This is a genomic window from Ruegeria sp. H9 (genome assembly GCF_056532915.1).
Map to the genome: position 1 here is coordinate 57,004 of NZ_JBQFNX010000001.1, position 225,131 is coordinate 282,134.

Consider the following 225,131-nt stretch of genomic DNA (forward strand, 5'->3'; position numbering starts at 1 on the left):
AAGAGACTTTCGTGGCCTACGCCCAAGACCCCAAAGCATTCTTGAAAGACTATTTGGGGGAAACCTCGGCCAAGTCGAAAATGACCTTCAAGCTGAAGAAAGGCGCCGAAGACGTTTACGCCTATATCGTGAGCATTTCGGGAGAGTAACTCCGCCAACAGGTTTACAGACGAACTTCGAAATGCCGCAGCCCCTGCGGCCTTTCGTGCGATTGATTGACATTGTAATCAGCGCCACTTTGGGGAAAACCGGTAAGGCCATGTGCACCGGAGATCGCCAACAGGAGACGACAGATGGGAATCTTGATCCCGGCTTGGGTTGAGGGCGAACTGACACCCGTCGACAAGCTGGAGGCGCATGAAAAGGGGCTGCGACACAAGGCTGTGTCCGTGTTTGCCGTGCGCGGGACCGAGATATTGCTGCAACGCCGGGCGATGGGCAAATACCACACGCCGGGTCTATGGGCGAATACCTGTTGTACGCATCCGGATTGGGACGAAAGCGCTTCGCATTGTGCCGTCCGGCGCCTGCGCGAAGAATTGGGCATCACCGGGCTTTATCCCGAATATCGGCATCGATTGGAGTATCACGCCGATGTCGGCAATGGAATGGTCGAGAACGAGGTGGTCGATGTCTTTCTGGCCCATGTGCGTGGAGCCTTGAAAATCGAGCCTAACCCGGAAGAAGTGATGGATATCCGCTGGGTCGATTACCACGATCTGCTGGCCGAGGTGAAGCGGCACCCCGACCGTTTTACCCCGTGGCTCAAGATTTATCTGCACAATCACGCTGACACGATATTTGGACCTGACCTGATAATCTCGGCCAATTCATAACCCTGCCTTGCAAGGCGGACGCAAGCGGCATACATCAACGCGTCATGGCCAAGCAGAAGCAGAATACTGACCCGAATTACAAAGTGATCGCCGAAAACCGGCGTGCGCGCTTCGACTATGCGATCGAAGACGATCTCGAATGCGGTATTGTTCTGGAAGGGTCCGAGGTCAAATCCCTGCGTGCCGGTGGGTCGAACATTGCTGAAAGCTATGCGTCCGTCGATGATGGAGAGCTATGGCTAATCAACAGCTATATCGCGCCCTATGAGCAGGCCAAGGTCTTCAAACATGAAGAACGCCGCCGCCGTAAACTGCTGGTGTCACGCAAGGAACTGTCGAACCTGTGGAACGCGACCCAACGCAAAGGCATGACGCTGGTGCCGCTGGTGCTTTATTTTAATCACAAGGGTCGGGCGAAGCTGAAGATCGGCATCGCCAAAGGTAAGAAGCTGCACGACAAGCGCGAAACGCAGGCCAAGCGCGACTGGTCACGGCAGAAACAGCGCTTGATGAAGGACCACAGTTAGAACGCCATGGCCGCCTGAACCGCGCGTTGCCAGCGTGCATAGGCCGCGTCTCGGTCAGCTACGGGTTTTGCAGGCTCAAACCGCCGGTCCAGATCCCAGGTTTCGGCGAATCCGGCCTGATCCGGGTAGACACCCGCTTTCATGCCCGCCAGCCATGCGGCACCAAGCGCGGTGGTTTCCTGCATCACCGGGCGGTCGACCGGGGCGCCCAGAATGTCGGAAAGCCCCTGCATGGCCCAGTCCGAGGCGCTCATTCCGCCGTCGACGCGCAGGATCACGTCAGTCTCTGCGCCCCAATCGCCCTGCATGGCGTGCCACAGGTCGCGGGTCTGGAACGCGATGCTTTCCAGCGTGGCGCGCGTGATTTCGGCGCGGCCTGAATTGCGAGTCAGGCCAAAGATTGCGCCCCGGCAATCGGGTTTCCAATAAGGCGCGCCCAGCCCAGTAAAGGCAGGGACGAGAACAACGTGCTGGTTCGGATCAGCTTTGGCGGCCAGTTCACCGCTTTGCGGTGCGGTTTCGATGATTTGCAACGCATCGCGCAGCCATTGCACCGCCGCACCGGCAATGAAAATCGAGCCTTCAAGCGCATAGGTTTTCTGCCCGTCCAACTGATAGGCAATTGTCGTTAGCAGCCGGTTTTTCGATTCAACTGGCTGCGTACCGGTGTTGAGTAGTGCGAAACAGCCCGTGCCATAGGTGGATTTCATCATGCCCGGCTGGAAACAGGCCTGTCCGATGGTGGCAGCTTGCTGATCCCCCGCCACGCCGAGAATTGGAATATTACCGCTAAACAGGGAGGTCGATCCGAAGTCAGCGGCGCAATCGCGCACGTCGGGCAACAAAGCTTGGGGGATGTCCAGCAAGTCGCAGATCTCGGTACTCCATTCCCCTTTGTGAATATCGAATAGCAATGTGCGGGCCGCATTGGTGGCGTCGGTGGCGTGCACGCGCCCTTCTGTCAGTCGCCAGATCAGGAAGGTATCGATTGTGCCGAACAGCAGCTCTCCGGCGGCGACACGGTCGCGTGCGCCGGGGACGGTATCAAGCAACCATTTGACCTTGGTGCCTGAAAAATAAGGATCTAGCAGCAGACCGGTCTGGGCAGTTACGTCATCCTCGCATCCCGCTTTGCGAAGACGCTCGCAAATCTCAGCGGTGCGACGGTCCTGCCAGACGATTGCGTTGTGAATGGGGGCCCCAGTGGCGCGATCCCAGATGACAGTGGTTTCGCGTTGGTTGGTAATCCCGATACCAGCGATCTGTGCCGCGGATACACCTGCCGTTTGCATCACTTCACGGCAAACCGTCAGAACGCTGTCCCATATCTCCTCGGCATCATGCTCAACCCAGCCTTCCTGTGGGAAATGCTGGGTAAACTCGTGCTGCGCAGTGCCGACGCGCTGCATTTGCGCGTCGAACAGGATTGCACGAGACGATGTGGTGCCCTGATCGATTGCCAGAATATAGGTCATTCCTGCGCCCCTCCCGCTTTGGTTTTGCAGGACTTTAGCGCAAACACAACCAAACGTACCAGAGGGGAAATCAGACCGGAGACACCGGTAGATTGTCGATCAGCCGCACGCCGTCGACCAAGGCTGCCGCAAACAGTCGTGCGGGTCGTTTGGCATGGGTCATAGGCTCCAGCGTTTCAGCGCAGCGTAGTTGCAGATACTCCACTTCGTTGAAGCCGGCGGCCAAAAGATCGGCCTGTGCCTGAGAAGCCAAAGCTTCGAATTCTTCGCCGTTTTTCAGCGCCTGAACAACTGCACGCATGATACGATGTTTTTCGGCTGCGATGGCCAGACCATCCTCGGATAGCCTTTGATTGCGCGAAGACATTGCGAGGCCCGAAGGTTCACGCACCGTGGGGCAACCAATCACCTCGATAGGGATATCGAGGTCGCGGGCCATCCGGCGGACGATCATAAGCTGCTGATAGTCTTTTTCCCCGAAATAGGCTCGATCCGCTTGCGTTTGCAGGAACAGCTTGGCGACAACTGTTGCCACACCATCGAAATGACCCGGGCGAAATTCTCCCTCCATCGCGTCGGTCAGACCCGAGACCGAGACTGTGGTGGCGAAGCCATCTGGGTAAATCTCATCCGGGTCGGGCGTGTAGATCGCATCGACGTTGTAAGGCGTGAGTTTTTTTGCGTCTTCTTGTTCGGTGCGCGGATAGTTGGCGAGGTCTTCGGGGTTGTTGAACTGCTTGGGGTTTACAAAGATCGTCACGATCACCCGGTCGCAAGCCGTCTTCGCGGCTTCGGCCAGCGACAGATGCCCCTGGTGCAGCGCACCCATGGTGGGGACAACTCCGATCACCTCACCATTCAGATGCCAATCACGGGTCAGAGCGCGCAAGTCTGCCAGTCGACGCAGAATAGGCGCGGTCATGACTTGGGTCCTTTGACGGGTACGGCATCGGCAAAGACATGTTCGTCTGCCGGGAAGCTTCGCGCACGAACCTCGGCTGCGTATTCAGCAATGGCGGCTTCGGCCAACGGGCCAAGATCAGCATAGCGTTTGACGAATTTCGGTTTGAAGGCGGTGAAAAAGCCAAGCATATCGTCCACCACCAGAATTTGCCCGTCACACCCGGCCGAGGCACCAATGCCGATTGTGGGGATCGCAATCTCAGCGGTAATCCGGTTGGCCAAACCCTGCGGAACTTTCTCTAACACGACCGAGAACGCGCCTGCTTCGGCGACGGCCTGGGCGTCGGCCAATACGGCATCGGCCTGTTCGTCGCGCCCTTGTACCTTATAGCCACCCAAAGTGTTTATCGACTGCGGTGTCAGGCCAATATGTGCCATCACCGGGATCCCGCGTTTGACCAGAAACCGGATGGTTTCAGCCATCTCGACCCCACCTTCCAGCTTAACCGCCCCTGCTCCTGTTTCCGACATCAGCCGGGCTGCGTTGCGGAATGCCTGAGCCGGGTCATGCTCGTAGCTGGCGAAAGGCATGTCGACCACCATCATTGCCTTGTCCAGACCACGGGCAACGGCCTGGCCGTGCATGATCATCATCTCCATCGTCACACCAAGGGTCGACGTCAACCCGTGCAACACCATGCCGACGCTGTCACCGACCAGAACGAAGTCACAATGCGCATCCATCAACTGCGCCATCGGTGTTGTGTAGGCGGTCAACGAGACCAGAGGATCAGTACCTTTCCGGGCGCGGATATCCTCGGCGTTCGGGGCTTTCTTGCGGGCGGTGGCGCTCATGCTCGCTCCTCGCAGGGTTCATGTTGCAGCGCGGCATAGCAGATGCGGAAGGCGCAAAGAAACCCCGGTTGCGCCAACAATTCCTTGATTGACCTCGGGTTTGCGAGGACATTGGTCGCAGATCGGCCCGAAAAAAGCAGGGCTAGCCAATTTCAGTGGGGAGAGATTTTCATGACAAAGCAGCGCTTTCGCTCGTTCGCGTCGGCCCTGGTCCTTGGCGCGGGCCTGTTTGCCACGCAGGCCATGGCCAAATCTGACATCACCATCGCCATGCAGCTTGAGCCACCGCATCTGGACCCGACCAGCGCTGCGGCGCAGGCTATCGATTCGGTTGTCTACACCAATATCTTCGAAGGCCTGACCCGGTTCATGGGGGATGGCTCGGTGGTGCCGGGGCTGGCCGAAAGCTGGGAAATCTCGGATGACGGTACCGTTTACACATTCAAGCTGCGCGACGGTGTGACATTTCACGATGGCACAACGATGGATGCCGAGGACGTCAAGTTCACCCTTGATCGCGCCACGGCAGAAGACAGCGCCAATGCGCAGAAGGCTTTGTTTGCGGGCATTAAAAGTGTCGAGGTGGTGGACCCCCTGACCGTTCAGGTGACGTTGAATGAGCCAAACGGGAACTTCCTTTTCAATCTCGCCTGGGGTGACGCGGTGATCGTTGCGCCCGAAAGCATCGAGAATATCAAGACCAACCCGGTTGGCACGGGGGCCTTCACCTTCTCTGACTGGCTGCAGGGTGACAGCATCATCCTGAATCGCAACCCCGACTATTGGGGCGAACAGCCCGCGTTAGAGACCGCAACGTTTAAGTTTATCTCGGATCCGACCGCCGCCTTTGCCGCCATGATGGCCGAGGATGTAGACGTGTTCGACAACTTCCCCGCACCCGAGAATCTGCCGCAATTCGAGGCTGATCCGCGCTTTCAGGTTCTTGTCGGCTCGACCGAGGGGGAAACCATTCTGTCGACCAACAACAAACAAGCCCCGTTTGATGACATATTGGTCCGACAGGCATTGGCCCACGCGATTGACAGGCAGGCAATCATTGATGGGGCTATGTTCGGCTATGGCACACCCATCGGTACGCATTTTGCTCCGCATAATCCGGCTTACGTCGATCTGACCGGCAATTCGGCCTATGACACGGAAAAAGCCAAGGCGCTGCTGGCCGAGGCCGGGTATCCCGATGGGTTCGAGACCACGCTGCACTTGCCGCCGCCTTCCTACGCCCGACGCGGGGGTGAAATTATCGCTGCCCAACTGGCCGATATTGGCATCACCGCCGAGATCATCAATGTGGAATGGGCGCAATGGCTGGAAAGCGTGTTCAAGGGCAAGGAGTTTGGCCTGACCATCGTCAGCCATACCGAGCCGATGGATATCGGTATTTATGCCCGGCCCGACTATTACTTCCAATATGACAGCACCGACTTTCAGGCATTGATGGACACGCTGAATTCGACCACGGACCCTGATGAGCGCACACGTTTGCTGGGTGAGGCTCAGCGCTTGATTTCGACCGATTACGTCAACGGGTATCTGTTTCAACTTGCCAAGCTTGGCGTGGCCAAGGCCGGTGTTGAGGGGCTATGGGAAAACGCACCCACGGCAGCGATCGATCTGACCGGGATCAGTTGGTCCGAATAGAAGAACAGAGTTGGACCGGGGCGATGGCCAGCGCCCCGGCGCGAACTGTTGCACTATGAAACCCACAAGGATTCTGGTTTGGCGGGTTTCTTTTTGTCTATCTTCTCGTGCCTTAGGCGCTGGACCCACACGGGATGTGACCCTAACGTTTCCAAATGCTCCGCTACGCCCTCAAACGTCTGCTGTCGCTGATCCTGAGCCTGGCCGTCGCCTCGGTTGTCATCTTTGCAGTGATCGAGGTCGCGCCCGGTGATCCGGCGTCGTTCATGCTGGGCGTGAACGCGCAGGCCGATACATTGACCGCGCTGAGAGCTGAACTGGGCCTCGATGTCTCGAAGATCGAGCGGTACTTCAACTGGGTCGGCGGGATGCTGGTAGGGGATTTTGGTACGTCCTACACCTATCGCACACCCGTGTCGCAGATGATCGCAGATCGATTGTGGGTGTCATTGCCGCTGGCTTTATACGCGCTGACCCTGTCCACGCTGATTGCTTTCCCCGCCGGTATCTACGCAGCCTCACGGCGCGGCAAACCGGGTGATCTGACCGTGATGGGTGCGACTCAGCTTGGTATCGCGGTGCCGAATTTCTGGTTCGCGATGATGCTGGTGCTGGTCTTTGCCATCAACTTGCGCTGGTTCAATGCCGGCGGGTTTGCAGGGTGGGAGAACGGCATTTGGACCGGTCTACATTCGCTGACCCTTCCAGCCATTGCATTGGCCCTGCCGCAAGCGGCGATCCTTGCGCGGGTTATGCGCTCGGCTCTGTTGGATGTTCTGGACGAGGATTTTATGCGCACCGCACGCGCCAAGGGCCTTTCGCGTCGGCAGGCGCTTTGGCGACACGGAGTGCGGAATGCTCTGATCCCGGTACTGACGATCATTGGACTCCAATTTTCCTTCCTGCTGGCGGGTTCGATCATCATCGAACAGGTGTTTTATCTACCCGGCCTCGGGCGGCTGGTTTTTCAGGCCATATCGGCGCGCGATCTGATCGTCGTGGAATCGGTCGTTATGCTGCTGGTCTTTGCCGTCATCATGGTGAACTTTTTTGTCGATCTGGCCTATGCCGCAGTCGATCCAAGGCTGAGGAGCAGGACATGAGCCGCAACCTGATCCTTGGCGCGACGCTGTCCTCACTGGTGGTGCTGGCAGCGCTGGTGTCCTTTGTCTGGACCCCATACGACCACGCCGCGCTGAACATTCCCGCCAAGCTGCAGCCACCCAGCGCACAGCACTGGTTCGGTACCGATCATTTCGGACGCGACATGTTCTCGATGATCATGGTTGGTGCGCGCACCTCGATTGCGGTGGCGCTGGTCGCGGTCGGGATTGGCATGGCGCTGGGCGTTCCCTTGGGTCTGGCTGCCGCTGCGCGCAGTGGATCGTGGCTAGATGAATTCATCATGCGCGGCAATGATCTGGTCTTTGCATTCCCCTCTCTCGTCATCGCCATTCTGATCACCGCCGTCTTTGGTGCCGGGGCCATAAACGCGATCATCGCCATCGGTATCTTCAACATCCCCGTTTTTGCCCGCATCACCCGAGGCGCAGCTTTGTCTCTTTGGGAGCGCGAGTTTATCCTTGCCGCCCGCGTGTCAGGCAAAGGCGCGGCACGGATATCGGCTGAACATATCCTGCCCAATGTCGCCAATCTGCTGATCGTTCAGGGAACAATCCAGTTCTCACTTGGCATTCTGGCCGAGGCTGGGCTGTCCTATGTCGGTCTTGGTGCGCAACCGCCTACGCCAAGCTGGGGCAGAATGCTGGCCGATGCGCAGACGATGGTTAGTTTTGCCCCGCATTTGGCTCTGATTCCGGGTCTTGCCATCATCGTGACGGTTTTGGGCCTGAACCTTCTGGGTGATGGCTTGCGCGATTGGCTGGACCCTCGGATACGGATGGCCCGCGCATGAGTCTTTTGCAGATCAAGGACCTCTCGTTGGCCATCCATGGCACGCCGATTTTAAAGAAGATCAACCTGTCGATTGCCCCTGGGCAGATCGTGGCTGTGACCGGAGAAAGCGGTTCGGGCAAATCAATGACAGCCTTTGCCGTGATGCAGTTGCTGCCAAACGATGCCGAAGTAGATGGGGTGCTAGAGTTAGAGGGCCAGAACCTGCTGAACCGGTCTGAGGCCGAGATTTGTGCGTTGCGGGGCGCTGCGATCGGAATGGTTTTCCAAGAGCCGATGACTGCCCTGAACCCGGTGAAGACCATCGGCGATCAAGTTATGGAGACTATCCTGATCCACAAGGCCATGCCCCCGGCCAAAGCGCGCGCTCGGGCCGAAGAGGTTCTGGCCCGGGTTGGATTGCCAACCGACAGGTTTCCGTTGAAGCGTTATCCTCACGAACTGTCAGGCGGTCAGCGCCAGCGAGTGGTGATCGCCATGGCGATTGCACTGCGCCCCCGACTGTTGATCGCGGATGAGCCGACAACGGCGCTTGATGTGACCACGCAGGCGCAAATCCTTGATCTGCTTAAAGGGCTCGTGTCGGAGTACGGCATGGGTCTGCTGATGATCACGCATGATTTGGCGGTGGTTGCAGACATGGCGGATCAGATTGTGGTCATGCGGCATGGGGAGGTTGTTGAAACGGGCGCAACAGATCATCTCCTGCGCCATATGCAGCACCCTTACACCCGTATGCTGTTCGAAGCTTCGGGGCATCAAGTCAACCTGCCGACCTCTCCTGCACCGCGAGCGTTGCTTGAGGTCGAGAACGTGGTGCGGGACTACCGTCTGCCCCGAACGCGCCTGTTTGCCAGGCCCGGTCATCATCGGGCCGTCGATCAGGTCAGCTTTACCCTGAATCGGGGGGAGCGTTTAGGGCTAGTCGGAGAGTCCGGTTGTGGAAAATCGACCCTAACACGAGCCATTTTAGGCTTAGAGGAGGTGCAGCAAGGCCGCATTTCCCTTGATGGCCAGCCTGTTTTCACCGGCCACAAACCCAATCTGGCAGTGCGACGCAAGATGCAGGTGGTGTTTCAGGACCCTTATGGCAGCTTCAATCCCCGCCATCGGGTCGCGCGCCTGATCACCGAGCCATTTCATTTGCTGGACACCCCGCCAACCGGTTCTGAACGGCAGGATCGCGTCGCTGAGATGCTTACCGCCGTTGGCCTAAGCCCCGATGATGCGGGCCGCTACATTCACGAATTCTCGGGTGGGCAGCGGCAACGTATCGCTATTGCGCGCGCTCTGATTATTCGACCCGAGTTGATCTTGTTTGATGAGGCTGTCTCGGCGCTGGATGTCTCGGTCCGCGCCCAAGTTCTCGACCTGCTGGCCGAGCTTTGTGCGGCTTACGATCTGACTTACCTGTTCATCAGCCATGACCTGAGCGTGGTTCGAACCATCACCGACCGTGTGTTGGTGATGCAGGCCGGCAAGATTGTGGAACAGGGTGAAACCGAGCAAGTCTTCACAGAGCCTCAGCATCCTTACACAAGAACTCTGATCAATGCGGCACCGAAATTGCCGGAGACTGGACGAGGCGCTGCATGAAAAACCCTTGTATAGAGCCTGATATTGGAGCTTCCGATGACTAACCCCCTCTGGTTCGATCCCAACCTTTGCCTGATCGGCGGAGAATGGAAAATGCCCGCGTCAGGTCAAACCTTGCCGCTGGTGAATCCCTCGGACGGTTCCGAAATTTGCCAGATCGCTCGAGGTGGCGAAACCGATATCGACGCTGCAGTGCGGGCCGCCCGATCCGCGTGCGATGGCGATTGGGGTCGCATGACGGCCCTGGAGCGAGGGCGTATCCTCACCCGACTGGGGCAACTGGTTCTGGACCGAGTGGATGATCTGGCACAGCTAGAGGCGATGGATGTCGGCAAACCGTTGACCCAAGCGCGGGCAGATGCGGTAGCATTGGCGCGGTATTGCGAATTTTATGGTGGTGCTGCGGATAAAGTGATGGGCGAGACCATTCCCTATCTGGATGGCTATACCGTCTACACGTTGCGCGAGCCGCACGGTGTGACCGGCCACATCGTGCCGTGGAATTATCCGATGCAGATCATTGGCCGTTCTGTCGGGGCGGCGCTGGCAATGGGTAACGCCTGTGTTCTGAAACCGGCGGAAGAGGCCTGCCTGACCGCACTGGCCTTCGCGCATCTGGCGATACAGGCGGGCCTTCCGCTTGGTGCCCTGAATGTGGTGCCCGGCCTGGGGGCTGAGGCGGGCGCGGCCCTGTCGGCACACCCGGGTGTGGATCACATTTCATTCACCGGTTCGGTCGCGACAGGCGCGTTGGTTCAGCAGGCGGCGGGTCGAAACGTTGTTCCGGTGACACTGGAACTGGGCGGCAAGTCGCCGCAACTGGTTTTCGATGACGCCGATCTGGATGCCGCGCTGCCGTATCTGGTGAATGCGGGTATACAGAATGCGGGCCAGACCTGCTCGGCCTCGTCGCGCATTCTGGTGCAGCGCGGTGTTTATGATGCGGTGAAATCCCGTATGGCCTTGGCATACCAAGAGCTTACCGTCGGTCCGGCGATCCGGGATTTGCGCGTTGGTCCGCTGATCTCAACACGGCAAAAAGAAATCGTGACCGGTTTCCTTCACCAAGGCTCGGACTTGGCGATTGCCGCCGAGGGCCAGATTGCGGCTGGCGCACCCGAATCCGGCGCATATGTCAGGCCCACATTGTTCTCGGATGTGCCGCCCGATCATGCCTTGGCGCGGGATGAGATCTTTGGCCCCGTACAGGTTCTGATCCCGTTTGACACCGAAGAACAGGCTCTAACCATAGCAAATAGCACCGAATATGGCCTTGTTGCCAGCGTCTGGACTCGAGATGGTGGGCGGCAGATGCGGCTGGCCAAGGGTTTGCGTTCGGGGCAGGTGTTCATTAACAACTACGGCGCGGGCGGAGGTGTCGAGCTGCCTTTTGGCGGCGTTGGAAAATCCGGCCATGGCCGCGAAAAAGGGTTCGAGGCGCTTTATGGGTTCTCGCAGCTCAAGACGGTTGCGGCCTACCACGGCTAAACGATCACTTCGATCGGTTCCTGCGCTCCAACGCCAAAGACGCGCTTGTACCGCTCAATCTGCTCGGCGGGTCCCATCGCCTTTTCCGGGTTGTCCGATAGTTTGACCGTCGGGTAGCCATTGGCCGAGACCGCCTTGCAGACTAGCGAAAAGGGAGCCAATGCGTCATTCGGTACAAGTTCGCGGAAGTCATTGGTCAGCAACGTACCCCAGCCGAACGAGACATTGGTTTGATCCGCGAACTGAGCGTGCAATTCGCGTATCTTGTCCACATCCAACCCGTCCGAGAAAATAACCCGCTTCTGCGTCGGGTCTTCGCCGCGTGATTTCCACCAGTCTATTGCGATTTTTGCGCCGGTTGCGGGGTCGCCGCTGTCAACGCGAATGCCGGTCCAGCCTGCCAGCCAGTCAGGCGCGCGGTCCAGAAACCCTTTGGTGCCATACGTGTCGGGCAGAATAATCCGCAGATTCCCATCATGTTCCTCGTGCCAGTCGCTGAGGACGTCATAGGGCGCTTGCGCAAGCGCGGCGTCGTCTTCGGCGAGCGCAGAATACACCATAGGTAGTTCATGTGCGTTGGTGCCAATAGCCTCAACTTCGCGTCGCATTGCGATCAGACAGTTGGACGTTCCGGTAAAGGACGAGCCCAAACCTTCAATCATGGCCTGCACACACCAGTCCTGCCAAAGGAAGGAATGCCGCCGCCGCGTGCCGAAATCCGCGATCCCAAGCCCCTCAATAGTGCGAAGCTGGGCTATCTTTTCCCATACGCGTGTCATTGCACGGGCATAGAGCACCTGTAGTTCGAACCGGCGCATATCGTTCAGAACCGCGCGTGAGCGTAATTCCATCAGTACGGCCAGCGCCGGGATCTCCCATAGCATGACCTCGTGCCACTTACCCTCAAAGGTCAGCTCATACTGATCACCCTTACGCTCCAGATGGTAAGGGGGCAGGCGCAGGTTCTCGAACCATTCCATGAAATCCGGGCGGAACATCTGACGCTTGCCGTAGAATGTATTGCCCCGCAACCACGTGCTTTCCCCACGACTCAGACTTAGCGAGCGGATGTGATCCAACTGCTCGCGCAGCTCGCCTTCATCGATCAAACGGGCCAATGGCACGTGATTCGACCGGTTGATCAGCGAAAACACCACATCGGTTTGGGGCTTATTTCGAAACACTGACTGGCACATCAGCAGTTTGTAGAAATCTGTGTCGATCAATGACCGGATAATCGGGTCAATCTTCCATTTATGATTGTAGACCCGCGTCGCGATATCGACCATGGGGACCTCCTGCAATTTCCGTTGTTAGATCAATCGGAGCACGAAATGGCAAGAGTCGCGGAATTGGGAACAATGCCCACGACAGAACACATTACGGGCTTATTGTGGGTTTCCTTCACGCTTTAGTGAGGGGTGGGGATGGAACTGAAGGTTGAAGTTAGTGAATGAGTCTCGAGTACGATTTTGACATTGTTGCAATAGCTCCGGATGAGGTTGATCCTGAGCATGGGCAAACATCGATAACTGGGCGGCCCCCGGTGCGGGCGCGGTTCAGGGATATCAAGACGGCAGACGCTTTGCGCGCTGCATCGCCCAAGATTCGCAGAATATTTCTGGAATCAGGATTTAGCCTGGACGAGTCGGATGGGCATCTTGCCCGAGGTTATTTTCGGCCAGAAGAGGCTGAAGATCGCCTCCTGATCCTAAAGCGGCTTTTTGCGAATGTCCGGAATATGGGTGTCCAGGGAGAGTATAGTGGTGAGTTCGATTTCCATCACTTCTTGGGTCATATCAGGACCGCAAAGCCCGGGACCGTGAACCGGAAAATGCCCGAGCGACCATTGCAAGCGCCACGCCCAAGACCAGCGCGCCCAAAGCGTCGCACGGTTTATGGGCGTATCGGTTTCGCGTTAGGTCTTGCCGTGATCCTGTTTGTGTTTCTGAAACTGCTGGCCGAGCATGGTGCCGCGCTTTGACCCTCAGGCCAGTGTCACACCTGCTGCGCGCATGGCCTGTTCTGCGACAGCCAAAGATCCGTCCATATCAATGGCGCGGCACAAGTTGCTTAAGACAGTGACATCAAACCCCAGCTGTGCCGCATCTACCGCCGAATAATGCACGCAGAAATCTGTCGCCAAACCGACCATGGTCAGATGCGTGATCCCGCGCGTCTCAAGATAGCCTTTTAGACCAGTGGGCGTGGAATGGTCGTTTTCGAAAAACGCGCTATAGCTATCGATAGCGCTGCGAAATCCCTTACGGATGATCAGATCGCCATCTGTTCGCAAATCCGGATGGAAGTTCGCGCCTGCGCTGCTCTGAACACAGTGATCGGGCCACAAGACCTGAGGGCCATAAGGCATGTCGATCATCTCGAACGGCGCTTTGCCAGTATGAGAACTGGCGAATGAAGAATGCCCCGCCGGGTGCCAATCCTGTGTCAGGATCACCGTATCGAACGTATCCATGATCGCATTGATCGGTGCGACGATCTCGTCCCCTCCGGCAACGGCAAGCGCGCCGCCGGGGCAGAAGTCATTTTGAACATCGATAACGAGCAGGGCGTGGGACATGCTGGCCTCCTAAAGTCGTGTTATCGGTATGGTGCGCAGCGGGTATCGTCAATGCGGTCTCTTGTGTGTTTTTGCCAAGGGCATTAGATCGCCCACATGTACACAATCGCTGCCCTCTATCATTTCACGCGTTTTCCCGACCCAGATGCGCTGCGCCCGGCTTTGCACGAGCTTTGCCGCGCGCAGTCGGTAAAAGGCACCCTGCTGCTGGCGCAAGAAGGGATCAATGGCACCATCGCCGGACCCCGCGCAGGTATCGATGCGGTTCTGGCGCATATCCGTGCGTTGCCAGGATGCAGTGATCTTGAGTGGAAAGAGGCGACCTCGGACCACCCGCCCTTCGGCAAGATGAAGGTGCGGTTGAAGAAAGAGATCGTGACTATGGGCCAGCCCGATGTCGATCCCCGCGCAAATGTCGGGAATTACGTCGAGCCTGAGGACTGGAACGCGCTGATCCGTTCGGATGATGTGGTGGTGATCGACACCCGCAACGATTACGAGGTGGCGATTGGCACGTTTGAGGGTTCAATAGACCCTAACACAACCAGTTTCCGCGATTTCCCGGCGTGGTGGGAACAGAACAAGGACCGCTTTCACAACAAACGCGTTGCGATGTTCTGCACCGGTGGCATCCGGTGCGAAAAATCCACCAATTATCTGCTGGGGCAAGGGGTCGAGGATGTCTATCACCTGAAGGGTGGCATCCTGAGGTATCTGGAAGAAACGCCACCCGAAGACAGCACTTGGCAGGGTGAGTGTTTTGTCTTCGACAACCGCGTCTCAGTTGGTCATGGTCTGGTCGAGGGGCCGCACAAGCTATGCCATGGTTGCCGTCGCCCGATCCTGCCCGAAGATGTGAAACGCCCTGAATACGAGCATGGCGTATCCTGCCATCGGTGTATCAATGAGACTTCAGAACAGGACAAGTCGCGGTTTCGCGAGCGGCAAAAGCAGATACAGCTGGCCCGCGCGCGGGGCGAGGAACATCTGGGCTCTGACTGAAATCAGCTTGCAGGCCGCGTTTGAAATCGGATGATTGTGCGCAAGCCCAACCGACGGAGCGCTCATGACCCACGAACCCAGAACCCTGGAAGAATGGAAATCAACTTTGCTGGCGGCGCTTGGGCTGGTCTTGGCAAGCTTTCTTGCGTGGTACGGTCTGTCGCGCCTGAACGAAGCTACTGCAGGCGACACCATTGGCACGCTTTCCTCGGTAGGCCTTCTAATCTGGATCGCCTCGCAGTCTTGGTACTACATGACCCAGGTGAAATCCCCCCGGAGGTTGTTGTTCCTGATGGGGGTGTCCTTCATTCAGGTCGTGCCATTCCTGTTCGCAGCCGTCTACGGCGCGTTTGGATATAACGATCATTGTGTGATCGGCGCTGAAGGGCCAGCCGATATTCTGTATTTCTCATACGTCACCTTCACAACGGTCGGATATGGGGACATGTCCCCAACTGGCTTTTGCCGTGGGCTGGCTGTGGCCGAGGCTGTGACGGGTTACATCCTGTTGGGCATGTTTGTGGCCGCCGCCGTCGCGCTATACGCGCGCAACCACGGCAAATAGAGCGATCTATTTATTATGATCGATCCAGCGCGACATCATTTGTTTGTCGCGGAAACATTCGGACGGGATCGGGCGGCGCTTGCTACGCGAGATACGTTCGGCAAAAGCAACCTGCTTACCTGTTGGGTAGTTTGCAAAGGGCGACGGATCATGCGGCTTATGGGCTGAAATCCAGTCCGACAGGGATTTGCGGTCACGCTGCGCCTCGACCGGAATCTCAAGCGCTGATTGTTGCGCGATGGCGCGGGCAAAGCGCATCTGCCGATCTGTAACTGGCAGCAGGTGATAGTCGTTTGTCGGGCCGCTCAGGGCGGAATTTCGCATGTTCTGGGCCATCGGGTAATCCTCTGACTGTGCAGAACATAAATAGAACATTAACCTTTCGTTTCAAGGGAAGACCCTTTGTATTAGGCGAGATCCTGCCAATTTGCGACTTGATTGACTGATCAGTCAATAATCGATAGTTCGATCCTCAACGTACGCGATCTCTTTGCCTAAAGAGATTTCTGAACACAAAGGGAACCGGCATGAAGTTTCAACCCAAGGCCAGCCACTTCATCAATGGCGAGTATGTCGAGGACACCAATGGCGCGCCCATCGACGTTATCTACCCCGCCACCGGAGAGGTCATCGCACGGCTGCATTCCGCCACGCCTGAGATTGTTGAAAAGGCTCTAAACAGTGCAAAATCGGCCCAAGCGGCCTGGGCTGCCCTATCGGGCACCGAGCGAGGCCGTGTGCTGCGACGCGCGGCCGACATCATGCGGGATCGCAATCGTGACTTATCGATTATCGAAACCCATGATACCGGCAAACCTCTGCAGGAAACGCTGGTGGCCGACGCTACCAGCGGCGCGGATGCGCTGGAGTATTTTGGCGGTCTGGCGGCCTCGCTGACCGGCGAACATATCCCTCTGGCAGACGGGGATTTTGTCTATACCGTCCGCGAGGCGCTGGGTGTTTGTGTGGGCATTGGGGCATGGAACTACCCGACGCAGATCGCTTGCTGGAAGGGTGCCCCGGCGTTGGCGTGCGGAAACACAATGATCTTCAAGCCTTCCGAGACTACTCCGCTGTCGGCATTGCAAGTAGCCGAGATTTTGATCGAGGCAGGTGCACCCAAAGGCGTCTATAACGTTGTTCAGGGCTACGGTGATGTAGGCGCCAGCCTGGTGACCGACCCCCGAGTGGCCAAGGTCTCGCTAACAGGGTCGGTTCCAACGGGTCGCAAGGTGTACGCTGCTGCCGCCGATGGCATGAAACATGTCACCATGGAATTGGGTGGCAAGTCCCCGATGATCGTGTTCGACGACGCCGACATCGAAAATGCCGTGTCAGGCGCCATTCTGGGAAATTTCTATTCCTCGGGACAGGTCTGTTCCAACGGCACTCGAGTTTTTGTGCAAAAGGGAATCAAGGAAGCGTTCCTTAAGCGCCTGTCTGAACGCCTTGCTACGGCGAAAATCGGCGACCCGATGGATGAAGAGGTCAACTTTGGCCCGATGGTCAGCGAAAACCAAATGAATATCGCGCTTGGCTATGTCGAAAAGGGGAGGGCCGAAGGCGCGCGGCTGATCTATGGCGGCGAACGGGTCCAAGGCGATGGTTTCTACATGCAGCCCACGGTTTTTGCCGATGTTAAGGACGATATGACAATCGCGCGCGAAGAGATTTTCGGCCCGGTGATGTCGGTGCTGGACTTCGACACCGAAGAAGAGGTTCTGGCCCGTGCCAATGACACCGAATTCGGTCTGGCCGCCGGCGTCTTCACCAACGACCTGACCCGCGCCCACCGCATCGTGGCAGGTTTTGAGGCGGGAACTTGCTATATCAACACTTATAACCTGGCCCCGGTAGAGGCACCGTTCGGCGGATCTAAGATGTCGGGTGTCGGTCGCGAGAACTCGAAACTGGCAATCAACCACTTCAGCGAGATGAAGACAGTCTACGTCTCGATGAATGATGTGGAGGCCCCATACTGAATAAATCCGGTTAAATAGTCTCTGTTCTTGACAGTTCACGTCGGGGGCAGAGCACATGCCGGTTCGTACATATGGCTAAATTCCTCAAGACGACTCGTCCGCAAACCGGAGATCAGCCTGTGAAAATTCACACCCGAGCTTTTGTGATCGGAGCAGTTTGATCCTTCATCAACTGGCCAAGTTTGGTTGGATTGACGTAGCGATGCTGGAAAGGGCGAGCTATCTTGGGGCCAACTCCAGACCATGTCCCCGGCACAATACGCAATGCCAATTGTAGCGGCTGTTTTGGCGGTGCATGTTCACATCTGGGCTGAACAAATCTCTGGGGCGGGTCTGCAGGATCCCGATGTGGCAACCGTAATGCCCTGGAATACGGTTTCAGAAAGTCTGAGTCACTCGGCCTGGTTTACCAAGGGCAGATGTGGTGATCGTAATTTCAGATAGAGTTGTCCAAGAACTAGCACACTTGAACGCGTGCGGTGGTCCTGAATGATCATTGAGCCAGCTGTAGATCTTCGACACGTTCACGGAGTTTACCGCCACTGTCCTATGGGCATCATGGATTGATGCATAGGAAGTCCAAAATGAATTCAACACCTTTGTTAGAGGCTGATTTTGGCGTCTATCAGCCTACAGGCCAAAGCAGTTACACTTGTCTCTGCAAGAACAGACTTCCAAGGTTCAGTTCGGGTCGATTGCGCGCACTGTCTCAAGCATTTCAGTGATCTGCGCGCGTGCGATGGTGCTGTCCTGTATTAGCATTGCGGCGTCCGACAATGGCTTGTCCGGCTGTCGCGCAACCGGCTTGATCAGGGATGTTCGGATGCGGGACAAATCGGTGAAGGTGTTTGACCTCTCTTCATCCGCACCGCCGGAGCCCGCCAACCAGTTGTATCGATCGGCCATCTCGTGCTTCCCGCCTGCCTGCAATGCGCGCGCGACGGCATCGAAATCCTGTGTTTGCATCATGGCCTGGGCGCGCAACTCTTGCGCGGTGTCCGAGGAATCGTCCGCGATTTCCAGCAGCGCCTGACGGGGACGGTTGTCCATCAGAGCCGCCTTTGCCCGAAGCCGAGCACGATCACGGCTGCGTTCCCGATCTTGCGGTCGGTTTGCCAGCGCGTAAGCCTGCGCTGAAAACCCAAGGTCAGCCAATCGCTCTGCCATGGACACGGCAGTTTCGACCGCCAGCGCGTTGCGTCGCCTGTCCTTCAATTCCATCACATGGCGCAGGAAAGTAATGTCGTCCGCCCGCTCCGCCAGCAATTGGAACACCTGATCTCGTGTCCTCTGCCATTCGTCGGAATCTGAGACATCCTCAAAACCGGCAAGAGCTCCGGTAAAATCCTGGGACAAAGCCATCGCCAAAGCGTGAGCACGCGCCAACATCGGGCCAAGTTCGGACTTCCGAAGCTCGCGCGCATAACTTGCAGCTAAATCGAGGTCGCGGGGCGAGACCGTACCCCGGTCCGACCACCGCTTTTCGATCAACCGCGCAAGTGCCAACGGCGCATCGGTCGCGGCATCGGGCGCCGATATGACCTCGGTCAACAGCGTTTCCGCGGTATCGGTATCCCCTGCAGCATCCGCGATTTTGGCTTGGGCAAAGGTTACATCAGCGGGTTCGTCCTCTAAGATCCGTTCGACCGCACGCAAGATCCGGCGCGATGCTTCAAGCCGGCCTGCCGAGACAAACATCTCGGCGATATCCGGGCCGAGATGTTGCCTGAGATGCCACGGCAGCCGACCAAAACTGCGTTCGATCGCTTTCACATGCGCATCGGATTGAAGTTTACCCTCACTCAAAAGCGCCCAGAGTGCGGCGGCACCATCACATCTTTGCTGCCCTGCCAAAGGGTTCGGCGTCGGTGCAGGCAACCCGTCCATCACTGATGCGATGGCCGCTAATCTGCGCTGCTCAACCGAGGTCTCCGACAACAAAGACAGGGCTTGGTGCGCTTCTACACCGAACCCGAAATACGTATAGAGCTTCGCCAAATCCATTGCATACGCCTGGTCGACACGATCGAATTCCTGAAATAACCCGACCCGCAATTCGGCCACATCCTCGGAAAATGATCGAGCGCCCGACCATGTCCCAAAACCCAGTTCGCTGTCCGTGATACATTCCGGTTTGCTATCAATCTGAGGAACTGCCAGATTGCCCAGCCCCGAAACCTCATCGAGCACCGAAGACAGTCGCAGATTTGGCACCAACTTTTCCGAAGATCGCAGCGGCCCAAAACTGGACGATTCCCTGCTTCCGACACCTGCCAGTTCAAGATCAACAACCTCTCGATCAGCGCTTTGCAATATACGTGATGCCAACTGCTCCTCAAAATTTCGTTGATTTAATTGCAGCAAAGGCAAGGCCAGTTCGGTGGCTGGAATATCAGTAGGTAAGGGTTTTTGGGCCGGGATACTCGCAGTCCTGGGAAGCGCCTCTGGCTCTACCGGGTCACTTGCAGGTGTACCCTGGTCGGGTGCGATATCTATGACCACCATAGTTTGGCGATGCAGAAATGCCGTTGCCACGCAGTCGCACCCAAATGTCATCTCCAACGCTGCACCTGGCCCGGCCTGTTGAAGCGATTGCAGACGGTTCCCCGACAGGCGGTCGAAGACAGATGCAGTGTTGAATGTCGCATTATCGATGCCAATGCTCAGCCGCGCGCCGTTCTCGACCGGATCCAACATCCAGCCGGTGCCAGAGGGGACCTGTACCACCAGACGCGTGTATCCCTCATGCTCGCCCGATCGCACGGTCAAAGCCTGTGCTGATGCGCTTGTGCCCCATGCGAGCAAGACCAAAGACAATGCGCGGATCATGCTGCAGCCTGCTTGAGTTCCTTAAGCGCGTCTTCAAGTTCCGAGAAACCGGGCCGGTTGTGGGTCGGTGTGTTCTGGCGGCCGACCTCAATACACATGGCCGCGTTGTGGTTGTGAAGATTAGCCACCAGAACCTCTTTGATGAGTTGGTAAAAGTGGTTGTCTTCTTCAACAACAGATTTCAGCTTGCCCGCGAAAGGACCCACCAATCCATAAGCCAGAAAAACCCCCAGAAACGTCCCAACCAACGCGCCGCCGATCAGCTTACCCAAAACTTCCGGTGGTTGGTCGATTGATCCCATCGTCTTGATCACACCCAAAACGGCGGCCACGATCCCCAGGGCGGGCAACCCGTCAGCAACGGTTTGCAGCGCGTGGCTTGAATGCATGGCATGGTGGAAGTTCGCCTCCATCCGCTTTTCCAGCACTTCTTCAACCTGGTGCGGGTCGTCATAGTTCATCGCCGCCGAGCGCATGGTGTCACAGATCAGGTCCACCGCTTCTTTGTCGGTTTGAATCTTGGGATATGCGGAAAATAGCGATGAGCTTCCTGGCTCTTCAATGTGCTGCTCTACCTCGACCGGGTTAGCGCGTGCGATCCGGATCAGAGAGAACAACAAGCATAACAGATCGCGATAATCCTCGGGCTTCCATTTGGGTCCTTTAAAAACTTTCGCGATATCCTTGGCGGTGTGTTTTACGCCGCCGATATCATTGCTGATCAGAAATGCGCCGACTGCGGCCCCTCCGATCATCATCATCTCGAAGGGCAGTGATTTCATAATGATTGCCATCTTACCGCCTGCGGCAAGGTAGCCGCCGAATACCATGACAAAGATGACGGCAATTCCGATGAGCCCGATCATGAAAGGTCTCCAGCGTTGAGGGTGCAGATAGATATGGCCATGAGGGTCATTCCTGTGGGGCACGTGCATTGCGCCCGGCCATGATCACGCTGATGGTGTAAGCAGCCTCGGGGCTGAGACCGGCCATAACTTCAGCGGCAGCTTCCGGTGGCATGCGAGACAGGAAGCCAGCGGCGAATACCGCGTCCATCGTTTCGAACAACGCGGCGGCATCTTTGGGCTTCATGCTCTGATACACGTCAGTCAGTTGTGTCAGATCGTTTTCGGCGGCCTTTTCGGCAATCGCCACCGTTTCACGCAGAGTGTTCTCGGCGTCCTCCAGCATGGTGAGCCGGGTTTCGATGGCCTGATCGGCAATGTCGAGCGCCCGTTCCCGGTCCAAAATCGTGCTTTCACGCTGGTTTAGAGTCTTTTCACGGCGCAATAGTTCCGTAAGCAGCAATTGTAGATCTGCCGCATTCGCCTCTTTGCGTTCACCACCGACCGGCGAGGCCATGTTTGGTGCTGCGCCGCGGGCAAGTGCAGGCCCGGCCTCAAGCCCGATGCGAATAATCGCAGAGCCGACCATCAGCAAAGAAATGACGGTCAGAACACCGCCGCGCGCTCGGCGATCAGGCGCTTTTGCCCGGTTGCGACTCATTTCGCTGCTCCGCCAGATGGAGCGGCGTGCCGAAAAAACATCAGGCCTTCTGGTTTCTTTGCGGGCGGCTCTGGTGGCGTGTCCGATGGCTCAGTCGAGACCTCAGTTGGTTCACCAGACGGATCGGATGCAGTTTTTTGTGCTTCGCCGGGCTGCTCAGACCTGTCCTCAGCAGGTGCGTCATCTGGCTGATCCATGGGAACGTCCTGCTCAGAGGGCTCTTCCTGAACGACATCGTGCATCGAGGCCATCATAAGCTCCAACCGTTGTGCGACGGTTTCTGCCCGTTCGGTCAGCGTCTGCAACGCGGTGCCGGAATCATCCGAAGCCTGACGCGCGCTATCCAGCGATTTTCGCAACTCTTCTGCTTGCGAGGACAGCACAGAAACGGCGCCACCCACACCCTTCTCAAGATCGGTAAACCGCTTCAGGCGTCGCGACAGAACGAAACAATACAGACCAGCCCCAAGAGCGCCCGCAACCAGCAGAATATCGGCAATCAACTCCACCATCGCCTCCTAATTCAGTACAAATTCCATGACCAGAACGTCACGCACGCGGCCTTCGCCAACGACGATCCCAATGCGTCGTAGCAGGTGTCCGCGGATCCTCATCAAAGCCAGAGAATCTTCCAGATCGGTTAACTCAAGGGCGCGCAAATAGCTGTTCAGAACGTCCATGATTCGCGGCTGCATCTTTTCAACCTCGGCGGCGTAGCCCGCATTCACTTCAAGCTGCGCGTGAAATTTTAAATGTCGCGAATCATCTGACTTGACCGAGATGATCACCGGCGGAAGATCGACAAATTTCACATCGGGAAGTGCCTTTACGGAAGCGTCTTCGCCTTTCTTTTTGGCCTCTTTCACCATCTCGGACCCACCTATGGGAAGCAGGCCGGATGCAGTTATGAAATAGCCACCAACACCGCCCGCGACAGCCAGAATCAGCCCAAGCAGAAGGCCTTTTTTCCCTGATTTTTTAGGGGCTTCCGCCTCATCTGCAGTTGCGTCGGTCATGCGGTCCTCATGAATCTGTTCGGCAACCGTCATAACCCCTCAGGGACTAACCGATTGTTAAGGGCAATCGTCCAAACAAGGGCAGAGCCGCACAGAATGTCGGTGAGTCGGAGGTAAGCGTGCAGCAGATCGGAACTGTCTGGGCTAGTTTGGACAGGCGCAAACAAATTATCGTGGCCGGTGCCGTGGCACTGGTGTTTCTGGGTGTGCTTGCGATGTCACGGATTGTGACAGTGCCGTCGATGACGCTGCTTTATGCGGGGCTCGAAAGCGGTGCAGCCGGGGATATCGTGCGGGCGCTGGACCAGCGTGGTGTGAACTATGAAATAAGGGGTGGCTCGATCTACGTCCCCGGCGTTCAGCGGGATGAGTTGCGGATGACTTTGGCCAGCGAGGGCCTGCCTGCGAACGGCAATCGCGGTTACGAACTGCTGGATTCGCTCAGCGGCTTTGGCACTACGTCGCAGATGTTTGATGCCGCCTATTGGCGCGCAAAAGAAGGAGAGCTGGCGCGCACGATTGTGGGCAGCCCGCATGTCAGCAAGGCCCGGGTGCACATCGCCAACAGCTCCTCCAACCCGTTTCAGCGCAGCATAGCACCAACCGCTTCGGTTTATCTGGTCCCGTCGGGTGCACCGATTAACGGAGATCAGGCAAAGGCGATCCGGTTTTTAGTGGCGTCGGCGGTTAGCGGGCTGGCACCGGAAAACGTCACTGTGATTGATTCAAACGGGGCCGTGATTGGCGCGCAGGACACGGCGGTGGCAGCCGATACTGCAGATGATAAGGCGCGCCAATTGCGTGAGAAAGTCCTGCGTCTGGTCGAAGCCCGGGTCGGGGCCGGCAACGCGGTGGTTGAGGTCAGCGTAGATACGGTGACCGAAACCGAGTCTATCCGGGAACGTCGCTTTGACCCCAAAGGCCGTGTTGCGATCAGCACGGATGTTGAAGAACGGTCGGACAGTGCGCGTAATCAGTCGGCGGATGTGACAGTGGCGTCGAATCTGCCGGATGGCGACGGGGCAGGAGGCGATGAATCCAATTCGAATGCCACTCAGACCCGCGAACGGGTGAATTATGAGGTGTCAGAGACCGAGTTGGAAGTTCATCGCGCGCCAGGTGCGATCAAACGTCTGACTGTCGCGGTGCTGGTCAATGGTGTTCGAGCGGCAGGTACAGATGGCGTCGAGATTTTTGAACCCATGCCGCAGCCCGAGCTTGATGCACTGCAAGAGCTTGTGGCTTCTGCGGTCGGGTTTGATGCTAAACGCGGCGACGTCATCACACTGAAATCGCTCGACTTGCCCATGGTTGAACCCCAGAGCGAGTTGGTGTCCGGGTCGATTTGGCAGAACATGCATATCGACGCTATGTCGCTAATCCAGATGGTGGTTTTGGCGCTGGTTTCCCTTGTTTTGGGTCTGTTTGTCATACGGCCAATTCTGACGAAATCTGCGGCATCGGCGCTGCTGCCAGCAGGTGCACCGGTCGAGGTCGCCCCAGCGCCTTCCCTGACCGGAGAAATTGCGACCGCAGATGCGCCGGACTTTGCACCGCTCGCGGATGCGGCGCAGCCGAATGTTCCGGCGATTGCCGCTGCGCGTGGGGAAGATCCTGTCGACCGTTTGCGCGCCATGATCGGCGACAAGCAGGAAGAGACGGTAGAGATCCTGCGCAGCTGGCTTGAAGAAGGCGAGGAGAAGGTGTGATGTCGATCGCTCATCTTCTTGAAGACTTCAACGCCTCTGCGGCTGGGGTGGCCGTACATCTACTGGATGAAGACGCACTGGAAGAACAGCGGCTTGCTGCATTTGAACAAGGCTATGGGGCGGGCTGGGAAGATGCGGTTCAGGCACAGGAACAGACTGGCACACAGCTAAGCTCCGATCTGTCGGCGACGTTATCCGACCTGTCCTTTACCTATCAAGAAGCATTGACCCGCATGACCCTGTCGCTGGAACCGATGTTCCAGAGCCTGGTTCAGACTATTCTGCCTGAGACGATCGAGCATGGCTTTGCGAAGCGATTGACCGAGCAGCTTTGCGACATGGCGCGTGAGCAGGTCGGCCAGCCACTGCAGCTGACTGTCCCGGCGGGCACCTGGGATCAGGTCGAGGCGATGCTGCCGCAGGATATCTCGCCGCGTCCCCAGGTCATCGAGGATGTCTCGCTCCAGCCGGGACAGGCGCGATTGCAGGTGGGGATCGCCCAACGCGAGGTGGACTGCGCTGCCTTGCTCTCATCCATTGCTGCAACGTTCGACGCATATCTGTTTGAAGCAAAAGAGGCTTTGTCAAATGAGTGATCCTCAACCACCGAAACCCGAAAAACCCAACCCGTTCGAGACTGTTCCGATCGAAGTCACCGTCTCGGTCGGGCGTGCGCGGCCTTTGATCCGTGACCTGTTGAGCATGGGCGAAAATGCCGTACTGACACTGGACAAGCGGATCGAGGATCCGGTTGACCTCTATGTCGGGGACCAATTGGTAGCGCGCGGTCTGTTGGAAGAGATGGAGGGCGACCAGTCCGGGCAACTGGCTGTACGGCTGACCGAAATCTCGGATCTGCAGAACGGGATCGGATGATGCGCTACCTTTTTTGGCTGGCATTTTTGCTGGTCATACCCTCCGGTGGCGCGGCGCAAGAACTGTCGCTGTCCCTGGGCGAGGGCGGGTCGATCTCGGCCCGGACCATCCAGTTGATTTTGCTGATCACGGTGCTCAGCCTGGCACCGGGACTGGCGATCATGATCACCTGTTTCCCGTTTTTGATCACGGTTTTGGCGATCCTGCGGCAAGGAATCGGCTTGCAGCAGTCACCACCAAACATGTTGATCGTCAGTTTGGCGCTGTTTCTGACCTATTTCGTCATGGAGCCGGTTTTTACCGAGGCGTGGGAGACAGGGATTCAGCCGATGGTCGAGGAAACGCTTGACGTAGAGCCTGCGCTGGAACGCGCGCTGGTGCCGTTTCGCAGTTTTATGGCAGCGCGTATTGATGCCGACACGTTTCAGGCCATGGCAGACCTGCGCCCGGATGGTGCTGCGATTCAACTATCGCCCGAGGCCCCGTTAGCCGTGCTGATGCCGTCCTTCATGTTGTCGGAAATCGCGCGGGCCTTTCAGATCGGGTTCCTGATTTTCCTGCCTTTCCTGATAATCGATCTCGTTGTCGCAGCGGTTTTGATGTCGATGGGAATGATGATGGTGCCTCCGGCTACGGTCTCGCTGCCGTTCAAATTGGCGTTTTTCGTCATCGCTGATGGCTGGGCCTTGATCGCCAGCGCCTTGGTGCGCAGCTATGCGCCATGACTATTGCCGTGTGATCTGTAGTCGGGCGCGCAGACCCTGATCTCCGGCCTCGAAACTCAGCGTTCCGCCATGTTGTTCGGCAACGGTGCTGACAATTGTCAGGCCCAATCCGAACCCGTCCGAAGATCCGATGTTTGATCCGCGCTGGAACGGTGCCAGTAGCGCCTCGATATCCGCGACCGATAGGTCGGTGCCCTTGTCTTCGACGATGATCGTGGCGGTCTGAGCATCAGTTTCCAGTTCAACCTCGGCGTGACGACCGTATTTCAGGGCATTATCGATCAGATTGGACAAAGCTCGTTTCAATGCGATGGGCTGACCCGTCACCAGGATGCGCCGCGTTTCCGGCAGCGACGCATGCCCACGGCGTGACATGAAAACAGACGACGCGCTTTCGACGGCAACGGGATCAACGGCTTTCAACGACACAGGCCGGTCCATGTCCTGATAATCGGCCACAAGCGATTCAACCAGCGAGGTCAACGATATCTGGCGCGGTTCCTCGACGCTGAGTTCCGATCGCGTGTAAGTAAGCACGCTTTCTATCATGCCGGTCATCTGGTCCACGTCGGCCTCGAGCTTTTCGCGCAACTCGCCATCGGGAATCAGCGCCGCACGCAGCCGGACGCGGGTTGCAGGTGTCCCCAGATCGTGGCTGACACCCGACAGTACAATGGCGCGTTTCTCAAGCTGCGCACGTTCGGCATCGAGGTGATCATTCACCGCAGTCACGATATCGCGCAGCTCTTCGGGCCCGTCCGCGTCATAGCTTTGCGGCCCGCCGCGACGTCGGCGGTCACCAAGTGCCTGAGCAAAGCGTGCGAAACTGTCAGAAACATTCCCGACCGAGGTCAGAAGCACCGCCAAGGACACAATTCCCAGCAATATCGCGGGCAAACGCAGATCAACCGGCGCAGCCTTACAGCCCCAGATTTCGGTGCCGTCGACTTGCTGCCAGACTCCGCGCCCGAATTGCGCGATCAGGATAGGTTCGCTGCAATATGTGGCCAACAGACGGGTCAGGTTCCCCATCTTCTCGGGGCCGGTCTGATCGCTGCCAGATACGATGTCTGAAACCGGATAGACCAGTCGATCCGATAACACCGCAAGCGTCAATTCGCGGCCACTCAGGGGGGCTGAACTGTCGGTCAGGATCGACAGATTGGTGACAAAGCGGCGATCCGCAAAGCCGGGCATTTGCTGGAACGCTCCCCTATCAGCAAGCGCGGCTGCCTCGGTTGACAATGGGGTGATCAACAGGCCGGGTGGCGGCGCCATCCCTGTTCGCAAATCTTCGTATATGGTGAAACCAGCAACAAATGCTGCGGTCTGATACCGGTTCCAAGCCTGTGCCGAGGTGAACCACATCCCGGCAGCCACCAGCCCCGCGACAAAGGCGGACAGGGTCCAGAGCCACCCAAAACTGCGCAGGCGCAGGGTCATGCGTCCTCATCCACCATAACGTCCGCGGTAAACAGATAGCCAACACCGCGCTCGGTGCGCAGCATCTGGGGGTCTTTCGGGTTGGCCTCGATTTTCGACCGCAACCGCCCCACCAGCATATCTATGGCACGGCCTTGCGCCTCGGGCTTGTCGGCCTCACCGGTTACATCCAGTGCGGCGGCGATCTCATAACGGGTCAGCGGAATATGCGGGTTCGCCAGCAAAACCTTCAGCAGAGCGGTCTCCCGTTGGGACAGGGAAACCAGATAGCCTTCGGGCGAATGTACCTCGTCCCGTTTGCCGTCAAAGACCCAGCCGTCAAAGTGAAAGGTGCGCGTGCGGCGGCGGTATGCCAGCGAAGGCGTGCGTCGGGCGCGTTGCATCACCGCACGGACGCGGGCTAGCAACAGTTGCGGGTTGAATGGTTTGGCGATGTAATCGTCTGCTCCAACCTCATATCCTGCCATGCGCTGATGATCCGCCGACAGGGCCGATACCAGAATGATCGGTACATCCTGTTCGGCCCGCAACCGGGCACAGATCTCGACGCCGTTTTCATCGCCCAGCATCACGTCCAACAGGATCAGGTCGATCCGCCCCGAGGTTAGATGCGTGCGTATTTCACTTTCGGAACTGGCAGGCAGAGCAATATACCCGTTCTGCTGAAAGAACTGGGTCATCATCGACCGCATCTCCGAATCGTCGTCCACCACCAGGAGCCGGGGAATGCCCACTCTGTTTCTCCTCCTTAGGGTTCTCCGTCGCCGCCAATTGTAACGAATGGAAACGGATTCAAGGCCAACGTAACACGGGGTAACAAAAGCGGTGAAAATTTCCACCTTGTCAGGATATTGCACTGCATTCTGCGTTGCCATGCAGCAATTCGTTAGCGCTATATCGCGTATGGCCGCCCTTGGGGTGGCACCGAATTCTCAGGGAGGAGAACAAAAAATGAAGCGTTTTGCATTTGCCACCGTGTCGACCTTGGCCGTTGTGGCCGGGTCGGCTGTTGTGGCTGAACCAAAGGCCGAAGTTCTGCACTGGTGGACGTCCGGTGGTGAGGCGAAATCGGTCGCGGTTCTGCAGGAAGAGTTCGCCTCGAACGGCGGCACATGGACCGATATGCCGGTCGCAGGTGGCGGCGGCGATGCGGCCATGACTGCGCTGCGGGCCCGGGTTCTTGCCGGTAACGCGCCGACTGCTGTACAGCTGAAAGGACCTGCCATTCAGGAATGGTATGAAGAAGGCGTTTTGGCTGACATTTCATCCGTGGCAGAAGCCGAAGGCTGGGCCGATGTCCTGCCAGCATCGATTGCAGGCCACATGATGTGCGAAGGTACGTGGTGCGCAGCACCCGTGAACGTGCACCGCATCGACTGGATCTGGGCCAATGCTGACGTTCTGGCCGCCAACGACATTGAAATGCCCACAACATGGGAAGAGTTCAACGCCGCTGCCGAAAAACTGCAGGCTGCCGGAGTGATCCCGTTGGCCCATGGTGGCCAGTCGTGGCAGGACGCCACCGTGTTCGAAGCGGTAGCTCTGGGTCTGGGTGGCCCCGAATTCTATCAAAAAGCCTTTGTTGATCTGGACCCCGAGACGCTGACCTCGGACACCATGGTGCAGGTCTTTGATCAGATGCGCACCCTGCGCGGTTATGTGGACGAAAACTTCTCAGGCCGCGACTGGAACCTTGCCACCGCCATGGTGATGAATGGCGAAGCAGCCTTCCAAATCATGGGTGACTGGGCCAAGGGCGAATTCCTGGCGGCTGGCAAGAAGCCCGGCGAAGACTTCCTGTGTGCCTCGACCCCCGGCGACGGATATCTGTACAACGTCGACAGCTTCGCCATGTTCGAAGTGGAAGGTGACGACAACCGCGCTGGTCAGGAATTGCTGGCCAAGCTGATCGTCGCGCCGAAATTCCAGGAAGTGTTCAACCTGAACAAGGGCTCGATCCCTGCGCGGACTGATGTGGCGCTGGATGCGTTCGACATCTGCGCGCAAATCTCGGCCGAAGACATGGGTTCTACCTCGGCAGGCGGTTCGCTGCTGCCGTCTTATGCCCATGGCATGGCGCTGCGCGGGTCGCAGGCCGGTGCGATTACGGATGTTGTGACCGCACATTTCAACTCGGATATGTCCTCGGCTGACGCGGTTCAGCAACTGGCGGACGCGGTAGCAAACAGCTACTGATCCAATACGCTCTGCCCCCTATAGTGAGGGGCAGAGCATCTTTCCCCGGAGGCTAAAATGTCCGAATGGCTGGAAAACCACCTGCCCAAGGTGGTGCTGGCACCGTCGTTCATCGCCGTATTGATCTTTGTCTACGGATTTATCGGATGGACCGCATGGGTGTCGCTAACCCGATCGAAACTACTGCCGAAATACGAGATCAAAGGCTTCATTCAGTACGAACGCCTGTTCGACTCTCCCCGCTGGGATACGGCGATCAACAACCTTTATATCTTTGGTGCGCTGTTCATCGTGATCGCGATGGTACTGGGCCTGTTGCTGGCCATCCTGCTGGATCAGAAGATCCGCGTCGAAGGCGCGATCCGGACGATCTACTTGTACCCGATGGCGTTGTCGATGATCGTGACAGGTACGGCGTGGAAGTGGATTTTGAACCCGGGCCTGGGCATCGAATCCATGGTGCAGGGCTGGGGCTTTCCGAATTTCGAATTCGACTGGCTGGTGAACCCTGACTATGCGATCTACACTATCGTGATCGCCGCGATCTGGCAGAGTTCCGGCTTCGTCATGGCGTTGTTTTTGGCCGGTTTGCGTTCGGTCGATGGCGAGATCATCAAGGCCGCACAGGTCGATGGTATCCCCACGTGGCGCATCTATACGGCGATCATCATCCCTTCGATGGCCCCGATTTTCCTGTCTGCTTTCATCGTGCTGGCGCACCTCGCAATCAAAAGCTTCGACCTTGTCATCGCCCTGACTGGTGGCGGTCCGGGCTACGCAACCGATCTGCCCGCTACTTACATGTACGCCATGGCCTTTTCGCGCGGCGATATTGGTCAAGCGGCCTCGTCCGCGATGATCATGATGCTGGTCGTCTTTGCCATCGTGGTTCCCTATCTTTACTCAGAGCTGAGGGCGAAAAATGACTGATCTGTCGATGCCCCAAACCGAAACCCGCACCCAGAGCGCCACTGGCAAGATTGCCCTGCGTTGGCTGCTATACGTCCTGCTGGGCCTCTTCGCGCTGTATTACCTGATGCCGCTGTTCGTGATGTTGACCACATCGCTGAAGAGCCTTGAGGAAATACGCACAGGCTCGTTGATCTCACTGCCACGCGAAGTCAGCTTTGACGCCTGGAAAACTGCATGGTCCGGCGCTTGCACCGGTATCCAGTGCGAAGGTCTGCGGCCTTATTTCTGGAACTCGGTCCTGATCGCGGTGCCTGCGGTGGCCATCTCGACCCTTCTGGGAGCGCTGAATGGCTACGTCGTGGCGCAGTGGCGGTTCAAAGGCGCGAATATCATCTTCTCGCTGATGCTGTTTGGCTGCTTCATCCCGTTCCAGGTGGTGCTGCTGCCGATGGCGCGTCTGCTGGGCATGATGGGGATTGCCGGAACCATTCCGGGCCTGATCTTCGTCCACGTGATCTACGGGCTGGGCTTCACCACGCTGTTCTTCCGCAACTACTATGTCACCATTCCGGCTGAGCTGACCAAAGCAGCGCGCGTTGATGGGGCCGGGTTCATGCGGATCTTCTGGTCGATCTTCCTGCCGCTGTCGCTGCCCATCATCGTGGTGACTGTGATTTGGCAGTTCACGCAAATCTGGAACGACTTCCTGTTTGGCGTATCGTTCAGCCAGGCGGGAACACAGCCCGTGACCGTGGCGCTCAACAACATCGTAAACTCCACCACCGGCGTCAAAGAATACAACGTCGACATGGCTGCCGCGATCATCGCGGGGCTGCCGACGCTGCTCGTCTATGTCGTTGCCGGTAAGTATTTCATCCGCGGCCTGACCGCCGGCTCAGTGAAGGGATAAGACCCATGGCTCCCATCCTTGATATTAACAATCTGTACAAGAATTACGGCGCGACCGAGATTCTGAAAGACATCAACATCTCGATCGAACCGGGCGACTTCCTGGTGCTGGTTGGCCCCTCGGGCTGCGGTAAATCCACCTTGTTGAACTGTATTGCAGGGCTTGAGGAGATCACCGGTGGCACCTTGTCAATCGGCGGAAACGATATGACCCACGTCAGCCCCAAGGACCGCGACATCGCGATGGTGTTCCAGTCTTACGCATTGTACCCGACCATGTCGGTGGCCAAGAACATCACCTTTGGCATGAAGGTGCGTGGGGTCGATCAGGCAACGCAGGAGGCCAAGTTGAAAGAGGTCGCCTCGCTGCTTCAGATCGAACCTTTGCTGAACCGCCGCCCCAGCCAATTGTCGGGTGGTCAGCGCCAGCGGGTCGCGATGGGCCGGGCACTGGTGCGCGATCCCAAGCTGTTCCTGTTTGACGAGCCGCTATCGAACCTGGACGCCAAGCTGCGGGTCGAGATGCGGACCGAGATTAAGAAGCTGCACCAGACGCTGGATGCCTCGATCGTCTACGTGACCCACGACCAGATCGAGGCGATGACGCTGGCCACCAAGATCGTAGTCCTGAAAGGCGGAGTCGTTCAGCAGATCGGTACTCCGGCTGAGATCTACAACAACCCGGCCAACCTGTTTGTGGCGGATTTCATGGGCTCACCTGCGATGAACCTGATCCCGGCACAGGCATCGAACAATGGCTCGGGGACGCAAATCTCGATCGCGCGCGAATCCGGTGAAACGCTGGTTCTGAACGATGCACGCGACTTGTCTCTGCCGCAGGATGTCATCCTTGGTCTACGCCCTGAAGATATCGCCGAGGCGGGGTTCCGCGCTGGCGCAGGCGTGCAGGAAGCCGCCTGCATGGTCGATATGGTCGAACCCGCAGGGGCAGATACCTATGTGGTGTCGGAATTGGGTGGCAAGCAGGTCACGGCGCGGCTGCATGCTGAAACCAGCGCGCAGGCCGGTCAATTGCTGAACTTGGCGTTCGACATGAGCAAGGTGTCCTACTTTGCCAAGGAAACGGGTGAACGGCTGAATTAAGTTGCCGTTGGCCCGCACCAACCCGGGGTGGGCCATAGCAATCACGGTCGGTTTTGGCCGGTTAATTTGAAATATGCTATCTTGGGACGTAGCGAAGGGAGGCGCGCTATGTCCGATCCGTATTCCGATCTGGCCGGGCAGGATATCTCGGTCCAAGAGCGTATCGCCGAAGCTATGGAAGCGCGGTGTCTGGAGCCGGCGCAGAAAGAGATCAGGGATAGCTATCTAAGTGATCTGATTGTCCCTGAGGGCGGGTTCGCGGTTGAGCTGGGTTCAGGCACCGGGCACATCACGCAAGAGCTGCTGTCAGTTGGCGGGGTGGAGCGCGCGCTCGGCATTGAGCCCTCACCGGTTATGGTCAAACGTGCGAGAAACGGCTTCGCCAGCGAGAGCAATCTTGTTTTTGAAACCGGCGATGCAAAGGCAACCAGGCTTGAAGATAGCTCAGCAGACCTTGTTCTGGCGCATACACTGTTGTGCCATGTACCCGGCCCCGACGATGTGGTTTCCGAGGCCTTTCGGATACTGAAACCGGGCGGGATATTCGCGATTTGCGATGGGGACTACGATACCGCCACAGCGCAGATTGCCGATTTTGATCCTCTGGATCAACTCATTCGGTTCATGATCAATCAGAACGTCACAAACCTTTGGATCATGCGCCAGATTGGCGGTGTACTCTCTCAGGCAGGTTTTGAGCTGGGCCGTCGCCGGGGACACGGTTATGTAGCCGAAGGAGAGGCGACTTACTTTCTGACCGTTATCGACCGTGGTGCGGATCGAATGGCTGAGACCGGGTTGTTGGCGCCTGAAACGGCACAGGCGCTGAAATCCGAGGCCCGGGCGCGTGTGTCTGCAAACACGTTTTTTGGCTACATGTCTTATGTCAGCCAGATCGCGCGCAAGCCTGCAACCTGAACAAAAAAGCCACCGCGCGAACGGGTCGAGCGGTGGCCGGCGTAGGGTAATACCTCTGATCAGCCAGTCTTTTTCAGATCTTTGATCAGGCGATTCAGGTCGCCGCCGCGCGCATCCAGCATTGCGCCAATCTCTGTGCGCTCGGTCAGCAACAAATTTACACCTTCGATGAACATGTTGTAGAACTTGCCACGGCCCGATTTGTCGGACACCAGGAATGTCACTTCGAACGGGGATGAGCCGCGCAATTTGACCGAGGTTCTGACCTCGTATCCGGTCTTGATCTTGCGCGCGTTACGCACGGTGACCTCACCGCCGATGAACTCGCGGAACCGGCGACCATATTTGCGCGAAATGTAGCCTTCGAACGCTTTGGTGAACTGACGCAGCTGTGCGGATGAGGCTGTGCGTGCATCCGCCCCCAGCGCATAGCGGGCCATGATCGGCACATCACCGTATTGCACAAAGATCTTTTGAAAATCACGTAGCATGGCGTTTTCGGATTTACCCGAGTCAATGATACGCGTGATATCGGCCACAACGCTGTTGACCAGCTGTTTGGCCTGCGCTTCGGTCAGCGCGAACGCGGGCAGAGGCAATGCGGCAACTGTCATCCCGGTCAGGGCGGTGGCCACAAAACGGCGTCGGTTCAACAGGTTATTCGGCATAGGGGTCCTCGTACGGGTCAAGATAGGGGTCTCTGACAGGGTCGGTCCCGGTGGTGGCGTAGGGATCGTCATACAGACCCAGATAGGCGTCTTCATCATCCCTTGCCAGTTCAAAGCGGCGATTTTGCAGGTAGATCGTGCGCGCTTGCGCGTAACTGTCTGCACTTTCGTACAGAATCGAATCAACTGTATCCGAGAACCGACCGCGATCTCCCATCCGCCGCACGACCTCGGCATAAACACCGATATTGTCGACCGGGCGGGTCGGGCTAAAGTTGATCGGATTCGAGAACAGGTTGACCACAACGCCGACCGCATCGCGCGCAGTGGACGGGCCATAGAAGGGCAGTTCCACATAAGCACCTTCGCCCACGCCCCAGACATGCAGGGTTTCGCCGAAATCAGTATCAACAGGCGGCAGGTTCAGCTCATCCGCCGGGGCTGACAGGCCAAAGCCGCCCACGGTCGAGTTGATCAGAAAGCGCAGCAGCGCATTGCCGGACTGTTTCAGATTGCCTTGCAGCAGATAGTCCAGCGCCTGCCCGGGCATCGTCAGGTTTTCGGCAAAGTGATTGAAACTGGTAACCATCGGATCTGGTACGATCTTCACATAGCCTTTCGAGGCCGGTCGGAACAGGAATCGGTCCACACCCAGATTGAACTTGTGAATGCCCCGATTGGTCCCTTCATAGGGGTCAAAAATCTCACCCCGCGCCGCTGCGTCCTGAGGCTGCGTCGCGCATGCCGATAGGACCGTCAGGATGGCGAATATGATCAGGTGCTTCAGACGAATGTAACTTGGCACTGTCTTCGTTACTCCGAAAATTGCCCAGCGGTATCCGGGCCTTCAATCAATACAGCCTTTGCACCCTTGGTGGCGCAATTGGTCTCACATAGAGGTTTCGCGCAGGATTTGAAACAACAACTCGCGTTTACCTCAGCCGATGGGGCGACGTAAAGTGACACGAATTCAACACTTCCTGAATAAGAGAAGACCTGCCCAGTTTGCAGGCAATGGGAAAAATCCCGCTTTCACGCTTTCGGAAACAGGTTTTCCCGGTTAGCGTCCGCGCGGAATCACTATGAGATGAGGATAATCCACATGAGCATCGCAGCAAAACTGGACAGCCTGGGTGTCAGCCTGTCGGACGCACCTGCTCCGGCAGCGAACTACGTTCCTTTCGTGCGCATCGGCAACATTGTCTACGTGTCGGGCCAGATCTCCAAGGCGGATGATCTGATCACTGGCAAGCTCGGTGATGATATGGATGTTGAGGCAGGCGCCGCTGCAGCCAAAGTCTGCGCCATCAACCTGTTGGCTCAGGTCAAAGCGGCTTGTGGTGGCGATATCGACAAGCTGGTGCGCGTGATCAAGCTGACCGGTTTTGTAAACTCGACCGCTGATTTCACAGAACAGCCGAAGGTGATCAACGGGGCCTCCGACTTCCTGGTCGAAGCGCTGGGCGATGCCGGTCGTCATTCGCGCTCGGCCGTCAGCGCAGCCTCATTGCCTTTGGGTGTTGCCGTCGAAATCGAGGGTATTTTCGAGGTTCAATGAAACCGTCCCTTCCGTCTGAGTTCCTGCAGCGCCCGATAGCACATCGCGCGCTGCATGACATTTCTGATCAGCGGCCCGAGAATAGCCGGGCCGCCATTCGTGCCGCAATTGACGCCGGTTATGGGGTCGAGATTGATCTGCAACGCACCCGTGACAATCGGGCCATGGTGTTTCACGACTATGACATGACACGTCTGACCGGGCAGCCCGGACCGATCCAACAGATCACCGAGACACAAGCGCGGGCCCAGACGCTTCTGCATTCTGCCGGTGAAGGTATCCCCTCGCTGGAAGAGGTGCTGGCCATTGTTGCAGGACGGGTGCCCTTGCTCATCGAGTTGAAGGATCAAGATGGTGCAATGGGCCCCGATATCGGTGCTTTGGAAGCAGATGTTGTAAGCGCACTGAAAGACTATGAAGGCCCGGTCGCGCTGATGTCGTTCAACCCGCATTCAGTCGCAGAGATTGCACGCCTTACGCCACATTTGCCGCGCGGTCTCGTTACCAGTTCTTACGAGCCCAAGGTCGAGCTTCTGCCGCAAGCCGTCTGCGATCATCTGCGCAACATCCCGGATTTCGACCGCGTTGGAGCCAGCTTTATCAGCCATGAAGTCATCGATCTTGACCGCCCCCGGGTCGCTGAGTTGAAGGCACAGGGTGTGCCGATCCTGTGCTGGACCGTGCGCTCGCTTGAACAAGAAGCAGAGGCACGCAAGGTTGCCGATAATGTTACGTTCGAAGGCTATCTGGCCGAACATCCCGCTTGATCCCGGCGCGCGCGATCACAGATAAAGGTGCAGCGCGGAGGGGATATGGATCAGGCACAGATTGAGGTTCGGGTTCTGACATCGGTCTCGCAGATTTCCGCGAGCGACTGGGACAGTTGCGCCTGCCCCGAGGTTGCCGATGGCGGGCGACCGTTTGATCCGTTCACGACACATCGGTTTTTGCTTGCCCTGGAAGAAAGCGGCTCGGTCGGGCGCGGTACTGGCTGGCAGCCGCAATACCTGACAGCCTATCTGGACGGGATGCTGATTGCGGCAGCCCCGATGTTTGCCAAGTCGCACTCCCAAGGTGAATACATCTTCGACCATAGCTGGGCTCATGCCTATGAAAGCGCGGGCGGGCGATATTATCCCAAGCTGCAGATCGCGGTGCCCTTCACACCCGCGACTGGCAGGCGTTTTTTGGTGCGACCCGGCTACGATGCTGTCGGGATCTCGGCGCTGGTGCAAGGAGCGGTGCAACTGGCCGTCGAGAATCGAATTTCCTCGCTGCACGCTACTTTCTGCACCGAGGCCGAAGCGCTGGCAGGTGAGCAGATGGGCCTGATGGTCCGCCACTCGCAGCAGTTTCACTGGCTCAATGATGATTACGCCGATTTTGACGAGTTTCTGGCTGCGCTGTCCTCGCGCAAACGCAAGAATATCAAGAAGGAACGCACGCAGGCCTGTGATTTCGGTGGGCAGATTCGAACAATCACCGGCGATGATCTGCGACCCGAGCATTGGGACGCGTTCTGGCGGTTCTATCAGGATACCGGCGCGCGAAAATGGGGCTCGCCCTACCTGACGCGACAATTCTTTGATATCGCTCAGGAAACCATGACGGATGACATCGCTTTGGTGCTGGCCGAACGCAATGGATACCCCGTCGCCGGTGCGTTAAATTTTGTCGGGCGGGAAACGCTGTATGGCCGGTATTGGGGCTGTGTCGAACATCACCCCTGCCTGCATTTCGAACTGTGCTATTATAGGGCGATCGACTTTGCCATTGCGGAAGGTCTGGCGCGGGTTGAGGCCGGTGCGCAGGGCGAGCACAAGCTGGCGCGCGGCTATCTGCCAACCCGCACGCATAGCTTGCACTGGGTTGGCGATCCGGGTTTTGCTGATGCGGTTCAGAAATATCTGGACGCCGAGTCCCACGCAGTGGGAGAAGAGATCGAGATTCTGACGGATTTTGGTCCGTTCAGGAAATCGAACCCGGAGGAACAGCAATGACCGAACTTCTGTCAACCGAGACCCGCGGCCCGCTGCTGGACCCGCTGTTCAGAAATGGCTGGACCATGGTCGAAGACCGCGATGCGATCACCAAGACCTTCATCTTCGATAGTTTTGTCGCCGCCTTTGGCTGGATGACGCAGGTGGCGATCTGGGCCGAGAAATGGAACCACCACCCCGAATGGTCGAATGTCTACCGCACGGTCGAGGTGGTCCTGTCGACCCATGATGTTGGCGGTCTGTCTGCACAAGACGCCAAGCTGGCGCGTAAGATGGACAGCCTGCTAACGGTCTCCGCGTGAACCCGTCCCACCGGCCAGCAATGTTGCCGTTCCCAGCTGCTTGAATTCTGCCGGGGTGATCGTGCCGTCGCTGACATTGATATTGCCCGGAATTCTGATCGTACGGGTGCCGACGGACCGCACGCTGCGGGCCGACGGATTGATGTCGAGACACCGATTTTCATAACAGGTCAGACCGCTGGTATTGATCTGAATCTGCACCTGACCATCAGGGCCGCTGATCACCGGGGATTGCTGTACGTCACATGCGGCCAAAACCACCAGGCTACCGAGGCAGATCCATTTATTCATGACACGCTCCTGCCAACCAAGTTGGCGTTTAATCTAAGAGACCGTTGCCATCCTTATCCGCAGCGTCAAAATCGTTCTGCATCTGGCTGACATACTCTGCCTTTGAGATAAGACTGTCGCCATCCCGGTCAACGGCTTCGAACTGTTTGATATCCAAGAACGGTTTTGCTTCGCTCAGGCCCAGAGTGCCGTTCTTGTCTTCGTCCATTGCCTGAAATGCATAGTCCGAGAAGGCGTTGAATTCGTCCTTGGACAGGAAGCCGTCATTGTTGGTGTCGATGTTATTCAACTCGGCCTCGTGCAGTTCTGCGACAGTCTCGGCGTTTGCAGCAGCAGCCATCAGGAATGCGGTGGTGATAATCAATACTCGTTTCATCTCAAATCTCCTCAGCACGCGTAACGTTCGCCAGACACGCCACCCGCAGCGGCGCCCGCCGCCGTCAGGATGGTCTTGCCTGAACCACCGCCAAATTGATTGCCGATCACTCCACCGATCAGGGCGCCGCCTATGGTACCACTCAGGCAGGCGATCTCGTGCTGTCGCGCAGCCTGTTGTTGGGGTGTGGGTGCAGGTCCGCACGCCGCCAGGGCCCCGGCGGTGCCAAGAAACAATGTAAGAAATTTCAGTCGCATCAATGAACTCCCTAGTTGTATGGGCCAAGTATTGGCGCATCGGGGCGTTGCATCAAGTTAAATGCGTTTCACGTGGCCCCGGTCAAACCGGGGCCGACAGGGATCAGATACTATCAAGCAGGCCTTCACCAGCCGAGACCTCACAGACACCGGGGTTTTCTTCCAGATTCATCGCCACAACCTTGCCGTCTTCAACCAGCATTGCATAGCGTTTGGAGCGTGCAATCAGGCCTACGGGCGGGGCGTCGAAATCCATGCCGATGGCCTTGGTAAACTCGGACGCTGCATCGGCCAGCATGGTCAGCCCGGCCGCTGTTGCACCGGTGCTTTCTCCCCAGGCGCCCATCACGAAAGGGTCGTTGACCGAGATACAGATGATTTCTTCTACACCCTTGGCATCGAACTGGTCCTTGGTCCGCATGAAGCTTGGTACATGAGCGGTTGTGCAGGTTCCGGTGAACGCACCGGGTACAGCGAAGATCACAACCTTGCGCCCTTTGGTCTTGTCTGAAATCCGAACCTCCTCGGGGCCTTCGGCACCCATCTGGATCAGCGTGGCCTCGGGCAGCATGTCACCTGTTGCAATCATTTTTACGCTCCTGTCATTTGGATTTGCAGAGTCGGGCTTTGCCGCAATATAGGTGGTCGAAACAAAGTAACCACGTGAATTCTGCAGGGTGAGCGAAACATGAGCCATATTGTCGTGATCGGGGCAGGGCAGGCCGGTGCTTCTTTGGTAGCACGGCTGCGCAAGGACGGGTTCGAAGGTGACATCACCCTGATCGGAGCCGAGCCGCATTTGCCCTACCAACGCCCGCCCTTGTCCAAGGCCTATCTGCTGGGCGAGATGGAGCTGGAGCGCCTGTTCCTGCGGCCCGAGAGCTTCTATGCCGAAAACAACATCACCCTACGGTTGGGTCAACGTGTGACGGCGATTGATCCAAAGGCCAAGACGGTGATCCTCGGCGATGAGGTGATCACCTATGATGAACTGGCGCTGACCACTGGTTCCGACCCACGCCGCCTGCCCGCAGCGATCGGGGGCGATCTTGAGGGTGTCCATGTGGTGCGAGATCTCGCCCATATCGACGAGATGGAACCTCGGGTATCGGATGGCGCCCGCGCGCTGATCGTTGGTGGCGGCTATATCGGGCTTGAAGCCGCCGCCGTTTGTGCCAAGCGCGGGGTCAGGGTGACATTGGTCGAGATGGCCGACCGCATCCTTCAGCGTGTCGCGGCCAAAGAGACAAGCGACTACTTTCGCACGCTGCACACCGAATACGGGGCCGACATTCGTGAGGGCGTCGGGTTGGATCGTCTGGTTGGTGAAAGTGGCAAGGTGACGGGCGCCGTCCTGACCGATGGCACCCAACTTGAGGTGGATTTTGTTGTCGTCGGCGTCGGCATCGCGCCGTCGACTCAACTGGCTGAAATGGCCGGGTTAGAGCTGGATAACGGCATCAAGACCGACGCCCATGGCCGCACCTCAGATCCGTCGATATGGGCGGCGGGCGATTGCGCGTCGTTCCCGCATGGCGAAGGCCGTATCCGCCTGGAAAGCGTGCCAAACGCGATCGATCAGGCCGAAATCGTGGCCCAGAACATGCTGGGCGCAGCTAAGGATTACACCGCAACACCTTGGTTCTGGTCCGATCAGTATGACGTCAAGCTGCAGATCGCCGGGCTGAATACCGGCTATGACCGTGTGGTGACTCGCAAGGGTGAGGGCGCGACGGTGTCCTTCTGGTACTACAAGGGAGATCAGCTGATCGCGGTCGACGCGATGAATGACCCGCGCGCCTATATGGTTGGCAAACGCCTGATTGATGCGGGCAAGACCGCTGATCCGGCTGTTGTTGCCGACCCAGAAGCGGACCTGAAACCGCTGCTCAAAGCGTGAGGATCATCGCCGGAGACTTCCGGGGCCGGGCTCTGACTTCGGTTGGCAAAGGCGATGCCGGTGCGCATCTTCGCCCGACCACTGACCGGGTAAGGGAAAGCCTGTTCAACGTTTTAAATCATCAGATCGACTTCGACGGCTTGCAGGTTCTCGACCTGTTTGCGGGCACCGGTGCATTGGGACTTGAAGCGCTGTCTCGCGGCGCGTCCCACGTCACGTTTGTCGATGATGGGAGGGTCGCGCAGGGTCTGATCCGCAAGAATATCGCCCTGACCGGAAGCGCCAGCCAGACCACTTTGATCCGGCGGGATGCGACCCGTTTGGGCGAAAACCCGGGCACTGTTTGTGATCTGGTTTTTCTGGATCCGCCTTACGGAAAAGCTCTGGGTCAAAGGGCACTGGCCGCGGCTACCCAAGGTGGTTGGTTGTCTGATGACGCTCTGATCGTCTGGGAAGAAAGCACCCCCATGCTCGCGCCCGAGGGCTTCACGCTGCACGACGCGCGGAAATATGGCGACACGCATATCTCGCTGATGTGGCGCACAGGGGGCTGAGATGCACGATCTGGTTATCTTTGATTGCGACGGCGTTCTGGTCGATAGCGAGGTTTTGTCCAATCAGGTCATGGTCGACAATCTCGCTGGCCATGGTCTGCACTTGTCCTTAGCCGAATGCATGTCCCTGTTTGTCGGCGGCACCATGACCGGTGTGCGCGACAAGGCGCGCGAGCTGGGGGCTGATCTGCCGGATGACTGGACTGATCAAATCTATGCGGAAATCTACGAGACGCTGAAAGCAGGCACGCCTCTGGTCGCGGGTATCCGTGAATTGCTGACGCAACTGGATGCAAGCGACATTCCCTATTGTGTCGCCTCAAATGGGCGGCCTGAGAAAATGAAGATTACTTTGGGCCAGAATGGTCTTTGGGAGCGTTTTCAAGATGTGATGTTTTCGGCGCAGGTGCTTGGAACGGGCAAGCCCGACCCGACCCTGTTCCTGACCGCTGCCCAGCATTTCGGCGCAACGGTGCCGGTTGTGATCGAAGACAGCGAAAACGGTGTCACCGCAGCAATGCGCGCCAATATGCGCTGCCTGGGCTATGCGGCCCATGATGATGGTGCGCGATTGGAAGAACTAGGGGCCGAAGTGTTCTCCGACATGTTACATGCGCCCAAGCTTTTGGGACTTTGAGCCATAAACGTGTTATGCTTGGTCCATGGACCGCGCTATCACACCTCCGCTCTGGGCTTTTTCGAAAGACGCCGACACCACAACTGGGCCTCCGCCCAAACCGATGCGCGCGCCGGTGTTCATTCACGACGCGGTCATCCCGTGGCGGGATGAAACCTTGCTGCTGAAGCTATTACGCGATCAGGCGACCGATCAGGACGAATAGGTCGGGTGATATTTGCCGCCCGGTGACAAGGTGAAAATCTCAACCCCATCTGCGGTCACACCGACCGAATGCTCGAACTGCGCCGACAGCGATTTGTCGCGGGTCACGGCAGTCCAGTCATCGGACAGAGTCTTGGTTTCGGGACGCCCCAGATTGACCATCGGCTCGATGGTAAAGAACATGCCCTCTTCCAACACAGCTCCGGTACCCGGACGACCATAGTGCAGGACATTTGGTGGCGCGTGGAACACCCGGCCCAGACCGTGGCCGCAGAAATCGCGTACAACGCTCATCCGATGCGCCTCGACATAGGCCTGAATGGCGTGGCCGATATCGCCGAAGGTATTGCCCGGCTTGACCATCTCGATACCTTTGAACAGTGCGTCGTGGGTCACCTGAATCAGCCGTTCGGCCTTGCGCGGCAATTTACCCGCCACATACATGCGCGACGTATCACCGAACCAGCCATCAACGATGACGGTCACGTCGATATTCAGAATGTCGCCATCCTTCAGCTTTTTGTCACCTGGAATGCCGTGACACACCACGTGGTTCACGCTGATGCAGCTGGCGTGCTGATAACCCTTGTAGCCAATGGTTGCCGATTCCGCACCTGCATCCTCGACCATCTGAGTGATCAGCCCGTCAATCGCACCGGTGGTCTGGCCGACAAAAACATGTTCAGCAATGTCATCCAATATCCGCGCAGCCAGCGCCCCTGCCGCATGCATGCCGGCAAAGTCACTCTGTTCATAGATGCGGATACCGTCTTTGGTCAGACGGCCACGATGTTCTTTCATCGGTGCGGGACTCCAAATATTTCACGCAGCACTTCTTTTACGCTGCTTGTGCAGAAAGTACCAGAGGGCTCGGTTTTCAACTAGTAAATAGGGTCTATCAAAGAAGTTTCTAGCCCGCGCCCCATTGCCGAGCGGGCTCAACCCAGACGCCTTCGGGCGTGATCCGAGTTCCAACGACAAAGCGTTCAACCCCAATCGCTGCCTCAAACGCCGCCGCATAGGCTGGGTCAATATCATCGGCCAGTGCAAACCGATCGCAATCGGTCCTTTGCACCAGATAAAGCATGATCGCCCGATGGCCCTGTACGGCCATCTTTGCCAGTTCGCCCAAATGTTTGGTGCCGCGTGCGGTGACGCTGTCGGGAAACTCGGCGAGGCCCGCTTGGCGTGAGAGGGTGACGCTTTTGACCTCGACATAAGCATCGGGTAGGCCCGGCCCGGTCAGTAGGAAATCGATACGGCTGTTTTCACCGTATTTGACCTCGGGGCGCACGGTTTCATAGGCGGCCAGCTCGGGGATTTCACGCGCCTCGAGCGCCACCCGAAGCGCCTTGTTGGGGACTGATGTGTCGACCCCTGTGAAATGCCCGTTCTCATGATCGACCAGCCGCCAGCCGTATTTCAGCTTTTTCTTCGGATCGTCGTTGGGCTCCAGCCAGATTTTCTCACCCGGTTCTGCCAGCCCCATCATTGAGCCCGGATTGGCGCAATGGGCTGTCACCTCGCGCCCGTCTTCCAGCCTGCAGTCTGCCAGAAAGCGTTTGTAGCGGCGGATCAGTCGAGCGGGGACAAGGGGGGTTTCAAATCGCATGGCCAAGGGCCTATACCTGCCCTAACGGTCGATCAAGAGGGAGGGCGCGTCATGGCCAATCCAACCGCTGCAATGTTGGTGATCGGGGATGAGATCCTTTCGGGCCGCACCCGCGATGCCAATATGCATTATCTGGCTGGAGAGCTGACCAAACACGGCATTGACCTGAAAGAGGTGCGCATTGTCAGCGATGATGCACCCGCGATTGAGGCAGCCGTAAGGGCGCTATCAGAGGCCCATGACCATGTGTTTACCAGTGGTGGTATTGGTCCGACCCATGACGACATCACCGCTGACTGCATCGCCCGTGCCTTTGGCGTGCATATCGATGTTCGCGACGACGCGCGTGCATTGCTTGAGGCGCATTACGAGAAATCCGGGCTGGAGCTGAACGACGCTCGCCTGCGCATGGCGCGTATTCCGGAAGGGGCCGAATTGATCGACAACCCGGTCTCGACCGCGCCCGGCTTTACCATCAACAACGTCCATGTCATGGCCGGGGTGCCTTTGGTTTTTCAGGCCATGGTTGCGAGTGTTCTGCCTTCGCTCATCGGAGGTAGCCCGCTTTTGTCGCAGACGCTGCGTGTGGATCGGGGTGAAGGCGATATTGCAGCAACTTTGGCCGCACTGGCCAAAGACTTCGGCGATCTTTCGATCGGCTGTTATCCGTTTCAGACGAATGGCGTCTTCGGAGCCAACGTCGTCGTGCGCGGCACCGAGGGTGGACGGATCGATGCCGCCATGACCCGCCTTGCGAAAGAGATCGAGCTTTGAATCCCGATTGGGCCGCTGTTGTCGATGGCACATGGCCTGCCGCCGACTATCAAACGCAAGGCCCATTTCGACTGCGGCAAGGACAGGGCGGAGGTTCACGCGTTTCTGCCGCCAATCGCACCGGGGACGTCACCAGCGCCGATATCGATGCGGCCGAAAGCGCCATGCAGGTGATGGGTCAAAAACGCATCTTCTGCCTGCGGCCCGGAGATGAGGCGCTGGATGCAATGCTTGCGCAACGCGGCTACGACATCCTTGATCCGGTTAATATCTATTCCTGCCCGGCGCAGCAGTTGACCGATATCCCGATCCCGCGCGTGACTGTTTTCAACATCTGGGAACCGCTGGCCATCATGCGTGAGATCTGGGCGCAGGGCGGTATCGGCCCCGAACGGATTGCGATCATGTACCGGGCACCGGGCCCAAAGACCGGCCTTTTGTTGCGCCACAGCGATCAGCCCGCAGGAACCGGCTTCGTGGCGATCCATGAAGGTATCGCGATGGTTCACGCGCTGGAAATCCTACCGGATCACCGCCGCAAGGGGTTGGGCCAGTGGGCCATGCGCGCCGCGGCCTTTTGGGCGCTGGACAATGGCGCGCAGACGCTTAGCGTGATCTGTACCAAGGCGAACGCGGGGGCCAATGGCCTCTACCACTCGCTTGGGATGAAGATCGTCGGAGAATACCACTATCGCCAGCGCGTCTGAGGAGGACGAATTGACCAAACAGGACATGCCCACTGCCCTGGATCTGCCAATGGTGGACCCACTACCGTCAGAGACGCAGAAATACTTTGATATCTGTGTTGAGAAACTGGGAATGGTGCCGAATGTCCTGCGCGCCTATGCCTTCGATATCGACAAGCTGAATGCCTTCACTTCGATGTATAATGATCTGATGCTGGCCGATAGCGGGCTGACCAAGCTGGAACGCGAGATGATTGCGGTCGTGGTGTCCTCGATCAACAAATGCTTCTACTGCCTCGTGGCTCATGGCGCTGCGGTGCGGCAGCTTTCGGGCGATCCGCAGCTGGGTGAGATGCTGGTCATGAACTACCGCGTCGCCAAATTGGACGCGCGCCAACGTGCAATGCTGGATTTCGCAGCCAAGATGACCACCGCCAGCACCACAATCGAAGAGCCCGATCGCCAGCTTTTACGTGATGTCGGGTTTTCGGATCGCGATATCTGGGACATTGCCAATGTCACTGGTTTCTTCAATATGACCAACCGCGTGGCCAGTGCCACTGCCATGGTCCCGAACCCCGAGTATCACGCACAGTTCCGATGATCCGTTTCCTGTTCCTTAGCCTCCTTTTGGCCGTGCCTGTGCAGGCGCAGGAACTGACGTTGCCCGCCAGCGCCCGGCAGATTTCGGATCGCACCAGTGCATTGGACAGCTACGACCTGCCAACCGGCGTGTTTGCCGACGGCGCAGTTCCATCCCGCACTGTCGAAGGGCGTGTCGAGCGGCTAACATGGCGTCTGCAGGCCGGGTCTAGCACGACGCTGCAAATTCTTGCACCGCTTCGGGATCAGCTTCAGGCGCAAGGTTTCGAGATCACGTTTGAATGCGAGGCACGCAATTGTGGAGGGTTCGATTTCCGCTTTGGCACCGAAGTGGTGCCGACGCCTGACATGTATGTGGCGATCCACGATTACCGTTTTCTATCCGCCTCCCGCGGTGACGAAGTGCTGAGCCTGCTGGTCAGCCGCAACCCGCCGGATGGCTATGTGCAGATGATCCGGGTAACCCCGCAAGGTACGCAGCCTGCGCAGCCACTTGTGATCGAGGAAACCGTTGAGGGCCCTGCCGGGTTGCTAAACGATCTCAGCAGTACCGGACATGTCATCCTTGATGACCTGCACTTTCGCACCGGCGAAGTCGCGCTGGGCGAAGGGCCGTTTGCCTCGCTTGCGCTGCTTGCGGGATATCTGGCCGACAATCCTTCGACCCGTTTGGCGCTGGTAGGGCACACGGATGATACGGGCGCATTGCAGGCCAATATTGCGGTCAGCACCAAACGGGCGGAAGCCGTGCGTGCGCGCCTGATCGAAGCGCACGGTGTTGCCGCCGACCGGATCGAGGCGCAGGGCGTAGGCTATCTTGCGCCCATCACCTCTAACGCTACGCCCGAGGGCCGCGATCTCAATCGCCGGGTCGAGGCGGTGTTGCTGGTCAACTAACAGGCGCGAGCACCGCGGACGCCCTGTGTCCCCCTTGCCCTGATGGCGCGGCCTGATGCACACTTGCAGCTAATCGGTGCGTCTGTCTTGCCATCAGGCCTGTTGGCAGGCAGTCCCACCAGTCACCATGCTTTGGGAGGAATGCGTCATGGCATCCAAAACCGAAGATACCACTCCGCCGGATAACACGGTCCCACAGCAATCCATGCCCGAGGTTAACAGGCTGACGGCCGAGGATATTACCGCATCGCTGAAGGCCGGGTTTTCCGACTTCCTCGCACACCCGGTCATGAGCGGCTTTTTCGGCCTGTTCTACGCAGTTTTCGGCATCCTGTTCGTTTGGTGCCTGGTCGGGCTTGGCAATATCTGGATGATCATTCCTGCCGCCGTAGGCTTTCCGCTGGTTGCCCCATTTGCGGCCGCCGGGCTTTATGAAATGTCCCGCCGGTTGCAGAAAGGGGAAAGCTTCGGTTGGTCCGAAATCCTCAGCGTCATGGCACATCAGCGCAAACGCGAAATGGGTTGGATGGCCTTTGTCACCCTGTTCATTTTCTGGGTATGGACCTACCAAATCCGCCTTTGGCTGGCGATCATCCTGCAAAAGGCGTCCTTCTCGGATTTCGAAGGGTTCATGAACACCATCTTCTTCACATCGCAAGGCTGGATCTTTCTAGCGGTCGGCACCTGTATCGGCGCTTTTTTGTCGGCGGTCCTGTTCTCGGTGACTGTGGTGGCCATGCCCATGCTTCTGGATCGGGAAACCAACTTTGTTTCCGCCATGCTCACTTCCATTCGCGTGGTCGCTGAAAGCCCGGTGGTAATGCTCAGTTGGGCGGCGATCATCTCGGTTACCATGCTGTTGTCGCTGGTTCCGGCGTTTCTGGGGCTGATTTTCACGCTGCCGATCCTGGGCCACACCACGTGGCACCTGTATCAGCGGGCCGTATCACCAGAGACTAACTGATGCATCGCTAGACAAAAAAAGACCCGTGCCATTCAGCACGGGCCGTTTAGGTGCCACAGGGAGAATTCTACCAATCCATCGGACCCTTTTCAGCAAAGGACTCGACAAGAAAATCAATGAACGCCCGCACCTTGGGCTGGGTGAACCGGCCCGGCGGGTAGACCGCATAGACGCCCTGAACCTCATCCGGTAGCGATGGCATGGCGTCTACCACCTCGCCCGATTTCAGTGCTTCGGCATATAGATAGCTGGGCAGATGCGCGATCCCAAGCCCCGAGATCGCGGCGTTCAGAAGCGACTGCCCATCATTTACGCTCAGCCAGCCAGCAGTGCGGACCTGACGCTTCTCGCCCGAAGGCGCCGTCAGCTTCCACACGCTGCCCGAGGATTGGCTGGAGTAATGCAGCAGTTTGTGTTCGTTCAGATCGTCGATCTTCTGCGGGCGTCCGAACTGCTCGATATATCTCGGCGACGCGACCATGCGTTTCACTGTTTCGGTCAGCTTACGGGCGCGCAGCGTGCTGTCTTCCAGCTCGCCAATGCGCACGGCCACGTCAAAGCCTTCGGAAATCAGCTCAACATAGCGGTTGTTCAGAACCATGTTCACGGTGATGTCCGGATAGGCCGACAGGAAGTCCGACAGGACCGGCGACAGGTGATTGACGCCAAAATCTGTCGCCACAGAGATCCGCAGCAGACCAGAAGGCGCAGACTGCATCGAAGTCACCAGCGCATCCGCTTCGCCTGCGTCGTTCAGCACGCGACGGGCGCGATCATAATAGGCCAACCCGATCTCGGTTGGCGAAACCCGGCGCGTTGTCCGGTTCAAAAGCCTTGCCCCCAACCGCGCCTCGAGGCTCGAGACGTGTTTAGACACGGCTGATTTGGAGATGCCCATTTTCTTGGCCGCGTCGGTGAAACCACCCTGGTCCACCACGTTGGAAAAGGCCTCCATTTCAGTTAGTCGATCCATTCTCGTTCCCCAGGTCTTCCGTTCGTTGTCTCTTTATCGCGATCAATCTGGGCAAGAACTGGGCAGACATGGGATAATATCAGGGTTTTGAATCGGATCGTTTGCAACTAGGAAACGCCCGGGCCTATATGCCGCGGACCATGCCTTTCGATACAAAACCCCGTTTTCTGGACTTTTTTCCAATCGTGCTATGATGAGAATGGCATTTTTGTGACCACGGAGGAGACTATGAAAGCCCTATTTGCTGTCATTACCCTGTGTCTGACCGCCAGCCTTGCGTGGGCCGGAGGGGAAACACCATCGAATCCAGATGCGAAGGTCTATTTCGTCAACCTGTCTGACGGTGACACCGTGCAATCACCTGTGACCGTAGTCTTTGGCCTCAGCGGCATGGGCGTTGCCCCCGCTGGAACCGAGAAGGAAAATACAGGGCACCATCACCTCCTGATTGATCGCCCACCACTTGGGCAGGGAGAAGACGGTGCGGACGAACTGTCATACGGTCTGCCCGCAGACGACAATCACATTCATTTCGGTGGCGGTCAGACCGAGGTGACTTTGGAATTTGCTCCGGGTGAGCATACTTTGCAGCTGGTGCTTGGGGATGCAGGCCACGTCCCTCATGCGACGCCCATTGTGTCCGAGGTGATTACGATCACTGTAGAGTAACAATTCACCTTCGCCGCAAAACACGATTATGCGTCGGCAGGCAGCAGGAATATATCGCGCGCAAGCTGCATGTTGAGACGTTCCGCAGAATACCATTGGTTGAGTACTGACTTGGCCATCAGGTCGGAATTTTCCTGTGCGAAACTCTTAAAGTCAGTAGCTTGCGTGTTGGCCAGCCGCTCTGCGATCAGGCTCATGAATGCGTAGGTGATTGTCAGATTGAACTTGTCCGGTGCGCCTGCGTTCGCTGCTAACGTGCGAATTCCCTTGGCGTAGATCGCTGCGGCATCGATGAAATCATACTTGCGTAGCAGGTCATAAGCGACTTGCACATGTTCGGCGTGTCCGAACGTTGCGTTGTCGATTGCGTGTGCTTCAAATGCGATGGTGACGTCGGCGTATCGCGATGCGCTCATTCTTCATCCTCCTTGAAACGGTGGCTGTCTTCAGCTGTCCAATCGAAGTCGTAGACACTTTTGAGTTGTTTGATCTTCTTCAGCGTCTCTTCAGAGAAGGCTGGCTTGTTCTCAAAGCTGTGCAGCGCGATGCCCTCAATCAGGTCGCCAAGGGTCATGTCCAGCGATTCTGCCAGCCCTTTGAGAACTTTCAGAAGCCGCTTCTCGATTCGAATTCCTGTTTGGGTGCGTTCTATTTTCTGACTCATGTGGTACATATGTATATTGATAACAATTGAGTCAAGGAAAACGAAAAAAGCCGCCTCTTCCGGGGCGGCTTTCTCCAGCGCACTGGCATTACAACGTCAGAACGCTGCCGCCAGACGTGTGCCCTGATTGATCGCACGTTTGGCGTCCAGCTCAGCTGCCACATCTGCGCCACCAATCACATGCGGGGTCATTCCACGTTCGATCAGCTCATCCGCCAGCGACCGGTCCGAGACTTGCCCGGCACATAGGACGATCGACTCGGCTGCGATGACGGTTGGATCATCGCGGGTTTCGCCAAAGCTGACATGCAGGCCGTCCTCGTCGATGCGCTCATAATTCACACCACCAACGAAACTGACGTCCTTCATCTTTAATGTCGCGCGGTGGATCCAGCCCGTTGTCTTTCCCAGCCCCTTGCCGTGACGCTGTGCCTTGCGCTGCAGCAGCGTGACCTGCCGTGCTGGTGCTTCGGGCTGCGGGCCCTCGGGGGCCAGGCCCGAGCGGTGTTCTGCGGGGTCGGTCACGCCCCATTCCTTCATCCACAATGGAAGGTCCGTGGTTGGGCTGTGACCGTCTTCCAGCAGGAATTCGGAGACATCGAACCCGATGCCTCCAGCCCCGATCACGGCGACGGTGCTGCCGACCTCGGCCTTGTCGCGCAGCACGTCGATGTAGCTGAGCACATTGTCCCGATCCTGGCCGGGAATCTGTGGATCACGAGGAGTGACACCGGTGGCGATGACCACCTCATCATAACCGATCAGATCATCTGCGCTGACTTCGCGGTTCAGTTCGACCGTCACGCCTAGGTCGTCCATCATGGTGCGATACCAGTCGACCAGTCCCCAGAACTCTTCTTTCCCTGGCACCTGTTTGGCCATGTTCAACTGCCCGCCTATCTCGGCGGCGCGATCAAACAGGGTTACATCATGGCCGCGCTGGGCAGCTGTCATCGCGGTGGACAAACCTGCAGGGCCAGCGCCGACAACGGCCACTGTCTTGCGTGTCTCGGCCTTGCCGATCACCAATTCGGTCTCATGACAGGCGCGCGGATTGACCAGGCATGAGGTCAGCTTGCCGCTGAAAGTGTGGTCCAGACAGGCCTGATTGCATGCGATACACGGCGCGATCTTCGCGGCCTCATCCGCAATCGCCTTGTTCACGAAATCCGCGTCGGCCAGCATGGGCCGCGCCAGAGACACCATATCGGCGCAACCGGTCGATAGAACTTCTTCGGCAACCTCAGGCGTGTTGATCCGGTTCGAGGTGATCACCGGGATGCCGACCTTACCCATCAGCTTCTTGGTAACCCACGCAAACGCTGCACGGGGAACGCTGGTAGCAATCGTCGGAATCCGCGCCTCATGCCAACCGATACCGGTGTTGATGATCGTTGCCCCGGCCTGCTCAATCCGCTGCGCAAGTTCAACGACTTCGTCATGGGTCGACCCATTGGGCACAAGATCAATCATCGAAAGGCGATAGATGATGATGAAATCGCTCCCCACGGCTTCCCGCGTGCGGCGCACCACCTCGATAGGCAGACGCATCCTGTTCTCGTATGACCCACCCCAGCGATCCTCGCGCTTGTTGGTGTGGGTCACGAGGAACTGGTTCAGGAAATACCCCTCGGAGCCCATGATCTCGACCCCGTCATAGCCCGCCTTCTGGGCCAGAACAGCCGCGTTGACGATGTCGCTGATTTGCTTCTCGATACCCTCTTCGTCCAACTCATGCGGCGGAAACGGAGAAATTGGGGATTTCACCGGGCTGGGGGCCACGCATTTCGGACCATAGGCATAGCGCCCCGCATGCAGAATCTGCATCGCGATCTTGCCGCCTGCCTCATGCACACGTTTGGTCACAATGGAATGGTTCGCCACCTCTTCATCATTGGTCATCATCGAGGCCCCGGGCAGCACCGAGCCCTCAAGGTTCGGGCCAATCCCACCCGTCACCATCAAAGCAACACCACCGCGCGCGCGATCCGCGTAGAACTCGGCGACACGGATCCAGTCGCCGGTCTCTTCCAGACCGGTATGCATCGAGCCCATCAGCACGCGGTTCTTCAACGTGGTAAAACCCAGATCCAGCGGGGCCAACATGTTTGGGTACGCAGTCATGGCAAACTCTCCCTCCCGACTTTGACCGTCAGATTGACCTTCGCGTCACCTTTGTCACGCGAAACCTAACGTCATTCCCTTTGCCTTTACTGCGGCGCTTGCTAGAGACGCAGCAAAGCTTAATCACGAGGCCGCGCATGACCCCTGATGAAATCGCCAAACTGCCCTATCGCCCCTGCGTGGGACTGATGTTGATGAATGCCGAGGGTCTGATCTTTGTCGGTCAGCGCAATGATCGCCACAAGGACGCCTGGCAGATGCCTCAGGGCGGCGTGGACAAGGGCGAAGACCCTTGCGATGCGGCCCTGCGCGAGCTTTGGGAAGAAACTGGAGTGACCGCTGATCTTGTGGAAATCATCGCCGAGACCGACGGCTGGCTGCCCTATGACCTACCGCATGACATTGTGCCGAAAATCTGGAAGGGCCGGTATCGCGGGCAGGAGCAGAAATGGTACCTGATGCGGTTTCTGGGCCGGGATGATCAGATCGACATCGCCACCGAGCACCCCGAGTTCACCCATTGGAAATGGCAGACCACGACGCGGCTGGTCGATGAGATCGTGCCGTTCAAAAAGGACGTCTACCAGCAGGTGCTTTCTGCGTTTCAGCCGCATCTCGGGTAGTTCGGGTTAGGAACCAAGCGCCGTAATCACCGCTTTGGCCAGCGGCAGCGGGGAATAACCGGTATCGGACGGTGTAAGCCCCAATCGCACGATCACCAGATCACGCGAAGGGAATATCCCGACCGATTGCCCATCGTGTCCGGCCATCCAGACCGCATCTTCGAACGGGGGTTCTCCACCCGGCACGTCGCGCCACAAGTGACCTTTGGCATATGCCCCGCCCGAGACAGCAACCGGTTCGAACATCCAGTCAGTGAACCCTTCGGGCAGAATTTGCTGCCCGTCCCATGTGCCGCCCTGCAGCAGGAATTGCCCATATCGTGCCCAATCCCGCGCTGTGGCGTACATATAGCTTGAGCCGACAAAGGTGTCAGAAACATCAGTTTCAAGTATGGCCGAGGTCATGCCCAGTGGCAGCAGGAGTGCGCGCTGCGGATAGGACAAGCTGTCATCTTTGACCTGATCCTGCCAGACCCGCGCCAAGACGGTGGATGTGCCCGACGAATAGTTGAATTCAGTATTTGGCTCAGCCTCGGCCTCAAGCGAAGTGACAAACCCCGCCATGTCGTCGCTCAGATATAACATCCGAGTCACGTCCGAGACGTCACCATAGCCTTCGTTCCATCGCAGGCCGCTGGACATGGTCAACATATCCTCGACGGTAATGTGTTGCCGGTTGTCCTCTGCCCAATCGGGAAATGAGTCGACCAGTGTATCCGTCAAATTCATCTGACCGGATTTTATCAGCGTTCCAATCAATCCAGAGGTTATGGTTTTGGTCATTGACCAGCCCAGAAGAGGGGTATTTTCGTCGAATCCATCCGCATAAGCCTCACCAATGATCCGGCCATCATGCACCACAACTACGGCGCGGAAGCCCTCTCCCAGAATGGTCGGGTCCGACAGAACCATTGCCAATTTGGAGTTCTGCGCTGGGGCCACTGTGGTGCCTTCCGGCCAAAGTGCATCAGACAGCGCGGGCAGAGTGTTTAGCTGGGCGTTGACCGGTTGGGCCTCATGCGTATTCGCACATCCAAGCCCCTCGCGATATTGGCTGGTCGCAGGGGCGAAGATCCCGAGTAGCTTTGCAGATACTGATTGCGCCTCGGGGTCTACCGAGACCGAGACGTGTTTCAGCAACGGATGCCCGGGCGCCTGCACATCAACCGCCAGTACCTCCTGCGCATCCCGCCCGGCGATGAACACGTTAGAACAGACGATCTTGGCCGAATAGTTGGTCCCGACTCGCAACAGGTCGGGCGGAGAGATCAGCAGGTACCCAACGCCGGCCACAAGCCCCAACGCCAATGTTCCTGCGGTGATCCTGAGTGCTCTGCCCAACATGAATTGGCTCCCCCCTTACATCCAAAAAAAGGGTAGCCATCCCGAAATGTGACGCACCAGCGTTACGTTGCGTTTCGCGGGATCAGAGCAATCCCTCAGCCCGCAGCAATTCCTGCATATTCGCCTCGGGCCGGGGGCCGATATGGCTGATGACTTCGCGTGCGCAGACGTTGCCAATTTTTGCGCAGGTCTCGTAATCGCGGCCCGTCGCCATGCCGAACAGGAATCCGGCGGCGAATTGATCGCCCGCGCCGGTCGCGTCCACCGGTACGACCTTTTCAACCGGTACATCGATGCGCGCGTTGCCGTTCAGAACAGTCACCCCGTCGCCCGACCGGGTGCAAACGACCAGAGGGCAAATCTCGGCCGTTTTCGCCAGCGCCTCCTCAAGATCGTCGGTTTCGAACAGCGATTTGATCTCGGCCTCGTTGCCGATTACAAAATCCAGCTCATTCTCGATCAGCAGCAGGAAATCGACCCGGTGCCGTTCTACACAGAACGGGTCAGAAATGGCGATGCCCGCCTTGCCGCCACCCTTATGGCAGTTGCGCGCGGCTTCAAGGAACGCGGCTTTGCCCTTTTCCTTGTCGAACAGATAGCCCTCGAGGAACATGATCTGGCTGTTGCCCGCGACGTCTTCCGAGACATCCCGAGAAGACAGCTCGGACGAAATACCCAGATAGGTGTTCATCGACCGCTCGCCATCTGGTGAGACAAAGATCATTGAACGCGAGGTCGGCAGCTCGCCCCCCGGCACCGGCGGGTTCACGAAATCCACCCCGTCTTCGTTCATCGCATCCGCATAGAACCGCCCCAGCGCATCATCATGCACCCGCCCGATAAACGCCGAATCCAGACCCAGCGCACCCGCACCCGCAATGGTATTGGCAACCGAGCCGCCCGGCGTCTGCACCCGGCCTTCCATCGAGGCATACAGTACCTCGCCGCGCTCCTGTTCGATCAGCTGCATGATGCCCTTTTCGATGCCCATCAGCTCAAGGAAACTGTCATCGGCTTGGGAAATCACGTCCACAACGGCGTTTCCGATGCCGGTCAGTTGGTAGGTTTTCATAGAGTCTTGTCCTCAAATTCGCAGAGATCGCGGATGATACAGGTCGGGCACTGCGGTTTGCGTGCCTTGCAGTGATAGCGGCCATGCAGGATCAGCCAGTGATGCGCATGCAGCTGAAAGTCGGTCGGTATGTTGTCTTCGATGGCGCGTTCGACGGCGTCCACATTCTTGCCCGGGCAGATGCCGGTGCGGTTGCCGACGCGAAAGATATGCGTGTCCACGGCCTGCGCCGGATATCGCCACCACATGTTTAGGACAACATTGGCTGTCTTGCGCCCCACACCCGGTAGCGATTGAAGCGCCGCGCGGGAGTTGGGCACCTCACCGCCATAGTCTTCGACCAGAATGCGACTCAGCTTGATTACGTTCTTGGCCTTCTGGCGGAACAGGCCGATGGTCTTGATATGTTCGATCAGACCTTCTTCGCCCAGATCCAGCATCTTCTGTGGCGTGTCGGCGATCTTGAATAGCGCGCGCGTAGCCTTGTTGACGCCGGCATCGGTCGCCTGCGCTGACAGTGCGACGGCAACGACCAGAGTATAGACGTTTACATGCTCCAACTCGCCCTTGGGTTCAGGGTCGGCGTCGTGAAAACGCGTAAAGATCTCGCGGATCTTGTGGTATCCGATTTGTTTGGCCATCCGAGCCTTAATGCCCTGCCAGACAAGCGGTCGCAATTGAAAAGGTGCGTTTTGATTTTGCCTAGGCGCGGGTCTTGGTCGATTTATCCCTATGCCTCACTTCTGCAGTCGGAAATCCACCCCCGCCGTTGCAAGTTGATCCCTGATCCCCTGCCACCGGTTCGGATCAGCCGCCAGAACGGCTGCCGAATTGATCTGAACCCGGTATCCTCGATTGAGCGCGCCCTGCGCGGTCTTATTCACGCAATGACACCCGTCCAACCCTGTCAGAACCAGCGTTCCGATCCGTTTGTCTTGCAGGAACCGTTCAAAGCCCGGCGAAGAAAAGGCGTCACCTACGGATTTTACAAACTCGGCATCGGGATTCAGCGCAAGACGCGGATCCAACCCAACTCCGTCGGAACCTGCGTTGCCGCGCCCCTGATTGAACCACCCGTTCAGCAAGTTCGCCAGCCGTCCCTTGAATTCATGACGGATGGCAATCACGGACCAGTCAGACTGGCGGGCGCTGTCCGTCGTTGACCGGATCGTCGACAAGGCACCCTCAATTTGCGCGTCATCCCAGGTGGGTATCGAGGTAAAATCTGTTTGCATATCGATCACCAGCAGCGCCGTTTCAGGCCGCGATGCCAGGTCTATTTTGGCTCCGGTTGTCGGAGTGCCAATCTTTCGGATTTGCAAGAGGATGTACAACACGGCGATCATGATGCTTGCCGCCATTATCCAAAGGACGGTCATGTCAGGCTTCCTTGGCGAGTTCTGCGAAATAGCGGGTCAGGGCCAGCTGAACCTTGTGATAGGCGACAAGCTCTGACGCAGAAAAATCCTGTGCAAAGCGTGTCAGCTTGGCCATCTCATCCGCTCTGATTGCCGTGATCGTCTCTTCGCCCGCAGGGCTCAGCCGGTAGCAGTAGGTGCCTGCACGTTTGGGATTGGGCTGGCTTTCGATCAGCTGTGCGCCCATCAGCTCTTTTAAGATGCGCGAGACATATTGTCGTTTCAGCTGCAACTCGGCGCATAGCACCGGGGCGGTCGCGCCGGGAGATAGCGACAGACCTTCCAAAAGGGCACGTTGCCCGACGGTCACGCCTTTGCGCTGGCTGCCCTGCTCAACTGCTGCCGTGATGTTCCGCAGCAAAGGCCGGGTGGCCTGAACTGCCTGATAAAGCTGATCCAACCTGTGTCCCATACCTGAATGGTAGGAGAAATCGATTTGATTCGTCAACTCAGTTGACAAGATAAAGCGCAGGTTCCGGGTCGCAAGATCGACAGGGGCAAGTTACTGTTCCTGTAACTGATGAGGTGACCGATGAACGTCCAGACAGCAGAAAGCGGATATCATTATAACGTCATGCGGCGCGCGATCGAATTAATCGATCAAGGCGGAGAGAGTCTCAGTCTTGATGAGTTGGCTCGCCAGATGGATATGAGCCCTGCCCACTTTCAGCGTCTGTTCTCACGCTGGACCGGGGTCTCTCCGAAGCGATACCAGCAATACCTGACTCTCGGCCATGCCAAAGCTCTGTTGCACGAGCGTTTCACCACGCTGGAAACCGCTCATAATGTGGGGCTGTCCGGCAGTGGGCGGCTGCATGACCTGTTCCTGAAATGGGAATCCATGAGCCCCGGTGAATATGCCCGCAAAGGCGCAGGTCTCACGATCTACTGGGGCTGGTTCGAATGCCCCTTTGGCCCTGCGCTGGTTATGGGAACTGACAAGGGAATCTGTGGAATCGCCTTTGGGGCCGAGACAGGCGAGGAGGCGGCGATGGAAGACATGATCTCTCGTTGGCCCAATGCTGATTTTGTCGAGGACCCGATGCGCCTGCGGCCTTGGGTGCTCAGCGCCTTCGGTGCGGCCAGCGACCGGTTGGAGCCGACCCCGCTCTACTTGATCGGCTCACCACTGCAGATCAAGGTATGGGAAGCGCTGATGCACATCCCCTCGGGGCAGGTCACCACCTATTCCGAGATCGCGCAGCGGGTCGGCTCACCCCAAGCGGTGCGCGCCGTGGGCACCGCAGTTGGGCGGAACCCGGTCAGTTGGCTGATCCCCTGCCACCGTGCCTTGCGCAAATCGGGCGGCTTGGGCGGCTACCACTGGGGACTGCCCGTCAAACGCGCCATGCTGGCCTATGAGGCGGCGCAGGCCGACGCCTGATTGACATTCTGGCGCGTCGTTGCCATATGCACGGCAGGTTCGGGTCCCCTGCCGTTCGCGGCCTTAGGCTTTGGTGAAACCCGATTGAATCACATCTGTTGCCCTTTCCAGGCGCGCGGATGGCAATGCGAACCCCGTCCAGATTTCGCGCCCGTTTCAGGAAACGAGGCACACCATGACACATATTCAGAACATCGCTCCGGTTGCGGAGCTGAAAGAGCAGGCAAAACGCCTGCGCAAACGCCTGCAGGACGCCGGAGTGAAGCTATCACATAGCGAGGCGCTGGAACTGTTGGCGCATCAACTCGGTGCGCGGGATTGGAACACGTTGCACGCGATGGCAGGAAATCGAGTGCAGTTGCGCGTTGGTGACCGGGTTGAGGGTCGATATCTGGGTCAGCCCTTCACCGCCGAAATCCGCGGTCTGACCATGATTGGGGATGGCGGACATCGCCGGGTGACCCTGCAGTTCGACGTGCCCGTAGATGTGGTCCGGTTCGACAGTTTTTCCGCCCTTCGCCAGCGGGTGACAGGTGAGATTGGCTGGGATGGTCGATCCACCCGCCACACGTCGGACGGAGAGCCGCAGCTTATCGTCCGACCTGCCTAAGAAACAAAGCGAGGCACCCTTAGGGTGCCTCACATTTTGATAGCACCAAGATTGACTATTCGGCGGCCCAACCGCCAACGGCCTTGACCTCAAGGAAGTCCTCCAGTCCCCAAACCCCGCCTTCGCGGCCATTGCCGGACTGTTTCATCCCACCAAACGGGGACCCAGCGCTGCGCGACTGGCCGTTCATCTCAACCATGCCCGACCGCAAGACGCGAGCCATTCGGTTGGCGCGTGCACTGTCTTGGGTCTGAACATAATTGGTCAGCCCGTAAGGTGTGTCATTGGCAATCTCGATGGCTTCTTCTTCGGTGTCGAAGGGGATCATAGTCAGAACCGGGCCAAAGATCTCCTCGCGCGCGATCGTCATCTGGTTATTGGCATCGGCAAAAACCGTTGGGCGCACATAATAGCCCTTGTTCAGCCCCTCTGGCCGACCCGTGCCGCCTGCAACCAGACGCGCGCCCTCATCAATTCCTTTCTGGATCAGGTCCTGAATTTTGGTCCACTGCACTTCGTTCACCACCGGTCCGATATGTCGGCCTTCCTCGGTGGCACTGCCGACGGTGACCTTGTTTGCCACTTCGGCGGCTGTCTCAACCGCCTGATCATAGATCGGACGCTGCACCAGCATCCGGCTGGGCGCGTTACAGCTTTGACCGGTGTTGTTCATCATGTGCAGGACGCCGCGTTTCACCGCCTTTTCGTCGGCATCGGCGAAGACCACATTGGCCCCTTTGCCGCCCAGTTCCAGATGCACTTTCTTCAGTGTATCCGCCGCATTCTTGGAAATCGCCGTGCCCGCGCGGGTCGAACCGGTGAAGCTGACCATATCAACATCTGCGTGCCCCGAGAGCTGAGAGCCCACGCCCACGCCATCGCCATTTACCAGGTTGAAAACACCAGCCGGGAAACCAGCCTCATCCATCATCTCAGCAAAGATCATCGCGTTCAGCGGGCTTTGCTCGGACGGTTTCAGCACCATCGTGCAGCCCGCAATCGCGGCGGCCCCGACTTTGAGCGTGACCTGATTCATCGGCCAATTCCATGGGGTGATCAGGGCTGCCACACCCACCGCCTCATAGATGATCCGGTCATTCGGCGCATGATCGCCCAGTGGGCGTTCGAATTGGAACGCCTTGGCGGCACGGATGAAGTTTTTTAAGTGATAGATCCCCGCGCCCGATTGCTGGCTGCGCGCCATATCGATCGGTGCACCCATCTCCATCGACATCGCCTGGGCCAGATCCTCTGAGCGGGTGGCGTAAATATCGACCAGTTTCTCTACCAAAGCGATGCGCTCGTCCACCGGGGTTGCCATCCAACCAGGCAGAGCAGCTTTGGCCGCGGCGACCGCTGCGTTAGTGTCAGCCTCTGACCCCAATGAGATCACCGCGCATGGTTCTTCGGTCGACGGGTCGATCACTTCGAAATCATTCGGCTCTGATGGGGCGACCCATTTGCCGTTGATATAGAAATCGCGTTTTTCGATCATGGCTCATCCTCCGGATCAGGAATCAATCGACCGAACGGTCGGTTTTCATTCGCACTCTGTCACCCACCCGGGTGTCGGGCAAGGGTAAAACATAATTTGATCAAATTATCTACCTACTGAATCTTCTGACAGCGCAACATGAATGGTTTAACCTCTGCGCAAAGTGATTAGGTTGGCAGCAATCGACTCGCGATTTTTCACAGGAAAGGAGTTTCCCAATGGGTTTGCGCATCAATGATACGGTCCCGAATTTCACCGCAGAGACAGATCAGGGCACCGTCCAGTTTCATGACTGGATTGGCGATAGCTGGGCCATCCTGTTCTCACACCCCAAGGACTTCACTCCTGTTTGCACGACCGAGTTTTCGGCAGTTGCGCAGCTGAACGATGAATGGGCGGCGCGGAACACCAAAGTGATCGGCGTGTCGGTCGATGGTGTCGAAGATCATAAGAAGTGGAAAAAAGATATCGAGGCCTATGGCAACGCCAACCCCGGCTTCCCGATCATCGCCGATGACGGTCTGGCTGTGTCCAAAGCCTTCGACATGCTGCCGGCCGAGGCCTATCTGCCCGACGGCCGCACGCCTGCCGACAGCGCAACTGTACGCTCTGTCTTTATCATCGGACCCGATAAGCAGTTGAAACTGTCCATGACCTACCCGATGACCGTGGGCCGCAACTTTGCCGAGATTCTGCGTGCGCTGGATGGCCTGCAGATGAGCGCCAAGGGCGTGGCAACCCCCGCAAATTGGGTGCCGGGTGAGGATGTGATCATTCCACCTGCGGTCTCCAACGATGAGGCAAAAGAGAAGTTCGGCGAGTTCGAGACCATCTTCCCCTATCTGCGCAAAACCAAAGCGCCGTCGTAAACGGATCAACGGGCAGGGGGCGAAAGCCCCTGCCTTTTTCTAGTGCGCAAACGCCGAGGTTGCGCCGCAAGGGGCAGATAGCTCCGGGCGCAGCATCTGCACTTCGTACGGTTTCAGAACCGGCAGCACCGTATCACCATAGCCGCCTGTGTCGGAATGAAGCTCGGGGAACAGCTCGAATAGTTCCTCCTTCACTGCACTGCTCATCGCGTCCAGCGTATATCCGCCGGGATAAAACGATTCCGACCACAATCCTTCGACATTCACCAGCTCATGCTGGTCGAATAGAATGTGAATGTACTCGACGCCCCCGCTTGGCGGTACTTGCGTGATAGACTTGCCGTTGAGCAGAGACTTGGCCGTCGCCAACATCATCGGGTGACTATGATGCAGTTCCAACGAAGGTGAGGACACGACAACCCGATGCTGAGGTGACAGCAGCAGATCTCGCGATGGTGTCTGCGGCCCAAGACTGCCCGCACTGATCCGGATCGGGCAATGCTTAGGGGTCTGTCTCAGATCCGCCTCACTCAGCCGTCGCTGACCCACCCAGCGCACGGCCCGACCGGTGCCATCTGCGGTGATCACATGATCGCCTGCTTTGACTTCTTCGATCAGACGCTGGCCCGACGGTGTCAGAATATGTGACCCCGAAGTAAAGCAGACAAAGCTGGGAAGGTTATCATATTCGACCGCAGGTGCAGTACTCTGGGCCAGTGAGTTGCCTGTCAGTACATCGTTAACGGCAACGTTTCCCGAGGTCACAACGATGTATTGCGTACCCGAGAATTGCAGCAGTGTGTAGGTGACCGGTGCACCTCCGACCGTCGCGCTGTAGCCTTCAAATATCTGAAAGCTGCCGGAGCTGCTCAGCCCGGGGATTGGGAGGGTATCGAACTGTTGGCTGCCGTTGTTGTCCGGATTTTCGAGAAAATTATCATCATCAGTAATGGTGACCTGAAACCCCTGGGTCACCGTCACACTGGGGTTGCCAAACGGATCTCCGTCGATCTCAAAGATGGTGATAGAGGCCAAAGCGCGGCGACGTCCCAGATGATTTGGATTTCCTTAACTTTGAGCTAACTCAACTTAGAAGTGTTAACATATCGTTTACCGTGACGCGCAGGGCTCGAAAGCGGCACTGATCGAAAAAGGCAGATTGGCTATGGTTGGATCGACTGTGGGCACGCCTGCCGAGGCGGTGGTTGGGATCGGATACGTCAGTTGAACGCGGTCTCGCTGCCAAAGGATTGTATCTTCTGATGGAAACTGAAAGCCGCGCTGACTGCGCTGACCAGGCGAAACATTGCCATGATGTTCGATACCACAGAGGCTGCGTATCTCGAGGCGATTAACTGGGATTCGATTTTGGGCGTCGAAAGGTTGCGTTGAAGGCAACCGTGACGCGGCTTTCTATACTTTGGTTTGGGTGGACCCAATGGGTCAGATAGGATGGAAAAAGGATCATTTCGCCGGCTGCCGGGCGCAGCTTCTTTTTGTTCCGAAACGCACTCGCCTGAAGTATGCGCCAGTGAGGCAACTCGTTTCGGGGGTCGAGAAACTCAATCATTCCAGACGAACCTTCTTCGATCTCGGGTTGAGAAACATAGTACACTCCAGACCAATGCGCGCCGGGATGAGTATGCGGCGCATTGTACCCGCCGGAAGGATTGTCGTTTATCCACCCGAACAGTTTCAGGCGAAGTTTATCCGGTTCAACCTTGTCTGAGACCTTTCGCGTTATTTGAAACACCGCATCTTCGGCCGCGTCTCGCAAATTCTGAATAGCGGGCGTATCGCGATCAAAGAGGTTTCCGTTTGAGTGCCATCCGCCGCGATTGGATTTTGAGGCACCCTCGTCTTCCTCACGCATCTTTTCGGCCTCAAACAGAATCGCCGCATTAAGCGCTGCACTGTTAGGCACCACAAATCGCATCATTGGAGTAGAGAAGAGCTTTTCGAATTTCTTGGCTTCGGGCATATCCTCGGTGTCACCTTCAAAAACTACATGGCTGTAAATTCAGATCGGTCCGAGATCAAATTCAGGAATTTGCTCCTGAAAAATTTTTCGGCGCTCTCCAAATCCACGTTCCCGCACATTGCGCGCATTACCCAGTACCGTTGAGGATATAGTTCTTTGGTTCAAGTCTGGCCTAACCAACCTAAGTTATATTCCCATCGCAAAGCGCCGATGTTTTAGTTCAATTGGCAATTCCTTTGAGGATGGGAACATGAACAAGAAAACTATCGGTCTGACATCAACTTTCGTTCTGATGGCCACCACGGCGCTTTCGCAAACCACCAAGCAAGACATCATCGACGAACTCACAGAACAAGGTTTCCAACGAATCGAAATAACCAACACGCTGTTTGGGAACCTTCGCTTTGAAGCGACTGGACCTGGAATCGAGAGAGAAGTGGTGCTGGGGAAAGACGGAACCATCGTTCGGGATCGTTCAGAGCGAGACGATGAGTTCGACGATGAGGAAGATGACGACGAAGATTTTGATGACGAAGATGACGACGAAGATGACGACGAAGGATTTGATGACGAAGGTGACGATGACGAAGGCGATGGGGAAAACGATAGCGAAGGCGACGATGGTGAACGCGACAGCGAAGGCGACGATGGTGAGCGCGACAGCGAAGGTGACGATGGCGAGCGCGATAGCGAAGGCGACGATGGCGAACGCGATAGCGAAGGCGATGACGGCGAACGCGATAGCGAAGGCGACGATGGCGAGCGCGACGGTGAAGGTGACGATGGCGAAGGGGATGACGAAGGCGACGATGATTAATTCAGCTTCCAACTTGAGCCCAAGCGAGATTGGGGTTTGAACAAATGGTTTAAAAAAGAAGCCATGTTCAAAGCGGGGATCGCTGTATATGCGATCTCTGCTTTGACGTTTGTGATCGAATTGATTGGCGAAATAACAGGGTACTACATTTTTTCCGCGAGTTGGGTGGTCCATGAAATCACGGCTCTCATCACCCTATTTGGGTTTATTCTTGGGGGGCTTTTGATTTGGCAAAGCCACAGGCTGTTTTTGCGACGTCACCAAGAAGTCAAACAGAACCTGCGAAAGGCTCAAGGCGAGTTTTTTCGGATGCTGGAACTACAGTTCGACCGTTGGGGCCTTAGTGCTGCGGAACGAGATGTTGCACTGCTCACCGTAAAGGGCCTGTCCCTCGCAGAAATAGCTAAACTGCGCGAGACCAGCGAGGGGACAATCAAGTCCCAGAACAATTCAATCTACAAAAAAGCTAAGGTCAAATCGAGGACGCAACTGTTAGGCGCGCTCATAGAAGAGCTTTTGATCGAAGAAAAGAAATAAACCAAGAAACGATCGGATATCGTCGTAAATTCATTCATTTATCGGCAATGAGTAGAAAAGAACGCCCAAGTAGATGCCTCGGGCCTGTAAAGCCAACGTTTTAAGTGGTTGCGAGGCTCTGTTTCAGGGCAATGCACTCAGCGATTAAAACTGTATCCTCATCTAAATTGAAGCCTACCCCAGCACCAGCTGATGATCGGCACATTCCACAGTATCGCTACGGCACTCGTCATTCGCCCAAAGAAAAAGGCCCCGGCGGATTACCGGGGCCTTCGTTCTTGCAAAAGAGGCAGATTACTCTGCGCTTTCCTCTTTCTTTTCTTTCTTCTCGGGAACGATCTCTTCGCCGGTTTCCTGATCGACAACTTTCATCGACAGGCGCACCTTGCCGCGATCGTCAAAGCCCAGCAGCTTGACCTTTACTTCCTGACCTTCTTTCAGAACATCCGACGGATGGTTCAGGCGTCGGTTTTCGATCTGGGACACGTGCACCAGACCGTCGCGCTTGCCAAAGAAGTTCACGAAGGCACCGAAGTCGACGATCTTGACCACTTTACCGGTGTAGATCTGGCCTTCTTCCGGCTCAGCAACGATCGAGTGGATCATCTCATAGGCCTTCTTGATCGATTCACCGTCGGGCGACGCGATCTTGATGACGCCGTCGTCATTGATGTCAACCTTGGCGCCCGAAACCTCGACGATCTCGCGGATGACCTTACCGCCCGAGCCGATCACTTCGCGGATCTTGTCGGTGGGGATGTTCATGGTCTCGATGCGCGGCGCGTGGACCGAGAATTCGTTGGTTTCGGACAGGGCTTTGCCCATCTCACCCAGAATGTGCATCCGGCCGTCCTTGGCTTGCGCCAGGGCTTTCTCCATGATCTCAGGCGTGATGCCCGCAACCTTGATGTCCATCTGCAGCGAGGTGATGCCGTTTTCGGTACCCGCAACCTTGAAGTCCATGTCGCCCAGGTGATCTTCGTCACCCAGAATGTCCGACAGGATGGCGTATTCGCCGTCATCTTCCAGGATCAGACCCATGGCCACACCGGCAACCGGTGCTTTGAGCGGAACGCCTGCATCCATCATCGACAGCGAACCGCCGCAGACCGACGCCATCGAGGACGAGCCATTTGATTCAGTGATCTCCGACACGATGCGGATCGTATAGGGGAAGTCGGTCGCCGCAGGCAGAACCGCCTGCAGGGCGCGCCATGCCAGCTTGCCGTGGCCGATCTCACGACGGCCCGGGCCACCCACGCGGCCAACTTCGCCAACCGAATACGGAGGGAAGTTGTAGTGCAGCAGGAAGTTCGATTTGAAGTTGCCATGCAGCGCGTCGATGAACTGCTCATCGTCACCGGTGCCCAGCGTGGTCACGGCCAACGCCTGAGTCTCACCACGGGTGAACAGGGCAGAACCGTGTGTACGCGGCAGCATCGAGGTTTCTGCGACGATCGAACGGATATCGGTGGTCGAACGACCGTCGATACGCTTGCCGCCTTTGACGACGTCACCGCGCAGAATGCCAGCTTCCAGCTTCTTCATAGCGGAACCGAGATTGCCGTCTTCTAGTTGCTCTTCGGTCAGCGCTTCCTTGATCGCTTCACGGGCCGCGGCGACAGCGGCGGTGCGCTCTTGCTTGTCGGTGATCGCGAACGCGGCGCGCATCTTCTCTTCACCGGCAGCCGAAACAGCGGCGGACAGCTCCGAGTAATCGGGGGCGACGAATTCGAACGGCTCTTTCGCGGCTTCTTCGGCCAGCGAGATGATCAGGTCGATCACGGGCTGAATTTGCTCATGCGCGAAGTTTACCGCGCCCAGCATTTCCGCCTCGGACAGTTCGTAAGCTTCCGATTCCACCATCATCACGGCGTCTTTGGTACCGGCAACAACCAGGTCCAGACGCTGTTCAGGGTTCAGGCGCAGGTCCTGCATGTCGTCGACGGTCGGGTTCAGAACGTATTCGCCATCCTCGAAACCAACGCGGGCACCGGCGATCGGACCCATGAACGGCGCGCCGGAAATGGTCAGAGCAGCGGATGCCGCGATCATCGCAACGATGTCGGGGTCGTTGACCAGATCGTGGGACAGCACGGTGCACATCACCAGAACTTCGTTTTTGAAGCCGTCAACAAACAGCGGGCGGATCGGACGGTCGATCAGACGCGCGGTCAGCGTCTCTTTCTCGGTCGGGCGTGCTTCGCGCTTGAAGAAGCCACCCGGAACCTTACCGGCGGCATAGTATTTTTCTTGATAGTGTACGGTCAGCGGGAAAAAATCCTGACCGGGCTTTTGAGCACGGGCAAAGGTCACGTTTGCCATCACGCTGGTTTCACCCAGCGTGGCAATCACGCTGCCGTCGGCCTGACGGGCAACCTTGCCGGTTTCCAGTGTCAGCGTCTCTTCGCCCCACTGAATCGATTTCTTTGTTACATCAAACATATGCGTATCCTAGAACGGAGCACTCCCGCCCCTGCGGGTCTCCGGTTTGCATGGCGGCCCCATTGCCGCCGACCCCACTTTATCTTCCATTCGAGTGCCGGGGTCAGGGCACAACGTCTCAGATGACAGGCCCATACATCAGTTTGCAAGCTTTGGAAAGTCGGGAGTTTTTGGGGGGCAGGGGATTGCCTAACCCCCGCCCAAGCTGGGCAGGGGCCGATGTATCAAAGGATAGCGTGCGCCAATATCATCACCACGCCGCAGCCCAGCGCATATCCGGTGTCGACTGCGATGGCGAAGCCGCTTTTCTGCGACCATGCCCCGGCCGATGCGGCCTGAGCAGCCACCGCGAGGATCGCCAGCACCGCAACGCCAAGGCTGTTGTTGGTCTCGGTCACGGCGATCACGGCGGCTAGCAGGATCAGAAATATGATCTGGGCTGCCAGTTGAGGCAGAGGTGGTGTGTCAGGCGGTGTCGGATCGATCCGAGTACCTTCGGCCCAGCGTTTCTGAAAGCCGACGGGTCCGTAGACCAGCCAGCCCAGCAGAAAGGCCGCGATCACACCCACGCCAAGGGCGAGCCAGTTGATCACAGCGCACCCTCCAGCGTCTCAAGGATTCGGGTCCAGCCACCTTCGTGATTGTTGCGGCTTTCTTCCGAAGGGAAGCGGATGTGGTGCAGGCGCAATTCCGTACCCTTGTCGGTGGGCGTGAAATCTAGCGTCACGGTGGAATCGTCCTGACTGTAAGGAGAGTTCCAAGTGAATTGCAGCCGATTGGGCCGGTCGATCACCTTGTATTCGCCCTCATGCGGAAGGTCCCCGGCCTCGGGCGCGCGCATGATGATCTTGAACCGGCCCCCTACCTTGGCGTCAGAATAAGCTTCGGGCACTGACATGTTGGGACCGGGCAGCATGAACTTGGCCAACATTTCCGGGTCTAGCCAAGCATCAAAAACCTTTTCCGGCGGGTGCGGAATGGCGCGGGTTATTTCAAGGGACAGTTCCGTCATCTTCTGGGTCCTCCAAAGCAGTTTCCAAGGCGTCCAGCCGAAGCGCCCAGATCGAACGCAGCCCGGCGAACCAGTCATCCACGGCTGACAAGGGGGCCATCTGCACCTCGATCAGATGCTCGCGCCATTCCGTCCGACGCCGCACCAGCCCGGCATTCTCCAGCACCTTGATGTGCTTGGACACCGAGTTGAGGCTCATATCGAATTGCCGCGCAATATCCGTCACCCGCAAGGGGCCTTGCTGCGCGAGCATCGTTAGGATCACGCGGCGGGTTGGGTCGGACGCGGCCTTCAATATAGCGCCTAGGTCATAGCGATTCTCTCGTTCAACCATTTGGATGAATTACATGCCTTTTCTGTTTCAGTCAACCATTTGGTTGAATAACAGGATATTTGCAGCTCTGAAAGCTAATTCGGTCGCTCCCACCGCCTAATTATTCGCGAAATCGAATATATTTGGTGAAAATTTAGTATCCGTATAGGCTGAAACCACCATACCTGCGGTCGAAACGACGGAAACGCGCCAAGGGAATACGAATATCACCTCCGTCCGCCGGTCGAATACCTTGGCGTTTGCACGTAGCGAACAGAAGGGCAGACGCATGGCACAAACCAAGAAAATGCTGGATCCGGATCCCCGGATTTATGACTTTGAGACCGAATATGAGCTGGGGCAGGACAATGTCCGGCCTTTCGGTCTGGACATCCATAACCCGGTCTTTTTGATCTCTAGTATCCTGATCTTTGCGTTCGTCCTGATCGCGCTGGCAAATCAGGAATCCGCAGCCACGTTCTTTGGCTGGCTCCGGCCATGGCTGACCAGCACGTTTGACTGGTTTCTGGTGCTGTCGGTTGACGCAATCACCCTGTTCTGTCTGGTGTTGATCATCTTGCCGGTGGGCAAGGTGCGGATCGGCGGCAAGGACGCCAAACCCGACTATTCCTACGCCGGATGGATCGCGATGATGTTCGCGGCCGGGATCGGCATCGGGCTGTTGTTCTTCGGCGTGATGGAGCCGGTCTATTACAACTTTGCAGAAGACGGCAACGCCCGCCCGCTGGGCATCGATATCGCTGTGCCGGGTAACGAATACATCGGCATTGTCGGCACGATCCATCATTGGGGTCTCGAAGGCTGGGCGGTATATGCGGCCGTTGGTCTGGCGCTTGCAATCTTCAGCTATAATCTCGGGCTACCATTGACACTGCGTTCGGCTTTTTATCCGATCCTGGGCGAGCGCGTCTGGGGCTGGTGGGGCCACATCATCGATACTCTGGCAGTATTCGCGACCCTCTTCGGCCTGACCACATCATTGGGTTTGGGCGCACAACAGGTGGCCGCCGGGCTGTATGAGGTCTTTGGCATCGAACCAAGCCCCACCGTCACCGTCCTGCTGATCATAGGCATTACGATGATCGCACTGGGCTCGGTCCTGATGGGCATGGATGCAGGAGTCAAACGGTTGAGTGAGATCAACATGATCATGGCCGTAGGACTGTTCATCTTCGTCATTGTAGTTACCGGTGTCGGCACCGCCATTGCACGGTACTTCAACGTGATGGTGGATTACGTGACCCATCTACCGGCCCTGTCCAATCCGTTCGGTCGGGAAGACACCAGCTACTTCCACGGCTGGACAACCTTCTACTGGGCCTGGTGGATTGCGTGGTCACCTTTCGTGGGCATGTTCATCGCCCGCATTTCCAAAGGTCGTACGGTGCGTGAGTTCGTGATCTGCGCCTTGCTGGCACCCACTGCGGTATGTGCCTTGTGGATGTCGACCTTTGGCGGCGCAGCCATCGACATGCTGAACGCAGGCGGAGCAGAGGGCGTCCGCGCCACAGTGATCGAAAGCTATGCCCCCGAGGGCGCGCTGTTCGGCTTCCTGAAAGAGCTGCCGCTTTACGGCATCATTGCCCCGATCGCTCTGATCCTGATCGTTGTATTCTTTGTCACATCGTCGGACTCAGGCTCGCTGGTGATCGACACGATCACGGCAGGCGGAAAGATGGACGCACCGGTTGTGCAACGCGTGTTCTGGTGCACGCTTGAAGGCCTCGTCGCAATCGCACTGCTGCTGGGCGGAGGTCTCTCTGCCTTGCAAGGGGCAGCGGTGTCGACTGGAATTCCGTTTACCTTGGTGGTTCTAATCATGTGCTACTGCCTGTGGCTGGCGCTTAAATCAGAAAAGGCCAAGATGTAACTGGGATTATCCTGAGAAAACCGAAACGCCCGCCAATTCGGCGGGCGTTTTTGGTCCGGAGCGGCCCCTGTAACGCGTACCCATGCAGAAGTCGTCAGGAGCGTACCAAACGGCGGTCAGTGCAGCGAATCCTTGCGTTTGCCTTGGGTTGGATATTCCATCTTTTCATCTTCTAGGATCCCGCGAAGAACCGCCGCTGTCTCAACCTTCGAAATTGCCTTCTTATGGTCGTAGGGATTATTCAAAATCGACCGCGCATTTGTGGCGTTGGACGTCTCAGACATCTTGGTTGCAAACACCCGGCTCAGAATTGACTTCAATGGCATCATTCAACTCCCGCAACATATGGTCATCAAATCCTTGCCGCTGCGGGTCAGGTCCAAGCCACTTGAGGGAAGGGCTCAAAGACCAACTTCCGTGAGTGTGAACCCGCAGCGACACCGTCCATGTAAGAAAAATGGGGTGCCGAGAAAGGGGGAAGAAATCTGCAGTTTGCATCATTTTTTTGACCGCTTGGAAAAAAATCACGACACTGCTTACGCTTACGTCAACCTTCTAACCTAGGGCCCGGCTTTCGCGACGCGGCGTCACAATTCGAAACCCAAGGTCAGCCACCCGGATACCGCCCGTCGCCGCGCCAAATTGGACAGAAAACAAAAGAGCCCATACCCTGACTCCGGGCAAATCTTGGCGCAGCGCGTGTTTCTTGTGATGTGGCCGGCCCCCTCGACGTTTTGAAATTGGATTATTCCGGGACCGTAATGAGGAAGCTGTTATGAACCTTTCACGATTGTCTCTGTTGCTGGTCGTTTTCATTGACGTGATGGGTTTTGGATTGATCGTGCCGATTTTCAACACGATCCTGCTGGATCCACACCAGGCTTTCCTTGCACATGGAACAGCGACGAATATCCGCCAGCTCGACTATACGATTCTGATTGTCGTCTTCTTTCTGTTCTACTTTTTCGGGGCGGCCTTTATCGCCAAGTTGTCGGATTATATCGGGCGTAAAACAGGCATCATGATCTGCCTTACCGGTGCCCTGATCGGCTATGTTCTGACTGTGGCCGCGATCATGACGTCCAGCTATTGGCTGTTACTTTTGGGGCGCGCCATTTCCGGGTTTACGACGGCCAATCAACCCATTGCGCAGGCCGCATTGATCGACATCAGCCATGACGATCAGGAGAAATCAAAAAACCTCGGGATGATTGTTGCGGCATCCGCGCTGGGCCTGCTCGGGGGGCCACTGATTTCAGGATTGCTAAGCGACCAAAACCTGATGGGATCATTTGCGTCACTGGAACTGCCTTTCTACGTCGCCATTGCCCTGATCCTGATCAACATGGCACTGATTCTGTTCTTCTTCTCCGAACCCGGATTCAAAAGACAAAAAATTGACTTCGGGCTTTTAGATGTTGTTTTGAACTTGTGGAAAGTCTTCTCGCACCCGGTCGTTTTGCGGCTTTCGGTCGTCATGTTGTTCTCGCTGATGTGCCTGAATGCGTTTTTCTTCTTCATCGACACGTATCTGCTGACCCGGTTCAAGTTCAGTACGCTTCAAAACAGCATGGCCCTCGCCGTGTTCGGAGGCTCCATGGCCTTTGGCAGTGCCTACCTCACCGCGCCGCTGCATGAGTGCTATAAAAAGTTCCCGATTCTATATGTTTCCATTGCCGCAATGGCGCTTGGGATATTGGCCTTCATGCTGAACCCCATGGCCGATCTGACCTATGTCCTGATTGTTCCGATAACCATCGCGTTCGCGATCATGTACCCGACCATGCTTTCGTTGTTTTCCGCGAGCGTCGGCCCAACCGAGCAAGGTTGGGTCATGGGTGTGACAGTCGCCATCTACGCGTTGGGCTCCGGGACCATTACGGCCCTCAGCGGATCCCTCATGGCTATCAATTTGCGGATGCCTTTCGTGCTCGCGGTCATCTGCGGTGTACTGGCATTGATTGCGATGGCGAAACTGTTTCGCCATCCCGGCGTTCAGGCGCTTGATACCAAAGGCAAGTAGGTTTCATCAGTGTGTCCCGAACGAAAATGGGCGCGCCCGCTACAGGCACGCCCAGTAAAAAAGGGAGGACTATGAAAAACCTGACGCTCGAAACAAAAGAAGCGCCTACTCACTAACATCCTCAGAATGGCGCAATCTTTGACCGCGTTCAGTGAAGTGGTTCACAGGAAGTTAAAAAAAGTTTGCGCTTCTTTGCTTAGCGGTAAGGTTTGGGCCGCAGGTATGTGTGTGCCGTCTCTCATGAACATGGCGGGAATTCGCGCGCCGCACAGTTCACTAGATTAGACAGTGACCAAAACAAATACGCCCACCAAATGGCGGGCGTACAAGATGTACTATTTGTACGAACAGGGCCTCAGCGCCTGTACAACATGAACAAAACGCGTTTAGCGGCGGATGCCCAGCTTTTTGATCAGGTCCTGATAGCGTGCTTCTTCTTTGCCCTTCAGATAGTCCAGCAGCTTACGGCGCTGAGCAACCATCTTCAGCAGACCACGACGACCGTGGTTGTCTTTCTTGTGGGTTTTGAAGTGCTCGGTCAGGGTGTTGATGCGCGAGGTCAGGATAGCAACCTGGACTTCAGGCGAACCAGTGTCGCCGTCCTTGGTTGCGAATTCTTTCATGACGCGTGCTTTATCAGCGGCAGTAATCGACATCGGGGTCTCCTTTAAAGGTTAGAGTTGATGGCGCAGGCCGGGATGTCGTCCAGCACAGGCCCATGGAGAAAACCGCACCGATTCCGATGCGGATGGGCGCGTATAGGCGCATTCACCGCAAATGGCAAAGGGATTCTGCAGGCTCAACTAGTGAAGGCGTACTGCTCCAACTGGGCTTCGGTCACAAACTGAATATCTTCAACAGTCAGACCCTCTGCGCCAAAAAGCTGAGCGACGTCTTCGCCATTGACCCGAACATGGGTCAAGCTGTTGTTTTCACTGTCCTGTTCGATCGTCAATTCCGGTTCTTCCGGGTTGTCCCAGGTGATAAGAAGCTTGTCGTGACCGATCTGGAAATCCATGATTGTCGTGGCTTCCTGCTCGGGGTCGGACTGCACAACGATCTCGTCCTCGCCCTCTCCACCGGTGACCACATCGCCGTCTTCGGCAAGAATGACGTCGTCCCCAGAGCCCCCGTTCAGGAAGTCGCGCGCAGGCTCGTCCGGACCATCTTCTCCGGACAAGATGTCATCACCATCTCCGCCAAACAGGGCGTCTTCACCGGCACCCCCAACAAGGTAGTCGTCGCCATCTCCGCCTTGTAGCGCGTCGTCGCCGTCATCGCCGCTTAACGTGTCATCGCCCTGACCACCAAAAAGCCGGTCATTCCCATCACCGCCGCTCAGATCATCTGTTCCGAAATGACCATACAGGTCGTCATTTCCTGACATTCCGTCCAGCGCGTCGTCACCATATTCACCATGGAGCACATCATTCCCGAGGTTGCCAAACAGGACGTCACCGCCACCACCGCCATACAACACGTCGTTGCCAGCGCCGCCGTTGATCCAGTCGTACCCGCCATATCCGTTGATCTGATCGTTGCCTTCCTGCCCGGTCAGAACATCCGCATCCTCATCGCCCGCAATGACCAGATCGCCTTCATACTCGGACACAATCTCACCAGTGTCAGAGTCGGTTTCCTCGGCAGAGCTGGGCTCGTCGACATTCTCGTCCGCGTCAAGCAAATTGCCTTCCGACAGGTCGTCGTCGGCCGTTTCCTCGATGCGATCGTCTTCATCCTCGTCATCGCCTTTGTCTTCTGGCACAAGTACGTCGCTGATTGCGTAGGCCGCACCACCCATGGCGGCCATTCCGAATAATCCGATCAGAAACATATCTACCCTCCGCAAGCACAATGGCTCCGAGTGTAAAACATCTCATGCAAACAATGGCTTGGTCAAAGCGAAGCTGAGAGCGTGGTTAATCCTTTATCACCAGGGTTCGGGCTGCTGAGTGTACGCAATGTAGAGAGGATGCTTCGGATGCCCGTCCTTGGTCAGCCCAAGGTGGAACAAGGGCTGGCCCGTGCCGCGCAGCAATTCCTCAACTGCGGGGCCGCGTTCCAGATGTGCGCCATGGGTGCCCCAGGCGGCGATGACCTGATCCGCCCATTCCACGCCGTCTAGGATGGCTGCGTCATTCTCAGGCCCCACCGGATCTGAAGATGCACGCATCTTGCGCGGATCAGTGTCGCGCCAGGCAAAAATATTGGTGACCTGAAAAGCTCCGAAACCCAGTGTGCGTGCGCGACGCTCGCAACGTTCCACCGTGGGGTCGTTCTGCACCTCGGTCGCCGTCGACGGATTCAGCATCACAAACAACGCCTTGCGGCCCGCCGGGTTCCAGATACGGGTCAGGCTATAGCGGTATTTTTCGCAATCGGAGTAGATGGCAGTCGAGGGCGCGTCGCCCTTGGTGTGAGAACGGGTGATCATGCAGTCGGGTTTGGCTGGAATTAGGCCCGTTTACAAGGGGCGATGTCCTGATCCTTAACTTGTGCTATACCTGCCTTCATTTGAACGGCTTATTCTTGGGGGGAAGACATGACATTCGAGACATTGGATCCGGCGGATTGGGAGCAGACCCGCAAATTAGCACATGAGATGTTGGATATGGCGTTGGATCATACGCGTGATGTGCGTGATAGGTCGATATGGAAAGATATGCCGACTGCGATACGCAACGGGTTCGAAACGCCTGCACCTCAGCAGGGTATGCCGTTGGGTGATTTGATGGATGATGTCCAATCTCAGGTCATGCAGTATCCGATGGGTAATATCCATCCCCGGTTTTGGGGCTGGTATATGGGCGCGAGCAATTTCACAGGCGCGATGGCAGATTTTCTGGCTGCGGTTCAGGGTTCGAACCTTGGGGGTGGGAATCATGCGGCAGCCCTGATCGACCGACAAGTCGTCGACTGGCTACGCGAGATGATCGGTCTGCCGGAAGGAGCCAGTGGGACATTGGTCAGCGGCGGCAGCGTGGCAAACTTGATCGGGCTGACGGTGGCCCGCAACGTTAAATCCGGGATCGACATGCGCGAAGAGGGCATCGCCGCCATGGATAAGCCGATGCGGTATTACGGATCGGATCAGATGCACAGTTGTCACCAAAAGTCGCTCGAAACACTGGGTCTGGGCAACAAGGCGCTGCGGCGTGTTCCTACGCAAGACGATTTGACGATGGATCTTGAAGCGCTTGCCGGCATGGTCGCGCAGGATCGCGCAGACGGCCTTAAACCCGCTTGTGTGATTGCCACCGCCGGAACCGTGAACACAGGCGCCATCGACGACTTGTCGGCGATTGCCGATTTCTGCCGCGAGGAAGGCCTGTGGTTTCATGTTGACGGCTGTATCGGTGCGTTAATTGCAATCGCCCATGATAACAGTTGGCGCGTGTCCGGCATCGAACGCGCGGATTCCGTCGCGCTCGACCCACACAAATGGTTACATGCGCCTTTCGAAGTGGGTTGCGCGTTAGTGCGAAGCCATGATGCCCACCACGCGACATTTACTCTGACCCCGGAATACCTGGAACCGCAATCCCGAGGCGTCGCCGGGGCGGCGTTTTTGCACGATTACGGCATTCAGACTTCGCGTGGGTTTCGAGCGCTCAAGGTCTGGATGTCCTTGAAGGAGCACGGCGTTCAGAAATTCGGCAGGCTCATTGATCAGGATATCGAAAAGGCGCGTTATCTGACTTCGCTGATCGAGGCGGAGGATGACCTCACCTTGATGTTCCCCACCAATATAAACATCGTTTGTTTCCGCTATGACCCGGGCGGTCTCAGCCCCGAAACTCTGCGTGCGATTAACAGCGAAATCATGTTGTGCCTGCAAGAGGAAGGCACAGCGGTTTTATCGGATACAACGGTTCAGGGAGCGCATTGCCTACGGGTGGCGGTCAACAATCACCGCACGCAAAAGCAGGATCTGGATCTACTGGTGTCCGAGATACTTCGACTGGGTCACAAATTGCGTATCGCCGCCTGAACAGTCATCAGTTGGCGGCAAAGACGCGGCTTGGGTGCAATTCGCCCGACTTGTAAATTCCTACGGCCACGGCCTTGCCATCCAGCGAGGCCCAGGCCTCGTCGCCGTATTCCACGTCAGAGGCCAGCACCATGCCCGGATTGCCATTCCGCAGACGGGTGGCTCCTTCAGAGGTGCATTTCAGCTCGGGTAGGTCTGATAAGCCGGTTTCCAGCGGATGCAGATAATTATCCAGTGCGGTGGTTTTGGCCATTTCGTCGATCTGTTCGATGGTCAGGCCATCCTCGGCCTCAAACGGGCCGGACCAGATGCGGCGCAGTTTTTTCACGTGGCCGTGGCAGCCGAGCGCCTCACCCAGATCACGCGCAATGGAACGGACATAGCCACCTTTGCCACAGGTCATCTCCAGCACGACGTGGTCTTCGTCGGGGCGGTCGATCAGCACCAGTTCCTCTACCCAAAGAGGGCGGGCGGTCAGTTCTACATCCTCGCCATCTCGGGCCAGCTTATAGGCGCGTTGACCGTCGATTTTCACGGCCGAGAACTTGGGCGGCACCTGTTTGATATCGCCCAGAAACGGGCCGAGCGCTTGTTTGATATCCTCATCCGAGGGACGCGCAATGCTCTCAGCGATGACTTCACCCTCAGCATCATCGGTGTTGGTGGCCTGCCCCAGCCGCACGGTGAAGGTGTAGGCCTTCAGCGCATCGGTGATGTAGGGGACGGTCTTGGTTGCCTCACCCAGCGCAACGGCCAGAACGCCGGTCGCCTCGGGGTCCAGCGTGCCCGCATGGCCGGCTTTCTTGGCGTCCATCGCCCAACGCACCTTGTTGACCACCGCGGTCGAAGTCATGCCAGCGGGCTTGTCCACCACCAGCCAACCGGAAATGTCGCGGCCCTTGCGTTTGCGTCCCATTCTACACCTTGAGTCTTGCTGAGGCGCGCGAGTTAGCGGATCGTTTCGATGCTGTCAATTTGCCGGAACGTCCTCGACGACACCCACGATGGGTCCCAGCGAAAACCCGATATCCGACCGGTTGCTGGCGCGATCATACATGCGGGAAATGTTGCCATCTAGAAACAGCGCATTCGGTGTTTTTAATACATCGCGGAATAGGCTGCCGAATTCATAGAAAGTGACGTAATCGTCCGAGATCGCAAACACCACACGCGTGCCATCGGCGCTGGTGCCCACTCCGTTTCGGGTGTAGCGCGAGGTTGAATCCGGCAGAAAGCGAGGGTGTAACTCTCCGTTGATCACCAGCATGGGGCCCGATTGTGTCGCAAAGCGGCACTGCGGTGCCTGATCGACGAAATCCAAAGTCTCGAACACATCGGCACGGTTTTCACGGATGCAGAACACACCGTTGGGCAGCAGGCCGAAATTGCCGGGTCCGGCATTCGGTATCACGCGCATCTGCTCTTGCCCTTCTTCGACATAGTGGCCGACGGGCGAGCGGTCGTCATGGTACATGCCCGCATTCATCGCAAAGACGAGCCTTTTCCCCTGAGGCTCCAACGCCTCATTCACCGAAGAGAAATGACCCAACAGATCGCCATTTTCATCGTTCAGAAACAGGCGCAAATCTTCCGAGGTATCCACCTCGCAAACCGTATATCGCTTGTCCTCATGAGTCAGCTTCTCGCAGGTGACTGCAGAGACTTGCGCGGCCCAAAGGACAGCACACAGCATGACAAGGGTACGGATCACTCGTCCAGATCGCGGCGTACCGCGTCCTGATTAAACATACGGCGGGTGTCGTCCAGTCGATCAAACGTGTCATCCAGACGGAACCGCAGATCGGGCGAGAATTTTAGGTTCAGCTTCTTGCCGATTACGCGCCGCAGCTCGCCCTTGTTGCGGGCCAGCAGGTCAATCACGTCTTCCTGCCCCTTGCCTCCCAGGGGCAGCACATAGGCGGTGGCGATCTTCAGATCGGGCGAGGTGCGCACCTCACCCACGGTGATCGACATACGGTTCAGGTCGGGGTCGTGGACATCTCCGCGCGCCAGAACCTCGGACAGGGTGCGGCGGATCAGTTCGCCGACGCGCAGCTGTCGTTGGGAAGGGCCGGGGCCATCGTGGAATTTGTTCTTTGCCATGCCCCCCGATCTAAGCCCAAAGCGGGGCTTTGCCAAGCGGGCGCGAACCGGGTAGGAGGCTTTGAGCCGACTTTAGAAAGGACCAGCGCAATGACCCATATTCCGGGGATCGTCATCACAGGGGCTTCGGGCCGTATGGGGCAGATGCTGATCAAGACCGTGTCTGAGAGCGATCAGGCGCGTCTGGTTGGTGTGGTCGAGCGTAAGGGTCATGACTGGATCGGTCAGGATGTGGGTCAGGCAATGGGCGGGCAGGCGCTCGGTGTTACCGTCACTGACGATCCGCTGGAGGCATTTGCGCAGGCGCAGGCTGTTATCGACTTTACGGCGCCCGAGGCGACGCTCGAGTTTGCCGCGCTGGCAGCACAAGCGCGGTGCGTTCACGTGATTGGCACCACCGGAATGACGGATGAACAGATCGCAGCTTTGGAACCTGCCGCGCGCCATGCCGTGATTGTGCGGGCCGGGAATATGAGCCTTGGGGTCAATCTGTTGGTGCAGCTCACCAAAAAGGTTGCCGCCGCGCTGGATGAGGATTTCGATATCGAGGTCATCGAGGGGCATCACCATCACAAGGTCGATGCGCCTTCAGGCACGGCTTTGATGCTGGGCGAAGCTGCCGCAGAAGGGCGCGGTGTCAAGTTGGCGGATGTGGCCGATCGGGGCCGCGACGGTATTACCGGTGCGCGAAAACGCGGCGATATCGGCTTCCACGCGATTCGTGGCGGAGACATTGTCGGCGAACACGATGTCCTGTTCGCGGCACCCGGTGAGCGTATCGTGTTGCGCCATCTAGCTACTGACCGTGCGATCTTCGCCCGTGGGGCGCTCAAAGCCGCGTTGTGGGGTCAAGGCAAGGCACCGGGCCAGTATGACATGGTGGATGTTCTGGGGCTGTAGGCTTTAGGATCAAGAGCCAAGAAAATTCGACGAATTTTCTTGGCTCTATCGATCGGGCAGATGAAAACTGTCTCAGCTTGCCTGAATGTGCCGGTCGACCATCCGTTGTACCATCGGTGCGAAATGGGCGAAATCCGGGGTCTCCATATCAGCGCGTTTTCCCGCTTCGTCCAGATAACGGACCTGAATGATCTCTTTCAGGTTCGGATTTGCCTCGAACTCGGCTATCTCCTTGCCACTCATCGGACCACCCTGCAGTTCCAGCGTATGGACCGAGGCTTCGGACAGGCGATTGAAATACTCCGGCTTGGTGGCGCAGAGATACCGCTTGGCTGCAACGTGATACCGGCAGCAATCGGTGATGACCGACGGAAAGAACTGCTCCAACACCTCTGCACCTGCATCTTCATGATATCGGTCCTCGGTATCGTCCGGATGGTAAGTGCCGAATTCTGAAGTAAAATGGCCAATGTCGTGCAACAGCGCACCGACGATGATTTCCTCAGACTGTCCGTTCTGTTCCGCAATCGTGGCACCCTGCAGCATGTGCTGGGCCATGGTGACGGGTTCCCCCAGATATTCCTCACCCCCCCGACGATCGAAGATGTCACCGATAAAGGCCACGATATTGTCCCGGTTTAAGGTCGAGAAATCGGGTTTCATTCCGCCGCCTCCGGTTGTGTCATCTGCATGGCGGCCAGTGTCGAAAGCAGCCCATCCTTGTCAGCATAGCATCCCTGCAACCAGCGAGACCCGGCCCCGGAATAGCCCAGCCGTGCATGCATTACGCGAGTGTTGTCGACGATGAAGCTTTCGCCCGGTTCCAGCTTGAAAGACACGCCCATAGCGGGATCGTCAATGATCTCGCCCAGCTGGCGATAGGCGGCATAGTAGGCTTCCATCTTGTCAAAGGGCACATCCACGAACGGCGCGGACGAGCGGTTGTTGAAGCGAATGCCGATCAACTCGCCATCGGGGGAAAGCTCGATCATCGGGCGACGTGACCGCAAACAGACCCCGTCCGAACCTTTATACTCGAACCGTGCCGGATAGCCTGCAAGCAAGGCGAAGCCCTCGGGGTTCAGATCGCGCAGACGCTCAGCCGCGCGGAAACCATCGACAACGATGGAATCGCCGCCTTCGGCCGAGTTCTCAAGGCAGTAGAGGATTTGCAGTGTCGGCACCGGGTCGCGATAAGGGTTGTCGGTATGGGCCTGCAACCCCAACCCGGTATAGGCGAGGTTGGTCGGGTTCACCTCGGTCCGAACCTCGAAATAGGGGCCATAATTTGTCTGGCGCACGTAGCCGAACAGATCGGCCACTTTCAGCAGCGATTCGGGCTCGGTTGGGCCACCTGTCAGCTTGGCAAAGCCGTACTCCGCGACGGCAGCCAGCCAGCTGCGCTTGGCCTCAGGGTCGGTGTGCACCCTTTCCCAGTCACCGCTGGGGGCGCTGATACCACGCTCCCATGTGGTGACGCCGGATGCGGTGCGGCCAACTTCTTGCGCCTGTTCGCGGTCATAAACGTGATCGGCCAGCCAATCGGCAGGGAACATCACGGATTTGTTTTCGGGCTGGAACGTCACGCTCAGATCGCCATTTCGGATCTCGGCAGCGCTGACCGAGATATCGGAGGGGATATCGCCGATTGTGATCAGGCGCTGCCCGTTGCCGGGGGCGCGGGTCTCGGGGTCCAGCGCATTGTCGCGCAGCCAAATGGCGTGGAAGCGGGCCTGGGTACCATCGGAAAACGCGACAGTGACCACAGATGGGTCGAAAGTAGCTGAGCGCAGCATGGGGTCTCTCCTGTTCGGCGCGGGCTTTGCTTGAGGAGATATGCGCTTCGTGACATTACTACAATTAAACCTTATTGCCTCTGAGACTTGGAAAATCTTATGGATAAGAAGAAGATCGGACTACCTCCATTGGACTGGCTGCGTGTGTTCGAAGCCGCCGGGCGGCTGGGTGGTTTTTCTGCTGCTGCGCGCGAATTTGGTTTGACGCAGGCGGCGGTCAGTCAACGGATAGGCAATCTTGAGGCGTGGCTGGGCCGGTCATTGTTTGTGCGCGAAGCCCGCGGTGTTTCGCTGACCATCGAAGGCGAAAGCTATCTGCCATTGGTGCAGGACAGCCTGCAAGCACTGGAACGCAATACCGAGGATCTGTTCGGCAAAACTCCGCGCGAGCTTCGGGTCGCGGGACTTTCGTCGCATATCCACGCGCTGGTTCTGCCAGCCTTGCCCACGTTCCTTGAGGCGCAGCCAAATGTGCGTGTAATGACAGATTCGATGGCCCGCCGCGCCTCGCTGGAGGAAGAACGTACCTGGCTGCAGATCCGCTATGGCAGAGGTGTCTGGCCTGGACGAAAGGCAAAGCTTATTGCGCCCGAAGTGCTGGCACCGATGGCCGCATCCGGCATCAACTGGGGTGCGCCGCTGATTGATTTGCGCGGAGAACGCCCCGGCTGGAAGGACTGGGCGCAGGTTGCGGGGGTTGATGAATTACCGGCTGGCCGGATCAGTTTCGACTCGGTGGGTCATGCGATCACGGCGGCGCGTCAGGGCATGGGGATCGCCTTGGGTTCAATCCCTCTGGCATCGGGCAGCATCAAGACTGGTCAGTTATACAGACTGGATATGCCTGAGCTTAGGACAAAGGATGGCTATTGGCTGACTTGGCCCGAGGATCGGGCAAGATCGAAGCGGCAAAGGGCGTTGATAGACGACTTTCTGCAAGCGCTGCGGGGCGGGGCCTGATCAGAAATCGATGGCGATGCCCTTTTTTTCCCAATCACCATAGCGTGCCGGATCGGGACCGTCGCGCCCACCCAGTTCCTTAGGCTGCGCCTTGGCTTCCGCTTCGGCCTTTTTGCGACGTTCCTCAGCCTCGGCCAATGCGCGCTGAGCGGCGGGGGGCAGGTCTTTGCGCTCGTCACTCATGACATCGGGTTCCTTTCTGTTCAGGGCCTTGATATACGCCCTCGTCCGCCTAAGGCAATGCGGCAAAGGTCACGAGAGGCACTCAGCATCATGTCAAACTCTGCAACCGCCGCGCGGCGCAGTGCAATCTATCTGCTGGATCAGATATTGGGCGAGGGGCGGCTGTTACCTGAATGTCTGGCGGCCGGCGCATTGGATCGTCTGGTACCCGAGGATCGCGCGCGCGCGCAGCGTCTGACGATTGAAACCCTACGCGGGCTTGAGCGTGCCGACCGGCTGTTGGCGGATCACTTGCGGCAGACACCGGCGCTAACGGTGCATAACGCGCTGCGGCTTGGAACGGTCGAGTTGTGTCAGGGCGAGGCCGCGCATGGCGTGGTCAATTCGATGGTCGAGATCGTGGGACGCTCGCGCAAGCATGGGCGGCTCAAGGGGTTGATGAATGCAGTCTTGCGCAAGATTGCCGCCGATGGACCGGATGCTTGGCCCAAGATGCGCGTGCCCCGTCTGCCCGACTGGCTGCGCGATCCTCTGATCATGGCGTGGGGCGATGACGCAGTAAGGGGTATGGAACAGGCCCATTTCAATGGTGCACCGCTGGACGTGACGCTGAAACCGGGCGCCGAGGCGCCGGGCGGAGAAGCCCTGCCCACCGGCTCAGTCCGTTTGCAGGATGCGGGGCAGGTGTCGGCTTTGCCGGGCTACAAGCGTGGAAACTGGTGGGTTCAGGATGCGGCAGCGGCGCTGCCTGTGCGCGTGCTGGCCCCGAAAGCCGGGGAAAAGGCGTTGGACCTTTGCGCTGCGCCCGGTGGCAAGACGTTGCAATTGGCTGTGGTAGGGGCAGAGGTCACGGCGCTGGATATCTCTGAAACACGGTTGGAGCGGGTGCGCGAGAACCTGAAACGGACAGGTTTGAAGGCTAAGGTGATCGCTGGTGATGCGCTGGACCATCGGGGCCAGTATGATGCCATCCTGCTCGACGCGCCGTGTTCGGCCACGGGCACGATTCGCCGCCATCCTGATTTACCCTTCGCCAAGGATGGCTCGGAATTCGGGGGATTGATCGAGCTACAGGCCCGGATGCTGGCCCATGCCTGGACCCTGCTCAAACCCGGAGGCCGATTGGTATATTGCACCTGTTCCTTGTTGCCGGACGAAGGAGAGGTGCAGATCGAAGAGGCGCTGGATCAATACCCGGATATGCAGATTGACCGTGCGGCGCTTGAGATTGCGGGCGTTGAACCGGACTGGATTACAGAAGAAGGTGGCTTGCGTTTGCGCCCGGATTTCTGGGCGGACAAGGGTGGCATGGACGGGTTCTATATCGCCTGTCTGAACAAATCCGCTTGAGGCGACGCTTTTCGATGACTTGACGCGCGGACCGGTCTATCGTGTGTTCAAGCGCCCGCAGAGCGCAAGGGGCAGAGTCGCAAGCGTCATGTCAGAATCGGACACAATGGCCAATCGCTGGATGCGGTTTCAGAACCGCCTTTACGCGCGCCTGAGCCAAAGGCGGAAGGCGGTTTCGGGATTCGTCAGCCAACCTGAGCCGCGCACCGTCGGTTCGTATGCACGCGGGCGACAACTGGTGGCCGGGAATCTCCTTTTCGCAGGATATCTGGTCGAGGCGGATGACACCGATCTCTGGGATGTTGCTGCGCCCAGTCCGGATTTTGATGATGAACGCCACGGTTTCATCTGGCTGGATGATCTGGCAGCCGTCGGCGATATGCGCGCCCGTGAAAAGGCGCAGCGATGGGTCTGGGGCTGGATCACCGCACATGGGCGCGGGAAGGGACCCGGCTGGGCGCCGGACCTGACCGGGCGTCGGGTGATGCGCTGGATCAACCACGCACAATTTCTGCTACGCGGCGCTGATGAAGCGCAAAGCAGAGCTTTCTTCCGCTCCTTGGCACAACAAACATGGTTTCTTTCCAAACGCTGGACAGCAGCAACACCAGGATTGCCGAGATTCGAAGCGCTCGCAGGGCTGGTTCAGGCTGGTTTGGCCCTGGAGGGGTTGGAGCAACTGGCTGATCCCGCATTGCGCGCACTGGCCCGGGAATGCGACCGCCAGATCGATGCCGAGGGCGGCATTCTCACCCGCAACCCTGAGGAATTGCTGGAGGTCTTCACACTGCTGGCCTGGACCTCTGCTGCACTTGGTGAAGTTGGCCGAGGCACGCCTGCCTCTCAGACCGGGGCGATCAAGCGCATTGCACCTACTCTGCGAAATCTGCGTCATGCAGATGGATCTCTGGCCAGATTTCACGGGGGCGGGCGTGGGCTTGAAGGGCGGCTGGATCAGGCACTGGCACAAAGCGGTGTCAAGCCGCAGCAGCATTCGGACCTGTCAATGGGTTATGCACGATTGGCCGCCTCGAGAACCACGGTTCTGGTGGATGCCAGCGCGCCTCCCAAAGGTGCTGCGTCGTTCAACGCCCACGCATCCTCGCTTGCGTTTGAGCTGACCTCGGGGCGCCGTCCTCTGATCGTGAACTGTGGATCAGGCGGCAGTTTTGGGCAGGAATGGCGCAGGGCGGGGCGCGCGACCCCGTCGCATTCGACCCTATGCGTCGAAGGGTATTCCAGCGCCCGGCTTGCAGAAGGCGCAAATGGGTCGTCGCAGGAAGCATTGGTGGATGGCCCGCAGGATGTGCCCGTGGATTTCGAGGATGCATTCGAAGGCACCCGCTTTATGGTGGGTCATGACGGCTACGCCAAAGTGTTTGGCCTGACCCATGCCCGCACGCTTGAACTGCGCTTTGACGGGCGTGAGCTGGTGGGCGAGGATATTCTGCTGACCGCAACCGACAAAGCCAAACGGCAGTTCGATCGCGCGATGGACGGGGCAGGTCTGCAGGGGATAGCCTTTGACATCCGGTTTCACCTGCATCCTGACGTTGATGCGGCACTTGATCTGGGTGGCGCTGCGGTGTCGATGGCGCTCAAAAGCGGTGAGATATGGGTTTTCCGCCATGATGGCGTTGGAAAGTTGTCAGTTGAACCAAGCGTTTACCTTGAAAAAGGCCGTTTGAAGCCACGCGCGACAAAACAGATCGTTCTATCTGGGCGCGCAATGGAGTATGCGACGCGCATCCGGTGGACGCTCAGCAAGGCTCAGGACACAGCCTATGCCGTGCGGGATACGCACCGGGACGAGCCCGCTTTCGACTGACGCCAAAAGGACCTTTGGACCCATGACCGACCTTCACCCCGTGCGCCGCGCGTTGCTTTCCGTTTCCGACAAAACCGGGCTGATCGAGCTGGGAACGGCGTTGGCCGAACGCGGGGTTGAACTGCTTTCGACCGGCGGTACCGCGAAGGCGCTACGCGATGCGGGGTTGGAGGTGAAAGATGTCAGCGAGATCACCGGCTTCCCCGAGATGATGGATGGCCGGGTCAAAACGCTGCACCCGATGGTCCATGGCGGGCTGCTGGCTCTGCGCGATAATGACACCCATGTCGCCGCGATGAACGAACATGGTATCGGCGCAATCGACCTGCTTGTGGTAAATCTCTACCCGTTTGAAGCGACCGTGGCTAAAGGCGCTGCCTATGATGAGTGCATCGAGAACATCGATATCGGCGGCCCAGCCATGATCCGGGCGGCATCCAAGAACCATGCCTTTGTAAACGTGGTTGTGGATGTCGAAGATTACTCGTCGCTGCTGGATCAGCTGGAAGAGAATTACGGTAAGACTTCTCTGGGCTTCCGTCAGTGGTTGGCGCAAAAGGCCTATGCCCGCACTGCCGCCTATGACACAGCCGTGTCCAACTGGATGGCCGATGCGCTGGAGCTTGAGGCCCCCAAACGCCGCGCCTTTGCCGGTGAGCTGAAACAGACCCTGCGCTATGGCGAGAATAGCCACCAGTCGGCAGCGTTCTATGTAGATGGCTCGGGTCGTCCGGGCGTGGCGACGGCGGTACAGCATCAGGGCAAGGAACTGAGCTATAACAACATCAACGATACCGATGCCGCCTTTGAGCTGGTGGCCGAGTTCGACCCGGCCGAAGGGGCAGCTTGTGCGATTATCAAGCATGCCAATCCGTGTGGTGTAGCGAAAGGTGCGACGTTGCTTGAGGCCTATAAAGCCGCGTTCGACTGCGACAGGACGTCGGCATTCGGCGGTATCGTGGCGTTGAATCAACCGCTGGACGCGGAAACCGCGCAGGAGATCACGGGGATTTTCACCGAGGTGGTGATCGCTCCGGGGGCGTCAGACGAGGCCAAGGCGATCTTCGCCGCCAAGAAGAATCTGCGCCTGCTGACGACCGAAGCTCTGCCGGATGTGACCGCCGGTGGTAAAACTGTGCGACAGGTGGCCGGTGGCCTGCTGGTGCAGGACAAGGATAACGGCTTTGTTGGTATGGATGATTTGAAGGTGGTCACCAAAAAAGCGCCATCTGAGGAGCAGATGCGCGACCTGCTGTTCGCGTGGAAAGTGGCGAAACATGTCAAATCCAACGCCATTGTCTATGTCAAAGACGGCGCGACCGTAGGTGTCGGCGCGGGGCAGATGAGCCGAGTTGACTCGGCACTGATCGCGGCAAAGAAAGCCGAGCGTATGGCTGATGCACTGGGCTTGCCCCAGCCGCTGACCATCGGTTCGGCCGTAGCTTCTGATGCATTCTTCCCCTTCCCCGATGGGCTTATGGAGGCCGCCGAGGCAGGCGCAACATGCGTTATTCAGCCCGGCGGTTCGATGCGTGATGATGAAGTGATCGCGGCGGCGGATGAAGCCGGTCTGGCCATGGTCTTCACCGGCATGCGGCATTTCCGTCACTGATGCGCGGTTCGTTCATCCTATGGGCCGGATTGGCGGCGTTTTTGATCGACCAGATCAGTAAGTATCTGGTCGTTCACGTCATGCGCGTGGCGCAGGGCGATATCGACGTGCTGCCACCGCTTCTGGTTTTCAGATACGGCGAGAATCGCGGCATCAATTTTGGCCTGTTTCAGGGCGACGGTGACGCCGCCCGCTGGGTGCTGATCGGGGTTTCCGTGGCGATCTGCCTGGGCGTCCTGATCTGGCTGGGCCGCATCGCTCCTACGAAGCTTCAACAATTCTGCGGCGGTCTCCTGATCGGCGGTGCGCTGGGAAATGTCGTGGACCGGGTGCTTTACGGCTATGTTCTCGACTTTTTGAACATGTCCTGCTGCGGGATCAGCAACCCTTTTGTGTTCAATCTGGCGGATGTGTTCATATTTGCGGGAGCTTTGGGATTGGTCCTGTTCGATGGCAAAAAGCCCTCGTGACCTGCCGGACGATATGCGATAAAAGCGCCTGAAACTGGCTGGAGACACTGATGCGTATGCCACGCGCCATTCTTGTTCTGACACTCGCCGTTGTCGTTGCGGGCTGTTCCGATATTGGTTTGCGCAATCTTGATCCGCCCGGAGCGGGGCCGGATGAATTTTCGGTATTGCCCGTCAAGCCGCTGACCCAGCCCAAGGACTACGCCTTTCTTCCAGCGCCGACTCCCGGCGGTTCAAACCTGACCGATCCTAACCCCAAAGCGGATGCCGTTGTGGCGCTGGGTGGTAGTGAGGCAGCGCTGAACCCGAATACCGCAATACCGGCCAGCGATGCGGCGCTTGTGACGGCCTCAAGCAGATATGGCGTTCCTGCCAATACGCGTCAGGTAACGGCCGAAGAGGATGCGGCTTTCCGCAAAAATCGCGGTCGCTGGACCCGCCTGCGCCTGTTCCCGGTTGATCGGTACTCGCAGGTCTATGAACGTCAGTCAATCGATGCGAACGCGACCAATGAAGCGGCGCGTCGTCGTGGGATCGAAACGCCGTCGGCCCCGCCGCTGGAATGAATTCTTCTTAACTTTCCGTCATTGGCCTTGAACCCCGGCGGCACCACCGTAGTTTGAATATCAGAAATGAAACGGAGGATGCCCCATGGTTCGGGCCCTGGCACTGTCGGCTGCCCTGATCGCCGCCACCCCCTTGTTCGCGAAAGAGGGGCAAGAGGCTGTCACCACATTTACGCTGGAAAACGGCATGGACGTCGTGGTGGTCGAGGATCATCGCGCTCCTGTTGTGCAGCATATGGTCTGGTACCGGGCCGGATCCGCCGATGAACCGATCGGATCCTCTGGCGTTGCACATTTCCTGGAACATCTGCTGTTCAAAGCCACCGACACAATGGAAGCGGGCGAGTTGTCAGCCACTGTCGCGGCCAATGGCGGCAATGACAACGCTTTCACTTCTTACGACTACACCGCCTATTTTCAGCGTGTCGCCGCTGACCGGCTGGAACTGATGATGCGGATGGAGGCAGATCGTATGCGCAACATCCGCCTGACCGAGAATGATATCATCACCGAACGCGACGTGGTTCTGGAAGAGCGTAATCAGCGGACCGAAAACAATCCACGCGCTCTGTTCGGAGAACAGATGAATGCAGCGCAATATTTGAACCACCGTTACGGAGCGCCGATTATCGGCTGGCGCCACGAGATGGAGGCGTTGGATATGGACGACGCCCTGTCCTTCTACCAGACCCATTATGCACCCAATAACGCCATATTGGTCGTCACCGGAGATGTTGACCCCGACGAAGTCAGGGCGTTGGCCGATCAGTACTACGGTGTTATCCCAGCTAACCCTGATTTGCCCGAGCGGATACGCTCGCAAGAACCACCCCAGACTGCCGAACGTCGCCTGACCTTCAAGGATGCGCGTGTCGCACAACCCTACGTGCAGCGCAGCTATCTGGCCCCTGAACGGGACGCCGGTGAGCAGGAGAAGGCCGCTGCCCTGTTTCTTTTGGCGGAATTGCTGGGAGGAAGCACAACCTCATATCTGAATGAAAAGCTGCAATTTGAGCAGCAGAAGGTGGTCTATACCGGTGCGTTCTACAAGGGGGTCTCATTGGATGACACGACCTTTGATCTGATCGTTGTGCCGGCTGAGGGCGTTTCACTTCAGGATGCGGAGGATGCCATGGATCAGGCCGTTGCGGATTTCATCGCGGAAGGTGTCAAGGATGAAGACCTGGAGCGCATTAAGATGCAGCTCCGCGCCGCGCAGACCTATGCGCGCGATAACGTGGACGGTATTGGAAACCGCTATGGTCGTGCGTTGACCAGCGGGTTGACGGTCGAGGATGTGCAGGCCTGGCCCGACATCCTGCAGGCTGTGACGGGTGACGAGATCATCGCGGCTGCCCGTGAAGTGCTGCAACCTGAAACCTCGGTCACTGGCTGGCTGATGCGTGACGATGAGGTGACACAATGAAACGGTTTGCCGCAACGCTGATTGCGCTGATCATTGCCCTTCCCGCCTGGGCCGAGATTAAGATCAAAGAGGTAACCTCGCCCGGTGGTATTACCGCTTGGCTGGTCCAAGATCATTCGATCCCCTTCACCGCGCTGGAACTGCGGTTTCGTGGAGGAACGTCGCTGGATGATCCCGATAAACGCGGCGCGGTCTATCTGATGAGCGGCCTGATTGAGGAAGGCGCCGGCGACATGGATGCCCGCACCTATGCACGCGAACTTGAATCTCTGGCAGCGTCCTTCAGCTACAGGGCAACAGATGATACGGTCTCCATTTCGGCGCGGTTCCTGACTGAGAACCGGAATGAAGTGATTGATTTGCTGCAGACCACGATTCATGAACCGCGTTTCGATGAGGATGCGATCGATCGGGTGCGCGCTCAGGTGATTTCGGGTCTGAAGTCCGACCAGACTGATCCAAGCGATATTGCCGGACGCAGTTTTGCTGAAATGGCATATGGGGATCATCCTTATGCGTCGGACGGTAAAGGTACGATTGAAAGCGTTTCAAGCCTGACCCGCGACGACATCGTCGCTGCCTACGACAATGTCTTTGCCAAGGACAGACTGTATGTCGGAGCTGTTGGCGACATCACGGCAGAAGAGCTGGGCGTACTGTTGGACGAATTGCTGTTGGATCTGCCAGCAACCGGGAAACCCATTCCAGAGAAGGCGAAGGTCACCATTGACGGCGGTGTCAGCGTAGTGGACTTCAACACTCCGCAATCCGTCGCCCTTTTCGGGCAAAGTGGCATTGATCGCGATGATCCCGATTTCTTTGCGGCCTATATCCTGAATCACATTCTGGGCGGCGGCGGTTTCGAAAGTCGCCTGATGCAGGAAGTACGTGAGAAACGTGGTTTGACCTATGGCGTGGCGACCTATCTGGTACCCAAGGATCTGGCGTCAGTGTATCTGGGCTCGGTCTCATCTGCCAATGACCGTATCGCCGAAGCGGTCGAAGTGATCCGACAGGAATGGGCGCGCGCGGCTGCGGAAGGTGTGACGCAGAAAGAATTGGATGACGCCAAGACCTATTTGACCGGGGCCTATCCGCTGCGTTTTGACGGCAATGGCCAGATTGCCGGAATCATGGTCGGGATGCAGATGGAAGATCTGCCTATCGACTACATTGCGACTCGCAACGACAAGGTGAATGCAGTGACCTTGGAGGATGTGAACCGGGTGGCGTCTGAACTGCTGGACCCCGAGGGTCTGCATTTCACCATCGTCGGCAAACCGGAAGGGGTGGACGGCTGACGTCGTCCATCTACCCGCTGCCAAACAGAATTTTTCGTTGTTATTGAATAATTTTTCTTGGAATTGACGGCAGGGGGTGATGCGAACCACTGGCGGAAACAACGAGTTTGTGAACTCTTCCAGGGCGCAGCGCCAGACAGAGGATCGGCAATTCTCCGCCTTAAGTAATCGTTAACTCGCCTTGGCCATACTTTGGCCAGAAATGTCGAGAATTCTATGTTAGTCGGGAACGGAGATGGGGTTCAGAAGATCAACATCTCCTGAGACGAGGCTTTGGACGGATAGCGGCACCATGATAGTTGCGATAATGGGATTGGGAATACTTGCAGGGTTGTTAACCTTTGCTGCCGCTTTGATTGTCGGTCAATCTCTGCTCAGCGCTTTCGCACTTTACGTGGTGGCCGGTACGCTGACATCGCTTTTGGTAGCAGCGGGTATCTATTTCAGAAGCTCTTGAATTTGGTAGGTTGGAAATAAAGCCCAGCGACTGAAAAGTTTGCCACCAATCGGATTCCTGTGTTCTAACCTAAGCTTGGCCCTTTTTCGCTGCGCGCAGCATCTGACCCATCATCTGGCCAAACTTGCCCGAGCCGCGCTGATACAAAGCCCCGTCAACGGCCATGACTGTTCCGCTGATATAGCTCGCCATATCAGAGCTAAGGAATAGGCAGGCATTTGCCACATCCTGGGGTTGACCCCAGCGACCCAGCGGGACGTCCCGACGCAGCTCTTCATGGGCGTTTTCGGTAGGGGCCAGCCGTTTTGCGCCTTCGGTTCCTTCGATAAAACCCGGAACGACCGAATTCACGCGAATCCCTTCGACGCCCCATTCCATTGAAAGGGTTCGGGTGATTTGATCAACGCCCGCCTTGGCGGCGCAAACATGGGCCTGCCCTTCGTAAGGCAGATAGGATTGCGGGGCCGAAATGTTGATAATGCTGGCACCGGGACGTTTGAGATAGGGGTAGGCCCCTTTCATGACGTGGATCGTGCCCATCAGATCGATATCTATGACCGCCTTGAATGCATTGACCGACATTTCAGATGCCAGCGCTGGGAAGTTGCCGGCAGCACCAGAAATCAGGACATCGAAATCTCCAAAAGCGTCGTGGAATTGCTTAAGGCCTTCGGCTACGGCCTCTGGATTGCGAACGTCGAACGCCGCGCCGATCGCGTCGGATGCTCCTGCTGCTTTCAACGCAGCCACGGTATCATCAACCTTTTCCTGCGACCGGCTGGCGACAGCCAGATTAGCACCCGAGGCCGCAAAGGCCTCGGCAATGCCGCGATTGATACCGCTGGTGCCACCAATGACGATGACGGTCTTACTTGAAAAATCCATTTAGGCCTCCGGTGGAACGGGGGCCTTACTCTCCGTAGGGCACCCAGATGTTTTTCACTTCGGTCGCAGCCTGCAGGAAGCGGCGCGAATGGTCCACGCTCCAGTCAAATGCCGTCGCGTTATTGACCCAAGTCCGCTTCAGATTTCCGGCCGAGACGACCTCGATCTCTTTAGACAGATCGGTGGACGAGAACGACCAGACCGCATCCACGTTCAGATGCGAGGCCAGCGGCTTTGCCAGCTCTGCGTGGCTGCCGGTCAGGATGTTGACCACACCGGCGGGCACGTCCGAGGTTTCTAGGATCTGGTAAAAATCCGTTGCTGCCAGCGGGTAGGGCTCACTTGCCGCCAGAACCACCCGGTTGCCCATCGCTATCGCTGGCGCCATGGCCGAAACTAGACCCAACAGGGGTGCTTCGTCCGCACACAGGGCGCCGATAACGCCAACCGGCTCTTTCATGGCAATGGCAACGCCCCGGATCGGAACACCATGTACTTGACCATCATACTTGTCCGCCCAGGCGGCGGCGGTGAACAGTCGCTGGATCGAGGCCTCAACCTCTTTCGCGCCGTCTTTCTTACCGGTCATCGCATCAATACGAGCAGCGAACTCGCCCGCACGTGCCGAGAGGTTTTCACCGATGTAATACAGAATCTGAGCCCGCAGATGGCCGGTGGTCTTGGACCAGCCTTTTGCACCCGCTGCAGCCTCAACCGCGTTGCGCACGTCCTTACGGTTGGCCAGACCCACATGGCCAAGTAGGCCGGATTTGCCCCAGACGGGTTTCGAATAGCCGCCATCGGGCCGCGCCTGCTTACCGCCGACATACATCTTGGCGGTGCGGTCAATAGGATCGACTGGAGCGCCTTCGCCCATTGCCGCCTCAATCTTCGCCAGCGGTTTGGCCTTGGCTTTGGGCTTGGTATAGGCCGTCAGCCCTTCCCAACCGCCTTCACGGCCAAAGCCGCTTTCGCGTACACCGCCGAACCCGGCAGCAGCGTCGAACAGGTTAGTTGCGTTCACCCAGACCACGCCCGCAACCAGCTTGGGCGCGATATCCAGCGCGAGGTTCACGTTTTCGGTCCACACAGTCGCGGCCAGCCCGTAGCGGGTGTTGTTGGCCAACTCGACCGCTTCTTCCGGGGTGCGGAAGGTCGAAGAAACCAGAACCGGGCCAAAGATTTCTTCCTGCATCAGCGGATCGGAGGTTTCGAGCCCAGAGATCAGCGTTGGTGGATAGTAGCAGCCATTCGAGGGCAGCTCACAGGCCGCCTGATGCACGTGACCCGCAGTGTTGCTCTCGACCATTCCTTTAATGGTTTGCAACTGAACCGGGTCCACAACCGCGCCCACATCGATGCACTTGTCCAGCGGATCACCAATACGCAGATTGTCCATCCGGGCACGCAGCTTGTCATGGAAGCGATCAGCGATACCCTCCTGCACCAGAAGGCGCGAGCCCGCACAGCAGACCTGGCCCTGGTTGAACCAGATCGCGTCGACCAAGCCTTCGATCGCTGAATCAATATCGGCGTCGTCAAAGACGATGTAGGCGGACTTGCCGCCCAGTTCCAACGTCAGTTCTTTGCCAGAGCCAGCGGTCGCTTCACGGATGCGACGGCCCACGACGGTCGAGCCGGTAAAGGCGATTTTGTCGACGTCCGAAGACACAATCATCTCACCAACGGCACCATCACCTGTGACGATGTTGACCACGCCTTTCGGCAACCCGGCCTGCATGCAGATGTCGGCAAACAGCAGCGCGGTCAACGAGGTGTACTCGGCCGGCTTCAGAACCACCGTGTTGCCCATTGCGATTGCAGGCGCGATCTTCCACGCCATCATCAGCAGCGGGAAGTTCCACGGGATGATCTGGCCGCAAACACCCAGTGCTTCGGCATCGGGCAATTCGCTTTCCATCAACTGCGCCATGCCCGCGTGATAGTAGAAATGCCGCTGTGCCAGAGGGATGTCGATGTCGCGGGATTCTCGGATCGGCTTACCGTTGTCGAGGCTTTCGAGCACAGCAAACAAACGTGAGTGCTTCTGTAGCAGGCGCGCAATCGCGTAGAGGTAGCGCGCACGACCGGCTCCGCCCAGCTTCTCCCATTTCGGCTGCGCCTTGCGCGCCGCAGAAACGGCGGCGTCCACGTCAGCCTGTTTGGCTTGTGTCAGCTTGGCCAGAATCTCTCCGGTTGCTGGGTTGCGGCTGTCGAATCCTTTGCCGGGTTTGGTAAACGCGCCATCGATGTAGTGGCCGAACTTGTCGCCCTGATCGACCAGCCAGGCCAGTGCCTCGGCTGCGCTTTCGGGGGCAGGGCCGTAGTCCATGGTCTCGAAAATCTCTTTGACTGTCATTGTGTTTTCCTCAGCCCATGGAGTGACGGTAACCGGCGGAGTATGCGCCTGTCACATAGTGTTCCAACTGCCGCTCGATATCGCCCAGCAATGATGAGGCACCAAAGCGAAACAGATCCGGCTCCAGCCAGCGGTCGCCCAGCTCGTCCTTGATCAGCGACAGATAGACCAGCGCATCCTTGGCTTTCGAAATCCCACCCGCAGGCTTGTAGCCTACGCGATAGCCGGTGCGGTCATAATAGTCGCGAATAGCTCGGATCATTACCAGCGACACAGGCAACGTGGCGTTGACGCTTTCTTTGCCGGTCGAGGTCTTGATGAAGTCTGCCCCTGCCATCATGCACACCAGCGAGGCACGCGCGACGTTGCGCAGGCTGCCCAGCTCTCCGGTCGCCAAAATGGCTTTGACATGTGCATCGCCGCAGGCGACGCGGAAGGCCTTCATCTCATCATACAGGGCCTGCCAGTCGCCAGACAGCACATGACGGCGCGAGATGACGATGTCGATCTCCTCGGCTCCGGCCTTCACGCTTTCTTCGATCTCTGCCACACGCAGATGAAACGGAGAGAGCCCGGCCGGGAAGCCAGTGGATACCGCCGCAACCGGAATACCAGTGCCTTCCAATGCGTCCACAGCCGTTTCGATCATGTCATGGTAGACACACACCGCTCCGGTTGTGATCGGCGGCATGTCCAGCGCCTGCAGAACTGAAGACGCGACAGGCTGACGAGCCTTTGCGCACAGGCGACGAACCCGCCCAACCGTGTCATCGCCCGATAGCGTGGTCAGGTCGATCATTGTGATCGCTTTGAGCAGCCATGCGGCCTGGTATTCTTTTTTCACTGACCGCCGACCGGGCAGCGTCGCTGCGCGGCGCTCGATGGCCGAAGTGTTGGCCTGCACGGCCCGCACCCAATCCAGATCCAGATCCATTCCTGGGTTCCGGGGCTCGGTCACTTGCGGCAGATGCGGGGTGCGCACGGTGCTTTCTGAGCTCTGCGTTTCCATTATTCCGTCCTTTTGGAGGTTCGCGTCAAAATCGCATGGGTCGCAGCGAAAGGGAAGGTGTGCCAGCGTCGTAAAGGGCAAATTTTTGACCAAATGGACAAATATAGTCGTTTTCTTGCGAGTAATTCGCATTTGCATTGACTTAGTTGCGAATGGTTCTCATATTTTGACTTAACAGGATAACCGTTCGGAGTCTGAAATGATTCGTCGATCGCTACTTACGGCATTGGCTCTCGTGCTTGTGTGGCCCGTCGCCGCAATCGCTCAAGCGCCGCTGAAAGTCGTCGCCACCACCGGCATGATTGCAGATGCTGCGCGCCAGGTCGGCGGTGAACAGGTCGACGTGAAGGGCTTGATGGGACCCGGTGTCGACCCGCACGCCTATCGCCAGACCCGCACCGATATTGTTGCGATGACCCGCGCTGATCTGGTGCTGTGGCACGGCCTCTATCTAGAGGCTCAGATGGAAGGTTTCTTTGACGATCTGGGCCGCAAGCGGACAGTGGTTGCCGTGGCGGATGGCATCGACACATCGAAACTGCGCGCCCATGACGATTACGCTGACAAATTTGACCCGCACGTCTGGATGAGCCCGGTTCTGTGGCGCGATGTCGTGATCGAAGTGCAGGAAGCTCTGACCGAAGCCCGGCCCGAAGCGGCAGATGAGTTCGCAGCCAACGCACAAGTTTTTCTGGCCGAGATCGATCTGCTGGCCGCCTATGGCAAGCAGGTTTTGGCGGCCGTTCCCGAAAACAACCGCGTGTTGGTGACTGCGCATGATGCATTTGGCTATTTCGGTGATGAATATGGCTATGAGGTGCTGGGTATTCAGGGCATCTCAACCCAATCCGAGGCAGGGTTGAACCGGATCGGTGAGTTGGTCGAAACTCTGGTAGAGCGTCAGCTGAACGCCGTGTTTGTGGAGAGTTCCGTTTCAGATCGATCCATGCGTGCCTTGATCGAGGGTGCTTCGGCCGAAGGTCACAAAGTGGGTGTCGGCGGAGAGCTGTATTCCGACGCGATGGGCGAGCCGGGCACATATGAGGGTACTTATATCGGCATGCTTGATCACAACATTACCGTTATCGCCGGCGCGCTGGGCGCGGATGTTCCCGAACGTGGCATGAACGGCAAACTGTCGGCGGGGTTTTAAACCATGATTGAACTCGCAACAGTTCAGGGCGTTTCTGTCGACGGGCAGGACATCGATCTTTGCCCTCTCGCCATTCGTGGTCTGACAGTCTCATACGGTCAGAAGCCAGCGGTTTTCTCGGTCGATATGACGGTGCAGCCCGGCGCCATGACGGCGATTATCGGGCCAAATGGGGCTGGCAAATCAACCTTGCTAAAGGCTGCTTTGGGGATCGTGTCTCCGTTGTCGGGTCAGGTGACCGTGTTTGGTCAGCCGCTCGAGGACCAGCGGGCACGCATCGCCTATGTACCACAGCGCGCCAGCGTGGACTGGGATTTCCCGACGCGCGTGATTGATGTGGTGCTGATGGGCTTGTCGCGTCAATTGGGCCTGCTGGGTCGTGTTCGTGCCCGCCATACCGCCCGTGCCATGGACTGTCTGCACCGTGTCGGGATGCGGGAATTTGCCAACCGTCAGATCGGGCAGCTTTCTGGTGGTCAGCAACAGAGGGTCTTTCTTGCGCGCGCTTTGGCACAGGATGCCGACATGTATTTGTTGGACGAACCTTTTGCAGGCGTGGACGCCGCGACTGAAAAGGCGATCATCGCCGTGCTGAAATCGTTGAAAGAGGCTGGCAAGACCGTTGTTGTAGTGCATCACGATCTGGCCACGGTCACCGACTATTTCGATCATGTGTTCCTGATCAACACCCGCAAAGTGGCCGAAGGTCCGGTTGCACAGGCCTTTACCGCTGAAACGCTGCAAACCGCTTATGGCGGACGTCTTGCAACGGCTCAAATCGATCAGATTTCGCGCGCGCTGGGGTAATCATGCTTTGGGAGGCTTTGACCTTACAGCTTGGCTATAACGCCACGCTGGTTGCCATTGGTGCGACGTTACTGGGCGTTTCGGCAGGTGTGACGGGCACGTTCTTATTCCTGCGTAAACGCGCGCTGGTTAGCGATGCCATCAGCCACGCGACCCTACCGGGCGTTTGCCTTGCCTTCATGGTGCTGGTGGCTTTCGGTGGTGATGGGCGTAATTTGATCGGACTGCTTGCAGGTTCGGCAATATCTGCATGGGTTGGTTTGCTCTGTATGAACTGGCTGACCAGTCGCACACGTTTGGCAGAAGATGCAGCGATCGGCGCAGTGTTATCGGTGTTCTTCGGTTTTGGTGTCGTACTGCTGACCGTTATTCAAACCATGGGGGTTGGACGCCAGGCAGGATTGGAAGGATTCTTGCTGGGTTCTACTGCTGGGATGCTATGGGCTGATGCTCTGGTCATCGCGATCGGTGGCGCGGCAACGTTGGTACTGGTGATGATCATCCGCCGCCCGATGACGATGGTCGCCTTCGATCCTGAATATGCCGCCGCGCGCGGGTTGCCCGTGCATCGGATTGATCTGGCGATGATGGGGCTCGTGATGGCGGTGACCGTGGTCGGGTTAAAGATCGTTGGTCTGATCCTGATTGTTGCTCTGCTGATCATCCCGCCTGTGACAGCGCGGTTCTGGACGGAGCGATCCGACCGCGTGGTCGTTCTGGCCGGTTTGGCCGGAGGTCTTGCAGGGTATCTGGGGGCAGGTGTTTCGGCCTCGGCTCCGAACCTGCCGACCGGACCGATCATCGTTCTGGTCAGTTTTGGGTTCTTTGCCTTGTCGCTCCTGCTCGCGCCGGTTCGGGGTGTGTTGGCAGCTATTCTCAGCCACCTTCGGTTCCAGCGTCGAGTGCACATTCGGCAGGGACTGCTGGCACTGGCGCAGGGGCAGCAAATCTATGAACCCCTAACCATTCGCCTGTTACGCCGCACCGGCCTTGTGCGCGCCGATGGAGTTGTAACAGAGGAAGGGAGGGCGCGTGCGGCCAAGGCCCTACGAGACGAAAAGCGGTGGGAGATCGTCCGCGCGGATCAGGCGCATGAGGCCACTGCGGCGCTGTACGATGGGCTGTGCGATATCGAAACCGTGCTGACTCGCGATCAGATCGCCGAGATCGATCGTCGTATCGGCGGTCCGCAGGAGGTCACGCCATGAGCGGAGAAGAGTTCGTCCCCCTGTCGCTGACGCCTTTGTTGATTGGGACATTCGCGGCCATCGCATGCGCTCTGCCCGGTAACTTTCTGGTGCTGCGCAAGCAAGCGCTGATTGGCGACGCGATCAGCCATGTGGTGTTGCCCGGTATTGTCGTCGCGTTTCTGCTGACAGGCGCAATTTCAACTTGGCCGATGATGCTTGGCGCAGCAGGGGCTGCTGTGGTCGCCGTGGTTATGATCGAAGCGATCCGGCGATTGGGTCAGATCGAGCCGGGGGCAGCGATGGGTGTCGTATTCACGACCATGTTCGCCGGTGGTGTCCTACTGCTTGAGCAGACTGACACTTCGACCGTCCATTTGGACGTTGAACATGCGCTTTACGGCAATCTGGAAAGCTTGATCTGGCTGGATGCAACGGACTGGTCGTCGCTGCTGGATCTACAGGCATTGGCAGGGTTGCCACCTGAATTGCCGCGCATTGCGCTGACACTGACGGGGGTCTTGCTGTTCACGTGGTTGTTCTGGCGACCGCTCAAGATATCGACCTTCGATGAAGGCTTTGCGCGTACAATTGGTATCCGCACTGGCGCGTTAGGGATGGCGCTGGTGCTCATAGCTGCGATTGCTGCTGTCGCGGCATTTGATGCAGTGGGGTCGATCATCGTGATTGCAATGTTCATCTGCCCGCCAGCTGCGGCACGGATGATGACCAACCGGTTGGAAGTCCAGATCGTCTGGAGTGTCCTGTTCGCAACCCTTTCCGCCGTGTCCGGTTATGTTTTAGCGGGCTATGGCCCATTGTGGTTGGGGGCTGCGGATGCTGTCAGCGCCGCTGGAATGATCGCCACGATATCAGGCCTGATTCTGGCGCTGACCGCTGCTTTTGGCCCATGCCGAACCCGCAGCGGAGCGCCCAGTCAGGCTTGACTTGGCGTATTCACGCCAACGCCTATCACGCAGTTTCGGCTGAACTTCGCCAAGTGGAAACAATCACGAATTCTTAACAAGATTTATTCCATTTTCGGTGATACCAAACTTTCAATTGGAAACCACAAGACCACCACTCACTCTGGTATATCCGGCCAGTTTTGACCTTAGTCGCTACCCCCTTAACGGCGCGGTCAAACTGGCCGGATACCTCGTTTAAAGCCCGCTCTTCACAATTCAAACCGGTGGTCGAATCGCGTGCGCCTATGCTAGGTCTAGCGGTATGGTGTATGCTAACCCCAATATCAGCGACGATCGTCCGGTAATCCGCCAGCTGGATGACGCAGCGATCAACCGGATCGCGGCGGGTGAAGTCGTGGAACGGCCTGCTTCTGCCGTCAAGGAACTGGTCGAAAACGCCATCGATGCCGGGGCCACACGCATCGCCATTGAGGTCGCGGATGGCGGCAAGACCCTGATTCGTGTCACAGATGATGGGTGTGGGATCGCAGCCGGGGATTTGCCACTGGCGCTGTCGCGCCATGCGACATCGAAGATCGACGGCTCCGACCTGTTGAATATCCACACCTTTGGATTTCGCGGTGAAGCACTGCCCTCGCTGGGGGCTGTCGGGCGTTTGACCATCACCAGCCGTGTCTCGGGTGCTGATGCGGCCTCGATCCAGGTGTCCGGTGGCAAAATGGATGCAGTGAAGCCAGCGGCCTTGCGCGCTGGGACTGTGGTTGAGTTGCGAGACCTTTTCTACGCCACCCCGGCACGGCTGAAATTCATGCGCACGGACCGGGCCGAGGCGCAGGCGATCTCGGACATTGTGAAACGTTTGGCGATGGCAGAGCCTTCGGTCGCGTTCACCCTGCGCGATGTCTCGGGCGGGGGAGAGGGCCGCGTGACCTTTCGTGCCGACCGCGAGAATGGCGATCTGTTTGATGCGCTGCATGCCCGATTGGCGCGCGTTCTTGGCCGTGAGTTCGCTGAGAATGCTTTGCAGATCGATGCCACACGCGAAGGGCTCAGGCTTTATGGCTATGCCGCGCTGCCGACCTATTCGCGCGGGGTTGCAGTGGCGCAGTATCTGTTCGTCAATGGGCGACCCGTGCGGGACAAGATGCTGACCGGTGCGCTGCGAGCGGCCTATTTCGATTTCCTCAGCCGCGACCGGCATCCGGCGGCGGCGCTGTTCATAGATTGCGATCCAACGCTGGTGGATGTGAATGTACATCCGGCAAAATCCGAGGTTCGGTTCCGCGACCCCGGCCTCGCGCGTGGCTTGATCGTGTCCAGCCTGCGTCACGCGTTGGCCGAGGCCGGGCACCGGGCATCTTCGACCGTGGCCAACGCAACCTTGGGTGCGATGCGGCCCGAGCCCGCACCCGCAACCCCGGCGCGGGTGTATCAAATGGATCGCCCGTCACCCGCGGCGCGTCAGGCGGCCTATCGGGCGCAATCTCCGGGTTTTGCGGAACTGTCTCAGGACTATAGTGGACGCATCGTGGAACCGGTGCCCGAAACTGCACCGGAGGATGAGCCGCAAGACCTGCCCTTGGGGGCGGCGCGCGGGCAGGTGCACGAGAATTACATCATCGCCCAAACGGCAGACGGCATGGTGATCGTGGATCAACACGCCGCACATGAACGGCTGGTGTACGAAAAGCTCAAGGCTCAGATGGCCGAAAATGGCGTTGCCGCACAAGCGTTGTTGATCCCCGAAATCGTCGAACTGACAGACGGTGACTGCGCACGTCTGATGGCCGTTGCAGAGGACCTGTCGCGCTTTGGATTGACCATCGAATCCTTTGGTGGCGGAGCAATCGCCGTGCGCGAAACCCCGGCCATTCTTGGCGAGGTCGATGCCCGCGCGATGATCCTCGATATCCTTGATGAGCTCTCCGATCAGGGCGAAAGCCAGATGGTGCAAGCGCGGATCGAGGCGATCCTGAGCCGCGTGGCCTGCCATGGCTCGGTTCGGTCTGGCCGTCGGATGCGGGCCGAAGAGATGAATGCCCTGCTGCGTGAGATGGAGGCGACGCCCCATTCCGGGCAGTGCAACCACGGGCGGCCAACTTATGTGGAACTGAAGCTGAGCGATATCGAACGCCTGTTCGGCCGCAGTTGATCCGCTGGCCCGCTCGGGCTATGAAGAATAAAACAAGAACATCTGAGGCGATATGATCGAGATTGCTGGCACCCAATATGCATTGAATGACCCTATCATCCTGATTGCAGGCGGGGTGGTGGTGTTGATTCTGCTGCTTCTGTTTCTGTCACTTCGAGCGTCACAGCGTTCAGCTCGGATGGCGGAGCCGCTGGCCCGGCAGATGGCGCACCTTGGGCAGCATGTGCAGCAACTGGGCCAGGGGCAGGAACAACTGCGGGGTGGCCTACAGCATGTCTCGGACACGCAGGCCAACGCGCAGGTGCAGGTGATCCAGACCGTTGAATCCCGCCTGTCATCGGTGCAACAGCAGATGAATGACCGGCTGGCCGATAACGCGATGAAATCGGCGCGCGCTCTGGCTGAGATGCAGGAGCGGATGAAGGAATCGCTGCATGGTTCGTCGAAACAGACGGCGACCTCGCTGACGCAATTGCAGGAACGTCTGGCAGCCATCGACAAGGCGCAGGACAATATTACCAAGCTTTCAGGCGACGTGCTGTCATTGCAGGATATTCTGTCGAATAAGCAGACGCGCGGGGCTTTCGGGGAAATTCAGCTGAACGATATCGTTTCGAAGGCGCTGCCATCAGATAGTTTTCTGCTGCAGGCCACGTTATCGAACGGACGGCGCGCTGATTGCCTGATCAACCTGCCGAACCCTCCCGGACCGATCGTGATCGACAGTAAGTTCCCGCTGGAAGCCTATGAGGCACTGATCGGATCGACCAATGATATGGAGCTGAAAGCAGCGGTACAAATGTTCCGCAGTACCGTGCGTAAGCACATCAACGATATTGCCGAGAAGTACATTCTGGACGGTGAAACTGCAGATGGGGCGCTGATGTTTCTGCCCTCTGAGGCAGTCTATGCCGAGCTGCACGCCAAGTTCCCTGAATTGGTGCAAGAGAGTTTCTCGAAACGCGTTTGGATCGTTTCACCCACAACTTGCATGGCGACGCTGAACACCATGCGGGCGATCCTTAAAGATGCGCGCATGCGCGAACAGGCCGGTGCGATCCGCAAGGAATTGGGGCTGCTGCATAAGGATGTGGAACGTTTAGGCGACCGGGTGTCGAACCTCGACCGTCATTTCGGGCAGGCTGCAAAGGATATCTCGGAAATCAAGATCAGCGCGGAAAAGGCGGGTCGCCGGGCGCAACGGTTGGATAATTTCGATTTCGAAGAGCTTGCGCCGGATGACCAAACAAACGTCGTGCCGCTGGGCAAAACCGAAGGGTAAGCGTTATTGGATCGACAGGTCCAAATTGTAACCAACCGTCTTGCCTGTGTCGCGATCGTTACCCATCAGATAAACACGTATGGTGTAGTCGCCATCATCGGGAAGCTCGATCCGGGCGGTATTTCCATCGATTGAGCCGTTGTAAATTGCGACACCGTCGCTATCCGGCGGCAAGATGTTGAAATAGATCACGCCGTTGCCATTGGTGTCACTGACCTTAAGGTCGGCGAACATCTCCTGCCCAGCCTTGGCTCCGAGTTTATAGTCGAAATATTCGTCGCCGGTGACAGTCCCATTCACCATCGTGCCGAAATTGCCCGGTTGGAATTTAACGTCTGCGGACATCTGTGCGGAAACGCTGGCTCCAAAAGTCAGCAAAAGCGCTGTGACTGCCATCCTTAAGAACATTTATAACCCCGATTTAGTTAGCGTCGATAAACAACCCTACCACAACGGATCAGATTCGAAGGAATGGTTGGAACAGGCGCGGCATCAGCTTGCTGAACTTCAGTGGAGCATCAGTGACGGCCAGGCAAATGCAGTCTTCAGAAATATCTGCCGTAGGGGTATGATGGATAGACTGGTCAGCGATTTCGACATCGCCGCGGTCGAAGCGGTCGATCTCGTCAGAGAATGCACCCTGCAGGACCATCGTCAGTTCTATGCCTTTATGGCTGTGATCCGGCACCGCTGCCCCGGCGGGGATAAACAACAACCGGGCGGTGGCTTCGCTGGTCGTGGGCAGGATTGCCTGTTTGACACCCATGCCGACGGGCTTCCATTTGATCGCGTTCACGTCGCCGCCGACATAGTCCTGCAGCGGTGTCGGAAGAACTGCACAAGACGGGTGCGCGGGTTTCACCTTTGGTGCGCCCTGAGCAATCAATGCCATTGTTGCCGCTAGTGAACCGTCACTCATGCTTGCTGACGCATCTTGTTCCTGCAAAACGCATCCGCCAACTGCGTCAAAGCTTTCAGCGCGGGCGCGGCAGTGGTCGCACAGAGACAGATGCGTTGCGACCATCAGGTCAAACGCTTCGGGCAGATTGCCTGCGGCATAGGCCAGCAGCAGGTCGTCTGTCAGGTGATGTTTAATCTCGTTTTTCATGCTCGTCATCTCAGTTCATCGCGTGGCGCAAGCGGTCCAGCGCCAGCCGTATCCGTGATTTGATCGTTCCCAAGGGCAACCCGGTCTGAGATGCGATTTCTCGATGGCTCAGATCTCCGAAGTAGGCCTTCTCGATCAGCTGTCTTTGCGCCTCAGGTAATGCCGCCATGGCATCACGCAGCTGCGCGGTTTCCTGTTGCAGCGCTAGAACGTCTTCCTGTTCCGGCTCCGCCTCCGGCCCCCACCCGAGGTCTTCGGGTTCGGGGCGGCGTTGCTTGCGCAATACGTCAATGCGCTTGTTCCTTGCGATCGTGAACACCCAGGTCGCAACCGTTGCCCTTGTCGGGTCAAACAGATGCGCCTTGTGCCACAAGGTCGCCATGACCTCCTGCGCGCATTCTTCAGCCAGGGCGGCATCCGAACCGGACTTGATCAGGAACGCCTTGATACGAGGCGCGAAATGCTGAAACAGTTCGGCGAAGGACGCCTGATCCTGAGCGTCTCGGATTCGACGGACGTGTTCCACCCAATCCTTTCTGGCGCCACAAGTATTATTCTGTCCGTTCACCGAGTTGCCCTTAAAACGCTTAGGTCCGCGCCAAACAATTCTTCCAGCAGCTTCTGCCGTCGGTTCGTCCATTGTCGCGGTGTCAGTCTCGGTAAACATAACCACAATACGTGGGGACACCCAAGGTGGATCAGTCGGTTGGATAAATTTCATCCAAAACCGGCTGAATATCGTATTGTGAGATACCAGATATGCGGAAATGCATGTCAATTGAATGATTTGCGGGCAGGACGGAAAATCTGTTTTATGAACAGAATTGATTATATCGCGGGCCATACCTTTCACGGGCGCAAAGGTGCGGTCGAGAATGCGTTTCGCTATTCCGTCGATTACATCTTGCTAGACCCCGAGGCCCACCCCAAGACCCCATACCTGTTTTCGATCAATGGCGCGAACCTGACAAGCTGGCGAGATTGCGATCATGGGGGTGAACCTGGTCAGGGTCGCGGGGCGATCTGGCTGCGTGAATGCTTTGAGGCGCAAGATATTCCACAACCGGACAGGATGACCTTGCTGACACAACCCCGTGTGTTAGGGCATGTGTTCAATCCGGTCAGTTTCTGGTTCTGTTTTGATAAAGATAACCAGCTTTATGCTGTGGTGGCCGAGGTGACCAACACTTATGGCACACGCCATAGCTACTTGTGCCACAAACCCGATTTTTCACCGATTGCACCTACCGATCGGATACTTGCGGACAAGCTGATGCATGTCTCTCCGTTTCAGAAGATCGAGGGCACCTATACCTTCCGCTTTGACTATCAGGACGAACGTGTTGGTGTCTGGATCGATTATGGGCGTGCCCGAGGCGGTTTGATTGCCACGCTGACCGGTCCGCGCCAGCCGTACAGCAACCGGATCATTCTAAAGTCTCTCTGGCGGCGTCCGTTCGGCGCGCGCCGGGCGGTATTTCTGATCCACTGGCAGGCGGTGAAGCTGTGGTTCAAACGGGCGCGGTTCAGCCCGTTTCGTACCGCGCCGGTTCCCGATCAGCCTGTATCCCGGTCGCGGCACTAAAGCCCTCCGCTTTGCGCAAGATCAAAGACGGTCACCTGTGGGATCGTGCAGAAATGCCTGGACCGCGAACACGAGGAGTTGAGACAGATGTTGGAAATCTCGGCAAGAAAGATCGCCCAGGTCGCCATGATGGGGCGTGAACTGGACCGGGCCGAGGGCGAATTGCGCGCATTCATCGACCGTATGAGTGAGGATGAGCAAGCAGAGCTGGTAGCCGTCATGTGGATCGGCCGAGAAAGCTTTTTTGCCGAGGATTTGGCCGAAGCGATCGCGACGGCTAAGTCCGAAGCCTCGACGCCTTGCGCGGATTATCTGATCGGAACACCGCATCTGTCGGACCATCTGGAAAACGGGTTGGATGCGCTGGGGATTTCAGCCGAGGACGTTGAAAACGATCTGATGTAGTCGGTGATCTGGCGACGGGTCAGCTTATCCTAGCTTATGAAGCAAAATTAATGCGGCCTTCCGTCGGGGTTAATGTCGAGTTCTTTGATCAGGTTCATCAAACAAAGCGATGAATCGAGGAGGAACCGTCATGGCACATGTCAATGCAACCGGAGCAGATCATCGGGATCTGCTTTTTGGCCAACTTGTGAACCAAACAGTGCCAAAGTCAGGATGGCAGCGCCGCAAGGTCTACAAGAACACGATCCGGGCGCTTGAAGAACTCAGCGATCGTCAGCTTTTTGATATCGGCATTCCGCGTGGTGAGATCAGGCGGCGCGTATATCGAAACGTCTATCAGAACATACCCTATCTGAACGGCGTTTAAGCCTTTCCGGCGCTGTACGGATATCGGTCCATTGTAAATTTTGCTGAGGTAACGAGTATGCTGGATGCCAACCCAATCCCGAAACAAACCCCTTCAAAAAGCGCATTGATGCTGTTTGACCGGGCGATGAGAATACACGCGATCAGGGCGGATATCGTTTGTGCCGCCCAGGAACTGAATCGGCTTTCTGATTCCGATCTGTCAGAACTGGGCATCAACCGCTGCGATGTGGAAGCGGTGATTGCGCAATACATCTGACGATAGCGGGTTAAGCCGCATTAAGAACGCAGCCGCTCCGAAGGTACCGGAGCGGCTGTTTGTGATTTAAGCCGTGTGGTCCACGATCTGCAGGTGCTGCGCCAGTGTGTCGATCTCGCGCATCCAGTCCTGCACCAGCTTCGGGTCGCTGGGTGCAGCGTGAACTCCTGCGGGAATAGCGCGGTTCAGCACGGCCTCGACGGCCAGTGAAACCGGGATCGAAACCAGCCGCGCCATCGCCGTCCCGCGCGCGTCGCCCCAGGCATCCATGACATAGGTTTTGTGCCAAACTTCAACGCCGTCCTTTTCCGCCTTCAGGCCCACACATAAAACCACGCGGTCAGGCTCGCCCTCGTCATAGGCGTTCTCGGCCCAGAACTGATCCGACATCTCTTTCAAGCGCGCATCGCCTTCGGGGCCGGACAGCGTTTCGATTTCGGTGAACACATCCGACCACGCCTCAGCCCAGCCGTTCAGGCGCAGGGTGCCACGGACAAATTCCTTGACCGGCCAGTGATCCTCGAACTGGTACTCGGCCTTGAAGGGGATCGAGTCGCGGTTCGGGTAGACTTCGAAGCTTTCCGGAGTGGGCAGCGGTGCGATGTAGCTGGTGATCGCGTCCCAAGGTCGGGCGACATCCAGCGGCGCGTAGTCCCGGATTGACTTGGAAGGAGAGCGCAGCGCTTTGAGCACACCCAGAGGTGACCAGCTGAATTTGTAGCGGAACGGGTTGGGATTCTTGGGAACGCCTCCGCAATAAGAGATAAAGCTCAGGTGGTTTTGGGGATCAAACGCGTCCGAGGCGCGGTAATCGGCAACCAGCGCATGCGCCATCAGATGGTCGATGCCCGGGTCCAACCCAACTTCGTTAACCAGCGCTACTCCGGCCTCGCGGGCCTTGCTGTCCAGCGCGCGCATCTCAGGTGCGATATATGAGGAAGAGACAAAGTTGGCTTCTTTCGAGATTGCCAATTCTGCCAAAGGTACATGCCAGTCACCAGGCAGCATCGATACGATGGCGTCACCTTTTTCCAGCACCGCACCCAATGCGTCGATGTCGAAGGCGCGGATGTCGTCGGTGAGGTCACCGACCTCTGTCTTGGCCTTCTCAATGGTCCGGTTCCAGACAGTGACTTTGTGCCCGCCTTCAATAAGACGGCGCAGGCCGGGGATGGCCGACAGGCCGGTGCCGCACCAGTGAATCGTCATCGCTCAGATCCCTTCAATATGAGTTTCGTAAGTTGCTTCTGCCCGGCCCCAGACGCCGCTATCCAGATCGGTGAGGGTCAACAACGACGGAAGTAATTGCGCCGCGTAGTCCTCGGAACTTTCGACAGGCAGCATCGACGGCAGGTTGTCGATCGCCATAACATCCATCACCGGATCGGTGGCCACGCGCAAGGCGGGGGCATCCCATGTGGTCGCGCGGTCATAGACCGGCACTGGGTTGTAATCGCTATCCGGGTCGCAGGCCACATCGCCGATAGCTGTAAGGTTCCGCGAGGTGGTCAGCGCTGACCGTGGGACAAAGACCGGTGTGCCGGGACGAGCGAAGATACAGTTCAAGAACAGGTCGTGGTCGAGGATTTCTGGGAATGGTCCGCCGCGGGCGGTTTCGGCCATGTCCCACTTGGTAACGCTGACGCCCATTGCCTCGCAGAGATCAGCCGCGCCTGTGCCAACACGGCCCAACGCACCGATGACGATGGCGCGAGGACGGTCGGCGCCGGTGGAGTCCAGCTCGGCCAGCAATTCGGCATTCAACGTGTCTTTGTTCTTATAAACACCAACCGGCGGGCATTCTTCATTTCGTTGCTGGGCCGCCCATGTCTTGAGCGTCACGGCAGCCCCCGCGTATCCAGCCCAATAGCCGAAAGCGGCAACCCGGTGGCCGTTTTCCTCGACCAGATACTCCAGATCATAAAGTGTGCCGCCGCCAGCCTTGAACCGCTGCAAAAGCGCGCGTCCTGAATGTTGCCCCTTATAGGCATGGCCGAACATGATATGGCGGTGGGGCAGGGGCGTGCCGTCCTCGGGCAGCTCCTTGAGGCCAAAGATGATCGCGTCCAGCGGGGCATTGGGCCAGGAATTCTCAGCCGCGATTTCACAGCCCGAGTCCTTGTAGCCATCAATTGCGATGGCGCGGACGGAACTTTCCTCGACCGTCACGCGGATGCCTGCCGCGATCAACGCGGCAGTGCCTTCGGGGGTCAGCCCGACCCGTTCCTCGTTCGGGCGCTGTTCTGCCCGGACCCAGAGATGTGTCATTCCAATTCCTTTTGTCAGAGCATACCGGCAGCGCGTACCGCCTGTACCGAGGGACGTGCCTCCATCGCTTCTCGGAAGGCGATGATCTTTGGAAAGGCCGAGACGTCAACACCGTCGCCCTCCAGCCAGCTGCAAACCACGTACAGGTACGCGTCGGCCAGCGAGAACGCCTCGCCCAAAACAAACGGCCCACGCAACCCGTTCGACGAGATATATGCGCAGGACTCAGTCATGTTTTGCGCGACTTTGTCCTTCATGTCTTTCCAGCTGGATTTCTTGTCTGCCCAACGGGGCCCGCGCATCTTGTGGGCATGGTTCACATGCATGGTCGAGGCGAGATAAAACATCACCTCTCGCATCCGCGCCGCCATAACCGAATCTGATGGCACCAATCCCGCCTCGGGCGCTTTAGCGGCAATGTATTCCAACAACGCTCCGGTTTCGGTCAGAATGCCGCCATCCACAACCAGTGCCGGGACCCGACCTTTTGGATTGATCTGCTTATAGGCGGGTTTGGTTTGCTCACCTCCGGCAAAGTCCAGTTGGATGGCCTCATACTCAAGCCCGGCCTCTTCCAGCGCAATTGCCACGGCGACCGAGATTGTGCGGGGGGCATAATAAAGTTGCATTGTAGCCTCCTTACAGATGGGTCTGCGCGAACTGACGGTCTGGCGCTTCCAGATGGGGCACTGCGTTGAACAGAACCGGACTTAACTGCGCGCCAATCGGGTGCAGACGATGCATCGACGTGTTCATGATGGCAAGCGCCACCCGCGCCATCGATGGGATATCCAAGCCCATCGCCTGCCGCACCACCATCGAGATCAGCCCGCCCGAGGTCACGACAATTGCCGGACCGCCTTCGGTACCTATCTCTCGCAGAGCGTCGCGAACGCGAGTCTCGAACTCTTCGAAGGTTTCCGGCGTATCTTCGATCTCGCCCCGGGACCAGGCGGCAAAGGTGCGGGGCAAGTGCTCGACAAAGCCTTCGCGGTCGGTTGGTATTTCAACCCCGTGCTGCTGTTGGAACAACTGGGCAAGGGTGAAATACTCGATCTCATTCAGCCGCGCATCCCGAGTTGGCTGCGGCAGCCCCATGCTGGCCGCAGTTTCCACGTGCCGGTTGAGTGTGCCGCAATAAACCCGAGGGTAATGCAGGCGGGTATCGCGCAGATGCGCGCCCAGCCAACGGGCCTGTTGGTGACCCAGTTCGCTCAGCCGGTCATAGCTCAGCTCATCCCGTGCGGTTGTGTTGGCCTGCCCGTGGCGCACTAATGTGATATGTGACATGATGATCCCTCTTGCGTTGACGTCTTAGGGCAGGTTCGGGGCCGGGACCAGAGGGCTTTCACGCGGGCCCGAAAAAACTCCTATATCAGGCGCAGTTTACCGCTATGGTCACCCCGACAAGGAGGACCCATGGCTGTCGATCACACACGATTTCTGACCGATCTGCACACGCTGCGTTCATTCGGGGCTTCGGGCGTCGGCAAGGGCGTCGTCCGCCCCGCCTATTCCAAAGCTGATATCGCCGCGCGCCAGTGGCTCGCCGCGCGCATGGCCGAGGCTGGCCTGACTCCGCATGTCGACCCGGTTGGAAACCTGTTCGGGTTGGCTGATGGACCCTCGCTGCTGATGGGCTCGCATTCCGACAGCCAGCCCGAGGGCGGTTGGCTGGACGGAGCCCTGGGCGTCATTGCGGCACTGGAAATCGGGCGTTCCAGTGACCGACCCATCTCGGTCGTCAGTTTTCAGGACGAAGAGGGGCGGTTCGGCGTCACCACCGGATCGGCGGTCTGGTCAGGTGGATTATCTTTGGAACAGGCGGACGTGCTGACTGATGGCTCAGGCGTCACCTTTGGCAGCGCGCGGGCTGAAATGGCAAAGAAGTCGCAAGGCTTTGTTGATCCTGCTCGGTTCAGCGGTTTCATCGAAATGCACATCGAACAGGGCCCGGCACTGGATGCAGCCGGTGAACAGATCGGCGTTGTCACCGATATCGTCGGCATCCGCGATATGGTCATCACCTTCCAAGGCCAGCAAAACCATGCTGGAACCACGCCAATGCACTTGCGACGTGACGCGTTTCAGGCCCTGTCGCTGTTCAACACGCGCCTCAGTGACCGGTTCCGTAATGTGGTCACGCCGCAAACTGTCTGGACCATCGGGCGTGTTGATGTTCACCCCAATGCGTCCTCTATCGTGCCGGGACGGGTGCGGTTTTCGATGCAATGGCGCGACGGCGATCCTGAGCGTCTGGTGCGTATGGAAGACATCATTCGCGCGACCGCACAGCAGATTGCCGAAGAGCAGGGCATAACACTAACCTACGGCCCGATGCTGGGGTTAGAGCCCGTCAGCATGGACCCGGTTTTGCGCGGTGCGCTGGAAAGCGGCGCGCAGGCCATTGCGCCTGGGCGTTGGCGCAATATGCCATCCGGAGCGCTCCACGATGCCACCAATGTCTCGCGCCTGATGCCGGTTGCGATGCTCTTTGTCCCGTCGATTGACGGAATCAGCCACGATTTTGCCGAAGACACAGCCGAAGAGGATTTGGTTGCGGGTCTCAGGGTGCTTGATCGCGCAGTTCATTCCCTTGAGGAATGAAGGTAAGTTGAAGACCATTTCATGATTTTCCACGCGAAACCAAGTTACTATCGGGGATGTCCACCAGCTATGGGCGGGTGCTCGGCACAGTTTTACTGACTCCGAACAAGGAGTGTTGCCTAACGGAAAAAAGTTTCCTATAGGAACATTATTGATGCATGCACCCGTATACTGTTCTGCCGTGATCGAGGCGATCTGCTGAAATCCTGGGCTGAATCGTTGCAATCTGTGCAGCTTGGGTCAGACTGACAGGAACGTTTCTGGGTAACTGATACAAAGCAGGTGGCCACCATGACTTCATCCTTAAAACGCACGCCTCTTCACGCTTTGCATGTTGAGTTGGGGGGTAAGTTGGTTGATTTTGCGGGATGGGAGATGCCTGTTCAGTATCCTTTGGGGATTATGGGGGAGCATAAGCAGTGTCGTGAGAAGGCGGCGGTGTTTGATGTGTCTCATATGGGTCAGGTGATTTTGCGGGGCGAGAATGTGGGTGAGAAGCTGGAAGCGCTTTGCCCGCAGGCTTATGCGACGCTGAAGGACGGCAAGGCGCGGTACGGGTTCTTTACGAACGCAGAAGGCGGGATCATGGATGACCTGATCGTGTCGAACGCGGGGGATCATTACTTTGTGGTGGTGAATGCGGCGCTGCGGCATCAGGACATTCCGCATATGCGTGAGCACCTCGAAGGCGTCGAAGTGATCGAGATTTTCGACCGTGCGCTGGTGGCCGTTCAGGGCCCTGCGGCGGAAAACGTTGTGGGCGAACTGTGCCCCGCCGCGCGGGATCTGAAGTTCATGGAAACCACCGTGGCGGATATCAACGGCGTCGAATGCCGTATCTCGCGGCTGGGCTATACCGGCGAGGATGGCTACGAGATTTCGATCCCCGAGGACAAGGCGATTGAGATCACCAAAGCCTTCCTGGCGCATGAGGATTGCGAAGCGGCCGGTCTGGGCGCGCGCGACAGCCTGCGGCTGGAGGCAGGTCTGTGCCTTTATGGCAATGACATCGACCAGAGCACCTCGCCGATCGAGGCCTCGCTGGCTTGGGCGATCCAGAAACGCCGCAAGGAAGAGGGCGGCTTTCCGGGGGCGGACCGCGTGCAAAAGGAACTGGCCGAAGGTCCCGCCAAAAAGCTGGTGGGCATCAAGCCCGAAGGCCGTGCGCCAGCGCGTCAGGGCGTGGAAGTGCAGTGCCTTGAGGGCAACAGCATCGGTCAGATCACCTCGGGCGTGTTTGGCCCCACGGTGGGTGGACCGGTGGCGATGGGCTATGTGAGCAAAGGCCATGGCGAGCCGGGCGAGAAGGTGAACCTGATCATCCGGGGCAAGCCGCAACCGGCTGAGATCGTGGCGCTGCCCTTCGTCAAACAGAATTACAAGCGTTGAAGTCAGGAGAGAGAGACATGGCAACCTATTATTCCGAAGAGCATGAATGGCTGAGCGTTGACGGCGACACCGCCACGCTGGGCATCACCAAACACGCCGCCGAGCAGTTGGGTGACGTGGTGTTCGTGGAACAGCAGGAAGCAGGCGACGAGTTCGAAAAAGGCGGCGAGATCGGCGTGATTGAATCCGTCAAGGCGGCGTCCGAGCTTTACGCACCGGTCGACGGCGAGATCACCGAGGTGAACGAGGCACTGGCCGACAATCCCGGCGCGCTGAACGAAGACCCCGAAGGCGAGGCCTGGATCTACAAGATCAAGATCGCGGACGCCTCGCAGCTCGAAGACCTGATGGACGAGGCCGGCTACAAGGCCTTCATCGGTTAACTCAGGCGGCGGGTCCGTGCGCGGCCCCGCCCCTTCATCTGTTTCCAAATACTTCCGCCGGAGGCTCCTGCCGTCTCCGCCGGGCCTGACCTATCCTTGAGGAGCGCACACATGGCCTTCAAACTGACCGATTACGAAGCCTATGACTTCGCCAACCGCCGCCATATCGGGCCCAGCCCGACCGAGATGCGCGACATGCTCAAGGTGATCGGCTTCAAGACGCTGGACGAGCTGATCGACGCCACCGTCCCGCCCGCGATCCGGCAGAAAGAGCCGCTGGACTGGGGTCCGGCGATGACCGAGCGCGATGCGCTCTTTCACATGAAAGAGGTGGCGAGCAAGAACAAGGTTCTGACCTCGCTGATCGGTCAGGGCTATTATGGCACCACCACGCCGGCGCCGATCCTGCGCAACATTCTGGAGAACCCGGCCTGGTACACGGCCTACACGCCTTATCAGCCCGAGATCAGCCAGGGCCGACTTGAGGCGCTGTTGAACTTCCAGACCATGGTCAGCGACCTGACCGGGCTGGACGTGGCCAACGCGTCCTTGCTGGACGAAGCGACTGCTGCGGCGGAAGCCATGGCGATGGCCAAGCGCGGCGGCCGGTCCAAGGCCAACAATGCAGCCTTCTTTGTCGACAAGAACTGCCACCCGCAGACCATCGCGGTGATTAAAACGCGCGCCGAGCCTCTGGGCATCGAGGTGCAGGTGGCTGATCCGGACACGCTGGATGCGGGCGCGGTCTTTGGCGCCATCTTCCAGTACCCCGGCACCCATGGCCATGTGCGCGACTTCACCGCCGAGATTGCGGCCCTGCATGAACACAAGGCGATTGCCATCGTCGCCGCCGATATCCTGTCGCTGGCGCTGCTGAAGTCGCCCGGTGAGATGGGCGCGGATATCGCCATCGGCTCGACCCAGCGCTTTGGTGTGCCGATGGGCTATGGTGGCCCGCACGCCGCGTATATGGCGACCACCGACAAGCTGAAGCGCTCGATGCCGGGCCGGATCATCGGTGTCAGCATCGACAGCCGGGGCAACAAGGCTTACCGCCTGGCGCTGCAGACCCGCGAACAGCACATCCGGCGTGAGAAAGCCAACTCGAACGTTTGCACCGCGCAGGCGCTGCTGGCGGTGATTGCCTCGATGTATGCCGTGTATCACGGCCCCGACGGCATCAAGGCCATCGCGCAATCGGTGCACCGCAAGACCTCGCGTTTGGCCGCCGGTCTGGAAGAGGCAGGCTTTGCTGTGGAGCCGGAAGTGTTCTTCGACACGATCACGGTTGAGGTTGGCCATCTGCAGAAAACGGTCATGGAGGCCGCTGTGGCCCGGGGCGTCAACCTGCGTAAGGTCGGCGACACGAAAGTGGGCATCAGCCTGGACGAACAGACCCGGCCCGAGACCATCGAGGCGGTCTGGGGGGCCTTCGGCATCGACCGCAAGGATGACAGCTCGAACGTGGCCTATCGCCTGCCGGATTACGCGCTGCGCGAAAGCGAGTACCTGACCCACCCGATCTTCCACAAGAACCGGGCCGAGGCCGAGATCACGCGCTACATGCGCCGTCTGGCCGACCGCGACCTGGCGCTGGACCGGGCGATGATCCCGCTGGGCTCGTGCACCATGAAGCTGAACGCCACGATCGAGATGATCCCGGTCACCTGGCCCGAGTTCGGCAACCTGCACCCGTTCTGCCCCGAAGATCAGGCGCAGGGCTATCATGAGATGATCGATGATCTGAACGACAAGTTGTGCCAGATCACCGGCTATGACGCGATCAGCCAGCAGCCCAACTCGGGCGCGCAGGGTGAGTACGCAGGCCTCTTGACCATCCGCAACTATCACTTCGCCCGGGGCGAAGGGCAGCGCAATGTCTGCCTGATCCCGACCTCGGCGCATGGGACCAACCCGGCCTCGGCCCAGATGGTGGGCTGGCAGGTTGTGCCTGTGCAGGCGGATGAGAAGGGCAACATTGATCTGAATGATTTCCGCGCCAAGGCCGAAAAGCACTCGGACCATCTGGCCGCCTGCATGATCACCTACCCCTCGACCCATGGCGTGTTTGAGACCACCGTGCAGGAGGTCTGCCAGATCACCCATGATCATGGCGGTCAGGTTTATATCGACGGCGCCAACATGAACGCCATGGTGGGTCTGTCGCGTCCCGGAGACATCGGCGGTGACGTCAGCCACCTGAACCTGCACAAGACCTTCTGCATCCCCCATGGCGGCGGCGGCCCCGGCATGGGTCCGATCGGCGTCAAAGCGCATCTGACCGAGCATCTGCCCGGCCACCCGGAATACGGCACTGCCGTGGGTCCGGTCTCGGCGGCGCCCTTTGGGTCGCCCTCGATCTTGCCGGTTAGCTGGGCCTATGTGCTGCTGATGGGCGGCGCGGGTCTGACGCAGGCCACGAAAGTGGCGATCCTGAACGCCAACTACATCGCGGCGCGGCTCAAGGATGCCTACCCGATCCTCTACACCTCGGAAACGGGTCGCGTGGCGCATGAATGCATCCTCGACACCCGCCCGCTGGACGAAGCGGCCCATGTCAGCGTCGATGACATCGCTAAGCGTCTGGTGGACAGCGGCTTCCACGCGCCCACCATGTCCTGGCCGGTGGCCGGCACCCTGATGGTCGAGCCTACGGAATCGGAACCCATGGACGAGCTGGACCGCTTCTGCGACGCCATGCTGTCCATCCGCTCCGAGGCACAGGACATCATCGACGGCAAGATCGACGCGGAAAACAACCCGCTGAAAAACGCTCCCCACACGGTGCGCGATCTGGTCGGCGACTGGGACCGTCCCTACACCCGTGAACAGGCCTGCTTCCCCCCAGGCTCCATGGGCGTCGACAAATACTGGTCCCCCGTCAACCGCGTCGACAACGCATACGGCGACCGAAACCTAATCTGCACATGCCCGCCAATGACCGAATACATGGACGCAGCTGAATAAACCTCAATCAATAAACCCCCGCCAACTGGCGGGGGTTTTCAATCCGAATTCGGGAACGACTGCTCGCGGCCGAAGCGCTAAAGAAGGTGGAGGAGAAATGAAGCATTATGTCCCTGTAAATGACCATGCGCATTTGACCGAAACCACGTTGGCACGACCCAAACGAGACCATCAGATCGAGATCATTCTTTGCGAGGGCGGAGCGGAAGCATCGGCAGATATGCTGGTTGATTTCTATCGTGCCCTGAATGAACTGAACGAAGGCCATACATACATTACAAATATCCGCCCCATTGCCGACGGTGCTGCGGGCGGACCCTTGCACTGGGCCGGGCGAACCGCGATTTTCTGGGGGGATATCTATAAAAGCTGGCCTCTGACACCGTCGGACAAAACCTGGATCGCCCAAGTATTGAACCTGTCCTACCGATCAATTCTCGTTGGCGGTGCAGTGTTTCTTCTCGCCCAGACTAGTCGCGCAACCAAGCGGATTGCATCGGTTCACCCCAACTTTTCTGCCGCAGCGCAAGAGGTTGGACTGATCGACGTCGGTTCGGGTACATACTGGTCCTCAGATAGCCGCACCCATAGCGCATCAACCAGATTGGGCACGTTGCGTTTGTTGTCCGATTTTGTTGCCTTTGATCACGGCGAGCATCTTGCCGAGTCAGTACGCAGCTATATCGGGTTGGCCGACAGGCAAACTACATGCGCAAGCCAACTGGCATCTCGATTGATCAGACGTTCAAAAGCCGACCCGATGGTGCGACAGGTTGTTGAAAAGATGCAGAACAATCTAGAGGATCCGCTTAGGATACCGGAACTTGCGATGGCGCTTGGTACATCAACGCGCCAGTTACAGCGGCGGTTTCTGGACAGAACGGGTGTAAAACTGCTGACAACGTATCGGGAACTTCGCCTAGAACGGGCCTATGGCCTGCTTCAATTTACCGAGATGACCTATCTTGAAGTGGCGACCGCTACGGGCTTTTCTTCCACAAGTGCATTGGTGCGTGCGTTCCGGGATCACTATGATGCATCGCCTGAAAGTGTACGAAATCGGCGATTTGCAGGCAAAACTCAGGCTGTTTAGCTTGATCGTGTGAATCGACAGCGCAGTCGAATGCGGTTGATACCACACTGGGCCTGAACTTTTGGCATTCACCACTCATGAGGTTGACGACAGATACGATTGTTAGTCCAGTTAACAATGCTTTGCCACCGGTTCAATTAATGACCCGGCCACATCCTCAATTGCCGTCTTACAGACAAGCTCGCAGCTACTCGCTGGCCAATTGTTGTCGTAGGACCACTCGCTTGTGATCTGCGAAGTTGATACGCTGGTGTTTCGATCGATACGATATTGTACGGGCCGGTTATCCATCCAGGTCCGCACTGGGAAAAGAGAGCATGAAACCTAGGAATTTCGTTCCGAAAGGGGCCGCGACGTTCGACATCGATTATGACGGATCATCCAACGAGATCTATTTTCTGTTGCTGCCGAAACTCACCATGCTTGCCTTTAGCGCAGCGGTTGAACCGCTGAGGATCGCCAATCAGGTCACCAACAAAGAGCTCTACAAGTGGTTTCTGATCTCTGAGGATGGGAACCCTGTTCGATGCTCCAATGGAGTCGAAATAGCAGCTGACTTGGCTCTGCATAATTTGCCGCGATCATCCAGATTGTTTGTGTGTTCAGGGATCGAACCATCGGAAAGCATTAATTCAACGATCCTTTCGTGGATCAGCCGTCAGAAAGCGTTTGGCTGCAAGCTTGGTGGAATTTGTACCGGCGCATTTACGCTGGCCAAGGCAGGCATGCTGACCGGCAAGAGGTTCACACTGCATTGGGAAAACCAACCCGCCTTTGTTGAACACTTCGAACACCTGACACCATCGGCTAACCTGTATGAGATTGACAATGATCTGATGACCTGCGGTGGAGGTAACGCGGCAACCGACATGGTACTGGACATGATTGAAACCGACTTCGGAAAGGATCTGGCCATCATCGTCTCGGACATGTGCATCCACTCACGATCCAACAATCAAAAAACGCTCCAGAAATCCGCGTTTTCTGTCGCGTTGGGCAGTCGGAACCAATACCTGATCAACGCCATCCAGATCATGCATGAGAATCTGGAAGAGCCTCTGGATATCTCTGAGATCGCCAAGATCGTTCAGATTTCTCGCCGACAGTTGGAGCGGCTGTTTCAAAAGTATGTCGAGGTTTCCCCGGTACAATTCTACATCGAGTTGCGTGTGGCGCGCGCCTACGCGTTGCTAAGCGAAACAGAAATGACCGTTGCTGAAATTGCGGCCGCCACGGGTTTTGGCAGCGCGACCCAACTGACAGTTCGGTTCAAGAAACGATACGGCGCAGCGCCGACCTCATTCAGGCGAGGCTGGTCGGGACAGAACGATTGAGAGATGCCGTGCCGGTGGACCCGGCTGCGATCGTACTCTACCAATCAGGGCTAGAGTCTGAGTTCGCCCCGCTCGGATAGCACCTGTAATCTGGGAACATTAACCGCCATGGAATTGAACCAACCCGAACTGCGCCAACTTAGGCGGTCATTCCACAGACACCCCGAATTGGGCTTCAATGAAACGAAAACCAAAGCCAAAGTTGCGGCGCTGCTGCGTCAATACGGGCTTGAAGTTCATGAAGGCGTGGGCGTGGTGGGTATCCTCAGGGCCGATCAAGGCAACCGCGCGATCGGATTACGCGCAGATATGGACGCGCTACCCATTCAGGAAGCCAGCGATCATGATTACGTGTCACAAAATCCCGGCATTATGCACGCCTGTGGCCATGATGGTCACATGACGATGCTGTTGGGCGCAGCAAAGACTTTGTCCTCGAATCCCGGTTTCAGCGGCACGGTGGTGTTCCTGTTTCAACCGAATGAAGAGCTTGGACTGGGGGCCAAAGCGATGCTGGACGAGAATGTCTTGACGCGATTTCCAATCGAAGAAGTCTACGCCATACATAACCTGCCTGGGGCACCCGTCGGGCAGATGTCGACCCGAACCGGTTTAATATGCACATCGGAAAGCCTTTTCGAAATTACGATCAATGGGCAAGGCGGCCATGCGTCCATGCCGCAGTCTGGACGTGATGCGCTAACCGTGGGGGCAGAAATCGTTCTGGCGCTTCAGACAATTGTCGCACGCAAGCTGGCCCCGGGCGCCGGGGCGGTTGTGTCAGTGACCGAATTTCTGACCGACGGGCAGCGCAACGTTCTACCTGGAACGGCAACGCTAAAGGGTGATGCGCGGGCTCGCAGCCCTGAAGATCGAAACAAGATCGAAGAACACATGCGCAAGATTGCACATGGCATCGCATCCGCCCATGGCGTCGAAGTCCAAGTGGATTTCAAAACCGAATTCATCGAAACAGTCAACGCACCGATCCCGACCGAGGCTGCCATCCGCGTCGCGCAGCTATCCGGGCTGGACACACTTCCCAATCGTCAACCGATGAGCTTTTCAGAGGATTTCGCGCATTTTTGCAAAGCCGTACCCGGCTGCTTTATCCTATTGGGCAACGGTGAATCCGGCTCCAACGGTCAACCGCTGCATTCGAACGACTACGATTTCAACGATGCGTTACTGCCGATCGGCGCGGAATTCTGGGCAAATCTCGTGCGCGATAGGCTTCCGCTTCAAGACGAAGACTGAACGGGGCCCAGCAACATAGCACCTTCGAACGGCCGTCAGATGAATGATCTAGGACGGCCGCTCACACTATAATTTGGACCTTACCCTTGCTAGAGCCTGATGCGGAATGCCGCAAACCCATCAGCGCCTTCACCGGCATCCTCGATGGTGACGCCTTTGACTTCGCCCATGTAGTCGCGCGCTTTTGGACCAGTTTCAAACAACACGGTAGTGTCAGAAAGCGGCGCGAACGACCAGTTTGCATCGGCCTTGGGATCGATTGTTCCTTGCTCGACGATATACCGCACGATCACGTCGCGGTTGGTGTCAGGGGCTTCGAACACGACGGTATCACCCATTGCGCCCGGGAAAGAGCCGCCGCCCGAAGCACGATAGTTGTTGGTGGCAATGATGAACTCCATGTCGTCCGTGACCGCCTCACCGTTGAAGGCCAAATCTACGATACGGGCTGCATCCGGGTTGATCTCTTCCCCCTTGGGTCCAAAGCGCGACGGTTGCGATAAGTCGATCTGGTAGGTCACACCGTCCATCACGTCGAAATTGTAGGAAGGGAAGTCCGGGTTTAGCAAAATCGCATCCTCGGATCCCGCCTCGATCTGGTTGAACATACCCGCCGAGCGTTCCAACCAACCCCGAACCTGAGCACCGTTCACGCGTACCGCGCGCACGGTATTGGGATACAGGTAAAGATCAGCCACGTTTTTGATCGCAACATCGCCCACCGGAACATCTGTGTAATAGTCCGGGCCGCCGCGACCCCCGGCCTTGAACGGCGCTGCAGCCGATAGAATGGGCAGACCTTCATGTTCGGTGCCCTTCATCATCTCTTCGACGTACCATTTCTGCGCGATCGAGACGATTTGTACCGATGGGTCATCTGCGACCAGCGCAAAGTAGCTGTGCAGCGGGGCCGATGTCTTGCCGACCGCCCTGCGTACATAAGCCAGTGTTTCGTCGTGATCTTTCGCGACCGAGTCCAGCACCTTCTGATCGTCGCCAACAAGTGCTGTGATCGAACGGTCTTCGTTTCGCTTTGAAATCGGGCGCGCCTCGGACGTTGTCGTCACAACCCGCCATTCGTTTCCGTCGCGCTCAAGCAGCATGTCCAGCAGGCCAAGATGTGACCCCCAAAATCCGCCCATCACCGCCGGTTTGCCCATCAAGGTCCCCTTGTCGACATCAATGCCGGGACGATCAGCAAAGGTAGCGGACGGGAATACGAGGTGATTGTGCCCGGTCGCCAGCGCGTCGATGCCATCGACCCCTGCCAAAACGACCGACGCATTTTCCATTCCATCAGCGTGATCCGCATCCCCAATGCCGGAATGCGACAGGGCAATGATCAGATCACACCCTTGTTCTTGCATCTCGGGTACGTAAGCCTGCGCCGTTTCGACTATGTCACGCGCCTGCACGTTGCCTTCCAGATGCTTGCGATCCCAGTTCATGATCTGAGGCGGAGTAAATCCGATGACACCAACCTTGATCGGATGCTTGCTGCCATCCCCCATTTCAATCTCACGCTCAAGGATGGCATAGGGCTTCACCAGAGTCGTATCATCGCGGGGGGACGCCCCAGTCTCTTTTGCAACATTGGCCAGAACAACAGGGAATTCTGCACCAGCAAGCGCTTTTTCAAGGAAATCTAGGCCATAGTTGAACTCGTGATTGCCCAAAGTGGCAGCGTCATAACCAACAGTATTGAAGGCAGTGATGATCGGATGGCTGTCGCCTTCTTTCATGCCACGTTCATAGGCGATATAGTCGCCCATCGGATTGCCTTGCAGAAAATCTCCATTATCGACGAGCAGCGAATTTGTCGCCTCGGAACGAATCTCATTGATGATCGAAGCGGTCCGCGACAGCCCGACAGTATCGCGCGGTTTGTCCGCATAGTAATCGTATGGGAACACGTGAACATGGATGTCAGTGGTTTCCATGATCCTCAGATGCGCCTGATTGTTGGCCGCCGCCGCCGAAAAGGGATGCAAGGTGATGGCAGCAGCGCTGGCGGTCGTAGTGGCAAGAAACTGACGGCGCGAAATCAAACTACGATTGGAATAGGACATAAGGCACCTCTCAGGTTTGTTATTCGACGCGTGTTCTGGATGCTTTTCACAACAAGGGTATGACAGTGAAGATCTTTGCATCAAACATGCCGAACTTGGGGGTAGGATCCTAAAAGCCTATTGTATTGAATTGCACAGTCCAAGCCACTTTACGCACCAAAGGCGATTGCAGTGAACTGCCCGCATCGTCAGGCCTTCCAACCGATGGATGGCGGTTTCCGCGAGAGCGATGGCTGAGAGACAGACAGCGGTCAAAGCGCGTCGCAACGCGCATTAGACCCTTGAGCCTGCCGGACATGATCTCGACGCGGTTTTGCCGTCTGTACCGACGCTTGTCATATTTGACCGGGGTCTTGCGCGGACCATAATCGGCAGGAGCGGCACGTCAGCGCATATCATTGTGAATGAAAAAGACTATTTCTCTCAGTACACACCTATCGTCGAACCGGGGCTTTCTAGGCGACTTCGGGATGAAGGGTCTAGGCGTGCTATCTGCGCGTCAGCCAGCCGATGAACTCAATCATGATTTCAGTTCAATTTTCCAATCGGGAAAAAAGTGAAAGCTGCAAGTGAATGGATTCCGAACTTGACGAAGTTACAATGGCCAAAACTGTTTGCAAAGCAAATACCCATTGCCTTTTCCACCAAAGCAACTAGTAGAGACGCGACTTCGTATTCGGGCCCCCTCTGACTTTCCTGCGCAGACTTAGATAATGAGCGATTTTGTCATGACACAGACATCACTGGACAACCTGCTACACAAACTTAATGCGAAGCAGGCTGTGATCGGGATTGTTGGACTGGGATATGTCGGACAGCCCCTGGCCCTCAGATATACCGAAATTGGATACCGGGTCATTGGCTTCGACCTGGATGCCACAAAGGTGCAGGACTTAAACTCCGGTCACAGTTCGATTGAGCATATCGACGATGCCCGCATCACAGCGGCACGGGAAAATGGGTTCGAGGCTACCACGGATTTTTCGCGTATCGCTGAGGCGGATGGCATTATGCTTTGCGTGCCAACGCCACTCAACAAATATCGCGAGCCAGATCTGAGCTTTGTCACCGATACGTGTGACCAAATATCAGATCATTTGCGTCCGGGTCAGGTTATTGCGCTGGAAAGCACGACTTATCCAGGCACAACCAAAGAAGAAGTTTTGCCTCGGCTTGAGAAAAATGGACTTGAGGTTGGTGAGGATCTTTTTGCTGTCTACTCACCCGAACGCGAAGACCCCGCCAACCCTGATTTTACGACTAATACAATCCCAAAAGTGGTCGGCGGACATACAGAGGCTTGCCTGAGGGCGGGCATCGCGCTTTATGAGCACGCGATTGATAAGCTCGTACCGGTAAGCTCGACCGAGACTGCCGAGATGACAAAGCTTCTGGAAAATATCCACCGGGCGGTAAACATTGGCCTCGTGAACGAGATGAAAATCGTTGCTGACCGCATGGGGATCGATATTTTTGAGGTTATCGACGCGGCCGCGACCAAACCCTTCGGGTTTACGCCTTACTATCCGGGTCCGGGACTTGGAGGGCACTGCATCCCTATCGATCCATTTTACCTGACCTGGAAAGCACGTGAATACGGCATCAACACACGCTTCATCGAATTGGCCGGTGAAGTGAACACGGCGATGCCGGAATATGTGTTTGGCAAACTCGCCAATGCGCTGAATGATCGCAGCAAAGCGATTCGTGGCAGTAAAATCATGGTTTTGGGCATCGCGTACAAAAAAAATGTCGACGACATGCGAGAGAGCCCTTCTGTCACCTTGATGGAGCTGATCCGAGACAATGGAGGAGACCTCAGCTACTCGGACCCCCATGTGCCCGAATTTCCCACGATGCGGGAACACTTCTTTGAATTGTCATCTGAAACCCTTACCCCTGAGGTTCTGTCGGAGCAGGATGCAGTTATTCTGGCGACCAATCACGATGCCTTTGATTATGAGTTGATCAAAAATCACGCGAAGCTCCTCATCGACACCCGCGGTAAATACCGTACCTCTGAGCAAAATATTGTTCGTGCTTAAATGAAACTGCGACCGGCTTTGCCGAGCAGGGCCGGAACACCTGGCGGATGGTACTTAGGAACGGCTGTCGCTCGTATGACCGCTTACGCGGGACCAAAACTCTGAATGGTTTGACGGTGTCCTAAGCGCTGGATGAATGCGCTTAGAATTGGACCCGCAAGGCAAAAATGTCGGCACTTTCCTGCCATTCCAATCAATTCATCGGTACGAACACCGCCTAAACAATTGGCGGCGCATGAAACGCGCGTTGTTCCGGTGCAGGTAGGCAGATATAGTTGCGGGAAATGTCAGGCCGCCTTCGGGTACAGGAAGATTGGCTGTTGACGAGTTCCAATTGTGAGCAATCAAGGGCCAAAACGCGTGAGCTTGAAAAACCGCAACACCCCGCCTCAGCGCCATGAGCTGCGAAAGGTGCGTAATCAGGGGAACAGTTTCCTGGCGCTTGCCTTCATTTTCAGCGTTTTTGTCAATCTGCTTATGCTGACCGGACCGCTGTTCATGCTGCAAGTGTATGATCGGGTCCTTGGGTCACGCTCGGTCGAGACTTTATCAGCGCTATTTCTGCTTGTCGCGCTGCTTTATGCGCTGATGGCGATGTTGGACTATGCGCGCGGCCGAATTGTGGCTCGGTTCGGAGCGCGATTTCAATCAGCACTCGATGAACGCGTGTTTGAAGGGACCATGCGACGCGCATTGTTCCCACAGGTTCGATCAGCACCTGCGACTGCATTGCGAGATCTAGAATCGATCCGTGCACTATGTGCCTCGCCCGTTTTGTTGGCGGTGATGGACATCCCTTGGACTCCAATCTTTGTGGCTGCAATTTTCCTGTTCCACCCGTTGCTAGGCTGGTTGGCCGTCGCAGGCGGAACGCTTCTGGTTGTTATCGCCCTACTAAACCAAGCGTTGACCCATCGCAAAGTGGCAGATGCTCAAATCGCCTCTGCCAAAGCAAATGCATTTTCTGAACACGCCAGACAAGCTGCCGAGGTCGTCAGATCTCAGGGCATGCAGGAAGATGTCTCAAAACGCTGGTTGAACCAACGCACCGAGGCGCTTTCTCAATCCATATCCGCAAGCGACTGGACCGGCAGCTTTACTTCGTTGACCAAGTCTCTGCGGCTGTTTTTGCAATCCGCCATGCTGGCGCTTGGCGCGTTGCTGGTTCTGCGCAACGAAATGACGCCCGGTGCTATGATTGCTGGCACGATCCTTCTAGGTCGCGCTTTGGCTCCGGTCGAAATGGCGGTGGGTCAATGGTCGATGATCGAACGCGCGCGCACGGCATGGATTAACCTGAACACATTTCTTGATTCAACGCCCCCCGAGGCGTCGCGCACCAAACTGCCCGTTCCCAAAGCACATCTTGTCGCAAAGGGCCTGACGGTGATCCCTCCGGGCGCGAAGACACCGACGCTACGGAATGCGGCACTTGAGTTGCGCCCCGGCACAGCTCTGGGTGTGATTGGTAAAAGTGGGTCTGGCAAAACAACCCTAGCCAAAGCGTTGTTGGGCCTTTGGCAACCGGCGGCAGGGGAAATCCGTTTGGCCGGCGCTACACTTGATCAATACGACCCTGATGATCTTGGGCAACATATTGGCTATTTGCCACAGCAAGTGACCCTCTTTAACGGAACGGTTGCTGAAAACATCGCCCGGATGTCACAAACCCCTGATCCCGAAGCTGTAGTTGCCGCAGCGAAAACAGCCAATGCGCATGAGCTGATTCTGGGGCTTGAGAAAGGATACGATACCTTCCTTGAGGGCAATGACAGCCAGCTTTCCGGTGGGCAGAAACAGCGGATTGCATTGGCGCGCGCTCTCTATGGCAATCCGGTATTGTTGATTCTGGATGAGCCAAACTCGGCCCTGGATGCAGACGGAACCCTCGCCCTGAACAACGCGGTCCGCGAGCTCAAGAGCGCGGGCAAATCCACGATCATCATGACGCACCGGCCTCAGGCGATCTCGGAATGCGACGATCTTGTCGTTGTCGAGAAGGGCCAGATCGTCAAATCCGGTGGGCGCGATGAAGTTTTGAACACGATGGTCCAAAATGCCAACGTTATCAAAAGGCACCTGAACAAGGTGGGTGAATAATGGCAGACAAGAGTTCACGTCCCGTTTGGAGTATTAAAGCGCCCGCTTTTGTCGGCCTTTTGGCTCTGGCAGTTTTGATCCTGGGACTGGGATTATGGAGCGTCCGCACTGAGCTGGCCGGTGCTATTATCTCGCAAGGTGTGATCGAAGTTCAGAGCAATCGTCAGGTCATCGAACACCCCGATGGTGGCGTTGTAGGCGAGATATTCGTACGTGACGGTGACGCAGTGGCGCGTGGGGACATGATGCTGCGGCTTGACGATACGTTTTTGGCCTCGGAGCAAACGATCGTGGAATCTCAGCTATTTGAGTTACTTGCCCGAAAGACCCGGCTAGAGGCTGAACGGGATGGTGCGAACGCAGATACGTTAAAGCAAAATCTGCAAGAGCTCAAAGCCCGCGAATCGATCGACGACGATCTGTTGGAAGGCCAACAACGTCTGTTCAACGCCAGGTTGGAAACGCTGACCCAGCAGATCGACCAGCTTGGGAAACAGAAGATACAGATCCAGAACGAGATTGAGGGGACGCAGGCGCAATTGGCGTCACTGAATACTCAGGTCGAATTGATCAGAACGGAGCTCGAAGATCAGCAAGGTTTGCTTGATCGCGGCCTGACACAGGCCAGCCGCGTTTCTGCATTGCAGCGGGAAGAGGCAAATCTAACAGGGCAAATTGGCAGCCTCGAATCCACAGTTGCGCGACTGACAGGCCAGATCGCTACGACCGAAATTCAAATTGTTGAATTGCAGGCCACGCGGCGCGAAGAAGCCATCACCGAGCTTCGGGATGTGCAGTCTCGCGTTGTAGAACTGGCAGAACGTCGTCTTTCCCTTTCCGAGCGTTTGTCGCGTCTAGACATCCGTGCACCCGTCGCTGGCACAGTTTACGACAGTCAGGTTTTTGCCATCCAGTCTGTGATCCAGCCGGGTGAGCCGATGATGTATGTAGTACCGCAGGATACGCCCTTGTTGGTCGCAGCACGGGTGGATGCGTTGCATGTGGATCAGTTACATCGCGGACAGGAAGTCGCCCTGCGCTTTCCCGCATTCAATCAACGCGACACGCCCGAGCTGAATGGCCGTGTGATCAATGTCTCAGCAGATTCATTCACAGATGAGACAAGCGGCTTTACCTTCTACCGTGCTGAAGTTGTGCCTGACGAAGGACAACTGGACCGTTTGAATGGCCAGGAACTGTTGCCGGGTATGCCTGTCGAAGCCATGATCAAAACTGATGAACGCACTCCGCTTTCTTACCTGGTCAAACCATTGGCAGATTACTTCTACCGCGCGTTTCGAGAATAGCACCGGTCACGCAGTCTCATTCAAACTGCCTCGATATTGCCAAGCAGTATTGAGGTCATGTCGACCGACAGATCACTATCAACAATAGTGACCTCTGCTCCGGTTTCGTAGGTGACGTTGCTGCGTGAAATTCCGGATAGATCCGCATTTGCATCCAGAAAAACCCACTCAGCGTTGTGCGCAGAAGGCTGGCCAACCGCAACCTGAAGAATTGCCAGTGCATCCAACGCGTTTACCGATCCATCCCGGGTGATATCGGCCGCGATGTAATTTTCGGCCGTTGCCGGACCCCATGTCGGATCAAGTCCAACCGACATGCGCAAAACCTGCAATGCATCCAGCGCTGTTATCTCGCTGCTTGCCGTTGAATACGATTTAATGATGTCCAATTGGCCGGGAAACGCGCCGTCTGGTAGATCCAGATCAAATTCACCTTGTGCATTTGCCTGCGCAACAATTGCAGACCCTCCGTCTGGGGTGAACCGGATTTCAGCATTTCCCAACGCTGCGTTTGGAGTCGTCGAATTCAGCGTGAACCCACCAGCTACCCCGTCTGATGAGTTGTTATCCGGCCCGCTACCCAGATTGACAGGAATATGATCGGGACCACCAAACCCTGCGCCGAATACCTGCTCAGTTGTCAGGGAGGTGCCATTAGCTGAAACAAGTTCTATCGTTTCGTCGCGATAAGCGATTTGGGCGCCTCGAGCGGTGGAAGTGAAATCCAACTGCGCTGGGGTGCGCAGAAAAGGATAATCGGTCAGATCCAAACGATCGGTGCCGGCCTGAAAGTCCGTGATCACAGTCGGGCCACTTGTTTGACGGATCACAAAGATGTCCGCGCCAGCACCACCCGTCATGGTCGTGGAACTAGTGCCCGTAATCAGCATATCGTCCCCTGCTCCGCCGTCCAGAATAGTGTCCAGTACACCGCCTTTTAGCATGTCGTCCTGCGCGGTACCGGTTACTGTACCGAAGCCTTCGACAACAATTCCAAGGTCGGCAATCGATACGCTCAACTGAGTGAGCCCTGCATCCTGTTGAGATGATACAAATATCTGCAGCTCATCCCCCATATGCGCAACGCTGATCGTTTGGACATTTTGCAATCCACTGTCCAGGGTATCAGCAAAACTATCCATATGGATGAGCTGCCCGTCCGGCGTCATTGTAAACAGCGTGATCCCATCATCCCCGCCCCCAGCCACCACGAAAACCCGACCATTAACTTCAAGAATTGAAAGATCCTGTACGGCCCCAAACCGGGTATGCAGGGTGTCCAGAATATGATCCGTCGGTTTTAACTGCCCGCTGGCGCCCAATTCCATAACGCTTAGCGAATTGCTTTGCGATCCGGCCACAACAATCCATGACTTTCCATAGGCTTGAATTGCCTCAACCGCCGTAGGAGAACTGATGCCCAGCGTTTGGATATCGTCATTACCGGCAACCTCAGAGAGCACGCCGCTGCCTTGATCGATCGAATATGACGAGATTGTTCCACTGGTTGCATCTGCGCCGACTATGAAATGATTCGACCCCGATTGCAGGGTCTGAAGCGTACTGGCAGACGCGTTGATGCTATGCGCCGGGCTCAGCGATCCATCACCATTAATACTGTAGGTGCCGATCTGGCCTGTGTCCTCATGCGCAAGCGCAAGCAAGTCGCCAGCGCCAATCGTCACCTGAACCGCTGCAGCGATATCCCCGCCGCCAGTCAAGGCATTGGTTTCTTGCAAGGCACCGATAGTGCCATCCGCGTTTAGTTGATAACCCACAAGCCCTGTGGCAGTATCGACGTCGAGGACCAGTTGATCATTGCCCGCCAGATGAATCGGGGTTCCGCTGTGCCCGACCTGATGGGCAATCGAGGCATCGAAATATTGTTGGTCCTGTTCTTGTGGGCCAGCCCCCTCCACAAGGCGCCAAGACACGAGCCCTCCCCCGGATCCGCTCGTGCTGTAAAGATACGTTTCCCCGTTAAACGTTTTTAAAGCCGTATCGCCGATACCTGAATCGAGCGCTGCGGTCCCCGTTGCCACCACTCTTTCGAACTGAAGCATCATCGCCCGTTACCCCCTGCCACCCCTGGCAACACATACAGGATGAAACGATGTTCGGTTCTGAACCAGAACAGAAATGTGGTGAAAACAAGGACTTCAGTTCCAGATTAACTCAAATTTTTCGCAGCGGTCGAATGGCTCAGAAGATCAAACCACAGACCAGATCGGCCGAAAACAGCATATCACGCAACGACCAGCGTCCATCTAATGAGAGGGCAAAATGACCAAAGATACCGTTTCGACCAATAAATCGACCACGGACGCCGGGCCCGATGCGCAACGTACGCGCCATATCCGCAAATGGTTCGACAAAAAACTTCAGCGATGGGTAGGACGCGGGGTTGCTGGCGGCCTTGGCTCGACACTATTCGCATTACCAGCTCTTGCGCAGGCCACCAATGAACAGCTTGCGTCTCATCAGTTTGCTGAGTCAATTCCGGGCGTTCGGGTGGCAAAGCTGCTTTCGAATGGCGACGTGCAGCTGAAACTGACAGATGGGCGGACGATTGTTGTCTCTGCCGAGAACGTACAGATTCTGGAAAACGGCACCATAATGGTTGCAGATGAAGTCGTCGGCGAAATTGCACAATTAGGTCTAGCCGCAGAGGCCGCAGGTGCGACCGCAGCGACCGCAGGTGGCGTAAGCGGTGCCGGGCTGGCCTTGGGCGGGTTGGGAATAGCCGGTGCTGCAGCTGCCGGTGGCGGAGGCGGCGGCGGTGGAGACAGCGACGATGAAACTGATGCCGAACCCACCGTTACCCCCTCACCTCCTCGACCGCCCAGCCTGAACCTGGCTGAGCTGCAATCAAACGCATTGAGCAATCTCAGCAGCCAAACAACAGCGCCGGATGGAACAACGACTGTCGAAGTTACCATCGGATCGGTGACAAAATCAGTCACTCCTGCAGGCGACGGAAGCTGGAGCGTTTCACTGACGCAGGCCGAGGCAGCGGCCCTGCCTCAGGGGATCTCGGATGTTTCCGTGCGCCATCTGGATGGTAGCGGGATGGAGCTATCGGCTGAAACCGCAAGGTTCGATGTTGATACCATTCCGCCGGTCCTGACCATCGATACATTCTCGGCGGGTGCGGTAATGAATGCTGCAGAACAAGGCACAAATCTCGAAATCTCTGGCACAACGGATGCCGAGAATGGGCAGACCGTAACGGTAGCGATTGGTGGACAATCCTATAGTGGCACCGTTTCGGGCGGCGGCTGGAGCGTTTCGGTGCCCGCTTCAGATCTTACCACGCTGCCAGACGGGTCAAGCGTCACGGTGACGGCTGATGTATCGGATCGCGCTGGGAACCCAGCAGCTCAGGCCAATGGAAGTTTTGACACTGATCTGACCGCGCCTGATCTGACACTAAACCCAGTGGGTGGCGGTTCAATAGATCTGGCCGATGTCGTTGGGGATCTTGTCTTGTCGGGCACGACCACAGCTGAAAACGGCCAGATGGTCAATGTATCATTCGACGGTCAGGATTACACGGGTTCTGTATCGGGCGGCAGTTGGTCAGTGACGATCCCGAATGCCGATTTGTCTGGTTTGACTACCGGTGTGCCCGCATCCGTTTCAGTTGCCGTCAGCGACACAGCAGGCAATTCGGCAACACCGATATCGGTATCCGTTCCGGTCGATCTTACGGGCCCATCAATTGCAATCACTCCCTTGTCGGTCGGGGCTATCCTGAATGCGGTCGAAACCGGATCTGACCTGGTCGTAAGCGGGACAACAGGGAACGTAACCGACGGGCAGCAGGTAACAGTAACCCTTGATGGGCAGACTTATACCGACTCGGTCTCGGGCGGCAGTTGGAGTGTGACAATCCCCAGCGCCGATCTCATAGCGCTTGCCGATGGTGGAGACTTCAATATCACGGGCGACGTGACGGATGCCGACGGCCTTGTCGCACCGCAAGTCAGCGTCAACTTATCCAAAGATGTCACCGCCCCAACTCTGAGTATCGACAGTTTTTCGGGCGGAGCGGTTTTGAATGCTGCGGAACGTGGTACGGACTTGACCATTACGGGCACTACATCCGCCGAAGATGGTCAGACAATCACCGTAAATCTGAACGGCCAATCCTACACTGGACAGGCTTCAACCGGGGGGTGGTCGGTGAGTGTCCCCTCGGCGGATTTGGCGACGCTACCCGATGGAGCTACGATCAGCGCGATAGCGGATGTATCGGATGCCGCCGGCAATCCGGCGATACAGGCGACCAACAGCTTCGACACGGACTTCTCCGCCCCGTCGCTCGCCATATCATCACTCTCAGATGGAGCAGTAGTCAACCTGACCGAACAAGCAACGGATCTGGTGGTCTCGGGAACTTCTGATGCGGCCAATGGTACGCAAGTTTCGGTACAGATCATCCAATCCGGAGGTGCGGTTCTGACCGGCGGAACCGCCACTGTAAATGGTGGCATCTGGACATTCACAGCGGCTGCTGCAGATTTGAGCAGCCTGCAGGACGGGCAAACGTATGACGTGAACGCCTCAATCACGGATGCGGCTGGCAACACGAATGCTGCGACGACCAGTTTCAGCACCGACCTCAGCGCACCAACAATTGCATTGAACCCGCTTTCGGTTGGATGGGTTCTGGATATCGTTGAACAGGGAACAGACCTCAATGTGTCGGGGACAACAAATGCCGAGGACGGGCAGATTGTAACGATTAGCCTTAATAGCCAGACCTACAGTGCGGTGGTTTCTGGTGGCTTGTGGAGCACAAGCATTCCTTCGGCGGATTTGGCCAGTTTGGCCGATGGAGGCAATTTTGCGGTCACGGCATCGGTTCAAGACGCCGCAGGAAACCCGGCAACCGATGCGACAACCATGTTGGCCACGGATTTCAAACCTATCCTCTACATCGATGATGTGGGTGCCAATAGTGCCGTGTCGCTGATCGATGCACAAAACACTGGAATGACCGTATCAGGCAGTTCCGCGGGCCTGTCTGCCGGACAAGCGGTCGATCTCACGCTTAACTCGGTCTCGCTTGGTTCGGCCACAGTTGCAGCCGATGGGAGCTGGACCCTGTCCGCGCCTGCTGCAAGCTTTGCCTCGATTGAAGCGGGAGACGCCCTCGATTTCGAAGCACAGGCGACAGTCGCAGGCGGCCCCGATCCTGACCCGGTGTCCGAACAGGCAATTGCTCATGTTCCGGCGGCCTACACCATCGTTGAAGCCGGTCGCAGCGGAACGACAGTGACGTTCGAGGTCTACGCAGATTCCGATCGCGATATCTCAAGCGGTCTGGCCTTTACCGCCGAGCTGGGGTTCGATCCTTCGGTGGCGACCTACGATAGCGGCTCCGAGTCAGAAAACCCTGACTTCAATCTCTTTCTGGCTAACCCGAATGGAGGTTCCGCAATCAGTTTCGCGGGCGCGGCCACGAGCTATGGGGATTTATCGCAGCCTGTGGTGACATTTACCATGACAGTTCAGGACGCGAACCAACCCATCGTCTTGACGTTGACCACTCCAGACGGAGGGCCATCACAGCTCCATCTCGGCACCGGTGGGAATGATACCATTACGGGCTCGGATGTTGATGATGTCATCCGCGGCAACCAGGGCGACGACACCATAGATGTGTCCGGGGCAGGTCGAGACGTCATCGTTTTCGAAGCTGACCCATCTTCAAATGGCATTGATACGATCAATGGTTTCACACTGGGCCCAGCAGCCAGCGTTTCTGACGCCTTGATGTTCCAGGGGTTGAATACCACATCGCTTCGCGGCAACGGGACCGGTGTCGAGACCTTGGTGGCCGGCAGCACAATTGGTGCCAACACCGGGTTCGTCGGGCTGGAGACCACGCTTTCGGACCTTGATCTGGATACAATCACTAGCGCAGCCGAAAACCTGAATGGTGCTCAATCAGGTGATGAGATGTATCTGCTGGCAACGGACGGCACTGACAGCATTCTGGTCAAGGTTGACTACTCTGGCCCAGATTCGGCGTCGGTCGAAGCGCTTGCACAGTTCGATGGCCTTTCCAATCTGAGCAGTTTGTCCGACGACAACATCCTGATCACTGACCCAACTGGCGCTTCAGCCTAAACGGCTCACGTAGCTTGGGGCGATGCACAAATGTAGCCTCGCCTCTTCAGAACAAGAGGATCACATGGCAGAGAACGGCCTTTTCCCAGTCAGCCTTGTACGGCACAGGAATCGATTCTGGCGCCGGTTCACATCATACCAATTTGTTGCAGAGATGGACGCCTGTCCTATCGTCATCTCAGAAGTTCCGCAAATTGCCACATCTTTTCCGATTGTGTTCCTGTCAAACCAAACAGGTTTTTCTCCCGTCGCACTATTCTCAGTCATCCCGGAAATGGCACCGCCTTTCGTCGACCAAAACGGTCGCTGGCTTGCGCCTTATGTGCCCTCAGCGTTGCGTTGCTTTCCATTCCAGGCAGAAGCCTCAAAAAAGGGCGACTCTCGGTCACGTCTGTTTGTCGACGAGGATTCAGGGTTGGTAACACATGACCCTAAGGACCAACCATTTTTTACAGTGGACGGGCTTTTGACGCAGGATCTCTGCCGTGTGCGCCGCTTTCTGCAAAATCGCCTGGCCTCGGCAAACAAAACGGACCAAGTCTGCTCTTTGATCGCTGAAATGGGTCTGCTTGTACCACTGGACGAACAGAATGGCGTCACTTTGACCGAGGGTTACTGGGGCGTTGATCCAATTCTGCTGGAACGATTGCCCGAGTCTTATAAATTGGCCCTGCTTTCCAGCGGCGCGCTACGGTTGATTCACGCTCATCAAGTATCCCTGTCGCATTGCGTTTGGCTGTCCAGTGCACAGAGCCAATCAGGCACGAGGAGTTCAGAACAAAACGACACCTTTGGCGGATTCATGACTGCACTTGCTGAAGAGGTTCGGCACGGACAATGCAAGGAGGGCGCGATCCATGCAATGGGTTAAGCTCGGGCTTGGAATCCTTGGCATAACAGCGGGGTTACTGTCAGTTTCAGCCTGCACCTCAACGCCCAACCTAGCCGATGTCGAGACATCTTTAACGCGAGGAACGACCGGAGCAAGCGCAACAGCACGATCAAAACAACTTTCAAAGAACGCTTTTGACCAACAAGTGCGACAGGCTGTTCAGAGCAGTTCGATTGTGGCACGAAGTGGGTCCAAAACAAGGACAATCCAAGCTTACCAGAATGCCGCTGGCGGTGCATTCTTGGCTCAGGCCTTATTGGGGTTGATAGCGCGGCCCGTTCAGACGAACTCCAATAGTAGTGAAGCGCCCCCTTACTGGCGGGTATCGGAAGGTCATGAACCTAGAATGGATGTATTGACTGCGAGATCCCGAGTGTCGGGTGCGAAACGCAACGACATGCAGCTACAGGAACGGCTGATTCTGGCAGAACAGAACTTCGCTTTGGCCAATTACACCTCATCGATCCGAACCGAGACCATTCTGGGTTTTCCGGGGTTCACGATGGACACGCTGGATAAGTCGCTATGAATGTTGATCGTGCAACTCTGACCGAATTGGAAGCTTGCTTGTTGAATGTCGCGGCGACACTTGAGCGGCCATTGACAGTTGCAGCACTGAACGCCTGCCAATCTGGTGATACAGATGAGTTGACCGTGCGCGATGCGATGCACGCGGCACAACGAGCAGGCCTGCAGGTCGGGTTTGGTGCGCGAAAGCTGTCGGCATTTGATGCACCGCTGGCACCTGCGATCTTGTTGTTGGAAGGCGATCGCGCCGTTGTGTACCACGGGCGTACGCGCAATGGCGATCTATTGCTTTACGACCCCGCTTTGGATGACGGTATCGGAGAGGTTCCCGAAAGCGGCGTGGGCGAAATCTACACGGGCTATGCATTGTTGTTTCGACCCTTGCACCGCGACGAGGGTAACGCCGATCAGGCTGATCAGCGGGGTCATTGGTTCTGGTCGGCACTTTCCGCAAACCGCTGGTCTTACGTTCAGGTGGCGCTGGCTGCGGCAATGGCAAACGTTCTGGGGCTTACGACCTCAGTCTTTATCATGATCGTCTACGACCGGGTCTTGCCCAACGAGGCGACCGAGTCGCTGATTGCTTTGACGCTTGGCGTGGGGTTGGCGCTTCTTTTTGACTTCGCGCTGAAGCTCCTTCGCGCGGGGTTCATAGATCGCGCCGGCCAAAATGCTGACATGTCCATGGGACGGCGAGTATTTGACCAGGTGCTGAATATTCGCATGTCGTCCCGAACGGGCTCAACGGGTGCAATGGCCAGTACCATCCGCGAATTCGAAACTTTGCGTGAATTCTTCACTTCTGCCACACTCGTCGCTGTCGTAGACTTGCCATTCATCGCGGTATTCATATTCGCGATCTATATGGTGGGCGGCCCGCTGGCGCTTGTTCCGGCACTCGCTGTACCAGTCGTTCTTCTCAGCGGACTGGCTGTTCAACCGATCCTGTCGCGTCTTGCTGAACAAAGTTTTGCAGACGGACAATCCAAGCAATCTGTTCTGGTTGAGGCTGTATCAGGCTTGGAAACCATCAAGACAACCGCCGCCAGTCGGCAGATGCGAATGCGGTGGGAAGGTGCAATTGCACGCCAGTCAAACTACGGATCACGCAGCAGGGCCGTTACTCAATTTGCCCTGAACCTAACTGGATTTACTCAGCAGGCCGCGCAAGTTCTTATCGTCTTTTATGGTGTATTTCTGATCACGGATGGCCAGACGAGCATGGGGGCACTTGTTGCGTCGGTGATGCTGACCGGCCGTGCCCTGGCACCGCTGGGACAATTGGCGCAAACCCTGACACGTGTCAATCAGGCACGCAGTGCCTACCGCAATCTGGACACGTTAATGCAGGCAAGCAATGAGCGGCCTGAAGGCAAATCTTGGATCAGCAGATCCGAGTTTTCCGGGCGGATAACGTTTAACAATGTTCATTTCGCATATCCCGATCAATCGGAAGACGCGATGAAAGGTGTTTCATTTACAATCGAACCCGGTGAAAAAGTCGCTGTCCTGGGCCAGATCGGGTCGGGCAAGAGTACGATTGCGCGACTATTGTTGGGCCTCTACCAACCGCGCGTGGGCTCGGTGATGTTGGACGGGCTGGACATTCGCCAGATTGATCCCGGCGACTTGCGGCGAAATATTGGTTCAGTCTTGCAAGACATCTGGCTGTTTTCCGGTACCGTCCGGGAAAACATTGCCAGCGGGTCGGTGCGCCCGCGTGATGATGAACTGATCCGTGCAGGGCGCATTGCAGGTGTCGAAGATTTTATCGCGCGGCACCCACGGGGCTATGATCAGCCTGTAGCCGAACGAGGAGAAGGATTGTCAGGTGGTCAAAGGCAGGCGATTGCATTGGCCCGGGCGCTTATCGGGCATCCTCCTGTCCTGCTGCTGGATGAGCCTACGAGCGCGATGGACGTCAAATCCGAATCCGAAATTATACGTCGCCTTAAAAAGACCACGCCAGATACCACGATGATCATCGTGACGCACCGAACCAGCCTGCTGGAACTGGTTGATCGGGTCATAGTGATTGAGGATGGCAAAATTGCGATGGACGGACCCAAAAACATCCTGACGCAGACAGTTCGCAAACACGGGAGGCATCTGAATGTCGCGGCATCCTGATCTGGAAAGCCTCGCCCGTGAAATGCGTGGCGGGTCACCGCTGCGGGGATCATTGCTGCTGCTCCTGATACTCAGTTGTTTGATAAGCGCCGTCGCCTGGGCTCATTTAATTGAACTCGACGATGTCGTGAGGGCAGATGGGCGTATCGTGCCATCCGGCGATATTCAGGTGATCGAAGCGACCGAACCCGGTGTTTTGCGGTCCGTTCACGTGCGCGAGGGTCTGGTGGTTGAGGCTGGTACATTGCTGATGGAGCTGAATACTACTCAGATCGAACGAGAGTTGAGCCAAGAGCAACAGCGTGCCTTTGGTTTGATGGCCCGCGCACAACGACTACGTGCCGAAATCGATGGGGCTGAGCTTGAGTTTGACGACGATCTTCTGACTGGCGCGCCAGATGTCGTGCGGTCGGAGACTGCGCTGTACCACGGTCGGCAAGCAGAACTTGAAGCTGAGATTGCAATTCTCTCTCGACAGCGCGAACAGCGGCAACGCGAGTACGAAGAGGGATTGGTTGACCAGGTCACGTCAACCGAGACCCTGAATGTGTTGGCCGATGAGCGCGCTATGATGGTGCCATTGGTCGAACAGAAGATGGAACCGGCAACAACCCTTTTGGCCCTGCGCCGTAGCGAGGCGGAATGGAAAGGCCGTAAGGTCAGAGCAGAGGCGATGATCAACCGGTTGAAGGCTGGGCTGGATGAAGTGGATGACAAGGTCCGCGCGACGCGCAGTCGGTTTCGTAGTGCCGCACTAACTGATCTGGCTTTGGTTTCGGCAGAGCTTGCCGCCTTGCAACCTGCCCTACCCTCTTTGCGTGACCGTGCGTCTCGCGCGCAGATCCGGGCCCCCGTACGGGGTGTCGTAAACCGGATTCACCGGACGACGATCGGCGGGATGGCCCGAAGCGGTGAGGAACTGATTGAGATTGTTCCGTTGGACGACAGATTGTTGGTGGAAGCCTATGTCCGGCCCAAGGACATCGCCTTCCTGCACCCAGAGCAAAAGGTCAAAATCAAGATCACGGCCTACGATTTTTCGCGGTACGGCAGTCTGGATGGCGAGATCGTTCGCATCGGTGCCGACACCATCACTCGCTCGGAACGAAGTGAAGAAGAGGTTTTCGTCGTCGAAATTCAGACTTCAGACACGATGTTGGATGCGGGTGGTACAGCGGTTGAAATCATCCCAGGAATGATCGCTCAGGTCGATATTCTGTCAGGCCGAAAGTCAGTTCTGGATTATCTGATCCAACCTGTTCTGAAAATAAAAGACGAGGCGCTGCGCGATTGAAGAGAACGACAGATGGGCAGCAGATAGCAAAGCGCCAGCCGATAGACATCTTAGGCGTCGGGGGGGACCGACGACTAAGACCAGGTCACGTCACCAAGAAAGATATATCCCGCACCATATATCGTTTTAATAAGGCGCGGGTTTTTGGGATCTTCGCCCAGCTTCGTTCGCAAGCGGGAAATCCGAACATCCATAGCGCGGTCAAAGCTGTCACCTGCCCCGCCACCCAACATGTCCTGCATGCGCGCGCGGCTGATCAGGCGTTTGGGACTTTCAAGAAACAATCGCAGAACCTCACCTTCGGCGTGGCTGAAAGGTGTCTCGACGCCATCGGCATTGATCAAGACATATCGATCAAACTGTGCGGTCCAACCATTGAATTCGGCTATGTCTGAATTCGGCGTTGCTGGTCCAGTAGAGCGTAGCCGGGCGCGGACCCGAGCAATTACTTCGGCTGGATCAAATGGTTTGGTGATGTAATCATCTGCGCCAAGCTCCAATCCCGTTACCCGGTCCTGTACCTGAGCGCGGCCTGAAATGATGATGACGGCAGCACCTTGCTCAAGCGCAAGTTTGTGCACAAGTGCAAGACCGTCGGTATCCGGCAATGATAAATCCACCAAACACAGATCCGGAGTGACCCTTTTCAGCGAAGCTTCAAATTCACGGGCACGTGAAAAGCTCTGAGTTTGAAACCCGGCATCTTCCAGCGCTTCCGTTAGGATACGGCGGATTTCAGGTTCGTCATCGAGAATGGTCACCAAAGGTTGTGTCATTCAGGCGGCCTTGGTTCGGATCAACGCCGACAATTGCGACGATGTGAATGGTTTGCTTAGGACAGGTGCACGGGTCAATGCCTGATGATGTAGCGGGTCATTTAGCGGCAGCGACGTCATCAGTATACAGGGCAACGCACCATTCAGGCGGTCGACAATGTCGATCCCAGTGCCTTCGCCCTCCAGCTTAATATCTGATAGAACCAGCGCGATATCACCGATTTCCGACGTCAAGGTCAAAGCTTCATCGACCGAGCTTGCCTCGATCACCGAACACCCCAAATCGACCAGCATGTCCCGGAACTGACTGCGCAGGTCATCGCTGTCTTCAACCAACAATACGAGACCCGCTTGCGCGGACGGGGCAGGACGGTAGGGCAAACGTATCACGACCGAAGCACCAGAAGGCGTGTTGCGCAAATTAAGGTCACCGCCCGCCAGCTTTACCGTGTCGTAGACCATTGGAAGTCCCAACCCCGAGCCATCGCTGCCTTTGGTGGAAAAGAATGGGTTTAACGCTTTCTTTAATGCTTCCCCGGTAAACCCCGGGCCAGTGTCCGACACCGTGATCTCAACCCATATTGTCCCGATTGCATGCGCAGTGATCGTGATCTGGCCCGATGTGCCGCAAGCATCCCGCGCATTCAGAACCAGGTTCAGCAGTGCATCCTGAACCATGCCGGGATCGAGCATCAGCGCCTTGTCGGGTAGAGTATTGACCACCGACAACCCCATGCCCCGCGGCAAGGACGGGGTGGCAAGGATTCGCAAATCCTCAAGTAAACCGCGCATATCCGTCGCCTGAGGTTGCGGCGTGCGATTGCCGGTCATGTCTGCGATGCGATTCAGCAGTTGCCCCCCGCGTCGGGCAGTTTGTTGCGTAGCCGTGACTAGCTGATCGGCTTCCTCGGGTAGATCCATCCTCTCTAATCGCGCCTGCATGCCCAGAATGATGGTCAGCAAATTAGAAAAGTCATGGGCAAGCCCGCTTGTCATCTGCGCCGCCATGGCTCTGCGCCGCGTTTGCTGAAGGGCGACACGGGCTTGAGTTTCTTCGGTGATATCCACCGACATGACATAAACACCACCCGCTTTATCCGGGGTGAATGATACCCGAATGCGGCGTGAATCCTGATCTTCGGTAAACTCGAAAACCGAAGGTTGGCCTCCATAGGCCTGTTCCAGATGTGGCTTTACCCGGTCATAGGCAGATGACCCCAAAGCCTTTGATATATGAAGGCCCAGAATGTCAGACGGACGGCCGGGCATGACCGAACTGAGGCGGCGGTTTGAGTAATCGTATCGTCCATCGGCATCCAGATGCGCGATATGAGCCGGCATCATCTCGGTCGTCATCCGCGTGCGGGCCTCGATCTCTGTCAGTTGACGCTTGGCTTCTTCCAGCGCGGTGATGGTCGCGGCCAGTTTGCGGTTGGTTGCGGAAAGCTCTTCGGCATGGCTCAGAAGTTGGCCAGACAGTTCTTCTGAACGGGCACGCAGCAAATCTTCTACCCGCTTCGTGCGAGTTATGTCGGTATAGACGGCCACCCAACCCCCATTGGGCAAAGGTGCACCTTCGACCGAGATCACCTGACCATTAGGCCGTGTGCGCTCCATATAATGCGGCTCGAACGCGAGGGCCTGTGAAACGCGTAGCTCGACCATCTCGTCAACATCGCCGACCGAACCGTATTCCCCGCGGCTAGCGAGAAAATAAATTGTGTCGCGAAACAGAGCCCCCGGCTCGACAAGTTCGTTTGGCAGGTCGAACATTTCCTGAAACCGCAGGTTGCTGACCACGAGACGCAATTGGCTGTCATAAATTGACAGCGCCTGACCGATCAGGTTCAGGCCAGCCGTGGTCATCGCCTTGATGCGCTGTTCGGAAATGTCCAAATTCGTCCTCCCCTGCGCCCATGGGTATCACCAGTTCAGGCGCAGGTGTAGGGAGATTTATCTATCCGTGCAGCGGCAAATTGTTCGCGGCACGGTAGGCTTGAACATAGCCGCGTGCCACTGATCGAACGGCTGTTCCGATCTGCGAATATGCCTCGTCCGGCAGATTCGCAAAGGACACGCGAGCCGACCAGCCCGGAGCATCAAATCCGCTGCCGTTCAGCAAAACGATGCCATAGTCTTCGGCCAGCTTGAACGCGATATCCAATGGATGAACATTCTGCTTGATCCAAGCCACGACATCTTCACCGACATATTTTCGCAACCAGTATTCGAAATCGATGATGCCGTAATAGGCGTCGTAATGCTCACCTGCCTGCACCTCGATGCCCATCGCTTCGGTCAGCAGTTTGAAACGGCGATGAACCAACTCCATACAGGCGGTCTGATAGATTTTCTTGCTGTCGACCAACTCACTGAGTGAAAACAGTGTCATCATCACCTGCTGCGGCAGCGACAGGCCCGCCGTGTGGTTCAAAGCCACATCGCGGCTATCGGCCACAAGCCGGTCGATAAAGCGAATGTCACTCGGTGTCAGGCTGAGCGTGCCGTAGCGCTTGTCCAGGGACTGTTTGATCTCATCCGGATGATCCACCAGCTTGAGATCGAAGATGTTATCTTGCGCCACGGCAATCACGCCGAGACGCCAGCCGGTGCAGCCAAAATACTTCGAGTAGGAATACACACCGATTGTGTTGCGCGGCAGATGGCCCATGACCGAGGTAAAATCGTGCACAAAGGTGCCGTAGACATCATCCGTTAGCACGATCAGATCAGGCCGGTGATTTTCAACCAGATCCGCTAGTTTGCGAAGTGACGCGGTACTGAGCGCGACCGAAGACGGATTGCCGGGATTGACTAGGAAGAACGCCTTTACCTTGGGATCTTTCAACTTTTCCACTGCTTGGTCGGTCAGTTGAAAACCATCCTCTTCATCGGTTTCCACATGCACGGATTCAAGGCTGTAATCCTCCAACTCAGGCATTTCCAAGTAAGGCGTGAAGATCGGTGTACACAACGCGATCGTATCACCCGGGTTCAGCAGCCGATTGGCTTTGAGAGACTTGAAGATATAACACATCGCCGCCGTGCCGCCTTCGACTGCGAACAGATCGAACTGAGCGTCAGGCCGGTGACCTCGGCACATGGACCACATCAGGTATTCATGGGCAATGGTGGCATTGTGTTTCAGGATGCGGTCAGGCACCGGATAGTTATCACCGATGATCGAATCCGTCAGTTCATGCACAAACTCGTCCGCATCGAAATCAAATGCGGATATGGCATGCGCCACGACCTCAAGCAGCGTATCGACGCCCGGCGTGTCGGAATGATCAGACGCCCAGCTCTGCAGCCGTCCATGGCAACCTTTCTGCGCCGGCATTCCGCCTAAACCAGCGGGGTGGTCCATCACACGTTTGGATTCAGTTATGGCAAATTGACCAAGGGCAAAGAACGCCTCACGCGGACGGGTGGCAACCCAGTTAGGATTGCCGCGCCCCGCGTTCAGGAAAGCACTATTGGCCTTACGCGCCTCGGCCGAGGCCAGTTTGATCAGCTCATCCTTGATCTGAAACGGGCTGAGTGCTTCGTAATCGTGCAGCGTTACTCTATCCATAACGTGAACCTCTCCAAATCAGCTTAGGATCAAAACAACGACCATCCCGAAGATGGTCAATAATGTATTTCCGATCGCATACGGCATTCCGTAGCCAAGCGCCGGGATGCGACTTTGCGCGGCTTCCTGGATCATACCCAACGCCGCCGTCGTGGTGCGCGCACCTGCGCAGGCACCAAACAGAATGGCCGGGTGGAATTTGAACACGTAATGCCCGACGTAAACTGCAAAGATCATTGGTAGCGAAGTCGCGACGATTCCCCATAGCAGCAGCGCAATACCGGCCTGTTGCAGTCCCGCGACAAATCCCGGCCCTGCGGTGATCCCTATCACCGCGATAAACACGTTCAGACCCAGAGTGTTCATCAACCAAAGCGCCGGACCCGGGATGCGCCCAAAGGTCGGGTGCACCGTACGCAGCCAACCCAGCACCAGCCCAGCCAGCAGCGCGCCTCCGGTAGTGGAAAGGCTGATCGGGAAACCACCCATCATGACTGACAGTGTTCCAATGATGCCGCCGATGAAAATCCCCCAGCCTACAAAGGCCAGATCTGTGGTGTCTACCGGGCGGTCGGCATAGCCAATCTGGGCAACTGCGGCCTCGACATGCCGCTTGCTGCCCTGAATTGTGACGATGTCACCACGATGCACGACTGTCCCGGGTAGCAGCGGCAAATCCTGCATGTTTCGCATCAGTTTCGAGACATAAATGCCCCGCGCGATCGACAGTTTGCTTAGCTCTTCAAGCGTCTTGTTATGAACCTCTTTGCTGGTGATCAGCACATCCAGTTTTTCCGACGGTATGCTCAGCAGATCAGGCGCGTCAGCTTCTGTAAGATTGGTCTCAAGCAAACCCACCAGATCAGCGCGGCGGCCTGAGAACATCACAACATCTCCGGCCTGCAATACGGTGTTATCATCTACCTCTATGATCTTCCCGTCGCGTCTCAGGCGTTCGGCATAGATGCGGATACCGGGCATCAGATCTTTGACCGGTTGCCCTAGCAAATCGCTACCTTCTGGGATCTCAAAGGCCCGCGCCTCGATCGCGCGATATGCCGAGACGATGCCATCACCGGTTTCAACCGACGTCGTGCCACCCAGCTTAGCCTCATATTCCTTGCAGGCCGCGACCAGATCGACGCCAATCAGACGCGGGCCGATCTTGGCCAGAATGATGGCCGACCCGATTGTGCCGTAAATATAGGTCACCGCATAGGCAATCGGAATCTGGTTCGCATAGGTTTTGGCCTGTTCCGCCGACAGGCCCAGCTGGCCGATTTGGTCGGTCGCAACGCCGATCGCCGCTGAAATCGTCTGCGATCCGGCATAAAGCCCCGCGGCATAGCCAAGTTCCAGACCCGCGACCTTGGCTGCGATGATCGGGATTACAAGGCAAAGTGCGAGCACGCTGAGCGCAAAGAACACCTCGCGTGCGCCGTCTGCTTTCAGGCCGCGGATGAACTGAGGTCCGACACCGTAGCCCACAGCAAAGATGAACAAGATGAAGAAAGTCGATTTGACCGCCGAGTCGATTTCAATCTGGGCCTGCCCGATCACCACCGCCGCCAACAACGTTGCCGTGACCGTGCCCAGACTGAACCCCATCAGTTTCCAGGGACCAACGAGAAAGCCGATACCGATGGACAGGAACACCGCCAATTCAGGGTAGTTTTGAAGAATATGCACCAGCCAATCGACCATCAATCACCTCTCAATCCGCGCCTGACAGGCATTTGAGGCAAAAGCCGGAGACAAGGTGAAGAAGCGCCCAATTGGCCCACTTGCTGCCCGACCAAGCCGCCTGTTCGAACACACAACCGCAACAGGAAAACTTCGGCCTCACGATACCTTACAAAGGACATTTGTCTATAATTATCTGAATATTAATAGTTCTGCTTGTCCGCCCTCATTCAGAACACCCTGACTGAGCCTGCGCCACAATGCAAACACGCGAAACGCATGGCTCGCCCGCTCTGCCTGCTCCAGAACCGGAACCATGGGCTTCACTGTCGCTCTACCGCAATGCGCGGGCGCAAAATCCTGAGGGGTTCGAACAAATCCATTGCAGCGACCCGGTGTTTGCCATCACATACCGCTATGACACGGCCGACGATTATTTCCGAGACCAGCGCAACCGGCGTTTGTATCCGCCTTGCCGGAGATCTGCGCACTCAATCGTTGGATCGTGTCGAAGCGGGTTTTGCTGCCCAAAAGCCCAACGGCCAAGATGTCATTGTGGACATGTCGCAGGTGGAATCGCTGGATACCGGAGGGGCCTGGCTAGTCGCCAATCTGGTGCAGCGGATGGGAAGCGAGGGCGCTCAGGTCCAGCTCGAAGGGTTGGCCCCTGCGCATTCGTCATTGATCGAAACAGTATCGCACAACATACCCGAGGTTACAGGAGAAGAACTGCCGCCGCATGGCTTTGTGAATTGGGTTGCCCGGATTGGGCAAAAAACTTTTGGCGCCTGGCAGGACACATTATCAATCATCGGCTTTCTTGGCCTTACTCTGCATCGATTGGTCCGGACTCTGATCATGCCATGGCGACTGCGTCGTGCTGCCTTGGTGTCACAGATGGAGCAAGTCGGCTTCAAGGCGCTGCCGATTGTGTCCTTGATGGGTTTCCTGATCGGCGTCGTTCTGGCCTTTCAGGGCGCGACGCAGTTGAAACAGTTCGGGGCTGAGATCTTTGTTGTCGAATTGATCTCCATCTCGATCCTGCGTGAGCTTGGTATCCTGCTGACAGCGATCATCGTCGCTGGTCGCTCCGGTTCGGCTTTTACGGCTTCGATTGGCTCGATGAAGGTGCAGGAAGAGATTGATGCGATGCGCACCCTGGGGTTGGATCCGATTGAAGTTCTGGTCATTCCCCGTGTTCTGGCGCTGTTGATCATGTTGCCCATTCTTGGCTTTGTTGCCGATATGGCTGGCCTGATCGGCGGAGCGTTGATGAGTTGGATCGACCTCGGTGTCAGCCCCGGCATGTTCCTGACCCGGTTGAAGGAAAATACCGGCGTCGCACAGCTTGCCGTCGGGATGATCAAGGCACCGTTCTTTGCACTGGTGATCGGTGTCATTGCCTGCTGGCAGGCTATGCAGGTCAAAGGTTCATCCGAAAGCGTTGGTCAGCGGACGACAGCCTCGGTCGTGCAATCGATCTTTATGGTCATCGCCATCGACGCCCTGTTTTCGATCTTCTTCTCAGAGTTGGGGATCTGACATGGATGGCGCCGCGCTTCAGGACAAGCCCCAATCCGACACGAAACGCGAAGCCGTTATTCGTGTGCGCAATTTAACCAACCAATTCGGCGAGCAAGTGGTCCACGACAACCTCAACCTCGATGTCTGGCGCGGTGAAGTGCTGGGTGTTGTCGGTGGATCGGGCACTGGGAAGTCCGTGCTTTTGCGTACGATCGTCGGGCTGAACAAGCCCAAGTCGGGAAGTATTGAGGTTCTTGGCGTCGATGTTCTTAATGGCCCCGAAGAAGAACGTCAGCGGATCGAAAGAAGCTGGGGTGTGGCATTCCAGGACGGTGCACTGTTTTCCTCACTGACTGTATTGCAGAACGTGATGGCGCCTCTGCGCGAGCACACGGGTATCAGTGAAAAATTGATGGCCGCACTGGGTGGTCTGAAGATCAGTCTTGTTGGCTTGCCTCAACTAAGTTGTAGCAAGTTCCCTTCGGAACTGTCCGGCGGAATGCGTAAACGCGCCGCGTTGGCCCGCGCCCTGTCGCTGGACCCTGAAATCGTTTTTCTGGACGAACCAACTGCCGGGTTGGACCCGATCGGGGCCGCCGCATATGATGAACTGATCGGGGAACTTCAGCACACGTTGGGGCTGACCGTGTTCATGGTAACCCATGATCTGGACAGCCTTTATGCCATATGTGATCGCGTTGCGGTACTTGCGGAAAAACGCGTGCTGGTTGAAGGTCCGATAGAAGAGATGACCAAGGTCGACCATCCTTGGGTTCAGGAATATTTCACAGGCCCCCGCGCCCGTGCGGCACAACAGAAGGGGCAGGACAGGTAGAGGCGATGGAGACCCGAGCGAATTACATCCTGATCGGTGCGTTCACCCTGGCGGGCATCCTTGGTGCCTTCGGGTTCTTTCTGTGGCTCGCCAAATTCGAAGTGACCCGGCAATACGCCTATTATGATGTGTTGTTCGACAATGTCTCGGGCCTGTCGGCTGCAGGTGGCGTAAATTACAACGGCTTGCCTGTGGGTCAGGTGGTTTCCCTGGACTTGGACAAAGATGACCCGTCAAAGGTGCGAGTGCGGCTTGAGGTTGATGCCGACATCCCTGTTACCAAAGAAACCATCGCACAGTTGCAATCTCTGGGTGTGACAGGGGTTGCTTATGTTGAGCTTTCCGGCGGGTCCCCAACCGCAGAAAGGCTGGCCCAGAATAGTGTCATCCCAAGCAAGCGCAGTTCGATTCAATCCTTGCTTGAGGGTGCGCCAGAGGTTCTGGAAAAGGCGGTCACCCTGTTGGAGAACCTCAATTCGGTTGTTGATGACAAAAACCGAAAGGCGGTGTCGGATATCCTGAACAATCTGGCAGAAGCGTCGGGCAAGCTGGATAAAACTCTGACGGATTTCCAGTCGCTCTCGTCCGATTTGGGCGGTGCGGCCAAAGACGTTGGAGAATTTACCAAGAGACTGGATACGTTGGCGAACACGGCCGAGACGACGTTGAGCACAGGAACGGACACGCTGAAGAGCATCAAAGAGACCTCAGAATCCGCCAAAACAACGCTAGAGACTGCAAATAACGCCATTGCCAGTGCTGAAAGCGTGATTCAGGAAGATATCCGGCCCTTTATCGAACGCGGGTCAATCCTGGCCGAAAGGCTGACTCGGCTGTCAGATGAAGGCAGCGTTACGCTTGAGGTAATCAGCGAGACTGTTCTGAATGCAAACACCACCCTTGAATCGGTTACATCGACTATGGATTCAGCCAAAGGGGCGCTCGATTCAGCAGAGAGGGCGTTTGACTCGGCAAACCGCGTGATGGACGAGGATATCTCACCTGTCGCTGAAGATGTGAGTAAGGCGGCCAATCAGGTTGCGGAAACCGTCTCGAATATTACCGAAAAGATTGACAAGATTTCCGACGATGTTCTCAGCGCCTCCCAATCGGCGTCGGATCTGCTGGGAACCATCGACGGGATCGTTCAGGACAACCGCCGTCAGGTTTCGGACTTCTTGCGCGTTGGGTTGCCTCAGTTCATCCGGTTCATCGAGGAATCACAGCGTCTGGTCATCAGTCTGGATAGATTGGTCGACAAGGTCGAACGCGACCCGGCCCGCTTTTTGTTAGGCACCCAAGCATCGGAGTTTCGTCAATGATACGGCCCTTAATATTGACTCTGGTTTTGGCCGCATCAACAGGCTGCACGGGCTTGGGCACGCTGCGGCAGGCTTCTAAGCCCAATGATTTGTATTTGCTGACACCCAAAAGCACGTTCTCGTCATCGCTGCCGCGTATCCAAAAACAGATCGTTGTCGAAGAGCCCACAGCGACGGCGGCCGTGAACACCGATCAGATCGCCGTGCAGCCCACCTTGCTTCAGGTTCAGTATCTGCCGCGGGCCCGATGGGTGGATCGCGCGCCGTTAATTGTGCAGGCGCTGATGGTCGAAAGCTACGAAAATTCGGGCAAGGTCGCGGCCGTAGGACGTTCGACCGTAGGCCTGAGAGCGGACTATGTGATCGCGCCTGATCTGCGCGAATTTCAGGGCATCGTCATCAGCGAAACCGAAGACACGAAGACGGTCCGCGTAGAAGTGCGCATCAATATCAAGATTATCGATGAGTATGAGGACAAGATCATCGCTTCAAGCTCATTCCAGGAAGCAGTGCTGGCGACCAGCGATAAAACACCTGAACTGGTTGAGGCCTTTGATATCGCCTTGGGCAAGACAATGCGGGATGCCGTAGAATGGAGCATCCGCAAAATCCATACGCATACGCTCAATAACCCGCGATCAACACCTAGCTAGCGGTCGCTAGAACTGGCTCGCCGAGGCGACTTGCCAGTCAGCGGCGAACTCTTCAGGGATGGTCTTGCCCAACAGAGAGCCGTCATCCAGAAAGCTGTATAGCTCGGCATAAGACCGCTCTCGTTCATCCGCATTTCGGCGCCGGATGTCGGCAGGGCGCAGGTCGGAAACTTTTGCTTTGCCCATAGCCCCTAATATCTCGCGGAAGCTTTCAAGCGTCGCGTCATGAAACCGATGCACGCGCTGTCGTTTCTGTGGCACATTCACTGCCCGCCCACGGATCGGATCTTGCGTCGCTACCCCCGAGGGGCACCTGTTGGTGTTGCAATGCAGCGCCTGAATGCACCCCACCGCAAACATCATCGCCCGCGCCGCGTTACACATATCCGCACCCAAAGCGAATTTCTCGACCATATCGAACCCAGTGGCCACTTTGCCCGAACAGATCACCCGCACCTTGTCGCGGACCCCGATACCGCGCAGACAGTTGTTTACAAATATCAGTGCCTCGTTGAGCGGCATCCCCAATCGGTTGGTGAACTCGACCGGGGCAGCGCCAGTGCCCCCTTCCGCGCCGTCCACCGTGATGAAGTCAGGCAGAATCTCAGTTTCCAACATCGCTTTGCAAATCGCCATAAACTCGGATCGACGACCGATGCACAGTTTGAAGCCTACGGGCTTGCCACCTGACATCTCTCGCAGATGCTGAACGAAATGCATCAATCCAGTCGGTCCATCAAAGGCCGAATGAATAGGTGGGGAAATCACATCCTGATGTACTGGAACCCCACGAATCTCGGCGATTTCTTCATCCACCTTTGCTGCCGGTAGGACCCCGCCATGAGACGGCTTCGCCCCTTGCGATAGTTTGATCTCGATCGCTTTGACGACATCTTTCTTGGCCTTTTCGGCAAACAGGTCCTTATCGAACCCACCTTCAGGCGTGCGGCATCCAAAATATCCTGTTCCGATTTGCCAGATGATGTCTCCACCTTCTGCCAGATGGTGGGGGGACAGTCCGCCTTCGCCCGTGTTATGCGCAAAACCCCCATCTTTTGCACCGCCATTCAAAGCACGGATTGCGTTGGCGCTGAGTGCACCGAAACTCATTGCTGATACGTTCAGACGCGACGCATTGTAGGGTTTGTCGCACTGAGGGCCGCCCAGTATCACCCGTTCTTCGCTCTCTTCAACGTGCTTGGGGGATAGCGAGTGATCAGCGCGGTGATAACCTACCGTCATGATATCGTACTGAGTGCCAAACGCCTGAGTATCCACCTGCCCCTTGGCGCGGGAATAGACCAGACTGCGGATGATCCGATTATAGGGCCGCCCGCTTTCATTGGTTTCAACGAAATACTGCCGGATTTCAGGGCTGACAAACTCCAACATATATCGGAAGTGACCCAGTACCGGGTAGTTGTTCAGCACATTATGCTTGGTTGTCAGCATATCGTAGAGACCGACAACCGCATAGGGGATCAGTATGATCAGCAACCAGTGGGCGGGTGGCCAGAAAAAACCCCAAAGCAAAGTCAAAGGCAAGCAGACATAGCTGAGGAAATAGTAAAGCCTGCGAACAATCATTTCCTATCTCCCTGAGTAGCGCTGTGACAGCGTGACCTTGAATGGACATTGGGTCCATGACCCTGCTCTTCATCCAGAACGTGGAACAAATTGACCTGTTTGCGCAAGCCCTTGCTAATCAAACAAAGATAACGGTTGGGTTAGCGAGGCCGGTTGAACCAAGCAAAAGCAGTCTGTATGCAAAATGAAACGCTGGTCAGAGCAGGATCAACCGCAGTGTCGAAAACAGCGCCTGTATTCGGGCATCGCGCCCTGATGTATACAGCCGTCTTTGTGGGGGGTGCTGCAGGGTCGTTGCTGCGCGAGCTATTTTCGCTGGAGATCCCCGGCGCTCCGTTCCTGACCGCGACTTTCGGCATCAATGTTGCGGCCTGTTTCGTTCTAGGTTGGCTCTATGCCATTCGAAATCTTGTCCACGCCCACGTCCTGCATCTAGGGGCCGTCGGATTTTGCGGTGGGCTATCGACGTTTTCCTCATTCGTCGCCGAGCTGGAAAGACTGGCAGAAACCGGGAATTGGTTTGTGGTTATCGCCGTAAGCGCGGAGATCGCATTTGGTCTTACGGCGGCGGTTCTTGGGGAAGCGCTGGGTCGGCGGCATCATTCCCGGGAAACATCGGAATGACGACCTTGTATCTGCATGCCATGTTCGCATTGGGCGGAGGATTGGGGGCTGTACTGCGGCATTGGCTGGCACTTCGGGTGACGCATGATCTGCCGTACTCGACCCTGATCGTGAATGTTCTGGGCAGCCTTCTGCTGGGTCTATGGATTGGTTATCTGGGTGGCTCTGCAGAAATGGGCGAAGAGGAAAAACGCCTTGTATTCGGGTTTTGCGGCGGCTTCACCACATTCTCAAGCTTCGCCTATCAATCGCTGCAATTGCACCGTGAACGGACGATCGTATTTGCCGCCGGGAACATCGCTCTCAGCCTCGCATTGTGCTGGTTCGCGCTATGGCTGGGCCTTGTTCTGACGCGCTAGTGAACGGGTGCTGCAGCCCTTTGGTCGGGCCTGGGCGCGCGGCAGAAGAACAACAGTGGGATCGTGGCCAACGCCAGCAGTCCAAGATTGTTGAATACAGTAAGGTACGAGATCATCTCGGCCTGCCGTGCGATCTCTTGCCCCAGAATGGCGGCGCCCTGAGCGCTATCGGGTGTCAGCCCCAGCGGCGCAAGATAAGCCTGTGCAGCAGGATTGTAGGGTGTCACATTCTGGCTGAGCACTGCCGTATTGGTTTGCAGGCCTCGCACGACCCAAGTCCCCACCAATGAAATACCTACCGAAGAGCCAAGCTGCCTGGTGACGTTGAATAGGCCCGAGGCCTCATCCTGCCTTGATTTACTGATGCTCTCGAATGCCAGAATAGACATCGGCACAAACACCAGCCCCATCCCCAGACCACTGACAAAGCCCGGCCAAGCCAGTTGCCAGAAACCGGCGTCGAGGTTGAGCGTGCCCAACATGAAATTCCCCACTGCTGTCAACAGCATCCCCAACCCGGCTAAAACTCGTGGATCAAACCGGGTGACCAGTACGGCCCCGGTCAGCACCATCGATGCACCTGCGGCGATCCCGCGCGGTATGAACAAATGACCGGATTCGATCACGGGGTAATCGAGCAGGCTTTGCACAAAGGTTGGCAGTATGGCGATCCCGCCAAACAATGAGATCGCGAACCCCGCTATCACTAGGTTGCACAGGGCAAAGTTGCGATCCGCAAAAAGGCGCAAATCAACGACAGAATGCCGGGATGTCAGAGAATGGACGATGAACCCCAGCGCCCCAAGAACCGAAGCGATCAGCGCCAGCTGTATCATCCTCGATGACAGCCAGTCCTTGGTCTCACCTTGGTCAAGAATGAATTGAAGGCATCCAATGCCAACTGCCAGCAGCGCCAGGCCTTTCCAGTCGATGCGCACCTCTTCGGTTTTGTCGTCCGGCAACTCGCCCGCCAAAAGCAGCAGGGCCATGGCAGCGACCGGAAGATTGACGAAAAACACCATTCGCCACGAAAAATACTCCGTCAGGACTGCGCCTACAGTTGGGCCCAACACCGGTGCGACCACCACGCCCAAGCCAAAGACCGCCATGGCCTGCCCCCGTTTTTCACGTGGAAAGGCGTCAAACAGGATGGACTGCGACAACGGGATCAGGAACGCGCCGAACATGCCCTGCGCCAGGCGGAACGCGACGATAGTCTGAAGACTCCATGACAGGCCGCACATGACAGACATTGTGGCAAAACCCGTGACCGCAGTCAGGATCAGCCTGCGCCGCCCGACCCGACGCGCGACAAACCCGGTCAGCGGCATGACCACAACGGCTGAGACGATATAGCTGGTTAAAATCCATGTCGCCTGATCGGTTGTGGCCCCAAAAGCCGCCTGAATATGCGGCAACGCAACATTGACGATGGTACTGTCCAGAACTTCGAGAATTGCACTGAGCACGACGGCCACGACAATCACGCGATTGATATGGCCGGCATCAGTCATTGGCTGGGTCCGGTTGTATCCACCGTAACTTTGCTGCTGCCTCCTACACGCAGCGGAGCATCAGTTGGATCAAGCTCAATCCGCACCGGGAAACGTCGAGTGACCTTGACCCAGTTGCCGCTGGAGTTTTCGGACGGCAACAACGAAAACGTATCGCCCGAGCCTCGACCGATCGACGCAACCTTGCCGGTCAGGGTCGTGTCTGGAAGCATATCCACCTGCACTGTGACCGGCTGACCGGGTCGGATGCGTGGCAGTGATGTTTCCTTGAAATTTGCATCGACCCACCAGTCAGACGACTCGACAATGGAAAATTGCGGCGCATTGGCCGAGACAGACGACCCTGGCCGCAGCGTCAGATTTGCGATCCAGCCATCGGCCGCGGCATAGACCTTGGTCCAGACAAGATCGGCCTGCGCGATTTCCAACGCAGCCTGCGAGGACAACACATTGTCCTGCCGGGCCGCGAGACCACTTTGCAATGCGGAAAGCTCGGACCGGCTGGTGGTCAACCGGGCCGAAGCCTGTGCGAATTCGGATGTAGTTTGGTCCAGCGAGGCCTGCGCGAGGTCCCCGTCCGAAAACAAAGCTCGGGCGCGTTCAAGATTGCTCTGAGCCGTTTCGTAGAAAGAGTTGGCGCTTTCGACAGCGGCCTGTGCAGCGGTGATCTGGTTCGAGAAGGAGTCAGCCTGCTGAATGGCACTGTCCAGATTAGCTTTGGCCTGATCGACCGAGGCTTGGAACTGTGTCGGATCAATCGAGAACAGCAAATCGCCTGCATTGACCGGCTGGTTTTCGACCACCGAAACGTCTGAAACCTGCCCGGTCACCTGTGCGGCCACATAGATGATATTCGCGCCGATATAGGCGTCTTTTGTTGACGGATACCGCTCTTCATGCCGCCAGAAAAGGAACAATCCAACAGCAATCGTGACCAGGATCCCTGCGGCGGCAATTGCCTTGAATGACTTCATAAGCAGCTTCCTTTTTGGTGCCTAAGCGAGCGACCTCACATCACCTGCATATGCATGCGCATGGCCAGATTGCCCAGAATCCAAACTGTCCCGCCGATGATAATCAGCAGAACAAGTGTCGAGAACAGAACCAGGTCCAGATCCTCTCGGCTGCTGCGGCGGCGGTCGATGTGTAGAAAATAGATCAGTTGAACAACCAGTTGTGCCAACCCCAGAAGGCCTATGGTCATATAGACGCCTGGTGTTTCAATACCGAAATGATAGGCGATCACAAATACCACCAGCGTGAGCAGCAGTGACCCACCATAGCCAATCACGTAACGCCGCCGTTCGCGGTGATGCATCTCGGATCGTTTATCCATAGGCCAGCCCTCCGAAATACACGATGGTTATTATGCCGATCCAGATAAGATCGAGGAAATGCCAGAATAGCGCCAACCGCACCATACGCGACATCAGCAGATCGGTCAGCCCGAACATACGCAGCTGAATACCCAGCACGATTAGCCACAGACACCCGGCTGCAACATGCAAGCCGTGGAGCGGTACGAGACCATAGAAGGCCGACAAAAACCCGCTACGCTGTGGGATACCGCCTTGGGCTGCCATGTTCATGAAATCACGGATCTCCAAAACCAGAAAACTGAGCCCCAGCAGCAGTGTCACTCCGAACCACAGCACGATCCGTGCCCGAGGCAGGTTGTATTTCAGCGCCAACATCGCCAGCCCGACGGTCAAACTGCTGGTCAGCAGAATGAGAGTCTGGGCAAAGATGCTTTTCAGGTCGAACAGCTCATGCGGGCCCGGACCGCCGGCCTGCGCGTCTATCATGGTGATATAGATCGCGAACATCAGGCCGAAATAGACCAGATCGCTCATCAGGAAGACCCAGAAGCCGAAAGTGACGACCTCGGTCGCCTTGTGAGCGCTGGCGTGGTCCTCACCGAGGTTTATCCCCGGATAGCTGTGCTTGGGTGCGCGCCTCATATCACGGCCTCCATATCCGGGCGGGCGAGGCCGCGATTTTCCGGTGTACTTTCATGATCGCGATCCACAGCGGCGGTGCTGTGGACCAGCGCCAACCACGCCTCGTGTTCTTTGCGGACCTCTTCGGCGGGGATGATGACCTCGGTGCTGGTGTCGAAGCTCCAGATGATAATGGCGAGGATCATCGCGATGGTCATCAGTGCTGCCAGCCACCAGATCCACCAGACCAGAGAGAACATCCAGATGCCACTGAGCACGCAGAGGATAAACCCGATGCCGGTGTTGCGCGGCATCTCGATATCTTCGTAGGCCGCGGGTGCAGGGTAGGCTTGTCCGCGCTCCTTAGCTGCAGCAAAGTCATCGCGGTCACTAACCTGCGGAATAATAGCGAAGTTGTAGGGTGGCGGCGGAGACGGGATCGACCATTCCAGCGTACGCCCATCCCAAGGATCACCGACCGGTGCGCGGGTCTGTTCTCGGTCGCGTATACTGACCCACAATTGGACCAGGATCGAAAGCAACCCGCAAGTAATCACCAGCGATCCTATGACGGCGGTGATCATGTAGGGGTGAAAGCTGGGATCCTCCCAACTGAACGACCGGCGGGGCATGCCCATCAGACCAACGAAGTAGAGCGGCATGAAGGTCAGCAGAAACCCAACTGTCCAGCAGAAAACCGAAACGCGGCCCCAGAACTCGTTTAGACGGAACCCAAAGGCCTTGGGGAACCAGTAGTTATAGCCGGCGAGCAACCCGAACAGCACACCGGGTAGCAACGCGTTGTGGAAATGCGCAACCAGAAACAGCGTATTGTGGACCTGATAGTCGACGGTTGGATTGGCAAGAACCACTCCGCTGAGGCCGCCGATGACGAACAACATCAAGAACGCAAGGCCATAAAGCATCGGGACCGAGAATCGAATCCGCCCACGGTACAGAGTCGCCATCCAGTCATAGACCTTTACCCCGGTCGGAATGGCGATCAGCATCGTGGCAATCCCGAACACCGCGTTGATCAGAGCGCTTTGCCCCATGGTGAAGAAATGATGCAACCAAACCGTGAAGGACATGACCGCAATCGACATTGTTGCGATGACCAGTGAGTTGTAGCCATAAAGCCGCTTGGCCGAAAAGGTGGCAAAGACCTCGGAATAGATGCCGTAGGCGGGCAGGACCAGCAGGTAGACCTCGGGGTGACCGAACAGCCAGAACAGGTTGGCATAGTTCATCATGTTGCCACCAAGGTCATTGGTGAAGAAGTGGAAATCGAGATATCGGTCAGCGGCCAGCAACAATGCAGCTACGCCAAGGGGGGGCATGGCAAAGATGATCAGAATCGAACTGCAGATTATCGTCCAGCAATACATAGGCAACCGCATGAACTTCATCCCCGGCGCACGCAGCTTGTAGATCGTGACGGCAAAGTTGATGCCAGTCAGTGTTGTGCCCACGCCAGAGACCACGATGGCCCAGATCCAGTAATCCGGCCCAACGCCGGGATTGAACGCGGCCCCGGTATAGGGCGGATAGGCGGTCCAACCACCTGTTGAGAATTCGCCCACCACCAGCGAGACCATCAGCATTAGTCCGGCCGAGACGGTCAGACCAAGCCCGATCTGGTTCATCACCGGAAAGGCCACGTCGCGCGCGCCTATCATGAGTGGAATTATGTAGTTAGCGACGCCAAAGACAAAAGGTACCGCGACGAAGAACACCATAATGGTGCCATGAGTGCTAAACAGTTCCGCGAAATGCTCGGGTTCCAGAAATCCGTCCCCCGGTCCCGCCGCCTGTTGGGCCCGCATCACCACACCTTCCAGGACGCCCCGCGCCAGCATGACGATGGCGAAGACAATGTACATGATGCCGATCTTCTTGTGATCAGCGCTGGTCAGCCAATCGCGCCAGAGTGGGCCCCACAACCGGAACCACGTCAGGATGCCAATCACTACCACTACGCCCACGATCACAATGGCAGCAGCAGCGTTTGCAATGATCTCATTTGCGCCAGGATTCTGGATCAGTCCAGCAATGGGAAATGCATCCCAACTCAGGCGACCGAAGAAGCCGGTCTCGGCATTTGTCATTGGCTTGCCTCCTGCCCGTATTCAGCCGTTCCGGGTTGCTGATCCAACTGCAGAGGCTCTCCGCTGTGATAACGACGCAGGATCGAATGGAACAGGTCGCCCTCTTCCAGCGTGAAATAAAGCGCATTCAGCGGCATGAGTTCGGTGCCCAATGCCGCCTGTACCTCATCCCGATCCGTACGCATCGCCAACGTCCGATAGGTGCCTTCGGTCAACGGTATGCCATGCGCTTTAACACTGGCGACCCATGCCTGAAAATCCTCGGGCTGCATCGCTTGCGCCAGGAATTTCTGCTTTGTGAATCCTCGGCCATTATACTGTGTGTTCTCGCCTTGCATCGTTTCAGGCGAGTCTGCCACCAGGTGTAGCCGAGTCGTCATCCCCGGCATGGCATAGATTTGCCCTGCCAGCGCCGGGATCATGAACGACTGCATCACCGTGTCTGTGGTCAGCGTCATCGCAACTTGCTGTTTGATCGGTATGCCCAGTTCTCCCACCGTTGCGATGCCATGATCTGGATAGATGAACAGCCATTTCCAATCGAGGCCAACCACCTGCACATTTAGGGCAGGCTCTTCTCCAAAAGGGGCCGAATAAGGGTCAAGACGATGTGTCGCTTTCCAGAGATAGAAAGACAGGATCATCACGATCACGACCGGGACGCCCCACATCACAAATTCAAGCTTCGCCGAAAAATCCCAATGCGGCGTGTATGCAGCATTTCCACCCTTACGTCGGCGATAACGCAGGGCAATCAGCGGCACCAGAGCCAGAACCGGTATCACAGCGATCAGGATAAGAGCCGTCGCGCGCAAAAGGTGTGTCTTTTGCACCGCTGCAATCGGGCCTTGGGGGTCCATGAAGCTATCACTCGCCCCGGCAGACTCAGCCGTCAACAACAGAGCAACAAAGATCACCAAGGCTGGCACAGCGACTGAATGTATCCGAGACAAGGTCACACCTGATGATCCTCTTGCGGCGGGGTTTCCCGGCAACTATCGGCAGAGTCACGGATTTTCTCAAGAACTTTTCCAAAATCACCCTGCGGCGGCGCTGTTGACATGAGGTCAAGCGCGCGCGAGACCAATCATATGCGTTTGGTTCTTGCTATAGTCTCCCTGGTTTGTCTTGCCGCCCCCTCGGTAGCGCAAGATCGCGCTGAGGTTGAACGTCAGTTCCAGAACTGGCTGCAACAAGCCATATGGCCTCGGGCAAAAGCCAAGGGCGTTTCGAAACGCACGTTCCAAAGTGCCTTTGACGGGGTAACGCTAAACTGGGACCTTCCTGACCTGGTTCCGCCGGGCAGCCCCAAAAAGACACCCAAGCAACAACGGCAGGCCGAGTTCGGCTCACCTGGTCGATATTTCAATGCCGGATCAGTCCAGGGTGCCACCTCCGTCGGTCGCAAGATGGCTAGGCGCCACGCGGACACGCTATCACGTGTCGAGACAGAAACCGGCGTACCTGCCCGTATCATACTGGCCATCTGGGGCCGCGAAAGCGGATACGGACAAGTCCCTATCCGCCATAATGCGTTTCAGGTGCTGGGCACCAAAGGGTTCATGAGCACACGGGCAGAGTATTTCACGGCTGAACTGATTGCTGCGCTACAGATCGCTGAATCCGGTCACGGCCAAGGCCACGCACTGAAAAGCAGTTGGGCGGGTGCCTTGGGGCAGCCTCAGTTCATGCCCACAAATTTTCTGACTTACGCGCGCGATGGCGATGGGGATGGCCGAACTGATATCTGGGGCTCAGCCTCGGACACGATTGCATCGATCGGCGCGTATCTTGACGAGCACGGATGGGTGACAGGCCGCGACTGGGGGTTCGAAGTTATCCTACCCACGACCGTTTCTTGCGCGTTGGAGGGCCCTGATCAGGGGCGGTTGATCCGCGATTGGGTCGCCATGGGCGTAAATCGCGTTTCCGGCAAACCTTTTCCGGCACATGAACTTGATGCCGAGGGCTATCTTATGATGCCTGCCGGTCGTAGCGGTCCGGCCTTTATCGTAACGCCCAATTTCTATGTCCTCAAAGACTATAACACCAGCGATCTTTATGCGCTGTTTGTGGGTCATGTCGGCGATCGCATCCAATACGGAATTGGCGATTTTCGGGGTCGTTGGGGCGATGTCGGCAATCTCTATCGTTCAGATGTCGCCAGCATGCAGCAGGTGCTTGTTCAACAGGGTCATGACGTCGGTGGCGTCGATGGCCTGCCCGGATACAAAACCCGACGCTCGATCGGGCGCTGGCAAGAGGCTTCTGGAAGCACACCAACCTGCTTCCCCGATGCCTCATTGAAGGCCGTTCTGAAGCCGTAGCAGCGTACTGATTCGCCATTTACGAGCATCACTGCAAACACATTCACCCACGGTGATATGTTGAGCTTCACGAAAATGTCACTGCCACGAAGCGTTTCAAAATAAAATTTTAACACCTCCGCCGGCTGCGGTTCTAATCAGCCTTTGTGGTCTTCACCCACCGCAAAACCCTTTACCTTTGCTTCAAAACTGACAGGTTCATGGGCAGTGAAAGATAGCTTTCGCATTCGGATCTCCGACATTGCCTGATGCATGAATGCCGAAATTATCGATCTTGGCACGATCTAGATCAAGGTAAAGTCCAGACAATTGCCGGAGACAAAATGGCAGACAAGCGCCCACCGCGAATGCGGTTTGGACGTTCGAAACCATACAAAATGGGAGTAAACACATGAACAAAATAATCAGAACCTCTTTGGCAGGACTGTTGTCCTCGACCATCATTACCGGTGCTGCAATTGCTGCCGGTACACATCCCGAAACCGGAGAAGCCCTGGCCGACGATCAGACCTTCACCTATCGGATTCTCGATGAACACAGCTCGGTCGACCCGCAAGTCGTAGAAGATGTGTCGGGTGCAGAAATTGTTCGCGATCTGTTTGAAGGCCTGATGAATCAGGATGAGGACGGTAACCTGGTTCCTGGTGTCGCCACCGAATTCTCGGTCAACGATACCAAGGACGTTTACACCTTTACCCTGCGCGATGAAGCGAAGTGGTCGAATGGTGATCCGGTGACCGCAGGTGACTTTGTGTATGCCTGGAAGCGCGCCGTCGATCCCGAACTGTCGTCGCCCTATGCGTGGTTCATGGAACTGATGTCGATCGAAAACGCTGCCGAGATCATCGCGGGCGAAAAACCGGTAGATGAGTTGGGTGTCAAAGCCATCGACGACAAAACGCTGGAAGTCCGCCTGAGCGCCCCCCTTCCCTATTTCCCGCAGATGACCACACATTCGACAACCTTCCCGGCACCGCAGAAAGTGATCGAAGAATTTGGTGACGCCTGGACCAAACCGGAAAACATCGTCTCGAACGGCGCTTATGTTCTGACCGAGCACCTGCCGCAGGAACGCTCGGTACGTGAACGCAACACCGCCTATTGGGACAACGATAACACCATCATCGACAAGGTCGTGGCGCTGGTCATCAATGATGAAAACGTCGCCCTGACCCGCTATTTGGCTGGCGAACTGGACCGCACCGAAATTCCAGCCGGCCAGTACCCACGTCTGAAGGAAGAGCACCCTGTAGAAGCCATCAGCTTCCCACGCCTGTGCAACTATTATTACACCTTCAACCTATCTGATGGTGGCCCCGAGGCTTTCAAGGACCCGAACGTCCGCCAAGCCCTGTCACTGGCCGTTGATCGTGCGATTATCACCGAAAAAGTGATGGCAGGCGGTCAGCCCGAAGCCTACACTTTCGCCCCCGAAGCAACCGCAGGCTTCACCGTACCGGCCGTTGAAATGGCATCCATGTCCCAAGCCGAACGCGACGAGTTGGCGAAGGAGCTTCTAGCAGAAGCAGGTTATGGGCCTGACAACCCTCTGAGCTTCCAGATGGTTTATAACACCGCGGAAAACCACAAGAAGGTCGCCGTTGCGCTGAGCCAGATGTGGAAGCAAAAGCTTGGCGTGAACGCCGAACTGGCAAATATGGAGTGGAAAGTCTTCCTCGAGGAGCGCGGCAACCAAAACTTTGAGCTGGCACGTGGTGCTTGGTGCGGAGACTACAACGAGGCGTCGACCTTCCTGGACCTGCTGCAGTCGGACTCGGGCTATAATGACGGCAAATATGCCAACGCGCGCGTTGATGAGCTGCTGGCCGAGGCCAAAACCTCGGACGATCCGGCTCCGCTTTACACCGAAGTTGAACGCATCATCGCCCAAGAAACGCCTGTGATCCCGATCTATCACTACGCAGGCGTCTATATGATGGACAGCGATGTAGGCAACTGGCCGGTGAACAACGTCGAGCAGAACTGGTACTCGAAGAACCTCTACAAGCTCGCTGAATAATCGTCTTTGAACCACGCCCTGCCCCGGAGACATCCGGGGCAGGGCCAATAAACACGGGGGCATGAAATGCTTGCCTACAGTTTAAAGCGGCTGCTGGTCGCTATTCCGACGATCCTGTTATTGATCGTCGCCTGCTTTTTCCTCATGCACATCGCGCCTGGCGGGCCATTCACCTCGGAACGGCCATTGCCGCCGCAGGTTCTGGCCAATATCGAGGCGCGCTATGGATTGGACCAACCGCTGTGGAAACAGCTTTGGGACTATCTGTATAACATCGTGGTGCATTTCGATTTCGGACCGTCCTTCAAATTCAAGGATCGGGATGTGAACGACATCATCGCGCAGGGTTTCCCGATTTCGCTGACCTATGGTTCGTTGTCTTTTCTGGTGGCAACTTCCGTTGGCGTCGCGCTGGGAATTGCCGCTGCAATCAAACACAACAGCTGGATTGACTATTTTGCGGTTGGTCTGGGTATCGCCGCTCAGGCGCTTCCGAACTTCATCATGGGGCCGATCCTGATCCTGACCTTTACCCTGTGGTTGGGGTGGCTGCCGGGTGGCGGCTGGCATGGCGGTCAATGGCAGTATCTGGTGATGCCGGTGATTGCGTTGGCGACGTCCTACATGGGATCGATCGCAAGGATTACGCGGTCATCGATGCTGGAGGTTCTGAACTCGAACTTCATTCGAACTGCACGGGCCAAGGGATTGCCGACAAGAACCGTGATCTGGCGCCATGCGCTTAAGCCGACATTGCTTCCCGTTGTCTCGTACCTCGGGCCGGTTTTTGTCTACGTTCTGACCGGTTCGGTTTTTGTCGACATCTATTTCTCAACCGGTGGTCTGGGGCAGGCCTATGTCGGCTCGGCCTTGTCTCGCGACTATGCTGTGCTGCTAGGGGTCACCATTCTTTACGGCGCGTTGACCGTGGTTGTGAACCTTCTGACCGACCTGGCTTATGCCTGGTTCGATCCAAAAATCCGATACTGAGGGGCAGGCAATGCTTGGAAAATCACAAAAAGCCGCCCATCTGGCCGAGGAAATCACTGATTACACGGTCATTCAGGGGCGCTCGCTTTGGCAGGACGCACGGATACGTTTTGTCCGCAACAAGGCCGCAATGGCCAGCGTTTTCATTCTGGGTCTGATCGTGTTGTTCACGATTGTTGGCCCTTATTTCGCAGTCTGGAACAATGAAGAGATCGACTGGAACGTCATGGGGGACGTGCGCGGCATGGGTATGCCGTCCATCGAAACCGGACACTTTTTCGGCGTCGATGATCTGGGGCGCGATCTTTACAGCCGCGTTATTCAGGCCACGACCACTTCGCTGCTGGTTGGTCTGATTGGGGCCGCGACCGCTCTGATCGTCGGCACCTGTTATGGCATCACCGCCGGATATATCGGCGGGCGCACCGACAGTGCGATGATGCGGTTCGTGGACATCCTGCTGGCAATCCCGGCAACACTGATCATAATTCTGCTGCTTGTCGTGGCGGGACGGTCCTTCTTTATGCTGTTCATTGCCTTAGGTGCGGTCGGTTGGTTGACGATGGCGCGGATTGTCCGGGGGCAAACCCTGACCCTGAAAAACCGCGAGTTTATCGAAGCCGCGCGCGCCGCCGGTGTCAGCGAGTTCACCATCATGTACCGACACATCCTGCCCAACCTGTTGGGTGTTGTGATCGTGTACGCCTCGCTGCTGGTGCCCGAGATGATCCTGACGGAAAGCTTCATCTCATTCCTGGGCCTCGGAATCTCAGAACCCTACACATCGTTGGGCCGCCTGATCGCTGAAGGGGCTGGCACCATGGCGTATGGTACGCTCTGGCAGCTGATGTTCCCTCTTACTTTTTATGTCGCCATCATCATCACCATGTTCTTCATCGGTGACGGGCTACGCGACGCTTTGGACCCGAAGGATCGCTGATATGAGTCTGTTTTCCGTTAAGGACCTGAGCGTCCGATTTGATACGCCCGATGGCGTGGTTGAGGCTGTAAAAAGCATCAGTTTTGACATCGACCCCGGCGAATGTCTGGGCATCGTCGGCGAAAGTGGCTCGGGCAAAAGCCAGACGTTCATGGCAGCGATGGGGCTATTGCCCACCGCTGGCCACGCGACCGGTTCCGCAATGCTAAACGGTCAGGAAATCCTGAATCTGCCTGTGAACAAAATCAACAAGATCCGTGGCTCAGACGTCGGCATGATCTTTCAGGATCCGCTGACCGCGCTGACCCCACATCTGCGAGTTGGCCAGCAAATGCGCGAGGTGCTGCAAGTTCACGAGGGATTGCAGGGCTCGGCTGCCCGCCAACGTTGCCTTGACTGGCTCAACCGTGTGCGCATTCCCGAAGCGGCACGGCGTCTGGATCAGTATCCGCACGAGTTGTCGGGCGGCATGCGCCAGCGCGTGATGATCGCCATGTCGATGCTGTGTAATCCCAAGCTGCTGATTGCGGATGAGCCAACAACCGCGTTGGATGTGACCGTTCAGGCCGACATTCTGGACCTGATGGTACGGTTGCAAAAGGACGAAGGCACTGCCATCGCTCTGATCACCCACGACATGGGTGTTGTCGCGCGCATGTGCGACAATATTCAGGTCATGCGTATGGGCGAGTTCGTCGAAGCCGGTGACACGCGCGAAGTCTTTCGCGCTCCTCAGCATGACTACACCCGGACGCTACTTGAGGCGATGCCACGCATTGATGCAGGGGATGCACCGAAAGCTTTGCCGCAGACGGAAGAACCGTTGCTGAAAGTGGATGACGTCAAGGTGCATTTCCCGATCCATGTCTCGGGCGGTCTTTTTGGGCATAAGGTACCGCTGAAAGCCGTTGATGGCGTGAGTTTCGACATCCGAAAGGGCGAGACCCTGGGTGTTGTTGGAGAATCCGGCTGTGGCAAATCCACGCTGGCCCGGGCTGTGCTGCAATTGATCGAACCCAGCGCGGGTAATGTCAGCTGGCTGGGGCATCCGATCGTCGGGCTGAAACGGGCCGAGTTGAACAAGTACCGCAAGGACCTGCAGATCGTGTTTCAGGACCCGCTGGCGAGCCTTGATCCACGGATGACGATCTCGGCCTCGATCGCGGAACCGCTGAAAACCTATCGCCCGGATCTGACCGAGCGGGAACGCAAAGAGTTGGTCGCCGAGATGATGGAGCGTGTTGGCTTGAAGGCCAACATGATTAACCGATATCCGCACGAACTATCCGGGGGGCAAAACCAGCGTGTTGGAATCGCGCGTGCCATGATCAACAAACCAAAACTGATTATCTGTGACGAGGCAGTCTCTGCGCTGGATGTGTCCATTCAAGCCCAGATCGTAGGATTGTTGCGTGAACTGCAACAAGAGTTTGGCCTATCGATGATCTTCATCAGCCACGATTTGTCTGTGGTACGTGCGGTTTCGAACCGGATCATGGTTCTATATCTGGGCCGCATCGTTGAATTGGGCGATGGTGAAGTGATCTGCTCCGAACCGAAACATCCTTACACTCAGTCCCTGATCTCGGCGGTTCCGATCCCTGATCCGGATGTCGAGCGCAGCCGCCAAAGGCTTAAACTACCGGGAGAATTGCCTTCTCCCATGGATCCGAAAGCAGCTTTGCGCTTTTTGCCCAGCAGATTGTCTATGGGTGAGACCGACTATGTACCTCAACTCAGTGAGATTGCCCCGGATCACTTCGTCGCCGAACACGATCCGCTTGAGGCGATTATGGCCAATGCATAAGCTTACGCGCCCGATCCAATCTATCGGGCGCGTTTTAAACTTTATTGAACAAGTGATTAGTGGATTGGTTCATTGATCCAGCTTTCGGTCGTGTTTCGTTTTGACTCTGCCCTTAAGTTAATGGCAGATTCCAGCGAACCCGTAACTGACCAGCCGGGTGCGATTGATTGGTAGGATTTTAGATTATATGTGGGGCTCCGGCATCACCAAGAGTCGTCGGCAATATAAAGAATTAGTGAGGTAGTATGGTACGCAAAGTCACCAAGGCGATATTTCCCGTAGCGGGAATGGGCACTCGGTTTCTTCCGGCGACAAAGTCGGTGCCAAAGGAAATCATGACATTGGTTGATCGTCCACTGGTCCAATATGCCATCGACGAAGCGCGTGCGGCCGGGATCACTGAATTCATCTTCGTGACATCGCGCGGAAAATCAGCGCTTGAGGACTATTTCGATCACAATCTCGTGCTGGAGCAGGACCTCAAATCCAAGGGCAAAGACGAACTGCTTGAAGTATTGAACGCAACCAATATGGAAAGCGGAGCAATTGCCTATATCCGTCAACACAAGGCTTTGGGATTGGGGCATGCGGTCTGGTGCGCCCGTCGACTGATCGGGGATGAACCCTTTGCCGTGATGCTGCCCGACGATGTGATTGCCGCCGACAAACCCTGCCTACAGCAGATGGTCGAAGCCTATGAGGAAACCGGCGGCAACATGGTCGCCGCGATGGAAGTTCCCAACGAAAAAACCAGCTCCTACGGTATTCTGGATACCGGCCAGAATGTTGGAACGGTTGTCCGTGCCAAAGGAATGGTGGAAAAACCGAGACCAGAGGACGCGCCATCCAATCTTGCGGTGATCGGTCGTTACATCTTAGGTCCTTCGGTTCTGTACAATCTGAACCAGAAAAAGAAGGGAAGTGGCGGCGAAATCCAACTGACCGACGCAATTGCTGAGGATATTGGCAATGGTGTCCCTGTCTTTGGCTACAAGTTTGACGGACAGCGGTTCGATTGTGGTTCAAAGGCTGGCTTTCTGCAGGCAACGGTCTCGTTCGCATTGGCTCGCGATGATCTGCGCGACGACCTGAACCAATATCTGCATGAAGTCGTGGCCTCTGATCGGGCCGCGCAGTAGGCCTAGTTGTGTCAGCTATTCCGATTTCAATTCAATAGTTTAAGCTAAAAGGTTCAGAAGGGGCAGGCACCGTGAGCATGGTCTATCCTGTAATTTTGTGTGGCGGATCCGGCACTCGGCTTTGGCCGTTGTCGCGTAAAAGCTACCCTAAACAATTTGTTCCGCTGATCGGTGAAACCAGCCTGCTGCAGCAATGTGCCGAGCGGTTGAAAGGCCCGACCGACACGCCTTACGCCAAACCTCTGATCCTGACCAACGAGGCTTTCCGCTTTGTTGTCCCTGAACAATTGATGGCCATCGGAGTCGATCCGGGTCCGATCTTGATCGAACCCGAAGGACGCAATACTGCACCTGCAGTGCTGGCCGCTGCCCTGCACCTTTCATCCACTGACCCCGACGCGATGATGCTGGTGGCCGCGTCGGATCACGTCATTCCAGACAGTGCGGCCTTTCATGTGGCCGTCGCTGAAGGGGTCCGCACAATAGCCGAGCGTGGAGATCTGGTGACGTTTGGGATCACACCCGACCGACCCGAAACCGGATATGGTTACCTTAAGCTCGCTCAAGCACCGGGCTCGTCAGGCGCTTCTGTGCAACTTGACCGGTTCGTTGAAAAACCCGATCTTGAAAACGCCAAGGCAATGGTGGCTGAAGGGAGTTATCTTTGGAACTCGGGCATCTTTTTGTTCGCGGTCCGAGATATCCTTGAGGCGTTCGACCAGCATGCACATGATCTAATAACGCCCGTTAAGAAGGCGGTTGAACAGGCGCAGTGTGATCTGGGCTTCCTGCGGTTAGATCCCGAGGCCTGGGCGACGGTTCAGGGCATCTCTATCGACTATGCGGTTATGGAGAAGGCCGACAATCTCAGCGTTGTCCCTTATGCCGCCGGGTGGTCAGACGTGGGCAGCTGGTCTGCCGTACAAGAGCTGAGCAACCCCGATACGGACGGCGTCGCAACTGCCGGCGAAGTGACCGCCATAGATTGTCGCAACGTGCTGGTGCGTTCTGAATCGCCCGCGCAAGAAGTTGTTGCAATGGGGTTAGAGAACGTAATCACCGTGGCTATGCCTGACGCGGTTTTGGTCGCCAGCATGGACCGGGCGCAAGACGTCAAGCAGGCCGTCGCAGCATTGAAGGCAAAAGGCGCCAAGCAGGCGGAAGCATTGCCCGTTGATCATCGCCCTTGGGGATGGTTCGAAAGCCTCGTCATCGGCGATCGGTTTCAGGTCAAACGCATTCACGTCCATCCCGGCGCTTCGCTGAGCTTGCAATCGCATCACCATCGGTCCGAGCATTGGATTGTCGTGGAAGGCACCGCCGAGGTGACTATTGACGACAAGGTACAGCTCGTTTCTGAGAATGAATCCGTCTATGTGCCGCTCGGGGCCGTGCACCGGATGGTAAACCCAGGCAAAGTGCCAATGGTTCTTATCGAGGTGCAGACCGGGACCTATTTGGGTGAAGATGACATTATTCGCTACGAAGATGTCTACGCGCGTGACTGAGATCTGATTTCAAGAACTGATCAAAGTTGGGGCATCTGCAAGGCAGATGTCTCCATATATCTGAGACCAAATCTTAAAAATTCGAAACCTGGGCGTTCGGCTGGGTCAGGCGGGATTTACGCACATCACGGCAGTGTGGCGCGCAATCATCATCGGACCGACACCACAGGAGGATGCCCATGCCACAGAACTCTCCCCGTCTAAATCTGCCCTATCTGCAACCCGCGCAGGCCCAAAAACATGTGACCCATAACGAAGCGCTGCGTGCGCTAGATCTGGTGGTGCAGCTAAGCGTTGCGTCCGTTAACGCGACTATCCCACCAGCTGCTCCTGATCAGGGTGAAACCTATGCATTGGGCACGTCTCCGACCGCGGCATGGTCCGGACAGGATGGAAAACTGGCGGCTTGGTTGGACAACGGGTGGCATTTCTTGACGCCCGGCATGGGCTGGCGGGCTTGGGATCAAAATGCAGGGCTGTTGAAAGTCTGGGACGGGTCGGCGTGGATCGACCCGCCGGTCAATACACAGAACCTTTCCGGGATCGGCATCGCAACCGGATCAGACAGCACAAACCGTCTGGCCGTACGTAGCCCTGCCACCTTGTTGACGCATGAGGGCGCTGGCCACCAACTCAAGATCAACAAGGCTGGTGCCGGTGATACTGCCTCGCTGCTGTTTCAATCGAACTGGACCGGCCATGCCGAAATGGGCCTATCCGGCGATACAAATTTTTCAATCAAGGTCTCGCAGGATGGCGGAAGCTGGGTCGATGCTTTGCGGTTTGACGCCACAACCGGAACAGCAAGCGGAGCGGCTGTGCAAAGCAGCGCCGATGACACCACCTCGGGTCGCCTGATGCGGGCAGATTTCGGGTACGGACCGGGCAATGTGCTGGGCACCGTATCCGAAAGCAGCGGTGTACCCAGCGGAGCGGTGATCGAGAGGGGCAGCAATGCAAATGGTGACTACACGCGCTTTGCTGACGGAACCCAGATTTGCACCGCCGTTCTAAGTGCGGTGGCCTGCACGACCGCAACTGGTAGTATGTTCGCCAGCGGTACCGCCAATTGGGATTTCCCTATTGCCTTTGCTGACAGCAGTTCTCCCGCTCTCAGCGGGAACGGCGGCGGTATTGGCCGATTTATGGGGTTTGACGCACCTTCAGAAACTCAAGCGACGTATCAGGTGATGGCTCCATCCTTGGACGCTACCAGTATAGCGCCAACAGTGATCGCAGTCGGACGTTGGTACTGAATAAAGACCGTTCGGGCCATCGCCCGGACGGTTATCGTTCTTGCAAATTGGTTTCTGACCGATCCAGACAACACGCAAAGATCTGTCTTATCCTGTACCAAGATCGATACCAGGAACCCAGCTAACAACCCAATCATTTCACTCTTTGTGAAAGCGACAGATCAATGCCAGTTACAAGGCCGCCGTCCATACGCGATATCGACCCTGCCCGGTTACTTCACGGATCAGCCCCCTATCGCTGAATTTGTCCAGATTTCGCTGTGCCGCTGCACGCGAGGCATGGGTCAGTTCTTCGGCCAGCGGGGCGGAAACCATCGGCCAAGCCGTTAATGCATCAATCAGCACGGGTGGGGTTCGACCGCTTAGGTCCGAAATGGCGTCGCGGGCGCGCTCTTCCCAAGCGCTGATCCGGTCCAAATGCAGCAAAGCCGCAAGTGAGGCCTGGCCTGCCCCCTGAATCCAGGCCGAAAGTTTCTCGTCCAACGATCCTGCCCCCCGCAATGCACCTGGGCCCGACAGAGAAAGCGGCATGAACAATGCGCCACCTCGACCCATCGCGGCGGCATGGCGGGCCGCGATGACCGCGGCCTCGGTATCTTGTCCGATGCCAGGAGACAACGCGCGCCACGCGTGAAATCCGATGGCGGCCTGGGTAACCGGGTGCAAACCGGCGACATTTCGCATGGTTTCCGCCAGATCAATCACTGCTTCGGGTGTATCTTCGAAACCTTGGGCCTGACGGTCTAGAAAAGCGGTCAGCCCCGCATCCCAGCCGCCCTCTGATGGCGCAGCACCCGACGACAGCCGCCTCACTGCCCATCCCGCCCGATACAAAGCCTGCACATCATCACCGGTTGCTCCGATCCGCAAACCGGTCCAAAGCGCAAGGCGGTCGACGCTGATCCGGTCGCCCGTCCACCAGCCCAGATCCGAGACCTCCATCAGGGCCAGACGGTGACCCCACCCCTTGGGACCCGCGCGCAAACGTTCATCCAGAGCTCCAAATGTGACGGCCAGATCGGCAAGTTCAGCCGATAACTCGGATTGGGCCGCACGCCAGTCCCTTGGGTCAAACAGCAAACGCTGGTCCGGTCTCGGTACAGAGGGCAGAAATTCTCCCGGGTCTTCTTCGCCGTCGGGCGGAAGGAACCACAAATCGTCGTCTTCCGGCGGATCGGCGTCATAGATGCTGCGCGGCCCTTCTTCCAAGGCCTCATCATCCGGGTCCGGTATCTGAGGGTTCGGCTTCATGTCGGGTATTCTTCGGGCATTTACCGCGGTTCACAAGTGGTTTTGCGGATTCTTGTCGCTCAGCCTGAGAACGCCTCGGTCAAAACACTTAGTTCTCCACTCAGGTCTGTTTGCGCATCTCCACCCAACAGCATATAGCCGTAGCCATCATTCGCCCATGTCGCTGTCGCAAGACCACTGAGCACCGCAAGGTTCACATCCTTGACCGGTGCTCCCGCGCCTTGCCGGATCACACAAAACGCCACCGGATTGCCCTGGGCGTCAGCAAAGACCACCTGCACCAAAGGTTTACCTTTGAACGACAGTACCTGAGCACGTTTCAGATCAAGGCCCGGCAGAGTTTCCAACACGTCCCGGTTCAGTGAACGACCCAACTGAGCCTCGGCCTGAACAAACTGCGCGTCCAGCGTTTGCTGAGAATTGTCCAGATCGGCAATCGTGTCCGGTGAATAAAGCGATTGATAGATCGCAGCCTGCTCCGCCCAGCCCAATGCCGGTGGTCGCGTGGCCCAGAATGTTGCAGACGCAGCAATAACAGCAACTGAGGCTGCGACCGCCAGCAAACGGAGCGGTCCGGCATTGGACTGTTGAGCGCTTGGTATGGGCAGATCGATCGAAGGCGCCTCAGTTGGAATGCCTTCAAAAGCCTGCTGCACAACCTGGGCAAATGGGTCGAGCGCCATGAGACGGTGTTCGAGTGCAGAATCCTCGGCCACCGCGTCTTCGATGGCGCGGGCTTCGGCCTCATCGAGGCTGCCTTCCAGATAGGCCAGAAGTGTTTCGTCGGAAAACTTCATTTGCCACTCCGTTGCACGGTGTCAGCCGCATCGTGCTGCATAACGGTTTTCAGTTTCTGCCGGGCATTGGAAAGCCGGCTCATGATTGTGCCGATGGGTACGTCCAGCATATCCGCAGCTTCGCGGTAGCTGTAGCCTTCGACAAACACAAGCATCACCGTTTCACGTTGCGCCTCTGGCAGCTGCATCACTTGAGTAAACACCTGAGCGGCGAAAATATTCGTTTCTGGTTCAGGCCCTGTCGCGACTAATTCCGCCTCGGGCGTGACCGAAAGCGCCTGCGCCTTTCTTACGGATCGCGCCCGTATCTCGTTCAGCCAGATTGAACGGCAGATCGTCATCAGCCAACTGTCCAGCCGTTCATACGAGGTGACTTGGTGGTGCTTCTCCAACGCACGCAATGCCGTCGCCTGCAACAGATCATCCGCAACATCCGACGCACCCGACAAAGCCAGCCCAAACCGCCAGACCCGTTTCGAGTGGGTCTGGATCGCGCCGCGCACGGCTTGTTCGGTGCTCATCTCAACACTCATCGAATAAAACGCGACCTGTGTGTGTTTGCTTTGACATGGGACCGGGCCCGCTTGGTCAGAACTGTCATAGATCCTGGAGGAAAGAAATGAAACTTCTGTTCAAAACAATCACGATTGCGTCGGCTATTATTGCAGGCCCGGGACTGGCTGCAGATTGGACACTAAACCCGGATGCGTCTCATCTGGCTTATGGAACGGTCAAGATCGATGATGTTGGAGAGGTCAATTCTTTCACCAACATTTCGGGTCATGTCAGCGAAGATGGCAAGGTTAATATCGATATCGATCTGTCGTCGGTCGAAACGAATATCGACATCCGCAACGAAAGGATGATCGAGTATGTGTTTCGCAAGACCGCGACCGCGACATTGAGCGCGAATATTGATATGGACCAAGTGTCGAAGCTGGATGTGGGGGCCAGTAACACGATTGAGGTGGATGCGAAGTTGGCTCTGGCGGGGACCGAGGTGGAATTCTACACCGATATGTTTGTCCTGCGTGTGGCCGAAGATACCGTCATGGTTTCAACCAACGACATGGTGTTCATCAGCACCGAGGATGCGGGCGTTTCGGCAGGCGTAGACAAGCTGATGGAGTTGGCGCAACTACCCAGCATCACCCGCACCGTACCGGTGACCGCACGATTGATGTTCAGTCTCGAACGCTGAAACCTAAGAAAAGTACGGGGTCGAATTTGGCCCCGGCTTATGCCCCCCAAGTGTCGCTTAGGCGATAGCCGCCAGGCCATGGGTCATCGGGGTCCAGCATGTGCTGGTGCGTACCCGTAATCCAGCCTCGCCCCGAGATTTCCGGGGTGATCGCCACGCGGCCGTTCAGATCATGCCGCTCTACGATACGGCAGCGAAATTCACTGTTGATGACTGAACGCGCGTGGTAGCGATCGGTCATCGTCATTTCTCCCTTGGCCAGCAAAACCGCCATCCGGGCTGAAGCACCGGTGCCACAAGGTGAACGATCCAGCTTACCCGGTTTGATGGCGACAGTATTACGTCCGATGAGAATATCGCCCTGACGATCGAGCGGGCCTGCAATCTGGCAGAACGAAATGTGGCTCCAGTCTTTAGTAGGGTGATCGAAGCCAAGCTGCTCATTGGCGGCATCGGTGATACGCGCGCCAGTCCTTGCAAGATCAGCCCCTTCATCAGGGGTAAGCTCGAAACCCAGATCGGCGGCATCGACAATTGCAAAACTGTCGCCACCAAACGCGGTATCCACGCGCAACGTCCCGATGCCCTCAACCTCGATCCGGGCATCCAGCTTGTCGACGAAACTTGGTACATTATGCACAAAGATACGTTCGGCCTTGCCATTGCGGCATTCGGCGCGGACGCGGATCAACCCTCCTGGGGCTTCCAATGTCAGATGGGTTTCAGGCTCGTGCATCGGAAGAATGCCACTGTCCAACAGAACCGTTGAGACACAAATCGAGTTGGAGCCTGACATCGGTGGCGTGTCTTCCGGTTCCATGATGATGAACGCTGCATCGGCCTCGGGGTTTTTTGGTGGAACCAACAGATTCACATGGCGAAAGACACCGCCGCGAGGTTCATTCAGCATGAAATCCCGCAATGTCTGGTCTTCAGCGATAAAGGTCCTTTGGTCCCATACCGTCTCTCCCGGAGGCGGAGCGACGCCGCCGACGATAACGTCGCCCACTTCGCCTTCAGCATGGGCCGAGATCACATGGATGGTTTTGGAACTGCGCATAAAGCCTCCGGAAAGCCGATGGATAATGCGCAGTCATGCAAAACAGATCCGGTCTGGCAAGCCCTATCGCAGCCGCTGACCCGTCTCGGGATCGAACAGCATCGCACGCTCAGGACGAACCGAAAGCCCGATGCGGTCACCGGTCGTACTGCGTTGGTCTTCCCGTTCTTCCACAATCAGCTTATCGCCATTTGGCGTCAGCAGATAAGAATATGAAACACCACCGAGCGCTTCGGTCAGATCAACTGTGCAGGTGTCACCGTTTCGATCCACCTGAATATGCTCGGGGCGAATACCCAATGTTACTTTCGTCGCTCCTTTGGGAACGCTCTCGGTGACCGGGACATCATCAGTAAGTGCAGGGTGCCGCACCATGCCGTCCACGATATCGCACTCAAGGAAGTTCATTGCAGGAGACCCGATGAAACCCGCCACGAACTTATTGTCGGGGTCGCGATACAGGTCCATAGGGGCTCCCACTTGCTCAATCCGACCGTCGCGCAATACCACAATCTTGTCGGCCATGGTCATCGCCTCGACCTGATCGTGCGTAACGTAGATCATCGTCGCGCCGATTTCCTGATGAAGCCGCGCAATTTCAACCCGCATTTCCACGCGAAGTTCTGCATCCAGATTCGAGAGCGGTTCGTCGAACAGGAACACCTCGGGGCCGCGCACAATGGCACGCCCGATCGCGACCCGCTGACGCTGACCGCCGGACAACGCTTTGGGTTTGCGTTTCAGATATTGGTCGAGCTTCAGAATATTTGACGCTTCCTGAACTTTCTGATCGATCTCGGCCTTGGCAACACCGTTCATCCGCAGACCAAATCCCATGTTCTCGGCCACGGTCATATGGGGATAGAGCGCATAGGTTTGAAAAACCATCGCCACTCCGCGTTTGGCCGGATCCACATGCGTGACTTCACGTGCGCCGATATGGATTTCCCCGTCCGAGGTTTCTTCCAAACCCGCGATCATCCTCAACAGCGTCGACTTACCGCAGCCCGAGGGGCCCACGAACACGCAAAACTCACCATCTTCAATCTGCAGATCAATCCCGTGAATGACCTGCGTCTGGCCATACCGTTTGATCGCGCCTTTCAGGGTTACACCTGTCATGTTGCTTGCATCCTATTCTGTTGGCCCTCGGGGAACCGCCACGCCTGTGCTTCTGTGCCGATCTGTTCAGCGACGCGCCGGACGCGCGGCACCCAAGATTGCAATTGTTCGAAATCCATTCGCCCAGTCGATCCTGTCACCGAGAGGGCCCCCAACATGCGGCCCCCGTTAGTCAGAATCGGGCAGGCAATGCAGATGATGCCAGGCTCATGCTCTTCATCATCAACTGCGTAACCACGGCTGCGGATCTTAACGAGATCAGCCCGCAATGCCTTTTCCGAGGCCAAGGTCTTGTCAGTGAACCGATGAAAGCTTTGTTGCGAGATCGTCTTTTCCAACTGTGCCTCGTCCAAATAGGCCATCATCGCTTTGCCAACGCCTGTGCAATAGGCCGGGCCGACCTTGCCGGCCTCAGAATACATCTCAATTGGTCGTTGCGCGTTGCGCTTATCCACATAAAGCACCTGCCCGGAATCAAGTTGCGCCAAGTGCACGGTCTCCCCTGTCTCGGCGCTGAGAGCGTCCAGGAAAGGCCGCGCAATTGGAGCTAATGAGCTATGCGTCCATGCCGAATGCGCCAGTCGCACCAATCGCATACCTGGCGAATAGGTCTGCCGTTCCGGTTCGTAGTGCAGCATGCCCTGATTGGTTAGCGACTGCAGAAAACGGTATAGCGTCGCCTTGGGAAATTCACTGCGTTCCAGCAATTCCCCGAACCGCACCGGGCGTTCGAAGGCCGCGACCTGTTCCAGCACGTCACATGCTTTTCCTATTGTTCCGTCACCTGCCACGGGTGCCTGTTCTCCTCCACTTTCCCTCGGCTTTGGGCACGAGGGTCTTGACAAGAGTAGCCGAGTCGATGTGTAGTTTTCAATATATAAAACAAGGTTTCAATATTTGAGACCAATATGGAAGCTTAAGGGAGGAAACTATGCATTCCATGTTCAAGCGCACAGCGGCTGCTTTGGCTGCCAGTGTGGCACTTGCTGCGCCCGTCGCGGCAGAGCTGACCGGCGAGCTGCGAATCTTCCTCGATACGTCCAACCCGGCGCCGCGCGCGACGATGGAAGCGATGATCGAGCGATTCGCGGCCGAACATCCCGGTCTGGAAATCGAAACCACCGTGATCGACCGTGAGGCCTACAAGACCCAGATTCGCAACTTCCTGACGGCTGACACGCCAGACGTTGCCACCTGGTATGCAGCCAACCGGATGAAGCCTTATGTTGAAGCGGGTCTTTTCGAAGACGTCTCGGACCTGTGGGCTGAACCTGAAATCGCCGACAATCTGGCCTCGACCAAAGGTGCGATGACCATTGATGGCAAACAGTGGGGTGTTCCGTACACCTACTATCAATGGGGCGTTTATTACCGCAAAGACATCTTTGATGAGCTGGGTCTGACCGAGCCGACCACTTGGGAAGAAGAACTGGCCAATTGCCAGAAGATCGTCGATTCCGGCCGCGCCTGTTATACCATCGGCACCAAATTCCTGTGGACAGCAGGTGGCTGGTTTGACTACCTGAACATGCGCACCAACGGGTTCGACTTTCACAATCAACTCGCAAATGGCGAGATCAGCTGGGAAGACGACCGGGTTAAGCAGACCTTCGCCAACTGGAAACAGCTGATCGACATGGGCGCATTCATTGACAACCACCAGACCTATAGCTGGCAAGAAGCCCTGCCCTTTATGGTCAACGGTGAGGCCGCCGCCTATCTGATGGGTAACTTCGCTGTGGCTCCGCTGCGTGAAGCAGGCCTAACCGACGATCAGTTGGACTTCTATCAGTTTGTCGCCATCAACCCCGATGTTGAACTGGCTGAAGACGCGCCGACCGATACGTTCCATATCCCGGCCAATGCCTCGAACAAGGAAGCCGCGCGTGAGTTCCTGCGTTTCGCAGTCTCTGCGAACGAACAGACCGAAATCAACAACGGTGCAAACCTCGGCCAGTTGCCTGTGAACGCGCAATCTGCAGTGGACGACGACAAGTTCCTGCAGCAGGGCTTTGTCATGCTATCGTCTAACAGCCCCGGCGGTGTTGCACAGTTCTGGGACCGCGACGCACCAGCGGAAATGGCAAAAGTGTCGATGGAAGGCTTCCAGGAATTCATGGTCAAGCCGGACAACGCTGACAAGATTCTGGCCAAGCTGGAACGTGCGCGCGAGCGCATCTACGACAACTAAATCTTGTCCAGGGTCGGGCTGAAGCCCGGCCTACACCTTGCACAATAGTAGGGCGGGCTTCAGCCCGCCTTCACCCACCAGATCCGAGATGCCCATGACCGCTGCCGTTGACGCCCCCGAGCAAGAAAGCTGGTTCCACAGAAACCAACAGCGCATCGCGCCCTGGCTGTTTTTGGCTCCGGGTCTGTTGTTCTTCATGGTCTATGTGATCATCCCGGTCTTTCAGTCTTTCAATCTGTCTCTTTATGAATGGGACGGTTTAGGTGCAGCTGAATATGTCGGCTTTCGAAACTATGAAGATCTGTATTGGGAATGGGTGGACCGCGACGCTTTCTACATCTCGCTCAAGAACAACCTGATCTGGCTGATCCTGTATCTGGCCGCAATCCCTGCAGGCTTGTTTATTGCACTGTTCCTGAACCAGACGGTCTGGGGCATCCGCCTCTACAAGTCTTTGTTCTTCTTTCCCTTCGTCATCTCTCAGGTCGTCGTTGGGCTAGTATTCACATGGTTCTACGACCCAACCTTTGGCCTTCTAAACGAATTCCTAAGCCTCTTTGGCCTAGGTCCACTGAACGTGCTGGGGGATGAGCGCTTCGTAACCTACGGCATCATCTTCGCAGGTCTATGGCCACAAACGGCCTATTGCATGATCCTCTACCTCACCGGCCTGAACGCCGTCGACCCCGAACAGATCGAAGCCGGGCGTCTGGACGGCGCAAAAGGTGGGCGAATGCTGTGGCACATTATTCTGCCGCAGCTGCGCCCGGCAACATTCATCGCATTCGTTGTGACAATCATCGGCGCGCTGCGCAGCTTTGACCTGATCTCGATCATGACACAGGGCGGTCCTTTTGGCTCGTCCCGCGTGCTGGCCTACTACATGTTCGAGGTCGCGCTGTCCGAATACGGCTTCCGCATGGGATATGGCGCAGCTATCGCTGTGATCCTGTTCCTGATTATGCTCTGCTTCATCGCCTACTTCCTGTGGTCGATGTACCGCGAAGAAAGGGGGCACTGAGATGTTTCCCAAACCGATCGAAAAACAACCCCGTGCGGCACAGATCACTTATCAGGCGATGTTGCCTCTGGCACTGCTACTATGGCTGGGGCCCCTTTTGGCGGTCGCACTTTTCTCGGTCAAACCAGCCGCAGACTTCACCAATGCGAATTACTGGGGGATGCCGTCCAGTTTTGAGGGCGCGTTCAACTATGGTCAGGTCTTTTTCAATTCGGATATGCCACGTTACTTGATGAACTCGTTCCTGATCACCGTACCAACGGTAATCGGGGCCGTTGCACTCAGTTGCATGACAGGCTTCGCGCTGGGGATCTACAAATTCAAATCGAACCTCTGGATCTTCTTCATGTTTGTGGCGGGCAATTTCGTACCCTTCCAGATCCTGATGGTCCCTGTGCGCGATCTCACGCTGGAGTTGGGCCTTTACAACACCAAAACAGGGCTTGTGCTATTCCACATCGCCTTCCAGACCGGGTTCTGCACGCTCTTCATGCGCAACTTCATCCGCGCCCTGCCATTCGAACTGATCGAGGCCGCACGGGTCGAGGGCATTAGCGAATGGCGAATCTTCTGGTACGTCGTTCTACCACTGATGAAACCGGCCATCGCCGCACTCAGTGTCCTGATTTTCACCTTCATCTGGAACGACTATTTCTGGGCTGTTGTTCTGACCCAAGGGGCCGAAAGCCAGCCCGTGACAGCCGGGATCACCAGCTTTAACGCGCAATTTCGCGCTGCTTATCAGTTGATGAGTGCCGGTTCTATAGTGGCAGCCCTGCCGCCGGTTGCCATGTTCTTCCTGATGCAGAAACACTTCATCGCGGGCCTGACCCTCGGTGCCGTAAAATAACGTCAAACCAGAGGCTTACCTCATGACCAAGATCACCTTTGTAGGTGCAGGTTCCACGATCTTCATGCAGAACATCGTGGGCGACGCCCTGCTCACCCCTGCCCTTGCAGACAGCCACTTTGCGCTGATGGATATCGATCCGGTGCGCTTGGCCGAAAGCGAAGCTGTGGCCAAGGCCATGATCCGCTCAGTCGGCACGGGTGCAACCGTCTCAACCCACACGGATCGTCGCGCGGCGCTGGACGGCGCAGATTTCGTGATCACTGCCTTTCAGGTTGGCGGGTATGAGCCTTGCACGGTGACAGATTTTGAAATCCCAAAACAATATGGCCTGCGTCAGACTATCGCCGATACGCTGGGTGTTGGTGGCATTATGCGCGGCCTGCGCACTGTGCCCGTTCTGTGGGGCGTCGCGCAGGACATGATGCAGTTGTGCCCCAACGCAACGCTGCTGCAATATGTGAATCCGATGGCCATCAACACCTGGTCTCTGGCTGAGCGCTTCCCTAATCTGAAACATGTCGGCCTGTGCCATTCTGTCCAGAACACGGTCGAAGAACTGGCGCATGATCTAGACCTGCCCAAGACGGACTTTCGCTACAAAGTTGCCGGTATCAATCACGTCGCGTTCTTCCTCAAGCTCGAGCATGAAGGCCGCGATCTGTATCCGGCTTTGCGTCAGGGCTATCGCGCCGGGCATTTACCCAAGCCTCCGCTGCTAATGCCGCGCTGTCCAAACAAAGTCCGGTACGAAGTGATGGACCATCTTGGATACTTCTGCACCGAAAGTTCCGAGCATTTTGCAGAATACGTTCCTTGGTTCATCAAAGACGGTCGCAATGACCTGATCGAACAGTTCAGCATACCGCTGGACGAATACCCGACCCGCTGTGTCGAGCAGGTGGCCAATTGGAAGGAACAGGCCAAGACCCTGACAGATGGTCGGAACATTGAAGTAACCCGAAGCCATGAATTCGCCGCCGACCTTATGAACGCAATCGTGACAGACACGCCGTACACAGCTTACGGCAACCTGCCAAATACGGGTCAGATTCCGCAACTACCCCTAGGTGCAGCGGTTGAAACGCCGTGTCTGGTTGACTCGAATGGCGTCCAACCTTCCGTGGTCACGGATATCCCGCCACAACTGATCGCGTTGATGCGGACCCAGATCAACGTACAAGAGCTAACGGTTCGCGCGCTGACCGAAGAAAACCCCGAATACATCTATCACGCCGCAATGATGGATCCCCATACTGCGGCCGAGCTGGATCTGCGCCAAATTCGCAGCCTCGTCACCGATCTGCTTTCTGCCCATGGCGATTGGCTGCCAGATTGGTGCCGTCCTGCCCGCGCAGCTTGATCTTCGTCTTCTCAAAAAACACTCAATTCCAACGCCAGACAGACAGAGCCAATAATGACCAAGAAACGCCGTTCACAGCATTGGTACGGAAAACTCGATAAGGACGGGTTCATTCACCGGTCCTGGATGAAAAACCAGGGCTTTCCGGATCACGCTTTTGACGGGCGCGCCATCATCGGCATCTGTAACACATGGTCGGAACTGACGCCCTGCAATTCGGGCCTTCGTGATCTCGCCGAAGGCGTGAAACGAGGCGTGTGGGAGGCAGGCGGCTTTCCAGTGGAATTCCCCGTTATGTCGCTGGGCGAGACCCAGATGAAACCCACCGCCATGCTGTTTCGCAACCTGCTGGCGATGGATGTCGAGGAATCGATCCGCGCCTATGGTATCGACGGCGTTGTCCTGCTGGGTGGATGCGACAAGACCACCCCGGGGCAGCTGATGGGCGCAGCCTCGGTCGATTTGCCGTCCATCGTGGTTAGCTCTGGCCCGATGCTGAACGGCAAATACCGGGGTCAGGATATCGGCTCGGGCACAGATGTCTGGAAGTTTTCCGAGGCTGTTCGTGCCGGAGAAATGACACTTCAGGATTTCATGAACGCTGAATCAGGCATGTCGCGTAGCGCGGGTGTGTGCATGACTATGGGCACCGCTAGTACCATGGCCTCATTGGTTGAGGCGATGGGCATGTCGCTGCCCACCAACGCTGCCCTGCCTGCCGTTGATGCCCGCCGCATGGCACTGGCGCATCTGACCGGCAAGCGCATTGTCGAGATGGTGGACGAGGACCTCAAGCCATCAGATATCCTGACCAGAGAGGCGTTTGAGAATGCCATCCTCGCCAATGCGGCCGTCGGAGGATCGACAAACGCAGTGGTCCACCTGTTGGCACTTGCAGGTCGCGTGGGTGTCGACTTGACGTTGAAAGACTTTGAAATCGGATCGGAAATCCCCCTGCTGGTCAATTGCATGCCTTCTGGCAAATACCTGATGGAGGATTTCTGTTATGCAGGCGGTGTGCCAGTGGTTCTGAGCGAACTCAAACCTTTCCTGCGCCCGGCAAGAACAGTTCTGAACAAGGACATCTCGGCCCACTGTGAAGGGGCTGAGTGTTTCAACACAGACGTCATCCGCCCATTTGACGATCCGATAAAACCCGCCGCAGGCCTGCGGGTTCTGCGCGGCAATCTTGCGCCCAACGGTGCCATCGTGAAGCCTTCGGCGGCCACAGATGCACTGCTGGAAACCGAGGCCGAAGCATACGTTTTTGAGAGCATCGAAGATCTGAAAGCCAATATTGACCGCGACGACTTACCAGTAACACCTGAGACCATTCTGGTCCTCAAAGGTTGTGGGCCCAAGGGCTATCCAGGGATGCCCGAGGTTGGGAACATGCCGATCCCGGCCAAGCTGGTCAAAGACGGCGTACGCGACATGATCCGGATCTCGGACGCGCGTATGTCTGGTACTGCATTCGGGACAGTTATCCTGCATGTCAGCCCTGAGGCTCAGGCCGGTGGTACGTTGGCGCTGGTCAAAACCGGTGACCGTATTCGCGTGTCCGCCAGCAAGGGCGAGCTGCAGCTGCTGGTCGACGAAAAGGAACTGGACGCCCGCCGCGCCCTGTGGCAACCGGACGATCCGCATTACTCGCGCGGGTATGCGAAGCTCTATATCGACCACGTGTTGCAGGCTGATCGCGGCGCGGACCTTGATTTCCTTGTGGGCAAAGACACGCGCTTAGTGACGAGAGAGAGCCACTGATGGATCAACCTGCTACATTTCAAGACCTCAACGGAGCCTCTGTTTATATAACCGGCGGCGGTTCGGGCGTTGGTGCAGCGTTGACTGACGGGTTCATGGCCCAAGGGGCTAAAGTTGCCTTTATCGGTCGGTCAGATGCCGGTGAATTTGTCGAACAGATGCGTGACAAGCACGGCCGCGCCCCCTTGTTTTTGCAGGGTGACATGACCGATACCGAGCTGTTGCACGCCACCATGGCCAAAGCAGCTGAAGCCCATGGCCCGATCAAAGTGCTGGTCAACAACGCTGCGAATGACAAGCGGCACTCACTTGAAGAAACTACAACCGAGTTCTGGGACTGGATGATCGAAGTCAACCTAAAGGCCTACTATTTTGCCTGTCAGGAAGCCGCGCGACAGATGAAGGACAAAGGCGGTTCGATCATCAATTTCAGTTCGATCAGTTACCTGATGGGGAACGCAGGTTATCCAATCTATACCAGTTCAAATGCGGCGATCACCGGCATGACACGCTCGTTGGCGCGTGAACTTGGGCCACATAAAATTCGCGTCAACGCGCTGGCACCGGGATGGGTTCTGACACAGAAACAGCTGGACATGTGGGCCACACCCGAAGATCTGGCTGCGCATATGGATCGCCAGAGCCTGAAAGAGCATCTGACGCCCGAAGACATGATAGCACCAACCCTGTTTCTGGCTTCAAGCGCAAGCCGTGCAATGACCGGGCAGTGCATGGTGGTTGACGGCGGCGTGGTAGGAACGGGGTGATGCTATGAATGTCGAGTGGATCGCTGTTGACTGGGGAACATCTCATCTGCGGACATGGGCCATGCAAGGTGATAGCGTTTTGGCACAGGCCGCGTCGTCAGATGGTATGTCCCGCACAACCGGCGGAGGTTTTCAGGCAGCCTTGCTGGCTTTGATCGAAGATTGGCTGCCCGGGCAACCGGTAGATGTGATCGCCTGCGGAATGGTTGGGGCACGGCAAGGTTGGGTCGAGGCCCCGTATTCAGCTGTTCCGTCCGAACCAATCCCGGTCGTACCATTCCGTGTTCCAAACACCGATCCGCGCATTCGGACCTTCGTTGTCCCTGGGCTGAAACAGCCCAGCCCTCCCGATGTGATGCGCGGCGAAGAGACTCAGATCGCGGGGTTCCTCAGCACGCATCAGAATTGGGACGGTGTGATTTGCCTGCCCGGCACGCATACAAAATGGGCCCAGATCAGTGCGGGTGAGGTCGTTAGTTTCCGAACCTTCATGACCGGTGAGTTGTTTGATCTGCTGCGCGGGCAATCCGTTCTGCAGCATTCAATTGACGAGGGCTGGGACGACGCGAGTTTTTCTGAAGCGGTTGCCGACATGCTGTCGAAACCCGAGCAGCTGGCAGCGCGCCTATTCGGGCTACGGGCTGCTGATTTGCTGCACGGTCAAAACAAGAGCGTTGCACGCGCCCGTCTTTCAGGGTTCCTGATTGGCGCCGAGCTTGCCGCATCGCGACCCTATTGGCTGGGCCAGCAATTGGCGATCATCGGCTCGGAAAGCTTATCCAACGCCTACGCAACCGCCCTGCAGCAACAAGGTGCCATGGTCGAAACCGCAGACGCCACAATCGCAACACTTGCGGGTCTGTCGCAGGCCCGAACATTAACGAGGCAAACCGCATGAGCCGCCCCATCATTGCCATCCTGCGTGGGCTGACCCCTGACGAGGCAATACCCGTCGGTCACGCCCTGTTGGAAGCGGGCATAGACCGGATTGAGGTTCCGTTGAATTCTCCCGATCCGCTGGAAAGTATCCGAGTTCTCGCCTCGGAAATCGGGGACCGCGCGCTTATTGGGGCGGGTACTGTATTGACCCCCGATCAGGTTGACGCGGTTGCCGATGTCGGGGGCAAACTGATCGTTTCGCCAAATTGCGATGTGTCAGTGATCCAACGCTCTGTCGCACTTGGGCTGCAAAGCTGGCCGGGTGTGTTCACCCCGACCGAGGCCTTCGCTGCGCTCCAGGCCGGGGCTACGGGGTTAAAACTTTTCCCCGGTTCGCTTGCCGGTCTTGCAGGGTTGGCTGCGCTGCGCCCTGTTTTGCCGCCGGGTGCTCAGGTCTTTGCGGTGGGCGGTGCGGGCCCCGAGAACTTTGGAACCTGGATCGAGGCCAGCGCCGACGGCTTCGGAATTGGATCTGCGCTCTATAAGCCCGGAATGGCAGTTGGAGAAATAGCAAACCGTGCCCGGCAAATCGTTGCTGCCTATGATGAGGCCGTTGGATGAGTCAGGTCTATGACGACCGCCCCTGCGAATTGGGCGAGGGGCCATTGTGGCACCCTAAACGGCAACAGCTTTTCTGGTTCGATATCATCGGCAAGCGATTGATGACGCGAGAAAATGAACAAGCGCATAGCTGGGCGTTCGATGAACATGTCTCAGCCGCAGGATGGGTAGACCGTGACACTTTGCTGATCGCGTCGGAAACCGGCCTGTGGCGATTTGGGCTTGAGAGTCGAGCCAAAGATTTGATCGCCCCGCTTGAGGTCGACAATCCGGTGACTCGATCCAATGATGGGCGCGCCGATCCTTGGGGCGGGTTCTGGATTGGCACCATGGGCAAACAGGCAGAAGTAGGCGCAGGTTCGATCTATCGCTATTGGAATGGCGAGCTACGGCCATTGGTCCGAGATATCACTATCTCAAATGCAATCTGCTTTGCGCCGGACCGATCCTGCGGCTATTACAGCGATACCACCACCAAGCTGGTCATGCGTTGGGAACTGGACGCGCAGACAGGCTGGCCCATAGGCAAAGCGGCGGTCTTCCTTGACCTGCGCAGCGAAGATCTGAACCCGGACGGCGCTGTGGTTGATCGCTACGGAAACATCTGGATCGCCCAATGGGGTGCCAGCCGGGTCGCAGCCTATACGCCCAGCGGTCAGTTCCTGAAAGCTGTCGTCTTCGATGCCAAACACACTTCGTGCCCGAGTTTTGGTGGTGATGAGCTGACTACACTGTTCTGCACCACCGCCCGCCAAGGGCTGGACGCGGACACCCTTGCAAGAACGCCGACGAATGGCATGACACTGACCGCGCCAAATGTGGCGCAAGGTCAAGCTGAACACAGAGTTATACTATGAAGCCGGAACTTGGCGTTTGCTATTACCCTGAACACTGGCCCGAAGAAAACTGGGCTCAGGACGCCGCGCGCATGGTCGAGACTGGCTTGAAATGGGTCAGGATCGGCGAATTCGCCTGGAGCCGAATGGAACCCACTGCTGGAGGCCTGCAATTCGACTGGTTGGATCGCGCGATTGAAACCTTGGGTGCGGCAGGGCTGAAGATTGTGCTGGGCACCCCGACGGCAACACCTCCGCGATGGATGCTGGACAAGCATCCCGACATGCTGGCTGTGGATGCTGATGGCAATCTACGCAAGTTCGGCTCACGCAGACATTATTGCTTTAGTCACACCGGCTATATCGACGAATGCAAGCGGATCACGAAGATCATGGGTCAGCGCTATGGCCGCAACCCGCATATCGCTGCTTGGCAAATCGATAACGAATATGGCTGTCACGATACGACGCTCAGCTATAGTGCTGCGGCGTTGTATGCTTTTCACCGCTGGCTGGCGAACCGATACAACTCGATCGACGCGTTGAACGATGCCTGGGGGAATGTGTTCTGGTCGATGGAATATAACAGCTTCGATCAGATCGAGCTGCCGAACCAGACCGTGACCGAGCCCAACCCGGCACACGTCTTGGCGTTTCGCAGGTTCAGTTCGGATCAGGTGGTGGCGTTCAACAAGGCCCAGGTCGATGCGCTGCGGCCGCTAACGGATCAACCATTGCTGCACAATTACATGGGGCGCGTGCTGGAATTCGATCATTTCGATGTAGGCAGGGATTTGGACATCGCGACGTGGGACAGCTATCCGATTGGCTTCCTGTCGGATCGGTTGGAAGTGGACGAGCCGCACAAGACTGCATTTCTGCAGCAGGGTGATCCGGACATGCAGGCCTTTCACCACGACCTATACCGCGCCGTCGGTCGAGGCCGTTGGTGGGTCATGGAACAGCAACCCGGTCCAGTGAACTGGGCCCCCTACAACCCGGCACCCCTACCCGGCATGGTGCGCCTCTGGTCGCTTGAGGCGGTGGCCCATGGGGCCGAAGTGGTCAGCTATTTCCGCTGGCGGCAAGCGCCATTTGGGCAGGAACAGATGCATGCCGGTCTACTTACCCCGCATGGCGACGAAGCACCCGGTTTGGCAGAGGCGCGTCAGACCTCCGATGATCTGGCCGCGATAGACACGGTTCAGCCTATCCATGCGCAGGTTGCTATCGTCTTCGATTATGCATCTGATTGGGCCTGGACAACGCAGCCTCAGGGCGCGGGGTTCGATTATTTCCGGCTCGTATTCTCTGCCTACCGCGCGCTGCGGCGCGCTGGGTTGTCGGTGGATTTCGTGCCTCAGGACGAGGTCGGCAAGGAGCACTATAATCTGATCCTAGCACCAGGCCTGGCTGCCTTAGGCGATCTTGAACAAAGGCTAATACAAGGGTGTAATCTTGCTGTTCTGGGACCGCGCAGCGGGGCAATCACCGCAGATTTTCAGATCCCTGATTCGGGGCGCCCAGGTCTTGATGGCCTCAGCAGCCATGTCGATCTGATCGAGACTTTGCCACCCGGCGTAACCCGCATTGTCGAAGGGGGCGGTGCTGCGGAACATTGGGTTGAGCGCTTGTCAGGCTCCGCGCAAAAATTGCTTTCTTTCGCAGATGGCACTGCGGCGTTGCATGGCGGTGCCGGTCTTTGGTATTTGGCGGGGTTCCCCGATGAGGCCCTTTGGGATCGCGTCATAGCCATGGCGGCCCAGAAAACGGATCTGGCGCTCCATCCGATGCCCAAAGGGCTGCGGCGGCGCGAGACGCAGTCGCACGAAGTGCTGATCAACTATAATGCGCATTCAGTGACATGGGACGGCCAGCAGATCGAGGGATGTGATGTCCTGTTCAGGACGCGCGGTTCATATAAACGTTAATCTAGATACCGCTAACATAACCTGTTAGATGGCGTGACGCTGGTCATGGCTCCAACAGGTTGCGACAATGAAATATACCCGTTCTGACTTTCCCAATGGCTTTCTGTTTGGTGCGGCTGCCCCTGCAGAACCGGCAACTGGGCTAGACATGCACCGCTTTACAGTCCGTTGGCAGCAAATCATGCCAGACGGTCGCATTCCTGATGCACGCGCATTGGATCAGTGCGAGCAGCGGATTGATCAGCTTTTGGCACACAGCATTCGGCCATGCATTGTGCTGGATCACAACGATATCCCCCCAGCGCTGGAGGATATCGGCGGGTGGCGCAATCGAGTAATGGCCGACTATTTTGCAGCGTTTTCTGAGGCAGTCGTCGCTCGGATGGGTGATCGGATATTCAACATCTCTACCTTGAACCCGTCCGTCGGAATCGAACGCGACCCTCGCACTAATGCCCGCAGCCTGCACCATCAATTGCTTGCACAGGGCGCGGCGCGTCAGGAAATGCGGAGCTATGGGATGGCCAATCTGGGTGTAGAGGTCGATCCGCTCATCCTTGATACGATAACCAACGGGCAATACCCGCAGTCTTTGCTGGATCGATTGGCCCGCCACTTTCCCGAAAATTGGCGGGATGATTTTTCCATCATCGCCGAGCCGATTGATTGGTGCAGCGTAGTCGTGAAAGAGGGCGCTGACATAGACATACTCATGCGCACAACACATGAGCAATCGCTGCCTTCATTCGTGACCGTAGCCGCCGATGCGGGTCATGACTTGGTGCATTCGCTGGCGCTCGTGCATGACGCGCTTGAATCCGACACCTTGGTACACGGCATTTTCGTTCAGTCCGGGACCGACGTCGAGGCGTTGCAGACAATCCAAACAAGTGACGCCCAGCCGGCCCCATGGGTTAGACCCAAGGGAGGGTTACACGCACATTGGAATCTGGTGGCCGATATCGGCGGCACCAATACAAGATTGGGCGTCGTAACCGAGGGGGCGCTGACCGATCTTCGCAAACACCCCACGGGCACTGTAAGCGACCTGCAAGACGCATTACACAGTTTATGCGACGAGGTCGGGACTCAGCCGCGCGCTGTGGTCGCGGCCGGGGCGGGGCCGGTTCAGGACGGCACCATTCGCCTGACCAATGCCAATCTTGATCTTTCCGAAGACGCTCTGGCCCGAGCGACCGGCGCGCACCATACCTATGTCATCAATGATTTCACTGCTGCCGCATGGTCAGTCGCCGAGATTACCGAGAATGATGTTGAGGTATTGCAGGGCTCAGCCGCTCCACCATTGGGGACACGGCTAGTTGTTGGGCCGGGAACCGGGCTGGGCGTGGGCGCCCTGCTCTACTCCGAAGGACATTTTCACACCGTTTCCGGCGAAGGCGGCCATGTTGGATTGTCCCCGCGCCATCTTGACGAGGTCGAAGTTTTCAGCGCAGCGCGCCAGATCATACCCGAGTGCTTTTTTGACGATACGCTCACCATCGAGGCCGAGATGTTCCTGAGCGGAACCGGGCTGCCGGTCCTCTATCAGGCGATCGGGATGGCCGAGGGTCTGCCCGAGGGTGTGGTACGTTCGGCAAAAGACATTCTGCAGGATGCGCAGGACGGCTCGGATACCTGCGCTGTCAAAGCGGCGCGAATGTTTACCGAGCATCTGGGCGCCATAATGGGCGATCTTGCTGTTGCTCTTATCCCCTCCGGAGGTGTGTTTCTGGTTGGCGGGGTGGCCGAAAAGAACCGCTGGCTGTTTGGTCAGGATTTTCTGCGTGCCTTCAACGCGGGTGGGCGGTTCGATGAATTGCGGCAATCGATGAACCTGTATGTGTCAGAACAGGATGAGTTTGGCATTGTTGGCGCTAACAATTTCTGTAAGAATGCCTTGGCACGGTAATTTGGCCGCGCATTTTCAAGCAGGCCGAGGGATAGCAGAATGATCCTGTGCTGTGGAGAAGCTCTGATCGATATGATTGCCGAACCAACGGTTTCTGGCAGCAAAGGGTTTGTGCCACATTCCGGCGGCGCGATCTTCAATACAGCAATTGCATTGGGTCGTTTGGGCATTCAAACGGGGCTTCTGTCAGGGCTATCTACGGATATGTTCGGAGAACAGTTGATCGCCGCCTTGCAGATCAGCCATGTCGCGACCTCGCACGTTATCCGCTCGGACCGTCCTACGACACTTGCATTCGTGCAGTTGCGGGATGGGCACGCCACATACAGTTTTGTCGATGAGAATACGGCGGGCCGGATGCTGCGGCCCGAAGACATGCCGGATCAACTACCGGGCGTTTCCGCACTGTATTTCGGAGGGATCAGCCTGGCTTGCGAACCATGCGCTGATGCTTATGCATCCACACTTGATCGTCATGGCGCGGATCATGCAGTGATGTTGGATCCCAATATTCGACCCAGCTTTATCAAGGATCAGACCCGATACCGGACCCGCTTGAACCGTATGATCGCAAAGACCGACATCATCAAAGTTTCCGATGAAGACCTTGATTGGATTATACCGGGACCCGAAAGCCATGCCGAGAAAATTCCCCTGCTGCTTCGTGCAGGACCAGCGATTGCAATCGTGACCAAAGGGGGGGATGGCGCGACAGGCTATCTTTCTGATGGAACGGACGTTTCCGTGCCCGTCCAGAAGGTTAAGGTCGTGGATACAGTTGGTGCTGGCGATACGTTCAACGCAGGTGTGCTGGCCGCGCTAAGCCAAACCGGTCATCTCAACAAACCCGCCTTGCGCACTTTGCCCACAAGCAGTCTTCGCGACGCGCTTGAATACGGTGCAAAGGTCGCTGCCGTCACCGTATCCCGAGCGGGGGCAAACCCGCCTTGGGCACAGGAGCTCTGAAGGTATACAGACCGATGCCGTGTTCAAGCTAAGACAGCAGCAAGGTCCAACGCCGCGTTCTTAATCGCAGCTGAAACAAAAGGCCCCCGAGATTGCTCGGGGGCCGCTTTGTTACCACAGTATCGGAAAGACCGATCAGCTGCGGCCTTTCCATGGCACCAGCCAGTTCTCGGCCTTGCGCATCAGGATATCGATTCCATATCCGATCACCCCGATCAGGACGATCCCCATAATGACAATGTCGGTCAGCTGGAATTTGGATGCGGCGATGATCATCATGCCGGCACCCTTTTGTGCGGCAACCAGTTCAGCCGCAACAACAGTTCCCCAACAGACACCCATAGCCACACGTGCACCGGTGAAAATCTCGGGCAGCGAGTTAGGCACGATCACATGGCGCATGATCTGCCATTTCGACGCCCCCAGAGAATACGCTGCGTGGATTTTCGAGATGTTCACACCGGACACACCAGCCCGCGCGGCGATGGTCATGATCCAAAGGGCCGCAAGGAACAGCAGAACGATCTTGCCGGTCTCCCAGATGCCGAACCAGATGATCACCAGTGGGATCAGCGCAAGTGGCGGCACCGGTCGCATGAACTCGACAATCGGATCGAACCAGCCGCGGAACCAACCGGATAGGCCCATTGCATAACCCAGCGGAATCCCCACAAGCGCACCTGCGATAAACCCAGCAATCACGCGCAACAGCGACCAGCCCAGATGCTCCCAAAGCGAGAAGTTCTGGTAGCCTTCATTCGCAATCTCAAAGAACCGGGCCACAACGGTTTCAGGGGCTGGAAGCCAGATGGGGTTCATCTGCAAGCCCTGTTTGGGGGTGAAACTGATCGCCCCTTTCCCGGTCAGCGTTACGGTACCATCGCCTGTATCAACCTTTTGGCCTTCACCTATAGGTGTGCCGTTGATCGCGACGATCTTTGCACCCTCATTACGTTTGGCATCATCGTTCTTGTCGAACAGGATCGTCGATGAGCGGCCCGCAGCAGCAGCAACCGCATCGTCTTTGGCAAATCCGCTGCCGGGCTCGACCTCGAATTTCTCTGCTTCCTCACCGAAGGCTGGAACGCGAACAAAAATCGTGGCTTCATCCGTGCTGCCATCCGCGTTTTCGAGCGTATAGGTGAATTGCGTATCACCTACAAATGGGCCCGGCACATGGATCGGAAACAACTTCGAGCCGGTGAAAGCCGCCCAGATTACAAAGATCACGAGAACTGAGATTATCGATGCAGCCCTATCCGCTCGTACGGCACTTTCGTCGCCGAAAGTCACAGTTTTCAAGCTTGTGAAATCCTGACGCGATTGCAAACCGCGGCGTAACGCGTAGACGATGAAAAACGCGCCACCGAACAGGCCGATATAGAAGAGAAGTACAATCATGATGCCTGCTCCGTCCGACCCATAATTTCTTCTTCCATCTCCCAGATCATCGAGAGGATCTCATCGCGCTTTTCCGCAAAACCTTCGGATTTCTTCACATCACGCAGATCGGCATTCACACCGCGTTCAGCAAAAGGCAGATTGTATTCGCGGTGAATGCGCCCCGGTCTGGGGGCCATGACAATCAAACGCTCACCCAGCAACAAGGCCTCTTCGACCGAGTGGGTGATCAGGATGATCGTCTTGCCCGTTTCTTTCCAAAGCTTCAGGACAAGGCCCTGCATTTTCTCACGGGTCAGTGCATCCAAAGCACCCAGCGGTTCGTCCATCAGGATGACGTCCGGCTCGTTTGCCAGGCACCGCGCCAACGCAACACGCTGCTGCATCCCGCCCGATAGTTCATAAACCGCCTTGTCCTTGAAATCCTGCAGCCCCACGACCTCAAGCAGATGGTCGGAAATCTGGTCACGCTCGGCTTTGGGCATGCCTTTCATACGCGGGCCAAACTCGACATTTTCCCGCACGTTCATCCATTCGAACAACGCGCCCTTCTGAAACACCATCCCGCGTTCAGCATCAGGGCCTTTGACCAGATGGCCGTTCAGTTCAATCTTGCCAGATGTCGGCGCCAGAAATCCTGCAACGATGTTCAGCAACGTCGTTTTACCACAGCCCGACGGGCCAAGGACAGACATCAGCTCACCCTCTTTAAGGCTGAGTGAAACATCTTGTAGGGCCTGTACTGAGGAGCCGTTGGGTAAGTCAAAGCGCATGGACAATTCTACGATGTCCAGTTCAGGCATCCTGCCTCCTTCCTGCTTTCATAGCTGTCGACCGGCCCGAAACCGGGGCCGGTCGCATGAAATGTCCTGCGTGATTAGTTATTCGCAGCTGTCAGCGGGCCTGCATTAACGGCACCATCATACGAATCCAGAGCGGATTCGATGCTGCCTGCCGACACGAACACGTTTGCAACACCCTGCATGAAGTCTTGCGCGCCACCGCCCAGCCACTTCTCGGACAGCTGGTCTTCAACTGACGGGAAGGTGAAAGTCGCGATTGTGGCTTCAGCGTCTGCAGGATCCATACCAGCATCCTTGGCAATCACCGGCAGCATTTCATCTTTGCTGTCGCCTGCGTTCCACTTGGCGTTGGCATCTGCGGTAACCTTAAGGAACTTCGACAGAAGCTCAGGCTCTTCTTCGATGAAGCTTGCCGGAGCGCTAGTGACGTCAAACACCAGGATACCGATCTCTTCTTTTTCAGCACCGGTCAGCAGGATGTTGCCATGCTCAGTCATACGACGAAGCGCGCCACCCCAGCCGCAAACCATGTCGAGGTTGCCCTGCGCAAATGCCGCGGCGCCATCGGCCGGAGCCATGTCAACAATTTCCATTGAACCGATGTCGACACCAAAGTGAGACATTTGCGACAGGAAACCGTAATGCGCAGCTGTGCCGATCGGAACACCGACCTTCTTGCCGTTCAATTCACCCGCATTGCCCTTGTCGATTTCAAGCGCTTCGGCAACAACGCAGTTGTCGTTGTCTGAATAGCTGACCGCCACATCGACGATCTGGATGTCCTGACCGGCCGAAGTGGTTACCACAAACGGTGGTACCCCTTGGCTGACCGCGATCTGTACATCACCCGAGGCCATCGCTGCTGACATGGCGGTACCGGTGTCGAAAGACACCCAGTTGATCTTGACGCCCAGTTCTTCTTCGTAGGTTCCGTTTGCTTTTGCATACTGGAACGGCATCGGCCATTCGAGGAAATATGCAACCGTCAGTTCATCAAGCGCGGCGGCTTGTGAAGCGGTGACGGCCGCAATCCCGGCATATGCTGTTGTGAGCAGATATTTCTTGATCATTTTGACTATTTTCTCCCTGCTGGTTCCACTTGTCGGCTCTTGAAACGTCCGAACTCTGGAACAGTAGAAAAACCATAGTCCTTACGCGTTGAATTAGTAAATCAAAATACTGGTTGCGTAAAAAGCGAAACTTTGTTTCGCTTTTGACTGATAGTTCGCTGGTTTGGGAGCCCCCGATGACAAAGAAAGCACTCAGTCTCAGGTGGCTGGAGGTCTTCCAACTTATTTCCAAGTTGGGTTCAATCCAAAAGGTGTCAGCTGAAACCGGTTTGTCAATCAGTACGGTCTCCAATCACTTGCGCAGTCTTGAAAAGGCGCTGGATGTGGATTTGGTGGACCACAGCCGCAGACCCATGGGTCTGACACCCGCAGGCACGGTGTTCTCACGACATGTGCATGACGGCCTGATCGCCTTGAAACGGGGCGAGGCCGAGCTTCGCTCGGGCAGTTGGCAACATGCAACAGATTTGCGTCTGGGCCTGATTGACGATTTTGACAGCCGGGTCGCGCCAGAACTCTTCCGTCATCTCTCTGCAAGCCTGCCGCGGTGCAATTTTCGCCACTTTACCCGCCCCAGCCATGAGATTCTTGACAAACTGCAGTCTCAAAAGCTGGATGCAGGCGTTGCGACCCGACCTCCTGAGCACTTTGAGGGGTTAATCGAATTCCCGCTACTTCGAGATCCGTTTATCGTCATTCTTCCGCCTGCATATGACGGACCGGTCGAGGAACTGACCAAATCAGACAGTCCGCTTCCGCTTTTACGATATTCGCGTGATCACACCATAGGCAGACTCATCGAAATTCAGCTAACCCGTAGCAAGATCAACCTGCCCAACCGGTTCGAACTTGAATGTAATCAGTCAATTATCGGACTTGTCGCCGGGGGCAGTGGTTGGACGATCACGACTGCTGCCAGCTACTATCGCGCACGACGATTCCACAAAGATACACGCGCATTACCTTTCCCGGGCAAAAGCTTTGCGCGCACCGTGTCGTTGTTCACGACCAATATCTATCCGTCGACAACCACACGACTGATCCACAACACACTGCAAAACCTGATCCGTCGTCATGTGACCGAGCCTATGAATTCGCGGTTTCCGTGGTTGAATGACGACTTTCGAACCATTCCCGCACCCCCCGAATGAGCAACCAGGTAATCTGAGCGCAATATCGAAGTTATTTTCCGGCTTTTTCGAAACCGGGTACAGTGCGCTTGACCGACGCGCCCCATCCGCTGTGATTAGGCCTGACCTTGCGGCTTGACTACAGGCGGCATTCTAAACCCAGAAACCTACCCAGCGGCCCGTGTTGGCAAGACCTACCGGTCTTGAACCATGTGCCGGGCTCAGATCAGGACTGCTTGATGCATCTTTCCCGTTTTCCCCGTGTTTTTCTTGCCCATCTGCCAACACCGCTTGAACGGATGGATCGTATGTCCGAGGCTCTGGGAATCGATCTGTGGATCAAGCGAGACGACTGCACCGGCATGTCGACGGGTGGCAACAAGACCCGCAAACTAGAGTTTCTGTTCGGCGAAGCGCTCGCACAAGGCGCAGACATGGTGATGACACAAGGGGCAACGCAATCGAACCATGCGCGTCAAACCGCTGCATTCGCTGCCCGGCTGGGTTTGAAATGTCATATCCTACTGGAAGACCGCACCAGCTATAACAACGCCAACTACAACAACAACGGCAACGTTCTGCTGGATCATTTGCATGGCGCAACCACCGAGAAGTTTCCCGGCGGCCACGACATGCCCGCCGAGATGGAGCGTTCGGCCGCGAAGAAGCGTGAAGAAGGTCACAACGTCAATGTCATTCCGGGCGGAGGTTCGAACCCGATCGGAGCGCTTGGCTATGTAAACTGCGCGCTAGAGCTTGTGAGCCAGGCCAATAACGCCGGTCTCAAAATCGATCGCGTGGTGCATGCGACGGGCTCCTCGGGCACGCAAGCCGGGCTGGTCACCGGGCTTTGCGCCATGAATACGGGCATTCCGGTTCTTGGCATTGGCACCCGCGCGCCGCAGACCAAACAAGAGCAGATGGTCTATGATCTAGCCTGCAACACGGCTGAGAAATTGGGTTGCCCAGACGTGGTGCGGCGCGAGGATGTGATGGCCAATACCGACTATGTAGGCGACGGCTACGGCTTGCCGACCGAAAGCGGCATTGAGGCGATCCGCATGTTTGCCGAACTGGAAGGCATTCTGCTCGACCCGGTCTATTCCGCCAAAGGGGCCGCCGGTCTGATCGATCTGGCGCGCAAAGGCTCGTTCAAGGATGAGCGTGTGGTGTTCTTGCATACCGGAGGCTCGGTTGGCCTGTTCGGTTATGATTTCGCTTTCGATCACACCGACCGCTGGGTCAATCTGTAAATCACGGTGATAAGTTCCAGCAAGCAGGTCTTTGCATGAAACCCCGCGTCACCGGCATATTGGGCGGAATGGGCCCAGAGGCGACAATTCTGTTGCAGCAGCGCGTGTTATCCACGGTACAGGCGGCAGATGATGCCGATCACCTGCCACTATTGATTGACATGAACCCACAGGTGCCTTCCCGCATCGCGCACCTGATCGAGGGCAACGGGTCTGATCCCGGGCCGGTTCTGGCCGATATGGCGAGAGGATTGGAGCAATCAGGGGCAACCGCGCTTGCGATGCCGTGTAACACCGCACACCACTATGCAGCGCAGATAGAGGACGCCGTCTCGATCCCCTTTCTGAACATGGTAGACCTGTCCGTGGATCAAGCGGCGCAGCTCCTGCCTTCTGGCAGCCAGGTCGGAATTCTTGCCTCCCCAGCCCTGCGAAAGGTCGGAATTTTTGACGCCCCCCTGAACCGCGCCGGATTTACCGCAATCTGGCCCGAGGATGAAGATAGGATGCTCGGCACGATCCGCCACATCAAATCTGAAGGGCCAACCGGCGCTGCACTCAGCACACTTTCCGACGCTGCTAACGCCCTTTCGGGCCGGGGTGCCGCGCTTTTGTTTGTGGCCTGCTCCGAATTCTCTCTGCTCACCCGCGACTTGCCCAAAAGCGTTCCGATCATCGACACCGTCGATATTCTGGCGGGCGCTATCCACTCCCACTCTCTGACGCGTTGAGGTTTCCCATGGCCGTCTCTTATCTGAAAACCGCCCTGCCCCGCCCCAATGCAGAAAATTCGGATATCCGCGATATCGTCGCAATCATGCTCTCCAATATCGAGCGCGAGGGCGAAGAGGCCGTTCGGCGCTATGCCGGAACGCTCGATGGCTGGACGGGAGAGTTCGTGTTGACTGATGAAGCGCGCAAAGCCGCATGTGACCGCGTGCCTGAACAGGTCAAAGACGACATCCGCTTTGCCCATGCCAATATCCGTCGATTTGCCGAAGCGCAGATGACCACGGTGAGCGAATGCGAGATCGAGGTGATGCCCGGCCTGATCGCAGGTCAGAAACAGATCCCGATCGCTAGTGCGGGATGTTACGTTCCTGGTGGTCGGTATAGCCATATCGCAAGTGCGTTGATGACGATTACCACGGCAAAGGTGGCTGGGGTGTCCCACATCACGGCGGTCTCGCCACCGCGTCCCGGTGCGGGCATCCCCGATGCAATAGTTTATGCGATGGACCTTAGCGGTGCAGATCTGATCCTGAATTTGGGCGGAGTTCAGGGGATTGCTGCGATGGCCCATGGCTTTTTTGGTGCGCTTCCTGCCGACATTCTTGTCGGTCCCGGAAATTCCTATGTCGCCGAGGCGAAACGGATGCTGTTTGGTAAGGTTGGCATCGACATGTTTGCAGGTCCAACCGATACCTTGGTAATTGCCGATCACACAGCATCGATCGAGACCGTCGCCTGGGATCTGGTGAGCCAAGCCGAGCACGGCGTCGATAGCCCTGTCTGGCTGGTCAGCACTGATAAAGCTCTGGCCCAGGGCGTTATCGCACGCGCCGATGCCCTGATCGAAAGTCTTCCCGAGCCGAACGCTAGTGCAGCGCGCACGGCATGGCGCGACCGGGCCGAGATCATTCTTTGCGACAGCCGCGACGAGGCTGCCAGGGTCGCCAACAACTACGCGCCCGAACATCTGCAGGTGATCGCCGAGGACCTGGATTGGTGGCTGGACCAACTGACCACCTATGGATCGCTGTTTCTGGGTGCCGAAACAACAGTACCCTTCGGCGACAAGACGTCCGGGCCAAATCATGTTTTGCCGACAAGCGGAGCGGCCCGATATACCGGCGGTCTGTCAGTGCATAAATTCACCAAAACGGTGACATGGCAGCGCTGCTCAGCGCAAGCCTCGCACGAGCTTGCTGAACGCACTGCTAGGATCAGTCGGATGGAAGGCATGGAAGGCCACGCACGCGCGGCAGAGATGCGATTGTCTAAAGTGTGCTAAATCTGGCCCAAGGATGCTGTTGATTAGTCAGATTCACCGCATCACGAACGGATCGGGGATCGGATCGTCGCTTGTGCGCAACCAGACCGATTTGACCCGTGTGTAATCAAGCGCCGCCTGTAGGCCCCCTTCGCGCCCGTGGCCCGACAGTCCGTGACCTCCGAATGGAGCAATCGGGCTGACCGCGCGATATGTGTTAACCCAGACAATGCCAGCCCGAATTCTGCGGATCATTCGATGTGCGCGGGTCAAGTCTTTGGTAAAGACACCCGACGCCAGCCCAAACGCGGTGTTGTTGGCTATTTGTATCGCCTCCGCTTCGGTCCCGAAACTGACGACCGAGAGGATCGGACCAAAGGCTTCGCGCGTCAGACAGGGCGCATCAGGCGCGTCCGTACAATCAATGATTGTCGGTGGAAAATAGTGCCCCTCACGGTCCAAAGGTTGCCCACCCGCTATCACGGTAGCCCCTGCCGAGACGGATTCAGCAACCAAATTTGCAGCTGTCACAAGCTGAGCTTGAGTGCATAGCGGGCCAACTTCGGTCTTTAGGTCATCGGGCGCCCCGATCACGATCTCACCCGCTTTTTCGGTGAGCCGGGCCAGAAACTCATCTTTGATCTTATCAGAGATTACCAATCGCGATCCCGCCACGCAGCTTTGCCCGGTAGCAGCAAAGATCCCCGAAACCTGCGCGTTCACAGCACTTTCGATATCGGCATCTTCGAATACGATGAACGGGGATTTTCCGCCCAGTTCCAACGAAGTCGAAGCGAGGTTTTCAGCCGAGTTGCGCACGATATGGCGCGCGGTTTCCGGGCCGCCTGTAAAGGCAACATGATCGACATCCGGGTGACTGGTCAGAACGGCGCCGCATTCCGGCCCGAAGCCGGTGATGACGTTCAGAACTCCGGGCGGGAAGCCTGCCTGATCGAAAATACGCGCGAATTCCAGCATCGGGGCCGGACCATCTTCGGATGCTTTCAGAACGACTGTGCAACCGGCGGCAAGCGCCGGGCCAATCTTGACCGCAGACAGGAACAGTTGCGAATTCCACGGCACTATGGCGGCCACCACACCAACTGGTTCGCGGCGCAGCCAAACCTCCATGTCGGGCTTGTCGATCGGCAGGTGCGCCCCTTCGATTTTGTCCGCCAATCCGGCATAGTAACGGTAGTAGTCCGCGACATAGGCGATCTGAGCAGAGGTTTCGCGAATGATCTTGCCGGTATCGCGCGTTTCAAGCTCGGCTAAGGTCTGAGCATTTTCGGCGACCAGATCGGCCAGCCGGTACAACAGTTTACCACGCGCCGTTGCTGTCATGGTCGCCCATTCGGGGGCATTCAGCGCTGAACACGCAGCCTCAACCGCGGCGTTCACATCATGTGTTCTGGCCTCAGGCATTTTCGCCCAAACGGTGCCCGTCGCGGGATCAAGGCTGTCGAAATGCGCGGTCCCATCCGAAAACGTGCCGCCGATATAGTGCTGAAACTGCCGCATTTTCTCTCCTTAGGCGAAGGCGGGCATGACGTCCGCAATGAACCGCTCAAGCGACGCTTTCTTGCGCTCAAAGCTCATCCCACTGTCGATCCAGAAAGAATACTCATCATATCCAAGATCGCTATAGCCCTTGATGCGTTCGATTGCTTTGTCGGGCGTGGCGATCACATTGTCCCGGATCATCGCCTCGGGCGAATAGAAGGGATGGTTAGCGATGTCGTCATCGCTCAGCGTCTGGATCAGACCCTGCGACACAGGGCGTTCGTTTTTGAACCACGCGCCGAAATAGCAATAAAAGCGATTGATCTCTTCCGCCGCGCGACGGGCATCCGCCTCGTCCGAGGCGATGTAGGTGTGGTTCAACAGCATGATTTCGGGGCGCGGGACGTCATGGAATTTGGCGCAGGCTGCGTTGAACGTATCCATCAGCCGGGTGATCTCTTCGTCGCCCTGCCACAAAGGGGTGACCTGCACGTGACAACCGTTCGATACCGCAAACTCATGACTGTTGGGATCGCGCGCGGCAACCCAGATCGGTGGACCGTTTTGTTGCAGAGGCTTGGGCGAAGATGTGGTTGCCGGGAAAGAATGAAACTCTCCGTCCAGCGCATGATCGCCCTCCCAAAGACCCCGCACTGCCGGAACAAGCTCGCGCATACGCTGGCCTGCCTCCCAGGCGTCCAGCCCCGGCACCATCCGCTCGTATTCATAGCTGTAGGCGCCACGCGCGATGCCCAGATCCAAACGGCCATTCGTGATCATGTCCGTCATTGCGGCCTCTCCGGCCAGCCGGATCGGATGCCAGAACGGAGCGATAACGGTTCCGGTTCCCAGACGCACATTGTTGGTCTGGCGTGCCAGATCGACGATATTCAGGAACGGGTTCGGCGAGATGGTGAAATCCATCCCGTGATGTTCGCCGGTCCAGACCGCATGCATACCACCCGCATCAGCGATCTTGGCCAGTTCTATGAAGTTTTCATACAGCTCCTGCTGGTCCTGATCGGGAGAGGTGCGTTCCATATGAACGAAAAGCGAAAACCGCATGTCAGTGACCTCCTCGTGTAATCGGGCGAACCTCGCCGCTGTTCTTGTTTCCGTAGTAAATGCCAAAATCTCCCAGCCGGGATTCCTCGGACAATCGTTCCAGCATGGTTCGGGTCGCCGTGTCGGTTACAGTGCCAAAGGATACGACGTCCAGCGGGACGAAATTACCTTTCTTCGGCTCACCATCTGCGGCCTGACACAGAAACGCGATATGTTGACGCTTTTTCTCAGCATCCTCGTAAACCGAATAAACAAAGCCCGGCTCTGCGGTCAGCCCGGTGGCCTCAATCAATTGTTCCAATGCCGCTGAAACACCTTCTGACCCAACCACTGCCTCGGGCGGTGCAAGCGCGCCGTCACCGGCATCGATCAACAGAACCTCACCTGCGCGTTCGATCAAGGCTGAGACGATCAGGCCGGTGTCCTGCATCAAGGCACCAGCAGCTGTTGATGGTGTTACATAGGCCCCCCTGACATATCCGAGACCGGGTGCCGGAGTATTGTCGAAGGCTTTGACCTCGCCGATCAGGATCACATGATCCCCCGCTTCGACGGTTTTGTGCATAGAGCAGTCAAACCAAGCCGACGACCCATCGATCAACGGCGATCCCGCAGGTCCACGCCGCCACTCGACGCTGGCAAACCGGTCTTCGACGGGCCGGGCAAAGGTATTGGATACCTCGATCTGTGTCTCTGACAGGATATTGACGGCAAACCCGTCAGCGGCAATCAATGCGTTATAGTTCTTTGAACTGTTGGCGAGACAAACCAGCACAAGCGGCGGGTCTAGTGAGACGGATGTGAACGAGTTCGCGGTAAACCCGATCGGGTTACCTTGGGTATCATGCGACGTAACCACGGTGACGCCCGTCATGAACGCTCCAAATGCATTTCGCAGCGTGCGGGGATCAAGCGAGGTCATTGCGCAATCCTTTCTTCGGCGGGCTGGCCGAGCCATTCAACCAGATGCGCTGTTACTTCATCGGGTGCTGTCAAGTTCACCATATGTCGGTGGCCTTGGATCACAACGGCCCGACCGTTTTGAACTGCTGCGGCCATAGCTTGTGACATAGCCGGGGTTGAGTTCGAGTCTCCGTCGCCGGTGAGCGCCAGAAACGGGCACGAAATCAGATTCATCTTGCTGGCGTAAGTGGCATCGCCCCGCGCAAAAGCGGAATAGGCGATGGCGTAGCCTCGTTGATCCACAGACCCAAGCCACGACGCCACCTGCGCACGGGCAGCCAGATCACCCGGACTGTCACCAAACCAGCGCGACAACGGCGTTTCCAGATCAACTCGACCCGCGCTGATGTCAGCGGCCCGCTGGATGACTGCGGCGCGGGCTGAGGCGTCGCGACAGAAGACGCCGTTCAACATAGCAACACGGCTAGTGATATCGGGGTACTCTGCCGCAAAGCCGGCGGCAATCAGTGCCCCCATTGAATGCCCGATGATTGCGACCGGAGCCAGATTCAATGCGTCGACAACATCATGCATCCAGCCAACAAAATCCGGCAATTGGCTTCCAGATGGCAGACGGTTACTGCCTCCATGCCCCGGCAGATCAACCGCAATTATACGGCAATGCTGGCTCAGCGTGTCAAACTGAGGGCCCCAGGCCGCAGATTGCATGCCAACGCCATGGATCATAAAGACCGGTTGCCCTTCGCCCGCCTCTCTGAACGCGACTGATCGGCCCGAGTTAGACAGCTGCAGGGTTGTCAACGTCATGACCAAGTTCCTCGATGTCCTGATAGCGATCCCCGATCCGGTGGTGCGGCCGCCCTCCAATCGATGCACCCAGTGCAATCAGAATCTCATCTGCCGCAGGTGCATCTGCGACCGAAGTCTGGATCGTAAGGTAGTGAGAGCGACGACCGCCATCATGTTTGTCCATCAAGGGGATCAGCAGCGGCGCATTGGCCGGGCCGCGCGTATTGCAGAAGGAAAGGTAGGATTTCGCTCCAACTGCTTTGCGATAATGATTGCCAAAATGCAGCGTGTGGATCAGGGCCGACGCATGCTCAACCTCTCCGTTCAAGCCCACAATCGCGGATTTTCCATAGGCTTCGACCCGGTCGCCGCCACCTGAAGCATCCAAAATCATTTTGGTCAGCAACTCCCCCAATCCGGGGGCGCAATCGCGGATCGCGGGGCCAAGATCTTCGACAAAACCCTGACCAGCCCAAGGGTTCCGAATGACAGCTATTGCGGCAATTAGCTTCAGCGGAGTGTCCGCCAACTTACCACCCTCGATCAGAGTGTCTTCGACATGCAGAAGCGTTTTTCGAATTTCGGCGGACATGGTGATTCCTTTGGCAAGCCTTTGGTCGAGAATATGGTATACCATAATACGATATGTCAATCATACTTGTTCCGGATCCGTACCACAGATATGAAAGCGTCGATGATGAACACCGACTCCACCCTACAAAAGATCGAAAAAGCACCGCAAACCTTGCGGGATATCGTGCAAGCGCGCCTGCGCGAAGCGATCATCGCCGGGCATTTTGCCCCCGGTGAGCGACTTGTTGAACGCCCGCTTTGCGATCAGCTTGGTGTCAGCCGCACCGTCATCCGCGAGACGATCCGGTTTCTGGAAGCCGAAGGTTTGGTTGAGATTATCCCCAACCGCGGGCCAATCGTCTCGACCCTCAGCTGGGACCAAGCGCGGCAAATCTATGACATCCGCTTACAGCTAGAAGGCTCAGCCGCCGCCGCCTGTGCACAAGCGCATGAGACAGGTTTCGCAAACGATCTGGGCAAGGCATTGAAAGCAGTGGGCGCGGCGCAGAATGACACCGAATGGTCAAATCTGCTACAGGCCACAACTCGCTTCTATGAACTGATTTTTCTACAGGCTGGGCACAGCATCGCCTGGGATGTCGTGCAACGTCTGAACGGCCGGATCAGCCGCCTGCGGGCCTTGACCCTCGCAGCGCGGAATCGAGAGCGTTCTGGGATGAGCCACATGACTGCCATCCATGATGCCATCCTCAGTGGTGATCCTGCCAAAGCCCGAAAAGCAGTCGAAAGCCATATCGCGGATGCTGCACAGACCGCGCGCGGCTTTTTGGAAAGCTCTGAAACCTGATTGCTCGGCAATTGAGCCAGAATTCCAAGATTCTGATATCAAAGCTTTCAAAATCTGCGTATTTTTGTCAGGACCGCCCTGATCTCACGAAAGAACCGGAATGCCGCGTCAGTCTGCTCCCAAAGACCTCAGTCTCAAATGGCTGGAACTGTTTCAGATATGTGCGCAAAAGGGCTCGCTACAGGCGGCCGCCAAGGAAACAGGGCTGACGATCAGCACCGTTTCCCATCACCTGCGCAATCTCGAAGACCATCTGGGCGTTGAGCTGTTCAACCACACCCGCAGACCCATGGTTCTGACCCCAAAGGGCCGGGTCTTCCTGCGCAATATCGACGATGCGCTGCACCTGATCCGAAAGGCCAAGGCCGAAGCGTCTGCAGGAAGCATCACCGAGGCCAGCTATCTGCGTTTCGGCACGATCGAAGACTTCGACAGCGACATCATTCCAGAGCTGGCGGTCTATCTATTCGCGAATATGCCCGCCTGTGATTTCATGTACCACACGGATTCCAGCCACGCGATTATCGACATGCTGCGCGACAGGCAGTTGGATCTGGGGATTTCCACTACTCCTAGCGAACGTATGCGCGATCTGCAGGATCGCCCCCTTCTGCGCGATCCATTTGTGATCGTTTTGCCTGCGGTGAGTGACAAGTCTTTGCAAGACATTGTTGAGGGTCGAACTAAATTGCCGTTTCTACGATATTCCAGCAATCTGATCATCGCGCGCCAGATCGAGTCCCAATTACGCCGGATGGGGATTTCGTCCTCTCACAGGTTTGAATGCAGCAACAATCAGACGCTGATGTCGATGGTGTCCTCCGGTGCGGGTTGGACCATCACGACGCCGCTGCTGTATTCTCGGGCAAAGCGGTTCCAATCAAAGCTGTGCATGCACCCGTTTCCGGGCAAGAGCTTTGCACGCACACTGGCACTGGTCGCGACGCCGGATTGTTCAAGATCAGTGATTGAGCTTGTGGATGCCAAAACCCGATCACTGATCAATGACCGCATCATTTCCCCACTGCGCGATGATATCCCGTGGCTGGCGGATAGTTTCAAACTGATCGAATAGCACTGGATCAGCCTTCAAAGAATTTTGAAGCGATCTCGGATTTGCCGATCCTGTTCGTCTGACAGGTATCTTGGCGTATGGGTCTGCAAAATTTCTTGCGCCCGATGTCGCGCGCGGCTCCAGGCATCTTGCGCTCCGTTTTCTGCCCAGGTTCGCGGCTCGTCCCTGTCTGCGAGTGAGGGATAAAAGTAATCCCGTTCCATGGCCGCAAAAGTATGCTGACCAACCAGAAAATGGCCCTCGCCCAGAACTGCTTCGCAGATCGCGTCAAAGCCCAGATTCTCGTGTGTCACCTCTATGCCCCTCAAAGCGCGGTAGGTGTACGAGTGCATCTCATCATCCAGCACGAACGCCTCAAAACTTGCACCCAGCAACGAGGCCGTCATGCCCGAGCTTTCATAGATCAGATTACCACCTGCCAGCGCCGCCGCCATTGAGGTCAGTCCCTTTTCCATCCCGTATTGAGCGTCGATCGCCTTGGCATCAGACATCGAACAGGCCACACCTGAAGGCAGCCCAAGCCAATTTGATAATTGTGCTGATGCTGCATTCAGGACAGCCGTCTCTCCGCTGCCACCTGAGAACGCGCCGGTCCGAAGGTCAATCACCAGTGGCCAATTCGAAAAGACCATAGGAAACCCGGGCTGGATCGCGTGGACCATTACTAGACTCGCAAGAGTTTCTGCCAATGACTGCGCCAGAAAACCAGCCAAGGTCGCTGGTGCAGTCGCGCCGGCCTGAGCAGCGGTGATGCAAGAAATCGGAATATTGTGTTCGATGCAGGCGTAGACCACATCCACCGCGTCTTCGCCGTAGCGCATCGGCGAGATCACCGGGCTTATATGTGCTTTCATGAACGGGCGTTTTGCGAATTCACCGGGTCCCCCGGCTGCGATATCCAATATCTCAACAATTGGCGCAACGTGCTGCGCCAATGTAAAAGACGTCGCGGTGGGCTTGGAGGTATTCTTCAACAGCGCATAGACGGTGTTCACATCCAGATCGAAGGTTTCCTCCAGATCGGTTGCAACGCAACAGCGGGTGAACCAGCTGACATTTGGCAAGACATCTTGAAGACGCGTGAAATCATGTAAGTCCTGCAAGGTTGAAGGCCGATAGCGACCACTGCGCAGATCAAGCGTCTGAACCGCCGCCCCTCCGGTTCCGAAATAGACGCGATTACCGCCAACTTTGATGGATCGGGCTGGATCACGCCCGTGCAGAACGAAGGTCTTGGCGGCCTGATCAATCGCCTGTTCCACAAGTTGAGGCGAAAAAAGTATCCTCCCCTCCCCGCTATCTTGCGCCCCAACCGCCAATAAATCAGAACGCAAACGATCCGGCACCTCGCCGATCCCCAGCTTCTCAAGAAGATCCAGAGCCGTGTTGTAAATCCGCTCAAGCTCAACCCCAGTCAAGGGTTTGTAAGCGCCTCCCGGTTGACCTGGCGGACAGGGGTCGAGCGCAGGCTTTTCAGCCCGCTGTGCGATACGTCCTTTTCGACCGGACCTTTTCGCCTGCGGCGCAGCCATTTGTGATCCTCCAACCGCATCAGGTTGATCAATTCAACTAAACGTCTAAAGCCAATTTCAACCGCATTCGAATTACTATGAGTTAATGAGCTTTTATTTTCGATTTTTTACGTGACAATATCCAGCCGCTTGTGAACCAACTGACAGAACAGGCTAATCCCCAAAAACTACGTACCGGAGGGTCCTTGATGAAATCGCGCACTAAAGTGGTCGTCATTGGCGGCGGTATCGCCGGCTGCTCGACTCTGTATCACTTGACCCGTGAAGGTTGGTCCGATGTGGTGCTGGTCGAGCGCGATGAGTTGACCAGCGGCACAACTTGGCATTCGGCCGCGCAGGTGACCAATTTTGGCATGAACCAGACCATGGTTGGTCTGAAGACCCACTCGATCAACTTGTACAAGGAACTGGCCGAGGATCCGGACTATCCTATCAACTACCATCACGGTGACGGCGGCATCCGGCTTGCAAATACGCCTGAGCAGATGCAGGGGTACCACCATTTTGCGTCTATGGCGCGCGGAATGGATGTGCATTTCGAGGTCATAGATGCAGAGGAATGCGCCCGCCGGCACCCGTTGATTTCCACCGACAACCTTCTCGGTGGGCTATGGGATCCGTTAGATGGCGACATCGATCCGGCTCAACTGTGCCAAGCTCTGGCGCGCCGTGCGCGCAAAGCCGGGGCCGAGGTTTATCGCAATACTCCGGTCACAGGACTGACACAGCACAAGGACGATACCTGGACGGTTCGCACGGAACACGGCGATATTGATTGCGATATCGTAGTTAACGCTTGTGGTTATCGGGTCAACGAAGTGGGCGCGATGATGGGCGTGCACCACCCTGTCGCTTCGATGGAGCATCAGTATTTTCTGACAGAAGAAATCGAAGCGATCCGCGACGCAGGCCATCGGATGCCCCTGCTGCGCTGTCCGATCAGCGACTATTATTGTCGGCAGGAGAAGAACGGCTTGCTGGTCGGCTTCTACGAGCAGGATTGCAAAACCTGGGGCATGGACGGGATCGATCCGAATTTTGTGAACGCGCTGTGCCCTGACGATCTGGACCGCGTGACGGATGTGCTGGAAGGTGCCTTCGCACGCATGCCTGCACTGATGGATGTCGGTATTCATACAGTGGTGAATGGTCCGATCACCTACACAATTGACGGCGCACCTTTGGTCGGGCCAATCCCCGGAAAGCGCAATGCTTTCTGCATCATCGGTCTGCGCGCGGGTTTGGGCGAAGGGGGTGGCCATGGCTGGCTGCTGGCCCAACAGATCGTTCACGGCGAGGCCTGTTATGACACCTGGTGCCTTGATCCGCGTCGGTTTACCGGCCACACAAATGTGGAGCTGACCGCGCTGAAAGCCATCGAAGATTACCAGAATGAATTCCGCTTTCATTTCCCGCACGAACACCGGCCTGCCGGTCGCCCCGCCAAAACCACACCGCTGACCCCGATCCTCGCAGCAGAAGGGGCTGAATTTACAGTGGTCAACGGTTGGGAGCGGGTCGACTACATCAAGCCTGCACCAGATTTTCACCCAACGCTGAGTTTCAGTTTTGATGAGACCTTTGACGTCGTGGCAGCGGAAATCAGAAACCTTCAGAAAAATGTCGGACTGGCCGAAGTGAACGGCTTCAACCGGCTGGAAATCACTGGAACCGATCGGCATCGGTTTCTGGATCGGATGATGTGCGGCGCGGTGACAAAACGCGACGGGCGGGTCGGCCTTGGTTATCTGCTGAACCACCACGGGATGGTCAAAGCCGAGGCCACCATCGCCAACCTTCCCGCGAGTGATCGCGGCCCGGCACGGGTCTGGTACGGGTCCGCCGCCGCCAGCGAATACCATGATATGGACTGGCTAAAGGCGCATCTGCATGGTGGCGAAGATGTGCAAATCCGCTCACTCACCAATGATCAGATAATATTAGTGCTGGCCGGACCCAAATCGCGCGACGTGCTGTCCGCTTGTGCTCGAGGAGACTGGTCGCGAGAAGCTTTTCCCTGGCTGTCAGTTCGCGAGTGTTTTGTCGGGTTCGCGCCAGCAACTGTATTGAATATCAGCTTCTCAGGGGAACTGGCCTACGAGATACATGTCCCGAACGCCTCACTATACGCGGCCTATCTGGCGCTCAGAAAAGCTGGCGAGACGCATGACTTGAAATTATTTGGTGCTCGCGCCGTCGAGTCCATGCGGATGGAGAAAGGGTTCTTGCACTGGAAAGCCGATCTGCTCACAGAGTTCGACCCGTTTGAGACCGGTTTGGATCGGTTCGTGAAACTGACCAAAGGCGATTTCATTGGCCGAAACGCGTTGCAGAGACGCCTTGAGAACGGGCCTCAAAAGAAACTGGTGAGCCTGAAAATCGAAGCAACCAAAGCACCGGCGCATGGTGGAGCCTCCCTGATGTTGGACGACATGGTTATTGGCACAATCACGTCAGGTGACTGGGGCCACAGAACAGGGTTAAACCTTGCTTACGGCTTTGTGAATCCGGAATTTTCCGAACCCGGCAGCCGAATGCAACTTGACCTGTGCGGAGAAATGATCGCTGCCGAGGTGATTGCGCCGTCCCCGTATGACCCGGACCTCTCACGCGTGCGAGGCTAATCCCAAAGTTACTCCCCGTTTCGATAGGCTGTTGGTGTCTGCCCGAATTGCATCCGGAACGCCCGCGTCATTGCGCTTGGGTTCTCATACCCGCAGCGGCTGGCGATCTCGGCCACGGATTGCTGGGTCTCGACCGCAAGTTTACGCGCCAAATTCAGACGCAGGCGACGATAGAGCGCCTGCGGTGTTACACCCAGCTCGGACAAAACCCGGGTCTCAATCTTCTTTTGAGAGCACCCGAGCTGACGAGCGATATCCTTTATCATTACTGGCGCATCCAACGTGCGCTGCATGACGCCCAGCACCCGATTCACCAGCCTGTCTTCGGATTTCATCTGTGGTGAAGCAGCACTTGGTTCACCACGGTTCATCAGAAGATGCGCCACCTCCATCGACAACAGCGGCCCGTGATCCGCGAGAATCAGCGCAGTCGCCAGATCATAAGCAGCCATCGCGCCCGAACAGGTGATCCGGTTCCGGTCGATCACAAAACGTTCCTGCACGACCTCGACATCGGTAAAAGTTTCTTCGAACCGGGAAAGTTCATCCCAGTGAATGGTCGCGCGATGCCCTTCCAACAGTCCCGCGCGCGCGAGCAACCAACTCCCTGTGTCCAGACCAGCCAGTTTGCGATGACGGGTCGCGGCCCTGCGCAAAGCGCGATGAGTATCGGGAACCGAGTGTTCCAGATACCCATAAGACGGCATGACAACCAAAGCATCACCCGCCTCAATGCCCATCGCTCCATGCGGCGCGACCTGCAACCCGCTGGAACTTTGGACAGGCGCACCATGGGGTGAATAGAACTGCCAGGCATAGAGATGCTGACCCGCCAATGTATTTGCCGCGCGCAATGGCTCAACCATGTTGGCGAGGCAAAGGTTCGAGAACCCGTCGAACAGCAAAAAGTTATAGATCTGGGTCAAATTTTTCTAACTCGGCATGATATCGTACGATTACTGCATGTCATTGTGTCAGGCAATTACGTTTCATTGCCAATCAGACATCAGGGGAACGCGTCATGCAATTTGGCTTAACCGAAGAACAGGAAATGATCGTCTCAACAGTGCGGAGCTTTGTTGAGAACGAGATTTACCCCCACGAAGCTGAGGTCGAACGCACCGGACTGGTGCCGCAAGAGCTGGGAGACGAAATCAAGCGGAAATGCATCGAACTGGGGTTTTATGCCTGTAACTTCCCCGAAGAAGTTGGTGGCGCAGGTCTCTCGCATCTTGATTTCACTCTTGTCGAACGCGAGCTCGGCCGAGGTTCGATGGCATTGACCCATTTCTTCGGTCGCCCGCAGAATATCCTGATGGCCTGCAACGCCGACCAACGTGAACGCTATTTGTTGCCTGCCGTGCGTGGCGAAAAGATGGATGCTCTGGCTATGACCGAACCTGACGCGGGTTCAGATGTTCGGGGCATGAAATGTCAGGCCGTACGCGATGGCGGTGACTGGGTCGTCAACGGTTCGAAACACTTCATCTCGGGCGCGGAGCACGCGGATTTCTTCATCGTATTCATCGCAACAGGTGTGGATGAAACTCCGAAAGGCCCTAAAAAGCGGATCACTACATTCCTCGTAGATCGTGGTACGCCGGGTTTTGAAGTGCGCGAGGGGTACAATTCAGTCAGCCACAAAGGCTACAAGAACTATATCCTGTATTTTGACAATTGCCGCCTGCCTGACACACAGGTTCTGGGCGAGGTCGATGGCGGTTTCGCCGTGATGAACGAGTGGCTCTATGCAACGCGCCTGACGGTTGCTGCTTTTTCGGTCGGGCGCGCGCGGCGCTGTTTTGATTATGCGCTGAACTACGCGGCTGAGCGCAAGCAATTCGGCCAGCCGATCGGTAAGTTTCAGGGTGTCGGCTTTCAGATCGCCGACATGATCACCGAGATCGACGCTGCTGACTGGCTGACGCTCGCGGCCGCATGGCGTCTGGATCAGGACTTGCCCTCAAATCGCGAGATTGCCTCGGCCAAGCTTTATGCTTCGGAAATGCTGGCAAAGGTCACGGATACGACGCTGCAAATCTATGGTGGCATGGGTCTGATGGACGACTTCCCGATCGAACGGTTCTGGCGGGATGCGCGCGTAGAACGTATCTGGGATGGTACGAGTGAAATCCAGCGGCATATCATCAGTCGTGATCTGCTGCGGCCTCTGGGTGCCTGAGGCCCGAATGAGCAAGGATATCTCCCGTCTTCTACGCCCGGAATCCATCGCGGTGATCGGCGGCGGCGCGTGGTGCAAGCAGGTTATCCTGCAATCGGAACGCATGGACTACGCAGGGAAAATCTGGCCTGTCCATCCCAAGGCGGATGAAATTGCCGGGCACAACGCCTACGCACGGATTGAAGACCTGCCATCGTCCCCGGACGCGGCCTTTGTTGGCATCAACCGTCACGCCACCGTTGAGGCCGTTCAGGTTCTGTCAGACATGGGCAGCGGCGGCGCAGTTTGCTTTGCCTCTGGCTTCTCGGAAGCTGCAGCCGAGGATCAGGCAGGAGGAGATTTGCAATCAGAGTTGATCAATGCAGCAGGCAGCATGCCCATTCTTGGGCCGAACTGCTATGGCTTTATAAATGCGCTTGATGGTGCGCTATTGTGGCCCGATCAGCATGGAGCCGCTCGGGTAGATCGAGGCGTTGCCATTCTGACCCAGAGCTCCAACATCTCGATCAACCTGACTATGCAGAAACGAGCCCTGCCGATTGCCTATATGGTGACTTGCGGGAACATGGCGCAGACCAGTCAGGCTGAGATTGCCATGTCGCTGATCGATGATCCACGGGTCACTGCCGTCGGTTTACATATCGAGGGCTTCAAGGATATCCGCGAATGGGAGGCCCTTGCTGCCAAAGCACATCGGAAAGGCGTGCCTCTGATCGCACTTAAGGTGGGTGCATCCGAACAGGCGCAGGCAGCAACAGTTTCTCATACCGCCTCACTGGCAGGGAGCGATGCGGGTGCGCAGGCTTTGCTAAACCGGCTGGGCATCCCGCGCCTGTCCTCGCTGCCCGAGTTACTGGAAACCCTGAAATTGTTGCATTGTTATGGGCCTTTGCCGGGGGGCAACATTGCTTCGATCAGCTGCTCGGGCGGCGAGGCCAGCCTGATCGCAGATATGGCGATCGGCACTGACCTCAGATTTCCAGAACTGTCCAGAGACAAGCAAACCCGATTGCGCGATGCGCTTGGTCCGATGGTCGCACTAAGCAATCCACTCGATTACCACACCTATATCTGGCGCGATGAAGATGCGATGGCGAAAGCTTGGGCCGGGATGACAGGCGACGATCTGGATCTGACCTTCTCGATCGTCGACTACCCGACCACCGATCCAACGGATTGGGCTGCCGCGACGCGCACGGCACTAAAGGTGCGGGCAGAAACGGGCGCGCGCTTCGCAGTGGTTTCTACACTGCCCGAATTGTTCCCTGAAAACACTGCGCAATCCCTGGTAGAAGGCGGTGTAGTTCCCTTCATTGGCCTTCGTGAAGCGCTTGCCGCTACACGCGCGGCGGCTCAAGTCGCCGCGCCTTCGGACACGCCAATCTGCCTGCCGGGCACATTAGATGCCACGCAGACGCTGACCGAAGCCGAGGCGAAGCAGGCTCTGGCCGCGCATGGTTTGCGCATTCCTCAGAACAGGTCTGTCCGAGGCGCCGAAGAAGCCCTAAGCGCGACGCGCGAGATGGAAGCGCCCTTTGCCGTCAAAGGTGTCGGCCTTGCCCACAAGTCTGAACATTCCGCTGTACGGCTGGGGGTACAGGCTGCCGATGTGGCGGGTGTGGCAGCGGATATTGGAACCGAAGAGATTCTGATCGAAGAGATGATCACAGGTGCGGTGGCAGAAATACTCGTCGGCGTCGTGCGGGATCCTGCCCACGGCTTTGTGCTGACTCTGGGTGCCGGAGGTGTCCTGACCGAAATACTGCGCGACACCACCTCGCTTTTGATCCCGGCAACGTCCAGCAGTATTCGCGCGGCACTGGGCGAGTTGAAAGTCGCGCCGCTGCTGTCAGGCTATCGCGGCCAACCAGCGGCTGATATGGATGAAATCGTTGCCGCCATTCAGGCCGTTCAAGACTATGTAATCCAAAATGCCGAAACGCTCGGCGAGGTCGAAATCAACCCGCTTCTCTGCACGCCCACCCGGGCGGTGGCGGTGGATGCGCTCATCAGAAAGGCCTGAGAAATGGACCCGATCAAGACCCGCCGTGACGGCGCAATTCTCGAAGTGACGCTGGATCGGCCAAAAGCCAATGCAATCGATCTAGCTACCAGCCGCATCATGGGGCAGGTATTTGCCGAGTTTCGCGATGATCCCGAACTGCGCGTCGCGATCTTGACCGGAGCAGGTGATAAATTCTTTTGCCCTGGCTGGGACCTGAAGGCAGCCGCCGAAGGCGATGCCGTAGATGGAGATTATGGTGTCGGTGGCTTTGGCGGTTTGCAGGAGTTACGCGATCTGAACAAACCGGTCATCGCGGCCATCAATGGTATTGCCTGTGGTGGCGGACTCGAGCTTGCGATTTCCGCCGATATGATCCTGGCCGCTGAACACGCAACTTTTGCCCTACCTGAGATTCGATCCGGAACCGTTGCAGATGCGGCGAGCGTCAAGCTACCCAAACGCATTCCCTACCACATCGCGATGGAGCTATTGCTGACTGGACGCTGGTTCGATGCCGAAGAAGGTCAGCGTTGGGGCTTGGTCAATGAAGTCCTGCCTGCCGATCAACTGATGGATCGTGCCTGGGAATTGGCGCGTCTGCTCGCCTCGGGTCCTCCGCTGGTTTATGCTGCAATCAAAGAGGTCGTGCGCGAAGCTGAAGACAGCAAATTTCAGGACGCCATGAACCGCATCACCAAGCGCCAGCTGCGCACCGTCGATATCCTCTATTCCAGCGAGGATCAGCTTGAAGGCGCAAAGGCCTTCGCTGAAAAGCGTGATCCGGTCTGGAAAGGAAAATAAGTTCAAAACACCGCTGCCTTCATCGCATTGGCGCAGTTTTGCGCCAATCGCTCAGCTAAGCTTGTTTTTTGTCAGAACACACTTTTACTATCCTGCAATTCAGGCCACAGCTACTTTAACTGGAAGAAGGAATGTCAAAGCGGCCCGATGCAGGACAAGAAAACAGAACCAGAACTTGAGATCGGGCGCACCCTGCAGCGTTTGCGACAGGAACGTCAGCTCACGGTGACCGAACTCGCTGCGCAGTCAAAGGTTTCCGCGCCCATGATCAGCCGGATCGAAAATGGTCATGTGTCGCCGTCCCTTGGTACCTTACACGCGTTGGCAGATGCACTGTCTGTCTCTCTGATGGCGCTGTTCAGCCATACCGACACGACCTCGGATGTGCATCACGTTCAGGCGGGAACCGGGTTGCCGTCGCGGCGTATCACACCAGACCATACCCATGACTATCTACTGCTCGGCAAACACAGCGGGCCTAGCGGATCATTCCAATCCGCACGCATTCGCATCTCAAAACAAGACCAACGCAAGTTGCCGAACTATCAGCACGAAGGCTACGTCTTCATCTATATGATTGAAGGCAGTGCCATCTATGGTTGCGGGACCGAAGAGTTCGAGATGTCAGAAGGTGACACGCTCAGCTTCGACGCCAAGCTCCCACATGGGGTGCGGGACATCCTGTCAGACGAAATTGAATTCGTGACCGTGTCGACGCGACCGCATTGATCTTTGCAGATGTCCTAGGTTCCACGCCGCGTTTGCCATCCGATCAGGCTGAAACACGCAAACACTACTGCAGCAACACAAACAATGGATGGCCCTGCAGGCGTATCAAACATGTAAGCAGCCCGTAGCCCGGCGATTGCGGAAAATGCACCAATCGCCGCCGCAATCAAAGCCATCGCTTCCGGTGATCTGGCCAGACTGCGCGCCGCCGCCGCCGGGATGATCAGCATTGCAGCAATCAGTAGAACACCTACGACCTTTATCGCCACGGCCACCGTAACTGCCAGAGACAGCGTCAGGATCAACTGCTCTCGCTTGGGGTCAAAGCCGCTGGCATAGGCCAACTCTTCATTCATGGTCGCCGTCAAAAGCTGCGACCAGCGCCATACGATCAGGGCCACGACAAGCGCTGCGCCCCCCCAGATCACAACCAGATCGGTGCGTGACACGGCCAGAATATCACCGAAGAGATAGGCCATCAGGTCGATGCGAACACCGGACAGGAAAGATACGGCGACTAGACCGAAGGCAAGCGCGGAATGGGCCAGAACACCCAGCAGTGTATCCATCGCGTAACCACGTCCGGACAACAGTGTCACGGTAAGTGCCATCGCAAGCGCAACAGCTAGCGCCCCAGTAAAGACGGACAACTGAAACGTCAGCGACAAAGCGACACCCAGGATTGCCGCATGGGCGGTGGCATCCCCGAAATAGGCCATTCGACGCCAGACAACAAAACACCCCAGCGGTGCCGCAGCAAAAGCAACGCCAACACCTGCAAGCGTCGCGCGCGTCATGAAATCATCCAGCATTATTCTGCGGCTTCCTGAGAGGTTTCACAGTGACCGTGATCGTGATCATGGTCGTGATCATGGCGATAGAGGGCCAGTGCGCCTCCGGTACCCGTTCCGAACAGGGCCCGATATTCCGGGGCCGAAGCTACGACTGCGGGGGACCCTTGGCAGCACACATGACCATTGAGGCAGATCACCCTGTCCGACGCGCTCATGACCACGTGCAATTCATGGCTGATCATCAGTATGGCGCATCCGGTTTCACGCCGGACCTCTTCGATCTGACGATAAAACGCCGCAGACCCCGGTTGGTCGAGACCCTGAGTGGCTTCGTCCAAAAGCAGAACGTCGGGCCGATTGATCAACGCCCGCGCCAGCAAGACGCGCTGAAACTGTCCGCCTGACAATTGCGACATTTGGCGCTTTAGCAGATCCGGCACCCCAGCAGTTTCAAGCGCTTCTGTACATTGAAGCCTAGAGACACGATCCGTCAGACGCATGAATCTTTCCACTGATATCGGCAGGGTCGGATCAATGTGCAGTTTTTGGGGGACATACCCGATTTTTAGCCCAGGCTTCAGTGTAACCTTACCTTCCGCAGGCTTGGTCGCGCCAATGACGGCACGCAACAGGCTGGTCTTTCCCGATCCGTTTGGACCAACGATCGTCACGATTTCACCAGCCTCAATCGTCATGCCGACATGGCGCAGAACGGTATTCGCGCCATAACGCACGCTGAGATTTTCAACGGTGATCAGGGTCATGTCTACGCCTTCTCGGTGCAGTCTGGGCAGAGTCCCTCGGCTTCTACAACGGTTCGCTCGATTTCGAAACCCGCCGCGCGCGCGGCTGCGCCGAGGACGCCATTGGACGGTGCCGACTGAGCTTCGGCGACAGCGTCGCATTTTCTGCAGATCATGAAGGCCGGGGAATGGACCTCTCCGGGATGAGAGCAGGCCACAAAGGCGTTCAAACGTTCAATCTTATGGACGAACCCGTACTGGACCAGAAAATCCAGCGCGCGATAAGCCACCGGCGGCTGCGAGCCAAAACCGGCTTCGCGCAAACGATCAAGTATAGCGTAAGCCCCAAGCGACTTGTGATCTTGCAACAGCATTTCAAGAACTTTTCGCCGCACAGGGGTTAGCCGCAACCCTTCTTCCCTGCACCGAACATCCGCTGTGGCCAACGCCGTTTCGACGCAATTCTTGTGATCATGCTCCTGAAATCCTACCGGCGCATCTTCACCAACCGAAATGGGGCGCATCTCACTTGTCATGTTATACCATATCATATATGCCGCTCGTAACGTTATAAAATCACACAGAGGGTCTGATGTCCAGAAAGCTGCTCCCACTATCGATTACCGCTGCATTGATGGGCGGAACCGCCATGGCGGATGCACCCAAGGTTGCGGTTGACATCGCACCCGTTCACTCACTCGTGGCCCGGGTGATGGAGGGGGTAGGAACGCCTGAATTGATAGTGCAGCCCGGTGCCTCGCCACACGAATACAACCTTCGTCCGTCAGAAGCAGCCGCACTGCAAGAGGCAGATCTGGTATTCTGGATTGGCGAGGACCTGACCCCGTGGATGGAAGGCGCTGTCGAGACGCTCAGCGACGGGGCGACTGTTACGGTGTTGCTTGAGTCGGACGGAACGGTTCTGCTCGATTTCCGTGAAAGTGCTTTGTTCGAAGCGCATGACCATGGCGACGACGAAGATCATGGGGATGACGATCATGACGATCACGACCATGCTGAGGATGATGGTCATGATCACGACGACCACGACGATCATGCAAAAGACGATGACCACGATCACGAGGATCATGCCGAGGACAAAGAGCATGATGATCATAATCATGACGAAGAGCATGCGGATGAGCATGACCACGATGATCATGAGGACCACGCCGGACATGACGACCATGAGGGCCACGCGCATGGCGAACATGATCCGCACGCCTGGCTCTCTCCGGTCAACGCAGAAATCTGGCTGAAAACGATCGCGGCGCAGCTTTCTTCGGCTGACCCAGACAACGCAGGTGCTTATTTTGCAAATGCGGCAGCTGCGCGTGAAGAAATGGCTGCTTTGTCAGCGGAAGTGGCCGAAACGCTGGCGCCGGTCAAAGGTGGCAGCTTCATCGTGTTCCACGATGCCTATCAATATTTCGAAGATGCCTTTGGCTTCCCGGCCTCGGGTGCAATTTCCCTCAGCGATGCGACCGATCCAAGCCCGGCAAGGATCGCCGAAATTCAGGGGCGTATCCGCGACGAAGGTGTGGATTGTGTCATGGCTGAACCCCAGTTCAACCCCGGAATTGTCGCAACCGTTCTCGACGGCACCGAAGCTAAAACCGGCATCATGGACCCGCTGGGATCTGATCTGGAACCCGGAGTAAATCTGTACCCGCAACTCATCCGCAATCTGGCCAAAACACTGTCTGAGTGCCTTTGACTCAATCAACAGCCTGGTTGGGAGTTGGTTCTGGCCAGGCTGAAATCAGACAAAGTTCTCCGCTCATCGTTCCAACAAAGTCATCAGTATTCGGCTACCGGCGTCTCTAAGCTGTCCAATTTGGCGGCTAAGCTGCCGGCGCAAGTCAATCATCGCCAGCGAACTTTCGATGCCGCGCTCGACCAGAGGTTGGATCACGCCAATCTATTCCGCCAGAAACGCCGCCTCCACACCTGTACGGTCGGGAAGATCAAATTCTTGTCCGGATATCTGAGCCTCAAGTCTCGCGCGCGACGCGATCGCAATCGCCTGTCGCGGCCTGCCAATCGCCTAGATCACGCCACGAATACGAAAGGGAAGGGCAGATCGACCAAAGCAACCAGCGAGGCAGACGTAAAGAAATCCCGGACGACCTCAAAATCCCGAAGGATCCAGGCCATGCGTCCATTCTGCCCGCCCCGGGCTTACATTTTAAGCACCATCAACTGATTGAACAGCCGTTCGGTGATCTTCAGGTCCGCCCATTTTCCCGCTGTATCGATGAACCGTGTCCGCAGGTTCTTGATCAGGAAATCGAACAACAGTGCAAGGCCAACCCCGACGACCAGAGCCAGCAAGCTATCAACCAATTCGTTTGGCAGATTGGGGTCTTGAACGACCATGGTGAATCGCGACGTCACCAGCCCAAGCACGCTTGTCACCATCGCGGCCAATATGATCTGAATGTAGACCCCGCGCAGATCGCTGAACGCGGACCAAAACCGATGACCTTGCGGCCTAAACGATTCTCGTTCCAGCGGCGCGAGCATTATGCGCGCAATATCCTGCGCGTCTTGCGCAGTCGTGTTTCCTGTCGCCGCCAGATCTGAGGTTCGCTGAATCCGCTGCTGGCATCGATCACAAGAAAGCGTCGGTGTCTTCTCGATCCAGAACCACTAAAGGTTGAACATCTGGGGCAAACGCCAGGACCAGAAACAAGTTCAGGTCCAGTTTCAGTAACCGCGCTTTCCCAAAACCTGACTGTAGCCCACCGCTTCCACTGCGCTGACCGCATATGCGACTTCAATGCCCTAGAACACCCGAAAGATATCCACCTCGGACAAACCGGAACCCAAATGCTCGGTCAGAAGTCGGAGGTGCGTATTCAGCGGATTAGTCGCAGTCGGGTTCACGACGGATATCACAAGGTTGGATCGGTCGGCTGTGCAACCCCCAACGCGTCCAGGATATCGCCCGTGACCGCCAGCACGGCATATTCTGCACGACGTGCCTGAGCCTCAAGCTGGATCACCCGAACCTGCGCAAGATTCAACTCGCGCAACGCATCCAATATCTGTACCAGCGTGCTGCGCCCGATATCAAACTGTCCACGAGCTGCATCCAGCGCTTGCTCATTGATCTCGACAGCGCGCCGGGCTGTGGCGAGCCGTCGCTGGATTGAATTGGTCTCTTCCAAGGCCTGGGAGAGATTACGTTGCAACTCGCGCCGCAATTCTTCTTCCTCAGCCCGGCTTTGTTGAAGATTCGCCCTTGCGGTTTCGACATTGGCGCGCGCGGATCCCCCTTGGTAAATCGGGACCGTTACACCCAATCGGGCCTGCACACCGTCGTCGATACTGCCCTGGTCGAAATCTGTCTCAAGAATCGCAGAGAGTGTTGGGCGGGTCGCTCGTTCGGCAACCACAACCTCTTGCGCACGCACTTGACTGAAGGCGACCTGAGTACGCAGACGCGGGCTGCGTGCAACCATTTGCTGCGAGGTGGCCGCTGCCAGAATGGGTGCGGGGGGGATGGTCGGAATAGCACCGGGTCGCGTTCCGAAGACTTCGACCCATGTTGCCGTCGCCAGTTCCACATCCGTCTGAGCCTGCGCTAATTCTGTCTCGGCGTTAGACTTCCGCCCCTGCCCCGCCAGCAAATCTGCCACCGACCCGGCCCCGGCATCAAAACGGGACTGGAGGTCGCTGACCAAAACGTCCGTACGATCCAGATTCTGCTGGGCTTGTTCTTCGAGGCGGCGATTTCGATCCAAATCAATTATGGTTTCGATGGCCTCGAAGCTCAGCGCGCTCAGCTCTGACAATTCGTTTAACCAGGTCTGCCGGGCTTCAATCTGACGCAAACCCACACGACCCGAGATTTTGCCACCATCATAGATGATCTGGCTAAGCCGCAGGATCGGTACTGTATCCCCATCGGACGTCAGGGATGTCTCGGCCTCGATCTGCGGCAGGAACGCGCCTTGCTCGGCATCAATGCGGGATTTCGAAGCCAGAACGCTGGCGGCTCCGGCTGCGGTGGTGGGCGATGTCGCGACAGACCTTCGCACCAACTCAGCGAATTCAGTGCGTACGACATTTCCCTTCAGATTATTCCCCCCCGATAAGGGGGCGAGGGCTGGTGTCGCCCCGGGATCAAAGGACTTGGTTCCCTGTAAATCCTGACTGCAGCCCGCCAAAATAATAGTGGCTATCACAACCGACAACCATGCCCTCATCCCGCCAAAGCTCCTGATTTCAACTCTGAGATAAGCAACAAATTTCCAGTCAGTTAATCGTGGAACTTGCTGCCCGCATTTTGCGTTACAGGAGAAAGTGCGGTAAAAAAGTAACCATATTCTTTACGAGTTTAATGTTCTGGCACGACATCAGTTTATCAAGATGCGGGTCCAGAAAAATCAAGCGGAGCAAGGGCGCAGATCCCATCTGATAATCCGCGAGCTTTCGGCCGCCAGCCATGTTCTGTTTGGCAAGTTTGATTCAACCAATCACAACTCATCCAACCTTGTTGCCTTGGCTCCAGACACCGCGCAAAACTGGTGTTTGACCCATGCGACGCACACGCAGAACGTCACCGCGCAGACCCACATTCAGGATGCCACGGTCATCAAGACCGACAGCCATTGCAGGATTACGTGTAACCGTGGCCACAGCACGAGGCAGGTCGTCCCAAACACTGGCAAGATGAAAAGCCGACAGCAGTAGCGCAGAGGGCACATAGTCGGAAGACACAATTTCCAGAAGATCGGCCTTTGCAAGATCTTCAGCCGCGACATTGCCGGAATGCGAGCCGCCACGGATCAGATTCGGGGCACCCATCATGACGGCGATGTTGCGGGTACGGCAGGCCTCGGCCGCCTCGAACGTGGTTGGGAATTCGGCGAAAGCCACACCATTTTCGGACGATTTTTCGACATGCCGCGCCGTGGTATCGTCATGGCTGGCCAGCGCGGCGCCAAGACGGGCGGCCTCGATCACTGCACCGGCTTCGTGCTTTTCTCCGAAACGCTGCTGTAGACCACGCAGTTTCTCGACATGTGCAACGAAATCGGCGTCGGTCATACCGCGCTTTTTGGCGACATAGGTCTTCAATGCACTCAGATCGCTGAATTGGCGTTGACCCGGCGTGTGGTCCATCAGACTGACAATGCCAACCCTGTCTTCCGGCCCGAAGGTCGCCAATTCCTCAAGCAGTGTCTCCGAGCAGATCTCGGCCCGCAGGTGAAGGAAATGGCTGATCTTGAAATAGCCTGCGGCGCGCGCCGACAACAGTTCGTCCGCCAGTTTGCGGGCATAATCGATGTAACGGCCCTTGCCGCTGTGAATGGAACCTACTCGCATGGCGTCGAACACGGTTGTGATTCCGGTCGAGGCCAGCTCGCTATCATGCGCGATCAGGGCCGGAAGATGAGGCCAGTCCACTTCCGGGCGAGGCTCGATATGACGTTCGATATTGTCGGTGTGCAGCTCGACCAGTCCCGGAAGGATGTAATCACCTGCACAATCGACTGCGCCGGTCGGAACATGATCCCCTTCGGTGATCTCGGAAATGACGCCCTGTTCGATTGTCACCGAACCGGTTACTACCCGATCGGGCATCACAAGCTGGGCATTCGCAAGGCACAGATTATCTGACATATCGCTGTCACAAGCCTTTGCCAAAGAGGGCGCGGGAAAAGGGGAATTCATGTCATACTCTCGATTTGCAATCTACTATGTGCCGCCCGAAGGACCATTGGAACAGTTCGGCGCGCGCTGGCTGGGATGGGATGTCGTGCAGGGCTGCGAGGTGCCTCAGCCCGATCTGCCCGATTTGCATGACGTTACGATGACACCGCGCAAATACGGCTTTCACGGAACGCTGAAACCACCCTTTCAACTGGCCGGAGGTTATTCGCTTGAAGCCCTGAAAGCGGCGGCGTCTGAGATGGCCGCTGGCCTGGCGCCTTCGAGCTGTGAAGGGCTGAGTCTGACGAGGCTGGGCCGGTTTCTCGCTTTGACCCCACAGGGCGATGTGAGCGGCTTGCAAAGAATTGCTGCGGCCTGTGTACGTGAGCTTGACCCGTTTCGCGCCCCAACCAATGAGGCTGAAATTGAGCGGCGGCGCGGTGCAAGGCTGAGCCCACGTCAAGACGCACTGTTGATCGAGTGGGGTTATCCCTATGTGATGGACGAGTTTCGGTTTCACATGACGCTGACGGGTCGGCTGCCGAATGGTGATATTCCTGTATGGGCCGAGGCGCTGCGCCGCCATTTGCCAGCCTTGCCCGAGCCCTTCGTCATCGACCAAATTGCCTTGTGCGGCGAGCGCATTGATGGGCGTTTCGAGCTTATTCATCGGTACGCGCTCGCTGGTTGAAGGACCCCTGCGGCGCGCGCAACCGTCTCGGCCAGTGGGCCATCGTTGGAGATGGTGATAACGTCCAACCCATCGGGCAAGGGTTTTTCTGCCTGAGCAAGCCGATTTGCAATCTCACTATCGCTTTCTCGGCCGCGAGTCGCCAAACGCCGAGCAAGAGTTTCCGGCTTCGCGGTGATATTCAGGACAATGAAGCGCGGGAATTTTTCTGCGGCCTCGAGCAGAGCTTTACGGGAGAAATTTGCCAGACAATCTGCGCCATCACTCAGCCGATCTTTGACGGCAACCGGTATCCCGTAGCAAAGCCCATGAGCAACCCAATGCACCGCAAAGGCACCATTCACCGCCATTTCTTCAAATTCGGCGAGTTCGACGGCGTCATAGTCTTCCCCGCCCAACTCTGGTGCACGGGTGATGACGCGGCGCACCAAATGCAAATCGGGCAACAAGTCACAAAGCCCTAGCATCACACTGTCTTTGCCAGCCCCCGACGGGCCAACCACAGCGATGAGGCGACCCCGGGTCATGCCGCGACCTCGGGTGAAAACTGACTGGCGTCGATTTCGCGATCACAAACGCGCGCCCTAGCCGCTTCGTCATGGAAAATGCCGATGATTGCAGTACCACGCGCCTTTGCCTCTTCGATGAGCCTTAGAACAACCTCGCGATTGGCCGCATCCAGACTGGCAGTCGGCTCATCCAACAGCATCGCGGGATAGGAATGGGCGAACCCGCGTGCGATGTTGACACGCTGCTGTTCACCACCCGAGAAGGTAGTCGGTGAAAGGGTCCAGAGCCGCTCGGGAATGTTCAGTTGCCGCAACAGAGCTTCAGCCCGCGCCTTCGCGTCAGCAGCGGAAATGCCCACAGCCCGCAAGGGCTCGGCCACGACATCGACGGTAGGCACGCGCGGAACCACGCGGAGAAACTGGCTGACATAACCCAGAACCTCGCGGCGCAGGGCGATAACTGTCCGAGGCTCTGCCTGTACGATATCCACATCACCGATGCGAATTTCTCCGCTTCGGGCCAGATAGTTGCCATAGATCATACGCATGAGGGTGGACTTGCCCGCTCCAGACGCGCCCGTCAGCGCTACGCATTCGCCCGGAGAGACCGAGAAGGATACATCGCTCAGCACCTCGATCACGGCCGCACCTTGATTATGGAGAGTGAAAGTCTTTGAGACGTTGTTAAGCTCAATCATTGCTCACACCTGCAAAACGGAACTGACAAGAAGTTGGCTATAAGCGTGTTGCGGGTCATCAAGCACTTGATCGGTCAGGCCTGCCTCGACCACGCGGCCCGATTTCATCACCATCAACCGATCTGCCAGCAGGCGCACCACGGCCAGATCATGCGTGACGATGATCGCCGACAAGCCCATGTCGCGAACTAACCCACGCAACAAGTCGAGCAACCGCGCCTGAACGGACACGTCCAGACCGCCCGTTGGCTCATCCATGAACACCAGCCGAGGACCGGTCACGAGGTTTCGTGCAATCTGCAGGCGCTGCTGCATCCCACCCGAAAATGTCGTCGGGCGATCATCCACACGGGAGGCATCGATCTCCACTCGTTGAAGCCAATCCGTGGCCTTGTCACGTATGTCGCCATAGTGACGCTCTCCAACGGCCATCAGCCGTTCACCTACATTCCCACCGGCGCTGACGCCCATGCGTAACCCGTCGCGTGCATGTTGGTGGACAAATGCCCAATCGGTACGGCTCAGCATCCGGCGCTCGGGCTCGGACATCGTTACCGTGTCCTGCGGACCTTTTGCGCGGGTGTCGAACACAACCTCTCCGGCATCCGGGGTCAGATGCCCGGCCATGCAATTCAGCAGTGTCGACTTACCTGACCCGCTTTCGCCAACGATCCCCATGACCTCGCCGGGATAGAGGTCGAATGACACATCGGCACAGCCGATATTTGGGCCATAGCGCTTTGTGATGTCCCGAACAGACAGCAAAGGTGTCATGCGGCGTCCTTTCCTTTGTGACCCGCCGCCTGGCGCGCCTCGCAATAGTCGGTATCCGAGCAGACGAACATCCGCCCACCCGCGTCATCGATGATTACCTCGTCCAGATAGCTGTCCTCTGCACCGCACAAGCCGCAGGCTTGGTCGGCCTTGGACGCCTCAAACGGATGATCCTCAAAATCCAGTGAGACAACCTGCGTGTAGGGTGGCAGCGCGTAGATCCGTTGTTCACGCCCAGCTCCGAACAGCTGGATCGCAGCCATATCACCAAGCTTTGGGTTATCGAATTTCGGGATTGGCGACGGGTCCATTACATAGCGGCCTTCGACCTTCACCGGGTAAGCATACGACGTCGCGATATGCCCGTGACGACTGATATCTTCGTACAGCTTCACATGCATCAGCCCGTATTCCTCAAGGCTGTGCATCTTGCGGGTTTCGCTCTCTCGCGGTTCCAGAAAGCGCAACGGCTCAGGGATAGGCACCTGATAGACAAGAATCTGACCTTCTTGCAGCGGCTCCTCGGGAATCCGGTGGCGAGTCTGAATCACGGAGGCGTCGCTTGTCGTTGTGGTTGTTTCAACCCCTGCAGTGCGTTCAAAGAAGGTGCGGATCGAGACCGCGTTTGTGGTATCGTCCGAGCCCTGATCGATCACCTTGAACGTGTCATCCGGGGTCAACACAGCGGCCGAGACCTGCACACCGCCCGTACCCCAGCCATACGGCATAGGCATTTCGCGCGAGGCAAACGGCACCTGATAGCCCGGGATCGCCAGACTTTTCAGAATTGCACGGCGGATCATCCGCTTGGTCTGCTCGTCCAGATAAGCAAAGTTATAGGCGTTCATTCCGCAGCCTCCTGCACCTGATCCGCGCCAGCCTCGCGGCGTAGTTTGCGCACCAGTTCCAGTTCAGACTGGAAGTCGACGTAATGCGGCAGCTTGATATGCTCTAGAAACCCCGTCGCCTGTATGTTGTCCGCGTGATAGAGGACAAACTCGGCATCCTGAGCAGGTGCGCCAACATTATCCTCACCCAGTTCTTCCCACCGCAGCGCACGGTCGACCAAAGCCATCGAGATCGCCTTGCGTTCCGTCTGACCAAACACAAGCCCATAACCTCGGGTGAATTGCGGCGGCTCGGTTTTGGAGCCCTTGAACTGGTTAACCGTTTCACATTCGGTCAGAACGACCTCACCGATTTCGATGGCAAAGCCGAGTTCAGGGATCTCCATTTCAACCGGCACGGACCCGATCCGAAGCTCTCCAACAAAGGCGTGATTGCGCGCGTATCCGCGCTGTGTGGAATACGCCAGACCGAGGGTGAAACCTTCATCCGCGCGGGTCAGCGCCTGAAGGCGCAGGGCGCGATCGGCGGGCATCTCAAGCGGCTCGCGGGTCAGATCAGGTGGCGGCGTATCGTCATTCGGCGTTTCCTCGATCAGGCCTTCGCGATTGAGGAAATCAGTGACATGCGGCACATCGCCCAGTTCAGCTTCGCGCGCTGGGGCTTTGGGCACCTCACCATCAGCAGCCAGTTTGAAATCCAGTAAGCGATGAGTGTAGTCGAAGGTCGGCCCAAGCACCTGCCCGCCCGGCAAATCCTTGAAGGTTGCCGAAATGCGCCGGTCGCAAGCCATTGCCCCGGTATCAACAGGCTCGGATGCGCCAAAGCGTG

General features: G+C 57.0%; 216 protein-coding genes and 1 pseudogene (2 of these 217 only partly in view). 119 read left to right on the forward strand and 98 right to left on the reverse strand.

The window, feature by feature from the left end:
- From ACR0CZ_RS00255 to smpB, 3 genes are all read left to right on the forward strand, one after another.
- Nucleotides 1-149, forward strand: the final stretch of a protein-coding gene (locus tag ACR0CZ_RS00255; protein ID WP_170664306.1) for a cytochrome c family protein. The gene continues 265 nt to the left of window position 1, outside the view; the window shows 149 of its 414 coding nt (coding positions 266-414); its start codon lies off the left edge, out of view; its stop codon occupies nt 147-149.
- A gap of 144 nt (nt 150-293) precedes the next feature.
- A complete protein-coding gene (idi, locus tag ACR0CZ_RS00260; protein ID WP_170394917.1) occupies nt 294-836 on the forward strand; it encodes an isopentenyl-diphosphate Delta-isomerase in 543 nt (180 codons plus the stop codon).
- Nucleotides 837-880: 44 nt separating this feature from the next.
- Nucleotides 881-1,363 (forward strand): SsrA-binding protein SmpB, encoded by a 483-nt coding sequence (gene smpB / locus ACR0CZ_RS00265; RefSeq protein WP_170394914.1) that lies wholly within the window; start codon nt 881-883, stop codon nt 1,361-1,363.
- Here smpB and glpK read toward each other — a convergent pair.
- From glpK to panB, 3 genes are all read right to left on the reverse strand, one after another.
- Entirely contained in the window at nt 1,360-2,838 is a 1,479-nt protein-coding gene (gene glpK, locus ACR0CZ_RS00270) for a glycerol kinase GlpK (RefSeq protein ID WP_170394911.1), read from the reverse strand. The two genes, smpB and glpK, sit on opposite strands and share 4 nt — an antisense overlap.
- Nucleotides 2,839-2,908: 70 nt before the next feature.
- Nucleotides 2,909-3,760, reverse strand: coding sequence for a pantoate--beta-alanine ligase (gene panC, locus ACR0CZ_RS00275; protein ID WP_170394908.1), 852 nt, complete (start codon nt 3,758-3,760; stop codon nt 2,909-2,911).
- Nucleotides 3,757-4,596, reverse strand: coding sequence for a 3-methyl-2-oxobutanoate hydroxymethyltransferase (gene panB / locus ACR0CZ_RS00280; protein WP_170394905.1), 840 nt, complete (start codon nt 4,594-4,596; stop codon nt 3,757-3,759). Before panB ends, panC begins: the two co-directional genes overlap by 4 nt.
- Nucleotides 4,597-4,767: 171 nt before the next feature.
- Between panB and ACR0CZ_RS00285 the strand changes: the two genes are divergently transcribed.
- From ACR0CZ_RS00285 to ACR0CZ_RS00305, 5 genes are all read left to right on the forward strand, one after another.
- Entirely contained in the window at nt 4,768-6,255 is a 1,488-nt protein-coding gene (locus tag ACR0CZ_RS00285; RefSeq protein WP_170466674.1) for an ABC transporter substrate-binding protein, read from the forward strand.
- A gap of 155 nt (nt 6,256-6,410) precedes the next feature.
- A complete protein-coding gene (locus ACR0CZ_RS00290) occupies nt 6,411-7,358 on the forward strand; it encodes an ABC transporter permease (RefSeq protein ID WP_170394899.1) in 948 nt (315 codons plus the stop codon).
- Entirely contained in the window at nt 7,355-8,170 is an 816-nt protein-coding gene (locus tag ACR0CZ_RS00295; protein WP_170394896.1) for an ABC transporter permease, read from the forward strand. Before ACR0CZ_RS00290 ends, ACR0CZ_RS00295 begins: the two co-directional genes overlap by 4 nt.
- Nucleotides 8,167-9,765, forward strand: a complete 1,599-nt coding sequence (locus ACR0CZ_RS00300) for a dipeptide ABC transporter ATP-binding protein (protein WP_170394893.1) — start codon at nt 8,167-8,169, stop codon at nt 9,763-9,765. The genes ACR0CZ_RS00295 and ACR0CZ_RS00300 overlap by 4 nt, the downstream gene beginning before the upstream one ends.
- A 36-nt stretch (nt 9,766-9,801) precedes the next feature.
- Nucleotides 9,802-11,253: an aldehyde dehydrogenase family protein gene (locus tag ACR0CZ_RS00305; protein ID WP_170394891.1), complete on the forward strand. Its 1,452-nt coding sequence runs from the start codon at nt 9,802-9,804 to the stop codon at nt 11,251-11,253.
- On the opposite strand, the gene pncB is transcribed toward ACR0CZ_RS00305, so the two are convergent.
- Entirely contained in the window at nt 11,250-12,542 is a 1,293-nt protein-coding gene (pncB, locus tag ACR0CZ_RS00310; protein ID WP_170394888.1) for a nicotinate phosphoribosyltransferase, read from the reverse strand. The genes ACR0CZ_RS00305 and pncB overlap by 4 nt on opposite strands.
- 164 nt (nt 12,543-12,706) lie before the next feature.
- Here pncB and ACR0CZ_RS00315 point away from each other — a divergent pair, with 164 nt between their 5' ends.
- The gene (locus tag ACR0CZ_RS00315; RefSeq protein ID WP_170394885.1) at nt 12,707-13,237 is read left to right on the forward strand and encodes a hypothetical protein; all 531 of its coding nucleotides are present in this window, start codon (nt 12,707-12,709) and stop codon (nt 13,235-13,237) included.
- A 3-nt stretch (nt 13,238-13,240) separates the two neighbouring features.
- Here ACR0CZ_RS00315 and pncA read toward each other — a convergent pair whose 3' ends face one another.
- A complete protein-coding gene (gene pncA, locus ACR0CZ_RS00320; RefSeq protein ID WP_170394882.1) occupies nt 13,241-13,834 on the reverse strand; it encodes a bifunctional nicotinamidase/pyrazinamidase in 594 nt (197 codons plus the stop codon).
- A 96-nt stretch (nt 13,835-13,930) separates the two neighbouring features.
- On the opposite strand from pncA, the gene trhO reads away from it, so the two are divergent.
- A complete protein-coding gene (trhO, locus tag ACR0CZ_RS00325) occupies nt 13,931-14,836 on the forward strand; it encodes an oxygen-dependent tRNA uridine(34) hydroxylase TrhO (RefSeq protein WP_170394879.1) in 906 nt (301 codons plus the stop codon).
- Between the two features lie 64 nt (nt 14,837-14,900).
- Nucleotides 14,901-15,401 (forward strand): potassium channel family protein, encoded by a 501-nt coding sequence (locus ACR0CZ_RS00330; RefSeq protein ID WP_170394876.1) that lies wholly within the window; start codon nt 14,901-14,903, stop codon nt 15,399-15,401.
- Between the two features lie 6 nt (nt 15,402-15,407).
- Here ACR0CZ_RS00330 and ACR0CZ_RS00335 read toward each other — a convergent pair whose 3' ends face one another.
- On the reverse strand, nt 15,408-15,737 hold the full coding sequence (locus tag ACR0CZ_RS00335; protein WP_170394874.1) for a hypothetical protein: 330 nt from the start codon (nt 15,735-15,737) through the stop codon (nt 15,408-15,410).
- A gap of 191 nt (nt 15,738-15,928) precedes the next feature.
- Here ACR0CZ_RS00335 and betB point away from each other — a divergent pair, with 191 nt between their 5' ends.
- Nucleotides 15,929-17,383: a betaine-aldehyde dehydrogenase gene (betB, locus tag ACR0CZ_RS00340; protein ID WP_170466663.1), complete on the forward strand. Its 1,455-nt coding sequence runs from the start codon at nt 15,929-15,931 to the stop codon at nt 17,381-17,383.
- Between the two features lie 681 nt (nt 17,384-18,064).
- Here betB and ACR0CZ_RS00345 read toward each other — a convergent pair.
- The 5 genes from ACR0CZ_RS00345 to ACR0CZ_RS00365 are packed head-to-tail and all read right to left on the reverse strand — an operon-like array spanning nt 18,065 to nt 22,734.
- Complete coding sequence (locus tag ACR0CZ_RS00345; protein WP_480537149.1) at nt 18,065-20,212, reverse strand: hypothetical protein; 2,148 nt, start codon at nt 20,210-20,212, stop codon at nt 18,065-18,067.
- On the reverse strand, nt 20,209-21,078 hold the full coding sequence (motA, locus tag ACR0CZ_RS00350) for a flagellar motor stator protein MotA (protein WP_170394865.1): 870 nt from the start codon (nt 21,076-21,078) through the stop codon (nt 20,209-20,211). Before motA ends, ACR0CZ_RS00345 begins: the two co-directional genes overlap by 4 nt.
- 46 nt (nt 21,079-21,124) lie before the next feature.
- Complete coding sequence (locus ACR0CZ_RS00355) at nt 21,125-21,718, reverse strand: MotE family protein (protein WP_170466657.1); 594 nt, start codon at nt 21,716-21,718, stop codon at nt 21,125-21,127.
- Nucleotides 21,715-22,227, reverse strand: coding sequence for a DUF6468 domain-containing protein (locus ACR0CZ_RS00360; protein ID WP_170466653.1), 513 nt, complete (start codon nt 22,225-22,227; stop codon nt 21,715-21,717). Before ACR0CZ_RS00360 ends, ACR0CZ_RS00355 begins: the two co-directional genes overlap by 4 nt.
- A 9-nt stretch (nt 22,228-22,236) precedes the next feature.
- Nucleotides 22,237-22,734: a flagellar basal body-associated FliL family protein gene (locus ACR0CZ_RS00365; protein WP_170466650.1), complete on the reverse strand. Its 498-nt coding sequence runs from the start codon at nt 22,732-22,734 to the stop codon at nt 22,237-22,239.
- 119 nt (nt 22,735-22,853) lie between these two features.
- On the opposite strand from ACR0CZ_RS00365, the gene fliF reads away from it, so the two are divergent.
- From fliF to fliP, 4 genes are read left to right on the forward strand one after another with little or no spacing between them, the layout of a single operon-like run.
- Entirely contained in the window at nt 22,854-24,443 is a 1,590-nt protein-coding gene (fliF, locus tag ACR0CZ_RS00370; protein ID WP_170466647.1) for a flagellar basal-body MS-ring/collar protein FliF, read from the forward strand.
- Nucleotides 24,443-25,039 (forward strand): ABC transporter ATP-binding protein, encoded by a 597-nt coding sequence (locus tag ACR0CZ_RS00375; RefSeq protein ID WP_170394851.1) that lies wholly within the window; start codon nt 24,443-24,445, stop codon nt 25,037-25,039. The genes fliF and ACR0CZ_RS00375 overlap by 1 nt, the downstream gene beginning before the upstream one ends.
- Nucleotides 25,032-25,319, forward strand: coding sequence for a FliM/FliN family flagellar motor switch protein (locus ACR0CZ_RS00380; RefSeq protein ID WP_170394848.1), 288 nt, complete (start codon nt 25,032-25,034; stop codon nt 25,317-25,319). The genes ACR0CZ_RS00375 and ACR0CZ_RS00380 overlap by 8 nt, the downstream gene beginning before the upstream one ends.
- Nucleotides 25,316-26,044: a flagellar type III secretion system pore protein FliP gene (fliP, locus tag ACR0CZ_RS00385; protein ID WP_170394845.1), complete on the forward strand. Its 729-nt coding sequence runs from the start codon at nt 25,316-25,318 to the stop codon at nt 26,042-26,044. The genes ACR0CZ_RS00380 and fliP overlap by 4 nt, the downstream gene beginning before the upstream one ends.
- Here fliP and ACR0CZ_RS00390 read toward each other — a convergent pair whose 3' ends face one another.
- Together ACR0CZ_RS00390 and ACR0CZ_RS00395 are read right to left on the reverse strand one after the other, a co-directional pair.
- A complete protein-coding gene (locus ACR0CZ_RS00390) occupies nt 26,045-27,487 on the reverse strand; it encodes a sensor histidine kinase (RefSeq protein WP_480537147.1) in 1,443 nt (480 codons plus the stop codon).
- The gene (locus ACR0CZ_RS00395) at nt 27,484-28,221 is read right to left on the reverse strand and encodes a response regulator transcription factor (protein ID WP_170394838.1); all 738 of its coding nucleotides are present in this window, start codon (nt 28,219-28,221) and stop codon (nt 27,484-27,486) included. Before ACR0CZ_RS00395 ends, ACR0CZ_RS00390 begins: the two co-directional genes overlap by 4 nt.
- Before the next feature lie 217 nt (nt 28,222-28,438).
- Between ACR0CZ_RS00395 and ACR0CZ_RS00400 the strand changes: the two genes are divergently transcribed.
- The 5 genes from ACR0CZ_RS00400 (at nt 28,439) to ACR0CZ_RS00420 (ending at nt 33,526) form a co-directional block, all read left to right on the forward strand.
- Entirely contained in the window at nt 28,439-29,683 is a 1,245-nt protein-coding gene (locus ACR0CZ_RS00400) for an ABC transporter substrate-binding protein (RefSeq protein ID WP_170394836.1), read from the forward strand.
- Nucleotides 29,684-29,740: 57 nt separating this feature from the next.
- The gene (locus tag ACR0CZ_RS00405) at nt 29,741-30,613 is read left to right on the forward strand and encodes a carbohydrate ABC transporter permease (RefSeq protein WP_039543053.1); all 873 of its coding nucleotides are present in this window, start codon (nt 29,741-29,743) and stop codon (nt 30,611-30,613) included.
- Nucleotides 30,606-31,505, forward strand: coding sequence for a carbohydrate ABC transporter permease (locus ACR0CZ_RS00410; protein ID WP_170725197.1), 900 nt, complete (start codon nt 30,606-30,608; stop codon nt 31,503-31,505). The genes ACR0CZ_RS00405 and ACR0CZ_RS00410 overlap by 8 nt, the downstream gene beginning before the upstream one ends.
- 5 nt (nt 31,506-31,510) lie before the next feature.
- Complete coding sequence (locus tag ACR0CZ_RS00415) at nt 31,511-32,608, forward strand: sn-glycerol-3-phosphate ABC transporter ATP-binding protein UgpC (protein ID WP_170394830.1); 1,098 nt, start codon at nt 31,511-31,513, stop codon at nt 32,606-32,608.
- A 108-nt stretch (nt 32,609-32,716) separates the two neighbouring features.
- Entirely contained in the window at nt 32,717-33,526 is an 810-nt protein-coding gene (locus ACR0CZ_RS00420) for a methyltransferase domain-containing protein (protein WP_170664290.1), read from the forward strand.
- 59 nt (nt 33,527-33,585) lie between these two features.
- On the opposite strand, the gene ACR0CZ_RS00425 is transcribed toward ACR0CZ_RS00420, so the two are convergent.
- Together ACR0CZ_RS00425 and ACR0CZ_RS00430 are read right to left on the reverse strand one after the other, a co-directional pair.
- Entirely contained in the window at nt 33,586-34,194 is a 609-nt protein-coding gene (locus tag ACR0CZ_RS00425; protein ID WP_170408534.1) for an MlaC/ttg2D family ABC transporter substrate-binding protein, read from the reverse strand.
- Nucleotides 34,184-34,999, reverse strand: coding sequence for an MlaA family lipoprotein (locus ACR0CZ_RS00430; protein WP_170394822.1), 816 nt, complete (start codon nt 34,997-34,999; stop codon nt 34,184-34,186). The genes ACR0CZ_RS00425 and ACR0CZ_RS00430 overlap by 11 nt, the downstream gene beginning before the upstream one ends.
- A gap of 297 nt (nt 35,000-35,296) precedes the next feature.
- Here ACR0CZ_RS00430 and ACR0CZ_RS00435 point away from each other — a divergent pair, with 297 nt between their 5' ends.
- The 4 genes from ACR0CZ_RS00435 to ACR0CZ_RS00450 are packed head-to-tail and all read left to right on the forward strand — an operon-like array spanning nt 35,297 to nt 38,054.
- Nucleotides 35,297-35,752 carry a RidA family protein gene (locus ACR0CZ_RS00435; protein ID WP_170394820.1) on the forward strand — a complete coding sequence of 152 codons (456 nt, stop codon included), beginning with the start codon at nt 35,297-35,299 and terminating at the stop codon, nt 35,750-35,752.
- Nucleotides 35,749-36,519, forward strand: coding sequence for a glycerophosphodiester phosphodiesterase family protein (locus tag ACR0CZ_RS00440; protein ID WP_170466633.1), 771 nt, complete (start codon nt 35,749-35,751; stop codon nt 36,517-36,519). The genes ACR0CZ_RS00435 and ACR0CZ_RS00440 overlap by 4 nt, the downstream gene beginning before the upstream one ends.
- Before the next feature lie 45 nt (nt 36,520-36,564).
- A complete protein-coding gene (locus ACR0CZ_RS00445; protein ID WP_170466630.1) occupies nt 36,565-37,752 on the forward strand; it encodes a GNAT family N-acetyltransferase in 1,188 nt (395 codons plus the stop codon).
- Nucleotides 37,749-38,054 carry a 4a-hydroxytetrahydrobiopterin dehydratase gene (locus ACR0CZ_RS00450; RefSeq protein WP_170466627.1) on the forward strand — a complete coding sequence of 102 codons (306 nt, stop codon included), beginning with the start codon at nt 37,749-37,751 and terminating at the stop codon, nt 38,052-38,054. The genes ACR0CZ_RS00445 and ACR0CZ_RS00450 overlap by 4 nt, the downstream gene beginning before the upstream one ends.
- On the opposite strand, the gene ACR0CZ_RS00455 is transcribed toward ACR0CZ_RS00450, so the two are convergent.
- The 4 genes from ACR0CZ_RS00455 to ACR0CZ_RS00470 all read right to left on the reverse strand — a co-directional run bounded on the left by ACR0CZ_RS00455 (nt 38,037) and on the right by ACR0CZ_RS00470 (nt 39,567).
- Entirely contained in the window at nt 38,037-38,345 is a 309-nt protein-coding gene (locus ACR0CZ_RS00455) for a hypothetical protein (protein ID WP_170466624.1), read from the reverse strand. The two genes, ACR0CZ_RS00450 and ACR0CZ_RS00455, sit on opposite strands and share 18 nt — an antisense overlap.
- A 28-nt stretch (nt 38,346-38,373) precedes the next feature.
- On the reverse strand, nt 38,374-38,721 hold the full coding sequence (locus ACR0CZ_RS00460; protein WP_170394805.1) for an EF-hand domain-containing protein: 348 nt from the start codon (nt 38,719-38,721) through the stop codon (nt 38,374-38,376).
- A gap of 11 nt (nt 38,722-38,732) precedes the next feature.
- Nucleotides 38,733-38,978 (reverse strand): glycine zipper 2TM domain-containing protein, encoded by a 246-nt coding sequence (locus ACR0CZ_RS00465; RefSeq protein WP_170466621.1) that lies wholly within the window; start codon nt 38,976-38,978, stop codon nt 38,733-38,735.
- 103 nt (nt 38,979-39,081) lie between these two features.
- Nucleotides 39,082-39,567 carry a peroxiredoxin family protein gene (locus ACR0CZ_RS00470; RefSeq protein ID WP_170408529.1) on the reverse strand — a complete coding sequence of 162 codons (486 nt, stop codon included), beginning with the start codon at nt 39,565-39,567 and terminating at the stop codon, nt 39,082-39,084.
- Between the two features lie 99 nt (nt 39,568-39,666).
- On the opposite strand from ACR0CZ_RS00470, the gene ACR0CZ_RS00475 reads away from it, so the two are divergent.
- Genes ACR0CZ_RS00475 through ACR0CZ_RS00490 form a run of 4 tightly spaced genes read left to right on the forward strand, consistent with a single transcriptional unit; the run spans nt 39,667 to nt 42,274 of the window.
- A complete protein-coding gene (locus ACR0CZ_RS00475; protein WP_170394796.1) occupies nt 39,667-40,878 on the forward strand; it encodes an FAD-dependent oxidoreductase in 1,212 nt (403 codons plus the stop codon).
- Complete coding sequence (rsmD, locus tag ACR0CZ_RS00480) at nt 40,875-41,432, forward strand: 16S rRNA (guanine(966)-N(2))-methyltransferase RsmD (protein ID WP_170394794.1); 558 nt, start codon at nt 40,875-40,877, stop codon at nt 41,430-41,432. The genes ACR0CZ_RS00475 and rsmD overlap by 4 nt, the downstream gene beginning before the upstream one ends.
- A 1-nt stretch (nt 41,433) precedes the next feature.
- Entirely contained in the window at nt 41,434-42,069 is a 636-nt protein-coding gene (locus tag ACR0CZ_RS00485; protein WP_170394791.1) for an HAD family hydrolase, read from the forward strand.
- 25 nt (nt 42,070-42,094) lie between these two features.
- The gene (locus tag ACR0CZ_RS00490; RefSeq protein ID WP_170394788.1) at nt 42,095-42,274 is read left to right on the forward strand and encodes a hypothetical protein; all 180 of its coding nucleotides are present in this window, start codon (nt 42,095-42,097) and stop codon (nt 42,272-42,274) included.
- On the opposite strand, the gene map is transcribed toward ACR0CZ_RS00490, so the two are convergent.
- Both map and sfsA read right to left on the reverse strand, forming a co-directional pair.
- Nucleotides 42,262-43,074, reverse strand: coding sequence for a type I methionyl aminopeptidase (gene map / locus ACR0CZ_RS00495; protein WP_170394785.1), 813 nt, complete (start codon nt 43,072-43,074; stop codon nt 42,262-42,264). The genes ACR0CZ_RS00490 and map overlap by 13 nt on opposite strands.
- Before the next feature lie 109 nt (nt 43,075-43,183).
- On the reverse strand, nt 43,184-43,885 hold the full coding sequence (sfsA, locus tag ACR0CZ_RS00500) for a DNA/RNA nuclease SfsA (RefSeq protein WP_170394782.1): 702 nt from the start codon (nt 43,883-43,885) through the stop codon (nt 43,184-43,186).
- A gap of 51 nt (nt 43,886-43,936) precedes the next feature.
- On the opposite strand from sfsA, the gene ACR0CZ_RS00505 reads away from it, so the two are divergent.
- From ACR0CZ_RS00505 to ACR0CZ_RS00525, 5 genes are all read left to right on the forward strand, one after another.
- Nucleotides 43,937-44,659 (forward strand): molybdopterin-binding protein, encoded by a 723-nt coding sequence (locus ACR0CZ_RS00505; protein WP_170394779.1) that lies wholly within the window; start codon nt 43,937-43,939, stop codon nt 44,657-44,659.
- Nucleotides 44,656-45,366: a GNAT family N-acetyltransferase gene (locus ACR0CZ_RS00510; protein WP_480537146.1), complete on the forward strand. Its 711-nt coding sequence runs from the start codon at nt 44,656-44,658 to the stop codon at nt 45,364-45,366. Before ACR0CZ_RS00505 ends, ACR0CZ_RS00510 begins: the two co-directional genes overlap by 4 nt.
- Before the next feature lie 10 nt (nt 45,367-45,376).
- Nucleotides 45,377-45,949, forward strand: coding sequence for a peroxidase-related enzyme (locus ACR0CZ_RS00515; protein WP_170394773.1), 573 nt, complete (start codon nt 45,377-45,379; stop codon nt 45,947-45,949).
- Nucleotides 45,946-46,845 (forward strand): OmpA family protein, encoded by a 900-nt coding sequence (locus ACR0CZ_RS00520; protein ID WP_170394770.1) that lies wholly within the window; start codon nt 45,946-45,948, stop codon nt 46,843-46,845. The genes ACR0CZ_RS00515 and ACR0CZ_RS00520 overlap by 4 nt, the downstream gene beginning before the upstream one ends.
- 148 nt (nt 46,846-46,993) lie before the next feature.
- Nucleotides 46,994-47,809, forward strand: a complete 816-nt coding sequence (locus ACR0CZ_RS00525) for a DUF2189 domain-containing protein (RefSeq protein WP_170394768.1) — start codon at nt 46,994-46,996, stop codon at nt 47,807-47,809.
- A gap of 67 nt (nt 47,810-47,876) precedes the next feature.
- Here the strand turns inward: ACR0CZ_RS00525 and ACR0CZ_RS00530 are convergent, their stop codons facing one another.
- On the reverse strand, nt 47,877-48,782 hold the full coding sequence (locus ACR0CZ_RS00530; RefSeq protein ID WP_170394766.1) for a LysR family transcriptional regulator: 906 nt from the start codon (nt 48,780-48,782) through the stop codon (nt 47,877-47,879).
- Nucleotides 48,783-49,010: 228 nt separating this feature from the next.
- Between ACR0CZ_RS00530 and ACR0CZ_RS00535 the strand changes: the two genes are divergently transcribed.
- Nucleotides 49,011-49,451 carry a DUF4399 domain-containing protein gene (locus ACR0CZ_RS00535; RefSeq protein WP_170466618.1) on the forward strand — a complete coding sequence of 147 codons (441 nt, stop codon included), beginning with the start codon at nt 49,011-49,013 and terminating at the stop codon, nt 49,449-49,451.
- Nucleotides 49,452-49,477: 26 nt separating this feature from the next.
- Here the strand turns inward: ACR0CZ_RS00535 and ACR0CZ_RS00540 are convergent, their stop codons facing one another.
- From ACR0CZ_RS00540 to ACR0CZ_RS00550, 3 genes are all read right to left on the reverse strand, one after another.
- Complete coding sequence (locus tag ACR0CZ_RS00540) at nt 49,478-49,867, reverse strand: hypothetical protein (RefSeq protein WP_170466614.1); 390 nt, start codon at nt 49,865-49,867, stop codon at nt 49,478-49,480.
- The gene (locus ACR0CZ_RS00545; protein ID WP_170394756.1) at nt 49,864-50,115 is read right to left on the reverse strand and encodes a hypothetical protein; all 252 of its coding nucleotides are present in this window, start codon (nt 50,113-50,115) and stop codon (nt 49,864-49,866) included. The genes ACR0CZ_RS00540 and ACR0CZ_RS00545 overlap by 4 nt, the downstream gene beginning before the upstream one ends.
- 96 nt (nt 50,116-50,211) lie before the next feature.
- On the reverse strand, nt 50,212-52,239 hold the full coding sequence (locus ACR0CZ_RS00550) for an NADPH-dependent 2,4-dienoyl-CoA reductase (protein ID WP_170394753.1): 2,028 nt from the start codon (nt 52,237-52,239) through the stop codon (nt 50,212-50,214).
- Between the two features lie 137 nt (nt 52,240-52,376).
- On the opposite strand from ACR0CZ_RS00550, the gene ACR0CZ_RS00555 reads away from it, so the two are divergent.
- The gene (locus ACR0CZ_RS00555; protein WP_170394750.1) at nt 52,377-52,862 is read left to right on the forward strand and encodes an RNA pyrophosphohydrolase; all 486 of its coding nucleotides are present in this window, start codon (nt 52,377-52,379) and stop codon (nt 52,860-52,862) included.
- A gap of 6 nt (nt 52,863-52,868) precedes the next feature.
- Here the strand turns inward: ACR0CZ_RS00555 and ACR0CZ_RS00560 are convergent, their stop codons facing one another.
- The 5 genes from ACR0CZ_RS00560 to ACR0CZ_RS00580 all read right to left on the reverse strand — a co-directional run bounded on the left by ACR0CZ_RS00560 (nt 52,869) and on the right by ACR0CZ_RS00580 (nt 57,108).
- On the reverse strand, nt 52,869-54,206 hold the full coding sequence (locus ACR0CZ_RS00560) for a serine hydrolase domain-containing protein (RefSeq protein WP_170466611.1): 1,338 nt from the start codon (nt 54,204-54,206) through the stop codon (nt 52,869-52,871).
- A gap of 82 nt (nt 54,207-54,288) precedes the next feature.
- Complete coding sequence (locus ACR0CZ_RS00565) at nt 54,289-55,278, reverse strand: adenosine kinase (protein ID WP_170466608.1); 990 nt, start codon at nt 55,276-55,278, stop codon at nt 54,289-54,291.
- On the reverse strand, nt 55,275-55,919 hold the full coding sequence (gene nth / locus ACR0CZ_RS00570; protein WP_170466604.1) for an endonuclease III: 645 nt from the start codon (nt 55,917-55,919) through the stop codon (nt 55,275-55,277). The genes ACR0CZ_RS00565 and nth overlap by 4 nt, the downstream gene beginning before the upstream one ends.
- A 96-nt stretch (nt 55,920-56,015) precedes the next feature.
- On the reverse strand, nt 56,016-56,657 hold the full coding sequence (locus ACR0CZ_RS00575; RefSeq protein WP_170426129.1) for a cysteine hydrolase family protein: 642 nt from the start codon (nt 56,655-56,657) through the stop codon (nt 56,016-56,018).
- Between the two features lies 1 nt (nt 56,658).
- Nucleotides 56,659-57,108 (reverse strand): MarR family winged helix-turn-helix transcriptional regulator, encoded by a 450-nt coding sequence (locus ACR0CZ_RS00580; RefSeq protein WP_170394734.1) that lies wholly within the window; start codon nt 57,106-57,108, stop codon nt 56,659-56,661.
- Nucleotides 57,109-57,228: 120 nt separating this feature from the next.
- Between ACR0CZ_RS00580 and ACR0CZ_RS00585 the strand changes: the two genes are divergently transcribed.
- Together ACR0CZ_RS00585 and ACR0CZ_RS00590 are read left to right on the forward strand one after the other, a co-directional pair.
- A complete protein-coding gene (locus ACR0CZ_RS00585) occupies nt 57,229-58,080 on the forward strand; it encodes a bifunctional helix-turn-helix domain-containing protein/methylated-DNA--[protein]-cysteine S-methyltransferase (protein ID WP_170394731.1) in 852 nt (283 codons plus the stop codon).
- Between the two features lie 175 nt (nt 58,081-58,255).
- Nucleotides 58,256-58,690 carry a glyoxalase superfamily protein gene (locus ACR0CZ_RS00590; RefSeq protein WP_170466602.1) on the forward strand — a complete coding sequence of 145 codons (435 nt, stop codon included), beginning with the start codon at nt 58,256-58,258 and terminating at the stop codon, nt 58,688-58,690.
- 55 nt (nt 58,691-58,745) lie between these two features.
- On the opposite strand, the gene ACR0CZ_RS00595 is transcribed toward ACR0CZ_RS00590, so the two are convergent.
- The gene (locus ACR0CZ_RS00595; RefSeq protein WP_480537145.1) at nt 58,746-60,185 is read right to left on the reverse strand and encodes an aldehyde dehydrogenase family protein; all 1,440 of its coding nucleotides are present in this window, start codon (nt 60,183-60,185) and stop codon (nt 58,746-58,748) included.
- A gap of 218 nt (nt 60,186-60,403) precedes the next feature.
- Between ACR0CZ_RS00595 and ACR0CZ_RS00600 the strand changes: the two genes are divergently transcribed.
- A complete protein-coding gene (locus ACR0CZ_RS00600; protein WP_170408508.1) occupies nt 60,404-61,054 on the forward strand; it encodes a peroxiredoxin in 651 nt (216 codons plus the stop codon).
- 39 nt (nt 61,055-61,093) lie between these two features.
- Here the strand turns inward: ACR0CZ_RS00600 and ACR0CZ_RS00605 are convergent, their stop codons facing one another.
- Entirely contained in the window at nt 61,094-62,089 is a 996-nt protein-coding gene (locus tag ACR0CZ_RS00605) for a Hint domain-containing protein (RefSeq protein ID WP_170394719.1), read from the reverse strand.
- 316 nt (nt 62,090-62,405) lie between these two features.
- Nucleotides 62,406-63,035: a TIGR02466 family protein gene (locus tag ACR0CZ_RS00610; RefSeq protein ID WP_170394716.1), complete on the reverse strand. Its 630-nt coding sequence runs from the start codon at nt 63,033-63,035 to the stop codon at nt 62,406-62,408.
- A 250-nt stretch (nt 63,036-63,285) separates the two neighbouring features.
- Here ACR0CZ_RS00610 and ACR0CZ_RS00615 point away from each other — a divergent pair, with 250 nt between their 5' ends.
- Both ACR0CZ_RS00615 and ACR0CZ_RS00620 read left to right on the forward strand, forming a co-directional pair.
- Nucleotides 63,286-63,852 carry a hypothetical protein gene (locus ACR0CZ_RS00615; RefSeq protein ID WP_170466591.1) on the forward strand — a complete coding sequence of 189 codons (567 nt, stop codon included), beginning with the start codon at nt 63,286-63,288 and terminating at the stop codon, nt 63,850-63,852.
- Between the two features lie 36 nt (nt 63,853-63,888).
- Nucleotides 63,889-64,389: a helix-turn-helix transcriptional regulator gene (locus ACR0CZ_RS00620; protein WP_170394711.1), complete on the forward strand. Its 501-nt coding sequence runs from the start codon at nt 63,889-63,891 to the stop codon at nt 64,387-64,389.
- A 294-nt stretch (nt 64,390-64,683) separates the two neighbouring features.
- Here ACR0CZ_RS00620 and pnp read toward each other — a convergent pair whose 3' ends face one another.
- The 4 genes from pnp to ACR0CZ_RS00640 form a co-directional block, all read right to left on the reverse strand.
- A complete protein-coding gene (pnp, locus tag ACR0CZ_RS00625) occupies nt 64,684-66,834 on the reverse strand; it encodes a polyribonucleotide nucleotidyltransferase (protein WP_170394709.1) in 2,151 nt (716 codons plus the stop codon).
- Nucleotides 66,835-67,058: 224 nt separating this feature from the next.
- Nucleotides 67,059-67,427 (reverse strand): DUF1761 family protein, encoded by a 369-nt coding sequence (locus ACR0CZ_RS00630; protein WP_170394706.1) that lies wholly within the window; start codon nt 67,425-67,427, stop codon nt 67,059-67,061.
- Nucleotides 67,424-67,846, reverse strand: coding sequence for an SRPBCC family protein (locus ACR0CZ_RS00635; protein ID WP_170394703.1), 423 nt, complete (start codon nt 67,844-67,846; stop codon nt 67,424-67,426). Before ACR0CZ_RS00635 ends, ACR0CZ_RS00630 begins: the two co-directional genes overlap by 4 nt.
- The gene (locus ACR0CZ_RS00640; protein WP_170394700.1) at nt 67,827-68,180 is read right to left on the reverse strand and encodes a metalloregulator ArsR/SmtB family transcription factor; all 354 of its coding nucleotides are present in this window, start codon (nt 68,178-68,180) and stop codon (nt 67,827-67,829) included. The genes ACR0CZ_RS00635 and ACR0CZ_RS00640 overlap by 20 nt, the downstream gene beginning before the upstream one ends.
- Nucleotides 68,181-68,448: 268 nt before the next feature.
- Between ACR0CZ_RS00640 and ACR0CZ_RS00645 the strand changes: the two genes are divergently transcribed.
- Nucleotides 68,449-70,050 carry a BCCT family transporter gene (locus tag ACR0CZ_RS00645; protein ID WP_170394697.1) on the forward strand — a complete coding sequence of 534 codons (1,602 nt, stop codon included), beginning with the start codon at nt 68,449-68,451 and terminating at the stop codon, nt 70,048-70,050.
- Nucleotides 70,051-70,166: 116 nt separating this feature from the next.
- On the opposite strand, the gene ACR0CZ_RS00650 is transcribed toward ACR0CZ_RS00645, so the two are convergent.
- Complete coding sequence (locus tag ACR0CZ_RS00650) at nt 70,167-70,376, reverse strand: hypothetical protein (protein WP_170394694.1); 210 nt, start codon at nt 70,374-70,376, stop codon at nt 70,167-70,169.
- Nucleotides 70,377-70,825: 449 nt separating this feature from the next.
- Between ACR0CZ_RS00650 and ACR0CZ_RS00655 the strand changes: the two genes are divergently transcribed.
- Entirely contained in the window at nt 70,826-72,073 is a 1,248-nt protein-coding gene (locus tag ACR0CZ_RS00655; protein ID WP_170394690.1) for an MFS transporter, read from the forward strand.
- Nucleotides 72,074-72,459: 386 nt separating this feature from the next.
- On the opposite strand, the gene rpsO is transcribed toward ACR0CZ_RS00655, so the two are convergent.
- The 3 genes from rpsO to ACR0CZ_RS00670 form a co-directional block, all read right to left on the reverse strand.
- Entirely contained in the window at nt 72,460-72,729 is a 270-nt protein-coding gene (rpsO, locus tag ACR0CZ_RS00660) for a 30S ribosomal protein S15 (RefSeq protein WP_050605082.1), read from the reverse strand.
- Between the two features lie 143 nt (nt 72,730-72,872).
- The gene (locus ACR0CZ_RS00665; protein WP_170394687.1) at nt 72,873-73,907 is read right to left on the reverse strand and encodes a calcium-binding protein; all 1,035 of its coding nucleotides are present in this window, start codon (nt 73,905-73,907) and stop codon (nt 72,873-72,875) included.
- Between the two features lie 96 nt (nt 73,908-74,003).
- Nucleotides 74,004-74,507 (reverse strand): DUF1643 domain-containing protein, encoded by a 504-nt coding sequence (locus ACR0CZ_RS00670; protein ID WP_170394684.1) that lies wholly within the window; start codon nt 74,505-74,507, stop codon nt 74,004-74,006.
- A gap of 108 nt (nt 74,508-74,615) precedes the next feature.
- Between ACR0CZ_RS00670 and ACR0CZ_RS00675 the strand changes: the two genes are divergently transcribed.
- Nucleotides 74,616-76,064, forward strand: coding sequence for a pyridoxal-dependent decarboxylase (locus ACR0CZ_RS00675; protein ID WP_170394682.1), 1,449 nt, complete (start codon nt 74,616-74,618; stop codon nt 76,062-76,064).
- A gap of 7 nt (nt 76,065-76,071) precedes the next feature.
- Here ACR0CZ_RS00675 and truB read toward each other — a convergent pair whose 3' ends face one another.
- The 3 genes from truB to rbfA are packed head-to-tail and all read right to left on the reverse strand — an operon-like array spanning nt 76,072 to nt 78,167.
- Nucleotides 76,072-76,980 carry a tRNA pseudouridine(55) synthase TruB gene (gene truB / locus ACR0CZ_RS00680; RefSeq protein WP_170394679.1) on the reverse strand — a complete coding sequence of 303 codons (909 nt, stop codon included), beginning with the start codon at nt 76,978-76,980 and terminating at the stop codon, nt 76,072-76,074.
- Nucleotides 76,981-77,034: 54 nt separating this feature from the next.
- Nucleotides 77,035-77,757 (reverse strand): phosphodiester glycosidase family protein, encoded by a 723-nt coding sequence (locus tag ACR0CZ_RS00685; RefSeq protein ID WP_170395092.1) that lies wholly within the window; start codon nt 77,755-77,757, stop codon nt 77,035-77,037.
- Nucleotides 77,758-77,771: 14 nt separating this feature from the next.
- Complete coding sequence (gene rbfA, locus ACR0CZ_RS00690) at nt 77,772-78,167, reverse strand: 30S ribosome-binding factor RbfA (RefSeq protein ID WP_170394676.1); 396 nt, start codon at nt 78,165-78,167, stop codon at nt 77,772-77,774.
- A gap of 90 nt (nt 78,168-78,257) precedes the next feature.
- Between rbfA and dapB the strand changes: the two genes are divergently transcribed.
- Nucleotides 78,258-79,067 (forward strand): 4-hydroxy-tetrahydrodipicolinate reductase, encoded by an 810-nt coding sequence (gene dapB / locus ACR0CZ_RS00695; RefSeq protein WP_170394672.1) that lies wholly within the window; start codon nt 78,258-78,260, stop codon nt 79,065-79,067.
- Nucleotides 79,068-79,139: 72 nt separating this feature from the next.
- On the opposite strand, the gene tmpB is transcribed toward dapB, so the two are convergent.
- Complete coding sequence (tmpB, locus tag ACR0CZ_RS00700; protein ID WP_170394669.1) at nt 79,140-79,730, reverse strand: (R)-1-hydroxy-2-trimethylaminoethylphosphonate oxygenase; 591 nt, start codon at nt 79,728-79,730, stop codon at nt 79,140-79,142.
- Nucleotides 79,727-80,863, reverse strand: a complete 1,137-nt coding sequence (gene tmpA, locus ACR0CZ_RS00705; protein WP_170466584.1) for a 2-trimethylaminoethylphosphonate dioxygenase — start codon at nt 80,861-80,863, stop codon at nt 79,727-79,729. The genes tmpB and tmpA overlap by 4 nt, the downstream gene beginning before the upstream one ends.
- A 99-nt stretch (nt 80,864-80,962) precedes the next feature.
- Here tmpA and ACR0CZ_RS00710 point away from each other — a divergent pair, with 99 nt between their 5' ends.
- The gene (locus ACR0CZ_RS00710; protein ID WP_170394662.1) at nt 80,963-81,823 is read left to right on the forward strand and encodes a LysR family transcriptional regulator; all 861 of its coding nucleotides are present in this window, start codon (nt 80,963-80,965) and stop codon (nt 81,821-81,823) included.
- On the opposite strand, the gene ACR0CZ_RS00715 is transcribed toward ACR0CZ_RS00710, so the two are convergent.
- Nucleotides 81,824-82,006, reverse strand: coding sequence for a DUF1674 domain-containing protein (locus ACR0CZ_RS00715; protein WP_170394659.1), 183 nt, complete (start codon nt 82,004-82,006; stop codon nt 81,824-81,826). It lies immediately after the preceding gene.
- 90 nt (nt 82,007-82,096) lie between these two features.
- Between ACR0CZ_RS00715 and ACR0CZ_RS00720 the strand changes: the two genes are divergently transcribed.
- The 8 genes from ACR0CZ_RS00720 to ACR0CZ_RS00755 all read left to right on the forward strand — a co-directional run bounded on the left by ACR0CZ_RS00720 (nt 82,097) and on the right by ACR0CZ_RS00755 (nt 91,016).
- Nucleotides 82,097-83,356 (forward strand): RsmB/NOP family class I SAM-dependent RNA methyltransferase, encoded by a 1,260-nt coding sequence (locus tag ACR0CZ_RS00720; protein ID WP_480537144.1) that lies wholly within the window; start codon nt 82,097-82,099, stop codon nt 83,354-83,356.
- A gap of 88 nt (nt 83,357-83,444) precedes the next feature.
- The gene (locus ACR0CZ_RS00725; RefSeq protein WP_480537143.1) at nt 83,445-85,184 is read left to right on the forward strand and encodes a heparinase II/III family protein; all 1,740 of its coding nucleotides are present in this window, start codon (nt 83,445-83,447) and stop codon (nt 85,182-85,184) included.
- A gap of 22 nt (nt 85,185-85,206) precedes the next feature.
- Nucleotides 85,207-86,796, forward strand: coding sequence for a bifunctional phosphoribosylaminoimidazolecarboxamide formyltransferase/IMP cyclohydrolase (gene purH / locus ACR0CZ_RS00730; protein ID WP_170394650.1), 1,590 nt, complete (start codon nt 85,207-85,209; stop codon nt 86,794-86,796).
- Entirely contained in the window at nt 86,796-87,266 is a 471-nt protein-coding gene (gene lspA / locus ACR0CZ_RS00735) for a signal peptidase II (protein WP_170394647.1), read from the forward strand. The genes purH and lspA overlap by 1 nt, the downstream gene beginning before the upstream one ends.
- 50 nt (nt 87,267-87,316) lie before the next feature.
- Complete coding sequence (locus tag ACR0CZ_RS00740; RefSeq protein WP_170394644.1) at nt 87,317-87,832, forward strand: DUF3035 domain-containing protein; 516 nt, start codon at nt 87,317-87,319, stop codon at nt 87,830-87,832.
- An 85-nt stretch (nt 87,833-87,917) separates the two neighbouring features.
- Complete coding sequence (locus ACR0CZ_RS00745; protein WP_170394641.1) at nt 87,918-89,258, forward strand: M16 family metallopeptidase; 1,341 nt, start codon at nt 87,918-87,920, stop codon at nt 89,256-89,258.
- Entirely contained in the window at nt 89,255-90,559 is a 1,305-nt protein-coding gene (locus ACR0CZ_RS00750) for a M16 family metallopeptidase (protein WP_170394638.1), read from the forward strand. The genes ACR0CZ_RS00745 and ACR0CZ_RS00750 overlap by 4 nt, the downstream gene beginning before the upstream one ends.
- Nucleotides 90,560-90,851: 292 nt before the next feature.
- Nucleotides 90,852-91,016 carry a hypothetical protein gene (locus ACR0CZ_RS00755; protein ID WP_170394635.1) on the forward strand — a complete coding sequence of 55 codons (165 nt, stop codon included), beginning with the start codon at nt 90,852-90,854 and terminating at the stop codon, nt 91,014-91,016.
- Between the two features lie 69 nt (nt 91,017-91,085).
- On the opposite strand, the gene ACR0CZ_RS00760 is transcribed toward ACR0CZ_RS00755, so the two are convergent.
- From ACR0CZ_RS00760 to deoC, 3 genes are read right to left on the reverse strand one after another with little or no spacing between them, the layout of a single operon-like run.
- Nucleotides 91,086-91,901, reverse strand: a complete 816-nt coding sequence (locus ACR0CZ_RS00760; protein ID WP_170394632.1) for an SDR family oxidoreductase — start codon at nt 91,899-91,901, stop codon at nt 91,086-91,088.
- A 25-nt stretch (nt 91,902-91,926) separates the two neighbouring features.
- Nucleotides 91,927-94,260, reverse strand: coding sequence for an aldehyde dehydrogenase family protein (locus ACR0CZ_RS00765; RefSeq protein ID WP_170394629.1), 2,334 nt, complete (start codon nt 94,258-94,260; stop codon nt 91,927-91,929).
- Nucleotides 94,261-94,270: 10 nt separating this feature from the next.
- Nucleotides 94,271-95,269: a deoxyribose-phosphate aldolase gene (gene deoC, locus ACR0CZ_RS00770; protein WP_170394626.1), complete on the reverse strand. Its 999-nt coding sequence runs from the start codon at nt 95,267-95,269 to the stop codon at nt 94,271-94,273.
- Between the two features lie 199 nt (nt 95,270-95,468).
- Here deoC and ACR0CZ_RS00775 point away from each other — a divergent pair, with 199 nt between their 5' ends.
- From ACR0CZ_RS00775 to ACR0CZ_RS00800, 6 genes are all read left to right on the forward strand, one after another.
- A complete protein-coding gene (locus ACR0CZ_RS00775; protein WP_170394623.1) occupies nt 95,469-96,422 on the forward strand; it encodes a metal ABC transporter solute-binding protein, Zn/Mn family in 954 nt (317 codons plus the stop codon).
- Between the two features lie 3 nt (nt 96,423-96,425).
- Nucleotides 96,426-97,229 carry a metal ABC transporter ATP-binding protein gene (locus ACR0CZ_RS00780; protein ID WP_170394620.1) on the forward strand — a complete coding sequence of 268 codons (804 nt, stop codon included), beginning with the start codon at nt 96,426-96,428 and terminating at the stop codon, nt 97,227-97,229.
- 2 nt (nt 97,230-97,231) lie between these two features.
- Nucleotides 97,232-98,437 (forward strand): metal ABC transporter permease, encoded by a 1,206-nt coding sequence (locus ACR0CZ_RS00785; protein WP_170394617.1) that lies wholly within the window; start codon nt 97,232-97,234, stop codon nt 98,435-98,437.
- On the forward strand, nt 98,434-99,363 hold the full coding sequence (locus ACR0CZ_RS00790) for a metal ABC transporter permease (RefSeq protein WP_170394614.1): 930 nt from the start codon (nt 98,434-98,436) through the stop codon (nt 99,361-99,363). The genes ACR0CZ_RS00785 and ACR0CZ_RS00790 overlap by 4 nt, the downstream gene beginning before the upstream one ends.
- A 283-nt stretch (nt 99,364-99,646) precedes the next feature.
- Nucleotides 99,647-101,497 (forward strand): DNA mismatch repair endonuclease MutL, encoded by a 1,851-nt coding sequence (gene mutL, locus ACR0CZ_RS00795; RefSeq protein WP_480537142.1) that lies wholly within the window; start codon nt 99,647-99,649, stop codon nt 101,495-101,497.
- Nucleotides 101,498-101,549: 52 nt separating this feature from the next.
- The gene (locus ACR0CZ_RS00800; protein WP_170394608.1) at nt 101,550-102,779 is read left to right on the forward strand and encodes a DNA recombination protein RmuC; all 1,230 of its coding nucleotides are present in this window, start codon (nt 101,550-101,552) and stop codon (nt 102,777-102,779) included.
- Nucleotides 102,780-102,782: 3 nt separating this feature from the next.
- Here ACR0CZ_RS00800 and ACR0CZ_RS00805 read toward each other — a convergent pair whose 3' ends face one another.
- From ACR0CZ_RS00805 to ACR0CZ_RS00815, 3 genes are all read right to left on the reverse strand, one after another.
- Entirely contained in the window at nt 102,783-103,124 is a 342-nt protein-coding gene (locus tag ACR0CZ_RS00805) for a hypothetical protein (protein ID WP_255611950.1), read from the reverse strand.
- Between the two features lie 112 nt (nt 103,125-103,236).
- A complete protein-coding gene (locus ACR0CZ_RS00810; protein WP_170394605.1) occupies nt 103,237-103,887 on the reverse strand; it encodes a ChrR family anti-sigma-E factor in 651 nt (216 codons plus the stop codon).
- A 10-nt stretch (nt 103,888-103,897) separates the two neighbouring features.
- A complete protein-coding gene (locus ACR0CZ_RS00815) occupies nt 103,898-104,554 on the reverse strand; it encodes a sigma-70 family RNA polymerase sigma factor (protein WP_170395087.1) in 657 nt (218 codons plus the stop codon).
- Between the two features lie 147 nt (nt 104,555-104,701).
- On the opposite strand from ACR0CZ_RS00815, the gene ACR0CZ_RS00820 reads away from it, so the two are divergent.
- The 4 genes from ACR0CZ_RS00820 to ACR0CZ_RS00835 all read left to right on the forward strand — a co-directional run bounded on the left by ACR0CZ_RS00820 (nt 104,702) and on the right by ACR0CZ_RS00835 (nt 106,502).
- Nucleotides 104,702-105,472: a DUF1365 domain-containing protein gene (locus tag ACR0CZ_RS00820; RefSeq protein WP_170394602.1), complete on the forward strand. Its 771-nt coding sequence runs from the start codon at nt 104,702-104,704 to the stop codon at nt 105,470-105,472.
- 87 nt (nt 105,473-105,559) lie between these two features.
- Entirely contained in the window at nt 105,560-105,877 is a 318-nt protein-coding gene (locus ACR0CZ_RS00825) for a DUF3775 domain-containing protein (RefSeq protein WP_170394599.1), read from the forward strand.
- A 130-nt stretch (nt 105,878-106,007) separates the two neighbouring features.
- Nucleotides 106,008-106,244, forward strand: coding sequence for a DUF1127 domain-containing protein (locus ACR0CZ_RS00830; RefSeq protein ID WP_170394595.1), 237 nt, complete (start codon nt 106,008-106,010; stop codon nt 106,242-106,244).
- Nucleotides 106,245-106,301: 57 nt separating this feature from the next.
- Entirely contained in the window at nt 106,302-106,502 is a 201-nt protein-coding gene (locus tag ACR0CZ_RS00835) for a DUF1127 domain-containing protein (RefSeq protein WP_223117180.1), read from the forward strand.
- 66 nt (nt 106,503-106,568) lie between these two features.
- Here the strand turns inward: ACR0CZ_RS00835 and ACR0CZ_RS00840 are convergent, their stop codons facing one another.
- The 4 genes from ACR0CZ_RS00840 to ACR0CZ_RS00855 are packed head-to-tail and all read right to left on the reverse strand — an operon-like array spanning nt 106,569 to nt 110,060.
- Complete coding sequence (locus ACR0CZ_RS00840) at nt 106,569-107,711, reverse strand: saccharopine dehydrogenase C-terminal domain-containing protein (protein WP_170394592.1); 1,143 nt, start codon at nt 107,709-107,711, stop codon at nt 106,569-106,571.
- A gap of 3 nt (nt 107,712-107,714) precedes the next feature.
- A complete protein-coding gene (locus tag ACR0CZ_RS00845; RefSeq protein ID WP_480537141.1) occupies nt 107,715-108,770 on the reverse strand; it encodes a saccharopine dehydrogenase in 1,056 nt (351 codons plus the stop codon).
- 14 nt (nt 108,771-108,784) lie between these two features.
- Nucleotides 108,785-109,399: a glutathione S-transferase family protein gene (locus tag ACR0CZ_RS00850; RefSeq protein ID WP_170426208.1), complete on the reverse strand. Its 615-nt coding sequence runs from the start codon at nt 109,397-109,399 to the stop codon at nt 108,785-108,787.
- 10 nt (nt 109,400-109,409) lie between these two features.
- Nucleotides 109,410-110,060, reverse strand: a complete 651-nt coding sequence (locus tag ACR0CZ_RS00855; protein WP_170514965.1) for a histidine phosphatase family protein — start codon at nt 110,058-110,060, stop codon at nt 109,410-109,412.
- A gap of 129 nt (nt 110,061-110,189) precedes the next feature.
- Here ACR0CZ_RS00855 and ACR0CZ_RS00860 point away from each other — a divergent pair, with 129 nt between their 5' ends.
- From ACR0CZ_RS00860 to ACR0CZ_RS00890, 7 genes are all read left to right on the forward strand, one after another.
- Nucleotides 110,190-111,377 carry a Zn-dependent hydrolase gene (locus ACR0CZ_RS00860; protein ID WP_480537140.1) on the forward strand — a complete coding sequence of 396 codons (1,188 nt, stop codon included), beginning with the start codon at nt 110,190-110,192 and terminating at the stop codon, nt 111,375-111,377.
- A gap of 291 nt (nt 111,378-111,668) precedes the next feature.
- On the forward strand, nt 111,669-112,766 hold the full coding sequence (gene gcvT, locus ACR0CZ_RS00865) for a glycine cleavage system aminomethyltransferase GcvT (RefSeq protein WP_170394576.1): 1,098 nt from the start codon (nt 111,669-111,671) through the stop codon (nt 112,764-112,766).
- Between the two features lie 17 nt (nt 112,767-112,783).
- Nucleotides 112,784-113,149, forward strand: a complete 366-nt coding sequence (gene gcvH, locus ACR0CZ_RS00870; RefSeq protein WP_170393732.1) for a glycine cleavage system protein GcvH — start codon at nt 112,784-112,786, stop codon at nt 113,147-113,149.
- Nucleotides 113,150-113,260: 111 nt separating this feature from the next.
- Nucleotides 113,261-116,116: an aminomethyl-transferring glycine dehydrogenase gene (gcvP, locus tag ACR0CZ_RS00875; protein ID WP_170393730.1), complete on the forward strand. Its 2,856-nt coding sequence runs from the start codon at nt 113,261-113,263 to the stop codon at nt 116,114-116,116.
- A gap of 97 nt (nt 116,117-116,213) precedes the next feature.
- On the forward strand, nt 116,214-117,209 hold the full coding sequence (locus tag ACR0CZ_RS00880) for a helix-turn-helix domain-containing protein (RefSeq protein WP_170394573.1): 996 nt from the start codon (nt 116,214-116,216) through the stop codon (nt 117,207-117,209).
- Nucleotides 117,210-117,526: 317 nt separating this feature from the next.
- The gene (locus ACR0CZ_RS00885; protein ID WP_170394570.1) at nt 117,527-118,543 is read left to right on the forward strand and encodes a GlxA family transcriptional regulator; all 1,017 of its coding nucleotides are present in this window, start codon (nt 117,527-117,529) and stop codon (nt 118,541-118,543) included.
- Nucleotides 118,544-118,651: 108 nt separating this feature from the next.
- Nucleotides 118,652-119,800 carry an amidohydrolase gene (locus ACR0CZ_RS00890; RefSeq protein WP_480537139.1) on the forward strand — a complete coding sequence of 383 codons (1,149 nt, stop codon included), beginning with the start codon at nt 118,652-118,654 and terminating at the stop codon, nt 119,798-119,800.
- An 89-nt stretch (nt 119,801-119,889) separates the two neighbouring features.
- Here the strand turns inward: ACR0CZ_RS00890 and ACR0CZ_RS00895 are convergent, their stop codons facing one another.
- A complete protein-coding gene (locus ACR0CZ_RS00895) occupies nt 119,890-121,869 on the reverse strand; it encodes a bifunctional 2',3'-cyclic-nucleotide 2'-phosphodiesterase/3'-nucleotidase (RefSeq protein ID WP_170394564.1) in 1,980 nt (659 codons plus the stop codon).
- Nucleotides 121,870-122,113: 244 nt separating this feature from the next.
- Nucleotides 122,114-122,227: pseudogene (locus ACR0CZ_RS00900) on the reverse strand (IS5/IS1182 family transposase); the annotation flags it as partial.
- Between the two features lie 355 nt (nt 122,228-122,582).
- Here ACR0CZ_RS00900 and ACR0CZ_RS00905 point away from each other — a divergent pair.
- The 3 genes from ACR0CZ_RS00905 to ACR0CZ_RS00915 all read left to right on the forward strand — a co-directional run bounded on the left by ACR0CZ_RS00905 (nt 122,583) and on the right by ACR0CZ_RS00915 (nt 127,321).
- Entirely contained in the window at nt 122,583-123,914 is a 1,332-nt protein-coding gene (locus ACR0CZ_RS00905; protein ID WP_480503043.1) for a nucleotide sugar dehydrogenase, read from the forward strand.
- 360 nt (nt 123,915-124,274) lie between these two features.
- Entirely contained in the window at nt 124,275-126,014 is a 1,740-nt protein-coding gene (locus ACR0CZ_RS00910; protein WP_170394562.1) for a type I secretion system permease/ATPase, read from the forward strand.
- Nucleotides 126,014-127,321, forward strand: coding sequence for an HlyD family type I secretion periplasmic adaptor subunit (locus ACR0CZ_RS00915; RefSeq protein ID WP_170394559.1), 1,308 nt, complete (start codon nt 126,014-126,016; stop codon nt 127,319-127,321). Before ACR0CZ_RS00910 ends, ACR0CZ_RS00915 begins: the two co-directional genes overlap by 1 nt.
- 20 nt (nt 127,322-127,341) lie before the next feature.
- Here ACR0CZ_RS00915 and ACR0CZ_RS00920 read toward each other — a convergent pair whose 3' ends face one another.
- Nucleotides 127,342-129,255: a M10 family metallopeptidase C-terminal domain-containing protein gene (locus ACR0CZ_RS00920; protein WP_480503041.1), complete on the reverse strand. Its 1,914-nt coding sequence runs from the start codon at nt 129,253-129,255 to the stop codon at nt 127,342-127,344.
- A gap of 349 nt (nt 129,256-129,604) precedes the next feature.
- Between ACR0CZ_RS00920 and ACR0CZ_RS00925 the strand changes: the two genes are divergently transcribed.
- The 5 genes from ACR0CZ_RS00925 (at nt 129,605) to ACR0CZ_RS00945 (ending at nt 138,303) form a co-directional block, all read left to right on the forward strand.
- Nucleotides 129,605-133,459, forward strand: coding sequence for an Ig-like domain-containing protein (locus ACR0CZ_RS00925; RefSeq protein ID WP_170394553.1), 3,855 nt, complete (start codon nt 129,605-129,607; stop codon nt 133,457-133,459).
- Between the two features lie 64 nt (nt 133,460-133,523).
- The gene (locus ACR0CZ_RS00930) at nt 133,524-134,330 is read left to right on the forward strand and encodes a SapC family protein (protein ID WP_170394550.1); all 807 of its coding nucleotides are present in this window, start codon (nt 133,524-133,526) and stop codon (nt 134,328-134,330) included.
- Between the two features lie 367 nt (nt 134,331-134,697).
- Nucleotides 134,698-134,880 (forward strand): hypothetical protein, encoded by a 183-nt coding sequence (locus tag ACR0CZ_RS00935; RefSeq protein WP_170394547.1) that lies wholly within the window; start codon nt 134,698-134,700, stop codon nt 134,878-134,880.
- Complete coding sequence (locus tag ACR0CZ_RS00940; protein WP_480537138.1) at nt 134,877-137,009, forward strand: type I secretion system permease/ATPase; 2,133 nt, start codon at nt 134,877-134,879, stop codon at nt 137,007-137,009. The genes ACR0CZ_RS00935 and ACR0CZ_RS00940 overlap by 4 nt, the downstream gene beginning before the upstream one ends.
- The gene (locus tag ACR0CZ_RS00945) at nt 136,993-138,303 is read left to right on the forward strand and encodes an HlyD family type I secretion periplasmic adaptor subunit (RefSeq protein WP_480537137.1); all 1,311 of its coding nucleotides are present in this window, start codon (nt 136,993-136,995) and stop codon (nt 138,301-138,303) included. Before ACR0CZ_RS00940 ends, ACR0CZ_RS00945 begins: the two co-directional genes overlap by 17 nt.
- A 74-nt stretch (nt 138,304-138,377) precedes the next feature.
- On the opposite strand, the gene ACR0CZ_RS00950 is transcribed toward ACR0CZ_RS00945, so the two are convergent.
- The 4 genes from ACR0CZ_RS00950 to aspT all read right to left on the reverse strand — a co-directional run bounded on the left by ACR0CZ_RS00950 (nt 138,378) and on the right by aspT (nt 144,357).
- Nucleotides 138,378-139,079 carry a response regulator transcription factor gene (locus ACR0CZ_RS00950; RefSeq protein WP_170394537.1) on the reverse strand — a complete coding sequence of 234 codons (702 nt, stop codon included), beginning with the start codon at nt 139,077-139,079 and terminating at the stop codon, nt 138,378-138,380.
- Nucleotides 139,080-140,945 carry a PAS-domain containing protein gene (locus tag ACR0CZ_RS00955; RefSeq protein WP_480503105.1) on the reverse strand — a complete coding sequence of 622 codons (1,866 nt, stop codon included), beginning with the start codon at nt 140,943-140,945 and terminating at the stop codon, nt 139,080-139,082.
- 91 nt (nt 140,946-141,036) lie between these two features.
- The gene (locus tag ACR0CZ_RS00960) at nt 141,037-142,653 is read right to left on the reverse strand and encodes a bifunctional aspartate transaminase/aspartate 4-decarboxylase (protein ID WP_170465766.1); all 1,617 of its coding nucleotides are present in this window, start codon (nt 142,651-142,653) and stop codon (nt 141,037-141,039) included.
- Between the two features lie 18 nt (nt 142,654-142,671).
- Nucleotides 142,672-144,357: an aspartate-alanine antiporter gene (aspT, locus tag ACR0CZ_RS00965; RefSeq protein WP_170394528.1), complete on the reverse strand. Its 1,686-nt coding sequence runs from the start codon at nt 144,355-144,357 to the stop codon at nt 142,672-142,674.
- Between the two features lie 396 nt (nt 144,358-144,753).
- Here aspT and ACR0CZ_RS00970 point away from each other — a divergent pair, with 396 nt between their 5' ends.
- Genes ACR0CZ_RS00970 through ACR0CZ_RS00985 form a run of 4 tightly spaced genes read left to right on the forward strand, consistent with a single transcriptional unit; the run spans nt 144,754 to nt 148,670 of the window.
- A complete protein-coding gene (locus tag ACR0CZ_RS00970; protein WP_170394524.1) occupies nt 144,754-145,878 on the forward strand; it encodes an ABC transporter permease in 1,125 nt (374 codons plus the stop codon).
- Between the two features lies 1 nt (nt 145,879).
- A complete protein-coding gene (locus ACR0CZ_RS00975) occupies nt 145,880-146,695 on the forward strand; it encodes an ABC transporter ATP-binding protein (RefSeq protein ID WP_170394521.1) in 816 nt (271 codons plus the stop codon).
- Nucleotides 146,696-146,700: 5 nt separating this feature from the next.
- Entirely contained in the window at nt 146,701-148,017 is a 1,317-nt protein-coding gene (locus tag ACR0CZ_RS00980; RefSeq protein ID WP_170394518.1) for an MlaD family protein, read from the forward strand.
- On the forward strand, nt 148,014-148,670 hold the full coding sequence (locus tag ACR0CZ_RS00985) for an ABC-type transport auxiliary lipoprotein family protein (RefSeq protein WP_170465763.1): 657 nt from the start codon (nt 148,014-148,016) through the stop codon (nt 148,668-148,670). The genes ACR0CZ_RS00980 and ACR0CZ_RS00985 overlap by 4 nt, the downstream gene beginning before the upstream one ends.
- A gap of 6 nt (nt 148,671-148,676) precedes the next feature.
- Here the strand turns inward: ACR0CZ_RS00985 and ACR0CZ_RS00990 are convergent, their stop codons facing one another.
- Nucleotides 148,677-150,257 carry an FMN-binding glutamate synthase family protein gene (locus ACR0CZ_RS00990; RefSeq protein ID WP_170394512.1) on the reverse strand — a complete coding sequence of 527 codons (1,581 nt, stop codon included), beginning with the start codon at nt 150,255-150,257 and terminating at the stop codon, nt 148,677-148,679.
- A 177-nt stretch (nt 150,258-150,434) separates the two neighbouring features.
- Here ACR0CZ_RS00990 and ACR0CZ_RS00995 point away from each other — a divergent pair, with 177 nt between their 5' ends.
- Complete coding sequence (locus tag ACR0CZ_RS00995; RefSeq protein ID WP_480562742.1) at nt 150,435-150,881, forward strand: fluoride efflux transporter FluC; 447 nt, start codon at nt 150,435-150,437, stop codon at nt 150,879-150,881.
- The gene (locus tag ACR0CZ_RS01000; protein WP_170465759.1) at nt 150,878-151,240 is read left to right on the forward strand and encodes a fluoride efflux transporter FluC; all 363 of its coding nucleotides are present in this window, start codon (nt 150,878-150,880) and stop codon (nt 151,238-151,240) included. The genes ACR0CZ_RS00995 and ACR0CZ_RS01000 overlap by 4 nt, the downstream gene beginning before the upstream one ends.
- Here ACR0CZ_RS01000 and ACR0CZ_RS01005 read toward each other — a convergent pair.
- Genes ACR0CZ_RS01005 through ACR0CZ_RS01030 form a run of 6 tightly spaced genes read right to left on the reverse strand, consistent with a single transcriptional unit; the run spans nt 151,237 to nt 157,662 of the window.
- The gene (locus ACR0CZ_RS01005) at nt 151,237-152,754 is read right to left on the reverse strand and encodes a DHA2 family efflux MFS transporter permease subunit (RefSeq protein WP_170394506.1); all 1,518 of its coding nucleotides are present in this window, start codon (nt 152,752-152,754) and stop codon (nt 151,237-151,239) included. The two genes, ACR0CZ_RS01000 and ACR0CZ_RS01005, sit on opposite strands and share 4 nt — an antisense overlap.
- Nucleotides 152,751-153,728 (reverse strand): HlyD family secretion protein, encoded by a 978-nt coding sequence (locus ACR0CZ_RS01010; protein WP_170394503.1) that lies wholly within the window; start codon nt 153,726-153,728, stop codon nt 152,751-152,753. The genes ACR0CZ_RS01005 and ACR0CZ_RS01010 overlap by 4 nt, the downstream gene beginning before the upstream one ends.
- A gap of 35 nt (nt 153,729-153,763) precedes the next feature.
- Nucleotides 153,764-154,090 (reverse strand): cytochrome o ubiquinol oxidase subunit IV, encoded by a 327-nt coding sequence (locus ACR0CZ_RS01015; protein ID WP_255612219.1) that lies wholly within the window; start codon nt 154,088-154,090, stop codon nt 153,764-153,766.
- Nucleotides 154,083-154,715, reverse strand: coding sequence for a cytochrome c oxidase subunit 3 (locus ACR0CZ_RS01020; protein ID WP_170394501.1), 633 nt, complete (start codon nt 154,713-154,715; stop codon nt 154,083-154,085). The genes ACR0CZ_RS01015 and ACR0CZ_RS01020 overlap by 8 nt, the downstream gene beginning before the upstream one ends.
- Nucleotides 154,712-156,802, reverse strand: coding sequence for a cbb3-type cytochrome c oxidase subunit I (locus ACR0CZ_RS01025; protein ID WP_170394498.1), 2,091 nt, complete (start codon nt 156,800-156,802; stop codon nt 154,712-154,714). The genes ACR0CZ_RS01020 and ACR0CZ_RS01025 overlap by 4 nt, the downstream gene beginning before the upstream one ends.
- Nucleotides 156,799-157,662, reverse strand: a complete 864-nt coding sequence (locus tag ACR0CZ_RS01030) for a cytochrome ubiquinol oxidase subunit II (protein ID WP_480503027.1) — start codon at nt 157,660-157,662, stop codon at nt 156,799-156,801. Before ACR0CZ_RS01030 ends, ACR0CZ_RS01025 begins: the two co-directional genes overlap by 4 nt.
- Before the next feature lie 231 nt (nt 157,663-157,893).
- Between ACR0CZ_RS01030 and ACR0CZ_RS01035 the strand changes: the two genes are divergently transcribed.
- From ACR0CZ_RS01035 to ACR0CZ_RS01070, 8 genes are all read left to right on the forward strand, one after another.
- Nucleotides 157,894-159,129: a lytic murein transglycosylase gene (locus tag ACR0CZ_RS01035; RefSeq protein WP_170465755.1), complete on the forward strand. Its 1,236-nt coding sequence runs from the start codon at nt 157,894-157,896 to the stop codon at nt 159,127-159,129.
- Nucleotides 159,130-159,520: 391 nt separating this feature from the next.
- Nucleotides 159,521-161,149, forward strand: coding sequence for a peptide ABC transporter substrate-binding protein (locus ACR0CZ_RS01040; protein WP_170407804.1), 1,629 nt, complete (start codon nt 159,521-159,523; stop codon nt 161,147-161,149).
- A gap of 66 nt (nt 161,150-161,215) precedes the next feature.
- The gene (oppB, locus tag ACR0CZ_RS01045) at nt 161,216-162,139 is read left to right on the forward strand and encodes an oligopeptide ABC transporter permease OppB (RefSeq protein ID WP_170422826.1); all 924 of its coding nucleotides are present in this window, start codon (nt 161,216-161,218) and stop codon (nt 162,137-162,139) included.
- Nucleotides 162,140-162,149: 10 nt separating this feature from the next.
- Nucleotides 162,150-163,079: an ABC transporter permease subunit gene (locus ACR0CZ_RS01050; protein WP_170394482.1), complete on the forward strand. Its 930-nt coding sequence runs from the start codon at nt 162,150-162,152 to the stop codon at nt 163,077-163,079.
- A 1-nt stretch (nt 163,080) separates the two neighbouring features.
- Entirely contained in the window at nt 163,081-164,886 is a 1,806-nt protein-coding gene (locus ACR0CZ_RS01055; protein ID WP_170394480.1) for an ABC transporter ATP-binding protein, read from the forward strand.
- A 245-nt stretch (nt 164,887-165,131) separates the two neighbouring features.
- Nucleotides 165,132-166,025, forward strand: coding sequence for a UTP--glucose-1-phosphate uridylyltransferase GalU (galU, locus tag ACR0CZ_RS01060; protein WP_170394477.1), 894 nt, complete (start codon nt 165,132-165,134; stop codon nt 166,023-166,025).
- Nucleotides 166,026-166,102: 77 nt separating this feature from the next.
- Nucleotides 166,103-167,533 (forward strand): mannose-1-phosphate guanylyltransferase/mannose-6-phosphate isomerase, encoded by a 1,431-nt coding sequence (locus ACR0CZ_RS01065; RefSeq protein ID WP_170394474.1) that lies wholly within the window; start codon nt 166,103-166,105, stop codon nt 167,531-167,533.
- A 179-nt stretch (nt 167,534-167,712) separates the two neighbouring features.
- Nucleotides 167,713-168,789 carry a DUF2793 domain-containing protein gene (locus ACR0CZ_RS01070; protein WP_170394471.1) on the forward strand — a complete coding sequence of 359 codons (1,077 nt, stop codon included), beginning with the start codon at nt 167,713-167,715 and terminating at the stop codon, nt 168,787-168,789.
- A 171-nt stretch (nt 168,790-168,960) separates the two neighbouring features.
- On the opposite strand, the gene ACR0CZ_RS01075 is transcribed toward ACR0CZ_RS01070, so the two are convergent.
- Genes ACR0CZ_RS01075 through ACR0CZ_RS01085 form a run of 3 tightly spaced genes read right to left on the reverse strand, consistent with a single transcriptional unit; the run spans nt 168,961 to nt 171,358 of the window.
- Nucleotides 168,961-170,040: a helix-turn-helix domain-containing protein gene (locus tag ACR0CZ_RS01075; RefSeq protein ID WP_170394468.1), complete on the reverse strand. Its 1,080-nt coding sequence runs from the start codon at nt 170,038-170,040 to the stop codon at nt 168,961-168,963.
- Nucleotides 170,041-170,099: 59 nt separating this feature from the next.
- Nucleotides 170,100-170,837: a hypothetical protein gene (locus ACR0CZ_RS01080; protein ID WP_170394465.1), complete on the reverse strand. Its 738-nt coding sequence runs from the start codon at nt 170,835-170,837 to the stop codon at nt 170,100-170,102.
- The gene (locus ACR0CZ_RS01085) at nt 170,834-171,358 is read right to left on the reverse strand and encodes an RNA polymerase sigma factor (protein WP_480503024.1); all 525 of its coding nucleotides are present in this window, start codon (nt 171,356-171,358) and stop codon (nt 170,834-170,836) included. The genes ACR0CZ_RS01080 and ACR0CZ_RS01085 overlap by 4 nt, the downstream gene beginning before the upstream one ends.
- A gap of 98 nt (nt 171,359-171,456) precedes the next feature.
- Here ACR0CZ_RS01085 and ACR0CZ_RS01090 point away from each other — a divergent pair, with 98 nt between their 5' ends.
- Complete coding sequence (locus tag ACR0CZ_RS01090; RefSeq protein ID WP_480537136.1) at nt 171,457-172,038, forward strand: YceI family protein; 582 nt, start codon at nt 171,457-171,459, stop codon at nt 172,036-172,038.
- A 37-nt stretch (nt 172,039-172,075) separates the two neighbouring features.
- Here the strand turns inward: ACR0CZ_RS01090 and ACR0CZ_RS01095 are convergent, their stop codons facing one another.
- From ACR0CZ_RS01095 to ACR0CZ_RS01105, 3 genes are all read right to left on the reverse strand, one after another.
- Nucleotides 172,076-173,098 (reverse strand): trans-3-hydroxy-L-proline dehydratase, encoded by a 1,023-nt coding sequence (locus tag ACR0CZ_RS01095; RefSeq protein WP_170394456.1) that lies wholly within the window; start codon nt 173,096-173,098, stop codon nt 172,076-172,078.
- 63 nt (nt 173,099-173,161) lie between these two features.
- On the reverse strand, nt 173,162-174,220 hold the full coding sequence (locus tag ACR0CZ_RS01100) for a sn-glycerol-3-phosphate ABC transporter ATP-binding protein UgpC (RefSeq protein WP_170394453.1): 1,059 nt from the start codon (nt 174,218-174,220) through the stop codon (nt 173,162-173,164).
- A complete protein-coding gene (locus ACR0CZ_RS01105; protein ID WP_170394450.1) occupies nt 174,217-175,011 on the reverse strand; it encodes an IclR family transcriptional regulator in 795 nt (264 codons plus the stop codon). The genes ACR0CZ_RS01100 and ACR0CZ_RS01105 overlap by 4 nt, the downstream gene beginning before the upstream one ends.
- Before the next feature lie 140 nt (nt 175,012-175,151).
- On the opposite strand from ACR0CZ_RS01105, the gene ACR0CZ_RS01110 reads away from it, so the two are divergent.
- The 12 genes from ACR0CZ_RS01110 (at nt 175,152) to ACR0CZ_RS01165 (ending at nt 189,321) form a co-directional block, all read left to right on the forward strand.
- Nucleotides 175,152-176,411, forward strand: coding sequence for an ABC transporter substrate-binding protein (locus ACR0CZ_RS01110; protein ID WP_480537135.1), 1,260 nt, complete (start codon nt 175,152-175,154; stop codon nt 176,409-176,411).
- Nucleotides 176,412-176,505: 94 nt separating this feature from the next.
- A complete protein-coding gene (locus ACR0CZ_RS01115; RefSeq protein ID WP_170394445.1) occupies nt 176,506-177,432 on the forward strand; it encodes a carbohydrate ABC transporter permease in 927 nt (308 codons plus the stop codon).
- Nucleotide 177,433: 1 nt separating this feature from the next.
- Complete coding sequence (locus ACR0CZ_RS01120; protein WP_170394442.1) at nt 177,434-178,282, forward strand: carbohydrate ABC transporter permease; 849 nt, start codon at nt 177,434-177,436, stop codon at nt 178,280-178,282.
- A gap of 22 nt (nt 178,283-178,304) precedes the next feature.
- Nucleotides 178,305-179,645: an alpha-glucosidase/alpha-galactosidase gene (melA, locus tag ACR0CZ_RS01125; protein WP_170394439.1), complete on the forward strand. Its 1,341-nt coding sequence runs from the start codon at nt 178,305-178,307 to the stop codon at nt 179,643-179,645.
- 54 nt (nt 179,646-179,699) lie between these two features.
- The gene (locus ACR0CZ_RS01130; protein WP_170394436.1) at nt 179,700-181,409 is read left to right on the forward strand and encodes an IlvD/Edd family dehydratase; all 1,710 of its coding nucleotides are present in this window, start codon (nt 179,700-179,702) and stop codon (nt 181,407-181,409) included.
- The gene (locus ACR0CZ_RS01135; RefSeq protein WP_170394433.1) at nt 181,409-182,176 is read left to right on the forward strand and encodes an SDR family oxidoreductase; all 768 of its coding nucleotides are present in this window, start codon (nt 181,409-181,411) and stop codon (nt 182,174-182,176) included. Before ACR0CZ_RS01130 ends, ACR0CZ_RS01135 begins: the two co-directional genes overlap by 1 nt.
- Before the next feature lie 4 nt (nt 182,177-182,180).
- On the forward strand, nt 182,181-183,074 hold the full coding sequence (locus ACR0CZ_RS01140; RefSeq protein WP_480537134.1) for a 2-dehydro-3-deoxygalactonokinase: 894 nt from the start codon (nt 182,181-182,183) through the stop codon (nt 183,072-183,074).
- A complete protein-coding gene (locus ACR0CZ_RS01145; protein ID WP_170394427.1) occupies nt 183,071-183,676 on the forward strand; it encodes a 2-dehydro-3-deoxy-6-phosphogalactonate aldolase in 606 nt (201 codons plus the stop codon). The genes ACR0CZ_RS01140 and ACR0CZ_RS01145 overlap by 4 nt, the downstream gene beginning before the upstream one ends.
- Nucleotides 183,673-184,533 (forward strand): SMP-30/gluconolactonase/LRE family protein, encoded by an 861-nt coding sequence (locus tag ACR0CZ_RS01150; RefSeq protein WP_170394424.1) that lies wholly within the window; start codon nt 183,673-183,675, stop codon nt 184,531-184,533. Before ACR0CZ_RS01145 ends, ACR0CZ_RS01150 begins: the two co-directional genes overlap by 4 nt.
- Nucleotides 184,530-186,443, forward strand: a complete 1,914-nt coding sequence (locus ACR0CZ_RS01155) for a beta-galactosidase (RefSeq protein ID WP_170394421.1) — start codon at nt 184,530-184,532, stop codon at nt 186,441-186,443. Before ACR0CZ_RS01150 ends, ACR0CZ_RS01155 begins: the two co-directional genes overlap by 4 nt.
- A gap of 67 nt (nt 186,444-186,510) precedes the next feature.
- A complete protein-coding gene (locus ACR0CZ_RS01160; protein WP_170465749.1) occupies nt 186,511-188,355 on the forward strand; it encodes a family 1 glycosylhydrolase in 1,845 nt (614 codons plus the stop codon).
- 39 nt (nt 188,356-188,394) lie between these two features.
- Nucleotides 188,395-189,321 carry a carbohydrate kinase family protein gene (locus ACR0CZ_RS01165; protein ID WP_170394416.1) on the forward strand — a complete coding sequence of 309 codons (927 nt, stop codon included), beginning with the start codon at nt 188,395-188,397 and terminating at the stop codon, nt 189,319-189,321.
- A 135-nt stretch (nt 189,322-189,456) separates the two neighbouring features.
- Here ACR0CZ_RS01165 and ACR0CZ_RS01170 read toward each other — a convergent pair whose 3' ends face one another.
- The 3 genes from ACR0CZ_RS01170 to ACR0CZ_RS01180 form a co-directional block, all read right to left on the reverse strand.
- Nucleotides 189,457-190,722, reverse strand: coding sequence for an ABC transporter permease (locus tag ACR0CZ_RS01170; RefSeq protein ID WP_170394412.1), 1,266 nt, complete (start codon nt 190,720-190,722; stop codon nt 189,457-189,459).
- Complete coding sequence (locus ACR0CZ_RS01175; RefSeq protein ID WP_170394409.1) at nt 190,719-191,525, reverse strand: taurine ABC transporter ATP-binding protein; 807 nt, start codon at nt 191,523-191,525, stop codon at nt 190,719-190,721. The genes ACR0CZ_RS01170 and ACR0CZ_RS01175 overlap by 4 nt, the downstream gene beginning before the upstream one ends.
- 74 nt (nt 191,526-191,599) lie before the next feature.
- The gene (locus ACR0CZ_RS01180; protein ID WP_170394406.1) at nt 191,600-192,595 is read right to left on the reverse strand and encodes a taurine ABC transporter substrate-binding protein; all 996 of its coding nucleotides are present in this window, start codon (nt 192,593-192,595) and stop codon (nt 191,600-191,602) included.
- A 176-nt stretch (nt 192,596-192,771) separates the two neighbouring features.
- On the opposite strand from ACR0CZ_RS01180, the gene ACR0CZ_RS01185 reads away from it, so the two are divergent.
- The 4 genes from ACR0CZ_RS01185 (at nt 192,772) to hisD (ending at nt 196,992) form a co-directional block, all read left to right on the forward strand.
- A complete protein-coding gene (locus ACR0CZ_RS01185) occupies nt 192,772-193,746 on the forward strand; it encodes a LysR family transcriptional regulator (protein ID WP_170394403.1) in 975 nt (324 codons plus the stop codon).
- A 218-nt stretch (nt 193,747-193,964) separates the two neighbouring features.
- On the forward strand, nt 193,965-194,978 hold the full coding sequence (gene cuyA / locus ACR0CZ_RS01190) for a D-cysteate sulfo-lyase (RefSeq protein ID WP_480537133.1): 1,014 nt from the start codon (nt 193,965-193,967) through the stop codon (nt 194,976-194,978).
- Nucleotides 194,979-195,013: 35 nt separating this feature from the next.
- Nucleotides 195,014-195,709, forward strand: coding sequence for a cysteate racemase (gene cuyB, locus ACR0CZ_RS01195; protein WP_170394397.1), 696 nt, complete (start codon nt 195,014-195,016; stop codon nt 195,707-195,709).
- Nucleotides 195,710-195,717: 8 nt separating this feature from the next.
- Nucleotides 195,718-196,992, forward strand: coding sequence for a histidinol dehydrogenase (gene hisD / locus ACR0CZ_RS01200; RefSeq protein WP_170394394.1), 1,275 nt, complete (start codon nt 195,718-195,720; stop codon nt 196,990-196,992).
- Nucleotides 196,993-197,025: 33 nt separating this feature from the next.
- On the opposite strand, the gene ACR0CZ_RS01205 is transcribed toward hisD, so the two are convergent.
- From ACR0CZ_RS01205 to ACR0CZ_RS01225, 5 genes are read right to left on the reverse strand one after another with little or no spacing between them, the layout of a single operon-like run.
- Nucleotides 197,026-198,492, reverse strand: coding sequence for an aldehyde dehydrogenase (locus ACR0CZ_RS01205; protein ID WP_170394391.1), 1,467 nt, complete (start codon nt 198,490-198,492; stop codon nt 197,026-197,028).
- Between the two features lie 9 nt (nt 198,493-198,501).
- Complete coding sequence (locus ACR0CZ_RS01210; RefSeq protein ID WP_170394388.1) at nt 198,502-199,539, reverse strand: LLM class flavin-dependent oxidoreductase; 1,038 nt, start codon at nt 199,537-199,539, stop codon at nt 198,502-198,504.
- A gap of 1 nt (nt 199,540) precedes the next feature.
- Nucleotides 199,541-200,461 carry a flavin reductase gene (locus ACR0CZ_RS01215; protein WP_170394385.1) on the reverse strand — a complete coding sequence of 307 codons (921 nt, stop codon included), beginning with the start codon at nt 200,459-200,461 and terminating at the stop codon, nt 199,541-199,543.
- The gene (locus tag ACR0CZ_RS01220) at nt 200,458-201,270 is read right to left on the reverse strand and encodes an alpha/beta fold hydrolase (protein ID WP_170394382.1); all 813 of its coding nucleotides are present in this window, start codon (nt 201,268-201,270) and stop codon (nt 200,458-200,460) included. The genes ACR0CZ_RS01215 and ACR0CZ_RS01220 overlap by 4 nt, the downstream gene beginning before the upstream one ends.
- Nucleotides 201,242-201,844 carry an amino acid synthesis family protein gene (locus ACR0CZ_RS01225; RefSeq protein WP_170394379.1) on the reverse strand — a complete coding sequence of 201 codons (603 nt, stop codon included), beginning with the start codon at nt 201,842-201,844 and terminating at the stop codon, nt 201,242-201,244. The genes ACR0CZ_RS01220 and ACR0CZ_RS01225 overlap by 29 nt, the downstream gene beginning before the upstream one ends.
- Nucleotides 201,845-201,946: 102 nt before the next feature.
- On the opposite strand from ACR0CZ_RS01225, the gene ACR0CZ_RS01230 reads away from it, so the two are divergent.
- Nucleotides 201,947-202,633, forward strand: coding sequence for a GntR family transcriptional regulator (locus ACR0CZ_RS01230; protein WP_170394376.1), 687 nt, complete (start codon nt 201,947-201,949; stop codon nt 202,631-202,633).
- 100 nt (nt 202,634-202,733) lie between these two features.
- Nucleotides 202,734-203,708, forward strand: a complete 975-nt coding sequence (locus ACR0CZ_RS01235; protein ID WP_170394373.1) for a LysR family transcriptional regulator — start codon at nt 202,734-202,736, stop codon at nt 203,706-203,708.
- Nucleotides 203,709-203,722: 14 nt separating this feature from the next.
- Here ACR0CZ_RS01235 and ACR0CZ_RS01240 read toward each other — a convergent pair whose 3' ends face one another.
- Complete coding sequence (locus ACR0CZ_RS01240; RefSeq protein ID WP_170394371.1) at nt 203,723-205,240, reverse strand: trimethylamine methyltransferase family protein; 1,518 nt, start codon at nt 205,238-205,240, stop codon at nt 203,723-203,725.
- A gap of 188 nt (nt 205,241-205,428) precedes the next feature.
- Here ACR0CZ_RS01240 and ACR0CZ_RS01245 point away from each other — a divergent pair, with 188 nt between their 5' ends.
- Nucleotides 205,429-207,864, forward strand: coding sequence for a GcvT family protein (locus ACR0CZ_RS01245; RefSeq protein ID WP_170394368.1), 2,436 nt, complete (start codon nt 205,429-205,431; stop codon nt 207,862-207,864).
- Between the two features lie 8 nt (nt 207,865-207,872).
- On the opposite strand, the gene ACR0CZ_RS01250 is transcribed toward ACR0CZ_RS01245, so the two are convergent.
- Nucleotides 207,873-208,790: a GlxA family transcriptional regulator gene (locus tag ACR0CZ_RS01250; protein WP_170394365.1), complete on the reverse strand. Its 918-nt coding sequence runs from the start codon at nt 208,788-208,790 to the stop codon at nt 207,873-207,875.
- A gap of 95 nt (nt 208,791-208,885) precedes the next feature.
- Between ACR0CZ_RS01250 and ACR0CZ_RS01255 the strand changes: the two genes are divergently transcribed.
- The 4 genes from ACR0CZ_RS01255 (at nt 208,886) to ACR0CZ_RS01270 (ending at nt 213,581) form a co-directional block, all read left to right on the forward strand.
- A complete protein-coding gene (locus ACR0CZ_RS01255; protein ID WP_170394361.1) occupies nt 208,886-210,046 on the forward strand; it encodes an acyl-CoA dehydrogenase family protein in 1,161 nt (386 codons plus the stop codon).
- A 7-nt stretch (nt 210,047-210,053) separates the two neighbouring features.
- Nucleotides 210,054-212,069: an acetate--CoA ligase family protein gene (locus ACR0CZ_RS01260; protein WP_480537132.1), complete on the forward strand. Its 2,016-nt coding sequence runs from the start codon at nt 210,054-210,056 to the stop codon at nt 212,067-212,069.
- A gap of 3 nt (nt 212,070-212,072) precedes the next feature.
- Nucleotides 212,073-212,852: a carnitinyl-CoA dehydratase gene (locus ACR0CZ_RS01265; protein WP_170407705.1), complete on the forward strand. Its 780-nt coding sequence runs from the start codon at nt 212,073-212,075 to the stop codon at nt 212,850-212,852.
- Between the two features lie 147 nt (nt 212,853-212,999).
- Entirely contained in the window at nt 213,000-213,581 is a 582-nt protein-coding gene (locus ACR0CZ_RS01270) for a helix-turn-helix domain-containing protein (protein WP_480537131.1), read from the forward strand.
- A gap of 14 nt (nt 213,582-213,595) precedes the next feature.
- On the opposite strand, the gene ACR0CZ_RS01275 is transcribed toward ACR0CZ_RS01270, so the two are convergent.
- From ACR0CZ_RS01275 to ACR0CZ_RS01285, 3 genes are read right to left on the reverse strand one after another with little or no spacing between them, the layout of a single operon-like run.
- Nucleotides 213,596-214,393: a metal ABC transporter permease gene (locus ACR0CZ_RS01275; RefSeq protein WP_170596216.1), complete on the reverse strand. Its 798-nt coding sequence runs from the start codon at nt 214,391-214,393 to the stop codon at nt 213,596-213,598.
- Nucleotides 214,393-215,139 (reverse strand): metal ABC transporter ATP-binding protein, encoded by a 747-nt coding sequence (locus ACR0CZ_RS01280; protein WP_170407697.1) that lies wholly within the window; start codon nt 215,137-215,139, stop codon nt 214,393-214,395. The genes ACR0CZ_RS01275 and ACR0CZ_RS01280 overlap by 1 nt, the downstream gene beginning before the upstream one ends.
- A 2-nt stretch (nt 215,140-215,141) precedes the next feature.
- Nucleotides 215,142-215,654 carry a transcriptional repressor gene (locus ACR0CZ_RS01285; RefSeq protein ID WP_170394344.1) on the reverse strand — a complete coding sequence of 171 codons (513 nt, stop codon included), beginning with the start codon at nt 215,652-215,654 and terminating at the stop codon, nt 215,142-215,144.
- 56 nt (nt 215,655-215,710) lie between these two features.
- Here ACR0CZ_RS01285 and ACR0CZ_RS01290 point away from each other — a divergent pair, with 56 nt between their 5' ends.
- Nucleotides 215,711-216,835 carry a metal ABC transporter solute-binding protein, Zn/Mn family gene (locus tag ACR0CZ_RS01290; protein WP_170394340.1) on the forward strand — a complete coding sequence of 375 codons (1,125 nt, stop codon included), beginning with the start codon at nt 215,711-215,713 and terminating at the stop codon, nt 216,833-216,835.
- Between the two features lie 464 nt (nt 216,836-217,299).
- Here ACR0CZ_RS01290 and ACR0CZ_RS01295 read toward each other — a convergent pair whose 3' ends face one another.
- The 3 genes from ACR0CZ_RS01295 to ACR0CZ_RS01305 all read right to left on the reverse strand — a co-directional run bounded on the left by ACR0CZ_RS01295 (nt 217,300) and on the right by ACR0CZ_RS01305 (nt 220,752).
- Nucleotides 217,300-217,644, reverse strand: a complete 345-nt coding sequence (locus tag ACR0CZ_RS01295; RefSeq protein ID WP_170394337.1) for a 6TM ABC transporter family protein — start codon at nt 217,642-217,644, stop codon at nt 217,300-217,302.
- Between the two features lie 371 nt (nt 217,645-218,015).
- Nucleotides 218,016-219,164: a TolC family protein gene (locus tag ACR0CZ_RS01300; protein WP_170465743.1), complete on the reverse strand. Its 1,149-nt coding sequence runs from the start codon at nt 219,162-219,164 to the stop codon at nt 218,016-218,018.
- 445 nt (nt 219,165-219,609) lie between these two features.
- On the reverse strand, nt 219,610-220,752 hold the full coding sequence (locus ACR0CZ_RS01305) for an alpha-D-ribose 1-methylphosphonate 5-triphosphate diphosphatase (RefSeq protein ID WP_170394331.1): 1,143 nt from the start codon (nt 220,750-220,752) through the stop codon (nt 219,610-219,612).
- Nucleotides 220,753-220,801: 49 nt separating this feature from the next.
- Here ACR0CZ_RS01305 and ACR0CZ_RS01310 point away from each other — a divergent pair, with 49 nt between their 5' ends.
- Nucleotides 220,802-221,473, forward strand: a complete 672-nt coding sequence (locus tag ACR0CZ_RS01310) for a DUF1045 domain-containing protein (RefSeq protein ID WP_170394328.1) — start codon at nt 220,802-220,804, stop codon at nt 221,471-221,473.
- Here the strand turns inward: ACR0CZ_RS01310 and phnN are convergent.
- The 5 genes in view from phnN to ACR0CZ_RS01335 are tightly spaced (at most 3 nt apart) and all read right to left on the reverse strand, a layout consistent with a single transcriptional unit that may run on beyond the window.
- A complete protein-coding gene (gene phnN, locus ACR0CZ_RS01315; RefSeq protein ID WP_480537130.1) occupies nt 221,449-222,000 on the reverse strand; it encodes a phosphonate metabolism protein/1,5-bisphosphokinase (PRPP-forming) PhnN in 552 nt (183 codons plus the stop codon). The two genes, ACR0CZ_RS01310 and phnN, sit on opposite strands and share 25 nt — an antisense overlap.
- Complete coding sequence (gene phnL / locus ACR0CZ_RS01320; protein ID WP_170394324.1) at nt 221,997-222,680, reverse strand: phosphonate C-P lyase system protein PhnL; 684 nt, start codon at nt 222,678-222,680, stop codon at nt 221,997-221,999. The genes phnN and phnL overlap by 4 nt, the downstream gene beginning before the upstream one ends.
- A gap of 3 nt (nt 222,681-222,683) precedes the next feature.
- Nucleotides 222,684-223,454, reverse strand: coding sequence for a phosphonate C-P lyase system protein PhnK (gene phnK, locus ACR0CZ_RS01325; protein ID WP_170394315.1), 771 nt, complete (start codon nt 223,452-223,454; stop codon nt 222,684-222,686).
- A complete protein-coding gene (locus tag ACR0CZ_RS01330; RefSeq protein ID WP_170509531.1) occupies nt 223,451-224,302 on the reverse strand; it encodes an alpha-D-ribose 1-methylphosphonate 5-phosphate C-P-lyase PhnJ in 852 nt (283 codons plus the stop codon). The genes phnK and ACR0CZ_RS01330 overlap by 4 nt, the downstream gene beginning before the upstream one ends.
- Nucleotides 224,299-225,131, reverse strand: partial view of a carbon-phosphorus lyase complex subunit gene (locus tag ACR0CZ_RS01335; RefSeq protein ID WP_480537129.1) — the 3' portion only. The gene runs 256 nt beyond the window's last position; 833 of the gene's 1,089 nt are visible here — the last part of the coding sequence; its start codon lies beyond the right edge, outside the window; it ends in the stop codon at nt 224,299-224,301. Before ACR0CZ_RS01335 ends, ACR0CZ_RS01330 begins: the two co-directional genes overlap by 4 nt.

Excerpts from the sequence above, each read along its gene's own strand:
- idi (WP_170394917.1), top strand. The coding sequence starts at position 294 with ATGGGAATCTTGATCCCGGCTTGGGTTGAGGGCGAACTGACACCCGTC.
- smpB (WP_170394914.1), top strand. The coding sequence starts at position 881 with ATGGCCAAGCAGAAGCAGAATACTGACCCGAATTACAAAGTGATCGCC.
- glpK (WP_170394911.1), bottom strand. The coding sequence starts at position 2,838 with ATGACCTATATTCTGGCAATCGATCAGGGCACCACATCGTCTCGTGCA.
- panC (WP_170394908.1), bottom strand. The coding sequence starts at position 3,760 with ATGACCGCGCCTATTCTGCGTCGACTGGCAGACTTGCGCGCTCTGACC.
- panB (WP_170394905.1), bottom strand. The coding sequence starts at position 4,596 with ATGAGCGCCACCGCCCGCAAGAAAGCCCCGAACGCCGAGGATATCCGC.
- ACR0CZ_RS00285 (WP_170466674.1), top strand. The coding sequence starts at position 4,768 with ATGACAAAGCAGCGCTTTCGCTCGTTCGCGTCGGCCCTGGTCCTTGGC.
- ACR0CZ_RS00290 (WP_170394899.1), top strand. The coding sequence starts at position 6,411 with ATGCTCCGCTACGCCCTCAAACGTCTGCTGTCGCTGATCCTGAGCCTG.
- ACR0CZ_RS00295 (WP_170394896.1), top strand. The coding sequence starts at position 7,355 with ATGAGCCGCAACCTGATCCTTGGCGCGACGCTGTCCTCACTGGTGGTG.
- ACR0CZ_RS00300 (WP_170394893.1), top strand. The coding sequence starts at position 8,167 with ATGAGTCTTTTGCAGATCAAGGACCTCTCGTTGGCCATCCATGGCACG.
- ACR0CZ_RS00305 (WP_170394891.1), top strand. The coding sequence starts at position 9,802 with ATGACTAACCCCCTCTGGTTCGATCCCAACCTTTGCCTGATCGGCGGA.
- pncB (WP_170394888.1), bottom strand. The coding sequence starts at position 12,542 with ATGGTCGATATCGCGACGCGGGTCTACAATCATAAATGGAAGATTGAC.
- ACR0CZ_RS00315 (WP_170394885.1), top strand. The coding sequence starts at position 12,707 with ATGAGTCTCGAGTACGATTTTGACATTGTTGCAATAGCTCCGGATGAG.
- pncA (WP_170394882.1), bottom strand. The coding sequence starts at position 13,834 with ATGTCCCACGCCCTGCTCGTTATCGATGTTCAAAATGACTTCTGCCCC.
- trhO (WP_170394879.1), top strand. The coding sequence starts at position 13,931 with ATGTACACAATCGCTGCCCTCTATCATTTCACGCGTTTTCCCGACCCA.
- ACR0CZ_RS00330 (WP_170394876.1), top strand. The coding sequence starts at position 14,901 with ATGACCCACGAACCCAGAACCCTGGAAGAATGGAAATCAACTTTGCTG.
- ACR0CZ_RS00335 (WP_170394874.1), bottom strand. The coding sequence starts at position 15,737 with ATGGCCCAGAACATGCGAAATTCCGCCCTGAGCGGCCCGACAAACGAC.
- betB (WP_170466663.1), top strand. The coding sequence starts at position 15,929 with ATGAAGTTTCAACCCAAGGCCAGCCACTTCATCAATGGCGAGTATGTC.
- ACR0CZ_RS00345 (WP_480537149.1), bottom strand. The coding sequence starts at position 20,212 with ATGATCCGCGCATTGTCTTTGGTCTTGCTCGCATGGGGCACAAGCGCA.
- motA (WP_170394865.1), bottom strand. The coding sequence starts at position 21,078 with ATGATCGGGCTCATCGGAATTGCCGTCATCTTTGTCATGGTATTCGGC.
- ACR0CZ_RS00355 (WP_170466657.1), bottom strand. The coding sequence starts at position 21,718 with ATGAGTCGCAACCGGGCAAAAGCGCCTGATCGCCGAGCGCGCGGCGGT.
- ACR0CZ_RS00365 (WP_170466650.1), bottom strand. The coding sequence starts at position 22,734 with ATGACCGACGCAACTGCAGATGAGGCGGAAGCCCCTAAAAAATCAGGG.
- ACR0CZ_RS00375 (WP_170394851.1), top strand. The coding sequence starts at position 24,443 with ATGTCGATCGCTCATCTTCTTGAAGACTTCAACGCCTCTGCGGCTGGG.
- ACR0CZ_RS00380 (WP_170394848.1), top strand. The coding sequence starts at position 25,032 with ATGAGTGATCCTCAACCACCGAAACCCGAAAAACCCAACCCGTTCGAG.
- fliP (WP_170394845.1), top strand. The coding sequence starts at position 25,316 with ATGATGCGCTACCTTTTTTGGCTGGCATTTTTGCTGGTCATACCCTCC.
- ACR0CZ_RS00390 (WP_480537147.1), bottom strand. The coding sequence starts at position 27,487 with ATGACCCTGCGCCTGCGCAGTTTTGGGTGGCTCTGGACCCTGTCCGCC.
- ACR0CZ_RS00400 (WP_170394836.1), top strand. The coding sequence starts at position 28,439 with ATGAAGCGTTTTGCATTTGCCACCGTGTCGACCTTGGCCGTTGTGGCC.
- ACR0CZ_RS00405 (WP_039543053.1), top strand. The coding sequence starts at position 29,741 with ATGTCCGAATGGCTGGAAAACCACCTGCCCAAGGTGGTGCTGGCACCG.
- ACR0CZ_RS00410 (WP_170725197.1), top strand. The coding sequence starts at position 30,606 with ATGACTGATCTGTCGATGCCCCAAACCGAAACCCGCACCCAGAGCGCC.
- ACR0CZ_RS00415 (WP_170394830.1), top strand. The coding sequence starts at position 31,511 with ATGGCTCCCATCCTTGATATTAACAATCTGTACAAGAATTACGGCGCG.
- ACR0CZ_RS00420 (WP_170664290.1), top strand. The coding sequence starts at position 32,717 with ATGTCCGATCCGTATTCCGATCTGGCCGGGCAGGATATCTCGGTCCAA.
- ACR0CZ_RS00425 (WP_170408534.1), bottom strand. The coding sequence starts at position 34,194 with ATGCCGAATAACCTGTTGAACCGACGCCGTTTTGTGGCCACCGCCCTG.
- ACR0CZ_RS00435 (WP_170394820.1), top strand. The coding sequence starts at position 35,297 with ATGAGCATCGCAGCAAAACTGGACAGCCTGGGTGTCAGCCTGTCGGAC.
- ACR0CZ_RS00440 (WP_170466633.1), top strand. The coding sequence starts at position 35,749 with ATGAAACCGTCCCTTCCGTCTGAGTTCCTGCAGCGCCCGATAGCACAT.
- ACR0CZ_RS00445 (WP_170466630.1), top strand. The coding sequence starts at position 36,565 with ATGGATCAGGCACAGATTGAGGTTCGGGTTCTGACATCGGTCTCGCAG.
- ACR0CZ_RS00450 (WP_170466627.1), top strand. The coding sequence starts at position 37,749 with ATGACCGAACTTCTGTCAACCGAGACCCGCGGCCCGCTGCTGGACCCG.
- ACR0CZ_RS00455 (WP_170466624.1), bottom strand. The coding sequence starts at position 38,345 with ATGAATAAATGGATCTGCCTCGGTAGCCTGGTGGTTTTGGCCGCATGT.
- ACR0CZ_RS00460 (WP_170394805.1), bottom strand. The coding sequence starts at position 38,721 with ATGAAACGAGTATTGATTATCACCACCGCATTCCTGATGGCTGCTGCT.
- ACR0CZ_RS00465 (WP_170466621.1), bottom strand. The coding sequence starts at position 38,978 with ATGCGACTGAAATTTCTTACATTGTTTCTTGGCACCGCCGGGGCCCTG.
- ACR0CZ_RS00470 (WP_170408529.1), bottom strand. The coding sequence starts at position 39,567 with ATGATTGCAACAGGTGACATGCTGCCCGAGGCCACGCTGATCCAGATG.
- ACR0CZ_RS00475 (WP_170394796.1), top strand. The coding sequence starts at position 39,667 with ATGAGCCATATTGTCGTGATCGGGGCAGGGCAGGCCGGTGCTTCTTTG.
- ACR0CZ_RS00485 (WP_170394791.1), top strand. The coding sequence starts at position 41,434 with ATGCACGATCTGGTTATCTTTGATTGCGACGGCGTTCTGGTCGATAGC.
- ACR0CZ_RS00490 (WP_170394788.1), top strand. The coding sequence starts at position 42,095 with ATGGACCGCGCTATCACACCTCCGCTCTGGGCTTTTTCGAAAGACGCC.
- map (WP_170394785.1), bottom strand. The coding sequence starts at position 43,074 with ATGAAAGAACATCGTGGCCGTCTGACCAAAGACGGTATCCGCATCTAT.
- sfsA (WP_170394782.1), bottom strand. The coding sequence starts at position 43,885 with ATGCGATTTGAAACCCCCCTTGTCCCCGCTCGACTGATCCGCCGCTAC.
- ACR0CZ_RS00505 (WP_170394779.1), top strand. The coding sequence starts at position 43,937 with ATGGCCAATCCAACCGCTGCAATGTTGGTGATCGGGGATGAGATCCTT.
- ACR0CZ_RS00520 (WP_170394770.1), top strand. The coding sequence starts at position 45,946 with ATGATCCGTTTCCTGTTCCTTAGCCTCCTTTTGGCCGTGCCTGTGCAG.
- ACR0CZ_RS00525 (WP_170394768.1), top strand. The coding sequence starts at position 46,994 with ATGGCATCCAAAACCGAAGATACCACTCCGCCGGATAACACGGTCCCA.
- ACR0CZ_RS00530 (WP_170394766.1), bottom strand. The coding sequence starts at position 48,782 with ATGGATCGACTAACTGAAATGGAGGCCTTTTCCAACGTGGTGGACCAG.
- ACR0CZ_RS00535 (WP_170466618.1), top strand. The coding sequence starts at position 49,011 with ATGAAAGCCCTATTTGCTGTCATTACCCTGTGTCTGACCGCCAGCCTT.
- ACR0CZ_RS00540 (WP_170466614.1), bottom strand. The coding sequence starts at position 49,867 with ATGAGCGCATCGCGATACGCCGACGTCACCATCGCATTTGAAGCACAC.
- ACR0CZ_RS00545 (WP_170394756.1), bottom strand. The coding sequence starts at position 50,115 with ATGAGTCAGAAAATAGAACGCACCCAAACAGGAATTCGAATCGAGAAG.
- ACR0CZ_RS00550 (WP_170394753.1), bottom strand. The coding sequence starts at position 52,239 with ATGACTGCGTACCCAAACATGTTGGCCCCGCTGGATCTGGGTTTTACC.
- ACR0CZ_RS00555 (WP_170394750.1), top strand. The coding sequence starts at position 52,377 with ATGACCCCTGATGAAATCGCCAAACTGCCCTATCGCCCCTGCGTGGGA.
- ACR0CZ_RS00560 (WP_170466611.1), bottom strand. The coding sequence starts at position 54,206 with ATGTTGGGCAGAGCACTCAGGATCACCGCAGGAACATTGGCGTTGGGG.
- ACR0CZ_RS00565 (WP_170466608.1), bottom strand. The coding sequence starts at position 55,278 with ATGAAAACCTACCAACTGACCGGCATCGGAAACGCCGTTGTGGACGTG.
- nth (WP_170466604.1), bottom strand. The coding sequence starts at position 55,919 with ATGGCCAAACAAATCGGATACCACAAGATCCGCGAGATCTTTACGCGT.
- ACR0CZ_RS00575 (WP_170426129.1), bottom strand. The coding sequence starts at position 56,657 with ATGACCGTCCTTTGGATAATGGCGGCAAGCATCATGATCGCCGTGTTG.
- ACR0CZ_RS00580 (WP_170394734.1), bottom strand. The coding sequence starts at position 57,108 with ATGGGACACAGGTTGGATCAGCTTTATCAGGCAGTTCAGGCCACCCGG.
- ACR0CZ_RS00585 (WP_170394731.1), top strand. The coding sequence starts at position 57,229 with ATGAACGTCCAGACAGCAGAAAGCGGATATCATTATAACGTCATGCGG.
- ACR0CZ_RS00590 (WP_170466602.1), top strand. The coding sequence starts at position 58,256 with ATGACACATATTCAGAACATCGCTCCGGTTGCGGAGCTGAAAGAGCAG.
- ACR0CZ_RS00595 (WP_480537145.1), bottom strand. The coding sequence starts at position 60,185 with ATGATCGAAAAACGCGATTTCTATATCAACGGCAAATGGGTCGCCCCA.
- ACR0CZ_RS00600 (WP_170408508.1), top strand. The coding sequence starts at position 60,404 with ATGGGTTTGCGCATCAATGATACGGTCCCGAATTTCACCGCAGAGACA.
- ACR0CZ_RS00610 (WP_170394716.1), bottom strand. The coding sequence starts at position 63,035 with ATGCCCGAAGCCAAGAAATTCGAAAAGCTCTTCTCTACTCCAATGATG.
- ACR0CZ_RS00615 (WP_170466591.1), top strand. The coding sequence starts at position 63,286 with ATGAACAAGAAAACTATCGGTCTGACATCAACTTTCGTTCTGATGGCC.
- pnp (WP_170394709.1), bottom strand. The coding sequence starts at position 66,834 with ATGTTTGATGTAACAAAGAAATCGATTCAGTGGGGCGAAGAGACGCTG.
- ACR0CZ_RS00635 (WP_170394703.1), bottom strand. The coding sequence starts at position 67,846 with ATGACGGAACTGTCCCTTGAAATAACCCGCGCCATTCCGCACCCGCCG.
- ACR0CZ_RS00640 (WP_170394700.1), bottom strand. The coding sequence starts at position 68,180 with ATGGTTGAACGAGAGAATCGCTATGACCTAGGCGCTATATTGAAGGCC.
- ACR0CZ_RS00645 (WP_170394697.1), top strand. The coding sequence starts at position 68,449 with ATGGCACAAACCAAGAAAATGCTGGATCCGGATCCCCGGATTTATGAC.
- ACR0CZ_RS00650 (WP_170394694.1), bottom strand. The coding sequence starts at position 70,376 with ATGCCATTGAAGTCAATTCTGAGCCGGGTGTTTGCAACCAAGATGTCT.
- ACR0CZ_RS00655 (WP_170394690.1), top strand. The coding sequence starts at position 70,826 with ATGAACCTTTCACGATTGTCTCTGTTGCTGGTCGTTTTCATTGACGTG.
- rpsO (WP_050605082.1), bottom strand. The coding sequence starts at position 72,729 with ATGTCGATTACTGCCGCTGATAAAGCACGCGTCATGAAAGAATTCGCA.
- ACR0CZ_RS00665 (WP_170394687.1), bottom strand. The coding sequence starts at position 73,907 with ATGTTTCTGATCGGATTATTCGGAATGGCCGCCATGGGTGGTGCGGCC.
- ACR0CZ_RS00670 (WP_170394684.1), bottom strand. The coding sequence starts at position 74,507 with ATGATCACCCGTTCTCACACCAAGGGCGACGCGCCCTCGACTGCCATC.
- ACR0CZ_RS00675 (WP_170394682.1), top strand. The coding sequence starts at position 74,616 with ATGACATTCGAGACATTGGATCCGGCGGATTGGGAGCAGACCCGCAAA.
- truB (WP_170394679.1), bottom strand. The coding sequence starts at position 76,980 with ATGGGACGCAAACGCAAGGGCCGCGACATTTCCGGTTGGCTGGTGGTG.
- ACR0CZ_RS00685 (WP_170395092.1), bottom strand. The coding sequence starts at position 77,757 with ATGCTGTGTGCTGTCCTTTGGGCCGCGCAAGTCTCTGCAGTCACCTGC.
- rbfA (WP_170394676.1), bottom strand. The coding sequence starts at position 78,167 with ATGGCAAAGAACAAATTCCACGATGGCCCCGGCCCTTCCCAACGACAG.
- dapB (WP_170394672.1), top strand. The coding sequence starts at position 78,258 with ATGACCCATATTCCGGGGATCGTCATCACAGGGGCTTCGGGCCGTATG.
- tmpB (WP_170394669.1), bottom strand. The coding sequence starts at position 79,730 with ATGAAACCCGATTTCTCGACCTTAAACCGGGACAATATCGTGGCCTTT.
- tmpA (WP_170466584.1), bottom strand. The coding sequence starts at position 80,863 with ATGCTGCGCTCAGCTACTTTCGACCCATCTGTGGTCACTGTCGCGTTT.
- ACR0CZ_RS00710 (WP_170394662.1), top strand. The coding sequence starts at position 80,963 with ATGGATAAGAAGAAGATCGGACTACCTCCATTGGACTGGCTGCGTGTG.
- ACR0CZ_RS00715 (WP_170394659.1), bottom strand. The coding sequence starts at position 82,006 with ATGAGTGACGAGCGCAAAGACCTGCCCCCCGCCGCTCAGCGCGCATTG.
- ACR0CZ_RS00720 (WP_480537144.1), top strand. The coding sequence starts at position 82,097 with ATGTCAAACTCTGCAACCGCCGCGCGGCGCAGTGCAATCTATCTGCTG.
- ACR0CZ_RS00725 (WP_480537143.1), top strand. The coding sequence starts at position 83,445 with ATGTCAGAATCGGACACAATGGCCAATCGCTGGATGCGGTTTCAGAAC.
- purH (WP_170394650.1), top strand. The coding sequence starts at position 85,207 with ATGACCGACCTTCACCCCGTGCGCCGCGCGTTGCTTTCCGTTTCCGAC.
- lspA (WP_170394647.1), top strand. The coding sequence starts at position 86,796 with ATGCGCGGTTCGTTCATCCTATGGGCCGGATTGGCGGCGTTTTTGATC.
- ACR0CZ_RS00740 (WP_170394644.1), top strand. The coding sequence starts at position 87,317 with ATGCGTATGCCACGCGCCATTCTTGTTCTGACACTCGCCGTTGTCGTT.
- ACR0CZ_RS00745 (WP_170394641.1), top strand. The coding sequence starts at position 87,918 with ATGGTTCGGGCCCTGGCACTGTCGGCTGCCCTGATCGCCGCCACCCCC.
- ACR0CZ_RS00750 (WP_170394638.1), top strand. The coding sequence starts at position 89,255 with ATGAAACGGTTTGCCGCAACGCTGATTGCGCTGATCATTGCCCTTCCC.
- ACR0CZ_RS00755 (WP_170394635.1), top strand. The coding sequence starts at position 90,852 with ATGATAGTTGCGATAATGGGATTGGGAATACTTGCAGGGTTGTTAACC.
- ACR0CZ_RS00760 (WP_170394632.1), bottom strand. The coding sequence starts at position 91,901 with ATGGATTTTTCAAGTAAGACCGTCATCGTCATTGGTGGCACCAGCGGT.
- ACR0CZ_RS00765 (WP_170394629.1), bottom strand. The coding sequence starts at position 94,260 with ATGACAGTCAAAGAGATTTTCGAGACCATGGACTACGGCCCTGCCCCC.
- deoC (WP_170394626.1), bottom strand. The coding sequence starts at position 95,269 with ATGGAAACGCAGAGCTCAGAAAGCACCGTGCGCACCCCGCATCTGCCG.
- ACR0CZ_RS00775 (WP_170394623.1), top strand. The coding sequence starts at position 95,469 with ATGATTCGTCGATCGCTACTTACGGCATTGGCTCTCGTGCTTGTGTGG.
- ACR0CZ_RS00780 (WP_170394620.1), top strand. The coding sequence starts at position 96,426 with ATGATTGAACTCGCAACAGTTCAGGGCGTTTCTGTCGACGGGCAGGAC.
- ACR0CZ_RS00785 (WP_170394617.1), top strand. The coding sequence starts at position 97,232 with ATGCTTTGGGAGGCTTTGACCTTACAGCTTGGCTATAACGCCACGCTG.
- ACR0CZ_RS00790 (WP_170394614.1), top strand. The coding sequence starts at position 98,434 with ATGAGCGGAGAAGAGTTCGTCCCCCTGTCGCTGACGCCTTTGTTGATT.
- mutL (WP_480537142.1), top strand. The coding sequence starts at position 99,647 with ATGGTGTATGCTAACCCCAATATCAGCGACGATCGTCCGGTAATCCGC.
- ACR0CZ_RS00800 (WP_170394608.1), top strand. The coding sequence starts at position 101,550 with ATGATCGAGATTGCTGGCACCCAATATGCATTGAATGACCCTATCATC.
- ACR0CZ_RS00805 (WP_255611950.1), bottom strand. The coding sequence starts at position 103,124 with ATGTCCGCAGACGTTAAATTCCAACCGGGCAATTTCGGCACGATGGTG.
- ACR0CZ_RS00810 (WP_170394605.1), bottom strand. The coding sequence starts at position 103,887 with ATGAAAAACGAGATTAAACATCACCTGACAGACGACCTGCTGCTGGCC.
- ACR0CZ_RS00815 (WP_170395087.1), bottom strand. The coding sequence starts at position 104,554 with ATGTTTACCGAGACTGACACCGCGACAATGGACGAACCGACGGCAGAA.
- ACR0CZ_RS00820 (WP_170394602.1), top strand. The coding sequence starts at position 104,702 with ATGAACAGAATTGATTATATCGCGGGCCATACCTTTCACGGGCGCAAA.
- ACR0CZ_RS00825 (WP_170394599.1), top strand. The coding sequence starts at position 105,560 with ATGTTGGAAATCTCGGCAAGAAAGATCGCCCAGGTCGCCATGATGGGG.
- ACR0CZ_RS00830 (WP_170394595.1), top strand. The coding sequence starts at position 106,008 with ATGGCACATGTCAATGCAACCGGAGCAGATCATCGGGATCTGCTTTTT.
- ACR0CZ_RS00835 (WP_223117180.1), top strand. The coding sequence starts at position 106,302 with ATGCTGGATGCCAACCCAATCCCGAAACAAACCCCTTCAAAAAGCGCA.
- ACR0CZ_RS00840 (WP_170394592.1), bottom strand. The coding sequence starts at position 107,711 with ATGACGATTCACTGGTGCGGCACCGGCCTGTCGGCCATCCCCGGCCTG.
- ACR0CZ_RS00845 (WP_480537141.1), bottom strand. The coding sequence starts at position 108,770 with ATGACACATCTCTGGGTCCGGGCAGAACAGCGCCCGAACGAGGAACGG.
- ACR0CZ_RS00850 (WP_170426208.1), bottom strand. The coding sequence starts at position 109,399 with ATGCAACTTTATTATGCCCCCCGCACAATCTCGGTCGCCGTGGCAATT.
- ACR0CZ_RS00855 (WP_170514965.1), bottom strand. The coding sequence starts at position 110,060 with ATGTCACATATCACATTAGTGCGCCACGGGCAGGCCAACACAACCGCA.
- ACR0CZ_RS00860 (WP_480537140.1), top strand. The coding sequence starts at position 110,190 with ATGGCTGTCGATCACACACGATTTCTGACCGATCTGCACACGCTGCGT.
- gcvT (WP_170394576.1), top strand. The coding sequence starts at position 111,669 with ATGACTTCATCCTTAAAACGCACGCCTCTTCACGCTTTGCATGTTGAG.
- gcvH (WP_170393732.1), top strand. The coding sequence starts at position 112,784 with ATGGCAACCTATTATTCCGAAGAGCATGAATGGCTGAGCGTTGACGGC.
- gcvP (WP_170393730.1), top strand. The coding sequence starts at position 113,261 with ATGGCCTTCAAACTGACCGATTACGAAGCCTATGACTTCGCCAACCGC.
- ACR0CZ_RS00880 (WP_170394573.1), top strand. The coding sequence starts at position 116,214 with ATGAAGCATTATGTCCCTGTAAATGACCATGCGCATTTGACCGAAACC.
- ACR0CZ_RS00885 (WP_170394570.1), top strand. The coding sequence starts at position 117,527 with ATGAAACCTAGGAATTTCGTTCCGAAAGGGGCCGCGACGTTCGACATC.
- ACR0CZ_RS00890 (WP_480537139.1), top strand. The coding sequence starts at position 118,652 with ATGGAATTGAACCAACCCGAACTGCGCCAACTTAGGCGGTCATTCCAC.
- ACR0CZ_RS00895 (WP_170394564.1), bottom strand. The coding sequence starts at position 121,869 with ATGTCCTATTCCAATCGTAGTTTGATTTCGCGCCGTCAGTTTCTTGCC.
- ACR0CZ_RS00905 (WP_480503043.1), top strand. The coding sequence starts at position 122,583 with ATGAGCGATTTTGTCATGACACAGACATCACTGGACAACCTGCTACAC.
- ACR0CZ_RS00915 (WP_170394559.1), top strand. The coding sequence starts at position 126,014 with ATGGCAGACAAGAGTTCACGTCCCGTTTGGAGTATTAAAGCGCCCGCT.
- ACR0CZ_RS00925 (WP_170394553.1), top strand. The coding sequence starts at position 129,605 with ATGACCAAAGATACCGTTTCGACCAATAAATCGACCACGGACGCCGGG.
- ACR0CZ_RS00930 (WP_170394550.1), top strand. The coding sequence starts at position 133,524 with ATGGCAGAGAACGGCCTTTTCCCAGTCAGCCTTGTACGGCACAGGAAT.
- ACR0CZ_RS00935 (WP_170394547.1), top strand. The coding sequence starts at position 134,698 with ATGGATGTATTGACTGCGAGATCCCGAGTGTCGGGTGCGAAACGCAAC.
- ACR0CZ_RS00940 (WP_480537138.1), top strand. The coding sequence starts at position 134,877 with ATGAATGTTGATCGTGCAACTCTGACCGAATTGGAAGCTTGCTTGTTG.
- ACR0CZ_RS00945 (WP_480537137.1), top strand. The coding sequence starts at position 136,993 with ATGTCGCGGCATCCTGATCTGGAAAGCCTCGCCCGTGAAATGCGTGGC.
- ACR0CZ_RS00950 (WP_170394537.1), bottom strand. The coding sequence starts at position 139,079 with ATGACACAACCTTTGGTGACCATTCTCGATGACGAACCTGAAATCCGC.
- ACR0CZ_RS00955 (WP_480503105.1), bottom strand. The coding sequence starts at position 140,945 with ATGACCACGGCTGGCCTGAACCTGATCGGTCAGGCGCTGTCAATTTAT.
- ACR0CZ_RS00960 (WP_170465766.1), bottom strand. The coding sequence starts at position 142,653 with ATGGATAGAGTAACGCTGCACGATTACGAAGCACTCAGCCCGTTTCAG.
- aspT (WP_170394528.1), bottom strand. The coding sequence starts at position 144,357 with ATGGTCGATTGGCTGGTGCATATTCTTCAAAACTACCCTGAATTGGCG.
- ACR0CZ_RS00970 (WP_170394524.1), top strand. The coding sequence starts at position 144,754 with ATGACACGGCCGACGATTATTTCCGAGACCAGCGCAACCGGCGTTTGT.
- ACR0CZ_RS00975 (WP_170394521.1), top strand. The coding sequence starts at position 145,880 with ATGGATGGCGCCGCGCTTCAGGACAAGCCCCAATCCGACACGAAACGC.
- ACR0CZ_RS00980 (WP_170394518.1), top strand. The coding sequence starts at position 146,701 with ATGGAGACCCGAGCGAATTACATCCTGATCGGTGCGTTCACCCTGGCG.
- ACR0CZ_RS00985 (WP_170465763.1), top strand. The coding sequence starts at position 148,014 with ATGATACGGCCCTTAATATTGACTCTGGTTTTGGCCGCATCAACAGGC.
- ACR0CZ_RS00990 (WP_170394512.1), bottom strand. The coding sequence starts at position 150,257 with ATGATTGTTCGCAGGCTTTACTATTTCCTCAGCTATGTCTGCTTGCCT.
- ACR0CZ_RS00995 (WP_480562742.1), top strand. The coding sequence starts at position 150,435 with ATGCAAAATGAAACGCTGGTCAGAGCAGGATCAACCGCAGTGTCGAAA.
- ACR0CZ_RS01000 (WP_170465759.1), top strand. The coding sequence starts at position 150,878 with ATGACGACCTTGTATCTGCATGCCATGTTCGCATTGGGCGGAGGATTG.
- ACR0CZ_RS01005 (WP_170394506.1), bottom strand. The coding sequence starts at position 152,754 with ATGACTGATGCCGGCCATATCAATCGCGTGATTGTCGTGGCCGTCGTG.
- ACR0CZ_RS01010 (WP_170394503.1), bottom strand. The coding sequence starts at position 153,728 with ATGAAGTCATTCAAGGCAATTGCCGCCGCAGGGATCCTGGTCACGATT.
- ACR0CZ_RS01015 (WP_255612219.1), bottom strand. The coding sequence starts at position 154,090 with ATGGATAAACGATCCGAGATGCATCACCGCGAACGGCGGCGTTACGTG.
- ACR0CZ_RS01020 (WP_170394501.1), bottom strand. The coding sequence starts at position 154,715 with ATGAGGCGCGCACCCAAGCACAGCTATCCGGGGATAAACCTCGGTGAG.
- ACR0CZ_RS01025 (WP_170394498.1), bottom strand. The coding sequence starts at position 156,802 with ATGACAAATGCCGAGACCGGCTTCTTCGGTCGCCTGAGTTGGGATGCA.
- ACR0CZ_RS01030 (WP_480503027.1), bottom strand. The coding sequence starts at position 157,662 with ATGGACCCCCAAGGCCCGATTGCAGCGGTGCAAAAGACACACCTTTTG.
- ACR0CZ_RS01035 (WP_170465755.1), top strand. The coding sequence starts at position 157,894 with ATGCGTTTGGTTCTTGCTATAGTCTCCCTGGTTTGTCTTGCCGCCCCC.
- ACR0CZ_RS01040 (WP_170407804.1), top strand. The coding sequence starts at position 159,521 with ATGAACAAAATAATCAGAACCTCTTTGGCAGGACTGTTGTCCTCGACC.
- oppB (WP_170422826.1), top strand. The coding sequence starts at position 161,216 with ATGCTTGCCTACAGTTTAAAGCGGCTGCTGGTCGCTATTCCGACGATC.
- ACR0CZ_RS01050 (WP_170394482.1), top strand. The coding sequence starts at position 162,150 with ATGCTTGGAAAATCACAAAAAGCCGCCCATCTGGCCGAGGAAATCACT.
- ACR0CZ_RS01055 (WP_170394480.1), top strand. The coding sequence starts at position 163,081 with ATGAGTCTGTTTTCCGTTAAGGACCTGAGCGTCCGATTTGATACGCCC.
- galU (WP_170394477.1), top strand. The coding sequence starts at position 165,132 with ATGGTACGCAAAGTCACCAAGGCGATATTTCCCGTAGCGGGAATGGGC.
- ACR0CZ_RS01065 (WP_170394474.1), top strand. The coding sequence starts at position 166,103 with ATGGTCTATCCTGTAATTTTGTGTGGCGGATCCGGCACTCGGCTTTGG.
- ACR0CZ_RS01070 (WP_170394471.1), top strand. The coding sequence starts at position 167,713 with ATGCCACAGAACTCTCCCCGTCTAAATCTGCCCTATCTGCAACCCGCG.
- ACR0CZ_RS01075 (WP_170394468.1), bottom strand. The coding sequence starts at position 170,040 with ATGAAGCCGAACCCTCAGATACCGGACCCGGATGATGAGGCCTTGGAA.
- ACR0CZ_RS01080 (WP_170394465.1), bottom strand. The coding sequence starts at position 170,837 with ATGAAGTTTTCCGACGAAACACTTCTGGCCTATCTGGAAGGCAGCCTC.
- ACR0CZ_RS01085 (WP_480503024.1), bottom strand. The coding sequence starts at position 171,358 with ATGAGCACCGAACAAGCCGTGCGCGGCGCGATCCAGACCCACTCGAAA.
- ACR0CZ_RS01090 (WP_480537136.1), top strand. The coding sequence starts at position 171,457 with ATGAAACTTCTGTTCAAAACAATCACGATTGCGTCGGCTATTATTGCA.
- ACR0CZ_RS01095 (WP_170394456.1), bottom strand. The coding sequence starts at position 173,098 with ATGCGCAGTTCCAAAACCATCCATGTGATCTCGGCCCATGCTGAAGGC.
- ACR0CZ_RS01100 (WP_170394453.1), bottom strand. The coding sequence starts at position 174,220 with ATGACAGGTGTAACCCTGAAAGGCGCGATCAAACGGTATGGCCAGACG.
- ACR0CZ_RS01110 (WP_480537135.1), top strand. The coding sequence starts at position 175,152 with ATGCATTCCATGTTCAAGCGCACAGCGGCTGCTTTGGCTGCCAGTGTG.
- ACR0CZ_RS01115 (WP_170394445.1), top strand. The coding sequence starts at position 176,506 with ATGACCGCTGCCGTTGACGCCCCCGAGCAAGAAAGCTGGTTCCACAGA.
- ACR0CZ_RS01120 (WP_170394442.1), top strand. The coding sequence starts at position 177,434 with ATGTTTCCCAAACCGATCGAAAAACAACCCCGTGCGGCACAGATCACT.
- melA (WP_170394439.1), top strand. The coding sequence starts at position 178,305 with ATGACCAAGATCACCTTTGTAGGTGCAGGTTCCACGATCTTCATGCAG.
- ACR0CZ_RS01130 (WP_170394436.1), top strand. The coding sequence starts at position 179,700 with ATGACCAAGAAACGCCGTTCACAGCATTGGTACGGAAAACTCGATAAG.
- ACR0CZ_RS01135 (WP_170394433.1), top strand. The coding sequence starts at position 181,409 with ATGGATCAACCTGCTACATTTCAAGACCTCAACGGAGCCTCTGTTTAT.
- ACR0CZ_RS01140 (WP_480537134.1), top strand. The coding sequence starts at position 182,181 with ATGAATGTCGAGTGGATCGCTGTTGACTGGGGAACATCTCATCTGCGG.
- ACR0CZ_RS01145 (WP_170394427.1), top strand. The coding sequence starts at position 183,071 with ATGAGCCGCCCCATCATTGCCATCCTGCGTGGGCTGACCCCTGACGAG.
- ACR0CZ_RS01150 (WP_170394424.1), top strand. The coding sequence starts at position 183,673 with ATGAGTCAGGTCTATGACGACCGCCCCTGCGAATTGGGCGAGGGGCCA.
- ACR0CZ_RS01155 (WP_170394421.1), top strand. The coding sequence starts at position 184,530 with ATGAAGCCGGAACTTGGCGTTTGCTATTACCCTGAACACTGGCCCGAA.
- ACR0CZ_RS01160 (WP_170465749.1), top strand. The coding sequence starts at position 186,511 with ATGAAATATACCCGTTCTGACTTTCCCAATGGCTTTCTGTTTGGTGCG.
- ACR0CZ_RS01165 (WP_170394416.1), top strand. The coding sequence starts at position 188,395 with ATGATCCTGTGCTGTGGAGAAGCTCTGATCGATATGATTGCCGAACCA.
- ACR0CZ_RS01170 (WP_170394412.1), bottom strand. The coding sequence starts at position 190,722 with ATGATTGTACTTCTCTTCTATATCGGCCTGTTCGGTGGCGCGTTTTTC.
- ACR0CZ_RS01175 (WP_170394409.1), bottom strand. The coding sequence starts at position 191,525 with ATGCCTGAACTGGACATCGTAGAATTGTCCATGCGCTTTGACTTACCC.
- ACR0CZ_RS01180 (WP_170394406.1), bottom strand. The coding sequence starts at position 192,595 with ATGATCAAGAAATATCTGCTCACAACAGCATATGCCGGGATTGCGGCC.
- ACR0CZ_RS01185 (WP_170394403.1), top strand. The coding sequence starts at position 192,772 with ATGACAAAGAAAGCACTCAGTCTCAGGTGGCTGGAGGTCTTCCAACTT.
- cuyA (WP_480537133.1), top strand. The coding sequence starts at position 193,965 with ATGCATCTTTCCCGTTTTCCCCGTGTTTTTCTTGCCCATCTGCCAACA.
- cuyB (WP_170394397.1), top strand. The coding sequence starts at position 195,014 with ATGAAACCCCGCGTCACCGGCATATTGGGCGGAATGGGCCCAGAGGCG.
- hisD (WP_170394394.1), top strand. The coding sequence starts at position 195,718 with ATGGCCGTCTCTTATCTGAAAACCGCCCTGCCCCGCCCCAATGCAGAA.
- ACR0CZ_RS01205 (WP_170394391.1), bottom strand. The coding sequence starts at position 198,492 with ATGCGGCAGTTTCAGCACTATATCGGCGGCACGTTTTCGGATGGGACC.
- ACR0CZ_RS01210 (WP_170394388.1), bottom strand. The coding sequence starts at position 199,539 with ATGCGGTTTTCGCTTTTCGTTCATATGGAACGCACCTCTCCCGATCAG.
- ACR0CZ_RS01215 (WP_170394385.1), bottom strand. The coding sequence starts at position 200,461 with ATGACCTCGCTTGATCCCCGCACGCTGCGAAATGCATTTGGAGCGTTC.
- ACR0CZ_RS01220 (WP_170394382.1), bottom strand. The coding sequence starts at position 201,270 with ATGACGTTGACAACCCTGCAGCTGTCTAACTCGGGCCGATCAGTCGCG.
- ACR0CZ_RS01225 (WP_170394379.1), bottom strand. The coding sequence starts at position 201,844 with ATGTCCGCCGAAATTCGAAAAACGCTTCTGCATGTCGAAGACACTCTG.
- ACR0CZ_RS01230 (WP_170394376.1), top strand. The coding sequence starts at position 201,947 with ATGATGAACACCGACTCCACCCTACAAAAGATCGAAAAAGCACCGCAA.
- ACR0CZ_RS01235 (WP_170394373.1), top strand. The coding sequence starts at position 202,734 with ATGCCGCGTCAGTCTGCTCCCAAAGACCTCAGTCTCAAATGGCTGGAA.
- ACR0CZ_RS01240 (WP_170394371.1), bottom strand. The coding sequence starts at position 205,240 with ATGGCTGCGCCGCAGGCGAAAAGGTCCGGTCGAAAAGGACGTATCGCA.
- ACR0CZ_RS01245 (WP_170394368.1), top strand. The coding sequence starts at position 205,429 with ATGAAATCGCGCACTAAAGTGGTCGTCATTGGCGGCGGTATCGCCGGC.
- ACR0CZ_RS01255 (WP_170394361.1), top strand. The coding sequence starts at position 208,886 with ATGCAATTTGGCTTAACCGAAGAACAGGAAATGATCGTCTCAACAGTG.
- ACR0CZ_RS01260 (WP_480537132.1), top strand. The coding sequence starts at position 210,054 with ATGAGCAAGGATATCTCCCGTCTTCTACGCCCGGAATCCATCGCGGTG.
- ACR0CZ_RS01265 (WP_170407705.1), top strand. The coding sequence starts at position 212,073 with ATGGACCCGATCAAGACCCGCCGTGACGGCGCAATTCTCGAAGTGACG.
- ACR0CZ_RS01270 (WP_480537131.1), top strand. The coding sequence starts at position 213,000 with ATGCAGGACAAGAAAACAGAACCAGAACTTGAGATCGGGCGCACCCTG.
- ACR0CZ_RS01275 (WP_170596216.1), bottom strand. The coding sequence starts at position 214,393 with ATGCTGGATGATTTCATGACGCGCGCGACGCTTGCAGGTGTTGGCGTT.
- ACR0CZ_RS01280 (WP_170407697.1), bottom strand. The coding sequence starts at position 215,139 with ATGACCCTGATCACCGTTGAAAATCTCAGCGTGCGTTATGGCGCGAAT.
- ACR0CZ_RS01285 (WP_170394344.1), bottom strand. The coding sequence starts at position 215,654 with ATGACAAGTGAGATGCGCCCCATTTCGGTTGGTGAAGATGCGCCGGTA.
- ACR0CZ_RS01290 (WP_170394340.1), top strand. The coding sequence starts at position 215,711 with ATGTCCAGAAAGCTGCTCCCACTATCGATTACCGCTGCATTGATGGGC.
- ACR0CZ_RS01295 (WP_170394337.1), bottom strand. The coding sequence starts at position 217,644 with ATGCTCGCGCCGCTGGAACGAGAATCGTTTAGGCCGCAAGGTCATCGG.
- ACR0CZ_RS01305 (WP_170394331.1), bottom strand. The coding sequence starts at position 220,752 with ATGTCAGATAATCTGTGCCTTGCGAATGCCCAGCTTGTGATGCCCGAT.
- ACR0CZ_RS01310 (WP_170394328.1), top strand. The coding sequence starts at position 220,802 with ATGTCATACTCTCGATTTGCAATCTACTATGTGCCGCCCGAAGGACCA.
- phnN (WP_480537130.1), bottom strand. The coding sequence starts at position 222,000 with ATGACCCGGGGTCGCCTCATCGCTGTGGTTGGCCCGTCGGGGGCTGGC.
- phnL (WP_170394324.1), bottom strand. The coding sequence starts at position 222,680 with ATGATTGAGCTTAACAACGTCTCAAAGACTTTCACTCTCCATAATCAA.
- phnK (WP_170394315.1), bottom strand. The coding sequence starts at position 223,454 with ATGACACCTTTGCTGTCTGTTCGGGACATCACAAAGCGCTATGGCCCA.
- ACR0CZ_RS01330 (WP_170509531.1), bottom strand. The coding sequence starts at position 224,302 with ATGAACGCCTATAACTTTGCTTATCTGGACGAGCAGACCAAGCGGATG.